This window comes from Taibaiella koreensis (assembly GCF_003545715.1).
In the GTDB taxonomy this organism is placed as follows: Bacteria; Bacteroidota; Bacteroidia; order Chitinophagales; family Chitinophagaceae; genus Taibaiella; species Taibaiella koreensis.
In genome coordinates this window covers 1,268,164-1,498,849 of sequence record NZ_QVNU01000001.1, presented here as the reverse complement: position 1 = coordinate 1,498,849, position 230,686 = coordinate 1,268,164, and the positions used below count along the sequence as shown (strand labels likewise).

198 protein-coding genes, 4 tRNA genes and 2 pseudogenes (2 of these 204 running past the window's edge) are annotated in these 230,686 nt (G+C 50.4%); 81 read left to right on the top strand and 123 right to left on the bottom strand.

Annotated features, from left to right (window positions below):
• Window positions 1–1,057, top strand: partial view of a PKD domain-containing protein gene (locus DZK30_RS06610; protein ID WP_162902906.1) — the 3' end only. It extends 1,556 nt beyond the left edge of the window; only the last 1,057 of its 2,613 coding nucleotides appear in the window; its start codon lies beyond the left edge, outside the window; the stop codon is at window positions 1,055–1,057.
• Window positions 1,058–1,069: 12 nt separating this feature from the next.
• Here the strand turns inward: DZK30_RS06610 and DZK30_RS06605 are convergent, their stop codons facing one another.
• Window positions 1,070–1,831 (bottom strand): hypothetical protein, encoded by a 762-nt coding sequence (locus DZK30_RS06605; RefSeq protein WP_118973268.1) that lies wholly within the window; start codon window positions 1,829–1,831, stop codon window positions 1,070–1,072.
• A gap of 149 nt (window positions 1,832–1,980) precedes the next feature.
• Here DZK30_RS06605 and DZK30_RS06600 point away from each other — a divergent pair, with 149 nt between their 5' ends.
• From DZK30_RS06600 to DZK30_RS06580, 5 genes are all read left to right on the top strand, one after another.
• A complete protein-coding gene (locus tag DZK30_RS06600; protein WP_162902905.1) occupies window positions 1,981–2,919 on the top strand; it encodes a class I SAM-dependent methyltransferase in 939 nt (312 codons plus the stop codon).
• A 787-nt stretch (window positions 2,920–3,706) separates the two neighbouring features.
• A complete protein-coding gene (locus tag DZK30_RS06595; protein WP_118973266.1) occupies window positions 3,707–4,696 on the top strand; it encodes a metallophosphoesterase family protein in 990 nt (329 codons plus the stop codon).
• Between the two features lie 119 nt (window positions 4,697–4,815).
• The gene (locus DZK30_RS06590) at window positions 4,816–5,529 is read left to right on the top strand and encodes a hypothetical protein (protein ID WP_162902904.1); all 714 of its coding nucleotides are present in this window, start codon (window positions 4,816–4,818) and stop codon (window positions 5,527–5,529) included.
• Window positions 5,526–6,776 (top strand): glycerophosphodiester phosphodiesterase, encoded by a 1,251-nt coding sequence (locus DZK30_RS06585; protein ID WP_118973264.1) that lies wholly within the window; start codon window positions 5,526–5,528, stop codon window positions 6,774–6,776. Before DZK30_RS06590 ends, DZK30_RS06585 begins: the two co-directional genes overlap by 4 nt.
• Before the next feature lie 18 nt (window positions 6,777–6,794).
• Window positions 6,795–7,385, top strand: coding sequence for a hypothetical protein (locus DZK30_RS06580; protein WP_118973263.1), 591 nt, complete (start codon window positions 6,795–6,797; stop codon window positions 7,383–7,385).
• A gap of 262 nt (window positions 7,386–7,647) precedes the next feature.
• Here the strand turns inward: DZK30_RS06580 and DZK30_RS06575 are convergent, their stop codons facing one another.
• Both DZK30_RS06575 and DZK30_RS26510 read right to left on the bottom strand, forming a co-directional pair.
• On the bottom strand, window positions 7,648–8,424 hold the full coding sequence (locus DZK30_RS06575; RefSeq protein WP_118973262.1) for a T9SS type A sorting domain-containing protein: 777 nt from the start codon (window positions 8,422–8,424) through the stop codon (window positions 7,648–7,650).
• A 45-nt stretch (window positions 8,425–8,469) separates the two neighbouring features.
• Window positions 8,470–9,660, bottom strand: coding sequence for an exosporium glycoprotein BclB-related protein (locus DZK30_RS26510; RefSeq protein WP_118973261.1), 1,191 nt, complete (start codon window positions 9,658–9,660; stop codon window positions 8,470–8,472).
• 354 nt (window positions 9,661–10,014) lie between these two features.
• Here DZK30_RS26510 and DZK30_RS06565 point away from each other — a divergent pair.
• From DZK30_RS06565 to DZK30_RS06555, 3 genes are all read left to right on the top strand, one after another.
• Window positions 10,015–10,086, top strand: a tRNA-Glu gene (locus tag DZK30_RS06565).
• Window positions 10,087–10,423: 337 nt separating this feature from the next.
• On the top strand, window positions 10,424–11,485 hold the full coding sequence (locus DZK30_RS06560; protein WP_162902903.1) for a hypothetical protein: 1,062 nt from the start codon (window positions 10,424–10,426) through the stop codon (window positions 11,483–11,485).
• A gap of 90 nt (window positions 11,486–11,575) precedes the next feature.
• The gene (locus DZK30_RS06555) at window positions 11,576–12,355 is read left to right on the top strand and encodes a T9SS type A sorting domain-containing protein (protein WP_118973259.1); all 780 of its coding nucleotides are present in this window, start codon (window positions 11,576–11,578) and stop codon (window positions 12,353–12,355) included.
• A 413-nt stretch (window positions 12,356–12,768) separates the two neighbouring features.
• Here the strand turns inward: DZK30_RS06555 and DZK30_RS06545 are convergent, their stop codons facing one another.
• The 3 genes from DZK30_RS06545 to DZK30_RS06535 form a co-directional block, all read right to left on the bottom strand.
• Window positions 12,769–19,131 (bottom strand): T9SS type A sorting domain-containing protein, encoded by a 6,363-nt coding sequence (locus DZK30_RS06545; RefSeq protein WP_118973257.1) that lies wholly within the window; start codon window positions 19,129–19,131, stop codon window positions 12,769–12,771.
• 274 nt (window positions 19,132–19,405) lie between these two features.
• A complete protein-coding gene (locus DZK30_RS06540; RefSeq protein WP_118973256.1) occupies window positions 19,406–21,943 on the bottom strand; it encodes a T9SS type A sorting domain-containing protein in 2,538 nt (845 codons plus the stop codon).
• Between the two features lie 281 nt (window positions 21,944–22,224).
• The gene (locus DZK30_RS06535) at window positions 22,225–22,566 is read right to left on the bottom strand and encodes a response regulator transcription factor (RefSeq protein ID WP_162902902.1); all 342 of its coding nucleotides are present in this window, start codon (window positions 22,564–22,566) and stop codon (window positions 22,225–22,227) included.
• Between the two features lie 671 nt (window positions 22,567–23,237).
• On the opposite strand from DZK30_RS06535, the gene DZK30_RS06530 reads away from it, so the two are divergent.
• Window positions 23,238–24,917: a sensor histidine kinase gene (locus DZK30_RS06530; protein ID WP_162902901.1), complete on the top strand. Its 1,680-nt coding sequence runs from the start codon at window positions 23,238–23,240 to the stop codon at window positions 24,915–24,917.
• 59 nt (window positions 24,918–24,976) lie between these two features.
• On the top strand, window positions 24,977–25,654 hold the full coding sequence (locus DZK30_RS06525; RefSeq protein WP_162902900.1) for a response regulator: 678 nt from the start codon (window positions 24,977–24,979) through the stop codon (window positions 25,652–25,654).
• Window positions 25,655–25,804: 150 nt separating this feature from the next.
• Here the strand turns inward: DZK30_RS06525 and DZK30_RS06520 are convergent, their stop codons facing one another.
• Window positions 25,805–30,157, bottom strand: coding sequence for a T9SS type A sorting domain-containing protein (locus tag DZK30_RS06520; protein WP_118973252.1), 4,353 nt, complete (start codon window positions 30,155–30,157; stop codon window positions 25,805–25,807).
• Between the two features lie 292 nt (window positions 30,158–30,449).
• Here DZK30_RS06520 and DZK30_RS06515 point away from each other — a divergent pair, with 292 nt between their 5' ends.
• Window positions 30,450–33,467 carry a sensor histidine kinase gene (locus DZK30_RS06515; protein ID WP_118973251.1) on the top strand — a complete coding sequence of 1,006 codons (3,018 nt, stop codon included), beginning with the start codon at window positions 30,450–30,452 and terminating at the stop codon, window positions 33,465–33,467.
• Here DZK30_RS06515 and DZK30_RS06510 read toward each other — a convergent pair.
• The 5 genes and pseudogenes from DZK30_RS06510 to DZK30_RS06485 form a co-directional block, all read right to left on the bottom strand.
• Window positions 33,412–34,065 (bottom strand): response regulator transcription factor, encoded by a 654-nt coding sequence (locus DZK30_RS06510; RefSeq protein ID WP_118973250.1) that lies wholly within the window; start codon window positions 34,063–34,065, stop codon window positions 33,412–33,414. The two genes, DZK30_RS06515 and DZK30_RS06510, sit on opposite strands and share 56 nt — an antisense overlap.
• Window positions 34,066–34,476: 411 nt before the next feature.
• A complete protein-coding gene (locus DZK30_RS06505; protein ID WP_118973249.1) occupies window positions 34,477–34,965 on the bottom strand; it encodes a putative immunity protein in 489 nt (162 codons plus the stop codon).
• A gap of 186 nt (window positions 34,966–35,151) precedes the next feature.
• Window positions 35,152–38,637, bottom strand: a complete 3,486-nt coding sequence (locus DZK30_RS06500) for an Ig-like domain-containing protein (protein ID WP_394342378.1) — start codon at window positions 38,635–38,637, stop codon at window positions 35,152–35,154.
• Between the two features lie 60 nt (window positions 38,638–38,697).
• A pseudogene (locus DZK30_RS26550) lies at window positions 38,698–39,336 on the bottom strand (DUF6923 family protein); the annotation flags it as partial.
• 1,951 nt (window positions 39,337–41,287) lie between these two features.
• A complete protein-coding gene (locus tag DZK30_RS06485; protein WP_205529366.1) occupies window positions 41,288–42,376 on the bottom strand; it encodes a hypothetical protein in 1,089 nt (362 codons plus the stop codon).
• Window positions 42,377–42,736: 360 nt separating this feature from the next.
• On the opposite strand from DZK30_RS06485, the gene DZK30_RS06480 reads away from it, so the two are divergent.
• The 4 genes from DZK30_RS06480 to DZK30_RS25720 all read left to right on the top strand — a co-directional run bounded on the left by DZK30_RS06480 (window position 42,737) and on the right by DZK30_RS25720 (window position 45,813).
• Complete coding sequence (locus DZK30_RS06480; protein WP_317125485.1) at window positions 42,737–43,351, top strand: LytR/AlgR family response regulator transcription factor; 615 nt, start codon at window positions 42,737–42,739, stop codon at window positions 43,349–43,351.
• A 90-nt stretch (window positions 43,352–43,441) separates the two neighbouring features.
• Complete coding sequence (locus DZK30_RS06475) at window positions 43,442–44,341, top strand: hypothetical protein (RefSeq protein ID WP_118973243.1); 900 nt, start codon at window positions 43,442–43,444, stop codon at window positions 44,339–44,341.
• 593 nt (window positions 44,342–44,934) lie between these two features.
• Window positions 44,935–45,231: a class I lanthipeptide gene (locus DZK30_RS06465; RefSeq protein ID WP_118973241.1), complete on the top strand. Its 297-nt coding sequence runs from the start codon at window positions 44,935–44,937 to the stop codon at window positions 45,229–45,231.
• Window positions 45,232–45,531: 300 nt separating this feature from the next.
• Window positions 45,532–45,813 (top strand): hypothetical protein, encoded by a 282-nt coding sequence (locus DZK30_RS25720; RefSeq protein ID WP_162902897.1) that lies wholly within the window; start codon window positions 45,532–45,534, stop codon window positions 45,811–45,813.
• Between the two features lie 737 nt (window positions 45,814–46,550).
• Here DZK30_RS25720 and DZK30_RS06460 read toward each other — a convergent pair.
• Window positions 46,551–46,624: transfer RNA gene (locus DZK30_RS06460), tRNA-His, on the bottom strand.
• Window positions 46,625–46,742: 118 nt separating this feature from the next.
• Here DZK30_RS06460 and DZK30_RS06455 point away from each other — a divergent pair.
• Complete coding sequence (locus DZK30_RS06455) at window positions 46,743–47,999, top strand: metallophosphoesterase (protein ID WP_118973240.1); 1,257 nt, start codon at window positions 46,743–46,745, stop codon at window positions 47,997–47,999.
• 126 nt (window positions 48,000–48,125) lie between these two features.
• On the top strand, window positions 48,126–48,755 hold the full coding sequence (locus tag DZK30_RS06450; RefSeq protein ID WP_118973239.1) for an outer membrane beta-barrel protein: 630 nt from the start codon (window positions 48,126–48,128) through the stop codon (window positions 48,753–48,755).
• A gap of 71 nt (window positions 48,756–48,826) precedes the next feature.
• Here DZK30_RS06450 and DZK30_RS06445 read toward each other — a convergent pair whose 3' ends face one another.
• On the bottom strand, window positions 48,827–49,954 hold the full coding sequence (locus tag DZK30_RS06445) for a cysteine desulfurase family protein (RefSeq protein ID WP_118973413.1): 1,128 nt from the start codon (window positions 49,952–49,954) through the stop codon (window positions 48,827–48,829).
• Between the two features lie 145 nt (window positions 49,955–50,099).
• On the opposite strand from DZK30_RS06445, the gene parS reads away from it, so the two are divergent.
• Both parS and DZK30_RS06435 read left to right on the top strand, forming a co-directional pair.
• On the top strand, window positions 50,100–50,627 hold the full coding sequence (parS, locus tag DZK30_RS06440; RefSeq protein ID WP_162902896.1) for a type II RES/Xre toxin-antitoxin system antitoxin: 528 nt from the start codon (window positions 50,100–50,102) through the stop codon (window positions 50,625–50,627).
• A gap of 40 nt (window positions 50,628–50,667) precedes the next feature.
• Entirely contained in the window at window positions 50,668–51,132 is a 465-nt protein-coding gene (locus DZK30_RS06435; RefSeq protein WP_118973237.1) for an RES family NAD+ phosphorylase, read from the top strand.
• Window positions 51,133–51,214: 82 nt separating this feature from the next.
• Here DZK30_RS06435 and DZK30_RS06430 read toward each other — a convergent pair whose 3' ends face one another.
• Both DZK30_RS06430 and DZK30_RS06425 read right to left on the bottom strand, forming a co-directional pair.
• Complete coding sequence (locus tag DZK30_RS06430) at window positions 51,215–52,843, bottom strand: ABC-F family ATP-binding cassette domain-containing protein (RefSeq protein ID WP_118973236.1); 1,629 nt, start codon at window positions 52,841–52,843, stop codon at window positions 51,215–51,217.
• A 138-nt stretch (window positions 52,844–52,981) separates the two neighbouring features.
• Window positions 52,982–54,445, bottom strand: a complete 1,464-nt coding sequence (locus DZK30_RS06425; RefSeq protein WP_162902895.1) for a carboxypeptidase-like regulatory domain-containing protein — start codon at window positions 54,443–54,445, stop codon at window positions 52,982–52,984.
• Between the two features lie 191 nt (window positions 54,446–54,636).
• Between DZK30_RS06425 and sucD the strand changes: the two genes are divergently transcribed.
• Window positions 54,637–55,521 (top strand): succinate--CoA ligase subunit alpha, encoded by an 885-nt coding sequence (gene sucD / locus DZK30_RS06420; protein WP_118973234.1) that lies wholly within the window; start codon window positions 54,637–54,639, stop codon window positions 55,519–55,521.
• Between the two features lie 68 nt (window positions 55,522–55,589).
• On the opposite strand, the gene DZK30_RS06415 is transcribed toward sucD, so the two are convergent.
• Together DZK30_RS06415 and DZK30_RS06410 are read right to left on the bottom strand one after the other, a co-directional pair.
• Window positions 55,590–56,162, bottom strand: coding sequence for a hypothetical protein (locus DZK30_RS06415; protein WP_118973233.1), 573 nt, complete (start codon window positions 56,160–56,162; stop codon window positions 55,590–55,592).
• 184 nt (window positions 56,163–56,346) lie between these two features.
• Window positions 56,347–57,630, bottom strand: a complete 1,284-nt coding sequence (locus DZK30_RS06410; RefSeq protein WP_118973232.1) for a sugar MFS transporter — start codon at window positions 57,628–57,630, stop codon at window positions 56,347–56,349.
• A gap of 51 nt (window positions 57,631–57,681) precedes the next feature.
• On the opposite strand from DZK30_RS06410, the gene DZK30_RS06405 reads away from it, so the two are divergent.
• Complete coding sequence (locus DZK30_RS06405; protein ID WP_118973231.1) at window positions 57,682–58,665, top strand: ROK family protein; 984 nt, start codon at window positions 57,682–57,684, stop codon at window positions 58,663–58,665.
• A 224-nt stretch (window positions 58,666–58,889) separates the two neighbouring features.
• Here DZK30_RS06405 and DZK30_RS25715 read toward each other — a convergent pair whose 3' ends face one another.
• The 7 genes from DZK30_RS25715 to DZK30_RS06375 form a co-directional block, all read right to left on the bottom strand.
• Window positions 58,890–59,081, bottom strand: a complete 192-nt coding sequence (locus DZK30_RS25715) for a hypothetical protein (RefSeq protein WP_162902894.1) — start codon at window positions 59,079–59,081, stop codon at window positions 58,890–58,892.
• Window positions 59,082–59,202: 121 nt separating this feature from the next.
• Window positions 59,203–59,682 carry a DUF4920 domain-containing protein gene (locus DZK30_RS06400; protein ID WP_118973230.1) on the bottom strand — a complete coding sequence of 160 codons (480 nt, stop codon included), beginning with the start codon at window positions 59,680–59,682 and terminating at the stop codon, window positions 59,203–59,205.
• Window positions 59,683–59,746: 64 nt separating this feature from the next.
• Complete coding sequence (locus DZK30_RS06395) at window positions 59,747–60,487, bottom strand: hypothetical protein (RefSeq protein WP_118973229.1); 741 nt, start codon at window positions 60,485–60,487, stop codon at window positions 59,747–59,749.
• Window positions 60,465–61,445, bottom strand: coding sequence for a hypothetical protein (locus tag DZK30_RS06390; RefSeq protein WP_118973228.1), 981 nt, complete (start codon window positions 61,443–61,445; stop codon window positions 60,465–60,467). The genes DZK30_RS06395 and DZK30_RS06390 overlap by 23 nt, the downstream gene beginning before the upstream one ends.
• On the bottom strand, window positions 61,442–61,972 hold the full coding sequence (locus tag DZK30_RS06385) for a hypothetical protein (RefSeq protein ID WP_118973227.1): 531 nt from the start codon (window positions 61,970–61,972) through the stop codon (window positions 61,442–61,444). Before DZK30_RS06385 ends, DZK30_RS06390 begins: the two co-directional genes overlap by 4 nt.
• Window positions 61,969–62,451: a hypothetical protein gene (locus DZK30_RS06380; protein WP_118973226.1), complete on the bottom strand. Its 483-nt coding sequence runs from the start codon at window positions 62,449–62,451 to the stop codon at window positions 61,969–61,971. Before DZK30_RS06380 ends, DZK30_RS06385 begins: the two co-directional genes overlap by 4 nt.
• A 23-nt stretch (window positions 62,452–62,474) precedes the next feature.
• Complete coding sequence (locus DZK30_RS06375) at window positions 62,475–62,798, bottom strand: DUF4870 domain-containing protein (protein WP_118973225.1); 324 nt, start codon at window positions 62,796–62,798, stop codon at window positions 62,475–62,477.
• A 229-nt stretch (window positions 62,799–63,027) separates the two neighbouring features.
• On the opposite strand from DZK30_RS06375, the gene DZK30_RS06370 reads away from it, so the two are divergent.
• Window positions 63,028–64,893: a hypothetical protein gene (locus DZK30_RS06370; protein ID WP_118973224.1), complete on the top strand. Its 1,866-nt coding sequence runs from the start codon at window positions 63,028–63,030 to the stop codon at window positions 64,891–64,893.
• A 7-nt stretch (window positions 64,894–64,900) separates the two neighbouring features.
• Here DZK30_RS06370 and DZK30_RS06365 read toward each other — a convergent pair whose 3' ends face one another.
• The 4 genes from DZK30_RS06365 to DZK30_RS06350 all read right to left on the bottom strand — a co-directional run bounded on the left by DZK30_RS06365 (window position 64,901) and on the right by DZK30_RS06350 (window position 67,478).
• Entirely contained in the window at window positions 64,901–65,413 is a 513-nt protein-coding gene (locus tag DZK30_RS06365) for a GNAT family N-acetyltransferase (protein WP_118973223.1), read from the bottom strand.
• Between the two features lie 94 nt (window positions 65,414–65,507).
• A complete protein-coding gene (locus tag DZK30_RS06360) occupies window positions 65,508–66,521 on the bottom strand; it encodes an aldo/keto reductase (RefSeq protein ID WP_118973222.1) in 1,014 nt (337 codons plus the stop codon).
• A 21-nt stretch (window positions 66,522–66,542) separates the two neighbouring features.
• Window positions 66,543–66,833 (bottom strand): putative quinol monooxygenase, encoded by a 291-nt coding sequence (locus tag DZK30_RS06355; RefSeq protein ID WP_118973221.1) that lies wholly within the window; start codon window positions 66,831–66,833, stop codon window positions 66,543–66,545.
• Between the two features lie 18 nt (window positions 66,834–66,851).
• Window positions 66,852–67,478 carry an NAD(P)H-dependent oxidoreductase gene (locus DZK30_RS06350; RefSeq protein WP_118973220.1) on the bottom strand — a complete coding sequence of 209 codons (627 nt, stop codon included), beginning with the start codon at window positions 67,476–67,478 and terminating at the stop codon, window positions 66,852–66,854.
• Window positions 67,479–67,571: 93 nt separating this feature from the next.
• Here DZK30_RS06350 and DZK30_RS06345 point away from each other — a divergent pair, with 93 nt between their 5' ends.
• Window positions 67,572–68,501, top strand: a complete 930-nt coding sequence (locus DZK30_RS06345; protein ID WP_118973219.1) for a LysR family transcriptional regulator — start codon at window positions 67,572–67,574, stop codon at window positions 68,499–68,501.
• A gap of 315 nt (window positions 68,502–68,816) precedes the next feature.
• On the opposite strand, the gene DZK30_RS06340 is transcribed toward DZK30_RS06345, so the two are convergent.
• The 3 genes from DZK30_RS06340 to DZK30_RS06330 all read right to left on the bottom strand — a co-directional run bounded on the left by DZK30_RS06340 (window position 68,817) and on the right by DZK30_RS06330 (window position 70,750).
• Entirely contained in the window at window positions 68,817–69,053 is a 237-nt protein-coding gene (locus DZK30_RS06340; protein WP_162902893.1) for a class I lanthipeptide, read from the bottom strand.
• A gap of 224 nt (window positions 69,054–69,277) precedes the next feature.
• Window positions 69,278–69,778, bottom strand: a complete 501-nt coding sequence (locus tag DZK30_RS06335; RefSeq protein WP_118973217.1) for a hypothetical protein — start codon at window positions 69,776–69,778, stop codon at window positions 69,278–69,280.
• A gap of 327 nt (window positions 69,779–70,105) precedes the next feature.
• The gene (locus tag DZK30_RS06330) at window positions 70,106–70,750 is read right to left on the bottom strand and encodes an HD domain-containing protein (protein ID WP_118973216.1); all 645 of its coding nucleotides are present in this window, start codon (window positions 70,748–70,750) and stop codon (window positions 70,106–70,108) included.
• Window positions 70,751–71,022: 272 nt separating this feature from the next.
• On the opposite strand from DZK30_RS06330, the gene DZK30_RS06325 reads away from it, so the two are divergent.
• The gene (locus DZK30_RS06325) at window positions 71,023–71,667 is read left to right on the top strand and encodes a dihydrofolate reductase family protein (protein ID WP_118973215.1); all 645 of its coding nucleotides are present in this window, start codon (window positions 71,023–71,025) and stop codon (window positions 71,665–71,667) included.
• Window positions 71,668–71,829: 162 nt separating this feature from the next.
• Here DZK30_RS06325 and DZK30_RS06320 read toward each other — a convergent pair whose 3' ends face one another.
• The 11 genes from DZK30_RS06320 to DZK30_RS06270 all read right to left on the bottom strand — a co-directional run bounded on the left by DZK30_RS06320 (window position 71,830) and on the right by DZK30_RS06270 (window position 80,248).
• Window positions 71,830–72,237, bottom strand: coding sequence for a VOC family protein (locus DZK30_RS06320; protein ID WP_118973214.1), 408 nt, complete (start codon window positions 72,235–72,237; stop codon window positions 71,830–71,832).
• Between the two features lie 39 nt (window positions 72,238–72,276).
• Complete coding sequence (locus DZK30_RS06315; RefSeq protein ID WP_205529365.1) at window positions 72,277–73,032, bottom strand: helix-turn-helix transcriptional regulator; 756 nt, start codon at window positions 73,030–73,032, stop codon at window positions 72,277–72,279.
• A gap of 237 nt (window positions 73,033–73,269) precedes the next feature.
• Window positions 73,270–73,596 carry a hypothetical protein gene (locus DZK30_RS26205; protein ID WP_205529364.1) on the bottom strand — a complete coding sequence of 109 codons (327 nt, stop codon included), beginning with the start codon at window positions 73,594–73,596 and terminating at the stop codon, window positions 73,270–73,272.
• A 746-nt stretch (window positions 73,597–74,342) separates the two neighbouring features.
• Entirely contained in the window at window positions 74,343–74,828 is a 486-nt protein-coding gene (locus tag DZK30_RS06305; protein WP_118973211.1) for a hypothetical protein, read from the bottom strand.
• Between the two features lie 788 nt (window positions 74,829–75,616).
• A tRNA-Arg gene (locus DZK30_RS06300) sits at window positions 75,617–75,691 on the bottom strand.
• A gap of 37 nt (window positions 75,692–75,728) precedes the next feature.
• On the bottom strand, window positions 75,729–76,322 hold the full coding sequence (gene gldD / locus DZK30_RS06295) for a gliding motility lipoprotein GldD (protein ID WP_118973210.1): 594 nt from the start codon (window positions 76,320–76,322) through the stop codon (window positions 75,729–75,731).
• 5 nt (window positions 76,323–76,327) lie between these two features.
• The gene (locus DZK30_RS06290; RefSeq protein WP_162902892.1) at window positions 76,328–76,885 is read right to left on the bottom strand and encodes a DUF4296 domain-containing protein; all 558 of its coding nucleotides are present in this window, start codon (window positions 76,883–76,885) and stop codon (window positions 76,328–76,330) included.
• Between the two features lie 43 nt (window positions 76,886–76,928).
• Window positions 76,929–77,843: a type IX secretion system protein PorD gene (gene porD / locus DZK30_RS06285; RefSeq protein ID WP_118973208.1), complete on the bottom strand. Its 915-nt coding sequence runs from the start codon at window positions 77,841–77,843 to the stop codon at window positions 76,929–76,931.
• Window positions 77,836–79,056 (bottom strand): bifunctional phosphopantothenoylcysteine decarboxylase/phosphopantothenate--cysteine ligase CoaBC, encoded by a 1,221-nt coding sequence (coaBC, locus tag DZK30_RS06280; RefSeq protein WP_118973207.1) that lies wholly within the window; start codon window positions 79,054–79,056, stop codon window positions 77,836–77,838. The genes porD and coaBC overlap by 8 nt, the downstream gene beginning before the upstream one ends.
• A gap of 60 nt (window positions 79,057–79,116) precedes the next feature.
• Window positions 79,117–79,446, bottom strand: coding sequence for a DNA-directed RNA polymerase subunit omega (locus tag DZK30_RS06275; protein ID WP_118973206.1), 330 nt, complete (start codon window positions 79,444–79,446; stop codon window positions 79,117–79,119).
• Entirely contained in the window at window positions 79,433–80,248 is an 816-nt protein-coding gene (locus DZK30_RS06270; protein ID WP_118973205.1) for an outer membrane protein assembly factor BamD, read from the bottom strand. The genes DZK30_RS06275 and DZK30_RS06270 overlap by 14 nt, the downstream gene beginning before the upstream one ends.
• A gap of 184 nt (window positions 80,249–80,432) precedes the next feature.
• Here DZK30_RS06270 and DZK30_RS06265 point away from each other — a divergent pair.
• Window positions 80,433–80,517, top strand: a tRNA-Leu gene (locus DZK30_RS06265).
• A 272-nt stretch (window positions 80,518–80,789) separates the two neighbouring features.
• On the opposite strand, the gene DZK30_RS06260 is transcribed toward DZK30_RS06265, so the two are convergent.
• Together DZK30_RS06260 and DZK30_RS25710 are read right to left on the bottom strand one after the other, a co-directional pair.
• Window positions 80,790–81,266, bottom strand: coding sequence for a hypothetical protein (locus DZK30_RS06260; RefSeq protein ID WP_118973204.1), 477 nt, complete (start codon window positions 81,264–81,266; stop codon window positions 80,790–80,792).
• Window positions 81,267–81,564: 298 nt separating this feature from the next.
• Window positions 81,565–81,801: a class I lanthipeptide gene (locus tag DZK30_RS25710; protein WP_162902891.1), complete on the bottom strand. Its 237-nt coding sequence runs from the start codon at window positions 81,799–81,801 to the stop codon at window positions 81,565–81,567.
• Window positions 81,802–82,049: 248 nt separating this feature from the next.
• Here DZK30_RS25710 and DZK30_RS25705 point away from each other — a divergent pair, with 248 nt between their 5' ends.
• From DZK30_RS25705 to DZK30_RS06240, 4 genes are all read left to right on the top strand, one after another.
• Entirely contained in the window at window positions 82,050–82,205 is a 156-nt protein-coding gene (locus DZK30_RS25705; protein WP_162902890.1) for a hypothetical protein, read from the top strand.
• 82 nt (window positions 82,206–82,287) lie between these two features.
• On the top strand, window positions 82,288–83,370 hold the full coding sequence (locus DZK30_RS06250) for a sensor histidine kinase (protein ID WP_162902889.1): 1,083 nt from the start codon (window positions 82,288–82,290) through the stop codon (window positions 83,368–83,370).
• A 60-nt stretch (window positions 83,371–83,430) separates the two neighbouring features.
• Window positions 83,431–84,174, top strand: a complete 744-nt coding sequence (locus tag DZK30_RS06245; protein ID WP_118973201.1) for a hypothetical protein — start codon at window positions 83,431–83,433, stop codon at window positions 84,172–84,174.
• 87 nt (window positions 84,175–84,261) lie between these two features.
• A complete protein-coding gene (locus tag DZK30_RS06240; protein ID WP_118973200.1) occupies window positions 84,262–84,534 on the top strand; it encodes a hypothetical protein in 273 nt (90 codons plus the stop codon).
• A gap of 116 nt (window positions 84,535–84,650) precedes the next feature.
• Here DZK30_RS06240 and DZK30_RS06235 read toward each other — a convergent pair whose 3' ends face one another.
• From DZK30_RS06235 to DZK30_RS06215, 5 genes are all read right to left on the bottom strand, one after another.
• Window positions 84,651–86,441, bottom strand: coding sequence for a lytic polysaccharide monooxygenase (locus DZK30_RS06235; protein WP_162902888.1), 1,791 nt, complete (start codon window positions 86,439–86,441; stop codon window positions 84,651–84,653).
• A 697-nt stretch (window positions 86,442–87,138) separates the two neighbouring features.
• Complete coding sequence (locus DZK30_RS06230) at window positions 87,139–87,381, bottom strand: hypothetical protein (RefSeq protein WP_162902887.1); 243 nt, start codon at window positions 87,379–87,381, stop codon at window positions 87,139–87,141.
• A gap of 141 nt (window positions 87,382–87,522) precedes the next feature.
• The gene (locus DZK30_RS06225) at window positions 87,523–87,762 is read right to left on the bottom strand and encodes a class I lanthipeptide (protein ID WP_118973197.1); all 240 of its coding nucleotides are present in this window, start codon (window positions 87,760–87,762) and stop codon (window positions 87,523–87,525) included.
• A 32-nt stretch (window positions 87,763–87,794) separates the two neighbouring features.
• Window positions 87,795–88,082, bottom strand: coding sequence for a class I lanthipeptide (locus DZK30_RS06220; protein WP_118973196.1), 288 nt, complete (start codon window positions 88,080–88,082; stop codon window positions 87,795–87,797).
• A 102-nt stretch (window positions 88,083–88,184) separates the two neighbouring features.
• Entirely contained in the window at window positions 88,185–88,658 is a 474-nt protein-coding gene (locus DZK30_RS06215; RefSeq protein WP_240432871.1) for an NUDIX domain-containing protein, read from the bottom strand.
• An 84-nt stretch (window positions 88,659–88,742) separates the two neighbouring features.
• Here DZK30_RS06215 and DZK30_RS06210 point away from each other — a divergent pair, with 84 nt between their 5' ends.
• Entirely contained in the window at window positions 88,743–91,805 is a 3,063-nt protein-coding gene (locus DZK30_RS06210; protein WP_118973194.1) for a ligand-binding sensor domain-containing protein, read from the top strand.
• 17 nt (window positions 91,806–91,822) lie between these two features.
• Here the strand turns inward: DZK30_RS06210 and DZK30_RS06205 are convergent, their stop codons facing one another.
• Complete coding sequence (locus DZK30_RS06205) at window positions 91,823–92,200, bottom strand: hypothetical protein (protein WP_118973193.1); 378 nt, start codon at window positions 92,198–92,200, stop codon at window positions 91,823–91,825.
• Window positions 92,201–92,347: 147 nt separating this feature from the next.
• Between DZK30_RS06205 and DZK30_RS06200 the strand changes: the two genes are divergently transcribed.
• Window positions 92,348–92,989, top strand: a complete 642-nt coding sequence (locus tag DZK30_RS06200) for a response regulator (RefSeq protein WP_118973192.1) — start codon at window positions 92,348–92,350, stop codon at window positions 92,987–92,989.
• Window positions 92,990–92,993: 4 nt separating this feature from the next.
• On the opposite strand, the gene hemL is transcribed toward DZK30_RS06200, so the two are convergent.
• The 8 genes from hemL to hemA are packed head-to-tail and all read right to left on the bottom strand — an operon-like array spanning window position 92,994 to window position 100,489.
• The gene (hemL, locus tag DZK30_RS06195; protein ID WP_118973191.1) at window positions 92,994–94,286 is read right to left on the bottom strand and encodes a glutamate-1-semialdehyde 2,1-aminomutase; all 1,293 of its coding nucleotides are present in this window, start codon (window positions 94,284–94,286) and stop codon (window positions 92,994–92,996) included.
• Between the two features lie 46 nt (window positions 94,287–94,332).
• Window positions 94,333–94,620 (bottom strand): YciI family protein, encoded by a 288-nt coding sequence (locus DZK30_RS06190; RefSeq protein WP_118973190.1) that lies wholly within the window; start codon window positions 94,618–94,620, stop codon window positions 94,333–94,335.
• A gap of 2 nt (window positions 94,621–94,622) precedes the next feature.
• Window positions 94,623–95,600, bottom strand: a complete 978-nt coding sequence (gene hemB / locus DZK30_RS06185) for a porphobilinogen synthase (protein WP_118973189.1) — start codon at window positions 95,598–95,600, stop codon at window positions 94,623–94,625.
• 20 nt (window positions 95,601–95,620) lie between these two features.
• A complete protein-coding gene (hemF, locus tag DZK30_RS06180; protein WP_240432870.1) occupies window positions 95,621–96,571 on the bottom strand; it encodes an oxygen-dependent coproporphyrinogen oxidase in 951 nt (316 codons plus the stop codon).
• Complete coding sequence (gene hemE, locus DZK30_RS06175; protein ID WP_118973187.1) at window positions 96,549–97,583, bottom strand: uroporphyrinogen decarboxylase; 1,035 nt, start codon at window positions 97,581–97,583, stop codon at window positions 96,549–96,551. The genes hemF and hemE overlap by 23 nt, the downstream gene beginning before the upstream one ends.
• Window positions 97,573–98,232: a uroporphyrinogen-III synthase gene (locus DZK30_RS06170; protein WP_118973186.1), complete on the bottom strand. Its 660-nt coding sequence runs from the start codon at window positions 98,230–98,232 to the stop codon at window positions 97,573–97,575. Before DZK30_RS06170 ends, hemE begins: the two co-directional genes overlap by 11 nt.
• Window positions 98,233–98,290: 58 nt before the next feature.
• Window positions 98,291–99,238 carry a hydroxymethylbilane synthase gene (hemC, locus tag DZK30_RS06165; protein ID WP_118973185.1) on the bottom strand — a complete coding sequence of 316 codons (948 nt, stop codon included), beginning with the start codon at window positions 99,236–99,238 and terminating at the stop codon, window positions 98,291–98,293.
• Window positions 99,239–99,277: 39 nt separating this feature from the next.
• Window positions 99,278–100,489, bottom strand: a complete 1,212-nt coding sequence (gene hemA / locus DZK30_RS06160; RefSeq protein WP_240432869.1) for a glutamyl-tRNA reductase — start codon at window positions 100,487–100,489, stop codon at window positions 99,278–99,280.
• A gap of 180 nt (window positions 100,490–100,669) precedes the next feature.
• Between hemA and hemH the strand changes: the two genes are divergently transcribed.
• On the top strand, window positions 100,670–101,692 hold the full coding sequence (gene hemH / locus DZK30_RS06155) for a ferrochelatase (RefSeq protein ID WP_118973183.1): 1,023 nt from the start codon (window positions 100,670–100,672) through the stop codon (window positions 101,690–101,692).
• Window positions 101,693–101,726: 34 nt separating this feature from the next.
• Window positions 101,727–102,269 carry a CopD family protein gene (locus tag DZK30_RS06150; protein ID WP_118973182.1) on the top strand — a complete coding sequence of 181 codons (543 nt, stop codon included), beginning with the start codon at window positions 101,727–101,729 and terminating at the stop codon, window positions 102,267–102,269.
• Window positions 102,270–102,273: 4 nt separating this feature from the next.
• On the opposite strand, the gene DZK30_RS06145 is transcribed toward DZK30_RS06150, so the two are convergent.
• On the bottom strand, window positions 102,274–103,554 hold the full coding sequence (locus DZK30_RS06145; RefSeq protein WP_118973181.1) for an MFS transporter: 1,281 nt from the start codon (window positions 103,552–103,554) through the stop codon (window positions 102,274–102,276).
• A gap of 352 nt (window positions 103,555–103,906) precedes the next feature.
• Between DZK30_RS06145 and DZK30_RS06140 the strand changes: the two genes are divergently transcribed.
• Window positions 103,907–104,233: a DUF983 domain-containing protein gene (locus DZK30_RS06140; protein WP_162902886.1), complete on the top strand. Its 327-nt coding sequence runs from the start codon at window positions 103,907–103,909 to the stop codon at window positions 104,231–104,233.
• 28 nt (window positions 104,234–104,261) lie between these two features.
• Here DZK30_RS06140 and DZK30_RS06135 read toward each other — a convergent pair whose 3' ends face one another.
• From DZK30_RS06135 to DZK30_RS06125, 3 genes are all read right to left on the bottom strand, one after another.
• Window positions 104,262–105,299, bottom strand: coding sequence for a cytochrome d ubiquinol oxidase subunit II (locus tag DZK30_RS06135; RefSeq protein ID WP_118973179.1), 1,038 nt, complete (start codon window positions 105,297–105,299; stop codon window positions 104,262–104,264).
• Window positions 105,296–106,633 (bottom strand): cytochrome ubiquinol oxidase subunit I, encoded by a 1,338-nt coding sequence (locus DZK30_RS06130; RefSeq protein WP_118973178.1) that lies wholly within the window; start codon window positions 106,631–106,633, stop codon window positions 105,296–105,298. Before DZK30_RS06130 ends, DZK30_RS06135 begins: the two co-directional genes overlap by 4 nt.
• A gap of 151 nt (window positions 106,634–106,784) precedes the next feature.
• Entirely contained in the window at window positions 106,785–107,354 is a 570-nt protein-coding gene (locus DZK30_RS06125; RefSeq protein ID WP_118973177.1) for a DUF1543 domain-containing protein, read from the bottom strand.
• Window positions 107,355–107,469: 115 nt separating this feature from the next.
• On the opposite strand from DZK30_RS06125, the gene DZK30_RS06120 reads away from it, so the two are divergent.
• A complete protein-coding gene (locus tag DZK30_RS06120) occupies window positions 107,470–108,075 on the top strand; it encodes a YceI family protein (protein ID WP_118973176.1) in 606 nt (201 codons plus the stop codon).
• A gap of 738 nt (window positions 108,076–108,813) precedes the next feature.
• Here DZK30_RS06120 and DZK30_RS06115 read toward each other — a convergent pair.
• The 11 genes from DZK30_RS06115 to DZK30_RS06065 all read right to left on the bottom strand — a co-directional run bounded on the left by DZK30_RS06115 (window position 108,814) and on the right by DZK30_RS06065 (window position 120,768).
• Window positions 108,814–109,725, bottom strand: coding sequence for a bestrophin family protein (locus tag DZK30_RS06115; RefSeq protein WP_118973175.1), 912 nt, complete (start codon window positions 109,723–109,725; stop codon window positions 108,814–108,816).
• A 35-nt stretch (window positions 109,726–109,760) separates the two neighbouring features.
• Entirely contained in the window at window positions 109,761–111,257 is a 1,497-nt protein-coding gene (locus DZK30_RS06110) for an APC family permease (protein WP_118973174.1), read from the bottom strand.
• A 138-nt stretch (window positions 111,258–111,395) separates the two neighbouring features.
• Window positions 111,396–112,307 carry a bestrophin family protein gene (locus DZK30_RS06105; RefSeq protein ID WP_118973173.1) on the bottom strand — a complete coding sequence of 304 codons (912 nt, stop codon included), beginning with the start codon at window positions 112,305–112,307 and terminating at the stop codon, window positions 111,396–111,398.
• A 32-nt stretch (window positions 112,308–112,339) separates the two neighbouring features.
• Window positions 112,340–112,825 carry a universal stress protein gene (locus DZK30_RS06100; protein WP_118973172.1) on the bottom strand — a complete coding sequence of 162 codons (486 nt, stop codon included), beginning with the start codon at window positions 112,823–112,825 and terminating at the stop codon, window positions 112,340–112,342.
• Window positions 112,826–112,958: 133 nt separating this feature from the next.
• Window positions 112,959–114,356 (bottom strand): HAMP domain-containing sensor histidine kinase, encoded by a 1,398-nt coding sequence (locus DZK30_RS06095; protein WP_118973171.1) that lies wholly within the window; start codon window positions 114,354–114,356, stop codon window positions 112,959–112,961.
• The gene (locus tag DZK30_RS06090; protein WP_118973170.1) at window positions 114,356–115,060 is read right to left on the bottom strand and encodes a response regulator transcription factor; all 705 of its coding nucleotides are present in this window, start codon (window positions 115,058–115,060) and stop codon (window positions 114,356–114,358) included. The genes DZK30_RS06095 and DZK30_RS06090 overlap by 1 nt, the downstream gene beginning before the upstream one ends.
• A 23-nt stretch (window positions 115,061–115,083) precedes the next feature.
• Window positions 115,084–116,256 carry a class I SAM-dependent rRNA methyltransferase gene (locus DZK30_RS06085; RefSeq protein WP_118973169.1) on the bottom strand — a complete coding sequence of 391 codons (1,173 nt, stop codon included), beginning with the start codon at window positions 116,254–116,256 and terminating at the stop codon, window positions 115,084–115,086.
• Between the two features lie 75 nt (window positions 116,257–116,331).
• Entirely contained in the window at window positions 116,332–116,961 is a 630-nt protein-coding gene (locus DZK30_RS06080; RefSeq protein ID WP_118973168.1) for a YiiX/YebB-like N1pC/P60 family cysteine hydrolase, read from the bottom strand.
• 248 nt (window positions 116,962–117,209) lie between these two features.
• The gene (locus DZK30_RS06075) at window positions 117,210–119,033 is read right to left on the bottom strand and encodes a UbiD family decarboxylase (RefSeq protein ID WP_118973167.1); all 1,824 of its coding nucleotides are present in this window, start codon (window positions 119,031–119,033) and stop codon (window positions 117,210–117,212) included.
• Between the two features lie 80 nt (window positions 119,034–119,113).
• On the bottom strand, window positions 119,114–119,995 hold the full coding sequence (locus DZK30_RS06070) for a TraB/GumN family protein (RefSeq protein WP_162902885.1): 882 nt from the start codon (window positions 119,993–119,995) through the stop codon (window positions 119,114–119,116).
• A 26-nt stretch (window positions 119,996–120,021) separates the two neighbouring features.
• Window positions 120,022–120,768, bottom strand: a complete 747-nt coding sequence (locus DZK30_RS06065) for a ZIP family metal transporter (RefSeq protein WP_118973165.1) — start codon at window positions 120,766–120,768, stop codon at window positions 120,022–120,024.
• Window positions 120,769–120,850: 82 nt separating this feature from the next.
• Here DZK30_RS06065 and DZK30_RS06060 point away from each other — a divergent pair, with 82 nt between their 5' ends.
• Together DZK30_RS06060 and DZK30_RS06055 are read left to right on the top strand one after the other, a co-directional pair.
• Window positions 120,851–121,267 carry a Fur family transcriptional regulator gene (locus tag DZK30_RS06060; RefSeq protein ID WP_118973164.1) on the top strand — a complete coding sequence of 139 codons (417 nt, stop codon included), beginning with the start codon at window positions 120,851–120,853 and terminating at the stop codon, window positions 121,265–121,267.
• Between the two features lie 39 nt (window positions 121,268–121,306).
• Window positions 121,307–121,588 (top strand): DUF721 domain-containing protein, encoded by a 282-nt coding sequence (locus DZK30_RS06055; RefSeq protein WP_118973163.1) that lies wholly within the window; start codon window positions 121,307–121,309, stop codon window positions 121,586–121,588.
• A gap of 136 nt (window positions 121,589–121,724) precedes the next feature.
• Here DZK30_RS06055 and DZK30_RS06050 read toward each other — a convergent pair whose 3' ends face one another.
• Window positions 121,725–123,095: a dipeptidase gene (locus DZK30_RS06050; protein ID WP_118973162.1), complete on the bottom strand. Its 1,371-nt coding sequence runs from the start codon at window positions 123,093–123,095 to the stop codon at window positions 121,725–121,727.
• A gap of 184 nt (window positions 123,096–123,279) precedes the next feature.
• Between DZK30_RS06050 and DZK30_RS06045 the strand changes: the two are divergent.
• Window positions 123,280–123,548: pseudogene (locus DZK30_RS06045) on the top strand (DMT family protein).
• 61 nt (window positions 123,549–123,609) lie between these two features.
• On the opposite strand, the gene DZK30_RS06040 reads toward DZK30_RS06045, so the two are convergent.
• The 5 genes from DZK30_RS06040 to DZK30_RS25700 form a co-directional block, all read right to left on the bottom strand.
• A complete protein-coding gene (locus DZK30_RS06040; protein ID WP_118973161.1) occupies window positions 123,610–123,900 on the bottom strand; it encodes a class I lanthipeptide in 291 nt (96 codons plus the stop codon).
• Window positions 123,901–124,094: 194 nt separating this feature from the next.
• Window positions 124,095–124,328: a class I lanthipeptide gene (locus DZK30_RS06035; RefSeq protein ID WP_118973160.1), complete on the bottom strand. Its 234-nt coding sequence runs from the start codon at window positions 124,326–124,328 to the stop codon at window positions 124,095–124,097.
• 44 nt (window positions 124,329–124,372) lie between these two features.
• Window positions 124,373–124,648 (bottom strand): class I lanthipeptide, encoded by a 276-nt coding sequence (locus DZK30_RS06030; protein WP_118973159.1) that lies wholly within the window; start codon window positions 124,646–124,648, stop codon window positions 124,373–124,375.
• An 89-nt stretch (window positions 124,649–124,737) separates the two neighbouring features.
• Entirely contained in the window at window positions 124,738–125,040 is a 303-nt protein-coding gene (locus tag DZK30_RS06025; RefSeq protein WP_118973158.1) for a class I lanthipeptide, read from the bottom strand.
• A 196-nt stretch (window positions 125,041–125,236) separates the two neighbouring features.
• Window positions 125,237–125,491, bottom strand: a complete 255-nt coding sequence (locus tag DZK30_RS25700) for a class I lanthipeptide (RefSeq protein WP_162902884.1) — start codon at window positions 125,489–125,491, stop codon at window positions 125,237–125,239.
• Window positions 125,492–125,711: 220 nt separating this feature from the next.
• Here DZK30_RS25700 and DZK30_RS06015 point away from each other — a divergent pair, with 220 nt between their 5' ends.
• The 4 genes from DZK30_RS06015 to DZK30_RS06000 all read left to right on the top strand — a co-directional run bounded on the left by DZK30_RS06015 (window position 125,712) and on the right by DZK30_RS06000 (window position 130,962).
• Entirely contained in the window at window positions 125,712–128,648 is a 2,937-nt protein-coding gene (locus tag DZK30_RS06015; RefSeq protein WP_118973156.1) for a M16 family metallopeptidase, read from the top strand.
• Between the two features lie 130 nt (window positions 128,649–128,778).
• Complete coding sequence (locus tag DZK30_RS06010; RefSeq protein ID WP_118973155.1) at window positions 128,779–129,111, top strand: dihydroneopterin aldolase; 333 nt, start codon at window positions 128,779–128,781, stop codon at window positions 129,109–129,111.
• A 115-nt stretch (window positions 129,112–129,226) separates the two neighbouring features.
• Window positions 129,227–130,219 carry an AAA family ATPase gene (locus tag DZK30_RS06005; RefSeq protein WP_118973154.1) on the top strand — a complete coding sequence of 331 codons (993 nt, stop codon included), beginning with the start codon at window positions 129,227–129,229 and terminating at the stop codon, window positions 130,217–130,219.
• Between the two features lie 29 nt (window positions 130,220–130,248).
• On the top strand, window positions 130,249–130,962 hold the full coding sequence (locus DZK30_RS06000) for a head GIN domain-containing protein (protein WP_118973153.1): 714 nt from the start codon (window positions 130,249–130,251) through the stop codon (window positions 130,960–130,962).
• A 74-nt stretch (window positions 130,963–131,036) separates the two neighbouring features.
• On the opposite strand, the gene DZK30_RS05995 is transcribed toward DZK30_RS06000, so the two are convergent.
• Window positions 131,037–131,327 (bottom strand): YtxH domain-containing protein, encoded by a 291-nt coding sequence (locus tag DZK30_RS05995; RefSeq protein WP_118973152.1) that lies wholly within the window; start codon window positions 131,325–131,327, stop codon window positions 131,037–131,039.
• A 184-nt stretch (window positions 131,328–131,511) separates the two neighbouring features.
• Between DZK30_RS05995 and DZK30_RS05990 the strand changes: the two genes are divergently transcribed.
• The 8 genes from DZK30_RS05990 (at window position 131,512) to DZK30_RS05955 (ending at window position 137,518) form a co-directional block, all read left to right on the top strand.
• Window positions 131,512–131,832, top strand: coding sequence for a rhodanese-like domain-containing protein (locus DZK30_RS05990; RefSeq protein WP_118973151.1), 321 nt, complete (start codon window positions 131,512–131,514; stop codon window positions 131,830–131,832).
• A gap of 81 nt (window positions 131,833–131,913) precedes the next feature.
• Window positions 131,914–132,477 carry a hypothetical protein gene (locus DZK30_RS05985; RefSeq protein ID WP_118973150.1) on the top strand — a complete coding sequence of 188 codons (564 nt, stop codon included), beginning with the start codon at window positions 131,914–131,916 and terminating at the stop codon, window positions 132,475–132,477.
• A 38-nt stretch (window positions 132,478–132,515) separates the two neighbouring features.
• On the top strand, window positions 132,516–133,238 hold the full coding sequence (locus DZK30_RS05980) for a (Fe-S)-binding protein (protein WP_118973149.1): 723 nt from the start codon (window positions 132,516–132,518) through the stop codon (window positions 133,236–133,238).
• 370 nt (window positions 133,239–133,608) lie between these two features.
• Window positions 133,609–134,694 carry a peptide chain release factor 2 gene (prfB, locus tag DZK30_RS05975; protein WP_118973148.1) on the top strand — a complete coding sequence of 362 codons (1,086 nt, stop codon included), beginning with the start codon at window positions 133,609–133,611 and terminating at the stop codon, window positions 134,692–134,694.
• Window positions 134,695–134,830: 136 nt separating this feature from the next.
• Window positions 134,831–135,466 (top strand): MgtC/SapB family protein, encoded by a 636-nt coding sequence (locus tag DZK30_RS05970; RefSeq protein ID WP_118973147.1) that lies wholly within the window; start codon window positions 134,831–134,833, stop codon window positions 135,464–135,466.
• A gap of 4 nt (window positions 135,467–135,470) precedes the next feature.
• Window positions 135,471–135,950, top strand: coding sequence for a hypothetical protein (locus tag DZK30_RS05965; RefSeq protein ID WP_240432867.1), 480 nt, complete (start codon window positions 135,471–135,473; stop codon window positions 135,948–135,950).
• Window positions 135,951–136,101: 151 nt separating this feature from the next.
• Complete coding sequence (locus DZK30_RS05960) at window positions 136,102–136,770, top strand: putative glycolipid-binding domain-containing protein (RefSeq protein ID WP_118973146.1); 669 nt, start codon at window positions 136,102–136,104, stop codon at window positions 136,768–136,770.
• A 58-nt stretch (window positions 136,771–136,828) separates the two neighbouring features.
• Window positions 136,829–137,518, top strand: coding sequence for a helix-turn-helix transcriptional regulator (locus tag DZK30_RS05955; protein ID WP_118973145.1), 690 nt, complete (start codon window positions 136,829–136,831; stop codon window positions 137,516–137,518).
• 16 nt (window positions 137,519–137,534) lie between these two features.
• On the opposite strand, the gene DZK30_RS05950 is transcribed toward DZK30_RS05955, so the two are convergent.
• The 5 genes from DZK30_RS05950 to DZK30_RS05935 form a co-directional block, all read right to left on the bottom strand.
• Window positions 137,535–142,886: a CHAT domain-containing protein gene (locus DZK30_RS05950; RefSeq protein ID WP_162902882.1), complete on the bottom strand. Its 5,352-nt coding sequence runs from the start codon at window positions 142,884–142,886 to the stop codon at window positions 137,535–137,537.
• A 406-nt stretch (window positions 142,887–143,292) separates the two neighbouring features.
• On the bottom strand, window positions 143,293–143,526 hold the full coding sequence (locus DZK30_RS25695) for a hypothetical protein (RefSeq protein ID WP_162902881.1): 234 nt from the start codon (window positions 143,524–143,526) through the stop codon (window positions 143,293–143,295).
• A 248-nt stretch (window positions 143,527–143,774) separates the two neighbouring features.
• On the bottom strand, window positions 143,775–144,302 hold the full coding sequence (locus DZK30_RS05945; RefSeq protein ID WP_118973143.1) for a YceI family protein: 528 nt from the start codon (window positions 144,300–144,302) through the stop codon (window positions 143,775–143,777).
• A 39-nt stretch (window positions 144,303–144,341) separates the two neighbouring features.
• The gene (locus DZK30_RS05940; RefSeq protein ID WP_118973142.1) at window positions 144,342–145,214 is read right to left on the bottom strand and encodes a pirin family protein; all 873 of its coding nucleotides are present in this window, start codon (window positions 145,212–145,214) and stop codon (window positions 144,342–144,344) included.
• Window positions 145,215–145,437: 223 nt separating this feature from the next.
• On the bottom strand, window positions 145,438–146,025 hold the full coding sequence (locus DZK30_RS05935) for a Crp/Fnr family transcriptional regulator (protein ID WP_118973141.1): 588 nt from the start codon (window positions 146,023–146,025) through the stop codon (window positions 145,438–145,440).
• Between the two features lie 157 nt (window positions 146,026–146,182).
• Between DZK30_RS05935 and DZK30_RS05930 the strand changes: the two genes are divergently transcribed.
• Window positions 146,183–146,989, top strand: coding sequence for a hypothetical protein (locus DZK30_RS05930; RefSeq protein ID WP_118973140.1), 807 nt, complete (start codon window positions 146,183–146,185; stop codon window positions 146,987–146,989).
• 66 nt (window positions 146,990–147,055) lie between these two features.
• Here DZK30_RS05930 and DZK30_RS05925 read toward each other — a convergent pair whose 3' ends face one another.
• From DZK30_RS05925 to DZK30_RS05905, 5 genes are all read right to left on the bottom strand, one after another.
• The gene (locus DZK30_RS05925; RefSeq protein ID WP_162902880.1) at window positions 147,056–147,469 is read right to left on the bottom strand and encodes a hypothetical protein; all 414 of its coding nucleotides are present in this window, start codon (window positions 147,467–147,469) and stop codon (window positions 147,056–147,058) included.
• 10 nt (window positions 147,470–147,479) lie between these two features.
• On the bottom strand, window positions 147,480–148,007 hold the full coding sequence (locus DZK30_RS05920) for a YceI family protein (RefSeq protein ID WP_118973138.1): 528 nt from the start codon (window positions 148,005–148,007) through the stop codon (window positions 147,480–147,482).
• Window positions 148,008–148,010: 3 nt separating this feature from the next.
• The gene (locus DZK30_RS05915) at window positions 148,011–148,589 is read right to left on the bottom strand and encodes a YceI family protein (RefSeq protein WP_118973137.1); all 579 of its coding nucleotides are present in this window, start codon (window positions 148,587–148,589) and stop codon (window positions 148,011–148,013) included.
• A gap of 781 nt (window positions 148,590–149,370) precedes the next feature.
• Window positions 149,371–149,586 (bottom strand): hypothetical protein, encoded by a 216-nt coding sequence (locus DZK30_RS05910; protein ID WP_118973136.1) that lies wholly within the window; start codon window positions 149,584–149,586, stop codon window positions 149,371–149,373.
• Window positions 149,587–149,673: 87 nt separating this feature from the next.
• Window positions 149,674–150,915, bottom strand: coding sequence for a multidrug effflux MFS transporter (locus DZK30_RS05905; RefSeq protein WP_240432866.1), 1,242 nt, complete (start codon window positions 150,913–150,915; stop codon window positions 149,674–149,676).
• A 233-nt stretch (window positions 150,916–151,148) separates the two neighbouring features.
• Between DZK30_RS05905 and DZK30_RS05900 the strand changes: the two genes are divergently transcribed.
• Window positions 151,149–152,330, top strand: coding sequence for a C1 family peptidase (locus DZK30_RS05900; RefSeq protein WP_118973135.1), 1,182 nt, complete (start codon window positions 151,149–151,151; stop codon window positions 152,328–152,330).
• A 54-nt stretch (window positions 152,331–152,384) separates the two neighbouring features.
• Here DZK30_RS05900 and DZK30_RS05895 read toward each other — a convergent pair whose 3' ends face one another.
• A complete protein-coding gene (locus DZK30_RS05895; RefSeq protein WP_118973134.1) occupies window positions 152,385–152,900 on the bottom strand; it encodes a 2'-5' RNA ligase family protein in 516 nt (171 codons plus the stop codon).
• A gap of 337 nt (window positions 152,901–153,237) precedes the next feature.
• On the opposite strand from DZK30_RS05895, the gene DZK30_RS05890 reads away from it, so the two are divergent.
• On the top strand, window positions 153,238–153,705 hold the full coding sequence (locus DZK30_RS05890) for a ferritin-like domain-containing protein (RefSeq protein WP_118973133.1): 468 nt from the start codon (window positions 153,238–153,240) through the stop codon (window positions 153,703–153,705).
• A 36-nt stretch (window positions 153,706–153,741) separates the two neighbouring features.
• On the opposite strand, the gene DZK30_RS05885 is transcribed toward DZK30_RS05890, so the two are convergent.
• The gene (locus DZK30_RS05885; RefSeq protein WP_118973132.1) at window positions 153,742–154,002 is read right to left on the bottom strand and encodes a DUF7660 family protein; all 261 of its coding nucleotides are present in this window, start codon (window positions 154,000–154,002) and stop codon (window positions 153,742–153,744) included.
• Here DZK30_RS05885 and DZK30_RS25690 point away from each other — a divergent pair.
• Window positions 153,995–154,363 carry an ASCH domain-containing protein gene (locus DZK30_RS25690; protein WP_162902879.1) on the top strand — a complete coding sequence of 123 codons (369 nt, stop codon included), beginning with the start codon at window positions 153,995–153,997 and terminating at the stop codon, window positions 154,361–154,363. The two genes, DZK30_RS05885 and DZK30_RS25690, sit on opposite strands and share 8 nt — an antisense overlap.
• On the top strand, window positions 154,299–154,553 hold the full coding sequence (locus DZK30_RS05880; protein WP_118973131.1) for an ASCH domain-containing protein: 255 nt from the start codon (window positions 154,299–154,301) through the stop codon (window positions 154,551–154,553). The genes DZK30_RS25690 and DZK30_RS05880 overlap by 65 nt, the downstream gene beginning before the upstream one ends.
• Here the strand turns inward: DZK30_RS05880 and DZK30_RS05875 are convergent.
• From DZK30_RS05875 to DZK30_RS05805, 14 genes are all read right to left on the bottom strand, one after another.
• Window positions 154,542–154,766: a hypothetical protein gene (locus tag DZK30_RS05875; protein WP_118973130.1), complete on the bottom strand. Its 225-nt coding sequence runs from the start codon at window positions 154,764–154,766 to the stop codon at window positions 154,542–154,544. The two genes, DZK30_RS05880 and DZK30_RS05875, sit on opposite strands and share 12 nt — an antisense overlap.
• A gap of 164 nt (window positions 154,767–154,930) precedes the next feature.
• The gene (locus DZK30_RS05870) at window positions 154,931–155,392 is read right to left on the bottom strand and encodes a hypothetical protein (RefSeq protein ID WP_162902878.1); all 462 of its coding nucleotides are present in this window, start codon (window positions 155,390–155,392) and stop codon (window positions 154,931–154,933) included.
• A 410-nt stretch (window positions 155,393–155,802) separates the two neighbouring features.
• A complete protein-coding gene (locus DZK30_RS05865) occupies window positions 155,803–156,072 on the bottom strand; it encodes a hypothetical protein (protein WP_162902877.1) in 270 nt (89 codons plus the stop codon).
• 679 nt (window positions 156,073–156,751) lie between these two features.
• The gene (locus DZK30_RS05855) at window positions 156,752–157,219 is read right to left on the bottom strand and encodes a hypothetical protein (protein WP_118973126.1); all 468 of its coding nucleotides are present in this window, start codon (window positions 157,217–157,219) and stop codon (window positions 156,752–156,754) included.
• Window positions 157,177–158,634 carry an RHS repeat domain-containing protein gene (locus DZK30_RS05850; RefSeq protein ID WP_162902876.1) on the bottom strand — a complete coding sequence of 486 codons (1,458 nt, stop codon included), beginning with the start codon at window positions 158,632–158,634 and terminating at the stop codon, window positions 157,177–157,179. Before DZK30_RS05850 ends, DZK30_RS05855 begins: the two co-directional genes overlap by 43 nt.
• A gap of 55 nt (window positions 158,635–158,689) precedes the next feature.
• The gene (locus DZK30_RS26545; protein ID WP_118973124.1) at window positions 158,690–159,412 is read right to left on the bottom strand and encodes an IS1 family transposase; all 723 of its coding nucleotides are present in this window, start codon (window positions 159,410–159,412) and stop codon (window positions 158,690–158,692) included.
• Window positions 159,413–159,528: 116 nt separating this feature from the next.
• Window positions 159,529–160,089: a hypothetical protein gene (locus DZK30_RS05840; protein WP_162902875.1), complete on the bottom strand. Its 561-nt coding sequence runs from the start codon at window positions 160,087–160,089 to the stop codon at window positions 159,529–159,531.
• A 50-nt stretch (window positions 160,090–160,139) separates the two neighbouring features.
• On the bottom strand, window positions 160,140–161,654 hold the full coding sequence (locus DZK30_RS05835) for an RHS repeat-associated core domain-containing protein (RefSeq protein ID WP_118973122.1): 1,515 nt from the start codon (window positions 161,652–161,654) through the stop codon (window positions 160,140–160,142).
• Window positions 161,655–161,769: 115 nt separating this feature from the next.
• The gene (locus DZK30_RS05830) at window positions 161,770–162,228 is read right to left on the bottom strand and encodes a hypothetical protein (RefSeq protein WP_162902874.1); all 459 of its coding nucleotides are present in this window, start codon (window positions 162,226–162,228) and stop codon (window positions 161,770–161,772) included.
• Between the two features lie 19 nt (window positions 162,229–162,247).
• Window positions 162,248–169,714 carry a SpvB/TcaC N-terminal domain-containing protein gene (locus DZK30_RS05825; protein ID WP_162902873.1) on the bottom strand — a complete coding sequence of 2,489 codons (7,467 nt, stop codon included), beginning with the start codon at window positions 169,712–169,714 and terminating at the stop codon, window positions 162,248–162,250.
• Window positions 169,715–169,752: 38 nt separating this feature from the next.
• Complete coding sequence (locus tag DZK30_RS05820; protein WP_118973119.1) at window positions 169,753–179,892, bottom strand: Tc toxin subunit A-related protein; 10,140 nt, start codon at window positions 179,890–179,892, stop codon at window positions 169,753–169,755.
• A gap of 64 nt (window positions 179,893–179,956) precedes the next feature.
• Complete coding sequence (locus DZK30_RS05815; protein ID WP_118973118.1) at window positions 179,957–183,943, bottom strand: pyocin knob domain-containing protein; 3,987 nt, start codon at window positions 183,941–183,943, stop codon at window positions 179,957–179,959.
• Between the two features lie 659 nt (window positions 183,944–184,602).
• Window positions 184,603–186,726: a type IA DNA topoisomerase gene (locus DZK30_RS05810; RefSeq protein WP_240432865.1), complete on the bottom strand. Its 2,124-nt coding sequence runs from the start codon at window positions 186,724–186,726 to the stop codon at window positions 184,603–184,605.
• Window positions 186,727–186,807: 81 nt separating this feature from the next.
• Window positions 186,808–187,563 (bottom strand): phenylalanine 4-monooxygenase, encoded by a 756-nt coding sequence (locus tag DZK30_RS05805; RefSeq protein WP_118973117.1) that lies wholly within the window; start codon window positions 187,561–187,563, stop codon window positions 186,808–186,810.
• A gap of 297 nt (window positions 187,564–187,860) precedes the next feature.
• On the opposite strand from DZK30_RS05805, the gene DZK30_RS05800 reads away from it, so the two are divergent.
• The 4 genes from DZK30_RS05800 (at window position 187,861) to DZK30_RS05785 (ending at window position 192,162) form a co-directional block, all read left to right on the top strand.
• On the top strand, window positions 187,861–188,523 hold the full coding sequence (locus tag DZK30_RS05800) for a VOC family protein (RefSeq protein WP_118973116.1): 663 nt from the start codon (window positions 187,861–187,863) through the stop codon (window positions 188,521–188,523).
• Complete coding sequence (locus DZK30_RS05795) at window positions 188,462–189,409, top strand: MBL fold metallo-hydrolase (RefSeq protein ID WP_240432864.1); 948 nt, start codon at window positions 188,462–188,464, stop codon at window positions 189,407–189,409. Before DZK30_RS05800 ends, DZK30_RS05795 begins: the two co-directional genes overlap by 62 nt.
• A gap of 142 nt (window positions 189,410–189,551) precedes the next feature.
• A complete protein-coding gene (locus tag DZK30_RS05790; protein WP_118973114.1) occupies window positions 189,552–191,543 on the top strand; it encodes an ATP-binding protein in 1,992 nt (663 codons plus the stop codon).
• Complete coding sequence (locus tag DZK30_RS05785; RefSeq protein ID WP_118973113.1) at window positions 191,536–192,162, top strand: response regulator; 627 nt, start codon at window positions 191,536–191,538, stop codon at window positions 192,160–192,162. Before DZK30_RS05790 ends, DZK30_RS05785 begins: the two co-directional genes overlap by 8 nt.
• 15 nt (window positions 192,163–192,177) lie before the next feature.
• Here the strand turns inward: DZK30_RS05785 and DZK30_RS05780 are convergent, their stop codons facing one another.
• Complete coding sequence (locus DZK30_RS05780; protein WP_118973112.1) at window positions 192,178–193,074, bottom strand: diacylglycerol/lipid kinase family protein; 897 nt, start codon at window positions 193,072–193,074, stop codon at window positions 192,178–192,180.
• 99 nt (window positions 193,075–193,173) lie between these two features.
• Here DZK30_RS05780 and surE point away from each other — a divergent pair, with 99 nt between their 5' ends.
• On the top strand, window positions 193,174–193,896 hold the full coding sequence (gene surE / locus DZK30_RS05775; protein WP_118973111.1) for a 5'/3'-nucleotidase SurE: 723 nt from the start codon (window positions 193,174–193,176) through the stop codon (window positions 193,894–193,896).
• Window positions 193,897–194,280: 384 nt separating this feature from the next.
• Window positions 194,281–197,304: a ligand-binding sensor domain-containing protein gene (locus DZK30_RS05770; protein WP_118973110.1), complete on the top strand. Its 3,024-nt coding sequence runs from the start codon at window positions 194,281–194,283 to the stop codon at window positions 197,302–197,304.
• On the opposite strand, the gene DZK30_RS05765 is transcribed toward DZK30_RS05770, so the two are convergent.
• A complete protein-coding gene (locus DZK30_RS05765) occupies window positions 197,301–197,933 on the bottom strand; it encodes a response regulator transcription factor (RefSeq protein WP_118973109.1) in 633 nt (210 codons plus the stop codon). The two genes, DZK30_RS05770 and DZK30_RS05765, sit on opposite strands and share 4 nt — an antisense overlap.
• A gap of 277 nt (window positions 197,934–198,210) precedes the next feature.
• Here DZK30_RS05765 and DZK30_RS05760 point away from each other — a divergent pair, with 277 nt between their 5' ends.
• The 4 genes from DZK30_RS05760 to DZK30_RS05745 are packed head-to-tail and all read left to right on the top strand — an operon-like array spanning window position 198,211 to window position 204,728.
• Window positions 198,211–198,786, top strand: a complete 576-nt coding sequence (locus tag DZK30_RS05760) for a biliverdin-producing heme oxygenase (protein ID WP_162902872.1) — start codon at window positions 198,211–198,213, stop codon at window positions 198,784–198,786.
• Window positions 198,764–200,278: a GAF domain-containing protein gene (locus DZK30_RS05755; RefSeq protein ID WP_118973107.1), complete on the top strand. Its 1,515-nt coding sequence runs from the start codon at window positions 198,764–198,766 to the stop codon at window positions 200,276–200,278. Before DZK30_RS05760 ends, DZK30_RS05755 begins: the two co-directional genes overlap by 23 nt.
• Window positions 200,279–200,314: 36 nt before the next feature.
• On the top strand, window positions 200,315–204,370 hold the full coding sequence (locus tag DZK30_RS05750; RefSeq protein WP_118973106.1) for a chemotaxis protein CheB: 4,056 nt from the start codon (window positions 200,315–200,317) through the stop codon (window positions 204,368–204,370).
• Window positions 204,363–204,728, top strand: coding sequence for a response regulator (locus DZK30_RS05745; RefSeq protein WP_118973105.1), 366 nt, complete (start codon window positions 204,363–204,365; stop codon window positions 204,726–204,728). The genes DZK30_RS05750 and DZK30_RS05745 overlap by 8 nt, the downstream gene beginning before the upstream one ends.
• Before the next feature lie 10 nt (window positions 204,729–204,738).
• On the opposite strand, the gene DZK30_RS25685 is transcribed toward DZK30_RS05745, so the two are convergent.
• A complete protein-coding gene (locus tag DZK30_RS25685; protein ID WP_162902871.1) occupies window positions 204,739–204,909 on the bottom strand; it encodes a hypothetical protein in 171 nt (56 codons plus the stop codon).
• Between the two features lie 445 nt (window positions 204,910–205,354).
• Here DZK30_RS25685 and DZK30_RS05740 point away from each other — a divergent pair, with 445 nt between their 5' ends.
• Both DZK30_RS05740 and DZK30_RS05730 read left to right on the top strand, forming a co-directional pair.
• Window positions 205,355–205,873 (top strand): CinA family protein, encoded by a 519-nt coding sequence (locus DZK30_RS05740; RefSeq protein ID WP_118973104.1) that lies wholly within the window; start codon window positions 205,355–205,357, stop codon window positions 205,871–205,873.
• A 428-nt stretch (window positions 205,874–206,301) separates the two neighbouring features.
• Window positions 206,302–207,732 carry a sigma-54-dependent transcriptional regulator gene (locus tag DZK30_RS05730; RefSeq protein ID WP_118973102.1) on the top strand — a complete coding sequence of 477 codons (1,431 nt, stop codon included), beginning with the start codon at window positions 206,302–206,304 and terminating at the stop codon, window positions 207,730–207,732.
• A 34-nt stretch (window positions 207,733–207,766) separates the two neighbouring features.
• Here the strand turns inward: DZK30_RS05730 and DZK30_RS05725 are convergent, their stop codons facing one another.
• Window positions 207,767–208,447 (bottom strand): sensor histidine kinase, encoded by a 681-nt coding sequence (locus DZK30_RS05725; RefSeq protein WP_162902870.1) that lies wholly within the window; start codon window positions 208,445–208,447, stop codon window positions 207,767–207,769.
• A gap of 516 nt (window positions 208,448–208,963) precedes the next feature.
• Between DZK30_RS05725 and DZK30_RS05720 the strand changes: the two genes are divergently transcribed.
• Together DZK30_RS05720 and DZK30_RS05715 are read left to right on the top strand one after the other, a co-directional pair.
• Window positions 208,964–209,524 carry a type 1 glutamine amidotransferase domain-containing protein gene (locus DZK30_RS05720; protein ID WP_118973100.1) on the top strand — a complete coding sequence of 187 codons (561 nt, stop codon included), beginning with the start codon at window positions 208,964–208,966 and terminating at the stop codon, window positions 209,522–209,524.
• Window positions 209,525–209,806: 282 nt separating this feature from the next.
• On the top strand, window positions 209,807–210,172 hold the full coding sequence (locus DZK30_RS05715; protein WP_162902869.1) for a hypothetical protein: 366 nt from the start codon (window positions 209,807–209,809) through the stop codon (window positions 210,170–210,172).
• A gap of 81 nt (window positions 210,173–210,253) precedes the next feature.
• On the opposite strand, the gene DZK30_RS05710 is transcribed toward DZK30_RS05715, so the two are convergent.
• A complete protein-coding gene (locus DZK30_RS05710; RefSeq protein WP_118973098.1) occupies window positions 210,254–212,308 on the bottom strand; it encodes a TonB-dependent receptor in 2,055 nt (684 codons plus the stop codon).
• Entirely contained in the window at window positions 212,278–213,594 is a 1,317-nt protein-coding gene (locus DZK30_RS05705) for a PQQ-dependent sugar dehydrogenase (protein WP_118973097.1), read from the bottom strand. Before DZK30_RS05705 ends, DZK30_RS05710 begins: the two co-directional genes overlap by 31 nt.
• A 114-nt stretch (window positions 213,595–213,708) precedes the next feature.
• Between DZK30_RS05705 and DZK30_RS05700 the strand changes: the two genes are divergently transcribed.
• Window positions 213,709–214,725, top strand: a complete 1,017-nt coding sequence (locus DZK30_RS05700) for a YihY/virulence factor BrkB family protein (protein ID WP_118973409.1) — start codon at window positions 213,709–213,711, stop codon at window positions 214,723–214,725.
• Window positions 214,726–214,973: 248 nt separating this feature from the next.
• On the opposite strand, the gene DZK30_RS05695 is transcribed toward DZK30_RS05700, so the two are convergent.
• From DZK30_RS05695 to DZK30_RS05685, 3 genes are all read right to left on the bottom strand, one after another.
• Entirely contained in the window at window positions 214,974–215,384 is a 411-nt protein-coding gene (locus DZK30_RS05695) for an OsmC family protein (protein ID WP_118973096.1), read from the bottom strand.
• A gap of 100 nt (window positions 215,385–215,484) precedes the next feature.
• A complete protein-coding gene (locus DZK30_RS05690; protein ID WP_118973095.1) occupies window positions 215,485–216,216 on the bottom strand; it encodes a class I SAM-dependent methyltransferase in 732 nt (243 codons plus the stop codon).
• A 16-nt stretch (window positions 216,217–216,232) separates the two neighbouring features.
• Window positions 216,233–216,655, bottom strand: coding sequence for a hypothetical protein (locus tag DZK30_RS05685; protein ID WP_118973094.1), 423 nt, complete (start codon window positions 216,653–216,655; stop codon window positions 216,233–216,235).
• A gap of 171 nt (window positions 216,656–216,826) precedes the next feature.
• Here DZK30_RS05685 and DZK30_RS05680 point away from each other — a divergent pair, with 171 nt between their 5' ends.
• Window positions 216,827–217,012: a histone H1 gene (locus DZK30_RS05680; protein ID WP_118973093.1), complete on the top strand. Its 186-nt coding sequence runs from the start codon at window positions 216,827–216,829 to the stop codon at window positions 217,010–217,012.
• 66 nt (window positions 217,013–217,078) lie between these two features.
• On the opposite strand, the gene DZK30_RS05675 is transcribed toward DZK30_RS05680, so the two are convergent.
• Window positions 217,079–219,277 carry a B12-binding domain-containing radical SAM protein gene (locus tag DZK30_RS05675; protein ID WP_118973092.1) on the bottom strand — a complete coding sequence of 733 codons (2,199 nt, stop codon included), beginning with the start codon at window positions 219,275–219,277 and terminating at the stop codon, window positions 217,079–217,081.
• A gap of 191 nt (window positions 219,278–219,468) precedes the next feature.
• Between DZK30_RS05675 and DZK30_RS05670 the strand changes: the two genes are divergently transcribed.
• The 7 genes from DZK30_RS05670 to DZK30_RS05645 all read left to right on the top strand — a co-directional run bounded on the left by DZK30_RS05670 (window position 219,469) and on the right by DZK30_RS05645 (window position 224,038).
• Window positions 219,469–219,825, top strand: a complete 357-nt coding sequence (locus DZK30_RS05670) for a hypothetical protein (RefSeq protein WP_118973091.1) — start codon at window positions 219,469–219,471, stop codon at window positions 219,823–219,825.
• 11 nt (window positions 219,826–219,836) lie between these two features.
• Complete coding sequence (locus DZK30_RS05665) at window positions 219,837–220,253, top strand: hypothetical protein (RefSeq protein WP_118973090.1); 417 nt, start codon at window positions 219,837–219,839, stop codon at window positions 220,251–220,253.
• Window positions 220,254–220,522: 269 nt separating this feature from the next.
• Entirely contained in the window at window positions 220,523–220,675 is a 153-nt protein-coding gene (locus DZK30_RS25680; protein WP_162902868.1) for a hypothetical protein, read from the top strand.
• 88 nt (window positions 220,676–220,763) lie between these two features.
• Complete coding sequence (locus tag DZK30_RS05660; RefSeq protein WP_118973089.1) at window positions 220,764–221,357, top strand: Crp/Fnr family transcriptional regulator; 594 nt, start codon at window positions 220,764–220,766, stop codon at window positions 221,355–221,357.
• Between the two features lie 102 nt (window positions 221,358–221,459).
• Complete coding sequence (locus DZK30_RS05655; RefSeq protein ID WP_118973088.1) at window positions 221,460–222,329, top strand: pirin family protein; 870 nt, start codon at window positions 221,460–221,462, stop codon at window positions 222,327–222,329.
• A 50-nt stretch (window positions 222,330–222,379) separates the two neighbouring features.
• Entirely contained in the window at window positions 222,380–222,670 is a 291-nt protein-coding gene (locus DZK30_RS05650; RefSeq protein WP_118973087.1) for a GNAT family N-acetyltransferase, read from the top strand.
• 129 nt (window positions 222,671–222,799) lie between these two features.
• Window positions 222,800–224,038 carry a DEAD/DEAH box helicase gene (locus tag DZK30_RS05645; protein WP_118973086.1) on the top strand — a complete coding sequence of 413 codons (1,239 nt, stop codon included), beginning with the start codon at window positions 222,800–222,802 and terminating at the stop codon, window positions 224,036–224,038.
• A 144-nt stretch (window positions 224,039–224,182) separates the two neighbouring features.
• Here DZK30_RS05645 and DZK30_RS05640 read toward each other — a convergent pair whose 3' ends face one another.
• Entirely contained in the window at window positions 224,183–225,139 is a 957-nt protein-coding gene (locus DZK30_RS05640; protein WP_118973085.1) for a L,D-transpeptidase, read from the bottom strand.
• A gap of 306 nt (window positions 225,140–225,445) precedes the next feature.
• Here DZK30_RS05640 and DZK30_RS05635 point away from each other — a divergent pair, with 306 nt between their 5' ends.
• The gene (locus DZK30_RS05635; RefSeq protein WP_240432863.1) at window positions 225,446–226,138 is read left to right on the top strand and encodes a ferritin-like domain-containing protein; all 693 of its coding nucleotides are present in this window, start codon (window positions 225,446–225,448) and stop codon (window positions 226,136–226,138) included.
• A gap of 10 nt (window positions 226,139–226,148) precedes the next feature.
• Entirely contained in the window at window positions 226,149–226,967 is an 819-nt protein-coding gene (locus DZK30_RS05630; protein WP_118973083.1) for a ferritin-like domain-containing protein, read from the top strand.
• A 171-nt stretch (window positions 226,968–227,138) separates the two neighbouring features.
• On the opposite strand, the gene tatA is transcribed toward DZK30_RS05630, so the two are convergent.
• The 5 genes from tatA to DZK30_RS05605 all read right to left on the bottom strand — a co-directional run.
• Window positions 227,139–227,354: a twin-arginine translocase TatA/TatE family subunit gene (gene tatA / locus DZK30_RS05625; RefSeq protein ID WP_240432862.1), complete on the bottom strand. Its 216-nt coding sequence runs from the start codon at window positions 227,352–227,354 to the stop codon at window positions 227,139–227,141.
• A gap of 66 nt (window positions 227,355–227,420) precedes the next feature.
• Window positions 227,421–227,702 (bottom strand): hypothetical protein, encoded by a 282-nt coding sequence (locus tag DZK30_RS05620; RefSeq protein WP_118973082.1) that lies wholly within the window; start codon window positions 227,700–227,702, stop codon window positions 227,421–227,423.
• Window positions 227,703–227,759: 57 nt separating this feature from the next.
• A complete protein-coding gene (locus tag DZK30_RS05615; protein WP_118973081.1) occupies window positions 227,760–228,968 on the bottom strand; it encodes a tetratricopeptide repeat protein in 1,209 nt (402 codons plus the stop codon).
• A 135-nt stretch (window positions 228,969–229,103) separates the two neighbouring features.
• A complete protein-coding gene (locus tag DZK30_RS05610) occupies window positions 229,104–230,537 on the bottom strand; it encodes a serine hydrolase (RefSeq protein WP_118973080.1) in 1,434 nt (477 codons plus the stop codon).
• A 126-nt stretch (window positions 230,538–230,663) separates the two neighbouring features.
• Window positions 230,664–230,686: the 3' portion of a dienelactone hydrolase family protein gene (locus tag DZK30_RS05605; RefSeq protein ID WP_118973079.1), read on the bottom strand. Its footprint extends 742 nt past the window's final position; 23 of the gene's 765 nt are visible here — the last part of the coding sequence; its start codon lies beyond the right edge, outside the window; it ends in the stop codon at window positions 230,664–230,666.

Genomic DNA, 230,686 nt, shown 5'->3' with positions numbered 1-230,686 from the left:
TAGCACCAGCAATGATTGCAGCACCTTCTTAAGCATTGCCGTTCCCCCACCGTCACCTTACCAGGCAGGCATACGGCTATCGGACACGGTGATTTGTATGGGGGAAAGCATTTCGTTTACCAACACTTCTACCGGGGACATGGTTTCATGGATCTGGCAGTTTGGCGATGGCAGTGGCGCCACGCTGGAAAACCCGGCACATCTGTATCCGCATCCCGGCCGCTATGAGGTCCGGCTGATCGCCGGCACCGGCCATCCCTGCTATGATACTGCTATGGCAAGTGTCATTGTCGATTCGTTGCTGGCCGGCAGCTTTCTTACCAGCAGGGACAGTATCTGTACGGGCGAAGCGATTCTCTTTACACCACTTATCGACAGTACAGCATTGAACCTATCTTGGCAGTTCGGCGACGAAGATAACAGGATCACCGCCAACGAAAGGATCAGTCATGCTTTCGATCGCGAAGGCCGGCAGCAGGTGCAGGTAACCTTCCATTTCAGGGCCTGTCCCGACAATGCTTTCAGCAAGCCAATCATGGTGTATCCCCTACCCCATGTGGACCTGGGCCCCGACTCGTCGCTTTGCCTTGACGGCAATCCACTATACCTACAGGCCCTTGGTCCTGCGCCCCAGGGCCCTTACCAAAGGGTATGGAGCACCGGCGATACCAGCGCTCTGCTTAAGGTAGTGCATCCTGGCCGGTATAGCCTAACACTAAGCCTGCTCCCATTAGGCTGCAGCGCTACAGAGAGCGTGGTTATCGGCAAAGATTGCTATATCGATATTCCCAATGCCTTTACACCCAATGGCGACGGGGTCAACGATTATTTCTTTCCCAGGCAATTGTTGTCGCGCCGGGTAACCAGGTTCCATATGCAGCTGCTTAACCGCTGGGGACAGGTGGTTTTTGTTACGGAACGTATAGACGGAAAAGGATGGGATGGCCGCTTCAACGATAAAGACCAGCCGCAGGGCGTATACATCTACCAGATCGAAGCCGAGATCGACGGCAGACGGCAGGAACGTTACCAGGGCAACGTTACATTGATCCGTTAACCCTCGTAGATCTTACTTAACTTTTTCAAACAAGGTGCCGTTAAAGCGATACCTGATGCGACGGGAGGTGATAGTGCCATCTTCAAGCACCAGCGGGATCGAAATTTCCTGCCGGGTGGCATCATAACCGGCCGGTTGGGCACGTGGCAGCTTTCTATTCCTGTTTACGGAAGCGCTGTAGTCGAGTTCGCAGCCTATGCTGCTGCTGAGACGTGTGCTCGTTTTGATAACAGGCGCCTTGGTCAGACGTCCATCATGGCCGGCAGCGTAGATCGTGATCTCCTCCCCGAACAAGGCCGTGCTACCTATGAAGGTCGTTGAAAGCAGGTAATAGGTAGCACCCGAAGGGCTGTTTACGGTATACACTTCGTTGATCCGGGATTGGTCTTCGCCCCAGGCAACCACAGACTGCTTTCCGTCGGCAGACTCCAACTGGGCGACGGTGCGAAAGCCCCGCATGGTACCGCCCAGGTTATCGTCCCAATTATAGAGCCTGAGCTTCCCGTCTTTGCTGGTAAGTATCTTCAAATGCTCCCGGCTCAGCTTGCTAAATGGAAAATGAATGAGCGCGGGCTGTCGCCGCAACGCATTGACCAGCGCTTGCTCAAAACGCACATTGGCATCCGCGACCGAATCGCCAGAGACGTCTTCGTCTACCCTGTAATCTTTGATATTGCTAAAAAGCGACAGAAGCTTATGCTCAACCTTAGCAGCATCCTGAGCGTAGACAAAGGAGCCAGCAAAAAGGAAGGCGATTAAAAAAAGGCTTTTCATGGGCGTTGTTCCGGGCAGCAGTTCCCTTTAATTCGAAATTACAGAAAAGGGTCAATGCGAACAACAACAGGTATCTTACACAGAGGATCGGAAAATCTGCTTTTGCCATCCCGCCCAGGTTTGATAACTTGCCTTATGTAACCGGCCATATGCAAACCAGGACAACCGATACCCCCATTCTCCTTTCTATCCTGACCGATATACGGTCTGACCTGCAGCAGGTGCAGGCCAGACCCGGCCTTGAAGCTCCCCGTCATTTTTCCGGCCGGGCAGCGGCCATCGACTTTCTTGAGTTCCATGTCCTGGACCGGATGGAAAGTCTGAACACCCCCATATCTCATCCGGAACTGATCGCTTTGAAAGACGAAGCCTTGCGGATCAAAGCAAAGCTGGAGCAGGTAGACAAGGCCTTATTCCGGGGGCTGCGCGAAGCGATCTGCAACAGGAAATATACACCGGCAACTTTTCTTCAAACTGTCAACGATTATCTGGGAGCTGAAAGGATACTTGATCTGACACAGTCAAAAGAGCCGGGCTACGACGAAATGGATTTCTTCTTTAACGCGCTGTTATCGGAACAGATATTGCCTGAAGTCCACTCAGAAAGAGAGACCGGGATGGTGTTTTACCAAAAGACCCCGGCAAGGGTCATCCTGCAGCTGACACAGCAGGCAGCCTTTAGCAAAAACGATGTCTTTTTCGACCTGGGTTCCGGGCTGGGACAGGTGTGTATACTCGTGCACCTGCTGACCGGTGTACCGGCAACGGGCATCGAGTACGAGCCGGCTTGCTGCCGCTATGCTACGGTCTGCGCACAGCAATTGGATCTTCCCGCCGTCACTTTTATTAACCAGGATGCCCGTAAGGCCGACTACAGCGGTGGCACCGTGTTCTTTATGTACACCCCCTTTGAAGGCGGGATGCTGCAACAAGTACTGCTGCTTTTAAAACATGAAGCAGCAAGGAGAGCTATCCGTATCTTTACCTATGGGCCCTGTTCTGTGGTCATAGCCGCCCAAAGCTGGCTGGACCTTTGTGAGGGTAATGCGAACAATCCTTACAGTCTATGCCGCTTTACCAGTAAATAGAAAACACTGGAAGTGCTTCAATGGAACCAATATGATTAAATGGCTCTTTCGTATAAAAGAGACTTTGAGCATTCCTGGCCCGGAGTTATGCCTTTTCCCATATTAAATAAGCCAACTTGCCGACATAGGAAGCAAAATACCCACCGGTCCTTGAGCTTGTCGAAAGGGCGATGATGCATTGGCGCTTCGACAGGCACAGCAACCGATATGGGAGAAATAAGTCAGGCGTTTCCTATAGCACATATCAATGTCGTTTAGTTAAGCATTTAAGGAAATAGGTATGTAGTTAACCGCTGAGGTCGCCAAGCCGACGCAAAGGTTGCAAAGATTTGGTACCGATGCTTCCTTAGAATATCTCTCCCGCTAAAGGCATATGCCGGTAGCGAATAGCGGGCCTTGATCATCTGCGCTTATCGGGGCAATGTCTTAAGTTGTTCAAGGGTATTGAGATGCTTCCATGGCCCCATAGATGTCAGATGACAATGGTATGTTTATGGTTTGGGCTACCGTAACCGTAAACTCGCTATTGTCATCCTCAATCGCTTGCGCAGCTTGCGAATGAAGGATCTCTTCCTGTTGAAAAAGGATATCAGTATAGATTAAAAGAAGGCTATTCCCTTAGCTCAAGAGATCGCCTTCACGGGACGAAATCTTAAAATGCCATAGATACCTTGTTTCTTAACTAAATGACATTGATATCACATATTCAGATAAAATAAAACGCTCTGATCTTTTGCGCCGGTATTTTGTTATCAGTCTGTCTGGAACTGTATAGCAACAATCTTTTATGAAGCAGCGCCGTTATGTAAAGAGCACAAGGATTAGCCACCGGCTGTGGTTCCAGCTACTGTTGTCCAGCTTCGCCATGATCCCGGCGACTACACATGCACAAGCTACCGAAGCAATGGCTACCGGCAACGATACGCTGGTCTTTGTGAGCGATACACAAGCCCCGCTGTTCGTGGAAAGGCTAATTCACCGTACACCCTTCAACCGGACGGCTACGGGACTGATCTTCGACGATATCCTCCGCAAGCAGCCACAAATTGTATTCCTACTGGGTGATGTGGTGGCGGCAGGTTCCAAGCCCGCGCGCTGGACCGGCGTGGACCACTTCCTGGATAGTATGAGAAAAGACGGAAGCCAGGTATGGGCCTGCCTGGGCAACCATGAGTATCTTTACAATGCCAGATCGGGTGTAAACGCCTTTCAAAAACGCTTTCCACAGCACAATAAGACCGGCTACTACATAATCAAAGATTCCGTGGCCATCCTGCTGCTGAATTCCAACTTTTCCAGGCTGAGCACAGCGGAGCAAGAGCAACAAGCCCGATTCTATACCAGAACGCTTGCAGCGCTCGACCACAATGACTCGGTAAAGGTTATCATCGTAGCCTGTCATCACGCTCCCTACTCCAATAGCAAGGTAGTGGGCAGCAACCTGAAGGTGCGGACCTTGTTTGCAGCGCCTTTTATAAAAACGGCTAAAGGAATGCTTTTCCTCAGCGGCCATTCCCACAACTTCGAGCACTTTAAAACAGGAGGTAAAACCTTTCTGGTCATCGGCGGCGGCGGCGGCATCCGTCAGCGCCTGAATACCGGCGCCGGCCGCATCGAATGCGAGGATGACGACTGCCACCCTGCGTTCCACTACCTGATGGTCAAACGTAACGCGGATACGCTGCTCGTCACCTGCAGGGCGCTGAAGGACGACCTGAGCGGCTTTGGGAACATCCTTTCGTTTACAGTCTATGCCGCTCAGGCGCCACATCAATAATCGTTCCTATACCCTGAGCACCCCATCTGCAGAGAATTGCAACTTACCAATGAACGATTTCCCCGGTAACCTGTTGATGCTGATAGCGCCTGGCCCATGCCGGCCGCATATGCCTTTATATGATGTGGAAATGGCTTACAACATCGCTGTGGCTGCTTGGCCAGGGCGCTTATGCCCAACAACCGGACTTCGATATCCGGGAGCATTCGATGTACCTGCCGGCCCCGCAGCGCCCGGGTAAATACGACCACTCCATTACCCTTGCCCAGATCTATCTCCCCGATCAATGGCTGGAGCAGCCCATCAGTGGGCCTATGATAGACTACAAAGCCAATTATGCCTTGCCCGGAAGCTTTGCCCTGAACGGCAATGTAAAAACACTCGTGCTGGCCAATGATGTGCGCCTGGGGCCCTCCTGGAGCTATTCCTTAAGCGACCAGCTGCATATAAGCGTCGGTTATCAGCTGGGCTTCAGTTTCGGCTTCCTGCGGTCGTTCGGGTACAACAATACGATACGGGTATGGGAACATCACCCCATACTGCGGGCGGGCTTCAACTTCAAAAATATAGCGTTTACCTTCCAGGGTAAATTAGACTGGATGATCAATACCCGTCTGGGCCTGCAGGATTATGCTACCAGTAACATTACGGGCTCCATGTTCAACGGCTATTCCATTGCCTGTTTTATAGAACAACGGCTTACCCGGCGGCATTCGATCTGTTTCGGCTTCATCGCCGGCTTCAATAAATTTCATATTCTCGGATGGCCGGCATTGATGATCGTCGATCACCAATATTTTATCCCGGAGATCAATATCGGCTTTAAACTATGAAAAAGCATTACCTCTTATTGCTGCTGCTAACAATGCTGGCCTGGACCGCCTGCATTAAGGACCGGTTCGAGCCCTTATCCACCTACACTACCGCTAACCTGGAAAACACCGAACCTTTCGACACGGTCTATAAAGCGGTTTTCGAAGGCATTTATGAACTATCGGAAGGCGACGACGGCTTCGGGCAACAATTTGCCGGCAAATGGGCCAATGGCTATCTCTGTCTTTTCGGCGCCCGCGACGGTCGCTTCATCAACCTGGAAGTAGGTTATAAGCCATCGGACAGCAGCTTCCGCATGGCGGGATTCTGGCGCGACCCGATACAGCCGCAGCAGGGACAGATACAGCTGACCATGATCAAAACCGATGGTGTAGATTCTGTTTTTGCCCACAAAAGCAACGGGATCGTGCTACGTGGATACCTGGAAAATGATCCTGGCAAAACGATCAGCATCCGGTACAAGCGGCCGTTCTCTGCAGCCGTAAGCACACGGCCGTTCATCATTGCCGCCCATCGTGGTGGCGGCAGAAACTCGGATAACCTGCCTTATGCCGAGAATTCCCTGGACCTGGTAAAGCATGTGGGCCAGTTTGGCGCTACGGGTATCGAAATCGACATCAGGCTCACGAAGGATAAGGTTCCCATCATATACCACGATCCGGACATTAATACCAGGCTTACCCGTAAAAGCCCCCTGGTGGGCGATATCCACCAGTTCAATGCCGATTTCCTGCGCGCGTATATCAAGCTTGTAGATGGCCAGTCGATTCCTACACTCGACGAAATGCTAACGACCATTATCGATGCTACCGATATACCCAATGTATGGCTGGATTGCAAAGACGGCGGGGAAGACGGCTTTTTCAATTATGTGGTACCGGTACTGCAGAAAGCCCGGAGCTACGCCCAATCCCGGAACAGGAATATCGGGATGCTGCTGGGATTGCCATCAAAAGAAGCCTATGACAATTTCATCGCTTTTCCCGGGCACCAGCAATTACCTTCCCTATGTGAGATCGGGCTGGACGAAGCGAAAAATGCAGGCTCCAGGGTATTTGCCCCCCGTTGGACACTGGGCCTGCTGGAAGCCGAGACGGCAGATGCCCATGCCCACGATATAAAAGTAGTGACCTGGACGCTGGACGATCCCGGCGGCATGAGCGAAGTGATCACCCAAAGCCGTTACGACGGTATTCTTACCAATTATCCATCCATGCTGGCTTATACTTTTTACAGCCAGGAATAATAACAACCAGCTTTGCTCATGTCCTCTTACTACAAACTGATGCTGCTATTGCTACTGGCCGGTACAGCCCCTTGGGTACAGGCACAGCCCGGCGACCAACACCGCCCGCGGGAGGCCCATTTCACAGGCTCCATCTCTGCAGGGCCCAACTTCTATTTCAACAATATCAAAACCTTCGGCGATCATGTAAAGCCGTTTAACTACAGCTTTTTCGGCCGTATTATATGGCACTCGCGCTACCGCGTATCGTTGGGTATTGAAACGGGATACAATAAATTCTACCGGGTAAACGGATATGAAAACGACGCCATCAGGGCCTCGCTTGCAGCCATACCGATGCACCTGGTCATTGGCATGCGCCTTACGAAGTCGGTATATACCCTTTTCAGCTTCGGCCCTTCCCTACTGCTGAACGCAGCCTCCAGCGAAACACTGGAGAACCACGTGCTCAACAAAGTGCTGTCGCTGGCCGACGGGAGCTTTTGTGTGGGCTACCAGAGGCGTATCGGCAGGGATTTTACCCTGGGCGCCGAGCTCAAGCTCAGCTTTTCCACCAAGGCAACCGACCTCAACCTCGCGCTTCCTGTTGTACTCAGCTATGATTTCTGAGCAAAACATAAAGCTGTATGATTAAGATAATACCATTTGTTGCTACTGCTCTGCGAGGGGTATTTTGACAGGAAGAACAGAAAAACGAACAAAGATTAAGGCGGACAAGATCTATATCTGGAATAGTGGCCGGCTGGGCTTCACCTTTAAACCCAAACAGGCTTAAGCAAACCTGAGACCTCGCTGTACCAGGGCGCTATATACAAAAGGCAAGGGACCGTTCGGGTGAACGATCCCTTGTGCTTTGGTTCCCGCTCCTGATTTAGTCTTTTACTACTTTCACCGATTCGCGGTACAGTCCGTCGCTATAATGTAAAAAATAGGTACCGGCAGTCCAGGCAGAGAGATCGATCTCCGTCACGGTTGCTACCGGCTTCATACGTTTCAGCTCACGCCCATACAGGTCCGCGATAGTCAGTACAGCCTCGTTCGACAGCGTGCTGACGGAGAAGAAGACCTTTCCCTTGGTAGGGTTGGGCGATACGCTGAATTGTTGCGTAGCGCCTGCATTTGTCAGCGCCACTACCTTGGAGTAGCTGAATTGCCCGTCGCGGTCGACTTGCCGCAGACGGTAGTAATTGGTCCCGGCGGGCATGGTCTGGTCGGCATAGCTATAGCCCAGCTTATCGCTGCTGTTGCCGCCGGGTGCTTTGCTGTACACCTGGCCTATAGGCTGGAAGCGGCCGCCATCGGCGCTTCGCTCGAGGCTGAAGTAATCGTTATTCTTTTCCTGGACTGTTTGCCATTGCAGCAGGTTGTAGCCGCCTTTGGCTATCCCGCTGAAGTCGAGCAGCTGCACCGGCAGCGGGTTGCCCGAAGTGCTGGGCTGCTGAAATCCCTGTGTGAACTGGGGATTGCTGCCGATGGTGGACGTAAACGGTTCGCCGATGGTGAAGTTTACGATCGCGCCACCGGGCGCGGTGGCACTGTTTCCGGAGCTGGCCAGCACATAGGGAAGCACCGACTGTGCAGCCGCAGGAAGCTGGCCGGTTAGCAACAGGACCAGTGCCGGAAGCGATGAAATCAAGATTCGTTTCATGTTGGAAGTATTTTTAGCATAAGCATTGAATTTTTGTAAACGGGGTTAATTGATATTCACGCCCGCACTGGCATAGCCGACTATGCTATTGGCCAAACTAATACCAGAAGCAGTAGCAGAGCAAACCATGAGATAACGGTTGCCCGCGGTTATTGGTATGGCGAGGCCGGTAGTGGTACCGCTGGAAACTGCCCCCAATGCCAGCACGCCACCTAGCGAAGGAGCCAACGTTACCACAGCGCCCGGCACCGGTGCAAAGGTATTGCTGCCGGATGGCGCGGTATACAATTGTGCTGTAATCGTAACATTCGATCCTAGTAGCGACAAGGCCAGCGTAGTGCTGAATTGGGCCGACATAGCCGTGATCGTACCTGCCCTCGGTGATACAAAACCGAAATTAAGAAGGGTACCGCCGGCTCCTGTAAGGTCGATATTGGCACCTACCAGCGCTACACCGTTTGCCGAGCTACCAAAGCCCAGCAAGGCGCTGGTGCCTACAAGGCCGCCCGCGATAGTCGTAAGGGTTACCGGAAGACCAGAAGAGAACGGTATAATGGTACCACCGCTGACAATATCGTTGCTGTTGGCTACACGCTTCCAGCTACCGCTATTGTAGTAGTAGAAGCCCGGTGTATTGTCGGTTTGATAGATCAGCAGACCATCGACGGGAGTAGCGGGACGATTGGCCAGGGTTATCCTGGGAATCAGGATACCCTTATTGGTGGCCGAAACATCGAGCCTGGCATTGGCGTTGGGCGCACCGCCGATGCCCACACTGCCGGTATTATTGCTGGTAATATCGGCCGTATTGAGCGTCCAGCGGTTGTCGTTGCTGCTTTGGGCATTGAGCGCAAAGGGCACGGAGATCATCTCTACGGTAGCCAGGTTGGCATAAGTAGTACCGCCGGTGATGTCGGCTTCGACCTTCAGGAATTTGCTGGCCGAATTCCAGGCGATGGTGTTAAAGGTGCCGCTGACAATGGTTCCCGAACCGATCTGCACATTGGCCAAACCGAAAGCGTTGGTGGTCGCCGACTGGGTTTCTGAATAGAGAACGGTGCCGCTGGCAGAGACATCCAGGATGCTGAAGCGCAGCGAGACATTCTGGTTGATCACCGGCGTACCGGATGCATTGCGCACCACGGCCTGGTAATTGATCCTCTGGGGCGCCTGCTGGGCCATCAGGGTAAGGCTGAGCAAACAGGCCAGCATGAGTAGACTGGTAAATTTTTTCATAAAAAAGCTTTGGTTGGTTAGAGAATGAAATTGGATAGGATACAACCAAAGTAAGAAGCTAGTTTAAAAAATGACAATCATATAATATCAATAGCTATATTTCAATCGTCGTTTTTATGATTTATAATAATAATATAAATATATTTTTACTGGGCGCACTGTACCAGTGTAGGATAACGGCTCTTAGCATGCACTGCATAAATTAAACTGCCACCAAAAACAAACCTGAAATACGTGCAGGTTTTTGCCTGGACAGAGCTGAAAAAGAAAAAAATATGAGCAACAGGCTGAAAAAGAGCGAGTAGAATTTGCTGAAGTCAAAAATAAATGTACTTTTGCAACCCATCCAAAAATGCCGCGTTGGTCAAGGGGTTAAGACGCCTCCCTTTCACGGAGGAATCACGGGTTCGATTCCCGTACGTGGTACGAGTAAAGCCTGCAAATTTTGCAGGCTTTTTTGTTAGCCTGGATTTTCCCGTTGGACGTGGCTCTCCCCAAGGCACGTGATCCAAGATGCTATACGGCCACAAAGCCCTGCTATCTTTTTCTGTAGTCACAGGCATTGCTATCCTATCCTCCTCAGGGGTCCCGAAATTGTTATCCCTTATCTGCGTTGCCATACTGAAGCATTGATCAACCTGTCAATCTAAGGGGAAACCCTTAGGAATGAATTGACGGAGTTGAAACAATTTTGCGGTGTAATATAATAAATCACCACCGGCAAAGATGAGTGAAGAATCAACAACGCCGGCAAAACGACTTTATGAAAAAGTGCAACATGCTATTGATCGCCTTGCTGATCTTCGCGCTGGCTGCTGCGGCGCAGCAAGCCCCGCAAAAGATCAATTACCAGACTGTAGTCCGCAACGCCGGCGGCGCTCCCGTGATCAACCAGAACGTTTCGCTCCGGTTCAGCATCCTTGAAGGATCGGCAGGCGGCGCCACCCTGTACACGGAAACCCATGCGACAACGACCAATGCTTTCGGCCTGGCAACTGTCCAGCTCGGGGCCGGAACACCGGTAACCGGCACTTTTGCCGCCATTACCTGGAACTCGGCCGCTAAGTTTCTTAAGATAGAAGCGGACATTACCGGCGGCAATAACTATACCGATCTCTCCACGGTAGAAATGGTATCGACGCCTTACGCCTTGTACGCCGGCTCAGCAGGCGGAGCACCCCCAACCGGCGCGGCAGGTGGTAATCTTACCGGTACTTATCCTAATCCCACCATTGCCAATAATGCAGTGACCAATGCCAAGATAAGCTCGGGAACGGCCCCTAACGGACAAGTGCTGACAGCAGACGGCAACGGTAATACCGCCTGGCAGGCTCCCACTGCCGGCGGCGGTAATACCGTAGGATTTTCGGCGTATCTGTCCTTTTACCCTCAGATGAGCACCAGTTATCAGTTGAATGGCTATAGCGTCAATAGTCCCTACTACAGCGACGGCAATTTCAATATCGCTACGGGTGTCTATACCGTCCCTTCAGCCGGCACTTACGCTATTTCAGCAGTAGTTAATTATACATTGACAGGACCTGTTACCAACAATATAGGTGCTGGTCAGTTCCCATCATTTGAAGTCAGGACGGTATCCCCGCCAAACATAATGGCTCTGGGCTACATACCCGTCTTCAATATTAACTATTCGCTGACCATTGGTACCCTGCCCATCAGGGCTCCCCTGGAAGGAGCCACTGTCAATGTAACCGGAACAGTAGTTTTAGCCGCCGGCGACCAGCTAGCACTTTACTATAATAACGATGGCATGACCCTTCCCGTCCAGATTTTTTACAGTTCATTTGCCATCAGGAAATTGTAGCGATGTTTTGCCTGTTCTGGCCAGGGCGCCGCCCGGCAACCGTTTACAACAGCAATTTTCCCCGTTAGCCCACTTTAAAATATTCATTTTATGAAAGCAACACTACGCAAACCGGCAGCAGTTTTCATTTCGCTTATCGCCTGCGGTTTCATAGCGCAGGCACAATCGGCGCTTCCTTATGTGCTGGCGAGTACTGGCGGCGGCGGAACGATGCCGGGCGGCGCTACACTTAATTTTACCCTGGGAGAACCTTTTGTTGCCACTATAGGCGCCAATCCCAGGTTTACGCAAGGTTTTCAGCAGCCAAGCACCTCAGGCACACCGCTACCGGTACACCTACTCGATTTCAGCGGTATTGCAAGAAACGAATACAACTTCCTCATCTGGCACACTGCCCAGGAAAAAAACAGCGACTATTTCGATGTGGAAAGAAGCCAGGATGGTATTGCCTTTCGGAGCATAGGCCGCGTATACAGCAGCGCGGTCAATGGCAGCAGCAACGAAAAGAGGGCTTATACTTTCCCGGATAAAACCATGCCTGCCGGCACTAATTATTACCGCCTGAAACAGGTGGATAGAGATGGCCAATCCAGTTATTCTTTTATCATCAGCCTGGATCACACAAACACGCAGCAGTCCGGCTTTACGTTGTCGCCTAATCCTACCAAAGGGAAGGTATATTTTTCAGTAGCTTCTATCACAGACCAGTCTTTTCTTCAGATCAATGATATCAGCGGCAAGGAAATAAAGTTCCTTAAATTGACAGCCATTACTACCGAAATTGACCTGGACGGCTTAGCCGGCGGCACTTATTTTATCCGGTACATCGACGGGCAAAACAGTGCGTGGGCAAAGGTGATAAAAGAGTAACGCCCACCGAAGATGATACCTGAAACAGCAAAGAAAACCTGCGAAGAGGAATGCAGCCGTTATTTTCCCAATAACCCGAAAGCCATTTTAAGCATAAGGGCTTCTTCTCCGCCGATCGTGATACCTTGCTTTAAAGGAGCAGGAAACAAAACGCGTTGGTCCCGGAGTATGTTGAATGGACAGCTATAAAATGGTACTTCGACAAGCACAGCAACTATATTGGGGCCAATCTGGCCTATGGCCTCGATATCGGGATAGTCAATTTCCATCTCAGGCGAGAACAGCCTGCTACATTACAGGCACTGGTCTAAAAAAGAAACAGCAGCAGGTGTTTGCCCGCTGCTGCTCTATACTTCACGCCGATCCTGAGAATTCAGTCTTCAGCGCTTTTAAACGGCATCCACACGTTGGCCCTAGTTCACTTTCACTACCTTCTGCGAAACAACTGTGCCATTGTTCCCGGTGATGTGAATATGATATAAGCCGCCGCTCAGGCCATCCAGGTCAATCGTAACAGAGGCTTGTACCGGCTTTATTTCCTTTATTATCCGGCCGGTGGCATCGTACATGCTTATCGACTCACCACCGCTCAGCCCGTCTATGGTTACGTAGTCGCTGGCGGGGTTGGGATGTATGCTGATATGGCCATTGCTAAAGGAAACCTGCCGCACTACGCTGTACACATATTGCCCGTCGAGGTCGGTCTGTTTCAGGCGGTAGTAGTTCATACTGCTCAGTGGTGCCTTATCGGTATAGCTATAATCCAGCTTCCGGCTACTGTTACCATTGGGCGCCGCACTGTTGACGAAGCCAATGCTATTCCAGGCTTTGCTATCGGCGCTGCGTTCTACGGAGAAGCCTTTGCTATTTGTCTCGCTGGCGGTAGCCCAGTTGAGCAATGCTGCGGCGCCTTGCTTCCTGGCTGTAAAGCTGACGAATGTTACCGGGAGCACTACTCCTACGGCTTCGGTAGAAGACACATACACAAAGCTGGCAAACGGCGAAGCATTGAGGAATTCCACATAAGGAACACCATCTTCTGTACCCGAGCCGCTGGGTGTAAGGGCTATAGCCTTACCAGGGTTAAATACGCCGTCAGTCTGTATATCCGTCTTTATCGTATCGGCATTATAGCTATCGTACCGGAACCAGCCTTGTGTCTGCGCACCAGGCACCGCTGCTGCTGCCATCTCGCTGCTGCTGTAGTACACCCTTATCCGCGCTCCTGCATAGGTTCCGTTGCTGCCATCGGCAATGGTGGTGATACGGTCCATTAGTTTGGTCACGCTTGTGCCGTTGCTGTATCCGGCGCCTTCGGGCGTTACGGTAACGGTGAGATTGCTTACCTGCGCCGTATTCAAACCTGAAGTAGCCAGCACCTTACGGCTGTTATCCCCGGTCTTATGAAAATAGGTCCAGGCGCCCGAGGTGCAGCTGCCAAACTCATCTGTCGCTTCTGTAATACCAGGGAGATATACGATACCTGGCGTAAAGCTGCTCAATCTGGCAAAGGTAAAATAGCTGGCCCCGGCCGGGAAATTGTGTAGGGCATCATAGTTGGTCCCGTTTACCGTAAGGGCCGCTGCCGTTACATTGCTGGTAAAAGCCGAATCGTCGGCAAACAGGATCACGTATTGCGCGCAGGACTCATCGGGCAGCGTAGTAGTACCTACCGATGCTGCAGGGAACCGGATCTTAAGCGCCGGCGCCACATTGGTGTTCTGCACCTTCCAGGTCCGCTTCATCCTGCGGCTGTCGCTGCTGCCATTGTACGCGAATACCGTATAAGTAGCCGCTGTATTGGTCATGGCCTGCGTATTGCCATTGTCGCCCCAGATAAGGAACTGTCCATCGGCAATAGAATCGGGGTTGTTCAGGTTGGCCGTATAGATATCTCCCAGCCCCATGATAACCTGGTTATTAGGGTTATTGGTTACCTGGCTCCTGCTTTGCTTCTGGAACAATGCCGAAAGATCATCCCTTCCTACGCCTGCTACGTTATGGTAGTAGGGCTTGCTGGCGTTCTTATCCCATATCACCGCTGAAGCTGAGCTCAGGTAGCTTTCGGCGGTATCCAGGGTAATACCATATTTGATCGCCAGGTAAGCATCTACCCTATTCCGGTCGGCAGGCGATAGGTTATTGGAACCGTAGATAATGGTTTCTCCCAAATGACCTTTAAAGCTATAGTTATCCGATCCGTTGCCGGAGAATACCGTAGAGCCAAAAGTAAAGCCGCCATTGATCATGCCATAAGGTCCCGAAACACCCGAAGCACCTTTACGCGCGCCGTTCAAGCCTTTTGAAACGGCATTATTGGTGAAGTTATGATACATAATACCGGGACTATTGGACGGGAAGTCGACATTGCCGGGGTTGGCCAGATAAGCGAGCCCCGATGTGCTGTTGTACCGCTCCAGACGACCGTCGAAATTGATCCCTACGCCATCCCAGTAATGGATATTGCCGGTAGCCAGCGATCTGTTGGCCAGTACACTGAAGACACGTGGATTTGCGCCACCTGCAGTAATACCTTCCTTGGTCAGGGTAAAGATATCATAGGCAGTATCGGCTACAGCCTGCGCCACCAGATTACCCAGGGATTGATTTCCGTCGGTGAAGTTGATTCCCGGATTAAAGTTGAAGTAAGTGGCAGCGCCCACATGATATAAAGGATAGGGGTTGGCGCCTACCTGGCTAGCCACAGTTCCCATAGCATAGTCTGTCCATGAGGTCACACTGGTGCTATCTCCTGTATTTACGGCATCTTTATCGGCCCTGTACCAATAGGACAAGCCTGCAAAAACGCCTCCCGGTGCATGCGCGATATGACCGGCGAAGGTGAAGTACTGTCCGTTGGACAAGGTCACATCTGCATAGTTATAGGTCACACCGTTGATGGTTTGGGTATTGGCCTGCATACCGGTCACCACGTCAGAAGCATCGAATGTGGTATCGGCGCTTTGGATCAACGACAGGTTGTTCAAATCTGTTGCCGGCCAGGCAACACGTACGGTACCTATGCTGCCGGTATTCTGCACTTTCCATATCGACTTGAACCGTACGTTCACATTGGCCATTCCGGGCATATAAACAGAGGGAGACTTGGCCCGACCGTTATCGCCCCATACAAGGTATTGCGCATCTGTCAATTGAACAGCGTTGCTGTCATTGGTATTGCTCAAACCTGTCGTGCCGATCAATACCTGCTTTCCCGTCCGGACAGAATTGCTCTGGCGCTGATCCAATCCGCCGTTAGCAGCCTCACGGCCGATCCCGGCAATATTATAGCGGTAAGTAGTATCTGAGCTCAGGTTGTAAATAGTAGCGCCCGATGCTGCCACATAATTATGGCCCAGCGTGGTGCCATATTTCAGCGCAAGATAAGTTTCTACCTTTTGGATATCGCTGTAACCGAGGGAGTCTTTATACCATATCACTTCCTGGATATCTCCGGGAAATGCACCCCAATCGGATGCAGAGTAACCGATTTTCAGATAAGGGCCGACAACACTGCCCACCTTATTGATCTGTGAGGTAGTGTACACACCATTCAATCCCATTAAAAGCGTATCTGTGCCCCCGGCGGTTGCGCCGCCTGTGGTCGGACGCCACATATAAACGGCAGACATATCAACCGGAGCAGCAGCACCCGAAACGGCAGCACCATAGCTGAACCGGTAAAACCGTTGCTGCGCGCCATATACGCCAAAACCAGGTTCGGAAGCATTAGCTTTTTCGTTATCTATCCCCGTAATCAATCCCGACCCACCGGTAGTTAACGTGTCGCGGGCAACACCGAAGATCGTTAACGGCATATAGGAAAAGCTATTGGTATTAAAATTACCAAAGACAGGATTGACTTCAAGGTCTGTATTGGTTGCAGCGGGATCGAGATAATTATAGTAGCTGGTTGCCGAATAACGGGTAGTCCAGCTGTGGAAGTTATGCGCCTGATCGCCGTTCTTTACCGTTGCTCCGTTTTCGCTGGTCAAATCCAGGCTGTTGATGGAAGCATCTTTCCATTGGGAAGAATCCGCATTATCAGGACGGTACCAGACTGCGGGCAGCGCAGCAATGCCACCGGGAGACTGTGCCTGGATAGCAAAAGTAAAATATTGACCATTGGTAAAGGTCACATCGGCATAATTGTAGGCTACACCATTAATGGTCTGGGTATGAGTGCTCATATCCGTAGCCACATCGCCTCCGTCAAAAGTGGTATCAGCGCTCTGGATGAGTGTTATGTTGTCCCAATTCTTCGGCCAGGCGACACGCACCGTTCCAACCGTACCGGTGTTTTGTACCTTCCAGATCGCCTTGAAGCGGTAGTTGGCACCGGAAACGCCCGCAATGGCAACTGCCGGGGACCTTTCCAGGCCGTTATCGCCCCATACCAAAAATTGCTTATCTGTTGAAAATGCGGTCGTGTTCAACGCATTGGTATTGGCCAGACCAGTAGTACCGATAAGCACCTGCTTCCCGGCATTTTCGCTTATCGACTGCTTCTGATTCAACCCCGAATTATAATCGTAAGCAATACCGGCGATATTTTTGGCATAGCTGCTGTTATTGCCGGCATGCCATACCGTATCTCCAGCGCTGTTCAGGTAGCTGGCTACACCCGTACCATTTCCTGTCAGCAAGGTAATCCCGTATTTAATGCTGAAGTAAGAGTTTACGCGTTGTCTTTCCTCAGCAGTCAAATACCTGTCGTAGCTTATGATCTCGGAAATATTACCGCCCGATGGATTGTTATTGCCGCCATCGGCATTGATATAAAGATGATTGCCGATACCCAGGCTGGCATTGGAATTACCAGTCGCTATGGTTGTCGCGCCATTCATGCTCAGCGTAGTCGTGTCCGGATTACTGGTCCACTGGCGCCGGTAATAGGCATTGATAGTAGGTATATTGTTATAGCGCCTCAGGGAATTGGGCAAAACAGGGGCCGACTGGTAGCTGCCATCCCACCAGAAATAAAGCTGCGTAGCGCTTTGACTCGCAAACCAGGGGTATTCGTTGCTGCTTTGGAAATTGATATTATTCCCAAACGATAGCATTACTCTTTGTTGGGTAATATCCGGCTGGCTTTGCAGTACAAAGGTGGATAAGGCCCTCTGTGCATAATCGGGGAATACATTGGCCAGCAACAACCCTCCATTTGCGTTCGTAGTACTGTCAACGAGGGAGGGATTAAAATTGTGGATGTTGCTTTTGAGATAGGGATAGTCGTAAGTAGTACCCGGAGACTGGCTTAGCTGACCGGCTATGCCGCCCGAATAACCATAGTTTTGCCATCCACTCACTCTTCCGTTGGCTACAGAAGTATCTGTCCCGGCATCGGCCTTCAGCCATACGGCCGGCAAGGCAACCCCACCCGGCGTTTGCACAAATGCAGCGAAGGTGAAATACTGTCCGTCAGCAAGCGTTACATCTGCATAGCTATAAGTCACACCGTTAATCGTTTGGGTATTGGCCGTCATATCAGTAACGGTATTCCCCGCAGTGAAGGTAGGATCACTACTCTGTACCAGCTTAAAGCTTGTCCATACCGAAGGCCAGGCGACACGCACAACGCCTACAGACGCCGTATTCTGTACTTTCCATACAGCAGGAAAACGATAGTTGGCTCCCGGGATATTGGTTACAGAAAGGGAAGGTATCTTTGCCAGACCATTATCTCCCCACATAAGCGACTGCCCGTTGGTAAGGCTTCCTGTATTCGCGTCATTCGTATTGGCAAGTCCGCCAATGCCGATCAACACTTCTTTACCGGTATTAATACTATTGGATTGCTTCTGATGCAATGTGGACGCATCGTCCCTCATGATACCCGCAATACTGGAAGTATAGCCGCTATTGGTGCTGAGGCTATATAACGTACCGCTATTGTTTACATAATCATGAGTGAGTGTGGCGCCGTATTTGATTGCCAGATACGTTTCTACTTTGTTGATGTCGGCTGCAGCCAGGGTGGCCTTATACCATACTACTTCCTGGATATCGCCCGGGAAGGCGCCGAAGGTGAAGCCATCGTTACCGATATTTAAATGAGGCCCCGCTACACTGCTTCTGGCAGTAACGCCGGAGGTTACCGAGTGGGCACCATTCAACCCGAAGGTCAGATCGCCCGTTCCTGCACTGGCAGACGGTGGCTGGTACAGGTAAACGGAGGTTTGCCCCAGCGGGATGTTTTGTGTTGTCGAAATGGCATCGTAGCCATTGCCAAAGCGGTAGAATCGCGGATTGAGCACACCGCCGCCTGCCCTCACGCCAAACCCTGGCTCAGCAGCATACGAAGCATCATTGTCCAGGCCGGTAATAGCCCCGCTGGCAGTTGAAGTCGCTCTTGCCGCACCAAAGACAGTCAACGGTGTGTAACGATAGCCTCCGGCTGTATCGCCGTAGGCGCCGAACACCGCGTTTGTGTTGCTTGTGTACAGGTAATACTTAGCCGATGAGTAACCGGTTGTCCAGGAGTTAAAATTGTGCGCTGCATCGCCCGCATTTACGGTAACCGTGTTGGTCCCGTTTGTCGACAAATCGATGCTGTTGGCAGAGGCGTCTGTCCATGCGGTTGTTGTAGCGCCATCCGGCTTATACCATACGGAAGGCCGTGTGGTGATACCTCCCGGACTCGAGGGCACGATTTGCGCATGAGAAAGAGGGCCTGTCAACAGGGCCGGAGATAAGAACAGTAATGCCAGCGGGACTCGGAATCGCCGGCTTCCTGCAGCTTGCCCCATAAAAGGTAATGGGTACAGTTTGCTCATAATGTTTGGTTTTACAATCGGGTTAAATGAGGACTATATTGGAAAGCGGAGCACTTTGTCGGCCAAATTAGCGCCCCGGGCACACTTAATAAAAAAGTATAGTACTTCTTGAAGTTTTCGATTGAAGTAGTTGTGTAATGATGCTTATCAACCGAAACACAATCGACCGGTATGCTCTGTACAATAATCAGAGCATGCGGCTTTCGGACAATCCTGTGTAAAAAAAGCAGCCCCGTTTCCGCGACTGCTTACACGAACCAACCAATAAATCCTTTTACTTCGCTTTCATGATCTTTTTTGAAACCGTATTTCCGTTCACATCGATAATCGAAACCTGGTATAAGCCTTCGTTTAAAGCATCCAGCTGAACCATTGTGGATGAAGAAGCCGGTCTCATTTCTTTTACCATACGTCCGGTAGCGTCATACAGCTTGATGGTTTCGCCGCCGGCCAGGCCATCGATAATGACGTAGTCCTTAGCAGGATTGGGATGTATGTTGATGCTACCAGCGTTTTCGAAAGACACTTGTTTTATTGTGCTGTATTCGTATGTACCATCTCTGTCTGTTTGTTTCAGGCGATAATAATTAGCGCCGCCAAGAGGAACTTTATCGGTATAACTATAGGCCAGCTTTTCCTGGCTATTGCCACCTGGGCCTTTGCTGCCGATAAAACCGATGCTGCTCCATGTCAGACCATCTGCGCTGCGTTCGATGGCAAAGCCTTTATTATTCGCTTCGGATGCTGTAACCCATTCAAGAAGCGCCGTGGCACCCTTCCTGCTTGCCGTGAAGGAGGACAGGCGCACCGGGAATATGGCGCAGGTCACGTTGAAGGAAACCGTATCGCTGCTCTTACATTCTCCCGATGGTGTGGTGATCGTCCATACAAAGCGGTATTGTCCTACTACCGTAAGATGATTGGCTGTCGTGGAGGGATTGGCAGGCGCAACAATAATCGGGCTGGCCCCTACCGGCGCCGAAGCCACCGTCCACAGGCCGGTACCGGCGCCGGTGGCATTACCCAAAAGCGATACGGTATTGGCGCATACACCCGTTTGATCGCTGCCGGCATTGGAATTAATGACCTGGTTCAAATGTATCGTAAAATTATATTGCAGCGGTCCCGGAATACCCGAACAGGCATATTCCTGCTCCAGGAAGGGACCTGCGCCATTACCGGAAAAGGGTATGATGCGGATCACATAGTCTCCCGGTTTGTCCAGGTTGGATACAGTGGTAGTTGCCTGTGTGATGCGCCGCAGGTTGCTGGCCGGGAATACAGGCGTTGAAGAACCGGCCGGTTTGGATATGACCTGGAAATTATAATATCCGCTAAATTCCTGGAAATAGCTGGAATTGACCACGCCCTGGTAAATAGCGGGAAGCCTGATCGTGGCGCTCACACTGCCTGTTCCCGGATAACAAGCCGTAGTATCGGGCACAAAAAGTGGCGGGCGGTTATTGTCCGAAACATGAATATAGTAGTCCTGGGAAATAAAGCACGGCGCTGTCCCCGACTGGATATTAAATGCATATGTACCCACTTTCCATCCGCTCGCGCCGGGGTTAACGCTCACTGTACGATTCGCCGTACCGGCACCGGTTTGCGTAATGATAGGTGTGCTCGCGCCGGGCGGCAATACGCCCTCGCTGGTGATACTAGTCACGGTAGTAGCAGGATTATCGGCAGGATTAATGCTAAAATAAAACAATTCCGGCGTCGCGGTTCCGGCAATGCCGCAATGCACTTCCCCACCCGAACTTCCGGCCGCATAAAGCGCGAGCTGCTCCGGCGCACCATGCCCGGCGGGCTGGAAATTGAGGGAATGGCCGTTGATACCGGTCACCGTAAAGCTCATCGGCGGTGAAGTTACCGTACCGCAACAATTGCTTACCGTAATGGTGAAGGTATAGGTACCTATAATGCCGGCGCCCGTTACGTAAATCCTGCGTTCGGCAATCCGGCTAAAGGTGATATTGCCGCCGGCAGGCTGGCTGCTTACATTTAAGGTGATCGTCGTGCCATTAACAGCAGCGCCTGCCGAGCCGGAAGTAGCGCTATTGAAGGCCGGCCCGGAATCAAAATCAAAATACTGGGAAGAGACATCATCGATACAGGTTATCGTATTACTGACGTTCAGGGCCGGATTGGGGCAAAACCTTACCACCGCGGTATCCTTATAGGAACAGATACCATCGTTGGACACAATAGTAAGAATAGCGTAATACGCGGGATCAACATCGTGATTTGCCTTATTGATCAGTGAAAAAACAGGATTAGCTATCGTATTGTTGCTGAAAGAGGAATTGGTCGTAACTACAGTACCGAAATTCTGGGCATTGAAAATATTGACAGCCGACCAGGTTCCCGTAAAGCCTGCGGGAATAACGCCATTGAGCGTAGTTGTTCCAACGGTGGCACAAATGCCTGTCTTATCCGGCCCGGCAGTAAAGGAAGCTGGCCTGGGGTGGGCGGTGATCGTGACCTGCGATTGCGCCACACCTGTACTACAGGGCTGCATCAGCTGGAACACATAATCCCCGTCTGCGGTCATCCCTGTTACATTAGTGGTAAGGGAGCCCGGCGATACGATGACGGGTGTCACAGGTCCCGATACAAAAGACCAGCTGGGACCACCGCCCACGCCAACCGTACCCGATACACCGCCGGTTAAGGTGGTTGTGGAACCGCATACGATCGCATTGCCGCCCGCATTGGCAGTACAATCCTGGGCCAGGGCTATGCCGGCGCCAGACAGCATACCGGCAGCCGTGAGCAGTACTGCCCTAAAAGTAGATGTTACATTCATGGTTATGTAGTGATTTTGTTGATGAGAATAGGTGTGCTTGTACCATCTTAACCCGGACCAGTCAACGAGATGGTGGTTCTGTACGTTATAGATAACCGCCTTCCAAGTGCTTACAAAAATAGAACCACGTTACATGCCTCTTCCAAACTGTTGCAGATCCCGATCTTCCTGATTGAAGAAGTTCAATAGAAACTCAACGTTACCTGATATGCAATAGCCGGTGCCTGCAAGAGCTTCTTATCACCGGTAGCGGATACGCCCGGAGCGTCCAGACCCTGCGCTTATGCCTCGGCTACAGCAAGCACACTCAGAATCGCCTCATATATCCGTTCAATAGGAGCATTTTTCCTGATGCACACATCGATTTCTCCGGGCCGGGATAGCGATCTGAGATGATCGGCCCGTACACCCTCCACCAACATCATTACCTTAATATCCGGCTGCAATGCACGGAGATCACGGATCATGCTCAGGTTGGGTCTTTCATCCACCGTTCCGTCTGAGATCATTAACCCTATTTTTTTATTTTTAATAATGCGCAGGCAATCCTGCCGGCTATTGGCATGCAGTAAAATAGCATTGGGAAAGAGATCGCGGATAACCGAAGTGATTCCGAGGAGCATAATTTCCATTTTGCATGTGATCAAAAAAGTCAGCATCGTTCTGTTTTCTTGGGATAAGTTAGGAGCGTTATGACCGGCTCCGTGCCGGGTGCCATATGCTTTACCGGTATACTATTATTTCTTTACGATCACTAAAGTAATACTGTCATCAGCCTGGTCAAAAAAGTGCCGTAATACCCGAAGGCAACAATTAAACAATCACAACTAGAGCCATTATTGCTTATCCGAAATACATACTGGCTTACTGCTATCAAAACATCTCCTGTTACTTGCATTGCCCACCGGACCAGCGCTTAATCGTTAATCAATGACGATACATTATGCTCCCCGGCTATAACATGCACTGCTTTCATAGAAGATATTCAATACAGCGATACAATAAGTACTACACATAGGCAAGCCAATTAAAGTTGTTGGTACATTTGTGCGATAACCTATATTTTGTATCCCATGGATATAGGTAATACTATAATTAAACAGCTAACAATCACAAGACCAAAATGAAGCGCCGGCTCAGTTGCTTATTCATACTCTTTTTCGGATTTTCTTATCATGCAGCATACAGCAGGAATGCAAAAGACTCAGCAGCGGGGATATTATACAGCCTATCTGAAGCATATCAAAAAGGGAAGCTATCGGAAAAGGTTTATCTCGATACAGTTTATACCAGCATGCGTACATTTTTGTCGGAGAATATCCTTTTCACACATAAAGAGCTGCTCAAAATGCTGGATCTATACCGACGGGTGGCATGGAAAGATAAAAAAAACGAAGCGCACAAGCGTGTTTACTATGGTATCATGAGCAACCAGGCCCAGATGGCAGACAGGGATGGGGAAATGCTCTATTATGCAGAAAAAATTGAAAAGTTAGAAAGGGAAACAAAGAACCGGCAATCGCTTACTGCACTATCCATTATTGTCCTCTATTATGAAGGTCAGGGCGCCGATGGAAAAATAAAAGCCCTTTATGAAAGAGAAAAAGCTTACCTGAAAAGCATTCCTGCAAATATCGACAAAGAAAAGTTGGATGAAAACGACCTTGTGCAGGCCGCTATGGTATTGGAGCAGTCGACAAGAGCACTATATGAATTAAATGATACGCTTTCGGGCAAGGAGGCTGAAGGCATTCTCGAAAAAATAGCTGCGATAACCAAAGCCAAATACAAAGATCAGCTTGACGTAACGACGAGAATTACCGTTTCACAGATCCTTTCCTTCTATCGCCGAGCCGTTGCATTAAATAATCCCGGCTTGATGCTGGAGGCATTCCGGAGCCTGGATGCGTTGCTGGCCGGCAAGAACACACCTGGATACATGAAACCTTATCTTCAGGTGACTCTAGCAGATATAAAAACGGCTTACTATATCCATTATACCAATATCGACAGCGCTTCTTTTTACCTGGATAGGTACGCAACCATGATAAATGGAAACCAGAACCTTTATCATGCGTTTGTATTGAAGAAATACAAAGCACGGCTGCTCTACACAGAAGGAAAATATAAAGAGAGCGGCAACACCTATGAAACAGCGATGAACATCCTGGATAGCTCCCGTTCCATACTGGTAAAAGATATTGACGACATGATGTACGCCCGTGCCGAAACGGAGGAACAACAATTATTGCTGGCAGAGGCGGCAGCCCGCAACAGGCAAGCAGAAAAACGGCTCTTTATAGCAGGCGCCGTCATCGCATTATTACTTATAACCGGAGCTTTTATGATACAATATACCCGCAGGAGACAGAAGAACAAGCTTATGACCTTCAAGCTTAATATGGCGCGCAATATACATGATGAAACCAATCCCGCATTATTGTACGCCAAAGCATTGATAAAAGCCTCCCGGTCAGACGGGGACAGAGATGCGGCTAATGCCGAGCTGGAAAGCCATATAAGCCATACCATGGCGCTTATCCGCAGCTTATCACACGACCTTAAATCGGATAAGCAGTATGTACTGCACGACCTGGTAAGCACGACGGAGCAGACGCTGGAGAAACTAAGCAAGGGCGGCGACTTTACGGCCAACGTTCAAACGAGCATCGACAAAAAACGGTTTATCAGCCACTACCAGTTCTCAAATTTAGTATCGATATTAAATGAGTGCATTACCAATACCATTAAGCACGCTTCATTCGAAAAGATAAACATAACCTTTGCGAATAGCGGCAATAAATTAACGGTAACTTATTACGACAACGGCAAAGGCTGGGAAACACAGCGGACAGGCACTGGTATAGGTATCCGAAATATGGAAGAACGTATCCGGCAAATAAACGGAGATTGGCAGCTGGACAATAATTACCCCAACGGGTACCGGATAAACATATCCTGTTTGCTGAGATAAGCCGGCCTGTTGGCGCTCAAGCATTATAGCCCACAATGTTCAAAATAAATAATCATGCTATGAACGAAAAGAAAAACACTTATAACTCTGTACTGATAATAGACGACCATAAAATGGTAGCGAACGGCATAAAGCTGCTCATCGGGCCTATGTTCGACAATTTTCATATGGCCCATGATGGCGCCAGCGGCATGAGCAAAGCGCTCCAACATTTCCCACAATTGGTGATCGTCGATTTTTTGTTGCCCGACATTACGGGCGATTTGCTGGTGCGCGAGTTGAAATGTAAAATACCTTCTGCCAAAATGCTGGCCTATTCCTTTTCTTATTCTCCCGACGCAATTATAAAAATGCTGCAGGCAGGCATTAATGGCTATGTGATCAAGAAGGATGAGGATGACGAGTTTATACGCGCGATACACTTGCTCATGGAAGGCCGGGATTACTTTTGCAAGGAAGCCCGCATACATATCGTCAACCGGTTCTCTGGTTCGCCAGACGACTATGTGAACAACCACCTGATCGCCAATACAAAGTTTTCGGGCAAAGAATTGGAACTGGTACGGCTGCTATGCAAACAGAGAACGACCAAGGAGATCAGCAAGCATTTACATCTCTCCGAACGGACGGTAGAGCAATACAGGAGCAATATTACCCGCCGTATCGGGGCCAAGAATCTTGCAGGGGTGATCAAATTTGCTTTGCAACACGGCGTCATTCAGCTGGAAGAACTGTAACAGGCGCCCGGGCACCAACAATAGGCTACGCCATTTCAAGGTTATCGATCGTTACATAAAAAGCGCCCGGGTAAACATACCCGGGCGCTGTGCTTAAGCTATACTTCACTGCAATGATCGCTCCTGGTTCAAGGAAGGGATCGGTTAAGACTAAGGCTGATAGAACAACTTGAAGGTCCGCATTTCGCCACCATTGCTTACCCGCAGCAGGTATTGACCCTGGGCAAGTCCGTTAAAGGAAATACGATGTATGCCTGCATAGCCCGCCTTATCGCTGTTGGGCAGTTGCACCAATTGGCCCAGGCTGGTGAATACTTCAATTTTAGCGCCTTCATAGCCAACCGGAAGGTCTACAAGCACTATTCCGTTGGTAACCGTAGGATACACTGAAACCGTCTTGCCACCACAATCCGATGTTACGGGTATCACTGTACTGTATTGATACCTGCCATCGACATCGATCAATCTCAGGCGATAGAATGCGCCGCTGCCTATATTTTTGTCGACATAAGCATACTCCCCAGTGCCGCTTGCATAAGCCACACGGGCAAGATCGGAAAAGTTGCGGCCGTCGCCGCTGCGTTCAACAACAAACTGGCTGAAATTGACAGCGTTGGTAACCTTCCAATCCAGGTAGGCCTGGCAGTTCTGTACATGCGCGGCAAAGCCCGCAAGTGTTACCGGCAATGGTGTTCTCAGACTGACATGTATTGTATCGCTGATCGTACAGCCATCTACAAAATTCACGGTTACGCTGTAGCTGCCGGTATCGGTGATCACAAGAGAGTCTGCCGTGCTGCTGTTGTTCCAGGTATACTGCGACGAGGGTACGCCGAAGAAGCCTTCTGTGCCCAGTGTATAGGGGAAAGCCGTAGCCAGCAGTGCTGTATCGGGTCCCAAACCGTAGATAGGGGCCGCACCATTGTAAGGCGCAATATTCCAGTTAAGGTTGTTGCCCTGGTCGGTTGTATGCTGCTGCGCGGTAAAGGGCTGTGCTGCTCCGGCGGCCGTAATACGACGCAACCTTACATAATCAAACACCACGCTTCCACTGGTCTTGGTCACCGTAGCATTGGCCGATGCACTGCTACTCACGATATCGGTAAGCCTGCAGGGTGTACCGCTGCCAAACCATTCACCGGTGATGGTCGTGTTGGTACCATTGGTCAGCGTGTACGTATTACCCGGGAAGAAGATCAGGGTATCGATCGTATTGCCGGTACCGTAAATACCACCACTGCCTTTATAATCCAGGATACCTATGGTATTGTTGGTACCATTGATGCCTATCTTCGAAGCGGTATTCGTGTTGGTAAAAGTAAGCTGTCCTATTGTCGTACCACTAAACACTGCATTCGAATTCAGTACACCGCTTGCATTTACCTTATTGTACGTCATACCCGCTGCCTGGAATGTTTCTGTATTGATGGTTGAGGTATCGGCGATCAGCGTATGCGCTGTAGCCGTTCCGTCATATCGCCATAAGGTATCCAGGGTGACAGCAGCGCCAGCGAGGTTAACACTCATCGTATTGGCTAGCCCTTCGTTGCTAATGCCGGATAAAGACATCGTACGGCCGGCTAAATTCAACGTGCCGTCGTTGACATAAATATCTGTTAGTATATTGGTGTAGTTATTCAGGAACCGGAGGCTGCCACCGGCTTTTGACATACGGATATCGAAATTACCCAATGCGCTGCCACTGATGACCGCATTGTTATTTCCTTTAAAGGTCAACGGTGATACGGTAAACGTAGCTGCAGCATTAAGCACGGTTGTATCGCCCCACACCTCTATATTCCAGGCTGCGGCCTTATTCCAGACAGGAGCGTTTGTAGCTGCCGACCAGTCTAGGTTACGGCAGTAAGCATTACCATTATTCACGGTGACTGTTTTGCTGCTTGCTGTAAAACCACTGTTCGCATCAAAATATACATTGTCGTATACCGTAGGGATACAGGCGCCGCCTGTGCCCCCGCTTGCAGTGCTCCAGTGGGTGTTGTCGTTCCAGTCGCCCGCACCGCCGATCCAATAGCGGGGTGTTCCTGCGGCAGAAGAAATATTCCAACCCGAGTTGCCGCCGGCATCGGCGCCGCTTACAGCCACCGCGGGCACGCCGGTAGCGCTCATATTCTGCAGGTAAACATTGGCCATTTGAATGTTCGCTGCAGGATTAAAAGCGAAGCCACCTGTAGTATTGCCCCTCATTTCGAGCAGACCGGTACAGGTAGGCGATTGCGCCAAAAGGTATTTGTTGATCGTACTGGTACCCGTGACCTGGTAATTACGGGAAGCAGCGAAAATCATAGTATCGATAACATTGCCTGGTCCCGCAATAGCGCCGGCGCCTTTAAATTCCAGGCGGCGAACGATATTGTTGCTATCGATATTCACCCCGGCTGTGGCATTGGTTCCGGTAAAGGTGAGGGCGCCAAAGGTCGTATTGATAATGGTGAAAGCCTGGGGATTGCCGGCACCGGTATAAGTGGCATCTATTTTCGGATAGCTCAAGCCATCGACGTTTAAGGCATAAGCAGTATTAATGTAAGAACCGGTGGCGTTAATCGTTTTGTTAGCGCCTACATACGCCCAGGTATTGGATACGGTAATATTGGCATTGGAAATATCGAGCGACCGTACACCGTTAGTATTACCGGTAAAGCGGTTAATGGAGATCGTACGGCCGGGCATATTGAAGCTGCCACTTACCAGGGTAAGAATGCCATTGTTGGGATTGGACCAGTTGTCCAGCAGGGTTACCGCACCGGCGCCCTTTTTACGGGTATGGAGTTGCAGGGAGCCCAGAGTGCTGCCATTAGTAGTAATGGTCGAAGCAGCATTGGTTCCGGCAAATTCAAGCATCGCATTCATCGTCACAGCGGAATTGAGCACTACTGAACCATAGATACTCATAGCTGAAGCGCCCGCTTCATTAAAAGTAGTGGTACCTACACCGGCAAGCCAGTTCATGTTGTAGCAATAGGAATTGCCGCTGGTGGTCACAATGCGGCTGGAGCCCAGCCCGCTGGCCGAATTAAAGATAACGGTATCGGCGATAAAGGGGATACAAGCCCCGCCGGGACCACCGCTGCTATAGCTCCAGTGTGTGTTGTCGTTCCAGTCGCCGGCGCCGCCTACCCAATACAGGTTGGCGCCCGACAGGGAAGAGGGTTCCGTAATGTTGAAACCGGCATTGCCGTCGCCATCTACACCTGAAACAGCTATGGGGGTAATATTACCATGCGCGGCGATATAAGTCAGATTAACGTTGTCGATCGAGGCGGTTGCGGCAGGGGCGAAGTATAAATGCGCTGTATCGGTAGCGATAATCTCGGTAAAGGCCTGGCAGGGGAGGCCTTGCGCCCTCATGTATTTATTGATGTTGATCGTGCCTGCCAGTGTGGTGGTTTTATTAGGTGCCAGCAGCAGGCTGTCTATTGTATTCACACCTGATATCTGCAAATTACTTTGAGCGGTTAATGTGCCAATAGTATTGCCGCCGTTGACGGCGCCTCTCCCAACAAACAAAACGTTCTGAACCGTGTTATTGGAGGCAATGTTGCCTTGCGGCCCATTAAACTGAACGCTTCCAACAATATTATTGCTGTTGTTAAGCGCACCTTGCCCGTAAAAAACGAGGGTGTCTACGGTGTTGTTACCTTCAATATCTGAATAGATTTGTGTAGTCGACGTAAAAGTCAGCGAGCTGAATGTCGTACCGTTGATCACATTGGTATTCGGCCCGCCCGCTGTCGTCACCGTTGCTTTATTATAGGTACCGCCATCGGTTGCCATGCCGCTAACAAGTAAGGTGGAACCTGTCGCATTCAGGGTTTTATTAAGGCCTGCATAGCGATAAGCTGAATTAAATGTTACATTGGCGTTGGTCATTTGCAGCGTACGCATATTGGTATTGTCACTCATAAAATTGTACAGCGTGACTGTTTTTCCTGACAGATCAAACGTACCCGATGTCAACGTTGTCCCGCCCGTGCCAAATGCGGTGGTCGTTGCCGGTACCATCAGATTGTCAGCCAGGGTAAGACTGCTACCGGGCTTGTCGATCTCCATGCCCAGTTCACCCAGCACGTTGCCGTTGGCGGTGAGGGTTGCCGGCGTTGCTCCTTTAAATGCAAAGAATACATTGTAAGTAGTCGCGGGAGAAAGTACCAGGTTGCCGCTTACCTGTACCTTAAATGAGGCGTTGGCGGCATTGAAGCTGGGGCTGTTGGGTACAGCACTCCAGGTCATGTTGTTACAAAAGCCATTGGCATCGAGGCTTACAGTACTGGTTGCCGCCGTTGTGCCAAAGCCACTTTGATTGGTAAAGAACACATTGTCCGCGGCTGCAGGTACAATGCTGGGAATACTACCGGCGCTGCTGCCCAGGCGCCAGTGATTCAGATCGCTCCACGACCCACCGCCGCCCACCCAGTAATAATCTGCGGCGCTGGCGTTCAAAACGGTAAGTGTCAGAAAAAATAAGAGTAGATTTTTTCTCATAAAAGGTGCTTGTTGGTTAAAAGAGGATACAAACTTAACCTATAGGCAAGCGCACTCTTGTAGAAATCGAGCCACACTATTTGCATAAAAATAAAGAGGCATGAATCTAATGCCGAACATTTAATGCTATGACCGCTATCTACTTAAAAAAACGGAATAGATCTACACTAAGAAAAAGGAAAATTCCGGCCTGAGCAGCCATCACCGTGAGGCAAAAAGCACCGGTATTAATAGTACCTTGTTTATACTTTTGCCTTTCCGTAACCGACCAGTCAACCAACCACCCGTAAGAATGACCGCACGCTTAGCTCTTCTGCTATTACTTTTCCTATTTCCAGGTTTATCATACGCCCAGCGCAAGCATTACGACATTATTAATTATAATACAGATAACGGCCTGCCGCAAAACAGCATTACCGCTATTCAGTTTGATCGTAAAGGTTATTGCTGGCTGGGCACACAAATGGGATTGGTACGCTTCGACGGGCAACGATTCAGCCTTTATGGCTCGGATAATACAAAGGGACTCAGATCAGACAGGATATTCAATGTAACCCGGGACAAGGCAGGCAATCTGTTTGCGAGCACCGGAGGCATTGTCAATATATTAAAAATAGACGACAATCCTTCTTTAACGGCTCCCGTACCGGTCCTGCTCAGGCAATCTGCACCCGAGATTCCGACACGGGGCTTCGTAACGCCGCTTGTACATGCCGACACGATAAAGAGCCACCCTGCCTTCGAGATGTCCTTAGGTACCCCTATGGGTAGTATGTATTTTATCCGTTCTACCGGCAGCTATTATATCAAAGCCCAACAAAAAACGCAGCTTCCTTTTAAAGGCCCCTATGAACGGGACCGGATATTGCTGGTCGACGAAAACCTGGTGGTGCTTGGAGACCGGAACGAAGTCTCCGTATGGACAGGAGCGGCAGAGCAACCGGCGCCGCAATTACGGGGACCGCTCTGGACAGATCCGGATTTTAAAAAAGGTAATTTTACAACCCCGGTAAATGCAGGCGGCGCCTATATCTATGCAGGGAAAACCTTGTACCAGCTATCTCTGGTCCGCAATAAGCTCTGCAGCGAGGTCGTATTGGAGCACATTGAGATCCCCGCCGTATCCTGTATTTATGTTGATAAGCCCAATAACAGGCTCTACATCGGATCGGGCGTATCGGGCTTGTTTATCATTACCCCAACTGAATTTTATACACCTCCTGTACCCCTGGCAGGCTTCTATCAGGGCTTTTACAGCCAATCTGTAACGGAGGAAGGTATCCTTAGCCAACGCTTTCTGTTCCGCAAAGACGGCACGCATAAAGAGTATCCGCTCATACCACAGATGAAGGCCACCTGGTACCGGCCCGGAACCGGGAACTTATACTATGCACCCGATCTGTCCCTGCTGCGGTTTCATCTCCCTACAGGGAAAACACATCATCTGGCCACCTTTCCAACCCCTGTATCTTCGATCTTTCCCGATCCGGGACGAAAAGAAGACCTGATATTCAGCACCAGCTTCGCTATGGGTAAAATAGTCGATGACACGGTTACCGGGCTGCAAAAGATATCGGGTCTGCGCAAAGGACAAGAACTGTTTGCGTGCTATCCTGCCGGAAACGACACCTTTCTGCTGGCTACATGGTCCGGGGTAAAGTGGTACGATTACCGGCACAACAGAATCTACCGGTCAATATTGGATTCCCTTATGGTAAGGCAGCTCTACGCAGAAGGCTCGCAGCGTATATGGATCGCCAGCTATGGAAAGGGCTGGTATCTCTACAACATGGGCCGTGTCATCAGGATGCCGGATGGACCACGGGATGCATTAAAAACGGTAAATGCCATTATCGATGACGGACGAGGCTATTTCTGGCTCAGCTCCAACAACGGGCTGTTTAAGGTAAGCAGACAGGCATTGATTGATTATGCAGAACACAGAGCGGAAGAGGTATACTTCTATGCTTTTACCACACAGGATCATTTACCCACCAATGAATTCAACGCCAGCAACCCTTCGTATGTATGGCTTCCCGACAGTATGCTGTCGCTGCCCAGCCTTAAGGGCCTGGTATGGTTTTATCCTCATAAAACGCCCGTTTTCCTACCTGATAAAAGTATATACATCGAGTATATCCGTCTGAATGAAACTGTGATAGAGCCTACAGACGGAAACCTTAGCCTGCCCCCGGATCATGGCAGGCTCAGCCTGAAGGTGAGCAGCCCCTATTTTGGCAATAAAGAGAACATGCAGCTCCAGTTTAAGATAGAAGGACTGGACGATGACTGGCACGATGTACCGGAAAGTGGTGAGATCATCATCGACAGGTTGCCTGCAGGCACATTTGCATTAATCGTCAAAAAAATAACGGGCATGGAACCAGGACAGTATATTCATGTCAGGTTACCGATACAAGTCCGTCCCTACTGGTACCATACACGACTATTTTACTTGCTTCTCCTGTTCCTTTTGATCGTCTTTGTTTACTGGCTGGTAAAATTACGGACACGACTGCTACAAGTGCGTAACCGTAAATTAGAAATGCAGGTAGCCTTGCAGACGCGCGATCTCAACCGTGTTATCCGCCAGCTGATACACTCTGAGGATGCGTTGAAACAAAGCAACCAGACTAAAGATAATATCATTACCACAGTACTGCATGACCTGCGTTCTCCTATACGGTTTATTTATACCATCAGCAGGCATATCGCTTCCGATCACCGGACCATGCAACAAGATGCGCTGGATATGTACCTGCAGGAGCTCAGGAGCAGCACCGCATCCTTAAACAACTTTACAGATCAGTTTTTCACCTGGGCGCTTAGCCAGCATCGGTCCTTTTCGGCAAAATATTCCAGAGAAGCGCTGGCAGCTATTTTCCAGGAAACAGAAACGCTCTATGCCGATATCATGAGCGCCAACGGCAACAAGCTGATTGTAGCATCGCCTGCATTGTATTGCTACACCGACCCACAGCTGTTGTCTATTATTATCAGGAACCTGCTGGATAATGCCAACAAATATACCAGCAAAGGTGTCATAAAGCTTGCGGCAACTCTGTCGGACGACAACGTGATCATAACCATAAGCGATACAGGGAAAGGCTTTAAGCCGGAAGCGCTCAGCGCCTTCCTGGACAAAAATAAAACGGATCCCCGCAAGGGAAGGGGTGGTTATATCATATTGAGCCTGCTTGAGCTTATAGGAGGGCACCTGGAAGCTGTTTCCGAACCCGGCAGGGGTACAACATTCAGCGTGATATTGCCCCGGCAGGATGAAGCCCCTGATAATGGGCCAGACGGCTAAGCTCGATCACCGATTGCACATTCAGCTTCGTAAATGCCCGCCCCTTAAGCGTACCGGCGGCAGAGGGACTTATCAACAGGATTTTCGCGATCGCCACTATCCCCAGTCCCTGCAATAATAACAAGACTATTTCATTCTCCCGTTGCGACAACAACGAGAAAGACTTTATATCCCCGTCTTTAATATTTTGTTCCTTGTAAGTTTCCTTTTTCTTGTAAGCGTGATAGTCGCTGCTATCGTATATTACGGAACGGATCACCTTGGTAAAGGCCTCGTCAGATACGTTTTTATTGATGTAAGCACAGGCGCCGTTATACAAACACTGGGGAGCAAAGTCCCTTTCGGGGGCTACACTGACAATAACGACCCGGAGCCCTGGCTGTACATTCAAAGCCTGCCATATCAATGCTGTGCCTTTCTGGTCGGGCATCATCAGGTCGCTGAGCAGCATCGTATAGCTCTTTTGCTGCAGGAGCTCCAGCACTTCGTCACCGGATTCAGCAAAATCTATGACACAATCTTCGCCCAGGGCTTTCCGGGTGAGCAAAGCCAGTCCCCGGCGAACAATAGAATGGTCATCGGCAATGAGTATATTCATAAAGGCATCCGTTTAGTAATTGATGTTGGTAACGATCGGGCAAGCTAAAGCAAACCGGCGCCAGGAACCTTAAAATCTGTATGCATAGCCCAAGGCATAAAGGTAGGGCCTGGCATCATGAGAAATTACCATAAAATATAACCGTGGCTATATTTCTACAAACGACCCGCAAAATCGACAGTATTTTGCAGTGCCCTGCAGTTATATCAGTCGTAACAGTGTCTCGTCCAGGGGCCCGGACGCATAATAGCTGCGGGCCGTAAAACAGGATAATAAAGAGGGTTTAAAAGGGTACGTGTAGTTGGTATAAGAAAGGGCGCCTTCATTGGCGCCCTGTTTTTTCTGATCCGACGCCAAGCTTCCGGATCCATTCTGCCAGGCTATTACACCTAAAAAACGGCGGGATAAAATCTAACAATGCAAATCTTTGAAGCCCCGCTGCTTTTCATTACGAGTCTCCTTCACCAGGTGGGTCAATTCAGGTGGCAGGCTTGCCATTTGCTTATCCTGCCATGCCCGCTCCTCAGCTACCGAGCCGCCAGATTGCTTAACAGCTTTTAGGGCGTACAAAGCAGCGCCCACACAATGGTCGGCCATATGGGCAGTGGAAACGGCTTGCCCGATCGATTGGGCGATGGCTTTCCATACCGGGTCCGGTATATCACGGGCAGCAGCATGTGCCCCATAAGCAGCCTGCATCGCTGCGCCGGTTTTCAGATTTCCTTTTTTCCATTCTTTGGCAACATGAATTGCATGTGTCAACCGCTGATCAGGCATACGGCCAGGAACCAGTAGCAGGACATGCTCAACGCAGTCTATTGCCCAGTTCATCAGCTGTTGCTGATGGTGCAAAGACAGGCTACCACCACGGTGCGCCGCTACAAATTCTTTTTGTCTCATTTCCTTTAGCAATTAGCCCTTCCCTGCCATTTGGACTCGCTATCGCAGGCGCTCCTCAACCGGCAGGATTTAAAATCAGGTGATTCCACCATATCAAAGAAATACAAAAAATCCCTGCCGGAGACAGGGATTTTTTGCACTAAATATAAAAGAGGCTATGGCTCAGACGCCAGGAATCGTTTATGACTATTGCTTCACGATCTTATAATGCATCCGTTCGCCGGTCTGCAATATCACGATCACCGTATAGCTACCCGCTGTAGTATGCGATAGGTTCAGCTCAGCCACAGGGCCCGCTGCTTTGGTCTGCAACACAGCAATACCTTTCATATCGTATACCATCACCGACTCTCCTGCCTGCAGGCCTTCTACTGTAACAAGCCCTTTATGAACCGTCGGGTAAACCTTGATATGCCGTTGTGGTGCACAACCCAGGTTGGCCGATACAATGCGGCTGTAGTGATAGCTGCCATCGCGGTCTACCTCTTTCAGGCGGAAGTAGTTCATACCTTTTACACCATGGCCGAACGAATAGCTGTAGCTATTGCCGGAGCCACGTGCCGCTACCCTGCCCGCCCCGGTAAAGCTGGCGCCGTTGCTGCTCCAACCGATCTCGAAGTAATCAAAGTTCAACTCCACTCCAGTGCGCCAGCTCAACTGCACATCGCAATCCGCTTCGGCCTTGGCAGTAAAGGACAGCAGGTCAACAGGGACAATATTACCTACCCGTACGATTACTTGTGCCGTATCACAAAGAGCATCCGGCACAGCGCTGTTGCACACCACATAGCTGAAGGTATCTGTGCCGCTAAAGCTGGGATTGGGCGTATAAGTATAGGTACCGTCCGGGTTCAGGCTCAGCGTCCCGCTGGTAGGTGGATCCGAAGCCAGTGGGCTATAGCTACAGGGTCCTGTACGGCAGGTATCATTGGCAGTCACCGTACCATTGAGCGGCGTATTTATGGGCGTGGTTACCGTATCATCCACAGCTACGGGCGCTCCTGTAATTGTTAAAAATACTTGCGCCGTATCACAAACGGGCGTTGGCACAGCGCTGTTGCACACCACATAGCTGAAGGTGTCTGTTCCGCTGAAGCCAGGGTTGGGCGTATAAGTATAGGTACCGTCCGGGTTCAGATTCAACGTGCCGTTTGTGGGTGGTTCAGAAGCCAGGGGGCTATAGCTGCAGGGCCCATCGGGACCACAAACATCGTTAGTGGTAACGGTGCCGTTCACGGGTGTGTTCATCGGTGTAGTCGCCGTGTCATTAACAGCCGCAGGACTGGTGATCGTAAGCAACACTTGTGCCGTATCGCACAGCGCCACAGGACTAGCGCTGTTGCACACCACATAGCTGAAGGTATCCGTTCCGCTAAAGCCGGGATTGGGCGTATAAGTATAGGTACCGTCTGGATTCAGGCTCAGCGTACCGTTCGTAGGCGGATCGGAAGCCAATGGGCTATAGCTGCAAGGTCCCATACGGCAGGTATCGTTGGTCGTTACTGTACCATTGAGCGGGGTATTCATTGGGGTACTTACTGTATCATTCACCGCTACAGGAGGACCGGTCACGGTAAGGAATACCATAGCCGTATCGCATGCCACTGGCGTAGCACTATTACACACCACATAGCTAAAGGTATCTGTTCCACTAAAGCCGGGGTTGGGTGTATAGGTATACGTTCCATCAGGGTTCACGGTTACCGTACCGTTCGTGGGCGGATCGGAAGCCAGCGGACTGTAATTACAAGGTCCCATACGGCAGGTGTCGTTGGCAGTTACCGTACCATTGAGCGGCGTATTCATTGGGGTACTTACCGTATCATTCACCGCTACAGGAGGGCCGGTTACGGTAAGGAACACCATAGCCGTATCGCATGCCACAGGCGTAGCACTGTTACACACCACATAGCTGAAGGTATCTGTGCCGCTAAAGCCAGGATTGGGTGTATAGGTATAGGTACCATCGGGATTCACCGTTACCGTACCGTTCGTGGGCGGGTCAGAGGCCAGCGGGCTGTAGCTACAGGGTCCCATACGGCAGGTATCGTTGGTCGTTACTGTGCCATTGAGCGGTGTATTCATCGGTATGCTTACCGTATCGTTCACCGCTACAGGAGGACCAGTTACGGTAAGGAACACCATAGCCGTATCGCATGCCACGGGTGTGGCGCTGTTACACACCACATAGCTGAAGGTATCTGTGCCGCTAAAGCCAGGGTTGGGTGTATAGGTATAGGTACCATCGGGGTTTATGGTTACCGTACCATTCGTGGGCGGATCAGAAGCCAACGGACTGTAGTTACAAGGGCCTATACGGCAGGTATCATTATCTGTTACGATGCCGTTCAGCGGTGTATTCATCGGAGTGCTTACCGTATCGTTCACCGCTACAGGAGGACCAGTCACGGTAAGGAATACCATGGCCGTATCGCATGCCACCGGTGTAGCGCTATTACACACCACATAGCTGAAGGTATCTGTGCCGCTAAAGCCGGGGTTGGGTGTATAGGTATACGTTCCATCAGGGTTCACGGTTACCGTACCGTTTGTGGGCGGGTCCGAAGCCAGGGGGCTATAGCTGCAGGGGCCGTCGGGACCACAGACATCATTAGCCGTTACCGTACCATTCAGCGGCGTATTCATTGGTGTACTTGCCGTATCGTTTACTGCTACAGGAGGGCCGGTAATCGTGAGGAACACCATAGCCGTATCGCACAATACCGGCGGGCCGTTTTTGCAGATCGTATAACTGAAGGTATCGGCGCCCATGAAACCCGGATTGGGTGTATAAGTATAGGTACCGTCCGGGTTCAGGCTCAACGTGCCGTTCGCAGGCGGATCAGATGCCAGAGGGCTGTAGCTACAGGCCCCGCCGCCGATGCCGCAGGTATCATTGCCTGCTACCGTTCCATTCAGGGGCGTATTGATCGTCGTCGTAGCCGTGTCATTCACCGCTATAGGTGCCGGTGGCGGGGTGAAATCGATAAAAATCGTGCCGGTGTTGCCGGGCAGACCGGCATTATCGGTAACCGTGTAGCCTATCGGCGTGGGATCGCCGGTAAAGCCCGGTTCGGGCGTAAAGGTCACGCTGCCGTTGGCATTCAGGGTCCAGGTACCTTGCCCGGGCACGGCGAAGCCGGTTGTATCGCCCTGCGCGTCGACAACAAAGCCGGTTGCGCCGGCAGGCGGTACCAGGCTGATGCTATCGGGCGATAAGGTACCGCCGCCCGGATCATTATCATTGGCCAGCACATTGGGTACTGTAGCCGGCGTGCCGGGCGTCTGGTTCGTTAAGGTGTCGTTGCTCACTACCGGCACCTGGTTGATGCCGAAGTTGGCATCGGTCACATTGGTCGTGCCCACCGCTACAGTCAGTACACCGTTGACATTGCCATCACTGCCCGCGCCGGCGCCCAGGTTCTCTCCCCTGCTCCGCCATCCGGAAGGAAGCGCGGAAGCCGGCTGCGTGGTAGCGCCTATAGCTACGGTCTGCGTGGTAATGATTACATTATAATTTTTGCTCGGAGTAGCAGCCAACGTATAAGTGCCATTAGCCGCTACAGATACTGTATCCAGTACCTTGCCGGCAGTCACATCCCAAAGCACAGCATACAAACCGCCGGGATTGACGCCTGTACCATTTACGGTATTATCGGAAAGTCCGTTCATATCGTTGTATACATTGCCTGATAGGGTAACGTTCACAAACAGGGCAGCCGGGCAAATCGCGCCATCGTTACTGGCTGATGCTGCAAAAACCGGCCCTACGGTTGCCGCCGTCCTGGCGGCGATATTCACCCGGAAAAACCGGCCCAGACTATTGGCGAAGACATAAAATCCGCCACTGGCGTCAAAGAAAGTAGCGCCATAAGCACTTGCTTCCGTCTGGATATTGCCTCCCGAAACAGCAGGCGACAGGTAAGTAGCCACTCCAGTTTTAGGATTGACCACTACAATTCTATATCTAAGAGTAGGATCGGTCAGGTTGGCATTGGTTATACCATAAAAAAGTCCGTCAGCAGGATTATAAGCCAGGTCATTAGCATTAGGGGTATTTGTAAATGTCCTGTCAAAAGGCGCCGTGGTAATCACCGGGTAAGGGTAAGTGGCGCTTTGGGGATTTACAATCCGGCCATAAGAAGCCGGGCGGTTAGGATTTACATCAACATAATAATAGCCGGCGTTTGCATTAAAGGTTAAAAGTAAATAACCGTCCGGCGTCACTTCACCGGCATTGAACCGAATGGTGGCAGGCAGGTTAGGTACGGTAATGAGTGTATATTGGGCGTTGCCATCAATTTTTACGATTTGGCTGCTGCTAAGTCTATAAGCATAAATCATATTGTCGATGTTTGAATAACCTACCGCATTAAGCTCGAATGTATGCTACTACCTACCTGCTGGCGGATGCCCGTAGCTACATTATATGCATACAGGGCAGTAGTCCAATTAGAACCTGATTGCGTGGCTACAGTCTGATAGCCCATGTTACTGCAGTCAAAAGGCGTAACTGCCTGACCGTATATCAAAGGACCTTTTGCAAAAAAAACAATACAAAAAAGCAGGAAAAACCGGCGCAAATAAAAACCGGCTTGCGTTTTCGCCGTTTCACGGTATAAGTGCAGCTTCACCTGGTGGTTCGGCCTTAGCCGATGGTCCGGTCCGGTAGGCCTGTGTGCCTCTGCAGGGAGGAGATTGGCCGGGCCCGGACCACCTGGAACGGGGATGGTACCATTCAAGGGGTCGTTCATTTTGTTCATAATTTTACTTAGCTTAAGATTAACAATGATGATTTTATCTGTAAAACATTCTGCCTTTCCTTTTGCCGGCGCAGGAGATGATGTATACATCGTACCCCGGAGAACTTACCGGCAAAGTTCGACCCCCTTCTGACAGAAGGCACTCACCTTACAGGGTGAATTCAAGGCATAATCAGGCATTCTTCCCGGAAGAACAGAATAGCGTTATCGGTGCCGAAAGAGATTTGCCACAGGCTTTCTTTGCCGCAGGAATCCATTCCAACAAACCGGCAGACTTTTTAGCGTCGTATGATGATCGCTCACAGCAATGCCAACACCATTCTGTAACAAGTAAACAACCGGCAAAACCACATACAGGAATAGCACAAGAAGCTTCTGCGTACAAAACTCCTGTCAACAAAAAGGCTGCTGTAATAAGAACACCGGCTTCCGGACATACAAGCCCCTTACAGGCTGGCGGCAAAGCTTCCGCTTTAGTTTCGATAGCTGCCGGCGTATTGTTACCAGCCTGGTAGCGCCTGCCTGCAAATACAATTCGGCAATGTCGATACTGTGATGTCGATGAAAAAATTCCCTTGTTGACAATAATGCAAAATTCCGATGAGATCGTTTACCCGCCTATAACCCTAAAGGGTGAAAATTAAGTTCGCGGTACAATAGAATCGCTCGCAGCAACAGTGTAAGACCAGGAGTGGGATCAGTTGATCCTGATGACAACAACGAGAGTTGTTACAAACACCAGGAAGTATGAAGCTTAGCATACTTACCAAAAAAGATACTATTGGTCCCGACCGGTTGAACCGCCAGCATAGGAATAAGATATTACCCGAATAGTAATATTACATACGATCCATACACCTGCAGGTTTTCCACCGCTACAGCCTCGGCTTTATGTCTTATTTGAATTTTATTTTCTTGTTTGCAACAAAGAAAATTATTTATTAAAATTCTTAGTTTATTGAATACGTCTATTTGAAATATAAAATCCAACTGCAAATCTCATGCCTTTTCTTTAAGGCCTGGAGTAATCAAACTACAATTATAGACTAACCTTGTTCCTCAAATAATATACCGATAAACTACTCCCATAACAGATAATCACCTACCATTCCATTCAGCCTTGATCGAAATCGACTTCTCTATCCGTCTAAAGGTCATTTTCACAGCAGGCGCAGGCAACCCGGGTCTTAGATCTATACAGCACCAGGCTTATACCACCGTTTTTCTACCTGACCAAACGTTTCCGGAATAGTGCATGTCTATGGATGCAGCCAAACCAAAACCGATATGAAGACAGGAAATACGTCGCCGAAAATCAACCTGAAAAAGATCCGGATCTTCCATCGCCTGGACGGATCGCCGGTAAGCACAAATAAGGTGGGAAAAATTAAGAATAATGATAGCCAGCAAAGCTCGTTTTGCTCAGCCGCTCCAATCTGCTGAATATAACAAGATCGTTACTCACTATCTGTAGCATAGAAGGCGGGCCGTCTTATTTCAGTTTTACAAAATTGCAAATGGCCAACACGATATGGCTATTCGGTTTGCGCTGTACTCACTTACAGCGCCAAGCCCGTCTTGTCATGCAGGTAAATGCCCAGCAACACTCCTGGCATCAGATCGGGCAAAAGCATGCCTGTACCGGGCGGCAATTGAAAGAAGACCTGTCCCCTGCCCCTGGCTTGTTTTTTGTAATAAGTAATGACAGGATCGCGCGCCGTATCCATCACATAAAAGGATGCGGAAGCAATATTTTCATGATCGAATATGCCGGCATTGTTTTTACAATCAACATAAACATTGCCGATGATACGGCACTTGTCCCGGAAGGAAGAACGCCGATCTTTCCGGAAACGGTTGAACAAGCTTCCCTTGAAAGAAGGATTGACATGTGCCCCACCATGAATGGTTATATTGAACCGGTCGCGGGGCTCAAAATAATGCAGCGCTATCGCGCGCGCTGCACGTTCAAATATAAATTGGTCCCTTCCCGGGCTGTATTGCTGTGGCGCCTGCAAGGCAAAGATCAGCTGCCCGATCTCCCGCTGCACAGCTTCAGGTACCTTGGTCTGCTGCCGTAGCCATTCGATCATGCCTTTCGTATCATGGGCTTTCAGCCGGAAGGTTTTTACCAGCGATATATATTCCTGCAGCAAAGTGCGATCGATGCTACTGCCGAGATCTTTTTGCAGCTTTTCCAAAAGATAGACCAGCGAACCGTTTCGCCGGTACTTTTCATCATATTCAAAATCACAACCAAAAAACCGGACGGGTATTCCTGACTGGTAAAGCTCATCCAAAAAATTGCGGAAATTCGGGAAGGCGGCAAAACGGTCTGTGCTATCTCCGCCCGTATCGGCAAAAAGATCGTTCAGCATCACCGAGGCGGAAAAAGGAATTTCAAGGAACAGGTTAATCGTATCGCCTGCACTTAGCTGCCGGCTTATGTGCTGCAACACATCCAGGTAAGCAATGGCGTTGGAAACGCAGCCATGCATTTCATTGATGAAAATAAGCGCTCCTTTATGTTGTCCTAATGAAGGAAAACTATCCAGCCTGTTGACCTGAGCCTTTACAGAAAGAACGCCGCAGCATAACAATAGGGACAAGTATAATCGTTTCAAGAATGGGGCCAGGATCATTTTCATAGGAGGATGCATTAAAGCTAAGCATTTTCGATGCAACACATTAAGTAACCCTTACTATTTTTCAGAAAAACGCATCGATGCAATAAAAAATATGCGAGAGACTTTTTTTACACCCGGTAAATACGTAAAAACACCTGATATTTTTCGCTTAGGTATCTTTAGTTTAGCTACCTAAGAGGCATAATATCATGAAAAGTACATTTATAGTGCTTGCCCTAATTTCGCAATAGACGATAATGCTGAAGCTTTCTTAGCAAACCAAAGAATAGACAATTAAAAAAACTAAACCATGAAAATACGGGGACTGATTATCGACCAAGAAAGAGCGGCCATCAACCTTCTTTTGAGAGAGGTGAAAAAATACCAAGCATTCAAATTGTAGGAACATTTATCGAGTATCAGGCGGCGTTTGAATATATAAATGCAAATCCTGTAGATCTACTTTTCCTGGACTATAATATGCATCCCATGACTGGCCTAGAGATATTAAAGCACCTTAGAATAAATACCATATTTGTTACAGCGCACAGGGAGGTAATATATGAAGTCCTTGATCACGAAAACGCAATCGACTGCATCGTTAAGCCGATAAATTTTGACCGGGTACTAACGGCTGTAAAAAAAGTAGAAGCCAGATATAATGGGGCACCACACATAATAGAGGCACCAACCACAGAACCAGATACATTAACTTTAGTCACAAATCGGGGGAATGAGATGATCCCCTTGACTTCGATAACATACATCCAGGCTAAAAAAAACTACTCCGCTATCTACTGCGGTAAAGCAGTAAAGCTTGCTACCATTTCGCTGATGAAAGTTGAAGAGTTGCTGCCGGCCAGCCTATTTGTGCGCATCCACAGGTCCCATATCGTCGCAATCGACCAAATATCGAAATCAAATGCTACTAAGGTGATCCTAAAGGATGGCACAGCGCTACCTGTAGGCAGGACCTACAAATATAATTTCCCCTAATAGATATGGGACCCCCTTTACTGGTTTAGCCGGTCAATTTTTAAGTTTAACCCCTACATATCCATTACCGCACCATATTAAACTATATCCATGAACCTATCAGACATTATTAAAATTGGCAATTCGGGAACATTTCCCATTAAATTGACTGACGGCTATCGGACGCCTGATGGATTGCCATTTATTAGAGGAGCAGAAAAGCTCCTATTAGACTTTGGTACAATAAGCAGGATACCTGGTTTAGGTTCAGAGGTGGAAGCTATGTCAAGTATATTAAACAAAATAGATTTAAATGGAACATTATTAATAGAAGAAAACGAATGGAAGGTGTTAAAGTCTATAATAGAGTCGATAAATGGTAAGTTCTTGAGCCTACTTACATTTGCGAGGCAAGCAATTCCTGATGACGAGAATGTTATTCATGTCCGCCTGCCGAGCGTCCTTAATTTCGAGGATTTAGCCAAGGTAAGCAATGACCTTAAGCACGCTTTACAAACTCCGATACTCGCCAGCAATACAGGCGGAAAAGTCGAAATACTGTCGGTAGAAAAAGGATCAATCTGGCTTACAATCTCATTATATACCGCTTCTGCAGTTACGCTGGTTGGTCTCCTTGTAAGAGGTGCCTTTGTGGTGGTAAAACATTATGTGGAAATGCAAGCCATGCTGGAGGGCATGAAACGGTTAAAAATCGGAACGGAAGTATTACAGACCGTTGCTGATGCTCACAAAGTGGCCATTAATAACATTTTAGAAGCTGAGGCCAAAGCAATCCAAAATGATTACTTTGACCCTAATGATCCGGAGATAACCGAAAGGTTAAAGCTGTCATTAGAGACAATTCAGAAAATGTCAAGCGAAGGCCTTCAAATAAAGGCAGGGAAAGTTAGTGAAGATGGAAAGGAAGCGGTTAAGCTTGCTTTCCCCGCAAGTACCGATCCCATGCTCATTGAATCAATTACAAAACAAATTACGCAGGGAGATAAATAAGTCCTTAAGGATAAGCTATATTATCCATCAAGCGCCCATCAACCACAAAGAGGCGCCAAACCCTAGATCAAAACCAAAAGAAGATTTATGCCACCAGTGAAACCCATCTCTCAGTCTGAATATATCGCTAAGCAAGCTATTGTAATGTCAGAAGAGGACGTGAATGAAATACGAGCTCACTTGTCAGATTTCGGTAGAATAGTATTTACGCCAAAGATAGGTGGCATTAGGCTTGAGGATTCTGTTAGGATCATCTATGTCTTTTCACTAGAAGACGACTATTACATAGTTTTTACTAGAACCAATGCTTTTACCGGGTATGAATACTATCATTGCGACCAAATTCATAATACGCTGAAATGCCTTAGAATGGTTTTGGAAGATATTCCCAGATTCTCACAAGAAGAAATAGATCCGTATATAATGAGACCTAAGGCGAGGTATCAATGAGCTAAGAAGCCGCCCTTTACCATGGGTGGCTTTTTGCCGCTTATTAATTTAATGATACCGATAGTAAAAGATTGTAGATAACTGAAAAAAACTTGCAGTGGCTGGAACGAGTTTTGTCGTTCACTTTAAATACATAGAACCAAATGAAAAAGAAAAACCTGAGCCTGAAAAAGCTGAGCCTCAACAAATCAATGATTGGCTCTTTGAATTCCCAACAGCAACAAGCAATGGTAGGAGGCGCCACCGAATCTTATGCCATTGCCCAGAATTGCCTGTGCTGGGAGCCTACGCCATCGTTTCTTTGCCTTACCGCTGATCCGCAACAAGCGACTTGTCAAATCGAATGGTGCATAGTCGGAACCAATGCCTCCTGCAAGGCTGGTCCTGGGTGCGCTGAGGCAACAGCTTTCTGTGTATTGACCACACCGCCAAGATGTTAAACCACGATTCCCAACGGCCATTAGCAACGGCAAATGGGGTATGAAAAACCGATCGGCCGCTCTACAAAAGGAGCGGCCGGTTGCTTTGGTATTTAACTGGGTACCATTAATATTGAAATATCGTTTATTACATCTTGCACGCTCTTCCATGCTGCAATCTGATCGTCTCGCAGTACTTTCCCCTCTGGTAGGAGGCTTTCTACAATAGGCCCCAAATGTATATTTACTTATATAGCCCTAGGTCCGCTATATGAGCTTAAATTGGATCAAGCGGAATATCTGGGGATGATAAAAAAGTAAATGGCTATCCGGATAAAAGAAACAAAGTTTTGTACGTCTATAGATACTAGCTGGCACGCTTTTGCTTTATCTATTTTTTATTTGGTGTCACCATCTTCTTCTTTTTTATTCGCATCTATGTTTATTGCTTGTTATGGTGCTCATGAGAAAAGTTGCTCCGCCAAAAAAGAAGCAAAAAAGGCCACAAAAAAACAATGCTCCGCTGTTTTTTTGTGGCCTGCGCACCCGGGCTTAAAAACAGGTAGCAACTTTAATGCAGCATTGCCGGACATAGGATCATAGATCAACATTTAATCATTAACCAAATGGATCTTTTTTCATTGATCCTGTTTTGGCTGGTTTCCTATATAGCACTATCATAGTTGCAGCGCTTGTCGAAGTATCATTTTATAGTTGTCCTTTACCGGATCAAGCCGAATTCGTGTAAGATTGAAGGACATTTATACGGAGGTCCTGGCGGTTAAACATACAGTGCTAGCATCCCCAATGGCGTTAAGAAAATGGCGAACCGGACGGTTAAGAAATTTTTACTGTCTGAGGACGAAGGACGAGTTTAAAAATTTTCAGTCCGGCAAGCCATTTTTAGCTCATTTTTCCAATGGCCTTGATCTTTTGGTTCTTTTGCATCTAAGCAAAAGAACAGAAAAACACTGCACTATCTGGTATTTCAGAAGGAGTATTGTCCATAGCTGCCACATTCCAAATGGCTACGCGTCTTTGGCAGTTTGGCTTCGCCTGGCGTCCATAACGGCGGGTCACAATAGGTACACATCTAAAAATTGTTTGATTAAGTCTTGACGCTACCGTCTATCTCACTCTTTAGCGCTGAACTTTCACAAGATCATCGTGACACATCTCTCTCCAACTTTTCCGCTTGATCCCTTAAATTTTAAGTCTCCCCCATCCCTGTGGTATGTGCTTGGGATTTGCGTTCCAGAAAATATAGAACTATACGAAAAGAAACAAACTATACATGAGAAAGAAAAAGGCGGAAACCGCTGTTACGCTGTTTCCGCCTGGGAGGTAAAAGGGTCTCGAACCCTCGACCTTTGGAACCACAATCCAACGCTCTAACCTACTGAGCTACTACCTCCATGTTTGAAAGGAATGCAAAGGTAAGAAATATGCCCGCAATTTTCCAAACAATTTTTCGAAAACTATTCTGCTTATTTTTGGTTGTTAAACACTTAAAGATCTCATAATCGTACGGAATGCGCAGTCAATACGGAATCATTATCTCCCTGGCCATCTTTGCAGTGCTCGAGTATTATAGCTTCATTGCAGTGAACGTGTCCATGCGGAATTACAATACACTTTTCAGGACCATTATTTTTGTACTGTATATCCTGGCGACCATTGCCGTGTGGCTCAGCTTGTTCACCTTCCGCAGCTGGAGCCTCACCGATTGGCATCCTTCTTTCCGGGTATTGCTCATCTCTTTTGTATTGGGCTTTATCGCTTCCAAGGTGCTTGTTGCCACCTTCATGCTTATCGACGACCTGCGCCGCCTGGTTACCTGGGCCATCCGCCAGATCAGCGGCTTCTTCCCCCAAACCCCTAAAGATCCGGTAGAGATGCCACACGGCATTTCCCGCTCCACCTTTATCGCGCGCATGGCCATCCTGGCCGGCGGCCTGCTCTTCAGCGGTTTTCTTTATGGGCCCAGCAACCGGTACCGCTATATCTTTAAACGTTACAAGATTCCACTGGCTAAGCTCCCACCCGCTTTTAAGGGGCTAAAGATCATCCAGATATCCGATATCCATTCGGGCAGCTTCGACAACCCTGAAGCGGTGGCCCACGGCGTGGATATGATCATGCGTGAAAAGCCCGACCTGATCCTGTTTACCGGCGACCTGGTCAACAACAAGTCTTCGGAGATCGAGCCCTATATGTCCATTTTCAGCAAGCTGCACGCCCCTATGGGCATCTATTCCACCCTGGGCAACCACGATTATGGCGACTATGTGGAATGGCCTTCGGCTGCCGCTAAAGCGGAGAACCTGGAAACCCTGAAAAGGCACCATGCGGCCATGGGCTGGAAACTGATGATGAACGAACATGTGCTGCTGGAGCGCGAAGGACAGCAGATCGCCCTGATAGGCGTGGAGAACTGGAGCAATATGGCCCGCTTTCCCAAGCACGGCGACCTGGCCAAAGCGCATAAAGGCACCGAGCAGGTACCTGTGAAGATACTGATGAGCCATGATCCTACGCACTGGGATGCGCAAATAAGACCACTCTTCGGCGATATCGACCTTACACTTGCCGGGCATACCCACGGCATGCAGTTCGGACTGCGCCTGCCCTGGATGAAATGGAGTCCTGTGCAATACGTGTATAAGCAATGGGCAGGCCTGTACCAGGAAGGCAACCAGTACCTGAACGTGAATGTGGGCTATGGGTTCCTGGGCTATCCCGGTCGCCTGGGCATTTTGCCCGAGCTCACCGTAATCGAGCTGGTATAAGGCTTCCTGCCCCGCACCTGTATGCGAAACGGCTGCCTAAATATTAAAGTCTGCCCAAAGCTTTAGATTATATGGCCGGAGTAATGTAATTTTCCGGCTGATTCTCTATACCAAAAATCAGATAGCATGAAATTTCTGAAATCTACTGTAGCGGCAGCCCTATTCTGCTGCGCCCTATTACCCGCAACTCAAACGCAGGCACAAAAGCTGCTGCTCGGCCTCAAGGCGGGTGTGAACCTGGACCGTACCGGCGGCGATCACCTCGACGGCAAATTTGCAGGGAGCTTCCTCGGCGGCGCCTTCGTAGGTGTAAAGATGACCAAGATCAAAGTACAGGGAGAGCTGTTGTTTTCCCAGGGAAAAGTAACTACCGGCAATAACTTCGGCGACGCTTTCAAAACCTACCTGAAAGACGGCGTAAGCAGCGCCAAAGAAGGAACATTCAAGATGAACGAGCTGTCCATACCGGTTACCGTTGGCTTCAACCTGTTGCCCAAATTGCTGTGGATACATGCCGGCCCCCAGTATACCGCTGTAGCTTCGATCAAAGATGTGGACGGTCTCGTAAAGGCAACCAAAGACGTATTCAAAAGCGGTTACCTGTCAGGCGTTGTCGGCGCCGAACTGGAGCTGCCTTTCAGTCTTAATGCCGGTATCCGTTATATCTTCGGCATATCCGACCGTAACAATACCAACGTTTCCGACTCCTGGCGCACCAGCCATTTCCAGATCCACGTCGGATTCAATATCCTTTAAGTATATTAGTTTACATAAAGAAGCCTTCCGGATAACCGGAAGGCTTCTTTATGTATTTTGTCAAGTGACTATCAGATGGATTCTTTTACCTTAGCGACCACCGCATCCACCTCCGCTTTTGTATTGTGACGGCTGAAAGAGAAGCGCACGGGTACTTTGTTGGGATCGTTATTGATGGCGTTGATCACGTGGCTGCCGGCATTGGCGCCGCTGCTGCAGGCGCTGCCACCCGATACACAAATGCCGGCCATATCCAGGTTGAACAGGATCATTTCCGACTTTTCCGTTTTAGGGAAAGAGACATTCAGCACGGTATACAGGCAACGGCCATCGTAATCACCGTTAAAGCTGACGCCAGGCACCTGCGCCTTTAGCTGACCGGCCATATATTGCTTCAGCTCCGAAACGTAGGCGCTATCCTGCTCGTAACGTTCCATAGCTATTTCCAGTGCTCTGGCAAAACCGATGATACCGTATAGGTTCTCGGTACCTGCGCGCATGTTGCGCTCCTGCCCTCCCCCATTGATCATGGGCTTGATGCTCACATTTTCGTTAACATACAGGATACCGACGCCCTTGGGGCCATGAAATTTATGTCCTGCGCCGTTGATAAAGTGTACCGGCGTATCGCGCAGGCTGATGGGATAATGACCCACCGTTTGCACCGTATCGCAGTGGAAAATAGCGTCGTACTCTTTACACAGGTTACCTACGGCATGTATATCCAGCAGGTTGCCTATCTCGTTATTGGCATGCATCAGGCTTACCAGGCAACGCTCTTTGGAGCCTGCCAGCAATGCCCTCAGGCTGTCCAGGGAAACATGACCCTTGGCATCCAGCGCTACAAAGCTGAGCCGGATACCGTCCTGCCGTCCCCAGAACTCAACAGAATGCAGGGTGGCGTGGTGCTCGATGGGCGAGCTGATAATATGCCGGCAACCCAGGTCGCGGATCGCCGCCGCAATGGCGGTATTGCTGCTTTCAGTTCCTCCGGAAGTAAAAAAGATCTCTCCCGGATGAGCATTCAACAGCTTGGCTACTGACTTGCGCGCATTTTCTATTGCCAGCTTCGTTTCCCTTCCGTAAGAATAGATCGAAGAAGGATTACCGAATTTTTCAGTCAGGTAAGGCATCATCACTTCCAGCACCTGGGGATCGAGTGCTGTAGTAGCAGCATTGTCAAAATAAATCCTTTCCATAATAAGCGATAAAAACCATCCGGCTCTGTGTTTGCGCATCCCGGAAGGGTGCGCAAAGTTAGGTAAATCGCTAATAAAAAATGAATGCGGGAAAAATTTGAAAAACGGAAAAATGTCCGTAACTTTGGGACAAATTACAAACAAAATGAAAAAAGCAAGGGAAAAGGCAACCCGGAAATATGAGGAAAAGGAAGCCACGCCGCTTATCGTAGAAGAGCCGGGCGAAGCCTACCTTACTTTACCCGCAGCGCATACGGTAGCCATGCTGGGCATGCAAAAGAACGCCCAGTTCCGGTCGGTGAGCAGCGACAATGACTTTATCGAGCTCATCAGGGAAGGTGTGCCCAAAGAAGCCATGAACAACCTCATGCACAAAACCGGCATTACCAATACCGAAATGGCCAGCATCACACATACCTCCGACCGTACGCTGCGCCGTTACGAAAGCGGAGACCGGCTTCCGCAGGAACAATCGGAGCGGGTAATCGAGCTGGCCCGCCTATACAGCCGGGGCAGCGAGGTGCTTGGGGGGCTCGACTATTTCAAAGACTGGATGAGTACCAAACTGATTCCCTTAGGCGATAAAAGACCCAAAGAATTCCTGGACACCTCGCTGGGCATTGACCTGCTCATGAAAACCCTGGGCCGTATCGAGCACGGTGTATTTGCCTGATTAAAGGCACTGCAGCACTATCAATCCAAACAACATTATTATGGTTTTATACCGCATCAGCAGTTGCCGGTACATCGACGATCTGTCGGGCACGGGCGCTGCTTTATATGGCGGCAGGTGGAACGGCGAAGGTGTATATATCCTGTATACTGCGGGCAGCCCTTCGCTGGCTATGCTGGAATGCCTGGTCCACTTCGGCGGACGGGTAGTAGGCGATTATTGCCAGATCGCGCTGGAAATACCGGAAGAGAGCATACAGGAGCTGCGCCTTGAAGATCTCCCCGACAACTGGCGGGAAAACCCGGCACCCGATGTACTGAAAGCCTACGGCAACCGGTTTATCGCAGCGGGCAAATACCTGATGCTAAAAGTGCCATCGGTATTGGTCCCCGACGAATCCAACTACTTGCTCAACCCGCAGCATGCCGGGTTCAAAAAGCTGAGAACACTGGTCAAAAGCAAGATACGCTTTGACGAAAGGCTGATCAAACGTGCCAATGCCTAGCACATTTAAATGCCATCTAAAGCAATAAGGGAGCGACTTAAAACCGCTCCCTTATTCCATATATTACTTAACCGCTTTAAGCTTACACACTCACACCGTAAAGTTCGGCGCGAAGCTGCTTTACACGCTCATCGGCAATGTATTCGTCAAATGACATTTCGCGGTCGATAAGACCGCCCGGAGTAATTTCTAGTATACGGTCACATACCGTCTGGGTCAGCTCATGGTCACGCGAAGTGAAGACAATAGTACCCCTGAAGTCCTTCATACCGTTGTTCAAGGCGGTAATGGATTCCAGGTCCAGGTGGTTGGTAGGCTCATCGAAGGTAAGCACATTGCCTTTCTGCATCATCATCCGGCTCAGCATGCAACGTACTTTTTCGCCACCGCTCAATACCGTACACTTTTTCTGGGTCTCTTCGCCGCTGAACAGCATACGGCCCAGGAAGCCGCGGATAAAAGTCTCATCCTTTTCTTCGGAATACTGGCGCAGCCAATCTACCAGGTTAAGGTCCTTGCCTTCGAAATAGCCGGTATTATCGGCGGGGAGATAGGTATTTACTGTGGTTACACCCCACTTGTACTCGCCGCCAAAGTCGGTGTCTTCTCCGTTGATGATCTTATAAAAGGCTGTGGTCGCAAGGCTGTTATCGGAGATCACAGTCACTTTCTGACCACGCTTCAGGTCGAAGCTGATATCTTTGAACAACACCTGGCCGTTAAGCGTCTTGCTCAGGCCTTTCGTTTCCAGTATCTGATCGCCGGCTTCACGCACCTGGTTATTGAACAGGATCGCCGGATATTTACGGTTGGAAGGCTGCATCTCATCCAGCTTGATCTTATCAAGCGCCTTTTTACGGCTGGTCGCCTGCTTGGACTTAGAAGCATTGGCCGAGAAGCGCGCAATAAATTCTTTCAGCTCGGCGATCTTATCTTCTGCCTTACGGTTTTGCTCCGAGCGCTGCCTCAGCAACAGCTGGCTGGATTCGTACCAGAACGAATAGTTCCCCGTGAAGATATTGATCTTACCAAAATCGATGTCGGCCACATGGGTACATACAGTATCGAGGAAGTGACGATCGTGCGATACAACCAGGACCACCTTATCGTAATCGGCCAGGAAATTTTCCAGCCAGCCGATGGTTTGCAGGTCCAGGTCGTTGGTCGGTTCATCCAACAGCAGGATGTCGGGGTTACCAAAGAGCGCCTGAGCAAGCAGCACCCTTACTTTCTCGTTACCGTCCAGGTCTTTTACCTGCATGTTGTGTTTATCTTCCTTCACGCCAAGGCTGCTCAGCAAGGTAGCGGCATCGCTTTCCGCGTTCCAACCGTCCATTTCACCAAAAGTCGCTTCCAGCTCACCGGCACGCATACCATCCTCTTCGGTAAAGTCTTCCTTGGCGTAGATCGCATCTTTTTCCTGCATGATATTGTATAGCACCTCGTTGCCCATGATCACCGCCTGCAGCACCTGCACTTCATCATATTTATGGTGATCCTGTTTCAACACGCTCATTCGTTGCCCTTTGGGTATCTCTACCTTACCGGTAGTGGGTTCTATATCGCCCGACAGTATCTTGATAAAGGTGGACTTGCCGGCGCCATTGGCCCCGATCACACCGTAGCAATTGCCTTCGGTAAACCGGAGATTGACATCTTCAAATAAGATCCTTTTTCCGTAACGGAGCGATAAATTAGATACGTTGATCATTGTTGTCTCTGATAAATTGAAATGTGGGGAAAACGGAAGCAGGTCAAAACCCACTTTCCGGGGCGCAAAGGTACGAAGATTACCGGGATTATACTAAGCGGGCCTGCCTGGTAGCTATATTAAATAATTAACTGAGGATCAGGGCCGGTAATCGAGCGGCAGCAGCTTATCCAATTTTTCGTAAGCCCAGTACTCTTCCAGCATCAGGTCGTAGGCCGGCGCAAAATTACCGTCGGGAAATATCGTAATCCCATTTCCTGTCGCAAGGCTGATGACACTACCCTGCGCTCCCGGAGTGGTTTTGCCGGAACCGATCCTTCTGTCCAGGTATGCCTGCTCTTCCCGCTCGCCGATATAGGTGATCATAAGGTAATCGGGAAAATGGAACCGTATTCTGCCGGCCATCCTGTCGGAGACAAAGGTGGCGGCATTGATCAACCTGGGGTCCAGTATGTCGACGGCGCCGTTGCGCGGTGGCAGCCGTACTGGCTTCCCTTCCGCATTCAGTGGCCGTATACGGGCCATCATCAGGCTGTCGGCGGGCGATAACCGGTTGTGGTCGAAATAGCGCACTAATATATCCTTCCTGCTGGTATCCGGTTTCACAAACAGGTATTCCTGCTCCGGCGGATTCCCCGCGGCCGGCGGCGCCAGGCGGATAGGCGTGACGCCCGTATCGCACCAAAGGCGTACAACGCGCCAGGCTTCGGCTGTCCATACCGGGTCAGTCGTATCGATCTGCTGCACCAGCATTTTCAGGCGTAGGCTATCCTGCAGGGCAATCGTATCGGACCATAGCGGTACATACTTACCATATTCCGAAGCCGGGACTCTTTTCAGTTTCCGCACCCCAAACCCTTCATCTGCGGTAGTACCGCTATACAAGCTGCGCAGAAAATGGTTTAGTGAACCCCGATAGGCGGTTTGCCTGTTCTTTTGCCAGGTTTCCTGCTTCCGTTCTTTTGGCGAAGTGAGCGCGGCAAACTGGGTATAACCTTTAAAGAACAGGCGCCGGGTGGTATAGTTCTTTGTATAATCTTCGAGCCAGTAAGTGATCTGGTAACCGGTGGCTTCATTTTGGATCAGTAGTGGCTTGTCTGCCCATACTGTCAGGGTATTATCTTGTTGGCTGTACCGGAATTGCAGCACTTCTTTGTTCCGGATCGTACACCTGGCGGCAAACGGAGAGTAGCCGATAAAATCGTCGGTGAATTCCTTACCGTATTTGCGCCAGCCATCATTTTCGGCGCTGAGTACCGTTACTTCCGCCAGGCCTACGGCCTTGGCCCTTAATTTTATCGCCAGTGGACCAGTGCCGGCGACCGGCAATACCGTAGCCTGGTAGCCTACTGCTGTAACGGTGACTTCGAAGGGCGGCGGCGGAAAGGCAGACCAATCAAAATTACCGTCCACATCGCACAGGCCCATATAGGTGGTATTGTTGATAAAGACAGAGGCGCCGGCTATGGGCTCACCGGTAGTCCCGTCTGTCACGCGGCCTTTACGTGCTTCCTGGCCGAAAGCCGGCATTAGGGGCAAAAGAAAACATAGGCAGCATAGCACTTGCCAACGCTTTTGCAGCAGGATAATAGGATTGCTCATAGCACCAAAATAGTGTATAAACAGGTTCACTGTATTACCCGGGCTTGTATTTCGTGATAAAGATCAAGGACTTTTACCGGGATTAATGATTTGCCTTTTTCCTATCTTATCGTATATTTGCGGCACTTTTCCGGCAGGTCCCGCCCGGGCTGCCCGCCGGTCGCAATTATGTAAATCTCAAAATTCAAGCAATGGCTGTATTAGTCAATAAAAACTCCAAAGTAATCGTACAGGGCTTTACCGGTACTGAAGGCACTTTTCACGCCAGCCAGATGATCGAATACGGAACGAATGTCGTAGGCGGCGTTACGCCCGGCAAAGGCGGCAACACTCACCTGGAGCGCCCTGTATTCAATACCGTAAAGGATGCCGTGGAGCAGGCCGGCGCCGATACCTCTATCATTTTCGTTCCCCCGGCGTTTGCTGCCGATGCGATCATGGAAGCAGCTGATGCAGGTATTAAAGTAATTATTTGCATTACCGAGGGCATTCCCGTTCAGGATATGGTGAAAGCCCGTGAATATATCAAGGGCCGCGAATGCCGCCTTATAGGCCCCAACTGTCCCGGTGTGATCACCGCCGGCGAGGCCAAAGTAGGCATCATGCCCGGCTTCGTATTTAAACCCGGCCGCATCGGTATCGTATCCAAATCAGGTACGCTGACCTATGAAGCTGCCGACCAGAGCGTAAAAGCTGGCCTGGGTATCTCTACCGCTATCGGTATCGGCGGCGATCCCATTATCGGTACCACAACCAAAGAAGCGGTTGAAATGCTGATGAACGATCCGGAGACTGATGGCATCATCATGATCGGTGAGATCGGCGGTAACATGGAAGCTGAAGCTGCCATGTGGCTGAAAGAAAACATGCGCAAGCCGGTTGTCGGCTTTATCGCCGGGCAAACAGCGCCTCCCGGCCGCCGTATGGGCCACGCCGGCGCTATCGTTGGCGGCGCCGATGACACTGCTGCTGCGAAGATGAAGATCATGGGCGAATGTGGCATCCACGTAGTGGCCAGCCCTGCGGATATCGGTAAAACTATGGCCGAAGTATTGAAAAAAGAAGCGGTAGCTTAAGCTACTTTGTCTTATAAAACAGAAGCGCTGCCTCATAAAGGGCAGCGCTTCTGTTTTATGTTATGATCTTACCGGCAGGTCACAGGCTTATCCAGGAGTGCTCCGTTCGCTAATTTAAAATCGATACCCCGGTTCAGTCTTAATTCCTGCTTACCTGTGTCGGGGTTCAATTCCTCGTCAAAAGCTTCGATCTTCAGCGTTTGGGCCGTCTTTACGGCCTGGTAAAAATCGGTGAAGCTTTTACTTTTTATATTTGAGAAAGGATCGCCGAAACTTTTACCATCGAGGTAAAAGATCACTTTGGCAAAGTGATTGTCAGATGAATTCAGGAAGTCTAAGCCTCCCATCTCTTTGTCACCATACTCATTTGAATACTCGATCAGATAGCCGGGTGTTTGTGTGGCATCGGCGCATTGCATAAATAAGGACAGCATGTAATCCTTGTTGGAAAAATTTTCGATGTACGTTCCACCTTTATATTTCACCAACACCCAACCGTCTTTGGGAGCGATCGTATTCAGGTGCTGCAGTTCTGCCTCCGATAAGTTATCGGCCTCAACGACATGAGCCTGTTGCTGATTTTGTCCAAAAGACGTATTGCCAAGGAGCAGAGCACCTATGACCAGGAATTGTTTCATCATTATCATATTGTTTGGTGTAAAAGTCCTGAAAAGAAGAGGCTTGCCGGGGATCAATTCATATTTGCCTCCCTTTTTGACATATATGATCCTACTGTATAAAGAAGCGCTTGTCCAAAAATGCAGACGAGACTGCATACCCCGTACGCAGTCTCGTTTATAAGAAGAATATTCGTTCGTCCTGCTCCTATACTTTTTCCACACGCGGCCGGTATCCTTTCAGCGCATAATACAGGATATATAAATAGCATGGGATCATCAGCACATAGGCCATTTGCCGGGAATGTAATGCTTCAGCCAGCTTGCCATATAGAGGCGGCAATACCGCACCACCAACAATGCCCATCACCAGCAACGCGCCGCCGAGCTTGGTAAAGCGCCCTACCCCGGTAAGTGCCAATGGCCATATCGCGGGCCACATGACTGAATTGGAAAAGCCCAGAACGGCAAAGCAGACTACTGCAACATTGCCCGAGGTAAACATAGCCAGGAGCACCATGATCATACTCAGCACGGCCGCGATCACCAGGGCCTTACGCTGGCTGATGACCGAAGGAATGCCGAATATGCTGAATACATATCCGATCAGCAAGCCATAGCCGGTATAAGAAGCAAAATGCTTAGCCGTTTCCAGCTTATAACCCAGGGCTTCGCCAAAACCGGCGAAGGTATCATAGCTCATGACTTCCACACCCACATAAAAGAAGATCGCTACAGCGCCCAGGATCATGTGTGGGTAAGCCCAGATGGTATCGGCCGATGACGAGGGCTTTACACCGGCGGCAGGTGCGACATTTTCCTCTTCTTCTTTGATCTCGGGCAGGTGAATGAAATACAGGATCACCGCCAGCACCGTAAGCGCGATGGCGATAATGGTATAGGGCATCACTACTTTGGCGGCCAGCTGATCCAGCTCAGTTGCTTTGGCGGCTGGATCCAGCGTCAGCAACCGCGCTTTCAGCTCATCTACGTTGCTGAGGGTAATGCGCCCCAATATGAATACGGCAAGGATACCCGCTACCTTGTTGCAGATACCCATAATGCTGATACGGCTGGCAGCGCTTTCTATAGGCCCCAGCACAGTGACATAGGGATTGGAGGCTGTCTGCAGCAGCGCCAGGCCGGTGCCGATAATGAATAAACCGGTAAGGAACAAAGGATAATTACGGCTTCCTGCTGCCGGAATGAACAGTAGCGCTCCCAGGGCCATCACCAGCAGGCCCAGCGACATGCCTTTCTTAAAGCCTGTGGCTTTCAGCACAAACGACGAAGGGATGGCCATAACAAAATAAGCGGCAAAGAAAGCGGTAGCGACGAGGTACGATTGGGCATCGGTCAATTCGCAAGCGATCTTCAGATAAGGGATCAGCTGGCTGTTGCTCCAGGTAATGAAGCCGAAAATAAAGAACAGGCAGCCGATGAGGAAAAGAGCGAAGCCGTAACTTTTATTCTTTGTATTATTGTACCCCATTCAAAAAATTAATTAGGAGATAAACTTAAATCCTTTTTTCAACATACCCGCATGCAACCCAAAAGTTTTTCCATAGGCATCGATATCGGCGGCACCAACACTGCCTTTGGCCTGGTCAATCGTCGTGGCGACATACTGGTACAGGACCGGCTGCGCACACAGGACTACGCCAGCCCGGAGCTTTTTGTACAAGCCATACACAAAAGCCTGCAACCGCATATCGAACAATATGGCAAAGACCAGATCAATGGCATAGGCGCCGGAGCGCCGATCGCCAATCACTACACCGGCGAGATACTGATGTCGGCCAACCTCCTGTGGAAAGGCGCCATCCCGCTGCAACAGCTGCTTCATGATGCCTTTGACCTGCCGGCGACCATTACCAATGATGCCAATGCCACTGCTATAGGCGAAATGACCTATGGTGCGGCTAAAGGCATGAGGGATTTTATCATCATCACACTCGGAACAGGCGTGGGCAGCGGCTTCGTGGCCAACGGGCAGCTGATCTACGGTCACGATGGCTTTGCCGGTGAGCTGGGGCATACGATAGCCGTGCGCGACGGACGGCTGTGCGGCTGCGGCCGCAGGGGCTGCATGGAGACCTATGCCTCCGCTACCGGCATCGTGCGTACAGCAATGGAACTGCTGGAGACACACCGCGATGATCCCAAACCGGAACAGGACGACTGGTTGCTGAAGATTTACCGGGAGGGTGGCGAGATCAGCTCCAGCGGTATCTACAAAGCCGCTGTTGCCGGCGACCCGCTGGCCATAGAGATATTTGAACTTACAGGTAAAATACTGGGCGAAACGCTGGCCAATGCTGTAGCCATCACCAGCCCCGAAGCCATTATTCTCTTTGGCGGACTGGCCAAGGCGGGTGATTTTATCTTAAAACCGACCAAAAGGCATATGGAAGCCAACCTGCTTTCGGTATACCAGAATAAGATCGATATCATCCCTTCCGGACTGTCGGAGCGGGATGCAGCGATATTGGGTGCGGCAGCCCTGGCCTGGGACCTCAGCCACTAAATATAAATAAGTTACTATCCGGATAAAGGAAACAAAGTTTTGTACGTCTATAAGTACTAGCTAACATGCTTTATTTTAAGTGACTATCCCGATATAGGAAACAAAGTAATCTTCGGTCCTTGAGCATGTCGAAAGGACAGATATAAATGGTGCTTCGACGGGCTCAGCAACCGTTATCAAGACGAATTGGCTAATGTTTCCTATATCGGGATAGTCAGTTTATTTTATTCGTCATTGTACTTGGTTTCATATCTTTTTCTTTTTTTGTCCGCCAAAAAAGAAACAAAAAAGGCGGCAAAAAAACAATGCTCCGCTGTTTTTTTGTGGCCTGCGCACCCCGGCTTAACAACAGATATCAACTTCAATTCAGCATTGCCGGGCATATGACCATAGATCAACATTTTAACATTAGCCAAAAGGATCATTTTTCATTGCTCCTATTTTGGGGCTGATTCCTATATGCGGAAGTCATTTAAATATATACACAAACAGGCCAGCAAAGTGCCGGCCTGTACTATCTCTTTTCTCTTTATCTGTTTATTCGGGAACCTTGATCCCCTTTGCCATAAAGCGAATGCTCTTTTGGGGCTGCGTGATCGCATCGATCTCCGATTGCGGCTTTTTAGCATCTTCCGCATAGTGGCGCAGCTCGTTTACCGAGGTGATCTTTTCCATAGCCTCGCCTTCCAGCACCACCGTTTTGCCGATCATATCCATAGGCACGAAGAAGCCATAATCCTTCATCTTAACGAAGGCGGTGGTGCTATCGTTGATATAAAGGTTCATCCAGCAGCCCTTTTTAGGACATACGTCCACCACTTTGGCTTTGATCTTGGCTGCTGTTTTCTGACCATTGTTCTTCTCCAGTAAAGCCGGCAACGCCGCAATATCCATAGCGCCTTTGGTATCGATCGTTTCTCCATAGGTCTGACCGGGTGTAGCGGGCTTGCGCTCTTCCTGGGCTTTTACCGTCAAGGCAGCGCAGGACAAGAGGGCAATGGCAATTAGTTTTTTCATATACAAGGATAATAAAGTGTCGCAAAGATAATAAATCCCGCGGGAAGCGATATCAGCTATCTGATCAGCGCGTCTTTTTCAAATTGCCCAGAAGATCAAAATACAGGTAATAGTCGCGCCTGGGGCTGCGAATGCCCAGGTACCATTCCTTTATATGCCCCCGCTCCATGTAATTGAAATAAATGTGCGTGATGCTACCGGCGTCTTCTATGGTCGCCGCTTTCTTCTTCGCGGTAGCCCATATTTCAGGGATCACGTTCCAGTGCACCTCATCCAGCGGCAGCAACCATTCTTTCATCGGTATATTGCCCGTAACCTTTACCGGCTCTTCCCGTTGCCATATGCCTTTGCGATAACGGTAGGCATCTACATTTTCGCGACGATCGGGATCCTGCAGGCTGATGCCGATGATCCCTCCCTGATAGTCGTACAAATAGAAGCCCTGATACAAATACAGCTTCCGGCCTTTCAACCCGGGCATATCGTAGAGCTGCTGCCGGATACTATCCCAGCCCGCCGCGCTGGTTTCAAAAAAAGACCGCTCCGGCGCCGTCACAGTATCGGAAACAGTAACCGAAGTACTAGTAGTGTAGGTGCTGCTGGTATGGGTACTGGTAACGGTTTGCTTGGGGACAGGTTTTGTGGCGGCCTTCTCCGGCCGGGGATGCCGTGTTTCTTCAAAGCTGTCGGACAGCTGCTGACAACTTCCCAGCAGGCACAGCATCCCCAGGCCCATCAACCGGGCAGCGCTGCGGCGCAGGCTATGTAAGACCGGGCTGACTTCAGGATAGAGAAAGGTTTTCATAGAACAGGAATGCAAGGGGCTTGTCGGGCAGGTAAATAATTTCCTTATCGCCTGTCTGCAACCGGTGCAGATCGACGAGTGTAACGATTTCTTTGTGTGTCGCTTGTTGTCGTGCACCCCACTTGTCGGTGAAGTGTACTTCAAATTGTATCTGGGGCTGGTCGTTGATCGTTAACCCCGTTTGGCGGTAATCCGTTATTGTGGCTGTAGTCCGTATGCCATACAGTGCCCATTTCAGCTGCGATGCCGATCCTGTAGCCTTACTAAGAAACAAAAAGAAAAGACGCAGCAGAAAGACACAACCCAGGTTAATGGCCAGTACCAGCAACCAGGGATGCCAGAGCTTAAGGAACCGCCAGCCGTATCCCTGGCTTTCCCACTGGTAGGACCACAATGGGTAGCCCAAAGCGAAAGCGAGGATGAGCAGGAAGCCCAGGGTATAGATTACCACCGCCCACAATCGTACAGATACTTGTACGGTGGCCGGCAGCAGGTGTATTTCGTTCCCATCGTCATAAGCACGAAGGTCCAGACTGCTTCCCGGCTCAAATCGTCTTTCGGCCGGCCGTGCATCGTTCAGCTCGTAACGGGCCGTTACCGGTGTACCCGAAAGGTTGGTAAAGGACAAATTGAGGTCCAGCACTTCCATTCCACCCCGTACTTTCTTTACCGTCTTCTCTTTAATTCTTGCCGGGATCGAGATGCCTTTATCGATCGTACGCAGCAGTTTTCGCTTTCCCCATACGGTCTGTAGCAGGAAGAAACGACCATACAGCACAATCGCTATCAGCCACAAAAGCGCCCCCAGACCCAGGTAAAAAAAACTGGCAGCAGCGCTCTGCCCCGGCAGCGGCCCTGCATTGGGCAAGTCGTCGGCAGTATAATACAGAAAAGTAGGTAAGGCTACTGTGAAGCCCAGCGTATATATGGCCCAGAAACCGATCACTGGTCTTTTCATAAAGAAAGATTTGGCGTAGAAGTGCTCCTGGCTTCCACAAAGGTTACGATAGTAGCCAGTATCTCCTCTTCAAATTGCAGCTGCCGCTTTTCTCCCTTTTTACTACCGGAAAAGAAATCGCTAAGCGGGAAGCTTTTGCCGAATTTATTTCTTTTACGGGACAAGCTGTACCGCAAAGACCCGTGTTCTGTTTCCGGTAAGATGCAAACTTCGTTGAAAGGCATGAGCTTTTGTGTGAACAAACCGGGAAATTTGCGGTATACCTGCTGCTGCCCGCCATCGAAAATATAGGTCAGGTTAACGCGGAACAAAGTATCAAAAACCGCATAAGCCAGTACAATAATGCTAAGCACCTGGCAGAGCACCTGCATGTCGTAGCTCACTATCTTCGTTAATGCCACACCAAATCCTGCCAGGGCCAATAAGATACACCCGGCTACCTTAAACCGGTATACGCGATTGGGCTGCAAGTACAGCTTTTCCCCCTGGGCCAGGAAACGGTGGCCCGCCTTAGGGGGCAGCTTCATACGACAGTGGTTTTTGCGGCAGTAGCCATGATCCCCTCCATTTCTTCTGTCAGCCGCTGCAAAGGACGGGCGGTAAAAAGCCCTTGCTGTAATAGAAAGCTTTTTTCCTTCCCGTCCTGGTTAAAGATCATGAAGGCCGATACATTAATGGTCAGTATCATATAGCGGCTCTTAACGATGCGGAAATGACTGAAGGCATCGAAATCGTAGCTGCGCTCAGGGCTGAAAAAGAAATTCCGGCTGATGATGCGCCGGTTAGCGACATCGATGCCTATAAATGCTGTGCTGCGTAAAATGCCCGCCAGGCTCAGCAGACCGACAAAAACGCCCATGATGCGCACACCTTTATTGGCGCCATAAACGAAGCAGGCGATCATAATGAGCAGCAGGAACAAGGCCAGTCCATAATAAAAGAACTTCTGCCCTTTCCAGCGGTACACGTTACCTTCTCTAACGAAGTGATTCCATTCCTGATGCATAATGATAATGATTTTTAGCGCTCTTAGCCGATAAATGAAAATTTGCGTTCAAAAGTCTTTCCAAAAACGGGTACCGGCCGCAATGCGCCATTGGCTGCATTAATAATACCCAGCACCCAGAAGACCAGCAATACCAGTCCCAGAAGGCCGAGAAAGGACAAAGCCGGGATCATCCAGCCGAGTATATTGAGCACGAGGCTAAACAGGATGCTGACAATGGCCAGGCCAAGCGATTGGCGTAAATGATACTTAAGTAAGGCATCGGCATTTTTGCCGCCGGCTATATAAGCGATTAGCCATCCCAGCAAGGTAAAATAGGAGATAATGGAGAGCGTTTTGTTGTTCATATAGATTTTTATTGGAGTGAATAACAGGATACAAATTTCAGGTCAAAAGGAAGCTTGCTCCAAACTTGTGTATCCTACAGAACAGCTACTACAACCATACAAGGCCTACTACAATACGTCTACAAGTTTCTTAATTTTCTGCCTTTGAAGAGATTATAAATAATTGCCAAAAAACTTACAATGAGTTTGGCGACAAGCAAGCGATGTATTTATGGTGTAATTTGCCGGCATGAAGTTTTTGTGTCGTCTGCTATGCCTTGCGGGCATCCTGTGTATCCCGACGCTGAAGGGCTATTCCCAGCAGGGTTTTACCGACAGCATAAAAACAGCGATCAGCAATGGCAACACGGGAGAAAGTACGCGAGCCGCGCTGTTCAACCGGCTGGCCGAATTTTACCGTACGGCAAAGCAGTATGACGACGCCCGTCGGTACGCCCGGCAAGGCGCCGCCCTTGCTGTAAGCCGGCGCAACTATATGGAAGCCACAAGAGCATATACCGCGCTGCTGAATGTGCTGGTAAACACCCATGCCTTCGGCAACATGAAAGCGGTTTGCGATTCGGCGACGGATATGGCCCGCCGGGCCGGAAATCCGCGCGCCGAAGCCTATGCCTGCTATGCCAGGGCGCTTTTTGCCAAAGCCTTTGATAGCACGGAAAACATGGTCCGCTCCTGTCTTGCCGGCCTGAAGCAACTGGAGCTGGAAGATGATCCGCATCTTGCGGCTAAACTGTATTACCAGTTATACGCGGTCAATGCCAACTGGAACAATGCACCCAAAGTGGACCTCTACGCCCGGAAAGCGTTGGAAAATGCACTGAGGACAGATGACTATAATACAATGAGCAATTGCTATGCGGCACTGGCTACCGCGCACGAGTATCATTATAACGGCTCCGGCAATCAGCGCTACCGCGACAGTATCTTATTCTATCTTCGCCAGGCAGCACAACTTTATCGTCAACACCCCGGACAGGTAGCGCCGCAAGCCTATGGCATTATCTGTATCAATATCGCAGATTGCTACCTGAGGCATTTTCCGGCTGCCGACAATAATGCCAGGGACACGGCGCTTTATTATGCCCGCACTGCCGGCGAGTTGCTTCATGCCATGCCCAACAGCGAGGAGGTGGTCGCCAGCAGCCTGGGTATTCTCGGCGCTTATGCGCAACGGTCCGGCAACTATCGCGGTACGGAGCTATACCTGCGGCAGGCTTACCAGGTGATGCTGAGCGCCGACCAACCTTATACCCCCACCCTGATCAATATTACCCAATCACTTGCCGACTTTTATAAACAACAAGGCGATTACCCTCAGGCATTGACCTTTCAAAAGGAGGTAACAGGCTACAACAGCAAGTATTTTGATCAGCAACAGGCGCTCAATACACAAAAGCTGGAAGCACAATACGAAACGACAAAGAAGGAACAGGAAATGCAGGTATTGAAAGAGCGGGAAAAAAGTCATACCCGGCAAAACTATCTGTATGGCAGCATCGCGCTGGTCTCCCTGCTCGGCCTCGTGTTTATGTTCCGGTCCTATCACTTCCGGCTACGGTATTCCCTGCAGCGTGAAAAACAACTGGCGCTGGAGAAGCAGGAGTCGGAGACACTGATTAAGCTGGAGCGGGAGGAACAGGCTCGCCTGAGAGCAGAGCAACAACTGCTGGAGCTACGCCAACAGCAGCTAAACACAGAAGCAATGGCCAATATGCTGCTGCTGGATCATAAAAACAAAATGCTCCACCAGCTCAAAGACAGACTGAACGACGACGATGCCCAGGATATGCAAAAGGTGTTGAAGGAAGAAGAAGTGCTGGACGATGATTTTGAACAGGCCCGGATGCAGATCCTACAGGTGCATCCCGGCTTTTTCCAGCAGCTGAGCGCCAGGGCACAAAAGAAGCTCACCTTGCTCGACCTCAAGCTCTGCGCTTACCTGTACCTGAAAATGGATACGCGACATATAGCGCGCATGATGCATGTCGAAGTGAAGAGCGTGCGCATGAGCCGCTACCGTATCAAACAGAAACTGGGACTGAATAAGGATGAGGACCTGAATACTTTTCTCCAGGGATTGACGGAGCCGGTGTAATCCGGCGCTACTTATCGCTTCCGGGTATATACTCAAAATAGGATAGCCGCAGATCTTCGTAGCGCTGCACTTCTCCCTGGTACACGAAACCATTTTTCAGCAATACGGCTTGCGAGCCTTTATTATCCGGGTCGGTCACCGCCACCAGCTTATGGGTTTGCGGCAATGAGAAAGCATATTCGATCATCCGTGCGATCATTTCGGTGGCATAGCCCCTACCCCAGGCGTCCGCAGCCAGGCTATAGCCCAGCTCAATGGTGTGCGTCGTTCCCGGATCAAACTCCCGCAGCAGACAGGAGCCAATAAACGCATTATTATCCCGGTCCGCTATCGTCCAACGGTTCAGGGGCGCATCTGCTTGCGCCATCGCCTGATGAAAAAGCTCATGGTATTGTTCTGCGCTGCGAACAGGCAGGTACACATTCACAACAGGATCGAGATGGGTACCAATATAGGGCGCCTCATCTTCGGGTATAAAAGAACGGATGATCAGTCGGGGTGTTTCCAGCTTAAAGGTCATAATCAATCTATCGGTCGAAAAAAAGGATACCGGAAAAACTACTCCCCGGTATCCTGCAAATGTCGTGCTTTTTGATCAAGTCCGCATAAAAAGCTTAGGCGCCTTGCGCTGCCACGGCCGGTAAAGTCAGTACCGCCAGCGCTTGGCCAATAGCCGCCAGCTCTGCTGTCGACAGGTCCAATGCCATAGACCCGGCATTGGTACTGGCCTGCGCCGCGTTGCGGGCTCCGGCCAGTACTGTAGTAATACCCGGCTGTAAGGTAGTCCAACGAAGGACCAGCTGCGCCAGCGTAACGTTTTTGTTTTCTGCTATAGGATGTATCGTGCCCAGCAGGGTCTGCACTTTTTGCCGGTCAAATTGCCCGAAATAGCCATTACGATGGTCATCAGCCTTCAATTGGTTGCCGGTAAGATATTTCCCGGTCAATAAGCCGCGCTCCATGGGACTATAAGCAATAATACCCAGGCTATTTTTCAAAGCATAGGGTACCAGCGACGATTCGATGCCCCGGTTCAGCATGCTATACGAAACCTGGTTGCTGGCAATAGCGAGGGTCTGCCGGGCTTCCTGTACTTGCGCCAGATCGTAGTTGCTCACACCGGCCGCCTTTATTTTCCCTTGCTGCAAAAGCAAAGCCAGGGCTTCCATCGTTTCATCAATAGGTGTTGTTGCATCGGGCCAGTGCAGCTGCAGCAGGTCTATATAGTCGGTGCCCAGGCGCTTCAGGCTGGCCTCCACCTCACTGATCACGCTCTGCCGGCCGGCGAAGCGGTATACCGGCACCTTCCGTCCCTGGTCGTCTGCATCGAAAAAGAACTGGCCCTTGCCTTCATTGCTGCCGTCCCATACCAGGCCGAATTTCGTCAGGAGCTGGATCTTACTGCGGTCACGACCTTTGATCGCTTCACCGATCATTTCTTCGCTGAGGCCAAACCCATAGAAAGGAGCGGTATCCAGCGTGGTAACGCCATGATCAAGCGAAGCCTGTACTGCGGCTACGGAGTCCTTCTGCTCATTGCCGCCCCACATATTGCCGCCGATGGCAAAAGCGCCGTAACCAATCGCTGAGAGTTTCAGCGTTGTGTCGCCCAATGTCCTGTATTCCATATCTTATTTTGTTATGATTGTTTATGAGATCAATGTTGTGGTATAGATCGCAGGCGGTTCCTGCAATTGTTCGCCGGCTATAGCGGCAAAGGCACGGATATACGGTTGCGTATTGTGCTGCTCCAGCGCAGCTGCGTTTTCCCATATTTCGTAAAAGGTAAACAGCGCCGGATCGTCTGTACCCTGGTGCAAATCGTATTGCAGGCAGGCGGCTTCCTGCCGGGAATGCAGCACCATATTTTCGAGTAAAGCCTTTACGTTGTCAATGTAGGCCGGCTTGCTCCGGATAATGGCCGTCAGATGTATGTTCATAGCTATTTTCATTGAAGGTTAAGCGCAAAGCCGCTCCCGGCTTTCTGCTGCTATGGTGTCAAATACCTGTTCCAGGTGCTTTCTGTACAGCATCATATCGCGGGGCACATCGGCATTCTTCTCTACATCATGAAAATGGAAGCTTTCCAGTGGTATCATGCCGGTAAAGGCATTCATACGATGAAAGCCGAACATCGGTCCTTCATCCACACTTTTTTCCTTAAAAAATTCGCCTGGCAGCGTAAACGCTGTTGCCGGTGCATTCCAGCTGCTTGTCAGCATATAGCGACGGCCGTGCAGCATACCACCGGTACCATAATTAATCCCGGGGTTGTCCATGTTGCGCCCATCGCTGCGATAGATCCCTTTTTGATGACCTGCCGTAAAGACCTCGTCCAGGTAACGCTTGAAGGCAAAGGGAACCTGGAACCACCAGATGGGTGTATGGTAGATAATGATATCGGCCCACACAAATTTTTGCACCTCTGCATCCGGATCATAGCCTTCTTCTACATTAGTGATCTGTACATTATAGTCGCCTGCTTGCGCAAAAAAATCGGCTGTTGCCCGGGTCACTGTATTGTTGAACAGGCCGCCGGAGTGTTCGAATTGCTGACCGCCATTGATAATGAGTATATTTTTCATTTGCTTTTGATTTACAAGGCAAAATTAGGACGGTTACTATTATTATAAAAACAATATAATTTATACCTTTGCATCAGAAAAATAATAGTTCATATGGTCAACCTTGAATGGTACCGCACCTTTAAAGCCATCTATAAGACCGGTACACTCACCGGCGCAGCCGAAACCCTGTTCATCTCCCAGCCTGGGGTAAGCCTGCATTTAAGCTCACTCGAAAATTATGTGGGCTATAAGCTCTTCGACCGTACCGGGCGAAAGATGGTACCGACCGAACGGGGCAAGGTATTGTATAACGTGATTGCCGACGGGCTGGCCAAGCTGGAAGAAGCGGAGCTGAATTTCCAGCGGAGTACGGAACAGCATACACCTACACTCAGCGTGGGTATGTGCTTTGAGACGTTCCAGATCACGCTGGAACAATATATTTCTTCGCTACCGTTCAATGTGATCATCAGCTTTGGCGAATACCCCGAAATGCTGGACAAGCTCGACAAAGGTATCCTGGACCTCATCATTACCCCGCAAAAGGGCACTTCATCATCAATCGAGCATGAGGCATTCTCCTCCGAAACGGTTGTGCTGGTAGGCGGCAATGGTACTGATGAACAGGCCTTCCGGCAGATACTCCGGAAAAAAGATAAAGCGGCGGCAGAGGATTGGCTCAAGCGCCAGAAATGGTATGGCACTGCCGGCGATATGGAACACCTGATGCGGTTCTGGAAGCTGAATTTCGGCCATCAGCCCGATTTCAGGCCTAATTATATCGTCCCGAATCTCAGCTCCATAGTAAGGTGCCTCACGGGCGGCCAGGGGCTGGCCGTAGTACCCGATTTCCTTTGCCGTAAAGAAGTAAAGAGTGGCCAGATCAAACTGGTATGGGAAGGCAGTCCCAGGCTGGTCAATACGCTTTATTTTGCCTGCCGCAAAAAGACCACTTATCAAAAGGAGATCGCGCTGATCAAGAGCCTGTTCAAAAAAGTGATGGTGAGCCTGCCCAACAAACAGAAGGCTGTGCCGGCATAGGCGATATATAAGATGCGCCAAGCGGCCTTACCGGCAAGGGTTCTTTTGCATCCGGGGCGAAAGCACCGGAATAAAAAAAGCTGCCCAGGATTGAGCAACTGTTTTAACCAAATAACCAATAACCGAACAGGCTAAGAAGCCAATTCAATCCATCAGCTCAAATATCCCGACATCAGATCGATTTGCGTGTTAACCAGTGTTAATTACTGTGAATTGATGTAAAAACGGAACAGCATACATGCATTGCGGGACGGCATTATACCTCATTGGCCCCGGGGTAATGACCGGGGCCAATGAGATACAGTTATTACCGGATCAGATGCAGGCCGTAGCGGTATTCACCGCAAAGCTCACACAATTGTCTGTCAGACGCTGGCAACGGCAGGTCTCATGATTGCGCGTATTGTTGCAGGGAGATCCCGGAGCACACCCTGCGGGAACGCTGGTAAAAGGCGCACCGCCAACAACCTTGGTCGGATCAAAAGCCTGCAGCTTAATGATCGTCTTCTTTTGCAACGATAATTTCGCCACTCTTACGTTTTGTTTTTTCATAAACATCCTTTTTCACCGAATATACAGGGCAGCACATGTGTGTAGAAATGGCTTTGTATAAATGACCGCAATGATTGTACAGACGGCTACTGCCATTGTATAGACACAGGACCATCTTTTGGAGATGGTAAAGTAGTCATTGCTCATGCCTGCTGCGTTTTGAATTGTTGTCAATGACAGCTATACGGTAAGCAGGCGCCTTATATTCAGGTGCGCGTATTGATTCACAACTGAAAAAGGGCTTTACAACAGGCCCTTATTTGTGTGCGTGTAGCGGAATATAAATTGGAAATAGCAGCATCGCCACCATAAACAACCTGGTTCCGGTATTCACCTTTCCAGGCCGCTGCTACATGGCCGGCCAATGCGCTAAAACAGCACATAAACAATATTTTCTGTGCGCGTTGTGCCTGGGCTTCTTTGAGCTGATCGATCACGATACTGGTAGCGACGGACAATTGGGGATCGTTTGAATACAGCTTACCGGCTGTGTTTTTGCTGCCGTGCGCAAAGACAATGATATAATCTGCCGCACTAACCGTAAAATCTGAGTCCAGGTATACGACCTCGATACCTTCTCTTATTTCAGCGTCAATGTTTTCACCGATCCGCTTATTCGACATTTTTGCAAACGTTCCGGCAAATTCAATTGCCTGCTCCGGAAGGTCTTTGCTCTTGTCCACTTCATTTTCTTCAAATGGGATGAAGATGAATAGCTTTGCCATAGAAATTGGTTTAAAAATTATCGTGTTGGTTGGTTTAAACGTCTCGCGGCAGACCGCTACTATAAGCAGCGGCAAGGCGATAATTCTCTTGTAAAATTGCACAACAACTATGGATCGGACGCGCGTGTTTTTACGGAAAATCACCCCGTTAAAACACCCGATTTTCGCCCGCCGGAGGCCCATATTGGCATGCTTTAACCAACATAAAAACGCTCCCCCGCCGCTGATGCAGCAAGGGAGCGCTATAGCCTAACCAGCTATGGCCAGGCGCGAATGGTTTTCTTAAGCCACTGGCGTCTGCAGCAAAGTCGCCCTTTTCACATTAAATTATTCGGCCCAGGGCGATTGCCGTATGGCTTCGCAGAAATCCAGCCTTTGGTATCCGGGTATCATGCAGGCGCAAATATCTGCGTTGATGCTGCCATAGGTCGTATGTGGCTTATGCTTGAAGCCCTCAAAAAAGGCCGGGATAATATGTGTCTTCAAGCCCAGCCGGGGAAATGCATTCAGTATCTCCTCACGATCATTTGCAGACAAGCTATCGTAACCCTTTCCGACCACATCCAGCGCTACGCCATAGTTCAGTAAGGCCACTTCGGGTTCTTTGTATTCGGCAATACCCGGCGAGGTGTGCAAGGCAATGGCGTCCCAGACCAGCTGAAGCAGCTGTGGCGCAATACCATGGCCTTTAAGAAAGGCTCTTGCGGCATTGGCTCCGTCAACTTCAAATCGCTTGTCCTCGCTGCGGTAATGCGTCGTAAGGCCCAGATCATGGAACACTGAGCTGATGTATAAAAGCTCGGGATCGTAACGGACTTTATGCTGCTTTCCCTGTAAAGCGGCAAAGAGAAAGGTGCGCAAAGAATGGTTGTACAAGAGCGCAGTACCATGTTCGCGCAACAGTTCCGTCGCCTGCCTTGCGATAGCACTATCAGGCATAGCGATCCCGGCAATTATTTTACCTGTTATCATATATCCTCCTTTTTAAAGCAAAGATGGAAAACAGAAATACCTTACTGCTTAATCTTGATTAAGAAACTTTTCATTAGTTTCACTTAAAGTGCAGGTAAAAGGCCCGGAACGGGACTCTGATACAGCACTGAAAAGGCACTGCGACACTTCCTAACATTTCGCTTGGCTGTCGTAGCCGGCCCCCAAGATCGTCGCATCTGCACTGTAGCAACTTCGCTTTTTTGATCCAACTTTGTATCCAAAGAGATAACCTAAACAAAAACGATTTCAATATGAGCAAAGTCAAAGTAGCCGCGTTCTCCATTTCCCTGGACGGATTCGGCGCAGGTATCGAGCAGGATATGACCAATCCTTTGGGTATAAAAGGAGAGAAGCTGCATCAGTGGTTCTTCCCGACAAAGGCGTTCCGGAAGATGCAAGGCAAAGATGACGGAACAGAAGGAACAGATAATGCGTTTGCAGAAAGATCCTTTGATAACCTCGGCGCCTGGGTTCTGGGACGAAACATGTTCGGTCCTGTTCGCGGTCCCTGGCCCAATGATGAGTGGAAAGGCTGGTGGGGTGAAGAGCCGCCTTATCATGTGCCTGTATTTGTTCTGACGCATCACGCAAGGGAACCCCTGGAGATGAAAGGCGGAACAACCTTCTATTTTGTGACGGACGGGCTCGGATCTGCTATGGAGCAGGCCAGGAAAGCCGCGAAGGGCAAAGACATCCGTATCGGTGGCGGCGTATCGACGATAAGGCAATGCCTGGAGGCCGGCTATATAGATGAATTGCACCTGGCTGTATCACCCGTGTTCCTTGGAGAGGGAGAACATCTGTTCTCCGGCATCGATATGGCGGCGCTGGGCTATAAAGAAATAGAAAGTACGGCGGGGGAAAACGCGACGCATCTTCTCATCAAAAAGCAGTAGCCCGAAAATATATAACCCGGGCCGGATGATACCGACGGTATATTTTTCCCGATACAAGGAAGGCTGTTCTCTGCGCCTGCCAAGGCATACAGGGGACAGCCTTCTTTCCGGTCAAATTTGTGTGATCAGAAGAAGCAACCTGAAGGCGCTTCGTTTCAGGGCTTAGCTACGGCTAAATTTTGCGATGGCTTCGGGCGTTTCGGGTGTAAAGAGATTCACCAGATTGCCATCTGGATCACGTAGAAGCAAAGACCTGTTTCCCCAGGGCATCATCGTTGGTTCCTGCACGGTACAGTCTTTTAAAAAGGCCGATGATTTTTCAAATAGTTGCTGCACGTCATCGACCATAAATTCGATGATGACACTGCGGTTGTGCCCGGGCTGTGCCACGCGATCACCGCCAAAAAATTGTAAGGTCTGCACGCTGCCAATAGCCAGGGTTGCTGTTGGGGTCTTTATCTCGGCAAAGTCGGGCGTGTACCTGGTGGCAGTTATCCCTGTTACCTGTTCATAAAAACGGATGAGCTCCGCTACATTGAGGGTAATGATCCGTAGGGATGTCAAGTTCATTGCGTATTAATTTGATTACGCAACGAAGGTAGCGGCAGGCTATGACAGCTGTTTGTCAGGGCTGGTAAAGTTTTTTTCTTTTTCCTGTAAATATTCATGCAAATTGAGCTGATGCGGCCGGAACCTGAGATCGGTATGATAAAGCGTTCTGATCCTGTCCAGCCGGAACATCCGGAAATCATTTCTCAGCCTGCAAAAAGCGATCAGGGTCCAATGCTGCTGCTGGCTATAATAAAAGGCAAAAGGCTCGATAAACCTTTCGGTACTTTCGGATTCGATTTCTGACTGATAGGTGATGCATAGCACCGTAAAACTGGTGAGCGCGCTCTGAATCGAGGATAAAGATTCGCTGGCAGGCTGCCTGAGGCTTGCGGGGCTTACCGCGACGCGGCCCGCAAGCAGCTCTGCCTTATCCTTCACCGCGTATTTGAGCACAGCCTTTACCTTATCCACGGCTTGCCTATACGAACTGATCAACGAGCTGTCTTCGTTCAGGCGGATCAAATGTCCGGCCATGATCAAAGCATTGGCCTCTTGTTCGGTAAACATTATGGGTGGCACTTTATACCCTTCAGCCAGTGAGTAGCCTTTTCCTTCAAGCGTCGCTATGGGAACGCCGATCTGTTCCAATACCCTGATATCGCGATAGATGGTCCGGACACTTACAGCAAACTGTTCTGCCAGGTCGGTTGCATTGATCAACCGCCTTGTCTGCAGCTGCAGCAAGATGGCGCTCAGGCGGGTAAGCCGCTTCATATCGGTGCTATTGCTCATTGCTTGGTAATCTGTCTTCAAATATACGAAGGCTATATCAACCACTTTAAGACCGGTCTCCCGTTCAGACCGGCAGCCCCGGGGCAGATCGTCCTGTGATCCTACTGAAGACGGATATCGCGGAAACAACAGCATAAAATTGTATTCTTATCGCGCTTCTTCTTTATAAGCGGTAACGCCAGATAATATCCCCTAACTTGGGTTAAATTACGTTTGCTGTATGGGGGGTAGTCAGGCTTTCCTTTTTATATCTGAGATTTAAATAAACAAGAAAAAAGCATGCAAGCCAAGCCGGCCAGCGCGGTCATCAAGGGAATTGTTATTGACCCGATCCTGGGATTCAGATACGGGCAACAGATAAAGGAACAGCTTTTTTTCGAGCTCAGGTTTCGGCAACCTTTGTTTGGTGCACCCTTTTCTGTTGGCGCAGATAACGCCGGCAAATACATATACCAGCCCATTACACTCAATTTTGAAGGCGCCCTGAACAAGATAAAGCCGATCAGCGGCACGATCACCAGGCTTGAATTCATCAATAACCCCGGACAACAGGCCGAAGTGATCGTGAGCGGAACCATGTACCATCCGTCCCGTTACTTTTCAAAATTCACCTTATGTTTAGCTGCCCTGTTGTTGTTGCCTGTACTTTTTATAGGCGGCCTTTTGTCAGGCATTTCCTATGTGAGCGACGGCCTGGTTAAAACGGAGGGCAGTGTTGCATTGTACCAGGACAGGAGCAGCAAAGGTTTTCACAGGTATACCTTCAACATTGCGCCGTATCGTGCCCAATTTTACAGGAAGTATCACAGGCCCTTATTGAATACACCCATCCGTCAGATAGATGAGATATTTACGGTCGACGGCCAGTATAACCCGGACATGACCGGGCAAAAAGTCAGCTTTTATATATTCAAATCGGACAAGCATAAGCTATTTAATGCTGAGGATAAGATAGATTTCTTCTACCTTAAATCTCAATCGCGCCAACGATTATCATCCGATTATCACTTTGACCTGTTGGTTTATATCACCAATAAAAGCGGGTTCTATTTTGTCTGGCTGTCTTATTTACTTTTAGAAGTGTTTTGTTTCGTTTCCGCGTATTATTGTTACAGAATGTATGCACTCCAACAGCAAAAGAGAAATAGAATGATTTGGATGGGCTCTTTGACCCTGGTTGTTCTATTGAACATTGTCGTCTTAGCTATAATAATATAAGCTTGCCCAGAAAGATAAATGCAAACAGACCTTAGCGGTCATTTTTGCCGTATTCAGGCTTGGCGCAACAGAACAAAAGTGATCACTTTTACAGCCTCTCTTTTACGGTGGCATTATCCAATAACTGTCGCTGAATTAATACCAAAAGTCTGCAAAGAAAGATTGGGCGCGAAAACAATATTCTGTGCCGGTACGCCATATGAGGCAATTTTATTTGCCGACTCCCGGTAACCATTATTTGAAGCTCCAGGAAAGGTGTATATCACCTGAACACTGGGCAAAGGAACATTTCCCAACGTAGCCATTGCCGTATTAAATGTTTGGAGCGGAACGATCCCTCTTGATGCATGATAGATATAAGCATTCAGGGAGTCTGCGCTGGCAAATATTACAGCCGCGCATGATAGAAGAGGCCATGCGGCATACCTGGTTATGGGCTCACCATAAGGCACCGCTATGCCATCGCCTTCATTTACATAAACGTTTACCCTCTCCTCCGAGATGGGCTGTGGACCACCATGGTTCAGGCGGGCATTAGCGACCATTGTACTAAAAGTCATTCCCTGGTTGAAATCCCCATTGTAAGTATAGTCAGTCATAGTCCGGTGTTTACAGGTTTCAATTTGAAAAATGATATGTCATCAATCAAATGTAGAATCCTTTACTCAATAGAAAGTGTATAGAACTACCGGATTTGATTTAGGAAATGTCCTGATAAACGGTATTAAAATAGCGGAAAACCACCAGCTGCAAAATGGATGTAAGCACAGGCAAAAAAGGCCAGACAGTGTTCATCGACCAGGTAATCTTAGCTGTAAGCTGTACGGATTAAGCTAAGACATATCTTCAATTCTTAAACTAAAAAGAACTGTTCTAATGGTTATTGCAAAACGGACTATATGGTTTTTTTGGGATTAACGATGTAATTTCAGCGTACACTAAATTAAAAATCATATGAAAAGGAAAAAAACAATTAAAAAAGTAAAACTCAAAAAGGCATTAATCGTTTTCAGCCTGACAGCACCTGCACAACAAAGGATGGTAGGTGGCAGGAGCCCTGTTCCGAGTAACCAACAACAAAGCGCGTTTTGCACCAAGGTACCTCTTTGCTAGAATTGTATCGTAATTCAAAGGATCAGTACCGTTCTACGGGGCTGTCTCGAAAGGTCTCCTACGTGGTAATTTTTGTCGTGCTTCGACTCCGCTCAGCACGACAAAAATTACGCTTCAAGCCTGCTTACATTTTGAATCGCTCAATGTGATCCGATTGATACCTTTGAGACAGCCTTTATCTATCACATTGAGCGATCATAAAATTTAGCGAAAAGCGCCACTGCCTATACATAGGCTCGCTACAACAAAAAAAGCACACTATAAAGTGTGCTTTTGGTAGCCCCGACAAGAATCGAACTTGTATCTAAAGTTTAGGAAACTTCTATTCTATCCATTGAACTACAGGGCCGTTACGGACGGGTCGCAAAGGTAAGCAATTCCCTCGATTATTTAAACTGTATGGTCTGAATTATATGATCCATATCTTTTTTCAGAAAATCGGATGCCGGCTTCAGGGAATCGGCATTGGGCGACACATTGAAATACAATGCGCCTCTTAAAAAATGCCGCTGGTTGTCAGTAACATAGAACTGGTAAGCCGAAGCAGCATCGCCACCCACATTATATGCCACTCCCGTCAGACCGTTAGGCGTTCTGAACTGCGGCGTGTTGATGTAATCGGCGCGGATATCGTGCGCATATGAGAGCTTGTATGATTCTTCGATCAGCTTGTTCAGCGGCTCCGCATCGGTAATGGACTTATAACTGAGGTATATGGTGGCATTCATACCGGGAAATTCTATGTTGGCCCAGTAAGGCGCATGCTCTTCTCTATTCAGATCTACATCCTGGCCGATATGGCCATATACCGGATATTCCAGGCGGAAAGGGAAGCCGGTGCTGTCGAAAGTCCTGTAGGCATGCTCGGGTAGCTCTATACGGTAATAGCCCCGTGGTTTAGGCACCGGGACAGAGGGCCTGCAGGCAATAGCCAGCAAGGGGATAATAAGGGTAATGATCCCTGTTTTAAATTTGCTCATGGTTCTTATTTGATTTTGGGCGGGCTCTTTTCCTGCTTCTTTTTACCGTCATTCAGGTCCAGGGAAGTGTCGCCTCGTTTTTGCCCTGTCTTCTTGTCGCTTCGCTGCGAGAGTGTGTCTTTAGGGGCTTGCACCAGTGTGTCTTCCCCAGGCTTCGACAAGCCTACCGTAGCAGAGGATGCAGGATCCGACGATGGTTCTACGTCTTTAAGGCCTGCCCTGCTTTTCACTTCCATCAACTGGCTCAGCACTCTGGCATAGAGTGAGTCCATCAATACCGGCCTTTTCTTGTACCAGTCAAGGGCTTCGTTGAATTGCGCAAAGCTGAGGTCGTAATGCTTCAGAATAGAGATATAGAACCCGGTAAGGCTATCGTAATTTTTGTCGAACCGGTTACGGGCGCTATCGCCCAGGCCCTGGCAGTAGACTTCGGCCAGGTGCATATCGGTGAGCACCTGCTTCATCTTAGCTTCCGGCACCGGTGGCGAATCCTGTCCACGCCGGCAGGCGGTCAGCACTGTGGCAAGCAAGAGGAGCAATACGAATACACTACGGTAAGTCAACAGGCGCAAAATTTGATACGGAAGGAAACTCGGAAAAATGTTTTTATTTAATGCCGCGGTAACGGGCTGTATTGGGTACGTCCATCTTGCTCAGCTGATCGATATAGTCTTTCCTGTCGGCGGCGGGCGTCTGCATCAACGTGTTGACGAATTCGTTCGCTTTTGCATTAAAGAAGAACTGCATCAGGATAGAGGTCGGGTTGTCGTTGTTGATCTTGGTCAACACAGGAATAGATTCCAATATCGCTTTCCGGCCCTCCTCGGGCTTGCTGCTGAGCAGATCGAGACCCTTACGGTGATAACTATAGTATAAGGGACGGAAGGCGTCGAAGCGGGGATTGAGTATCTGGTCTATAAGCCAGTAACGGTTGCGGTTATTCTCCGCCGCTTTCCAACCTTTGATCAGCTTATCCTCCGGAGCGTTATTGACCACATTCTGCGCCCGCTTGAAGTATTCGCTGCCGCCCCGGGGGGCAAAGGAATCGTAGTCAAGCCCCAGCATGATATAGATATAATAAGCAAAGATGGCCGTAAGATTGGATCCCAGGGCGTCGTTACCGGCCACACGGTTATCGTCGAACTGGAGGTTCTGGCTTTCGTCGAAGCGGAACACGACATCGCGGTCAATAAAATTGACCAATGAAGTATTATAACCCGAATTGAACACCGGCCTTGATGATTGAATGTTCAGGGTTGCTTTATAAGTATTGTCGCCGGGCGCCTTTTCGGTAAGGTTCAGCTGGAAGCTGCAATCGATCTTCTCAGCAGGCCTGAAATTGTCGTTGGTCCATTTCCGGTTATTGACAAACTCGTTCATGGAGCGCTTCAGGGTCTGAAATACTTTAGGATCCACATTCTGTACCCTGTCGAAGGTCACATCTACCTTACAGTTCAGCTCCTGCGCATACAGGCGGCAGGCCGACAGAAATAAAACAACACTAAAAATTAAGCTACGCATCCTTTTTCTTTATAGAAGACAATATGCAATCTACAATACTTTTGGCAATTCCGTCCTTGGATTGCAGCGGCAAGGCAAGCGTATCGCCATTGCGTTGTAATATTTGTACTTTATTGGTATCATGTCCGAAGCCTGCACCTTCTTCCCTGAGCGAATTCAGCACGATCATATCGGCATTTTTTCGTTCCAGCTTTTGCAGGGCATGTTCCAGCTCGTTCTGCGTTTCCAGCGCAAAGCCCACTACGATCTGCCGCTTCGACTTGAGTTGACCCAGGTGGGCCAGTATATCCGGATTTTTCACCAGGGTAAGTACCAGGTTGTCCTCCTGTCCTTTTTTTATTTTCTCACCCGCCTTCTCCTTCGGTCTGAAATCGGCTACCGCTGCCGACAGCACGGCGATATCGACACCGGGAAAAATACCATTGCAGGCATCATACATTTCCTGGGCGCTCACGACCCGGTGCACTGCGATGAGCGGATGCGACACCTGCTCGGGACTGGGGCCCAGCACCAGGTCGACCGCTATGCCCTTTGCCGCCAGTGCCCGGGCCACGGCAATCCCCATCTTTCCGGTTGAAAAGTTACCGATAAAACGTACGGGGTCCAATGCTTCGTATGTGGGACCGGCAGTAACCAGCGCCTTAAGCCGGGCATAAGCGGGATCGGCATGCTGCCCTTCAAAAAAGTTTTCCAGGTATTGCTGTATGGCTTCCGGCTCGGCCATACGCCCCGCCCCGATAATGCCGCTGGCCAACTCGCCATGTTCTACAGGCAGTATGCGGTGGCCGTAAGATTCCAGGGTTGCGAGGTTTGCCCTTGTGGCCGGATGCAGCCACATATCCTCATCCATTGCCGGTGCAACCAATACCGGGCATCCGGCGGACAAGTATACGGCCATGACCATATTGTCACAGATCCCATGCGCCATTTTTGCGAGGGAATTGGCACTGCAGGGTGCCACCAGCAAGGCATCGGCCCAGCGCCCCAGGTGAACGTGATTGTTCCAGTGCGCACCATTGCTTACCGAAGAGAATACCTCCTTCCGGGAAACAGTAGCCAAGGCCAGCGGGCTCACAAAATCGGCGGCGGCAGCGGTAAGCACCACCTGGACTTCGGCGCCGGCCTTGACCAATAAACGCACTAATTGCGGCGTTTTATACGCCGCAATGCTACCAGTGATGGCTAAAATGATCTTTTTGCCTTGTAAAGACATGGATAAAAGAATTGAGATATCAGCGAATAACCCAACCGCCATGCAGACGGTCGTCAGCTATTATTCCTCCTCTTTTTTACGGTAATATACCTTATCGCCCATAAACTCACCTAGGGCCTGGAGTGAAGGATTGGCCATACGCTCATAGAACCTGGAGATCTCGATCTGCTCTTTGTTTTCGTGCACTTCTTCCAGCGTATCGGTATGGTTGGCAAAATCGTCAAGCTTGCGGTGCAGCTCTTCCTTCAGGTTGATATTGATCTGGTTGGCACGCTTGGAAGCCACCACGATGCTTTCATAGATATTGCCGGTCTTTGCTTTGATAGCGGCAATATCACGTGTTTCGATCAATGGGTTCAGCGAAGAAACCAGTTTTTTATTTGTGCTCATTACGTAGTTGTTTAATATTATTCTGGGACAAAGTATAATATTTTTCCGCTTCCTTGAGGTAGCTGGAATTGGGGGTATATTCTTTCAGTTCATTATAGGCGTTCACCGCCTCGGCATAACGCTCTTCCTGCTTTTCTTTATAGCTGGAGCGGGCATAATCGTAAAAGGACTTGATCACCATCAGCTGGTAAAGGTCCAGGGATTTCGATTCAGGATAAGCCTGGATCAGCGACTTATAAGCTACTGTGGCGGCTTTAAATTGGCCTACATCGTAATACAGCCTGGCGGCACTGGCATCCTTCTTTTCGATCTTGGCACGGCAGATATCGATATAGTTATTGGCTTCCGTAAGATTTTTCGAACCGGGATGCGTGTTAATATAGGTTTGCAGCGCTTCTATTGCTTTATACGTGCTGGCCTGGTCCAGTGAAAATTTCGGCGACAGCTTATACATGCAGGTAGCATACATAAACTCGCATTCATCGGCTCTCGGGCTTTTGGGAAAAGCTTCCACAAAATTCTTAAACTGGTACGATGCGCTCAGGTAGTCTTCCTGGTAGTAAAAAGAGTAGCAGTAACGGTAATACAGCTCTTCGTAGTTTTTACTGCCCCGGAATACAGGCATCAGTGATTCGTAGATCTCGTTTGCCTTAAAGTATTTCTTCTGATCGTAATATTGGTTGGCCGCAGTGAGCTTATAGTTCACATCCTTACTGGTCAACACCTTTTCATGTGCGCTTTTGCAGGAAGAGCCCAGCAGGAGCGCGATCAATGGAATAAACAGGAACGAAAATTTCCGCATAAGAACCGCAAAAGTACGTATTTATTTTGACAATCAGGCAATCCCGTATTAAACGCGAGGCAGGGCGGAATATTATCTGCCGGGTACAATTGCAACCCCTTTGGCCTTGTTTTTATTTTTCTTTAAAATTTCTAGAAAAAAATTGGGAAAATGACAAAAAACGCTGCACCTTTGCAGCCCTCATGCGGCGGTGGCGAAACTGGTAGACGCACTACTTTGAGGTGGTAGCGCCTGTCATGGGCGTGGGAGTTCGAATCTCCTCTGCCGCACACAGGATATTTCCTGAGATTTTTGAAAGGGTTGCCCGATCTGGAGCAACCCTTTCTCTTTTCAATTCAGTTGTCACTCCGCAGGCCGTCTGATCAAGAAAGGTTTATTGTTAAAAAACGAGCAATCCCGAAATTGCCCTGTAGGGGCAAAAGTTCTATAAACAAAAAAATGTGCTTTCAGCCACCGTTCAGACCGCTGGCGCGTTCCGACCGGCTTGCCGGGCAGGATGATTCCCGGCCGCTCTACAAATAGTGACCCGTTGTCGCCGGCCTTATTTCGCCAGCAGGTCCACCTGGGCGAGTATCTCGTTTTCCTTATTGTTCTTGTCGTAAAAACGGACATACAGATGATAGGTCTCACCGGCTACCATCGGGGAACCCGTACTCACTTTAGCGCTCAATAAGGCGGCCTGGCTGGCCGGTGTGCCATTGGCCATATCGGTAAAGGCATCGGGAAGATTGAGGAGCTCTTTCTTGTTTTTATCGGTAAGAATAATATTGCAGCCCGGGTATACCTTACCGTCCTTTTCGGTATAGTGGGTTACCCCATTGGCAATCACAGCAACCGGACTGCCCAGGATAATTTGATTGCTGCTTACCTTATTGCCGCTCGCGTCGGCCATGTAAATATCTTGCACACCAAAGCCATTGTAGGTGGCCGTAAGTCCTGTAGCCAGATCTTTTTTCACGCCTTTGCTAAAATTGCAGGAAGTGGCGCCTATAAGGGCAACAACAAAAAGGGGTAACATTAACGTTGAAAATTTCATACTTGTCTTTGTTTTTAGGGTAGTTATCGTTTTGGTTACTGGTAGCAGAAAATGCTCCTGTTCTTCCGAAACGGCGGATTGAGATGCTAAGTTAATCAAATTCCACCCTACCCCGCACTACGATACGGCCCGGCCAGGCAGATTGTGGACAGCTCATAAAAATTGATGAAGAAGGCGGCCTATCAAAAGTCCCGTCCTTACTTAAATGATGTAAACGAAGCAGTTCCGGGCTGGGGGCACTGCTTCGTTTATCAATGGTCAGATGCTGTATCTGAAATCCTCAGAGGCAAATACCGCAAGGATCAACCGAGATAGGACAATGTGACTGCCGTGGATTGGAGCCCTGACATGGCGGGCAATTGCTTAACTGGATAGAGAAAACGCACTGCTGACAATTGGTATCCTGGAAGGTACCACCGCCGAGTGCCTGGTATTGCTGTTCCGTATTCAGGAGAACAATCACCTGCTTATCAAAGGACAATGTCTTTTTTTCCAGATTCAGATTTCTCTTTTTCATGTCGGTATATTTTTGGGATGAACGGTAAATTTCGGGCTTTCTGCTGCAGTTTTTATTCAGTGGCTTCCTTTCATAACACTGGTTTACTTTAGCTAAAATGAGGGGCAAGCAGGATGATTTGTATGGAAGCAACATTTTGAAATAAAAAGTGTTTTTATGTTTATATGTAAACAACTAAAAATTTTCGACAAAAATTGCACAACTGCCTCAAAACGAATTACCTTTATCCCACTAAATTTTGAACCGATATGAAAAAACAAAACACGCAAAAGAAAATCCAGCTGAAGAAGATCTCTATTGTCAGCCGGCTGGAGAAGCCAACACAAGAACAGGTTAAAGGCGGTAGCGATGCCGTTTCCTGTAACCAGCAAAGCAGCTTCTGCAGCAAAGTACCCCTTTGCTAAAGCTGCCGGATACAAAAAAAGTTGTAACATTACAGTTCATCTCAGGGGAGGCATCTCCCCTGAGATATGCTCCAAACATACTATGGCGGTTAGTAAAAACAAACTGGCAGTTGCACACGCTGCCTTCTGGTTGCTTTATATTACATTCGCGTTGCTCACCTATGGCGCCAAGCCCGGCGTGCTTGCCGTAGCAAAAGAAACGCTCGTATCTTACGCATTGTCTATCGGCGTTTTTTATACCCACTATTTTATCCTCAACAGGTATTTGTCCAACCGTAGTAAACCCTGGCATTATTTCTTTTCCTTCCTGGGGCTTATTGCGCTTAATTTTTGCGTCAAATATCTTAGCTTCATTGTCATCTGGCCCTATATTTTTGGCGAGAAGTCGGAACCTATAGCATCGGGTGAGAGCATTGGTTACATGCTTATCATCTTTACCTGGCAGGCGTTAACCTTCTTGATCTTGTCTGCAGGCTACTGGGCAGCGGAAAGATTGCTGTGGGCAGAGAAAACAGCCCGGATAAAAGATCAGCAGCTGGCGGCAGCCGAGAAAATAGAATTGGAGAATGCCGCGCTGAGAGCCCAGATCAACCCGCACTTTGTACTCAACAGCCTGGAACACCTGGCCGGTGAATCGGAACATAAATTGCCGCATGTCGCCGCTTTTGCCCATGCCATGATGGTCTATATGCAGTCGTCCATAGGCGTACCCGGCAGCGACGGCCAAATCAAGCTGGAAGAAGAAGTAGGCGCGCTGGAAGCACTCATCCACATTTACCGGCAGCGGTTTCCCGAAGCCCATATCAAGTACCAGAAAAGTATTCCGGAAGGCCTCAGGATCGCACCGCATACACTCACGCCATTTGTAGAGAATGCCTTCAAGCACGGCGATTTCAGTCAACCCAACGAGGCCATGCTGGTGCTGGTAGAGTACCTCGACGGATCGCTTTACTTCAGCAGCTATAATAAGAAGAACCGGCGGCTGAGCCACAAGAGCCGGGGCATTGGGCTGGCTTATGTCAAGCGCCAGTTGGAATCGGCCTTTGCCGGCAACTACGAGCTGGAGATCAACGACGATGCCGACAGGTTTATTGTCAACCTTCGCATTGATCAGCTGGACTCGGGCAAACGCGCTGCTCCCGGTAAAAAAGCACTGAGCCAGTAACCGGCCCCCTACCCGGCTATGGATTAAAAAACAATACTCATCTTATACCCAGACCATAAAATGAAAACCATCTTACTCACCCTTGCTTTGGCCTTTACGGCCCTCACTACAGCGCTTGCCCAGGAAGAGCAGAAAGCCCAGATCCGCCTTACAGACGGCACCCGCATCCAGGGCATTTTCGTAGAGGAAAAAGACAATGGCAATATTATTCTGCAGCAGCGCGACGGCGTGGAATACGAATACAACAGCGAAGATATCTCGGGGTTCAGGTTCCTTAAAGACAAACCCCGCAGCTACCGCAAAATGGGTTATGTAGCCGTCTCGGCAGGTGTCAATATCCCGCTGGGAGACTTTGGCCGCCGCCGGGGTGGTGATGCCGAACCGGGCGCCAATTTCAATGTCGATTTCGGCATCCTGTTCAACAAATACATAGGCATCACGGCAAAAGGCTTTGTGTCGGCCAATGCGCTGAAAGATGGTTATTACGATGATGACTTCTGGGGTTACAGCGGTATGGGCATAGGACCTTTGTTTTCGTTCCCGGCAGCCCCGTGGCTTGATATAGACCTGAGGCCGATGATAGCCTTTGCAGCGACCACCTTCCCCGGCGCCGACTGGGACGACTGGAATATATCTCCGGCTTTTATTGGCAGCGCCATGTTCCGGTTCCATGTGAGCCCCAGGATATCCCTCGTTTTCGAACCCAACTATTTCTACACTTCTACCCGTTATAGCGAAGCCAGTTTCCGGCAACACATCGGCACCCTCTCGTTCAACGGCGGCATTGCGATACGGTTTAAATAGCGTTGCCTGCCGGCTCGATAAAGGCCTTATCTCATTTAAAAGGGGACGGTCTTTATCTCAACCGACATTTACAGAAAGATACGATCCATGAAACGTGCCTACATCGGCGGAGCCGCAGCAATCCTGGTGATGATACCGGCTGTGGCCGGCGCCTTGCAGCTGACAGATAGCCTGGTTGCCGTACTGATCATTTTTCTTGTGGTTAATGCCTTGCTGGCCTTCGTTTGTTCCCCCCAACGGGACACCGCATCTGTGGGGATACTTTTTATGATTTATTGCCTGATCACCTTCCTCACGACAGCCCTGCTCCTCGTGATTTTCTTTTTCTACGGCATGCAGTACTACAACAAACCGGGGTGATCATCCTGTTGTCTCGAGCCCAAAAGCAGCCTGCAGCATCTATTCAATAATAAGTCCGTCTTCCAATTGAGACGGACTTATGTATTCCCCGATATTTTTTTCAGACCTTTGGGCTATTACAGCTTACTGATCTTTTTGGTTATCACGCTCCCACCTTCATAAATAATTTTCACAATATAGATTCCGGGTATTAGTGTGCTCACATCCACACCATTCTCTTTACAGTTTTTTACATGGAGTACCCGAACACCATTGGTGTTGTATACATACAATTCAACGATTTTTTCGCGATTGGTTTCAGGTACAAAAGTCATCAGGTTAGCTGCAACGACCAAAGTGAGGCCTTTCTTGTCTGCAGTACCGGCACATTCAGCTCCTTCATTGCAGTCAGCCATCGCTTCCCATACGTTATTGCTTCCCGGCGCCTCTCCCGGATTGGCATACCATTTGTTCTTCCATATCTTGCAGGCATAGAATACCTTTGTACCGGCGGTAGCATAAACCTTGGCATGACTGTATTGTTGTGCGCCGCAATATAGAACCGGCCCATTTGCCTGGCAACCGGGCCCTTCTGTACACACGCTCAGCTCCTCCCATACCATATTGACTCCGGGAATTTCGTTGGGATTGGCATACCATTTGTTTTTCCATATTCTGCAGTCATAGAACACCTTGGTATGGGCTGTCGGGTACGCATTGACTGGACTATATTGCTGTTCTCCGCAGTACGATTGTTGATCATCCGTTTTATCTGTTCTGGCTATCAGCACATTGCTCTGGTCGGATATTTCATCATTCTGCGCAATGGATCTCACTGTATAGCTATACTCAGTATCTTCGGAGAGACCTGTACGCAAGTAGCTGGTGGCGGTGGTTGCTGCGACCTTAATACCATTTTCATATACTTCATATCTTTTTATACCCTGCGTATGCGTTGAAGCCATCCACATAAGCGATACCGCGCTTTCCGTTATGTTCATTGCATGCAGATGAGCAGGTGCGGTAGGCTTTTCAATTGCAGTTTGACTATTGGTTATTACTATATGCGTTACACTCTTTTGCGAGCTTAATCCGTTGGCATTCGTCGCCTGTATCTCGTAGGTATAGCTTGTGCCTGCGGTTAAACCTATATCTTCAAATTCAGGAGTAGTTACATTCTGCATCGCCATTCCGTTGCGGTAAACGGTAAAAGCAGCCGCGTCAGTCTGTGGCGTCCAGCTGATCTTGGCAGAGGAGCTGGTGACACCTATCGTGGTCAATCCGGTAGGTGTAGCAGGTGGTGTAACGCCTGTTGATGACTGTACATTGACATCAATTACATTATAGAATGCATTGGGGGTATCCTCTACATCCCAGACCGCTAAAATAATATGGTATCCTTGGCGGTTAGCCGGAATTACAATTTGATGCGACACATTATCTTGCGCCGGCGTGCCATTATGGATGACCTCCCCGATAAGCTCAAGATCCTGGCGGGAAAGCGGTTGATCAGGATTCCAACCCTGAGTGGTCATATAGTAGTGCCATTTTGCAGTGGCATGGTAGGCAGAATATTTCCAGATGAAAGCGTTTGAACCGGTGGTGATATTGGTTTTCTTCCAACGGGTCGCCGTTTGAATATCCAAAGTATTGTCGCCCCCTATGCTCCCGTTAGCAGAAGCGATTCTTCCGTTTGCCGGACCCTGTCCCGGAAATCCTTTTGGCGCTTCAAGCGATCCCGGCTCGTTGATTACCCGGCCATATAATGCCAGTGCAGCATTATAACCAATTGCCGCTTTATCCAGGCTCCCCTGGTAGCCCCGTGAAGCCGGGCTCATTACATATCCATGAGCGAAAAGATGGGCCGATGAAACGACCAGCACAAACAAAGTGAGTACCACCGAAAATAATGATCTGAAATTCGTCATATTCATTTTTTCTAACTATCAGGATATAGGAAACAGGATACAATTTGCTTCCCATTAAACGGTTGCTGAGCTTGTCGAAGCATCATCTTTGTACTTTCGACAAGCTCAAGGACCGGCTTTGTTTCCTATATCCGTATAGTCACTTTAGTTTTAATTAAAAAACAGTTGTTTTACAATTCCTGGGCTATCCGCACATAGGTAACCGAGGCTAATCTAAATAGTGCGATACGCGTAGCACCGACTATTGACTTTTACTTCAGGATGAAAGGGATGGGGATAGTTCAAAGTAGAAGAAGAAAATTGTTGCTTCGACGCATTTTTCTTCAAAAGTGTGCAATAGTATTGAAAGCTACAGGCAATATTAGTTCCATTCTACAACACACTATTTTTACCTTGTGGCAAAAGTCAACAAAACACGTTTAACCGCCTATAACCTGAAAGGGTGGTTTTTTTAGCATAAAAGGAAAAGGGAGACCTTACGGGGTCTCGCCTTTATATATATCCGGCTATGGATAAACCGGGCGTTTGAACCGCGTTCCCGACAAGCAGGAAGCAACGGCAGTAATGGCAGCACAACTAATGGCTTCTTCGAATCCTTTGCCGGGTCGGGATAGCAATACATTCCCTATCAAATGTACATTTTCCTTATAGCGGCAATGCTAATTCCGGATGAAGTTTTTATTAAGCCCTTGGCAGCTCATGCTTCTTTTTCCACGATCAGTTCGTAGATGGCTCTGCAGACATTGGCTTTGCCGTGATGCTGCCAGCCCGGCAACTGCTTTTTCAGCAGATCGGCCGTATATTCATAGAAGGTGTCCTTGATCTGGTGCGGCTCCCAGGAAGCGATCATCTGGAGACAGGTGTCGGGTAAAGCAGCAGTAAGATTACCCTTGTTCCGGATAAAGTTGCCATAAACACGAAAAGCGGATCTTGTTGACATGATCATTGTTGTTTGAACTGGCAGCAAAATTCAGGTACAGGTACGCCAATACGTGGCGGAGCGTCTTTCCGCAACAAATATTTTTTCAAAAAAACGGAAAAGCCGCCCATAATGGACGGCTTCTCCGATCTATGCTAGGGGTCAGTAACAGAGGTTTTCCGTTTTCTCATTAAGGATCGAACGGATGCAATCGAAACAGCTCTTCTGCGCCTGATGCGATACAGGGCAATTATAAGCCACGGTAACGGGCGGTGTGGGACACTGGCAACTCTCGGTGGCCTGGCCACCGGCCAGTTGCTCCTGTTGCGGTCTGCTTAGCGGCGTTACAGGCTCTTTACGGAGTATCAGCTTAGCATGTAGGCTCAGCTTCTTTTTTTTCATAACTGATATTTATTCAGGTGTCAAACATACATTTAGCCAGTAGGACAATTGCAGGAATTGCTTACAGGGGGACAGTTGATGGTGTTCGGCGGGCAGCCCCAGGTTACGGCACATTGGTCGTTACAAATGGAAACTGTCTGACAACCGTTGGTCAGGATGGGACAGTTAATCGTAACCGGCGGACAGTTGACAGACGCAGGCGGGCATCCTACTGTGTTGGGCGCTCCGCCGATAAATTGTGCCTGCTGTGCGCTCAGCATACCAATGGTCTCTTTATTGAGTTTTAACTTGGGACTGAAATTCAGCTGTGTTTTTTTCATAAGAATGGTATTTTTTGGTTTAGCCAAAATTACCAACCAGCACTGCATTTTAGCTGCAGTACTTCAGCCGGCTACCCAGACCGTACTTTACTCCAGCAGGAGCTACCCCTGTAACAGCTGCAGCAATTCATCGATAAAAGCCTCTTGCCGCTCATTGATCAATGCCCTGGCTTCGGTTTCGGTGTACCAGCCTGCTTTATCAATCTCGGGCCATGTTCTCGTCTTGCCCGAACCCGGAGGCCATTCCAGGGTAAAGGTGTTGCTGACTATGGCAGCCGGGTCAAGCATTCCTTCCAGGGCCCAGCAGCTTACCTTTTTGCCGCCTTTCTGTACTATCGGCGTCAAAGCAAGCAGCTCGCCTTCCGGGCGGTAACCCGTTTCTTCTTCAAACTCCCTTAGCGCAGCCTGCTGCATATCTTCGCCGGGCATGGGCTCTCCTTTGGGGATGGTCCACCATCCGGCATCCTTATGGGCAAAGAAAGGCCCACCCGGGTGTACCAGGAAAAAATACAGCTGCTTATTCACATAATGGTAAAGCAATATTCCTGCGCTCTGCTTCATAAACAATAGATGCATAAAGATAAGATAGATGACTGTTACTATATCTTTTGAGGCTTATTACAGCTGCATTGGATTTCTTTTAGCATATTTGCATTACCAATGAACCGCCGCCTTATTTTCTTTCCCCTGCTCCTTATGGGGTTGTTGGTGCTTTGTGTTTTATCCTTCGCCGGAGATGGCCGCGGCTACTATATCAGCCGGCACCTCAACGGTGATAATGGTCTGCCACAAAACAGCATCAAAAGCATCGCACCCGACGATAACGGCTTCATTTGGCTGGCTACTGAAAGCGGGCTCGTCCGTTACGACGGCCGTAAGCTCAAGGTCTACAACAAAGGCAATATCAATCTTCGGTCGAGTCGCTTCGTATTTATCATGACGGGTACGCAGCCCGGCGTATTGTACGCGATAACCGACCTGTGGCAGATCGTGGAGATCCGCAACAGCCAGGCAGGACAGGGCAAGGTTTCTATTGTCGACCTACACCAGCCATTCTGGCCCCGTAACAGCTTTACGCGGGGAAAGGTCGGGGACTTTGCATTTTATCACCAGGAGCATGGCGCCGGGAACGATTCTATACAGTATTTTATCGGCGACCATCATAAAGCAGTGTTATATGGCGACCATAGCCTGCAATGGGACCATCCCGGCGGTACGCGGTACCAGCTGGGATTTGCAGCAGATCCTGACCGCTTTTTCATCTGTGGCAATCAGCTCTATTACCTCAAAGACCTTTCTGCAAAAGGCTTGCTGGCCCTCAATCCCGAAAAAGCAACGCTTTGCAAATGGACCAGCGATGCTGCGATCAATCCCGCATTGCCGCTCAAATTATACCTTAACGATGTTACCCGGCAGGTATTCCTCCTGAACGGATCAATGCTTTATCTCATCCGGGCCGGTCAGGATAAGGCGCTTCATTTTCAATTGCTGCTTGATGAACCCTTATTACGCGAGAAGGGCGTGCGGTCATTATATTACAACGAAAAAGCCGATCGCATCTATGTGGGCACGGCTATTTCGGGTCTGTACATTCTTCAACGCCGCCCTTTCAACGCAATGGTTGCCCCCGTGGACGACCAGATGGAGAATGTGTTTTACGGACAGATGTTATGGAATGATAGCAGCATTGTCACAGGCAATGGTTATATATTTTCGCCTCATGCCCCGGTTCGCTATGTAGCACATATCGGGCAGCATGCCGACCAGTTCGGCTCGGCGATACAGCGCTATAACGATGGCACTATATTTACCGGCGATGCGCACAGCCTGTTCCGGTTGAGCCCCGACGGACAAACGCTGCTATCCAGCTGGCCTGTCTCCTCGCCCTTTCTCATTTTCCAGGGACTTGGCGGTATGCTCTGGCTGGGAACGACCAAAGGCGGCATCTACAGCCTGCAGCCCGACAGCAACGATGCATTTCTCCGGCAGGTAGCGCCACTCAATGAATTCATCACCTGCGTCGGGCAAACAAACAAGGATACATTGTGGGTAGGTACCACCTTTAATCTTTACCGGCTCAGTCTTAAAACCAAAGTTTGGGATACGATAAGCCCGCTAACCTACAAATCGATCCGCAGCCTGCATTTTACAGCACCCGATGAACTCTGGATCACGACTTATGAAGACGGCCTTTTCCTATGGCGGAAAGGTAAGGTGGTCCACATGCCCATGGACCGGAACAGCTATATCAAGAATGCGCATTGCATTATGGAAGACCGGAAAGGCTTTTTCTGGATATCCACTAACAATGGCTTGTTCCAGGTGGCCAGGGCCGATCTGCTTCGTTATGCAGATGGCAGGCAGGCTATCGTTTATTACCATCATTATACCAAAGAGCAAGGTTTCAATACGAACGAGTTTAACGGCGGCGGCTGTGTGCCCTGTGCGCTCCGCTTTAACCGCGACAGCAGCTTTTCCTTCCCTTCACTGAATGGCCTGGTATGGTTCCACCCCGAGCAGGTATATCCTGTATTGCCGGGCGGGCCGGTAATTGTCGATGCAGTACAGATCGATGGCAAAGATGTTCCGGTGGCAGATACCCTATTTCCCGGCAATGCTTCCGGCAGGATCAACCTCTGGATCGCTACCGCATTCGAAGGCAATGCCGACAACCTGAACATGGAATACATGATAGAAGGACCAGGTGCAGAAGAAAAAATATGGAATCCGCTGATCAATGATTTCATTTCTTTCAATAGCCCGGGATCAGGCTCCTTCCTGATTACTATACGTAAGCATAGCGGCTTTGGAAAAGACAATTACACTTATAAACGTGTGCTGATCGTAGTGCCCAGAGCCTTTTGGGAAACCTGGTGGTTCATTTTGTTCCTGGTACTGGGTACAAGCGCCATCATACTTCTATTGATCAAGGCGAGGGTGAACTGGCTGGAGAAAAAGAATAAAGAACTGGAGCAAACCGTCTCTTTAAGAACAAAGGAGCTGCGCGATGCGATCGGCATGTTACAAGACACGCAAGAAGACCTGAGCAAGGAAGTAAAATTCCAGCAACGGCTCAATGCCAGCATTACACACGATATTAAGACCCCTATCCAATATCTCACGTTATCGCTGAAATATCTGGCTCAAAAGAAAGAACGGCAGGGAGACCCTGATGCTAACGACATTTTCGAGATATTCCAGGCATCGGCGCATATCTCCCATTTCACACATTCCCTTACAGGATATATCAAGGTAAGACTCGGGATTGGTAAGCCCGGCATTACGGGTCTTCATGAAATAGCGGCCCGGAAGCTGGTAATGTTCTCCGATGCCGCGGCCAAAGCACACATCGGGCTTCGTAATACCATACCCGAATCGTTGCAGCTCGTTACCCATGCAGCACTTATTGATCTTATCCTGCACAACCTCATCGATAACGCAATCAAACATAGTCATTCGGGAAGCATAACCTTATCGGCCCACAAACACGACGAGCAGGTAGCGCTCTCCGTAGAAGACACCGGCAAAGGCATGACCGGGGAACAAGTAACATTGTTGAACCAATTCCTCAACGAGAAGAATGCCGGACCCGAAAACGCGGCTGTAGGTTTGGGCTACTTTACGATAGCCGATACACTCGAACTGCTGAAGGGACACATCACGGTACACAGCAGGGAAGGCGAAGGAACGCGGGTCGATATTGTGTTGCCCCTTGCGCTGTAAACGGTTAAAAACATGGCTTATGCTTCAGCGCGCCCGAGCTGATTGTACCCCTGTTCCAGGGATAGCTCCAGCAGCTTATCCAGCTCCTGTAGCATATCGTGAGCCGCGAAGGAAAATACAAAAGAATAACAGCCATCCCAGCACTGCTGCAGCCGTGGCGACAATATATGAACGATACCGGGATTCTTCAGTAGTCCCTGCATGCGCAGCACCGTACCTTCGGCCCGGCGCTCCACAGCCGCAAAAAAGCGGGGTTGACCAGCCGACCTGAACTCCAGGTAGCAGCAATCGCAGGTATTGACAACCATCTCGGTCCGGCTTTCGAAATTGGCCAGCAGACGCCTTATCGGCTCATAAGCAGCATCGGGAGCGGTTCCGGTAAAGATCGGATTCATATAATGATTCGGGGCATTGATAGCATTGGACGTCTTCTACAAATTTTACAACAATTTCCGAACCGACTTGTAATAAAACAGCCACAATGTATATTGTGGCACAAATTTTGACACTTTAGGTGTAACCAATAAAACCGTCAGCAACCAATGAGAATTATCATCGCCGATGATCACAACATCATCCGGTACGGGACCAGGATGCTTATCCAGGACGCGATACCGAATGCCGTGATCAGCGAATGCGCAGACTTTGACAGCCTGATCGCCTTACTGAAAAAGGATAAAGCGGACCTGCTGCTTTGCGATGTAAAGATGCCGGGGGGCAACAACTTCAAGATCATCGAGGTCATCCACTTTTACAACCCCGACATCCGCATTCTCATCTTCTCTGCCCTGAAAGAAGAAAATTATGCGTTGCGTTATCTATCAGTAGGCGCCAACGGCTATATCCAGAAAGACCGTAACGAGCAGGAATTGCTCACGGCGATAAGGGAAGTAATGCAGAAAGGGCGCTATCTGAGCAGCAAGCTTTCCGATCTCCTGGTCGATGACGCGCTCTCACTAAAAAAGGGTAGCTCAGTCAATCCGTTGAACCAGCTATCGCATCGCGAGCTGGAAATAGCCAATCTCCTGCTGCAGGGCATGAACCTGAGCCAGATCGCCGCTACACTTCATATCCAGCTATCTACGGTAAGCACCTACAAGTCCAGGCTCTACGACAAGCTGAAGGTTACCCAACTGGTAGACCTGATGCAGGTCTTCTCTCAATACAATGAAGGTGCCGATTAAGCGGTCAAGCCGTCAAAAGCTCAGCCATGGCTTCTCTTAAAGCAGTAATGGTTTGATCCAGCTCAGCCTGCTGCAAGGCATCGCTGATGAACCAGGTCTCGAAAGCAGAAGGCGGCAGGTAGATGCCACGCCGCAGCATAGCATGAAAGAGCCGGTTGAAAAACGCGTTGTCGGCCGATGCAGCGGATGCAAAGTCCGTTACAGGTATTTCGCTGAAGTGAATACTGATCATGCTGCCCAACCGGTTGATACGGTACGGCTTGCCTGATGCGCGCAGCACCTCGTCTATGCCCTGCTGCAGGTACTGAGTCTTTTCCTCAAGCGACCGGTATATTTCTCTTCGCTCGTTAAGCTCTTTAAGGAGTGTATAGCCGGCGATCATGGCCAACGGGTTGCCACTTAAGGTACCGGCTTGATATACTTTACCCAGGGGCGCTATGTGCTGCATGATCTCCCGGCGGCCACCGAAAGCACCTACCGGCATCCCTGCGCCGATCACTTTCCCGTAAGTTACCAGGTCGGCATCGATACCCAGGCGTTCCTGTGCACCGCCAGGCGCCAGGCGGAAGCCGGTCATCACTTCATCGAAGATCAGCACGATGCCCTCTTCGGTACAAATGCGGCGCAGGCCTTCCAGGAAGCCCACTACAGGCGGAATACAGCCCATATTGCCCGCAACCGGCTCAATAATGATCGCGGCGATCTGATCTTTGTGGAAAGCTACCAGCTCCTGCACAGCTACCAGATCGTTATAAGCACAAGTGAGGGTATCGTTGGCCACGCCACCGGTAACACCGGGTACTTCCTGTATATTGAGCGTTGCCAGTCCGCTTCCGGCCTTGACCAGGAAGCTGTCGGCATGACCATGATAGCAACCTTCAAACTTAATGAACTTGTTCCTACCCGTATAGCCCCGTGCCAGTCGCAAAGCGCTCATACAAGCTTCCGTTCCGCTGTTGACCATACGCACCAGGTCGATATTGGGCGCCATGCTCCTGATCAGCTCTGCCATCTCTACCTCCAGCGCTGTGGGTGCGCCAAAGGAGGTAGAATCTTTTACCTTTTCCTGTATGGCCTTTACCACAGGCGCATAGGCATGTCCCATGATCATTGGTCCCCAGGAATTGATATAATCGATATACCAGCGGCCGTCTACATCCTGCAACCAGGCGCCCTGCGCGCTGCTGATAAAGACAGGATCGCCACCTACGCTTTTAAAGGCTCTTACCGGCGAATTGACGCCTCCCGGGATACTTTGCTGCGCCCTCTCAAAAAGCGCTTTGCTGGATTCGTACATGATGTTCTTCTATTGATGCCGCTATGGGCAAATGCTTATAACAAAGTTATGCGATTAGCGAGCCGGCGTTGTCTGCCTTTCTGCCGGCAATAAATTCGGTAATGGTATATCGGGCCAGCCCTTCCCGGTAAAAAGGATCGTCTCTCAAAAACGATTCCAGCTGCGCTTTATCGCTGGCCACGGCCAGGATGATGCCGCCGGTACGTGGCTCTTTCCGGCCTGATGCGATAAAATAGCCGCTGGCATAGCCTTCATCGAGAAAGCGAACATGCGCCTCTAGGGCGGCATCTATTGTCTCAAGCGGGGCAAGGTATTGCAAATCGACGATAAACATGATTAACGGTTGAGCAGCTGCGCTGCGTCTTTGGCAAAATAGGTGGCGATCAGATCGGCTCCGGCGCGCTTAATGGAAGTAAGGCTTTCCAGGATCGCTTTTTCTTCCTGCAGCCATCCCATTTGCGCAGCAGCCTTGATCATGGCATATTCGCCGCTCACATGATAAGCGCTTACCGGCACCGTAACCGCATCGCGCACCTCCCTGATGATGTCGAGGTAAGCCATTGCCGGTTTTATCATCACGATATCTGCGCCTTCTTCGATATCCATCAGTGTTTCCTTTACGGCCTCCCTCCTGTTGGCATAATCCATCTGATAGGTCTTCTTATCACCGAAGCCCGGCGCACTATCCAACGCATCGCGAAACGGTCCGTAAAAACAGGATGCATACTTGGCGCTATAGCTCATGATACCGGTACGCGTATAGCCTTCCTGCTCCAGCGCCTGCCGTATGGCGCCAATACGGCCGTCCATCATATCGCTGGGCGCCACAAAGTCGGCCCCGGCTGCTGCATGGCTCAGGCTCATGTTTACCAGCGCTTCAACTGTTTCATCATTCACGATCTGCCCGTCCTTTACGATACCATCGTGGCCATACTCCGAGTAAGGATCCAGAGCCACGTCCGTCATGACGATCATATCCGGCAAGGCTTCCTTTATAGCCTGAACGGCGCGTTGCATCAGGCCGTCCTTATTCCAGGCTTCTTTACCGGTATTGTCTTTGAGTGCATCATCGCATTTGATGAACAACAGCACACTTTTGACACCAAGACGCCAAAGCGCTTTTGCCTCTTCGATCGTAAGATCTACAGACCGGCGATAATAACCCGGCATGGAGGGTATCTCCCGGCTATAACCGGTTCCTTCGTCAATGAACAAGGGGGCCATAAGGTCGTCCGGCGTTAAAACCGTTTCGGCCACCATACTGCGGATGGCGGCATTGGTACGTAGCATTCGGTTTCTTCTTTGAAGGTACATGGCTTCTTATTTTTAAGGTGCTACACCCAATCTACCGGGTGACGGCACACCGTCAACAATTGTTCTTCAGGACTACCGGGCTGCGGCTGGTGATCGTATTCGAAACGAACGGTTGGCGGCAGGCTCATCAGGATGCTCTCGGTACGGCCATCGGTCTTTAGTCCAAACAAGGTGCCCCGGTCGTGTACCAGGTTGAATTCGACATACCGTCCTCTCCGTATTTCCTGCCAATATTTATGCTCCGGTAACCAGGGCATATCTTTCCGCCGGGATACGATAGGCATGTAAGCGGGAATGAACTGGTCTCCGTTAGCCTGCTGAAAGGAGAACAGGCGCTCCCAATCTTCATCATCTGCCGGTTGCAGGTGCTCATAGAAAACACCGCCGATGCCACGCGCCTCATCGCCCCGGTGCTTGTTCACAAAGTAGTGGTCGCATTCCTTTTTGTACATAGGATACAACTCCTCTCCAAAAGGATCTATCGCGGCTTTCAGCATTCCGTGAAAATGATGCGCATCGTCTTCGAATAAATAATAAGGCGTGAGATCGCAGCCGCCGCCAAACCAACGTTCAGCCACCAGCCTTTCCCCGTCATATATCTCGAAGTATCGCCAGTTGGCATGCACGGTGGGTACAAAGGGATTCAGGGGATGCAACACCAGGCTCAGGCCGCAGGCAAACCAGGTATGCCCCTCCATCTGCAGCGCTTTTCGCATTGCATCGGTAACCGGGCCATAAACAACGGAGGTATTTACCCCACCCTTTTCAAACACCTCGCCTCCGGCAATGGTACGGGTCTTACCACCGCCACCTTCGCCACCTGCCCGCTGCCAATGATCTTCCCTGAAACGGGCAACGCCGTCGGCTACTTCTACCGCTGCACATATCCTGTCCTGAAGCGCCTGTACATAAGCCACCCAACGGTCCCGCCGGCTGTCATCCCTTCCATTAGTCATGTTTATTAAAGTCATAGTTCTTTACCGTATCTACAAAGGCACGCGCATGATCGACAGGCACATTGGGCAGAATGCCGTGGCCAAGATTGGCAATATAACGCTCCCGGCCAAAATCATGCAACATTTGTTTTACCTCTTTTTGGATCACCGGGATAGGCGACAATAATTTGGCCGGGTCAAAATTGCCCTGCAACGTAGTCTTGTTGCCTGCCAGCTGACGGGCCATCTCCGGCGGAACACACCAATCCAGCCCCAGTCCCTGCGCTCCTGTGGCAGCCATAGCACCCAACGCATGCCAGGCGCCTTTGGCAAAGACCACTATTGGCGCTTCGTCTTTTACCGCCGCCACGATCTGCCGCATATACTGCAAGGACAAATGCTCGAAATCGGCGGGACCCAGCAGACCACCCCAGCTATCGAACAGCTGCACGGCATCGGCTCCCGCCCTGATCTGCTCTTTCAGATAGCCGATGGTAGTGTCGGTGATCATTTGCAGCACGCGATGCGCGAGCTCCGGCTGTGTATAGCAAAAGGCTTTCGCCTCATCAAAGGTCTTGCTACCCTTGCCTTGCACCATATAACAGAGCAAGGTCCAGGGAGCGCCGGCAAAGCCGATCAAGGGAACCCTGCCGTTTAGTTCCTGTTTGATAAGGCGTATCGCATCAAATACATAATGCAGGCGGTCCTGCACGTCGGGAACGGTTATCCGTTGCAGATCTTTGTCGTTCCGTATGGGATCGGGTAGCACCGGACCTTTGTTCTCTATCAGCTGCACTTCCAGTCCCATGGCCTGGGGTACGACCAGGATATCGGAAAACAATATCGCCGCATCGACGCCGATAATATCTACCGGTTGCAAGGTGATCTCGCAAGCCAGCGCGGGCGTCTGGCAACGCTCGAAAAAGCCGTAACGGTTCCGGAGTGCGATATACTCGGGCAGGTAGCGTCCGGCCTGGCGCATCATCCATACCGGCACACGCTCTACCGGTGCTCCTTTGAGCGCTCTCAGCAATAAGTCATTCATCATAGTCCCAATAGTCGATCACCTTGTCGATCATCGCCTCCGCTGAGGGTTGCGATGCCCTAATGACCTTGTTTTTTGAATAATGTTGTATACATCCGGCCGTCGTCTCTCCTATCGCAAAAGCGACTGTCCGCTCCGGCAATACGTTCTGTGAAAAGAAGCTGTGCACCGCGCTGGGGCTGAAAAACAAAACGGCATCGTAATGTGCAGCGACCTTTTGCGGCGTAGCGACTGTTTCGTAAACCATCGGCTCTTCAAAAGGTATTCCCGCCTGCTTCAGCATAGCGGGTAAATGATCCAGCCTTTGATCGCCACAAAAGAATACCACGGGGCCTGATGGCGCCGCTGCTATCACTTCTGCAGCCAATGCTGCGGCATGTGGCGCCGTGGCTACGATTGCCTCCAGCGGCCAGTAAAGCCGCACGGCTGCGTAGGTGGCGCCGCTGAGACAGGCAATCGACCAGTCCGGCGGCCCGGGTAGTAAGGCGGTTACCGCTTCCACGGCATGACGGCTGGTGAATAGCGCGAGCATTTCGCCTTGGCCGGCATAGCCCGCCAGCTGTTGCCGCAATACCCGGTCTTCTTTCAGATGAGTAGTGATAAAGGGCATTTCATCGATCGCCCACCCGGCCTGCCTTATTTTTTCGGGCAAGCTTGCGGGCAGAGCCCTTGTGCTTAATATAGAAATAGCCTGATGAATAGATCGCGTTTTATTTTTGCTCCTGTTTATGTGCTTTGATCGCAGCGACGATGCTTGCAGCGCCCCGCTCTTTTATGGCTTCAGCAGCCACGATGCCTGCGGTACCGGCATCTGCCGATGAAAACACTGCGCTGTGTTCGAGGTAATCGTTGCCATCAGGTGACAAGATATTTCCTTTGAAGCAAAGCTGTCCGTCGACCCATTCTGCCAGGGCGCTGATAGGCGTGGAGCATCCACCCATAAGTGCCGACAGAAAGTCCCGCTCGGCTTTTACACAGGCAGCCGTTGCCTCATCGTTCAGCATAGCGCACTGCGTCTGCACCCAATCGTCTTGCTCACGGCAAACGACCATGATCGCGCCCTGCGCCGGTGCCGGCAGCATCCAGTCCAATGCTATCGAATACGGTATAGCCATAGCCATACGCTCGAGGCCCGCTGCTGCAAAGATCGCGCCCTCCCATTCATTGTCCTGCAGCTTTTGCATACGGGTTTGAACATTGCCTCTCAGGTTTTCGATACGATGCCCGGGATAACGACGCAGCCATTGCGCTTTACGGCGTATTGAGCCCGTTGCGATCACGGCCGGATACTGCTCTCCGTTCAACAAGCGTTGCTGTGCCGTGGCATTCCTGGCGATCAGTATATCTTTATAATTTCCCCGTTCAAGCACCGCGGCTTGCACAAGGCCGGCCGCAAGCTGTGTGGGGACATCCTTCATCGAGTGTACGGCTATGTCGATACGATCGCTCAAAAGGTGCGCATCAAGGGTCTTTGTAAAAACACCTTCTACGCCCATGGCATAAAGCGGCGTGACGAGGTCCAGGTCTCCTTCGCTTTTCACAGGCACCAGGGTGCATGCAACGCCTTGTTGTTCCAGTCGTTCTTTTACCCGTGCTGCCTGCCATAAGGCCAGTTTACTGTCGCGGGTTCCGATACGTATCGAGAGGGGAAGATTCATTGTTTACTCGGGGAGCGGGGTGGGTATTGCAGATTGCTGCTAAGCCACCGTTTGCTTCAGATAATGGTGAATGGTTTCGATATAGTTGCAGCCCGGCCGTTGCTCTTCTGTGCGCATTTTCTTTGCCATGGTGTTCAAAGCTTTTTGCACAGCTTGTTTGTCATCCTGCTGCCGGGCCTCTGCGAGCTGCATGTTGAGCGCGTGAAGCTTTTCCTTAACGGCTTTCAGGACAGGTACGTGCTGCTGCATCAGGTACCATTCTGCAAATTCGTGAATATGGCAGGTAATTAGCTCTTCAGCTTTGGGTATCTCTGCCTGGCGTTTACGGAGCGTTTCGTCGTTGATACGGGAAAGGTCATCGACATTGGCTAGAACAATCCCTTTATATTGCTGCACAGCAGCATCGATATTGTTAGGAATGGACAAATCGATCAGTATCTTTTCATCGCCTTCCGCCAGGTCGGCAACCGTGATCAGTGGCGTGGCCGCAGCCGTAGCCACGATGATAATATCGCATTCTCGGATATATTGTCGCAGCATTTCAAAAGGAGCCGTATGCAGGCCCAGCTCCTCTGCCAGCGCCTGGGCTTTTCCCTCCGTACGATTGATCAGCGTTACCTGATCTTTCCCAGCAAAGGTGAGCAGGTTGCGGCAAGCCGCCTGCCCTATTTCACCGGAGCCCAGGATAAGAATACGTTTGTGATCGAAGCTATCTATACGGTTGCGAATAAACTGTACCGCGGCAAAGGCTACGGAAACAGTACCGCTGCTCAGCTTTGTCTCGCTCCGGATGGCACGGCAGGATTGTAATACGGTATTAAAGAGACGATCGAGAAAGCTATTGGTATAGCCGCGGTCTCTGGCAAAATAAAAGGCCTGTTTTATTTGGCCTACGATCTCATAATCACCCAATATCTGCGAATCGAGCCCCGCGGCCACATTAAAAATATGGTTGAGGGCTTCATTTCCCTTTTTGATATAGGCCTGAGCCGTAAAGGCCTCCGCACTGCCTTCTGTATGACGACAGAGCAAGCCGGTCAGCTGATCCGCCTGTTCTGCAAAGCCATATAATTCGGTACGGTTACAAGTGGAGAGCACAAAAAGACTGGAGACACCGAACACCTTGGCCGAATCTAAGATCGCTTCGTACTGATGTTCATTAACGGCATAGGCCCCGCGCAGGGTGGTATCTGCTTTACGATAATTGATGCCGATCACCCAAAAGTCCGTCGCTGATTTTAAGTCTTCCAAGTAGTGCTCCTTTGCGTTTTTTAACCGCAGCAAAAATACCACAGAAGCGCAATGGTTAGGAGCCTGCATTGTCATAGAACTGTCATTTCAAGGCGATTTAACCAAAATTAGGAATATGTCTACCCGGCCATCCCCGATATGACATTACCTTCGCCACGGTTTTATTATTACAGCTGCTATATGTCCTCTGCAAAAGCGCTCCTGCTTATGAATCTCGGCTCCCCGGATTCTACCGATCCCAAAGATGTGCAACGTTACCTGAACGAATTTCTCATGGACACCAATGTGCTGGACTTCCCTGTGGTTTTTCGCTACCCGCTGGTCCATTGGATCATTTCCCCCTTTCGTGCACCAAAGTCGGCGGAAGCTTACAAACGGGTGTGGCGCCCCGACGGATCGCCGCTCATCGCGCTCAGCCGCCAGCTGGGCGATGCCGTACAGCAAAAGCTGGATTACCCTGTCGTCCTTGCCATGAGATATGGCAATCCCTGCCCCAAGGCAGTCCTTGACCAGCTGCGGGAGGAACATCCTGACATTAAGGAGTTGCTGGTTTTCCCACTGTATCCGCATTATACCATGTCGAGCTACAGGACGGCTGTGGACTACGTGAAAAAGGTACACAAACAATCCGGCTATCCCTTTTCGCTTAGCTTTATCAGCCCTTTTTACAACCACCCGGATTATATCGCGGCGCTGTCGGAAAGGATACGGCCCTATCTCGACCGGCCTTACGACAAGATCCTGTTCAGCTACCATGGCTTGCCCGAGCGGCATATGCGTAAGGACGACCAGACGATTGCCACAACGCTTGCGGCCGGCGACAAAGTCAAAGCCGGTTTCGTCATGCCGCCGGTCAATTACCAAAAGCAATGTCTTGAGACCACACAGCTGGTAACAGCTTTTCTGAATATTCCGCAGGAAAGAGTGGAAACATCGTTTCAGTCACGACTCACGCAGGCCGGTAACGAATGGATCAAGCCTTATACCGCGGTGCGACTGGAAGCATTACCACAAGAGGGTGTACAACGCTTGCTGGTGGTTTGCCCCGCCTTTATCAACGATTGCCTGGAGACGCTTGAAGAAATTGCCATGGAAGGCAAACATGCTTTTGAACATGCAGGCGGTACAGAGCTTACTTATATTCCCTGCCTTAATGATAGTCCGCAATGGGTGGATACCATTGTCCGCTGGGTAGAGAAATGATTGCTACCTTTGCACGACCAAACATTTTCCTGCTATGAGCTTCCTTTATCTCAAGGCCCTGCACATCATTTTCATTGTGACCTGGTTCAGCGGCATGTTCTATATTGTGCGGCTCTTTATCTACAATCGTGAAGCACAGGATAAAGAAGAGCCGGAGCGCAGCATCCTGCAACAGCATTTTGCACTCATGAGCAAGCGGCTATGGTATGGTATTACGGTACCTTCTGCGATCCTTACCCTGATCTTCGGTCCGCTGGTGTTGTGGAAAGGGAATTACCTTGAAGATTTTGGCGCTTATCCCTGGCTGCACATCAAGTTGCTCTTCGTGTTGCTGCTGTATGCTTATTTCCTGAGTTTGCACCGTATTTTCCGGCAACAGCAGCAGGGCATCTTCCGGTACAGCTCAAAGCAGCTACGCATTTGGAACGAGGTCGCTACCATTTTTCTTGTCGCCATCGTCATGCTGGCTACGGTAAAATCGGCTATGAGCTGGCTGTGGGGATTAATCGGCCTCATCCTGCTGGTGATCCTGCTGATGCTGGCGATACGGCTATACCGTAAGTTGCGCCGCTCCTGATCCCTTACGCTTCTATCTTAGACTCCTTCCTGGTATCTCCCATGAATAAGTATACCAGCAGCGACACCAGGATGCAGCCCGTAATGTACCAATAGTACAGGGTCTCATGCCCTGCTTCCTTCATCCATAAAGCAATGTATTCCGCTGTACCGCCAAATAAGGCGACCGTAAGCGCATAGGGCAATCCCACACCCAAGGCCCTTACCTCGGCGGGAAACAGCTCGGCCTTAACCACCGCATTGATGCTGGTATAGCCGCTTACAATTACCAAAGCCGCCAGCAGCAGGGCAAAAGCGCCCCATTGGCTGCTGGCGTGACTCAGTGCAGTAAGTAGCGGCACTGTGCACAACGTGCCCAACAGACCAAAGCCGATCAGTAAAGGCTTACGCCCGATACGGTCAGATAGCAGGCCAAACAGCGGCTGCAGGCAGGCAAATATGAACAGGGACAAAAACGAGATCAGGGTGGATTGCTCTTTGCTGAGCTGCACCGTATTGACCAGGAATTTTTGCATATAAGTCGTATAGGTGTAAAAGGCCAGTGTCCCTCCCAGCGTAAGCCCTACCACGGTCAGCAAAGCCTTGGGATGCTTCATCAGTTCCCCGATCGTTCCCTTCTTCGCTTCCGGCTTTTGCTGCTGTTCGAAGGCATGCGTCTCGTCCAGGTTGCGGCGAAGGTATAATGCGATCACCGACAATACCGCTCCGAAAGCGAAGGGTATGCGCCAGCCCCATGCCGACAGTTGCTCCGGAGTGAGCAAAAGCTTTTGCAGCAACAACTGTAAGCCCAGCGCGATCAGCTGGCCGCCGATAAGTGTTACATACTGGAAGCTGGAATAAAAGCCCCTTCTGTTGCGCGAAGCCATTTCGCTGAGGTAGGTAGCGGAAACCCCATATTCGCCGCCGACGCTTAGCCCTTGCAGTAGACGGGCCACCAGGAGCAGGATGGGCGCCAGGATGCCTATTGTTTTGTATGCAGGTGTACAGGCGATCAGTAGCGACCCCAGCGACATGAGCACTACGGATAGCAGCATCGATTGCTTCCGCCCTGCCTTATCGGCGATACGGCCAAACAGCCAGCCCCCCAGCGGACGCATGAGAAAACCCAGGGCAAAGATGCCGGCGCTGTTCAGCAGCTGCGCTGTAGCATTGCCTTCGGGAAAAAAGGCGGCGGAAAAATAAATGGAAAAGGCGGAATAGGCATACCAATCATACCATTCCACCAGGTTGCCGATGGAGCCGCCGAAAATGGCTTTCAGCCTGCGCGAAGAGATCTTTTCAGTCATGTCGGGCCACAAGATAGAGATTAGACTTTAGATGTTAGACTTTAGATATTAGATTGAAAGCAGGGGACAAGAATGTAAGCAATTGTAAGCTACGTATTAGGTATTAGGTATTAGGTATTAGGTATTAGGTATTAGGTATTAGGTATTAGGTATTAGGTATTAGGTATTAGGTATTAGGTATTAGGTACGTAATACTTGGTACTTGATACTTGATACCTGATTCTTACATCCAATACGTACCTTTGCGCCGTCTATGTCAACCCGTTCCGTTTCTTTGCTTAAAGGCTTGTTGGGTAGCAAATGCCCGCGTTGTCGTCAGGGCAATCTATTCACCCAAAAGCATGTTTTTCCTTTGAAGACTTGCTTGCGCATGGAAGAGCATTGCCACAGCTGCGGCCAAAAGATCAAAGTGGAGCAGAATTACGGGCAGGGTATGAACTTTGTCTTTGTCTTTATTATCTTCATCCTTACCCTCTGCATTTACTGGCCCGTATTCGGCATTTCCTACAAGGACAACAGCGTTTTTTATTACCTGGGCGCCGCTACCATACTGTCTTTGATCCTGCAGCCCTGGCTGATGCGCTTTTCACGTGTGCTGTTCCTGTACCTGGTGATCGGGTACAAAAAGGATGCTGCGGCGCAACACCATGAAGGAGTAAAAAACAACATCCTTAAATAGGCTGTTCCGGTTACGGCAACAAGCAATGCTATTCGTGCATCGTTGCCTGCCCGTATACCTTTTTACGGCTTTTCATCTGGAACGCATACATCAGGTAAAATAGTGCGGGCAGAATAAAAAGGCTTCCCAGTATGAGCGCCCAGCCCAGGGCTTCGGTGGTCTTTTGTTGCCCCTGCTCTTCCAACAGGGAGAGATGATGACCATTCTTCAGCAAAACGATATCGGGATAATGATGATAGGTGGTCACCAGCAGGATCATACATATTTGAAAGGCCGCCAGCATACGCAAAGGTTGCCGGCCGGGTCTCCGCAGCAGGATACGGAACAGGATTACCGACAGCGATGCTAATGCCACCGCTGCAATACCCACCGGTTGCCCGAAAACCCAGCTCCAGAGCGGGATATGCTCGTAAGCTGCCGCTGCAAACACCAAAACACCACAGAAGATGGCCAGGTTCTGGAATACCCTCGACTTGATCCGGTAGCGCGTCTTATCCGCTTCGTCTGTTGCCTCGCCGATAAGATAAACCGCAGCCAGAAAGCCGCAGATGGTTACGGTAAAAAAGCCTACGCTGACCGGGAACAGCTGGAGCCAGCCGGATAGATAAGCGCCGGCAAAGGTCTTCGCTTCCGTATCGATCTGCCCCGAAACCGTGCTGCCGGCAATAATGCCGAGGAATAAGGGTGTAACAAAACTGGAATAGGTAAAGATACGCCGGTAAAGCGTTTGCCAGTCATCGACCACAGCGTCATAGTGCCGGAAGGTAAGCGCCGTACCCCTGGCGATAATACCCAGGAGCATCAGCAGCAGCGGTATATGCAGGTGTACCGACATGGTGGTATAGATGGCCGGAAAACCTACAAAAAGGATCACAATGGCGATGATGAGCCACATGTGATTGGCCTCCCATAGCGGCCCGATAGCCTTATAAGCGGTATGCTGCGTTTTTTCCTTGTTCTTCCGGGAGGTGAACAGCTCGATGATGCCCGCGCCGAAGTCGGCGCCACCCAATAGCAGGTACAGCAATATAGAAGCCCACAGGTAACCGATGACGATATAGATCATGCCTCAGGATTTTTGAAAACAGGTAAGGGTACATCATAAAGTTTGTCGACCATACGTATCTGGCGGTACAGCATAAAGATCACGATCACCGATAAGGATAAATAAATGAGGCTGAACAACAGGAAAGAATAGCTGATGCCGGGCATAGGCGTTACGGCATCGCGGGTACGCATAATACCATAAATGATCCAGGGTTGCCTGCCCACTTCGGTTACTGTCCAGCCGGCCTCCACAGCAATAAAGCCCATGGGTGTAGCCAGCACAAAGAGTTTCAGCAGCCAACGTTTATCCCGCCAGCGCTTTTTCTTCCAGATAATAAAGTAATAGAGAATGGAAACAGCGACCATAAACATGCCCAGGCCTACCATGACCTGGAAAGCGTAATGCGTTACGGCTACCGGCGGATGATCGGCTTCCGGGATCTGGTCGAGCCCTTTCACCACCGCATCCGGATCATGGTCGATCATAAGGCTCAGCAAGGCCGGAAGCTTCAGCGCATAGCGCACTTCTTTCCGCTCCTCATCGGGGATACCGCCTATGATAAGCGGGGCGCGGCTTTCGGTATGAAAGTGCGCCTCCATGGCCGCCAGCTTGGCCGGCTGCCGCCGGGCTACATCCCTAGCAGAGATATCGCCGCTCAAAGGCTGCAGCAATGCTGCTATGGTCGCAAAAGCAGCTGCAATGCGGAAAGCCGCAGAATGGAAGCGTACATTCTTCCCTTTCAGGACCATTAACGCATGTACGCCCGCTACTGCAAAACCGGTGGCCACAAAAGCGGCCACCATCATATGCAGGGCCTGCGACAACCAGGCATCATTGAACATTGCCTTTATAGGATCAATATCGGAGTAGACGCCATCGCGATAGGTAAAGCCCGCTGGATTATTCATCCAGGCATTGGCAGCCACAACCAGTATACCGGAAGCCAGGCCGCTGATGCCGACAACTACGCCGGTGAACCAATGGAACCATTTATTGAACTTGTCCCAGCCGTAGAGGAAGAAGCCCAGCGCAATGGCTTCAATGAAGAATGCTGTGCCTTCCAGGGAAAAGGGCATGCCGAAAATAGGACCGGCATGTTTCATGAATTCGGGCCAGAGCAAGCCGAGCTCAAAGGAGAGTACAGTGCCGGAAACCGCTCCAGTGGCGAAAAAGATAGCCACACCTTTGCTCCAGGCACGGGTCACATTGCGAAAGACCACATCGCCGGTACGCAACCAGTAGTAGTGACTTATGGCCATAAAAAAAGGCATTACCATGCCTATACAAGAGAAAATAATATGGAACCCAAGGGACAATGCCATCTGGGACCGTGCCGCGAAGAAGTCATTCATAACGCCGTAGGATTAGCGCATTAAGAAATGTGGTGGAACAGGACGTCCGGAAACCGGATACAAAGGTCCTGATTAAAGGCCGTAAAACGACAAAAAACAACGCCTTTTTTGATATAATTTATCGGCTCATATCATCGCGCACCGAAAGCCACTAAAGCTTATCCAGCTTGAAATACCCGATATGCAGCTCATCGACGGGCAGGTTCTCTTTTTCCGTCAGCACGATCCGGTATTGCTCTTTATACCGTTTATCAAGGATATCCCGTATGGCATGGACATCGTCGACATCGACGCCATACTTATCATCTACATGCGACTCGGCCCCTTTGAATCCCGAGTGCTTATAGAAGGCTGTTTCCTTTGCCTGACGAATGGCTTTACCCTGATCGGTGGCGGCAACGAGCATTTTATAATGATATTCTTCAAATTCGCCCGGCCGGTAACCACCCAGGTTAAGAAAGAAGAGTTTCAGAGTAGATCCGGTAGCCATTTCAGTAATGCCATGGGCCGGACCGACGGTAATATGATGTCCATCGACACAGGTCACCCTGCGCCAGGCGTCGATATGCAGCCTGCCTTCCGCTTCGGGCCAGAATTGAAGCAACTCAGGGATGAGCGCAGGCATATTGGGGCCGATGCCGAAGAAGACATCATGTTGTTCGGTAAAACGGCCGGGAGGCGTACAGCCCACGATCGCCATATGCAGGTATAAGGGTTCCATACAGCAAAAATAAAGCTATGTATTTACCGGCCCTCGTTAAATTATTGCCCAAACAAAGCTTAAGTTTGTATTGTTACAACATTATATTTATTCACACGATTCAATCATTCATCTCATGAAAAGACTATTGTACATTTCTTTGGTATTCCTGGCCGGATTTTTCTTTTGGGCATTCCGAAAGGATGAAGCTAAAGACAGTGGCCTTTACAAGGTAGATCCCGGCAAATCGGGGGTTACCTGGGAAGGAAAGAAAGTGATCGGCGGCCACAATGGCACTATCCAGATCAAAGATGGTTCGGTTAACTATAATGGGAATACCATTACCTCGGGGACTTTCACGATCGATATGAGCACGATTAAAAGCCTTGACCTGGAAGGCGAGAAAAAACAGAAGCTGGAACATCACCTGATGTCGCCCGACTTTTTTGATGCGACCAAATATCCGTTGACGACGTTTAAGATCAAAAAGGTCGAACGCCGCTCCGGCGACCAGGCCTGGGCAACGGGTATGCTGACGATAAAAGAAACGACACGCGAGATCAGCTTCCCTATTACCATGAATGCCGTCAATGGCCGCCTGGAAGTGACTGCAAAAAAAATCAAGGTCGACAGAACCAAATTTGGCGTGGAATTTGCTTCAAAGACCCTTAAATCGTCGTTGGGCGATAAAGCCATAGACGATGAGTTTACCATTGGCTTTTCGCTGATAATGACGAAATAAGATTGATAAAGAGATTTTTCGATGACGCCTGCAGACTTAAACTATTTAGTGCTTATGGTTTATGATTGTGCTTCTGTAAACACCCCGTTGTGATCCGCGAACAAAGCGTAACGGAGTGAAGAATCTCCGTGGTGGATAAAGGTAATTGAGATGCTTCGGTTGCTGCGCAGACCTCAGCATGACAATGTGATGTTTATGGCTTTGTGCTCACCCAGACTGTAAACATTATGCTGTCATCCTGAACGTAGCGCAGCGGATGAAGAATCTCCGGGGTGGATAAAAGTAATTGAGATGCTTAGGTTGCTGCGTAGACCTCAGCATGACAATGTGATGTTTATGGCTTTGTGCTCACCCAGACTGTAAACATTATGCTGTCATCCTGAACGTAGCGCAGCGGAGTGAAGGATATCAGAAGTGGATAAAGGTAATTGAGATGCTTCGGTGACGTCCGCAGACCTCAGCATGAATAGTATGTATATGGCTTTGTGCCTACCCAGGCTGTAAATATTACGCTGTCATCCTGAACAAAGCGCAGCGGAGTGAAGGATCTCAGGAGTGGATAAAGGTAATTGAGATGCTTCGGTCGCGCCTGCAGACCTCAGCATGAATAGTATGTATATGGCTTTGTGCCTACCCAGGCTGTAAATATTACGCTGTCATCCTGAACAAAGCGCAGCGGAGTGAAGGATCTCATTTACGAAACACCATGGACACACCTATATTGCATGCAACCACCCATCAAAGAATATATTCATCATTGACCGGCTTTACCGGTTCAGGGATATTGACTTCCTTTAGCATTTGGAGCAGGTTGATCTCGATAGTGCGGGTGATCTGGTTCAAGGGCAAGGAGGCTGAGTTATTGGTAAAAGGATTCAGCAGGGTCATCCCGTTGATCTGGGTCGAAATAAAAACAAAACCGATCAGCCAACTCATAAAAATGGCCCAGATGCCCATAGGCTGACTCAGTACCAGGGCTACAGAAACAACAAACAGCCAGATAAATACTTTGGTGAAATAGTTGTAGGTGGTGGGAAATACGGTGTTCTTGATCCGCTCGGCCATACCCATCGAATCTGTAAGCTTCACCAGCAGGGCATCCAGCTGCAGGTAGCGATAACCATCGATATGGCCTTTTTCCAGCAACTCGTTCAGCTCATGCGATTGCAGCAACAATATAGCATTATGAACATTACTATGCTTCGATACTTCCATTACCTCCCCTTCACTTAAATAATTCTTATAGGTAGGATCGTCCGCACCGCGCAGCGCAGCCTTCAGCGCATACAAAAAACCGATATGCCTGGTGACCATGCGGCCATGAATGGCCAGCTTTTTCTGTTCCGACAGATTATTCAGCTGGACATAGCAGATGATGTTACGTGCCCAGGACCGGGAATCGTTTACCAATGCGCCCCATATTTTCCGCCCCTCCCACCATCGATCATATGCCTGGTTATTGTTGAAGCCGATAAAAAAGGCGATCGCCGTACCCAGTACCGTGGGCACCAGGGTTGGTATCTCAAGGTGGTATTTGATCAGCCGGTCGTGAAGCAGGTAGGCCGCTGTACTGGAGAAGATCATGAGGAGATCGACCTGCCAGGTATTCTTCAGTATTCTGCTGAGCCGGATATTCTGTGCGATGTGCATAACGATGATAGGAACAGCTGGGATGAAAAAATGTTTTATACGGTTTCAACTGTCTTGTTTTGCCGCTTCAATCCATAATAAATAGGGATACCGATGAGCACGATGATGAGGCCGGGCCAGGTAAACTGCGGCTTAAACCAGATGAGCAGCAGGCAAAAGCTGATGCCGAGCACTATGTATAAAGCAGGCAATAACGGGTAGCCGAAAGCCCGGTACGGACGCTCGGCATCGGGTAAGCGTTTCCGGAGGATAAAGACACCGCCGATGGTGAGCACATAGAAGATCACCACCACGAAGGAGATCATATCGAGCAGGTCGCCATATTTACCACTAAGGCAAAGGATGGCCGCTACCACACATTGCGCCCAGAGCGCCCATTCCGGAACACCATGCTTATTAAGGGTCCCAGCCTTTTTAAAGAACAGGCCATCCTGGGCCATGGTATAATAGACGCGGGAACCAGCGAGAATAAGACCGTTGTCACAGCCAAAAGTCGATACCATGATCATGATCGCGATAATCGCCGTGCCCAGGCCGCCGAAGATCACCGTGGAGGCGGTCACCGCTACCCTGTCCTTCGTGGCGTGGGCGATCTCGTCCATAGGCAATACCGCCAGATATACCAGGTTGGCCGAAACGTAGATCACCGTAACAATAAGTGTACCCAGGAAAAGACTCAGCCCGATATTGCGCTGGGGGTTTTTCATTTCGCCGGCGATAAAGGTTACATTGTTCCAAGCATCGCTGCTGAACACTGATCCCACCATGGCTGCGGCAATACCACCCAGCAAGGCAGTGCCCGAGATCGGCATTACGCTGAAGCCGGCAGCAGGATTGCAGCTGTCGACCATCGTGGCTTTCGTCGCGGTCCAGGCGGCGCTCCAGTTGGCATGCCATATCTCTGGCTTGAACATAAGAAAGCCCGCCAGGATGAGGCCGAACAGCGACAGAAGCTTGGTGGTGGTAAAGATATTCTGGATCCATTTACCGCCTTTTACCCCTTTGGTATTGGTATAGGTAAGCAAGGCGATGACGGCTATGGATACCAACTGGGCTGTGCTGACAGAGAAATAAGTGGGCTGGCCGCAGCTGTCGGTACCCGTTTGTAACTGTAACAGCTTGATGTCTTCGCTCAGTTGGGGTATAAGATAGGCGGCAAATTTGGAGAAGGCAACGCCCACCGCGGCGATGGTACCGGTCTGGATGACGGCAAAGAAGCTCCAGCCATACAAAAAAGCGATCAGCTTGTTATACGCTTCCTTCAGGTAAACATATTGCCCGCCGGCACGGGGATACATGCCACTCAGCTCACCATAGCTGATGGCTGCGGTCATGGTCATAAGCCCGGTAATGATCCATACGGCGATCAGCCAACCGGCGCTACCTACATTTCGGGTAATATCGGCGCTGACAATAAAGATCCCTGATCCGATCATGGAGCCTGCTACTAGCAGCACACCGTCGATCAGGCTCAGGGAGCGTTTAAAATGGCCCTGCTCTGCAGGCGCCCCCGGGTTAATTTGTTCCGCCATCTATGGTTTATTTCGGCCCAATATCCGAAAAAATAGTTGAATATTTTCCAGCATAATTTGTGAAAAATAAAACCGGTTTGTAGAAACAAACCGGCCACCCATGCAGGCGCTTGCCAACGCCATTACAAAACATACATCTTATAAAACATAAAATTGTTCGACCCTGTTCTCTGCAGCATGGCTCAGGTTGTGCTGCCGCAGCACCTGGCCCAGATCCCGTTCAATGGTTTGCGCTATCGCAGTAACGGGGGTATCGGTGGGCCTGTTCTCAAAGGGATCCTGCAGGTGTACCGACATTTTCTCAATGAGCCAGAAAGCGGAAGCGATCGCTGTTACCAGGGGTATCATCAGCCAACCAAAATATTCGATCAGGGCAAAAGGCAGCAGCATAATGAACAGGTTCATCGCCAGGTGCAGGTAAAGGCCATAAGTCGCGGGGAATACCGTCTTTTTGATCCTTTCACACTTACCCATATGATCGGAGAAATTGGTCAGCGTGCGGTCGAGCTCTACATGCTGATAAGCATTGATCCAGCCATTGTCGAGCGCATACTTGATATCACGGGCCTGGAGCTCCAGCAAGGCCATAGGCGTGCTGCTGTAGCGGGCGATGAAGTTCATATCGTTTTCATGTAGCCATTTGCCCAGCTGCTTTTCATCAGACTGACCACGCAAGGCTCTTCCCAGGCAATGCGCCCAGGCGATTTGCCGGTTGATGAGCCGCTGCTCCAGCTCCGCCTTTTCATCATCGTCGTAGCCGTTGTCGATATAAGAAACCACCTGCCGCGACCAGGAACGGGAATCATTTACGATACCGCCCCATACGATACGGGCTTCCCACCAGCGGTCGTAGGCCTGGTTGGCCCTGAAGGCCAGCAGCAGGGAAATAATAGTACCGAGTATCATCGGCACGGAAACAGGGATGGAAACTTTGAGGTGCAAGGCATATTGCGCCAGGCAGATGATCGTTACATATAGCGTGATCATAAACACCTCTCTCCTGATGCCGCTGAAAATATAGCGGAAGGGAATATTGTCTTTCAGTAACATGATTCAGTCTTTTTGGGTTGGATGGCTTGGGTTCAGGCAGGCAAAAGCTCTGAGAGCGACGCCTCACCGGCCAATGTTCTTTGTGTTGCTGTCTGAAGCGGTTCTTCAAATACTGGATAGCCACTATTTCTTAATTCGGGATAAAGGTCGCGGCCTGCTTTAGAAGGCGGCTGCAGAGTATAATCCCGTGCCAGCAGAATGGCATCGATACTACGGGCTTCCAGGAAGTTTTTCAGGTAGCTTTTGGAGCTGCCGTAGTAAAATTCTATACGGATCTTCTTCAATACAGAGGCATATTTATTCCGCAGCACCTCGCAGGCTTCGGTAAATTCGGCCGTATACAACTGGTGTACGGTGAGCCGCTTATTGAGCATCAGCAGTCCCGATATGGAATGATCCGGTTTCAGTGCATGTACCAACGTGATCTGCAGCTGCTCTTCAGGAAAACGTTCAACGGCTGCCTTGACCAGTTTCAGCGACTTTATAGAAAAATCGGTTGGGATGAGGATATTCTTCATATGCGAAATTTTAGCGTGTACGTGATCTTGTTGTCGGGAACAAAGATGCGCCGGCCTTATTAGCAGGGGCTAATAACGCGATAAGAATACCTTAAAAAACGGATTAGAATCCTATTAGAAGATTAGAGCGGGATTAATGATGATGACTTTTATCAACAGGAAGCATGATCTGCACCTCGGTCCCCTGGTTGACCTCTGATGTCACCTGGAGCTCGCCATGATGGATGCGGATAATGTTGCGGGCCAGGGGCAGACCAATACCATAGCCTTTGACCACACCGGTGTTCGAGGCCCTGAAGAAAGGATCGTAGATATAGCGGAGCTCATCGGATGGGATACCGATACCCTGATCTTTAACAATAATGTAAAGCCTGGCGCTGCCCGAAGCAATGGCTACCGTCACTTCTTTGTTACCCGAATATTTGCAGGCGTTGAGCATGATATTGGTGAGCGCGAGTACCAGCAGGCCCTCATTGCCCATGATCTGCAATTGCTCCTCGTTTTCGGGCATCAGGGTATAATCTATCTTGACGCGGCTTTCGGGATAGATGCGGGCGACCGCATTTTTGGCCAGCAATACCACTTCATCGGCTCTCAGCCTTTCCAGGCTTTGCTTTTTGCCGTCAAAGCCGGTCTGCGCCAGGCTCAGCAGGCTTTGAATAATGGCCTTCAGCCGCTCCGATTCCTTAAGGATGATAGCCATCGCCTCTCGGTAGCGCTCGGGGCTACGCTCTTTCTGTAAAGCCAGCTCGGCTTCGCCAATAATAGAGGTCAGTGGTGTGCTGAGCTCATGGGAGGCATTGCTCACAAAGTTATTCTGCGATTCGAACGAGGTCTCGAGCCGGTCCAGCATATTGTTGAACGTGTGTGCCAGGTCGCTTACCTCGTCGGTATTGCGGCCTACATTGAGTCTCAGGTGCAGATTCTCGGTATTGATATCCTGTACACTGCGCGTCATTTTGCGTATCGGCAGGAAAATGCGCTTGGAAAAGAACCAGCCCAGAGCAAAAATAAGAACAGTGGATAGGATAAAGCCGGTCAGGAGGATACGGCGCAGATTGGTCAGCTGGTTCTTAATATATTCGTTTTGCGCCGACACGATTACAATAATGCGCTTACCGTTCTGCCGGTGCAGGATACCGGCATAGTAGGCGTCGCCGCTCTTATATTCCGCTTTATCGTCCTGGAGCAGGTTGTCGTAGAAATAACCGGGCAGCGAAAGTCCCGGGATCGCCACCCTTTCGGAGTCCTTGCCGATCTCGCGGAAGTATTCCTTTTCGTCGGGCAGCTTTTCCAGGTATTCGTTACGTAAATCTTTGATCAGGTCGCTGGTACCGGCATTTTGGGGATAATTGGTTTGCGCTACCATTACGGCGCGTATATCCAATCGCTTGTAGAAATCCTCGGCCGAGAGCCGTTGTGCAAAGTAATAGACCAGCAAGCTGAGCAGCAGGATAGTGGCTCCGGTCAGTACGGTGTACAGGAGCGTGATCTTCAGCTGTGTCTTGATACCGGGCCAATGTACGGTCATTATTGGATCTTCAATACATAACCCATCCCTACCACTGTATGAATGAGTTTGGGTTCAAAATCTTTGTCTATCTTTTTGCGGAGATAATTGATATAAACATCGACCACGTTAGTATTCATATTGAAATCTACACCCCATACGTATTCCAGTATATCCATACGGCTCAGCACGCGGTTACGGTTACGCAGCAGGTACTCGGCCAGCCTGAATTCGGTAGCGGTCAGCTGCAGCGCCTTTCCCGCCCTGCTTACCGTTTTGGAATCTGTGTTGAGCTCCAGGTCGCTCAATGATATTATCTTGTCATTTATGGTTTCTTCCTCGGCGATCCCCATCTTGCGCCGGAATAAGGTGCGCAGACGGGCCAGTAGCTCGGCAAAGTTGAAGGGTTTGACCAGGTAATCATCGGCGCCGCTATCGAGGCCGGTAACGATATTTTCCGTAGAGCCAAGCGCGGTAAGCATCAATATAGGCGTAGTATTGTGTTGCTCCCTCAGGTTCCTACATATCTCGATGCCATTCATTCCCGGCAACATAATGTCTACCACAAGGGCATCGAAATAATGTTTTGTGGCCATCTCGTAACCTGAACGGCCATCCAGGGCAACCGATATCTCATGGCCTTCTTCCTCCAGTCCCCGTTTCAGCAGGTTGACCACGGCGGCCTCATCTTCGATCAGGAGTATCTTCTTGGGGCTGTTCGGCATATAAGACGGGAAGTATCTCTCTTTTAGCTCACCTCTGCAATGAGGAATTTAAGGTATTGGGTATTGGGCACATTCCAGAGAATAGGATGATCGGCGGCCTGGGTTTGCCAACTCACCTGGCGTATAGTCTTACGTGCATCCTTTGCAGCCATCTCGACGGTTTTCAGGAACAATTCGGGCGGCACCAGGTTGGTGCAGGAAGCCGTTACCAGGAAGCCTCCGGGCTTCAGCAGCTTCATGCCGCGAAGGTTGATCTCTTTATAACCGGTTACCGCCTTCTGTATATTCTCCCTGCTCTTGGTAAAAGCGGGCGGATCCAGGATCACGGTATCGTAACGACGACCTTCTTTTACCCATTGCTTCAGTACGTCAAAGGCGTTTACATTTTCAAACTTACAGGTATCCTGGAAACCGTTGAGCTCAGCATTGCGGCGGGCAGTGTTGATCGCGGTATCGGAAATATCCAGTCCCAGGACGCTTTTGGCGCCATACATCGCAGCATGCATGGAAAAGGTGCCGGTATAGCAGAAAGCTTCCAGCACATCGCCTCCGGCCACTACCTGTCCTATAGCGCGGCGGTTATCCTGCTGATCCAGGAAATAGCCGGTCTTTTGCCCGTTCTCTATGTCTACATGAAATTTAAGGCCGTTCTCATTAATGATGATATTGGTGTCGAAAGGATCGGTCAAAAAGCCTTTCTGCTGCTGCATTCCTTCAAGCTCGCGCACGGGCACATCGTTGCGCTCATAGATGCCCTTTGGCTTAAAGATCGCCTGCAAAGCCGCTACGATAGCTCCTTTCCAACGTTCGATGCCAAGCGAAAGGGTCTGGATCACAATATAATCGTTGAACTTATCGATGATAAGCGCCGGCAACTCATCGGCCTCGCCGAAAATAAGGCGGCAGTTTTCGGTATAGCCGAGTTTGCGGCGGTAGTCCCATGCTTTTTGTATCCGGTTGTGGAAAAAGGCATCGTTGATCTCTTCCTGCTGGTTGCGGGTGAGCAGCCTCACCTTGATCTGTGAGGCCGGATTGATATAGCCGCGTCCCACGAAAGAGCCATTCGAAGAAAACACATCGACGACATCACCCGGTTCATACTGTCCTTCCTCGTCTCCGATCTCATTGCCAAAAATCCAGGGATGTCCATCTGCAATGCGGGAACTGATCTTCTTTCTCAGAAAAATTTTCGCCATGCCGCAAATATACGCTGAACCTTTGGAATGGCCTGCCGAAGCAAGGGGCTGCCCGGAAAATCGGGCGATTGGCGGCTATATTGTTCCCACGATACTGATCTTATCCGACCGGGAAAGGCCGCCCGGATTGCATCCTGGCTTCCCTTCCGGGATATCTACGCCAAGCTGGCGGTAATATTTTATCCATACCGGAAAGTAAGCGCCAGAGCCTGGCTCCTTAAAGGTCATGGGTTCCAGCCGGAAAAAAGGCTTGCCTTTATTGGCCTGCTTAAAGGCGTCGTAGATCAGCTCGGAGCAATAATATTTGCCATTATCATAAAGGAAGGCATCATCATAAGGCTTGCCCAGCTGTTGTTTGGCAAAAGCCATCGCCTTTTCCACCAGCTTTTTGTACTCCGGCTTTACACGCCCTACATACATTTTATGCTCCGTTCTGCGCGTAAAGGTCTCCAGCGGTATCATCTGCACACCCTTTCCCAGTGCCTCGATCACCATGACACTGTCCCCTTCCCTATCCACCAGGCCTACATGAGAGAAAGCTTTGCCTTCGTATCCCTGCGTAACAGCTTCTATGGCATCACACATTTCCCCGCAGTCCAGGTCCTGAAAAATAAGGTCGCCGGTCTGCCAGGAAAAGTCCTTTCCGGGCTGTGCTGAAGCCGATATGGTAAATGATACGAGGGCTAAAAGAAGCAATCTTTTCATGGGGCAAAGATAAGGCTAAGAGAAGCCAAGTTTCAACACATAAAGATTCGTGATCATAACATCTGATGTAATAAGAGCGACACTCGTAAGCGTCTTTGTTATTATAGGATACGACGCTTCAGCATATTAGCATATAGTTTAGAAGCCAAACAAAAATGCATTATTCATGCAAAAGGAATAACTAGCTTTTGCAAAGGGTTTGGTTTCCTTTAGGCGGATAGCTACTTATAATTTATGATGATACCAGTCTATTTAAATATCCGTTCCATTAAGCGATCGACCTTGGCCTCCACAGCAGGATCGGGAATTAAGAGCGGTGCATGATGCGGTTTGATTCGTGCATCGATTACCAGGGGTCCGCGACAGCCCCAGTGTTTATACTCGCTAAAGCTATCGATCCCATAAAGATCGTGCGAGGGATTACAGCGGGTAAAAGTCGCCCAAAGGAAATTGCCCAGCTGCTGCGCCAGGAAATCCGGTTCATCGGCAATCACGATCAATGGCAATGACTGCAGTTTTTCTATGTCCGTTAATCGCAACAATTGCTGATTCAGCTGTGCCATCTCCGTCGCAGCACGCTCATAGCTGGTAAAAGGTGCTGTCTTCAGCGCCACGATGCCAGGCAACACCAAATGTGGATCCTTAAAGGCATCCAGCTGGTGAAAGGCAGGTGGCACCTCATCCGCAAGGTTCCGCAAAACATCGCCATAGGCGGCAAACACCACTTTACTTCCCGTATTGAGGCCGGTGCCGGAGTAATCGAGCGTATCGATAGTCGTATGCGTATAAAAATGAATATCCCGCCGCAGGTCGATCCGTTCCAGCATATGTTTCAGAAAAGCAGCTTCGTCGTGTGTGTCGAGCCTGGGGCCATCCTCCGCTGTAATGAACAAGAACTTGGCGAGGCTTAGCTGCCCGGTGCCCAGTATACGATTGGCGAGCGTGAGGATCTCTGCCGGCTGCTTTTGCTGCAGATAGGGTGTATACCTTTCGCTACCGATAGCAAACAACAAGGGATGCACGCCGGCGGCATCAACAGCATGCACTTCTTTAACGCCCGGTATTTCCTGGCGTATGGCATCGCCGGTCAGCTCATGGATCAGCGCACCGAAAGCCGTATCTTCCTGCGGCGGGCGGCCCACTACCGTAAAATTCCAGATCGCATTTTTGCGGGCATAGACCTTGTGCACCTTCATGAGCGGGAAAGGATGCCTGAGACTGTAATAGCCAAGGTGATCGCCAAAAGGTCCTTCCGGCTTGTTTTCCCCTGGATATACTTCCCCGGTGATCACAAAATCGGCATCATTGGAAATAGCGAAACCCTGTTCGTAGCTATAGCGGAAACGGCGTCCTGCCAGCATCCCGGCAAAAGTCAGCTCGCTCAGTCCTTCAGGCAACGGCATTACCGCAGCCAGCGTATGGGCTGGATGCCCGCCCACAAAGCAGCTTACCTTCAAGGGCACGCCGCTTGCATTGGCCTTCGCCTGGTGCACACCAATGCCGCGGTGGATCTGATAATGCAAGCCTATCTCTTTATTTGTTTCATAGTCGTTACCATTCAGCTGGATACGGTACATACCCAAATTGGCGTTCATAATTCCGGGTTGCGTTATGTCTTCGGTATAGACCTGTGGCAGCGTCACAAATGCACCGCCATCCATAGGCCAATGGTGAATAAGGGGTAGCTCATCGATACGTATCTCTTCAAAAGCGCCGCCGGGAAAGGCTTTCTTTGCCGGCAATGCTTTCAACGCGGCAAGGCCGGTACCGATATTCCGGAAGGGCCGTTTCAGGGCGGCCATAGGATCGTTGCGCAGCGCAATTACCCGCTCCACCGCTTTCCAGGTATCCCGGAACATAAAGCGGCTCCGCTCGACTGTTCCAAACAGGTTGGACGCGGCACGGTAGCGGGAACCTTTTACCTTGGTGAACAACAGGGCTGGTCCTTTTATGGCATGGACACGCAGGTGCAACGCTGCCATTTCGAGATAAGGATCCACTTCTTCTTCTATCCTGACCAGGTGGCCATGCTTTTCCAGGTCAAGCAAACATTCTTCCAGGCTGCGGTACATATCTTTTATTGTCTTTTGAAAGGGCTTTTTTGCAGGGGTAGTCTTGCGCTCCCCGATTGGGGAAGTGGCAGGTATAGCCTTTATCTTACCGGCTCTACGGTATATCCCTCCTGTCGCAGCAAGGCAATCACGCCTTTGTCACCCCACAGATGACCTGCACCTACTGCAACGAATACGGGCTGGGCCTTGGCCATATCGATTATAGCAGGCACCCATTTTTTATTTCGGTCAAACAACAGTGTATTCAGGTCATCTTTGTAATCGGGCGATTCGATGATCTGCTGGTACAGCGCCGGCATATCCTGTTGTTTGTATACAGCAAGCATTTGCGCATAAGTCAGGCGGAAGGAATCCAGGTCGCCGGCGATACGCAATACCGCTTTGGCAATTGAATCCACGTTTATCGCTTCGATCACCTTTACCTGGTCTTCTACCGTTTCCAGGCCCAGCACTTCCTTATGCTGCTTCGCAGCCAGCTTGGTGATATTACCCTCGTAGGATTCGGGAATGGTGCAGGTAATGGCCTTCAGGTACAGGAAGCTCACCAGCGCGAAGGGACTAAAGCCCTGCATCATCTGGAGCGGAATATTGTTTTGCGTAGCAATGCCGGTCAACTGCTTGTATTCTTCTTCGGTGTAAAAGTCTTTAAGGGTTTTGCCGTCCTTCAGCATCATACCGGCAGTCATACGGCTTTGCAGGGAAGGATCGTCCATATCCATCTCAAAGACTACCTTTTTGCTGGCGTCTAAAGCCTTTTGCATGGCTGCTGTCCACAAATAATCGGAGGGGCAAATGATATGCAGCGTACCAAAAAGATAAGACGGCTGCTTCAGGCCCTTACCGCTTACTTTCCACAGGAGTGATTTATTCCCGGTAACCGGCTTCTTCTTTACAGCCTGCGCCATGCCAGGCAGGGCGCCCAGAAAAAGAAGGCCACATAGCAGGATCAATTGTTTGTACATAATCTTTTTGGGGTTAAAATTAAACATTATCCCGCATGGCCGTCCAGCAAGGTAAGCACGGCCAGGCCGATGCCCGAAAGCATAGCGGTCCATTTTTTCCAGTTCATTTCATGCGAACGGGTGCCGCTTTCGAATAGTATGGTGGTGGCAATATGGATAAACGCGCCGGCAATGACGGGAATGCACCATTGTACAATAGTACCGACTATCTGGAACCGGGCGCCCAGCAATGCCGTAAGTGTAGCCGCCAATGGCGTGATAAGGGCAAAAATGACCAGGGCAATAGTCGCTTTGGTACGGTTATGCGTGCTGAAATAGACCAGGGATGTAATAAGCATAGCTTCCGGCAACTTATGAAAAGCGATAGCCAGAAATAACGAACGCTGGGTAGCGGTGTCGGCATAGGTAATGCCCAGGGGCAAGCCTTCACTAAAGGCATGCACTGCAAGCCCTGCAAATACAGGCAGCACCGGCACATGATGATGGTGATCGCCGCCGGAATGGACATGGCCGTGTTCTACGCCATGGGTGATGCGTTGTATCATTTGCTGCAGGAAAAATCCGGCTACAATAAGCAAGCCTCCGGTATGCCCGGCCTGCTCGTGCGCCAGCGTCTCCGGCACCAGGTGCAGTAGCGTAATGCAGAGCAGGAATGCACCGGAAAAGGCCAGCAGGTATTTCATACGCTGCTCGTTCCAGCCACGGTTCCATAAAGGCATGCTGCCGCCGGCGAGGGTTATGAGAAAAAGAACAAGACTATATAGAAAGAACATAAAGGTAAAATGGAGGGCAAAACTACATCAATTTCCCAAAACAACGCAACAGAGTTGCATTTAAATTCCTTATCTTTGCATCATGAAAGGTGTAGAAGAGATATTGCAGCAGCATAGTCTGAAGAATACGAAAGTGAGGAAGGCCGTACTATCCGTGCTGATGCGTTCGGATAAAGGATTGTCGCACCAGGACCTGTCCAGGGCGCTGGACGTCGACTTTGACAGGGTCACGCTTTTCCGTACACTGCATGCTTTCGAAGAATCGGGCATCCTGCACAAGATCATGGATCCCAACGGGATCGCCAAATATGCCTATACGGCAAGGCCTGCTGCCGACAGGCACTGCCATGCCCATTTTATTTGCCTCGACTGCGGTCAGGTATTTTGCCTCGACGAAGAATTCCCCCTTGGTGACATGAAGGTGCCCAAAGGCTTCAGCAAAACCACGATCGATGTGCAGATCAAAGGTTATTGCAACAAATGTACCGCGCAAGACTGACGATCCTTATCTTTGCTTCACCTCAAAACTACCCTACCTATGGCCATGCTAAGTATAGGCGAATCGCTAAGCAATTTCCTCAAAAGCGCCCGCTGGCAGACCCGCATCAACGAGATCCGCATTCAACGGGAATGGCCCAAGATCATGGGGGCCACTATAGCCAAATATACCCGCAACGTTCAGTTAAGAGAAGGTGTCCTGATCGTCACCACCGATGTCGCTCCGCTCAAGCAGGAGCTGCAATTCGGCAAGCAGCAGGTGATCGCCAATATCAATGAGTATTTCGGAGAGAAGGTGGTGACTGATGTAGTGGTGAAATAGATTTCACAGCACTATTAAGGCATAATAAAACCTATAAGCACGACAGTATTTCCATCAAAATAGTTGACAATTTTTTTTGCCAAAACAAAGCCACCCTCATCGCTAAGGGTGGCTTTCTGCTTATCGCTTTAAAGCATTATCCTTTGCTCTCCGCAAAATACTTGTGGAAGAACGGTATGGTCTCGATGCCTTTGTAATAGTTGAACACATCGTACTTTTCATTGGGCGAATGGATATTGTCGTTGTCCAGTCCGAAGCCCAGCAGTACGGTCTTGAGTCCCAGCACGCTTTCAAATAAAGCCACGATGGGAATACTACCCCCGCCTCTTGTAGGAATGGGATCTTTTCCAAAGGTAGCCTGGATAGCCCTGGCAGCCGCCTGGTAAGCGGGTGAATCTGTAGGCGTTACCACAGGCTCGCCGCCATGGTGCGGGGTTACCTTAACGGTAACACCGGGAGGAGCGATCTTCTCAAAATGGTTGGTGAACAGGTTGGATATTTCCTTGCTGATCTGGTTGGGCACCAGGCGCATGGATATTTTGGCATAAGCCTTGGAAGGCAATACGGTCTTAGCGCCTTCGCCGGTATAGCCGCCCCAGATACCATTTACGTCAAGTGTAGGACGGGTGCCGGTACGTTCCAGGGTGGTATAGCCCAGCTCACCCCATACTTCTTTTACCGCCAACTCCTTCTTATACTCTTCCAGGTCGAAGGGCGCTTTATTGAGGTCATCGCGCTCTTCGGCTTTCAGATCGAGCACCTTATCGTAGAAGCCGGGAATGGTAATGTGGTTATTTTCGTCATGCAGCGAAGCAATCATTTTGCAAAGCTGGTTGATGGGATTGGCCACAGCGCCGCCATATACACCGCTATGCAGATCACGGTTGGGACCTGTTACTTCCACTTCCATATATGCCAGACCACGCAGACCGCTTTCGATGGAAGGATTTTCCATGCTGATCATAGAAGTATCGGAAATGAGGACGATATCGGCTTTAAGCTTTTCCACATTGGCTTCAAGGAATTTGCCCAGGTTGTCGGAACCCACTTCTTCCTCACCTTCAATCATCATCTTCACATTGCAAGCCAGGGTATTGGTTTTGTTCATCACTTCAAATGCTTTGATGTGCATGAACATTTGTCCTTTGTCGTCGCAGGCGCCGCGGGCATAGATTCTGCCATCTTTAATTACCGGCTCGAAAGGGCCGCTGTGCCAAAGCTCCAGCGGATCGGCGGGCTGTACATCGTAATGGCCGTATACCAGGACGGTAGGCAGCTTGGGATCAATTATTTTTTCACCATAGACGATCGGATGCCCGGCTGTGGGGCAAACTTCCGCATTATCGCATCCGGCGGCCAGCATATGCTGTTTTACAGCTTCTGCGCAACGCGCCACATCTTCTTTATATTTGCTGTCGGCACTTACGGAAGGTATCCGCAACAGTTCCAGCAATTCATCCAGGAAACGGTCTTTGTTGGTTTCAAGATAATCTTTCCAGACTTGCATGTGTTTTACAATTTTAGAGGCTCAAAAGTAAGCGAAATGATTCAAATCTCCCCGCAGGGTATATTATTTTGCATTCATTGAACAATTGTACCAGCCAGGGCATTTTAAAACGGCCGTCTCAACGATTATTTACTTAAACAAAATAATGTGAACTATTCTTTATCTCCCGGCCGCTAACTGTTTCATGACCTACGCCTGGTACGGACATCTCATCAGCTGTGGCATTGCCTTTTTTGATTATGTATTTATGGTACCGGCCAACAACCGCTTCGGCAAGCAGGAAGGTTTCAGCCCCTTCCAGCTGAAAACGATGCAGGAGATCGTTTTGCTTACGATGTTCTTCCTTTTGCCTTGTTTTTCCTCAGGGAGCAATTCCGGTGGAACTACCTGATGGCCGTTCTCTTTATTATCGGCGCTGTGTACTTCATGTTTTTGCCCTCATCCCGGCAGTAAGGACCGACTGATGTAAAAAAGGCCGTCCATTGCGGGACGGCCTTCCTGGATAAACTCAGGATCAGAAACCACCCGGGCCACAGGCCAGGGTTTGCGGATTGCAAGCGAGCGATACCGGTGGACAGGCCGCTCCTACCGTAAGCGGATCGGCACAGATGGGGATCCGGGTAGTACGACAGAGCACCTGCCGCGTAGGACAAAGTATTGTTTGCTGGCAATTGACCAGCAATGTTACCTGGCAGGGAATGTTCACCGATAAGGGCGCCCCGCCCGTAACCTGGCCGGCATCCAGGCCGGAGATGCGCTCTTTGTTGAGAGACAGCCTGCCCAGCGTAAGCTTTTGTTTTTTCATAAAAAAAGGGGTTTAGTGTACAGCAAAGCTACCTGCGACCACTGCACAAACTGCGCAGTACCGGCATAAATACGTCTTTTATACGAGTGAAATACGTCTTTTATACTAAAGCGCTTTGTGTACAGCTAACCAGTTACAGGAGATAAAAAGACCAGTATGGCCTTGCAGCAGCCCACTACGCTTTGCACCGCTGCTTACTGGCAGGAACCGCCCGCTACCCAGCACCAGGTATGCTTATGGGTAACGCAACCTGCCGAAGGAATTACCGGGCAGATCTTGGTTTTGATTACGGGACAAATATCCGTTTCGGCGCAAATATTTACGGAGGCGCCGCCTTTGATCGCCAGCTGGCTATTGCCATCAAGGCTGCTGATGTTTTCTTTGGAAAGGATCAGTTTTCTGCCCAATCCGATTTTGGTCTTTTTCATAAAACAGGGTTTAAAGGATAAGTAAATACGCGTCTGGCTTATGGTCAGAGTGTACAAGCCAGCGTAGGGCAATTGTTGTTGAGCGATGTCGTGGGCGGCGGACAGCCGGGATATACAGTAATGCCCGTGTGTGGCGGGCAAAGCGCCTGGATACGCGTGGCGCATATCCGGGTCACACAGGTGCCCTGCAGGGATATTACCGGACAGCCGGCCAACGAAGCATTGCCACCGAACACTTCATCCTGCGATGCGGCATTCAGGCTGGCAATATGTGCTTTGGTCAGGGATAACCGGCCCAAAGAAAGTTTTTGCTTTTTCATTGTGAACAAAGTTTTGCGATTAAAAGCGATACAAGGCTTTAAGATAAGAGGCTGTCTCCGTAGAGACAGCCTACCCGGTCAAACAGGTCTTAATGGATCACTTCAGATGGGCCGCCGATAGTTTCTGTCGGGTTACAGGCAATAGAATTGATCGGACATCCGCCAAGGGTTACCGGTCCGATAACACACCTGGGCGGGCGGGTAACGATCACACATTGCGGGGTACGGGTAACGCAAACCACGGTTTGCAGACAGATGATCTGAACTGATACCTGGCAAATGGTAGCAGCATTGGATCCACCGATCACATTATTCAGTTCATCGGCATTCAGGTCTGTGATGCGCTCTTTGTTGAGGGCCAGCTTGCCCAGCGCGATCTTTTGCTTTTTCATACGTATTGGGGTTTTAATGAAAGGCAAAACTATTACCCTCAACTGCACGAAACCTGCAGTGGGCACGGAAATACGTCTTTTATACCAGGAAAATACGTCTTTTCTACTATGCTATTTCCGGGCTGCTGATCGTAAAAAAAGCCGCCCTCTAAAGAGAGTGCGGCACAACAAATTTTATAATCCTGTCAACAACGGCTTAGTGACATCCCGGTGTGATCTTATGAGAAATACAATCCCGGATATCGAAGCTTCGGCAACCGGGACATCGTGTATTGCAGGAGAGCACTACCGATGGATTACAAAACTGGGTAACCGGACACTGAATGGTCTGATTGCACGGGATGCCGGTAGCGCCACCCTGGATATCGGGAAGCTGCTCCGGGTTAAGCGCAACAACACCGGCCTTGCGCAGGATCAATTTTTTATCGAGCTGAAGGGTTTTCTTTTTCATTTGTATAAGTGGTTTAGTGAAAGATAAAATTATGCACCCAGAATGCATAAAATCTGCAGCCCAAAGAAAATACGTGTTTTATACTAGTTCTGTATCATTACTCAATTCACCCGTGCAGGGTGATTTTTTGACGATTCGAGGTAAAATTTATTTTGGAAGTTGCGAAAAGGCGCAATAGGACTTATTTTTGACGTTCTGATCAAATAATTCTCACCTTATTATGAAGCTATTACGCTCCTTCACCATTACAGCGGCCCTGGCCGCCGGTATGGTCCATGGTTCTTTTGCACAGCAAAAAACGGAATGGAAGGATGCCAGCTCCGGCGGCTATTCTTACAAGTACGTGACCAACGATCCTACCCAATCCCGGTTCTATACCCTAAAAAATGGACTTACCGTTATCCTGAGCCCGAGTAAAAAAGAGCCCAGGGTACAAACCTATATCGCGGTAAAGGCAGGTAGCAAAACCGATCCGGCAACCAATACCGGTTTGGCCCACTACCTGGAGCACCTGCTGTTTAAAGGTACCGACCGTTATGGCTCGCTCGACTGGAGCAAGGAAAAGCCCCTGCTCGACCAGATCGATGCCTTGTATGAAAAGTACAATAAGACAACCGACGAAACGCAGCGCAAAGCGATCTATAAAGACATCGACCGTGTATCGGGTGAGGCCGCCAAATTTGCGATCGCCAACGAATACGACAAAATGATGGGTGCTATGGGCGCGAAAGGCACCAATGCCTTCACCTCTTTTGAGCAGACCGTTTACACCGAAGACGTACCCAGCAATGCCATCAATAAATACCTTGCGGTGCAATCGGAGCGTTTCCGCGCTCCTGTGCTGCGTATTTTCCATACCGAGCTGGAAGCGGTGTACGAAGAGAAAAACCGCGGCCTAGACAATGACGGCCGCAAAGTGTTTGAGAAAATGTTTGCCACTATTTTCCCCAATAATAACTATGGCAAGCAAACTACCATCGGTACGGTAGAGCACCTGAAAAATCCTTCGCTGATCGAGATCCGTAAATACTTCAACACCTATTATGTGCCCAACAACATGGGCATCGTGATGTCGGGCGATTTCAATCCCGACCAGGTGATCGCAGAGATCGACAAAGATTTCGGCTATATGCAGAACAAAGCGATCCCGGTTTACAAGTTTGATCCCGAGGCGCCCATCGCGGCCCCGGTTACGGCAGAGGTAACGGGCCCCGACCCCGAAAACATTATGCTGGGCTTCCGGTTTCCGGGCGCAGCTACCAAAGATGCGCAAATGGTAGAGCTGGTCGGTAATATACTGACCAATGGCGCAGCCGGCCTTATCGATCTGAACCTGATCCAGAAACAAAAGCTGCTGAGCGCAAGCGCTTACCCCTATGTATTGAAGGACTACAGCGTGCTGCTGCTGCAAGGCCGCCCCACAGAGGGTCAATCGCTGGATGAAGTAAGAAGCCTGCTGCTGGCCGAGCTCGACAACCTTAAGAAAGGTAATTTCCCCGACGACCTCATCCCCTCCATCATCAATAATGAGCGCAAAAGGATCATCGAAGAAAATGAAAACTACTCCAGCAGGGCAAGCAACCTGATGAGCAATTTTACCGATGAGACCAATTGGAAAGACAAAGTGGATTATGTCAATGACCTGAGCAAGATCACCAAGGCCGACATCATTGCTTTTGCCAACAAATACCTGGGCAACAACTACGTAGCGGTATACAAGCGTCAGGGCGAGGATAAGAACATCGTAAAAGTAGACAAGCCGCCGATCACGCCGGTAGAAGTAAACCGGGAAGCGCAATCCGACTTCCTGAAAAAAGTGAATGCGATGCCGGAAAACAAGATCGATCCGGTTTGGGTCGATTTCAAGAAGGACATTCAAACAGCGAAGTCGGGACCTTATGAGGTACTGGCTGTGCAGAACAAAGACAATGCGTTGTTCCGTCTTTATTATCAATTCGAGACCGGCAGCTGGTCGAGCAAATTGCTGCCTATCGCAGCCGACTACCTGAAGTACCTGGGTACAAAAAACAAATCGGCCGAACAGGTGAGCACCGACTTCTATAAGCTGGCGTCTTCTTTCAATGTAAGCGCTGGTGGTGAAAACACCACCATCAGTCTCGACGGTCTCCAGGACAATTTCGACAAAGCGGTAGCGATGCTGGATGACCTGCTGCACAACTGTCAGGCCGATGCTGATGCCTTGAATGCCTACAAAGGCAGGTTGAAGAAAGCAAGACTGAATAAGAAGCAGAACAAAGGCGCCATCATGGCGGGCCTGCGCAGCTATGCTATGTACGGCGCGCAGAACCCCTTCAACAATGAGCTGACCGACGCGGAGCTTGAGGCGTTGAAAGCGGAAGACCTAGTAGCCGTGCTGCATAATCTTGCCGATTATAAGCATCGTATTCTGTACTATGGCCCGCAGACCGCTACACAGCTGGCTGCCGGCATCCAAAAGGTGCACCCCGCCCCGGCAACGTTTAAGGACATGCCCGCAGCGCGGAAATTCCCCCAGCTGGATCAGAACAAATCGCAAGTGCTTTTCGCGCACTTCGATATGGTGCAGGCCGAAGTCTTCTGGATGCGTAACGCCGACCAGTACAACAGCGCCAGGCAACCTGTGATCTCTATGTTCAATGAGTACTTCGGCGGTGGTATGGGCTCTATCGTGTTCCAAACCATACGCGAGTCCAAAGCCCTTGCTTACTCTACTTATTCCGCCTTTGCAACGCCTAGCCGTAAGGAGTACCGCAACAGCGTGCTGGCTTACGTAGGTACCCAGGCCGATAAGTTCAACGAAGCTGTTGCCGGCATGAACGAGTTGCTCACAACGCTGCCACAATCGGACAAAGCGCTGAGCAATGCCAAGGAAGGCCTGCGCAAATCGCTGGCTACCGAGCGTTACAGCGAAGATGGTATCCTGTTCTACTACCTGAGCTCCCAACGTATGGGACGCGATTTTGACATCCGTAAGAGCACTTATGAGGCAACGCCTAAGTTTACCTTTGCAGATCTGAAGACCTTCCACGACCAGGAAATGAGCCATAAGCCCTTTGCTTATTGCATCGTAGCCTCTCAGGACAAGCTGAAGGAAGAAGACATGAAGAAGCTGGGTGAGTTCAAAAAGCTGAATCTCCAGGAAATATTCGGTTATTGATCTTCCCGATCATATAACCTTGAAATGGCGGTCATAAGACCGCCATTTTTTATGCCTTTCCCGCAAGAAGCCTTCCGCTCCTATCGCAATTTCCAGTAGCTTTGGCGCTTCAAATCATACTACGCACACGATGCTTACCGTATCCTTATCGGGAGTCCGCTTCCAGGCGCCGATTGGTCTTTATCCGCAGGAGGCCTTCCTCGGCAATGAGATTGAGCTCTTCCTTTCTGTATCGCAGCAGGCGGCGATCGACAACCTGCCCCTTATTGATTATGCCCTGCTGCATGCAATTGCCGAAGCGGCGGTACAGGAACCGGCCCATTTGCTGGAAACGGTATTGCAGCGTATTGTTGCAGGCGTTACCGGCGCTTATCCCGGTAGCAGGATCAAAGTTGCGGTACGTAAACGGAACCCGCCTATGGCAGGCCAGATCGACTATTCCGAAGTGCAGTGGGAATCCTGACCTGGCCGGAAATAGAGCATAGCCGGGCCCTTGTTTCACATAAAATTTTACGGTGGCATTAGATGCCGATCGAATAAAATCGTTAACATTGTAACCTGTAAACCGGATAGATTCAATGGAAGACTACAGCGCCGGGCAACCCGGCACAGATACCGCAAAAGAGCGCATTCCGCAATTGATCACCCATATGGAAAGTGTGATCCGCGGAAAGCGCTTGCAGATAGAAATGGTGATCACTTGTCTCCTGGCTAAGGGACATGTATTGATGGAAGACAATCCCGGCACCGGCAAAACAGTGCTGGCCCGTACCCTGGCCCATTCAGTAAGCGGACACGGGGAAGATGGCAATATCATTTTCAAGAGGATACAATTTACCCCCGACCTGTTGCCGATGGACCTTATCGGCTCGCATCTCTTTGATGAGCGGAATACCGATTTTGTGTTTAAAAAAGGACCGCTGTTCTGCAATGTGCTGTTGGCCGATGAGATCAACAGGGCCTCCCCCAAAGTACAAAGCGCCCTGCTGGAATGTATGGCCGAAGGCCAGATCACCGTGGGCGATACCACAACCAAGCTGGAAGACCTTTTCTTTACCATAGCGACGCAGAACCCTGTCGAGATGGAAGGCACCTATCCCCTGCCCGCCGCTCAGCTGGACCGCTTCTTTATGAAGATCTATTTCGGCTATGTAGATGCCGCGACAGAGGTCGATATTTACCGCAACTACGACCGTATCCAGGACAACCTGGAACACCTGAAGCAAGTGCTGAACCCGCAGGATGTGCTGGACCTCCGCAGGGAAGCGGAGTCCGTATTTGTTCATGACGAGATTATCCAGGCGGTATCCAATATCGTAAGGGGCACACGCGAGCACCAGGAGATCACGCTGGGTGCCAGCACGCGTGCCGGCATTGCATTCCTGCGCTGTCTCAGGGCTTTTGCCCTCGTAAAAGGCCGGAGCTTTGTGATCGAGGACGATGTGCAGGCAATTGCCCGCGCGGTGCTCGACCATCGCCTCATCTACCGCAACCGAGAAGCAAAGCTGAAAGCTTTTGACCAGATCTTACACAAGGAAATGGACCGGTTGAGTAAGCTCAAACTATACTGATTTGAACTATCGCCGTTAAAACCAATATAATGAAACAATTTCTGTTAGCCGCAGCGACAGCTTCGGCCTTGTTCGCCTCCTGTAATACGAATACGGTGGAAGGCGACGGCCATGTCATCAGCAAAAACTTTCCCCAAAAGGACTTTAAGGGTATAGACGCCCGTTCGGCATTAAATGTCCATATAAAACAGGGTCCCGACTATAGTGTGAAGGTGGATGCAGAGGAGAACCTGCTGCACTTAATGAAAGTATATGTCGAAAAGGATCAGTTGGTGGTCGGCTTCGGTAATAATACAAGTGTTAATCCCACCAAACCCATAGAAGTTTATGTTACCGCTCCCGAATTCCGCCACCTGGAAGGCTCCGGCGCTTGTAATTTATATGCGGAACAGACAATCAAGGGCAACGAGATCATTTTATCGCTTAGCGGGGCGAGTAATGCCGATCTGGCTATCGAAGCCAATAAGCTGGGTGTAGATGCCAGCGGGAGCACAGAGATCAACTTGAAAGGCAAGGTAGCCTACCTGTCTGTAGACGGCTCCGGCACTACCGACATCAAAGCCTTTCCATTAATGTCCGACAACACAAAGATCGACATTTCGGGCGCAGGCGAAGCGGAAGTATGGGCCGCCCAAACGCTTAAAGTAGAGATCAGCGGTGCAGGTACGGTCAAATATAAAGGCAATCCGGCTACGATCAAGAAAGATATATCGGGCGCAGGCGATGTGAAGCATGTCGATTAGACGGCGGCATACACCGGCGCAGGAACAGGGACCGGAATCATCCGGCCCCTGTTTTACCCAATAGTTTGCGGCATTCAGGACAGCGACTGCTGCCTGGCCTCCTGGTACGTCTTACGGTTCTCCTCCACCAGGCGCAACAGTTTCTGCCGTACCTCATGGCTCAGGGTTTCCGCTTCGTTTTCCAGGATATCTTTCAGCTCGTCCAGCTCCCCTTCACCTTTTCCAAAAAGGTTATTAAGGCGATGCTTCCAGGCTTCGGCGGTTTCCCGCACTTTTTTACGGGTTTCTTCACCCTTTTCGGGGGCCAGCAATAATCCGAGGACAAAACCGGACACCACGCCCGCCGTGAATTTTGAAAATCTCATTTAGGTTCGCTTTTAAATGAAAAACAGATCCGGCTCTTTTAGCTCACCGGCAATTTTCTTTCTCTGGCCCGTTGCCTACCCATCAACACCAATCGATGCATAAAGTTGAAGGAATGAGATATTTTTACGCTGCTATTGCGGGAAATTTTACCTTTGCATTCATAAAAAAAGAAAGCAAGCATATATGGAAAACATAACCACCGAACAATTAAAAGCGCGCCTCGACGCCGGCGAGCAACTGCATATACTCGATGTACGCGAAGCCGATGAATATGCCGCAGCCAACATCGGCGCCCTGCTGCTGCCCCTGAGCAAACTGCGCCAGATGGATACCGAAGGTATCGACAACTGGAAAGACGAGGAGGTGATCGTTCATTGCCGCAGCGGAAAGCGCAGCATGGAAGCCTGTATGCTGCTGGAAACAATGGGATTTGGGAAAACGGTGAATGTGGTCGGCGGCATCATGGACTGGCAGGCTAAATTTGGCGACGCTAAGATTGGCTAGCAGCTCCCCGGAAAACAGCCGCTTCCGGCTAACTTATTCCATGGTTCGTTGTTAAAGATTGAGAAACGGGGCATTTACACTATGCATGAACTAGAGCCATACTACAACTGGCGCCATTTGTATACAGCCGAAGAAGATGAGCTGTCGCCGCTATATGGGAAAGAGCACAGCGAATTCGAATTTTCCAATACGGTGTACAACTTTTATATCCATCCCCAATGGGATGATTTCGGTTCCCGCACCTTATACCTCAAGATCCTCTATGCTGACTATGATCAGAATTTCGCGATCATCGAGTTTATAGGCGAATGGAACGATGCGGTAGAGAACGACATTATGCAGCTGAAGCGCAGCATCATCGATCCTATGATCGCAAGGGGCATTTTTAAGTTTCTCCTTATTACCGAGAACGTGCTCAACTTCCACAGCAGCGACGAAAGCTATTATGAAGAATGGAGCGAAGACATTAGCGAGGAAGGCGGCTGGATCGTATTCCTGAACATGCCGCAGCATGCGCATGACGAAATGCGGCAGGCCCACATAGGGCATTACGCCTTTCTGCAGGAATATCCTGCCTGGCGCACACACCAGCCGCAGCTCCTGTTCCAGATGATCGACAACCGCCTGCTGCGCCTGCTGGATTAAACCCTATTGCCGTCAATTGCCGGTATCAATATTACAACATGAAAGTAGATCTGTTTATACCCTGTTTTGTCGATCAGCTATTTCCCGAAACAGGTTTCAATATGGTAAAAGTGCTGGAAAAGTTCAACTGTGAGGTGACCTATAATCACCAGCAAACCTGCTGTGGACAGCCGGCCTTCAATAGTGGCTATTGGGATGAAGCCCGCTCTATAGGCAAGAAATTCCTAAGAGATTTTTCCGATAACGACCATTATATCGTAGCCCCGAGCGGCTCCTGCACGGGCTATGTACGTAATTATTATCAAAAGCTGTTCGAAAACTCCGCTGAGCATAACGATGTACGGAAGGTAAAGGCACACTTGTTTGAATTCACCGAATTCCTGGTCAATGTGCTTCATGTTACCGACACCGGCGCCACCCTGCACACCAAAGCCACCTACCACGACGGTTGCGGCACGCTGCGGGAGTGTGGTATCAAGGCGCAGCCCCGCCAGTTACTGGAAGAAGTGAAAGGCCTGGAGCTGGTTGAGATGAAAGAGTGCGAGACTTGCTGTGGCTTTGGCGGTACCTTTGCTGTAAAGTACGAGCCCATATCGACCGGTATGGCCTATACTAAAGTGAAAAGTGCGATCGAAACCGGCGCCGACTGCCTTATTTCCACCGATCTTTCCTGCCTCATGCATATCGACACCTATATCCAGAAACAAGGCCTGCAGATGAAGACCATGCATATCGCCGACGTGCTGGCCAGTGGCTGGTGATTTTTTCTTAGATGTTAGACGTTAGATGTTAGAAATTGTAAGTATTAGGTATTAGGTATTAAGTATTAGGTATTAGGTATTGAGTATGGGGTATTAGGTATTGAGTATTGGGATTTGGAACTTGGAATTTATTATTTGAAAATTGCTAACTGCCCATTGCCAACTTTGGAATTAGAATTTGATCCTTGGTCCTTGGAATTTAAGACTTCGAAATTGCCAACTGCCCATTGCCAACTGTGGAATTTGGAATTTGAACCTTGGTCCCTGGAACTTAAGACTTCAAAATTGCCAACTGCCCGTTGCCAACTCTTCCCCAATGCTACCGTCCTTTCGGCTTAATCCCCTATTCGTCGTATCTTTGCGCTGAATTATGACCATCGAACAACTTAAGGACCTGCGTGAGCGGGTATCCCATCTGAACAAATACCTGAAAGTAGAAGAGCGGATTGCCAAATTTGAAAGCGACCGCCAGCTTACCCTCTCACCCGGCTTCTGGGACGACAATGAACGTGCCACAGCCCTGGTAAAGGAACAGAATGCCAATAAATACTGGATCGACCTTTATGAAGAGACCAGCCGCTCGGTAGACGACTATGCTACCCTGTTTGAATTCTGGAAAGAAGGTGAAGCCGCCGAAGAAGAGGTAAAAGAAGCCTATGATACCGCCGTAAAGGCAATGGACGACGCTGAATTTAAGTCTACGCTAAACCAGCCCGAAGATGAAATGCCGGCGGTAATGGTGATCAACTCGGGAGCCGGCGGCACCGAAAGCCAGGACTGGGCCGAAATGCTGGCCCGCATGTACCGCATGTACGGCCAGAAGCAGGGTTGGACCGTAACCGAGCTGGACTGGCAGTATGGCGACGGCGCAGGCATCAAGACCTGCACGTTCCAGTTCGACGGCGACTTCGCTTACGGACTGCTGAAAGCAGAAAGCGGTGTACACCGCCTGGTACGCATCTCCCCTTTCGACAGCAACGCACGCCGCCATACCTCATTTGCTTCCATTTTTGTTTACCCGCTTGTCGACGATTCGATCAATATCGAGGTCAAAGATGCTGATGTCAAAATGGAGACGTCACGAAGCGGTGGCGCTGGTGGCCAGAACGTGAACAAGGTAGAGACAAAGGTGATGCTGACGCATATACCCACCGGTATCGTGGTCGTGTGCCAGACCGAGCGTAGCCAGCTGGGCAACCGCGAAAAGGCGATGCAGATGCTGAAAAGCCGTTTGTACGAGGAAGAGCTGCGCAAACGGGAAGAGATCAAGAACGCGACCAACGCGACCAAGAAAAAGATCGAATGGGGCTCCCAGATCCGCTCCTATGTATTCCACCCTTACAAAATGATCAAGGATCACCGTACCGACTACGAAGTAGGCAATATACAGCCCGTAATGGATGGCGAGATCGACGACTTTATCAAGGCTTACCTGATGATGCAGGGAGCCGAATAAAACATCATGGCTTTGCCAGGCGGGAATGCTTTGAACAGGAGCATTCCCGTTTTCATTACCCGTCGCCCGCTCCCCTGCCACCAGGCATCAGACACCAGATTTTGTATCCTGCTGATTCCGTATTATTTTTACAAACATGCATTATACCCTTAGCGAGGATATCAAGCATATCCTCATTGCCCTGCTCATAGGCGCCGTTATAGGCGCCGAACGGGAATACCGGTCCAAATCGGCGGGTTTACGCACTATGATACTGGTGAGCCTGGGCGCCTGTTTGTTTACCATACTGTCTATACGCATCGGCAACGAGAATCCCGACCGCATTGCAGCCAACATCATTACGGGCATCGGTTTCCTGGGCGCCGGCGTTATCTTTAAGGATGAGAACCGGGTGACCGGCATTACCACGGCCACTACCATATGGATGGTAGCCGCCCTGGGCATGGCTATTGGCTCGGGACATTACCAGGCGGCGGCAGTAGGCACTGTGGCTGTGCTCATCGTACTGGCTTTTCTTGCCCCGCTGCAAAGCGTTTTTGAACGCATCAACCGCAGCCGTCATTACCGCATCGTGTGCCCCTATCGCAATACCTCCTTAGCCAAGTATGAAGCCCTTTTCAAGAAACACAAGCTGAAAGCCTCGCGGGGTCGCCAGAGCAGGACGGCCGGCCTTATAGAAGGGAACTGGGAAGTACAGGGGCCCGACAGGGGCCACGAAAAAGTGATCCAGGAATTGCTCCGGGATCCCGATATTCACGAATTCGACTTTTGACCGCATGATAGAGACTGCCGGTATTGCAGCGATACGGAAAGAGCTGGACCGCCTGCCACCCAAAACCCTGAAGGCACTTTGCCTGCGCCTTGCCGCATACAAAAAGGAAAACAAGGAGCTGCTAAGCTACTTGTTATTCGAAGCAGACAATGAAGCACACTTCATTAGTGCAGTCAAAGAAGAGATAGACCTGAGCTACGCCGATATCAATAAGGCCAACCTGTATTGGGCTAAGAAAAGCATCCGGAAAATACTACGCATTACCAATAAATACATAAAATATTCAGCACAAAAGCCCACAGAGGTCGAACTGCTGCTCCATTTCTGCCAGGCCCTCAACGCCTCGGGCATTGCTTACCGGCAAAGCACCACACTCCGCAATCTTTATCAGAACCAGCTCAAAAAGTTGAACAAAGCGCTCAGCACGCTTCACGAAGACCTGCAATACGACTACGCTGATGCGATAGCCGCATTGCCTGCATAAGCATACAGCAGGCATACACAATTGACACCCGTCTTAAATCCCTGCGGCCATGCGCCCCGTATATCTATTTGCCTGCGGCCAACCAGGAGTACGGGAAAATGCAAAAAGATACTAATCAGAAAATCAGCGCAATATAATTAGGTAAGCGATCATGCAGTTACCTTGCTGTTTTTTTGGTATCATTTTTGCTAAGAAGAAAACAGCGTCCCCCGGACTCCAGCGTTCTCTGTTAACCTATATTATCTTTTCCCGCTGTCGCGTCATGATCAAAAATATACTCTGGAAGGGTTTGACAATGGAAAGCCTTGAATATTGCAGCGTTTACTTTAAAGACGCGCTTTCCGTCAGGTCGGCTATTGTTGGCCGTTATGAGCAGCTGCCGTTCAAGGTAGATTATGAGATCGAAATGGACCGCAACTGGAACACGAGGTCGGTGGAGATCAGGAGCAGCCTTTGCAATATGGATCAACGGATCGCCCTGCAGCACGACGGATTGGGCCACTGGTACAGCGAAGACAGGGAATGGAAACAGCTGGAGGGCTGTACCGATATCGATATCTCCGTATCGCCTTTTACCAATTCACTCCCGATCAATCGCCTGAATATGGCAGCAGGAGCGACGCTGGAAATAACTGTGGTATATATCGATATTCCTCATTTCCGGATCGCGCAGGAGCATCAGCGCTACAGCCGTCTCGATACACATACTTACCGTTTTACCAACAGTACCGGCGATTTTAGCGCCGACATCCTGGTTGATGAGCTTGGCCTGGTCAAACACTACCCTACACTCTTTGATCGCATTCTGATACAGGATTAGAGACATACGGAAAATAAACATTATTTTCGGGGATCAGTCCCAAAACGAATTTCCCAGTATGAACCGCATCGATCGCCTGTTCGGTATCCTAACCCTGCTGCAGTCCAAAAAATTTGTGCCTGCAGAAAAGATCGCGGAGAAATTTGATATCAGCATCCGCACCGTATACCGCGATATCAAAGCATTGTGCGAGCAAGGTATACCGGTGAGCTTCGAGCAATATAAAGGTTACTTCGTGGTACAAGGCTATTTCCTTTCCCCCGTTTCCTTCACCAATGAAGAAGCCAATGCCCTGCTGCTGATGGAGGCGCTGGTAACCGGCTTTGCCGACAAGTCGATCAAAAAGCATTATTCAACTGCACTCAATAAAGTAAAGGCAGTCCTGCGCCATACCCAGAAAGAGAAGGTCGACTACCTGCATGAGAACATCAGGTTACAGGTACCCCAGCGCATCATCAACGACTTTGAATACCTGTCCGTGCTCCAGGAAGCTATTTCGGCCCGGCAGATCATTACTATCGAATATAAAAACAATAAGGAAGAAACCAGCAGGCGGCAACTGGAACCCATCGGGCTTATTTTTTATGCTTTCAAATGGCATCTTATTGCCTGGTGTCATCTGCGCACCGACTACCGCGACTTCAAGGTGGCCAGCATCATTCGCGTGAACAACACCCTGCAACCCTTTTCCAAGACCGACCATATGCCGCTCGCCGAATACAGCAAGATGCTGCCGGTAGATTATTAGGCAGGCGCAACAACCGCTAGTCCGCTTCCGGCCGCTCCAGGACCGATGCAATGCGGTTCAAGGCCACAATTTTAGCCGGCACGATCATATCCCCGCTGAGCGCCAGCAAGCCGGCAAGCAACCTGAGGTAGCGGATCACGGACCGGATCTTCTTTTGCGATCCTTCCACCTTCAAAGCATTGTGAAAATTATCGGCAACAGATACTTCGTACCGCCCTATTTCCTCCCGGTCCATGCTGCGGAGCAGCAATACCAGCATAGCCATTCCGTCGGATACCTTATACCAGAAACCGGTAGCTGTGCGCGACAACAGAAGCTCTTCTCCTGCATGTAGCGGCTGATCCCAGCCGGGAGGCAATCCCAGCAAGCCGGAAGCAGCATGTGTGGCCTTTTCCTGTTCAGGCAAAACATGATCCAGCACAGCTGCCAGCTGCAGCCAGTTGCAGAAGGGATACCCATCCAGCGGCGCGTTGTTCTTCCGCCGTTGTTCAAAGCTCTGCCGGTAATAGCCCGCCGCCGCCGCCAGATTATCAAACACGGTATGCCCCCGGTACAAGTCCAGTGTGGCCAGGGCTTTATAGCCGCTGGCGATAACATTGAGCCGTCCCGAAGTACACAGACTGCCCAGACCCTGTAGCTGGGCGATCATGCACCTGACAGTAGCCGCAGCATCCTCCAGCACATCCGGGAGCAGGACTTGATCCTGTCGCGCCAGCTCGTCTATGCATTCGATCGCGTAACGGATCCTGGTATCGCAATATTGCTCCACGGTACGGAAGGTATAACCGGAATCGTCGAGCGCCAGCAAGCGCTCATAATAGGGAATGGCTTCTTCCAGGCAATCCATCTCCTGGAAGGCTTCCGCTATAAGGGCCAGCAGTGGCGCTGCGTCTTTCCATTCAGGACGCGCCTGTATGCCATCCAGGATCGCTTCAAGCTCCTGCTTCAACTTTTCCTCCCTGCCGTTCCCGTACCGGCCCGTGGCCGCCTCCGCCTTGCTGATAAAGGTTTCCAGCCGGTTGATCGCTTCTACTATATCATAGTATTGCTCACGGTTCGCCTTCTGTGCGCCACCGCTGTTGCGCAGCGTATAAAAGGGATCGCCGTAACATTGATAAGCCCCCCAGGTGCTTACCTGCGGAAAGCCATCGTAGGTGAGCTTACGCGCAAAACGTACCGCTTCGCCAAATGGACGGCCTTCGAGCAGGAAATGATATACGCTTTCAGAAAAGCATTTTGCCGCTGCATCATCCACTTCCCAGCCGGCTACGATCACGGCTCTGGCGCCCATTTCGATAAGCTGTGTGCCCACACCGGCGGCGACTTCGTACTTGCGCTGCAGCCGCTCTTCTTCTTCCTTGCTTATCGTCCCCAGCGAGCAGCAATTGATAAAGACCAGCTCCGGCACATAGCGGATCTGCTTAAAGTCGGCAGGCGTCAGGATCAACGCATCGCCAAGCACTACCCCCGTCCGTCCCGTATCCCGCTCGTTAACCACGCCATGTGCAGCAATATGCAATATCTTATAGTTCCTGCTGTACAGGCTTGTCATCGCCTCTGCACCGGGCTGGCTGATAAAAGTGGTCACTTCAAAATGGCGCTCTTTCAATTGCTGCGCCACTGAAGCAGCCTCGCGGGCGGCGCCGGGCAGGTCGGGATAAGCCTTGCGCACCTGGGGATTGCCAATTACCAGGGCATTGTCGCCCCGAGACAGCTCGCTGTTTGGTCTGAACGTAGTGGTGCTGAGCTGGCGGATAAAACCGGTGCGGGTTACAATAGGCTCTGTGCTGCCACCAAAGGCATCATGCAACATCTCCCAGGGATAACGGGCCGTTTCCTTATCTACGATCAGCACAATATTCCTCAGGTCGGAACCGTAGCCTTTAAAGCCGGCCGGGATCAGCATCTCGTATAAAGCCTCGTATAAGCCGGGATCGTTGCGGCTATACACCGCTGCGCGTGCGATCAGCTGATCGACAATACCGATGTTGGCAGCCAATATTTCTTCTTCATTCCTGGCCTTGTCCGTTATTGAGCTGAAGCGGATAAGACGGGTCTGCTTATTTTGTGCTGAAGGATCCGCCTCATATACCTTGAGCCGGTGCCACCAATCGGCCTGTATATCGTCAGGGATACGGTTCTGGCTACCCGAAACCCTTTTGATCAGATCAGGAGAGAAAAGAAAACCGGAGAAAAGGTCGCTCCCACTCAGCAAGCTATTGATGATACGGGCCGCCTGCACCGCTTTGTATTGGTACAGCTCGACAAATTCGATATGGTCGATAAAGGGATAGCCTCTACGTAGCGCAGGATCAAAGAAAGCATTCACATCCCCGACGGCCATAATGACCGCCCTTATGCAGCTGTATATGGTAAGGCCACCAAACCCCGATCCCACCAATAAAGTGGAGATACCGGCGGTTTCCTTGCCAGGCTCCTGCTCTGCACATGCGGTCACATAGCTCATCAGCGCCTGCCGCAAAGTGAGGTAAAAGGTATTTTCGGTGAGGCTGCCGAAGTCGCCAAGACCTACGACAACGCCGCCACTTGGGCGTGCATCCTTTTTGAAGACGATCTCATGGGTACCAATACGGCCGGGATAATTGCCGGTATCATATCGAATAGCCAAATAGCCGCCCAGCTTCCGGTTCAGCACCTGCTCGGCCTGTACAATGCTATCTCCCGCAAAATGCCCGGCCACCAGGGGGTACAAGGCATGCCCCATATCGCCATGCGTGATCGACAAGCGTACCTGCTTTTGCCCCGGACCTGAAGCCGGAACAGCCATCCCCATGATCCGCTTCGACAGCTCCGTCTCGCCTGTAGGCAACGCAGGAGCTGCTTCGGGCATCAGCAGCAGGCGTTCCTCTTCGCCACGCGGTGCCGGAGCGATAGCCGGCAGCAAAGCTGTACTACCGGTCTTCAGCAATTCCCGGTAAGCAGGAAAAGCATTTTCATGAGCGGCCAGGTCGCCATGACGGGCTTCTACATAATAAGTTGCTGCCTGCAGCTCCCCGGGAATGCTGTCCCAGGTAACACTCCCATCTCCACGTGGTGTGCCATAGAAATCAACCTTACCGTTCACGACATCGATCGCGATCTTTTTCGCGGTAAGCTTGTCTTTACCGGCAATATAAACGGTAGTAGCCGCATCCCAGCGGAAATCTCTGAAAGGCGGATGCATCAATTCGGCAAAGGTTCTCAGGTCCCGTACATCCGGCAAGGGATAACCGAGTCCGGAAGCTTTTGCTATCTGCTCCCAATGCGCTTTTTTCCGGAAGTCGTTATCGCCGGACACGGGGAGCAGGTTCAGGAGACCGGGATAGCGGACAAACTGTGCCAGTAGTGCCCTTTTACTCTGGGTAATATCCAGCAAGGCGACCAGGTTGATGTTGCGGCCTCTGCCCAATAATACACGGGGTATTTCGTAAGAGCCTTCGTTGGGCGTTCCCAGCAGGAGCACCCGGAATGAGGATCTCTCCTGCAACGCCTTCCAGGTATCGGGATATTTTACAGCAAGCGCCCGAAGGACCAGCCCTCCCATCGAATGCGCTACAAAACATACCGGTTGGTCTGTTTTTTCCAGCATTAAGCTTACCGCTTCATTCAATAGGCTGGCGGCATCGAATACCGACTTGCGCCAGTCATAAGCGTATGGGATCACATAATGTGTATCGGCAAAGTAATGCACCAGGTCGCTATAGGCGCTACCGTTAATACCCGATGCGGTTACCGTGGCGGCGTCAATATGCAGCCGGCGCAGGCCACCGGTAGCCATACGGAAATAATCCAGCCATATACGGTCTGCACCGTCCTGCAAATGGCTACCCATAATACCGGGTAATACATACAGAACGGGTTGGTCTGCAATGCCGGTGCCGGCGCGGGAAACCGGGGCTTCTATTGCCGGCGGCTGTTCTTGGTTGTCTTCCTCGAGTACCGTTGCACCATGCCGGACCGAAAGTCCGTTACCGGTGAGTACATCGCAGATCACATCCAGCAGGGATGCAATAACAAAATAATTGAAATGGTTCACATGGCCGCGGCGCTCTTCATAGAAACCAGTTGCCGGCCTGCGTGGCGTTCCTCTTTTCATTGAGGCCGTATCGACTACCAGATCATTGTCTTCTCCCGCAAAGATATCCATAAGGAAGGGCTGTAACCGGCCCGTCAGTCCTGCTTCCTGCGCAGCGCCGGCAATAATAAAGAGGGGCGAATCGATTTGCGTTTCTCTAAAATTCAGCACTTTGATCAGGCTGGCATCGGGCCGCATACAGGCGATGCCGGGAAGCATCTCTATGTTGCTTTTTCCATGCAGTACGGCCAGTGTCAGCGCCCTTATACCTCCGGTCACATCGTTTACAGTTTCGCCGTGAGCAAAATGCAGGATATTGAACAGGACGTTCAGCAGGGCATCCATATTTTCCGATACCAATGTGGTACCGGCTGCCGGGCAGGCCACCCGGACGAAACGGAGCACGACGACTTTCTTCTTTTGTAGTAATGTATGTAGCTCCCGGATATCGGCCAATAGTACCGTTGCTTCCGGGTTTTGTTCCAACAGGGCAATCTCCTGCGGCGTAAAGGCTACCTGCACTCCCGCCGTACTCATGCGTGCCAGAATCTCACCTATTAATCCACCGCGGGAATGGCTCAGGAGATCCAGCTCGATCTTGTCCGGCAACTGCCGTAGCAGATCGATCGCATTCCGTACCGGGTCCTGGGTAAGGGTCCGGTGCTCATAAGCAATGATGTTGCCATTGTATCTTTTGTATAAAGCGTCATATATCTTTCCGCCTTGCTCTTGCTTTAACCCAAGGAAAGTGTTGCGCGTTCCGGAGCCGGCGCCATGCAGGAGCAGCAGGTAACGGGGCGAGACATCCCGCGATATGGTATCATGGAAAAGAAGCAGGTTGAGCTCGCGATCGCACTGGTACAGGATATTGCCGTTATGCGCTTCGATGCGGGCAGCGATAGCTTGCAGCTGGGAAGCACCTGTTATTTTGATCAGGTTGATGCCCAGCAGTTTCAATGCGCCCGATGCCATTCCCCTGGACGAACGGTTATCCCGCCAGAGCAGCGGCAGCTCCGGAACAGCGTTATCCTGCGCGCGACTATTAGGTTGTTGCTCTGCTACTGCTGCCACAAAAGCAGCTTTTTCATAGCACCACTGTATACCATTATCAAATTCGGCGATGACCAGGATATGATCGTCGATGGCGATGGTAGCTGTTGTTGGTGGGGCTCCGCCTCTGCGGGCGCCTACGGCATAGGAAATGATCTCGACGCCGGGCAGGTATTCCTGCAGGCTGTCCATACTTGCATTGTGTATCCGGTTGGCATCGATCCTGAAATCGGTTGTGCTCATAGCAATCGTATTTGGTAAAGGCATTGCCCGATAAAGTGCCGCGCTTTAACCGGGAAGCACAAAACTACAAACCCCTGCCGCCAGAAGCTGGCGGCCTTTCTCCCGATCACTTGCTATTTATCGCATGCCATTGGCCACAAATATAGATCATAAAGAAAAGCGTCTCGGCCGGTATGACTGTTATTTCTGCGTAAGGGAACAGAAGCCACCTCAAAAATATCTGATTAAAAGAAGCCGTCCAATCGAGCCAGAGGATCTTTACCGTCCATTAAAAGATCATATTCTAAAAAGACTAACAACACAAGCGAAAGCATACACTAGCTATATAAAGAAAAGGCGGCCCATAGGGGCCAACCTCTTCCTTCCAGGTGAAATTACTTAAACCGGATCCGTATTAAAAACATCGTTACGATCCGATACAGCTTATTTTCATAGAGGGACAATTATTAAGGGTAGTAGGGTGTGTAACGGTGCAGGCCCAGTCTTGCGGTGTGGAAACGGGTTTAGGTGGCGGTGTGGTATCGATGCAGGATAAAAATCCGGAGATACCGCCTACGATGTTTTTGCCTCCGCTTTCCAGGGATAAAATCGTTTTCTTGTCAAGATTTAGCTTCGAGATTCCTGCTTTTACTCTTTTCATGTTTACTATTTAATTTTAAATAATATCCTCCCCTGTCTTTAGCCTTAAAGCAACGCCCTGGGGTGGTTGTTCGGCAGTGTTGAAGCAAGGTATCCAACTGCCCGCTACCGGAAAACCACCAATGATTAACTGTAGCTAAAAAGCAATATCTGCATCATTTCGGAATATTTGTGTTTCTATTACCCGCCAACAGAAGAGGCTGACCTTTCGGCCAGCCTCCTTCACATTATCCATCAACACAAAAACAATTATTGCTTGATCAGCTGTATGTTGCCCAACAGCTTTACTTCATCGCTCACGACCATGCCGCCGGCTTCGGTAAGGGCATTCCAGGTAAGACCAAATTCGCTGCGGTTGATCTTGCCGTTCAGTTCAAAGCCAGCCTTGGTATTGCCGTAGGGATCCTGTGCCGTACCGTTGTATTCTACGTTCAGGCTTACCGGTTTGGTAATGCCTTTTATTGTCAGGTCTCCTTCGAGATTGTAGTGATCCTCGCCTTTCTTTTCGAAACGGGTTGACGTAAAGCTCAGCTTGGGAAACTGATCGGCTTCGAAAAAATCGGCGCCTTTAAGATGCTGATCGCGCTGCTCGTTGTGGGTAGACAACGAATCGATGCTGGTCTCAAATTGAATACGGGCATCATCGAAGCTGTCGCCGGCGACTACAGAACCGGTCAGCTCTTTAAAATTACCGGTAACGGTGGAAATCAGCAGGTGCTTTACTTTGAATTGAAGCTCGGAATGTGCGGGGTCGAATGCCCAGTTGGTTGTTGCCATTTTACTCGTTTTTTTGAATTTTATAAGATTGGATTTTATTTATTGCTCGTAATTTATAGTACCGTATTCACCATTGAAAAAGTCACGGTAAGCGGTGGCAATACCGGCCCTGCTGGTCATTACAAACGGCCCTTCAGCGACAATAGGATCGGTATAGGGTGCGCCGCCAAAAACCATTACATCGGCCGCCGTGATCTGTGGATTGCTGATCACAATATCGCCGGCCTCCAAACCGAAAGACACGATCTCGCTATTGCCGGTCGCAATACCGTTGATCATCACTTCCTGCGTTGGCACAAATGCCGCGTATTCCAAGCCCGGCCTGGTCTCCAGGGTATAGCTGGATTTGGGATTGATCCGGTAATGGTAAAGGAACTGCGGACTGAAGGTCTTTACCGGCGAGGCATGGTCGCCACACATCCCTATCAATACCTTCATGGTACCAGCATCGGAAGGCAGCATCACCTTTGTAAAGGCCTCATCATTGATGTTCAGGTACTCGGGCGCCTCTTCCTTAACCACAGTCGGCAGGTTGATCCAGAATTGCAGGGAATGGAAAATACCGTTTTCCTGCGCTGTGCCCCGGCCCGGGAACTCATCGTGAACAATTCCCTTCCCGGCTTTCATCCATTGTGCGCCACCAGCGGTCACTTTACCATGATGTCCCTTGCTGTCGTAATGCTCCAGCGCACCGCTAAAGACGTAGCTAAATGTAGCAATACCACGGTGCGGGTGTGCATAAGCGCCATCGGGCGCTGCCGGTTGCTGCGGCAAAGTATAAGGATAGATATGATCCAGGAACACAAAAGGGCCTACGGCTTCGATATACCGGTTGGGCATTACCCGGTTCACCAGCATCTCTCCTACTCTCGCATTGGTGCCACCGTATTGTGTGGCTACAGGCTTTTGCATGATATTGCGCTTTTGCTTTACAGATACAAAATTGCAACTTTCGGGGGCCTTTTTCCAATGACATATAATAAGAAAAGGAGTTGATTAAAATCAAGCCGGGCGGTACAGCCTTTTCATGGTTCGGCTTGGCTCACTATGAGAGCGGAGCCGGTTTGATTTTCGACAAAAGCAGAAATGTGAAATGACGGGGACTCTGGAAGTATCCTGTCCGCTCTTCAGCAGCTTACCGTTGCAAAGCTTTTTTACGGATGCGGCTTAAGGTCTCGGGGGTAATGCCCAGGTAGGAGGCGATCATGTTCTGCGGAAAGCGTTGCAGGAACACAGGATTGTTTTCGAGCAACTCCAGGTAACGTTCTTCGGCGGTAAGGCTGATCGAAGCGTGGATCCGTTTCTGGCTGGCGATAAAATTGCGCTGATCGAGGCGGGCCATCATTTTAGGTATGGCCGGTACCGTGGCAATGAGCTCCTGCATTTTTTCAGAGGTAAAGAGCAGCACTTCCGAATCTTCCACGGCATCGATATTGTACCGGGAAGGTGTCAGCATCAGCGAGCTCTCGCGGTCGGCCACCCACCAGTTCTCGATACCAAGGTGCAGTATATGTTCTACGCCTTTATCATCGACCGAATACATCCGGAAAGCGCCGCTGATCACAAAAGCTACATATTTGCATACCTCTCCCGCCTGCAGCAGGTATTGCTTTTTGCGGTACTTGCGCGGCGTACAGGCCTCCATAACAAGAGCAAACTCTTCATCCGTCAGCTCCGTTCCGGCATAATGGTTGATATAAGTCCTTAAGGATTCGTAGGGCATAGCAGGGGGCGATTCCGCCACAAATGTAACAACAAAACAAAAGTGTTGCCGCATTTCGGTACCAGACAGGCATTTCCGGCGATTTATCCGGCAAATATGCATACCGGGTCCGACCGCACCCCGCTTTCAGTATTTTTACATAAATGCCATCATGCACATGTCGCGCAGCAGCCGGAGGGACCTTCTGATCTTTACAGGAATCATTTTCATTTTTCTGTCTCTATACTTTTACGGCAATGCCGTGCTGGAAATGTATACCGACCGGCATATACCCGGCGTGCTTATCGGTCTGGGCATAGCCTGTTATTTTTATATTTTTTACCTGGTGCGTCGTTATCTACGCGAACGAAATGAGAAGCTACTATCCTCACTGGGCGCCAGTTTGGGTCCTGCTTTGTTGCTATGGGGGCTTATCGCGTTCAATTACAACAAAATCCCTATGCTGGCCGGTTATTGGCGCTCCGTATCAACGCATGCAACCCTGCCTTTGCTCGATGTGAGCAAGCGAAAATACAAGGGCTCGTTCAATGGCGGTAAAGTAAAGACGGTACTGGGCCCGGACACGGTGACACTGGATTGCTCCCGTACGCTGTATTTTGCGTTAAAGGACAGACAGAGCGTCGCGGCCGATTTCGGGCTGTCGGCAGATGGCCGGAATTGGTTTATCAGTAAGGTCTACATCGATGAGGAAGCATACAGCAAGGCTCGTGGCGCTTATTGGCAGAATTGGCGTGAGCGGCGCTACCCCTTGCTGATCATACTGGGTATCGTGGTTATCGGTGCTGTTGTGCTGTTCAAGCTGGATGAGGCCGGCATTATCCATCTCAAAAGGGCCGGCGAAAGCAGACCAGCGTCCGAAAAGCCATCAGCAAAGCGCATAATGATCCTGGTATTGGTCTTTTTCGCACTTACTTTCCTGGGACTATTGCTCTATATCCTGTTCATGGTCTTATCACATCGCTAAGCATAGTAAAGCCGGAACCAATCGGCCCCGGCTTTACTTTATCATTTACCGTTTATTATAGCATCGCTATTCTGCTTTCGATATCACCTTTACGGGATCAAACAGCGGGCTCAGGGCCAGCCAGGCCAGCGCAGGAAAGAAATGCATGGGCACCGTGAGGCCGGGAAACAATTCAGGTGCTTCCAGTTCCAGCGGGAGCTTAACAGCAAACGGGCCCGCAATACTGACGAAGGAAAGCAGCAACAGTAACAGGTTAAATACCACCGGCGCTTTGTCCTTCAACGATTTCTGGAACAGAAAGCCATAGGCAAATGAGGCCAGCAAAGTAGCCCCCACAGATGTCGCCACGATGCCTGCAGCGGAGATCACCGTACTAAAATCGGCGCCCAGGGATTTGAAATAGATCTGCTGGTATACCAGCGCCGCTATTGCGGCCAGGATGCCGGCGCCAAAGCCATGTAGCAATATTTTCCGTAGCATATTTCTCTGTTTATTTTTGAACCACAGGCACGCTGATATCGACCTTGATCGCCTCGCTCACTTTGTTTCCCGCCTTACCGATGTGGTAGTCGTTCCGGTTGACTGAAAAACTGCCGCTGAAGGTGCCTGTATTGCCTTTACGTTGGAAGGTAAAAGGGATCGTTACCTGTTTTTTGACGCCATGCATCTCCAGGGTACCCGTTGCCTGGTAGCCGTTGCCGGCCTTCGCTATCTTTTCGGATGTAAACCGGATCTGGGGATAAGTAGCAGCATCGAACCATTCTGCGCCTTTAGCATGCTTGTTCTGCAAGCCGTTGCCGGTATTGATAGAGGCTACATCGATCACTGCCGTAAAACGGGATGCAGCAGGGTTTTGCTCATCAAATACCAGCGTACCATTGAAGGTCTTGAATATACCGCTCGCATCGCTGCTCGAAAAACGGATGCTGTATTTGTCGGTCGGCTGCCAGTTACTACCGGCCAGCGCGGGCAGCGCCATCATCAGGAGCAGCGCCGCCAGGATTGATTTATATCTCATCGTTTAGTTCTTTGCGAATTCAGCATTGCCCATCAGCAGCAGTTCCTCGCCCAGGGCAGAAGCGGGCATAGCAGTAGCGATACCAAAATCGCTGCGTTTGATCTTACCGGTAAACTTAAAGCCGGCTACAGATTTTTGGCTTTGGGGGTGGGTAATAGGTCCGTTGATCACCACATCGATAGTAACGGGTTTGGTAACGCCATGGAGCGTAAGATTGCCGGTAAGCTTATAGTTTTTGCCACTTACTTTTTTAAAGGAAGTGCTTTTGAATGTCAGCGTCGGGTATTTTTCGGCATCCAGGAAATCGGGAGATTTCAGATGGGCATCGCGCTGCTCGATATCGGTGTTAATGGAAGCCATCTCGGCGCTGATGTCGAAGGTCGCATCTGAAAAATCAGGCTTGCTGGCATTAATGGTCGCTTCGAAGTTTTTGAAATTACCATCGATCTCGGAAATAGAAAGGTGGGTAACACCGAATCCGAAACGGGAGTGTGCTTTATCTACACTCCAGGTTTGCGCCAGGGAGGCCGTGCTGTAAGACAACGATAATACAGTTGCCGCTAAAATTGCGATCTTTTTCATTCAATTGGTTTTGTGTTAAAAATGAATATTTGATATGAAGAAAGCAAAAGTACTATGCTACGGGAAGGGTCGCCAATGATATTTAATAAGAAAAGCACTTGATAAAAATCAAGCGGACCTACGCCCCCGGAACGGATCTGCCCCTATAAAAAGAGCCACATTTGCAACACAGCCGCTGGTTCCATCTATTGGAATGCCCGACAGTGTCGGTTCTCGGTTCCTTTACCTTGACGTAAAAGAATCTTCCACATGCTTTGGGATTGGGCTATTGTTTGCAATCGGCTGTGGCAGAACCCAATTATGCTGAATGGTTCATTGTTCTTATTTATTTAGTGACTATCCGCATATAGCAACCCGGCCAAAATAGACGCAATGAAAAAGACACTTCTGACTAATTATTAAAATGTTGATCTACGATCCTATGCCCGGCAATGCTAAATTAAAGTTGATACCTGTTTTTAAGCCCGGGTGCGCTGGCCACAAAAAAACAGCGGAGCATTGTTTTTTGCCGCCTTTTTTGTCTCTTTTTTGGCGGAGCAAAAAAGAGACACCAATAAAAAAGATGGGTAAAGCAAAGCGTGCCAGTTGCTATTAATAGACGTACAGAACTTTGTTTCCTTTATCCGGATAGTCACTATTTATTTCTCTTCAATGCTAAGCTTGCTTGAGATGATCATATAAACTTTGGGGCCTCCCGCCCGAAACTCTAAGTACGTCTCAATAGCAAACGGAGCGGCCTGTAGCAGACCACTCCGTTTCTTCGTTTGCGGGAATAAGCGACTTAATTCAGCACAAAAAAGCTGACCCTTGCCGTATGTACTTTATGGACCCTGTAATGATGATGCTGCGAACCATTGTATTCAGTGAATTCCTCCTTTGATCTTTCCTGTTGCATGCTTTGTCCGATCGGTCTTTGCGCCATGTACAAACAGAATACCACCAGCCCTCTGGCGGCCAGCAAGGTAAGCCATACCCCTATAACACCTTTGGATGACATGATTTGCTGCTTTTAGTAAATAAACTGTTTCCCTATCAAAAAGTTTTAAGTACAATTAAAGTTTTGGTTAAACGCTCCTTAAGACGATCAGTGGACGGGTACTACAGCACCTTTCTCAGCCGCTACCGGCGCCACGATCTTTCTTTTACCCAGGTAAAAAATGGTTAATGATAACAAGGCCGACACCAGGATCGAAGCGATGACCGGCAATACGGATGGCTTATCAAACATGCTGATGACTACCGAAGCCAATGCGCCAAGACCCATTTGCAGGGCGCCCATCATCGCCGAAGCGCTGCCGGCATTCCTGCTGAACGGCGCCAGGCACATAGCCGAAGCATTGGGGTTGGTAATGCCCACGCAGCCCAGCATGAGGAACAATCCTGTAATGGTGAGCGGCAGGTTGAGCCAATGCAGCTCCGCCAGCCCGAAAAGCAGCACTGCGGTAATGCCGTAACAAATAAGGGCCACACGAATGATCTGCTCACTGCTGAAATACCGCAGGAATACATTATTCATCTGGCTCATGCCGATAAAGCCCAGCGATAAAGCGGCAAAGACCCAGCCATATACCTTATCGCTGAGGCCAAATACTTTCATAAACAAAAGCGGCGATCCGGAAACGTAGGCGAACAATCCTGCGAAGGCCAATGCCCCGGTCAGCGCATAGGTATAGAACTGCGGTGTGGTCGCTACCTGGAAAAAACCATTCAGAATGGGTCGCGGCCTGAGCGACATCGTGGTATCGGGCCGGTAAGGGCTGGGCAACCATAAAAGGCAGGCCATCAGGACCAATGCTCCGATAACCGCCAGCACCACAAAGACCAGTTGCCAGCCCCAGGCGCTGGTAATATAGCTGCCCGCAGTAGGCGCGATCATGGGAGAAGCGCCCAGGATAAGGATCAGCAGCGAGAATACCCTTGCGCTGTCCTTTACAGGAAACAGATCGCGTACCAGCGACATGGAGGTTACCATGGCCGCACAGCCACCCACAGCTTGCACCAGGCGAAGCAGGATGAGCATATCGATATTGCCGGCAAAGGAACAGCCCACCGAGGCTATAATATACAGCAGCAATCCCAGGTATAGCGGCGGCTTGCGGCCGAAGCGGTCCAGCAGCGGACCGTATAGCAATTGCCCGGCCGATATGCCCAGGAAAAAGCCGGTCAATGTGAGGGATACCCTGGCATCGGTTGTTTTCAGATCTTTGGCAATAGCCGGAAAACCCGGCAGGTACATATCGACGGAAAAAGGGACCAGGGCCGTGAGCGTACCCAGGATAAGAATAAGGGTTGTATACTGGCGTTTACTGATCGCCTGAGGTTCCATTAGCTGATTGATGGGTTATTGGGATGCAAATATCCTGAGCACCGCCGCAAAAGATTATTGTTTTTGGTTATAAGGTAACCGCTATTCTTTATCCGGGAGATAGGGCTGTTTATCGTCTGCCTAGGCAGGCAGGGCCTGCATCATATAATTCCCCCTTTTTATCCCCCGGCTTTTGCTGGCAAAAACCGGGCTTTCGATGTACTTTAGCCGCTTCGTTTTTAAGCAGCATTTATATGAAAAAGATCGTTACCGCCGTATTCCTGTGCGCCCCCCTGCTTGCAGCCGCTCAGGACAACCTGGTAAAGTCGCTGGATAAGAATAGCAGCGATAGTTCCAAATCCAAATTCCGCTTTACAGAAGTGATCGCGCTGGCGAATACTTCGGTGAAGAACCAGGCCAGCTCGGGAACCTGCTGGAGCTATTCGACCAATTCTTTCCTCGAAAGTGAAATGGACAAAGCAGGGAAGCAGCCGGTAGAGCTGGCACAATTGTTCTCGGCCCGCAATGTATACGCCGAGAAAGCGGAGAGCTATATCCGTATGCACGGCAAGCTGGAATGGGGCGATGGCGGCGCCTGCCATGATGTGATCAATATGTACGCCAAATACGGCGCCATACCCCAATCGCTGTATACCGGCCTGCATTACGGCACCAGCAAAAACAAGTTTGCCGAGATACAGACGGTGCTGAAGGCTATGCTGGACGCCTGGGTGAGCAATCCCAATGGAAAGCTGTCGCCCAACTGGAAAGAGGCCTTCAATGCCGTGCTGGACTCTTACCTGGGCAAAGTGCCCGAGACCTTTACCTGGGAAGGCAGGAAATATACGCCCCAGAGCTTTGGCAAGGAAGTGGTAGGCCTCGATCCCAAAGATTATGTGGAGCTATCGTCCTTTACCAACAAACCTTATTACAAAAAGATGATCCTGATGGTGCCCGACAACTGGAGCATGGATATGATATACAATGTAGCCTTCAACGACATTACCGATATTATCGATAATGCCCTGAGCAAGGGCTATACCGTAGCCTGGGCGACCGATGTAAGCGAAAAATCCTTCAGCTGGAAAAACGGTGTAGCTTATATTCCCGAAAAAGAATACGAGGATATGAGCGATGAGGAAAAAAAGGAAATGTTCAATGGTCCCCAGCCCGAACGTGTGGTTACTGCTGAAATGCGCCAGCAGGCTTTCGATAACTACAGCACTACTGATGATCATGGTATGCATATCGTAGGTCTGGCCAAAGACCAGAACGGCCGGGAATACTATATCGTTAAAAACTCATGGGGTACGACCAACGACTACAAGGGCTACCTCTACGTGACCAAGGCCTTTGTACGGTTAAAGACCACCGCTTTCCTGCTAAACAAAAAAGCGATACCGCAGGCGCTGCGTACCAGGATGAACCTTAACTAAGCCGGCTATACCTGCTGCTCCCGAAAGCGTTGTTCCTATAAGGAGCAACGCTTTTTATATGACACCGTCATTCCCGGCAAAGGGATAAGAGGCCAGGGGCTTCCAGGGACCGCCGAGATATAACCAGGTTGACCAGCCGGTCGCCCTGACCTTGAAGGGCTTGAATGCCACGCTAAGCGAGGCTGCCAACTGCTGCGCCTTAAAAGCGGTCACCTTGTTCTGTATGGTAATATGCGGCCGCAGGGCCTGCCGGTCCTGCCGGATGAGCCAGGGATCAAGAGCATGCTGCATATCGCGGTGCAGTTGCAGTAATCTTTCGCTGGATAAGGAGAAGGCCACGCCGGCGCCGAAGCAGATCACCTCATCGACATCCAGCCATAGCGATCCTTGAGGTTGCAGTTCCTGCAGCACGTTGACAATGGCCGGCTCATCGGAGGGCAACTTGTGGAACAAGGTAAGATGTGCATCCAGGAAATTGCTGTGCGCAGGAAAATACTTTTGCCGTAAGCCATTGAAATAGGCCTGCGCCGATGCTTCCAGTGACAGGGTAACGATCATAGGATATGCCATCGTACAAAGTTCTGTAATCGTTACCGTTTTCCGGCCACATATACTTCCTGCGCCTGCTCTGGGCTAACGTTTAAAATATAGTGACTATCCGGATATAGGAAACAGGATACAATTTGCTTCCATTAACGGTTGCCGAGCTTGTCGAAGCACCATCGTTGTCCTTTCGACAAACTCAAGGACCGCCTTTATTTCCTATATCCGGATACTCAGATAAAATATTTACAGGGGCTTTCAACCTCCTAGGCGGAACATTTGTTGTAATTTGGACCCGGAAAGAAAGAGCCGGCTAATATAGAACGGCCGGTAAGCAAGAGAGGATATCCAAAATCCGAAACACATGCAACAAACTGCGACAGAGACCCTGAATGACCTGATATTGATCAATAACGACCGTATAAAAGGCTACGAACGGGCATTGAAAGATAACCGGTCACGGGAAGCCGACCTGGATATCCTGTTCCGGGAAATGATCGAACAAAGCCAAAGGTTCAACACTGCACTGACAGCGCTGGTACAGCAAGGCGGCTCCCAGCCGGAGACCGAAGGCTCCCTTTCGGGAAAGCTGCACCGGGCCTGGATGGATTTTAAAACAACCTTCACCGGCCACAACCGCAAAAATCTGCTGATCGAATGCGAGCGTGGGGAAGATGCCAGCAAAGAGGCCTATAACGAGGCGCTGCACGAAGACAATGGTCTTACAGATGAGCAACGGGAAATTATCGCTGGGCAGGCCAGGGAGCAAAGTGATAGCCACGACAGGATCAAAGCACTTAGGGACGAGACCCTGAGCCGTAAGGCTGAATAAACAAGGCGATAATAGCCGAAGAGCATGCCCCGGAACCTATTCGTAGCAACGGGCCGCCAAAAGCATATCGGCAAATACTTTCCAATCGATCCTTGTCGGTACGGGCTGACCGGTATTCCGGTAATAGGCCTCCATAGTGTCCGCCCACCGATGAAGCGCCTCCAGGAAATCAGCCAACGACCGGTTTTCCCAATCGCCGGGGTTATCCTTCAGGTCTTTGATCAGCAGTTCGAGGAAAGCCAGAAAACTGTCTTTAGACTGTATTCCAGATGCTATTTTCTCCCATTGTGTGTCCATACGATCCGATTATCACTATTACCGCAAGATACCGGTATCTTTGCTTCCATATCCGTTTCTTACCATGTCGCTTTCTCCCAAGGATGCTTATTGGGCACAATTCCTGAATAGCCTTCCCGCGCAGCAAACAGCGCCGCATTGCTGCGGCACGATCTGCTTCGGCGATGGCCAGGAGGCTGAGGCCATAGGCGGGTTAGCGCTTGAAGGCATCAAAACAGCCACCGGCTCCTTGCTTTGGCAGTATGAATACGACCGTCAGCCGCTACCCCAACCTGGCGACCATAATATACTTGTGAATGCAGATGACCATCCTATGGCTATTCTTCAAACCACCCGAAACAGCGATCGTCCCTTTCGATGAAGTGACGACGGCATTCGCCTACGACTGTGGTGAAGAAGATCGCAGTCTCGAAAGCTGGCGGCGCATCTACCACGACTATATCGAAACCGAATGCCGGCGTATGAACAGAATGCCTTCAGAACAAATGCCTATCGTATGCGAACGGTTCAGGGTAGTTTACCGGGAACCCTTGCAAACGTTAATGCCCTGAACCCCGGTCCGGCCAGGGAACATCCCGGTCTTCCAGCCTGTACAATTGCTTTACACGGAACACGATCTCCGCTTCAAGGCCGCGATAGAACATGCTCACCAATCTGAAGCAAACCACAGGGTCTGTTCCTTTGGAATGCGGTATAGTAAGCGTTTCTGTATAAGAAGCGTTCTCTGTCCTCAGCCTCGTCAGCAATGCAAAAATATTTTCCATACAGCCGCCTCGCTTTGATACCGTATAGTCCTTCTCACTAAAAGATAGCGATAATGCTATCGTGCTTTTCTTTCAATCTGCCGTGTTCACAATCATTGTTTTATCAAGCACTTATTAAAAGGAGACTAGATGAAGCATAGGGCTAACCATTCATGCTCCTTCGTTCACTGATCATTCTTCGCTGACCAGGGCCTGAAGTAAACATTCCTAGCGATCTCAATACCGTTGTCCCGGTAGGTGCCATCTGTGATGTCCATACAATCGCATCCCAGGAAACTATAGGTCTCCCGGTCCCTGTACAGGAAAATATAGTAAATGTCTGCCCCGTTCATAAAACTTCTGAAAAAGGCGACTTCTTCATCGCTAAGAAAATAGCAAACCGCAGCGCTTCTATCGTTTGCTTCATCAAACCGCCTGAAAGAAAAGCGGAACATCCTGCCCGTGTATTCTACGGTAAATGACCCCATACTATCGTGCTGTTGAAACAATCTTCTTTTGATGGCCTGAATCCTGGTAAAGCCATCTTTCTTTTCAGACAATAATTGCTTAAGCGATTGCTCGTCCTGATGACCGCAGCCTCTGAAAAGATAAACAGATGCCAGGCTGCAGATAAGGCATCCGATCAAAACAAAAAGCAGATTTTTTCCCGTTCGCATTACCGATCTATTGCACCGGAAGATAGTAATTTAGTGATCATGAGCCGACAGGTCAGTATTATATCTATCACATCATTTTGTGGTATCGATACTAATATTATTTAGAGAAGAAATGAGCTATCCCTGGAAATTCAATTCCGCCCGGGACCGGGAGTATAGCAGATCAGATCCGTTATCAGCTATCGGCTTATTACCTTTTGAAAGGAAAATACTACCTGATGAAACATTTCCCGCTAATTCCTTAGCGCCTTTGCGTACGCCTTGGCAAGCTCCGAGATAACCCACATCGCATCTTCATTTGGTAAATACCTAACCAAACGACATTGACATCGGTATCGTGCTGTTTCGCAGTCAGGCGTCTTACTGGCAACGTAGGTATATTATGCTGGCCCATCTTCATAGTACATATAAGTCATCGTAAAATAAAGCGAGTCATTGGCAGATTCCGGCGGAAACACATCGTTCTCCCGGACAAATTCACCAGCCTCCTCCAAAGCAACCGAAAAGCACAAATGCAGTGTGATAGCCGCTTCTGTTGCAGAAGCGCCATAAGAAGCCAGATGTTCCAAAGTCTGTTTGCTCATCACAGGATTTAGATTAATTTTTTGAATAACCTCCGATAGTGCTTTAATTCTGGGGTGTAGGTTCATTATAATACATTTTACAGAAATGGTTTTAGCGGGCCTCTGTACCCGTGATCTACAAATTCTCGCCGGGTGTTGCGAGGCATTGCCGGCAGGGAGCCAGAGCGATACCGTTTTTATCATAACCAAAAGTGCTGATATTAGCGACGGGGTCTATGGTCTGCACCGGCCGGTTAAGGGCATCGACTTTTATCTCAGTAGTATATACTTTACTTTCCAGCAAGGGGTCGGCATTCCAATCTACATCGGCAACTTGTCCGCGAAGGTTCCGGCCCTTCCATTTACATTTTTTAAAGGGCGCCCAGGCGGGCTATACGCTGCAAGTCCTCGCCGCCGGATTCTTCTGCAGCCAATATTATATCTAAGTAAATGATGCATTAAACGCTATACGCGTATCTGTGGCGGCTGTGGGCTTTCCGCTGCCATCCCTGGCGCACAGGCTGAGGAATAGAAATAGTCTTGAGCATATTTCCTCGGCTAAAAATAGATCATCAGGAAAACCCAAAGAAATAAAAACCCTATGTCATACTAATCAAAATTAAAAGGAGATAAGCAGATCGCTCACCTCCCCTGACAAGAATTCAATGATTAAGTATATTGATTATCAATTCATCAGTGCTCTAGCATATAATCATCACTAATTCTGATATGCTACCGCTGGGAAAATATCTAATCCCTACCGCCATTATTTAAAAGCCAATACACCTGCAGTAGCATAATTTGATTCATTTTCTAAGAGATAAAAAAATTCCGCTACATCTTCTATCTTAGAAACTTCATTAAAGGAGTCGCCTTCTGCCAACCAAACTAAAATATAGTGATCAATATCTTTTAAAAATTCAGAAATTACTTTCTTTAACTTACTATTATTTTCACTTTCAGTCGATTCAAATAAGCATGAAAAATAATCGTCAACTTCAGTACCTAAAACCTCTAATCTTTCCCAATCATCACGACGGTTTGAGTTTGGTACATGATTGTTGACATAATTCTCCCTTGGAGTAATTACCATTTTAAGATTTTGGTTATAGATGAATGTCGGATCCCCTTGGGGATAAAGAATTCCATCTAACTCGTATTGAGGAGTTACAAATACTATTGTGCCATTATCTATATACTTTTTAGGTACATAAATTTCAAAAAGTCCATCCATAGGGAGTTAAGGTTTTTGTAGTGAAATATTAATTTAAAGAATGGAATTCCCCCCTGTCCTGTCCTTTCCCATCTTTGTCCTCCCCAGAAAAAAGGATGTTGATGCGGCACTGTATGATGCCAAGGTGTACCATGATCAGTCCAGTCGACAATACTATAAGGAACCTTTTTACCATTAGTCGTTGGTCCAATACCATCTCCGAAAGTTGCAGATTGCCTATATGCTTTTCCTGTTACACTAGAAATTTTAAATCCCAATGTTGTATGGGCAAAATCTCCTGCATCTATATCGGGTAATGGGATTTTAACACCTTTTACTTCCTGTACCTCCAGTGCTTTCCCAGGAATGTAATAGTTTCTTGGAGGCAAAGCTTTCCATCCAGGAAATGATTCTTCAAAAGCCGCAACTGGCCTTATCGGCATTCTAGGAGAAACTGTCCCCATGATATAAGACAGGGCTGCATTCTCTGCAACCTTTTCAACAACGCTTCCCACATCTTTTCCCTTTTCAAGGGAAGGCTCAGCCTGAAAAGTTAAAAAAGAGCTCCTAATTGAACTTACAACTTTATCTCTTTCTTCAGAGTCATCATCTGAGGTTAAGCTATTTATTGACTTGGCGGTGCCATATAGTCCAAGGACGACATCCTTTCTCTGTTCTGAATCACCAAGATCAAAAGCCGACAAAAATTTTACTGTCGCAATTGCGTTAAGGGAAAAGCCCAAAGCTAATCCGATATTGAATGCTGTGGGAACAAATGCCGAATCATCAGGAGCTTGATGTTGTTCTCCATTACTTGTATAAACACCGTTCTGCCCTAATACAATTGCCACACCCTCGGATGATGTATAAGTATAACCAGGATTTCTTACAATCGCATCATTTCCATAAATTTTAGTTGCAATATCTGCGTCTTCTACCTGGCTATTATAAGTCATTTTGTTCGGTGTACTTATCCAACTCCCGATATTCTCCCCTTCCATTCCGCTCGGATCATTAAACATCACCGGGTTATTGAACGAATAGTTATAACTACTCATCCCCGCATACTTACTTTCCAACGGATCCACCGCACTCCACCGGTACAACCAAGGGATATAATACCGTGCTCCATGATAATATAGCCCACTTTCTTCATCCCTTTCTTTACCGGTATAACGGTAACGCTTGGCCGTGGCTTTGATCGTGCTGCTCTTCGCCTGGTAAGCGCTGGTGCCATAAGGATGATATTCCTCGTAGCTGATGATCGCACCGGCTTCGTCCAGCTCCAGGCTGGCACTCTGCAAGTGGTTGCTGTAAATATACCGCGTGAGCTCCGCCAGGGTATCATTATCTGCGGCAGCCGTGCCTATGGTCCGGGTCTCCAACATGGCCATACGGCCTGTATCGTCGCTTATATGAACTGTGGTACGTTCCACAATAGGATTTGTCAAAGAACTGGTATCAAATTTACGGTATATCCAAAGGCACTACTCAACCAAAGAAATAAATCATCAGACAAGCATGCAACATAGCTACACTTTTACTGAAGTAGATCGTGCGCCTGTTCAATCTTTTCAAATGTGTTCTTAAAGTGAGATTCTTCCGTTCTATGTGGTTGATGCCATACTTCTTTGTGACATGGATCGATGGCGGGATAAGGCTTTTATACTGTAGCAATTTATCGGTGAATATCTTCGCAGGTGAAGTGCGTAGTAAAGGTTCTGTAACCTGCGCCAACATTTGAACAGAGCGATTACCAATATTGAAGGCTGCAACTTGTTTGGTAGCGCTGTCAATGACGTAAGCTACCCAGATCAATGTCCTTTTGTTACCGATAAAGGTACATAGCTCGTCCAACTCGAATGTCTGTCCTGTAGCAATTACAGGAGGTTCTATAGCGGAACTTATCTTCTTAATCCGCCTGATTACGGTAGAGGCGGATATCTTCAGTATTCTACCAATACTCCTGATACCGCATCCTTCTTTGACCAAGGTTTTTATCTGATTATCAAAATGCGGAGAAAGGGTCGAAGAATTATACCAGGCTAGCGAGGTTCGCTTACAGGACTTACATCGAAAGCGTTGTTTCCCTGCTTTGTTGAATCCATATCTTTTACAATTGCTCTTACAATAACTGCACAAAAAGCTATCAATAGCAACTCCCGTGGAACACGTATATTCTTCTTTGCGTTTTTCATGCCCATTTTCGCTCATAAAAAGAAGCGGATGATACTTGTGTATCACCCGCTTACTGACCAATCAAAAATTATACCGTTTGATCTTCAATAAATTAGCATTAGAAAAAATTGTGGAGCAACTCCCGTGGAACGCTACCCCAACGGACTACCTATTAGTGTTGATAAATATTTCTTAAAATCAGAAAAATTGGTTTTCATTTCCTGCACACGGCTGTCTTGCAAAAATTTCCTACGGATCTCTTGCCATCGTAAAGGATTATATTTTAAATATAAGCCTTCCATATCATTTTCAAGAGAGTCTTGAGTATCTTCAGTCATCAATAATACATGCCACTGAAGCTTTAGATATTCTATAAGCTCCTCTTTAAAATGGGCCACTACGTTCCGGCTAGTGAGTATCATAGGTAATATATCAATTTGTAGGTACTTCCCGGTAAATTCTATTAGAAAGAAAAAAGAGAAAACAGATTCAAAGCTTTCGATCATTAACGCAATATCATCTACTTCTAGCTCTATCCACATTTCAGGTAAACACAAAAAAAGAGTTATAGGCCAAATGCTACTCGTTATTATCTCAAAATTGCCGTAGATAAACACTATTGGGTCAATGCTAAATATTTCATTGTAATGCTTTTCAATATACGCTCGATCAACAGGATGCCATTCAGCCTCCTTACTTGCCTGCACGATCATTTCCAATAGGTATTTCCTAAACGATTCCGTTAAAATGAGTTTGCCCATAATTATTGTGTCCTATAAGATTTTTGTAAAGTACCATCTGCTCCATATAGCCTTACTCTAACACCTGAAGTAGCAGCGCCTAACCGGTTAAAAACATTTATGGCATTTTCCCCCTCTACTATTGATGGCATATAGTGGCCAGAATTATTGGTTAATTCGGTAATCTGTCCTTTAAACAATCTTATTGTGCCCACCGCCTGAACCGTTTCAGCCCCGCCAGATAAATTATAGTGCCCTATGCCCAAGATTAGATTCCCTTCTTTAGTCACTACAAAATCAAAGTTACCACTTGTTACTGATCTGCCATTTATATTTACTTTACCATTAGAGATCATAGCTCCATTGCTCTGATAGGCTTCTCCAACTTGGGGGGTGGTATTTTTAACCGTAATCCCACTCTGATCAGGTCCTCGATGTATAGCTGTTTCAATCTTTGAACTTGTTGTCTCAACCGGACGTTGTTCTATTCTTACTCCAAAATTCGTTTCCGAAATTCCTGAACTATTTTCCGTTACCTTTCCATAAGGTGTTCCTACACCCGCAAAAGACATTACTACTCCATCTACAACTGCGCCTTTTAGCGCGCCTTCAGTTCCACCAATCGTTGAACCAAACGCCCCAAAAACACCACCTCGTATAGCTTCTCCTCTTGCTTCGTTTAACCTATATTCTTGAGCAGCTATTTCATTTCTGGTAACATGGTAGAAACCGGCTTTGCCTTCTCCCATATAGCCTTTATCAAAATCCTGATAACTATCCAGCTTCTCACGCTCAATCATTTTCAAATTTCCGGGCACATCTTTCAAAAGTACTTCATCTTTTGTTCTTCCACCATAGTACGCCGCCGCACCATCTCTCGTTTCATTAGCTGCAATTGGCACTTCGTCAAGAGGGATGGGTTGTTCCGGTGAACCTTTTCCACTTAAAAATCCACTAATATCAGGCAATGGTGCATTGGGATCGACATAAATAGGCGCCATGGCTCTTGCGGCTACCCTTGTATTATCAACAGAGGAAACTATTGGTGGATCATCAGGCCCCATCCCACTCGGATCATTAAACATCACCGGGTTATTGAACGAGTAATTATACGGACTCATTCCCGCATACTTACTTTCCAAAGGATCCACCGCACTCCACCGGCATAGCCATGGGATGTAGTAACGAGCATCATGATAATACAAACCGCTCTCCTCATCGCGCTCTTTACCGGTATAGCGGTAACGCTTGGCCGTGGCTTTGATCGTGCTGCTCTTCGCCTGGTAAGCGCTGGTGCCATAAGGATGATATTCCTCGTAGCTGATGATCGCGCTCGCTTCGTCCAGCTCCAGGCTGGCACTCTGTAAGTGGTTGCTGTAAATATACCGGCTCAGTTCGGCTAAGGTGTCGTTGTCCTCAGCGGCACTGCCTATGGTGCGGGTCTCCAGCATAGTGATACGGCCGCTGCCGTCGCTGATATGGATCGTAGTGCGCTCCACTACAGGGTCTGTCAAAGAACTGCCTTCAAACTTAATCAAATAGAAAGGCCATCCTTTTCAGAATGGCCCTTCTATGACTTAACCGGATAAAACTATTTCTATTTCACCTCCTTTTCGCAGAGTCCCTTACAGGATACTTTGCGAAGACGGAATCTTAATATTTATAAATCATAAAACTTTCGCCTTCCATCAATCTTTTCTTAATTTTAGATATTAGATTTCCCTCATTATCATTTGTTGCTATATCGAAAGGACTATTATTAATTTCGAAGAAAAGTACCCAATTATCTGCTAGAAAAATTGTATTATCGAATATATGTTCAAGAATGGAAGAATCTGGTTCTTCTGAGTTAATTAAGGCGGTTACATATTCATCCAAGCCTTTTCCAACAATACTTAAACACTTCCAATCCATCCTATATCCTTTAGAAGGCAACAATTTCAGCAGATAATCAGCGATCGGTGTTTCTACAATAATCCAATTCTCTGCAATTTCAAGTTTAGGCAGTCCTTGTGGATAAGATTGTCCGTCAAATTCATAAATCTCTGGAGCTAGATTCAAATGGCCTATCTCTAAATTTTTTGGCAAAAAAATACTTACCATTAATTCCATAGTCTTTCTGTTTTTTTTATTAATAGGGGAAAGGAGAACCTTCATTATATTTCCATGCTTTATTGATATTATCATAATAAAATATATGCTGATGAGGATTATATTGATGATGCCAAGGAGTGCCGTGATCTGACCAGTCAACTCTACTCCATGGCACATCTTTTCCAGCTGCCTTAGGCCATGATTCACCTGTAAATGTTGCAGACTGTCTATAAATAACTCCGTCACTGCCTACTCTACCTCCCAATGTAGTATGCGGATACCCCAACGCGTTTGCATCTGGAATTGGAATATCAACACCTTTAACTATTTGCTGTGGAAGTTCTATTAATTCACCTTTAGGGGTATAAGGTATATACAGTCGCCTTGCTGCCCCGCCTTCTGCTGAGAGCCTTCCACCACCCCCTCCTTCCCCACCGATAAAGAATGAGCCAATAGTCAATCCAGCTTCCGTCAACATAGATGTTTTCGTATAGGCATCTCCAGTTTTAAACTTGTTCCAGCCCCCTTCTAAACCGCTTGCCAACTGAGCATTATATTCCATACCCTCAGGAGTCAATCTTCCTGGAGAATTAAAGTCTGTGTAATAGGCAAGCGTCGCTATCCCTATCGCAACTTCATCGGGATGAACCGCTAGATTCCAAAGCCCTTCTACCATTCCTGAGGCAAAGTTCCATGTACCATTTATTGCACCAGCGGTTATTGGTTCTCGCGCTTTATAAATATTCCAGAGATTTTCAGAAAACGACTCTTTCTGATAAGGCACAAAACTTTCTTTATATTGATAGTCATACATCGTAACATAAGAAGTATTCCCATCTTTTACGACCTTAGGATCGCCACTTAACGTTTCTTTTCTTGTGCGCGTATATATTCCGTGCGCCACACCAGGAACATCTTCGGTAGAACTCGTAGAGTTTGAGGTTATGTTTCCGTCAGCATCGATAGAGTTGAATACATAGGTATACTTTATCGACTCTCCTGTTAATTCGTCCTTCGGAGCAGGAATCGCTTTTTCTCCATCTCTCCCACTCGGATCATTAAACATCACCGGATTATTGAACGAGTAATTATACGGACTCTTTCCCGCATACTTACTTTCCAACGGATCCACCGCACTCCACCGGCACAACCAAGGGATATAATACCGTGCGCCATGATAATATAGCCCACTTTCTTCATCCCTTTCTTTACCGGTATAACGGTAACGCTTCGCTGTGGCTTTGATCGTGCTGCTCTTCGCCTGGTAAGCACTGGTGCCATAAGGATGATATTCCTCATAGCTGATGATCGCGCCCGCTTCGTCCAACTCCAGGCTGGCACTCTGCAAGTGGTTGCTGTAAATATACCGCGTGAGCTCCGTCAGGGTATCATTATCTGCGGCTGCCGTGCCTATGGTCCGGGTCTCCAACATAGCCATACGGCCCGTATCATCGCTTATATGGACTGTGGTACGCTCCACAATAGGATTTGTCAAAGAACTGGTATCAAATTTACGGTATATCTCAAAACTACCAAGATATATCCGTTCCTCCTGCAGGTTGCCTTTGCTTACATACTTCCTTATCCGCTGCCCACCGCTGTACTGGTACCAGGCCCGCGTCGTGCCTTGCGCTACAAACTGCAATTGATTCAGTGCATTCCACTGCAGTTGCTGCAGGTTGTGCATTTCGATCATATTGCCCCGGCTATCGTAGCGGTAGTCATAGGTCGTAGCACCTATCTCTGTGTTGCGCAGGCGGTTGCTGTCGCTATCATTGTTATAGTTTCGGGTATAGCTGCCCGTCCCGGCGCTATGCCGTAGCTGCCCGATGTTTCCTACCTTGTCGTAGCTATAGTACTGCGTATAGCGGCGGGAGGTATTGCTGTCGGGATTGTTGTGCGCGGGCATATCGGTCCAGCGATCGCCAGCGCCAAAGGGCGGATCATTGTTGGTATCCTGTTCCCGGCCGCTGGCTTCGATCAGCCGGTACAGCGCATCGTAGGTAAAGTCCTGCTCCGGTTCGATGATGCTGTTGTTGTAGAAGATCGTCTTCTGTGCCTGGTCGCTGATACGGGTTATATTGCCTGTAGGATCATAGGTATAGTTGAGGTCCTGCAGGCTTTTACCATAATAGCTATTGGTCTCATCCAAGGTTATGGTATACAGGCGGCTCAGCCGGTAGGTCAGCGGCTCGTAATGATAACGGCTCTTGGTCTTGTTGTCATACCAGATGGCTTCCCTTTGTCCCTTGGCATTATAATGAATGTCCTTGACATAATCTTTACCGTTGAGCCTTACCTGGCGCAGCGCACCGCCTTTGTCATAGCCGAAGGTGCTGACATTGGCGCCGGGGTCTATGGTCTGTACCGGCCGGTTAAGGGCATCGACTTTTGTATTAGTAGTATACACTTTGCTTTCCAGCAAGGGGGCAGCGTTCCAGTCTACATCAGTTGCCTCGCGGTCTTGCAACAGGGAAAGGCTTGCTTTTACGGGATTAGCTTTGAAGTCATAACCTTCGGGCATCCATTGCCGGCCGCTGCTATCGAAGTGTTCATACACCTGGCCGCGAAGATTCTGGCTGGCGGCGCCTGCCGGATCGTAGACTTCGCCGTAGGTGGTATATTCGAGCAGCAGGGTGTTCCCATTGTGCTCTACAGTCTGGGTCAGCGGCCGCCGCAGCACATCATACCCCGTCTCAAAGCGCCGTCCGTCGGCATCCCAATGTAGCAGAGGCTGACCGGCCGCATCGGTAAAGGTATAGGCGCTGCCACTATCGATGCTCTGCTGGTTGCAGGGCTGCTGCAGCATGTTGTAGTGGTAGCGTAGCGTTTCCCTGCCCAGCCCGTCGGTGACTGAGAGCCGGTTGCCCTGTATATCAAGGCGTACGTGACTATGGATGGCGTCGAGGGGCGCTGCTATCGATGGGCCTGCCTGGAGGATCTGTATCGTATAGAATGGCCGGGCCAGGCTGTCGGTATGCATGATGGCCGGTGTATCGTCATGTGCTGCCGCTTTCTCCGCGGCGATACGCTCCGGATCGCTTGCGGGCAATCCGGTACGCTGTGCATACCAGGCGCTGTCTTTCACGGTATCGTTGGCATCCCATACCGTTTGCTCCCAGGCCGTCCATGTTGTTTTGCTGAAGCTGCCATCGGGCATATCGGTGCGCTCCACACGGCCCAGGGCATCGTAATGCATTTGCGGACTGATACCCTGCGCGGCGGCCTGTTCGGCGGTATCGCTCTCATGGCTGGCGCTCAGGTAAGGCTCGTATTGCATTACGGCTTTGCCTTTGTTGTTGTACACCGTGCGGCCCGTTCCGGTCCAGTGTTGCCGGTCTTCCGGGCCATGGGTCTGCCGCTGCGCTTTGTGCATAATGAGGCGACCGAAACCGTCGGTATAGCTGAGGCGGATCAGCACTTCGACAGGCTCAGTGCCCGTATCGGCTACATGCCCGGTGCGGGCGATCATGCCTACGGATAGCGGTAAGCGGTCGAGCCGGTATACGCAGCGCCAGGTGGCCTTGCCCAGCAGGAGGGAAGCATTAGCTTCCGGATCTTCATCGAAAAACAGATCCTGCGCTTCCACATCGGCAAAGTCGTACAAATCGGGGCTGGGCCGGGCGCCGTCGAAGAGGCTATCGCCTTCGTTGCCTTTGCCACGCAGGGCCATGGCTACGGGCATACCCAGTGCATCGTACAGCAGCTCGCTGATGTTTCCGTTGGCATCGGTCAGTTGCCGGGGCTGCAGCAGGCGCCAGTCGTAATCGTCTACGGTCGCGGTGTTCTGCAAAGCATCTTCCGTTTGCCGCGGCACCAGCCAATAGGCTTGTCCGCCCGGACTTTGCCAGTACTGCACGCGGGTCTCCTGGCCCCAGGGATCGGTATAGGATAAGGGCGTATAGAATTGCTGCGCCGGATAGGCATATAGTGTATCCTTGTATTGCACTGTTCCCGATGGGATCCAATACCGCTGCATGCCACCCGGCTGCACATCGGTAAAGCCGGCCGCGGCCAGGTCATGGTCTTCATCGATACGACCGGGTCCATACAGTCGATCCAGGTCGCCCGCGCTGAAGACGCGGGTATAGCTCTGGTAAGGCAAGGCCAGGGTCTGCTGCTGTCCTGCAGCCAGGGGCGCGCCTTCGGCTGTATCGCTTTGAAAGAGACTCAGCTGTTGCGATAGCAGTCGCTTTTGCAGCAGATCATCGTTAAAGGTTTCCGTATAGGCAATCTCCTCTGCTCCTAGCACCAGGCCCAGCAAGGCTTCCGGGGTCCAGAGCCCGGCGGGGGCCTGATAACCGCCCAGCTCGTGGCTGCTGCCGGTATAGCCCGCCCGCAGCCGGTAATGGCTGTCGGTTACGACATCGTTGGTAAAGCCGTTCTCCGAGCAGGTAACGTGCATACGTTGCTGTGCTTCCTTTACGATGCCGGTATAGATAGCAGATGTTTCGGGCACTCTTTTACGCGGATAGGCCACCTGGGCACTGCGCAGCACATGGCCGTATTCATCGGTCTCCAGCGTAAGCTCCTGCTGCACGCGGGGATCGTCCATCTCCCGCTCGGAGGCAAAGGCGAGGCTCTGCTGCTTGAGGCTGATGAAGGAGGCATAACGGTTGGGCCCTGCCGGTTGCACCAGCTGCACCTTATAGGCGCTGGCGGTTACCGCGTACGGGATGCGCTCTCGCCCGCTGCCGTCGAGCGCGTACACTTCCTGGCGCAGGGGCAGGCCTTTGAGCGCGCGGTGCGCTTCCCTTAATTCCTGCGGGTTCAGTTCGCCGGGTAAATGGGCAACCAGTACGGCTTCGTCCCATTCGGCAAAGTAAAAGTACTCTTGCTGAAAGGCTTCTGTGAGGCTCTTTTCGCGCAGCCAGGCGCCGGTATGATTCCAGGTCTTCGTCAGCACGGGCGCCTGGTCAAGCGCAGCTATTTCCGAAACGATAGCCCGGTCGATATCGACGGTTTCCACATAGCCGAAGCCGCGGAACTCGCGTTCTTCATGATCGTAATAGCCATGGCGGTAGCGGTAGCTCTGGCTGAAGGTGGTCTCACTTACCTCGTCGCTGGTGGTTACCGTTTCGATACAGTGCACCGGGAAAGGCAGGCGGGTAGCCCATGGCCGGCCGACAAGCTTATCGTCGAGATAAAACTGTGTCGAGCTCTTATAGGTAACACTAACGCTTTTACCCATGCCATTGTCGTAGCGGCGCATCAGGTAGGGCTTATTACCGCCCATAAGATCGATGTATTGCAGCGGGGCATTGCTGTACCGGGGCAATGGGCTGCTCCATACCAGGCAGCCGGTGCCGTTGCCCAGGAAATCAAGCACGGCCAGTTTGCTCTGGTTATCGGTACCGGGCAGGGGGCTTATTTCCTGCGCTTCGCCCCAGCCATTGCCGCAAAGGTTGATCCAGGCCAGGCAGCGATCATCGCCAAGATAAATAAGATCGGCGGCGCCGGTACCGCTGATATCGGCCAGGCTCAGGTACAGGGGATTGTAGCCATCGGGTGTATCGAACAAGGGCGCCCCGGCCATGCTTACTTTGGCCCCGAACCGGCCATAGCCTTTGTTGGGCCAGTAGCAGATCTCGCCGTTTCGGATACGCACCAGGTCGGTAAGACCGTCGCCGTTCATGTCGGCGAGGAAAATGCTTTGCACCGTATCGCGCAGCAGCAATTGCGGTCCTTTTTCTTCATCATGGAACAAGGGGCTGTAGCCACCTGTGCTGTAGCCGGCTTTGCCTTCGTTATGATACCAGGTCCAGGCCCGGTCTTCGGTCACCAACAGGTCGGGGCGGCCATCGCCATCGAGGTCCAGCATCTTGTTGAAAGGACTGTTCCAGTCGATGTTCAACTGGCTGCTGAACTGCCGGAAGCTTTGCCATTGTTGCGCTTGTCCTGAGCCCGCCGATGGGGCCTGTCCTGAGCTTGTCGAAGGATCATCGTCCAATTCCCAATATCCATTCACGGTACCCTGCGCCACCACCTGTCTGCGGCCATCGGCATCAAGGTCCTGCCACTGCAGCGCCTGTCCCAGCCCGCTGAAGCTGGGCCGTGGTGCGATATTGCGGGCCGGTGTAAACTGCCCCTTGCCCAGGTTGTTCTTGTACCACCAGCCGCCACCCTGCTCGCTCAGGATGCCGCTGATCCCTTCGCCATCGAAATCGGTCCACTGGTAGGGGCCGCTGAGTCCCTGCGGCGCATGCCGGAAATCTGCGGCGCTTACCTGCTGTACTTCGTTGCTCCACTTCAAAGGCTCATAGTTGAAGGTCATGGCCGGCAAAGCCTTGTCCTGCCAGGCTTCGTGGTAGGTATCGTACTGGTAACCACGCTGCGTTGCGGTCAGCAGCAAGTCGGCTTCCACCAGGCTGCTTTTACCATCCTGCTTATAACCCAGCTCCAGGCTACGCACCAGCCGGGCATCGCCCAGCTCTTCGAAATGATGATACATCATCACCCGCTTACATTTTCTATAAGTACGGATCTCGAAGCCGGCATGAAAATCGGAGAAGGCATCGCTGCGGGCCGGCCAGTCCCGGTCGGCTGCACCCTGGTGCGGACTGCTGTGATCGCCGTAATCCAGCACGGCCTCCATCAGGAAAGCGGCTTCCGTTGGCAGCTGTGGCTCATAAGGATTTGCGGGCGCTACATACCAGGCCTCCCGGTTGCTGTATAGCGCACGCTTGAGATAGGTATTGGCAAAAGGCGCCGTACCGTTCAGGCGGTTCTTCTCGTACAGCTGCGCCGGTACGCCCCGCAGGTCTTCTGCGATATAGCGGTACAGGATCACATTGCCCTTATGATCGGTGCTCAGCTGCGGCAGCCATTCGAAAATACGGGCCGCTGCTTCCGGGTCGGCGAGGCGGCCTTCGGGATTAAGACCATACCAGGTGCTTACGTTATCCTTGGTGGTAACCCGCCACCAGCTGTCGCTGCTACCCTTCCTACTGATGTGCTCGATACGGGCAAAGAGGCCTTCGATACGGGGCCGGTAGGCCTTCACGCGGTAGGCCCCGTTGACCTTATCCGTCGCAACCGGCTGGCCCGAGGTATCCAGCAAGGATACCAGGTCTTCGGCGCCCGCCATCAGGAATACATCACTTTCCTTATCATCCTGGTAAGCCGGCAGCTTCTTGTCGGTCTTGCGCCGTATGGAGGGCAGGCCCAGGCTCCAGCCCAGGCCGAAGGGTCCGTTGCCGCTGCCGCTGTTGTAGCTTACCGAAAGACCGGGGCCGAAGCCGCCCCTGCCCGGGCTAAGGGGCAGAGGTACTTCGAGTCCGGCAGTGCCGTTGACTGCATTGACCGAAAATTTTTCATCGATGCCTTTCAGGGCGCCGCCGCCTTTGGGCAGGCTCAGCACGGGCGCCGAAGATTGGTAGAAAGGGCTTTTCTTATCGTCACCGTCCTGCCTGGGCTGGACGGTGTACCGGTCCAAGGGGTGGGAAGCCGGTTGACTCCCCTGCCCGCTGTTCTTTTCCGGTGCTTGTTCTTTATTGTTTGACATTTCATCATTCATTATAGGGTGAAAGGAGATCTTGCCGGCTATACTGCGAAAGGATACTTTCCCTTCAGATAGGCCATGACTGCGCGCTGATCGCCGGCGCTCAACAGCCCTTTGTAGACCAGCGCTTCATAGAAATCGCCGTCGCGGAAGGCGCCCGGTGCGCCTTTGGCGCCCATAACGAGGCCGGTGCTTCCGGTAGTAACAAACGTTCCGTTGGCAAAGGTGTTTTGTTGTTGCACCACCAGCTGCGGATCGCAGACCTTGAGCGTCGTGCTGCCGGGGATCGATTGGTCCACGACATACATCCTTGCCCGTATACCGGCCGGATCGCCCGGCTGAAGGCTATACAGCTCATCGCCCGAGGCAGTAAGCCGCACTTCAAACAGCTCGCGGCCGATGTCCAGGGCATGCCGGTTGCTGCCGGCATCGAGCCCTATGCCTATTCCTGCTGATCCCACATAAAAGAGCGTACAGCTATCGTCGCCGGCGATCGCATCGACCTGGCTGCCGTTATACAGAATACTTTCTTCAAAGCGGACTACCTTGCGGCCGTTGGCATCCGTGAGCAGCGGCGCTTCACTGGGGTTATAATGGCCGAGGTGCACGCCATTTCCGCTCTGGTCTGTCAGGCTGCTGATATACTTCGTCGGGGGCAGCATCACGTTCCGGGCATCGGCCTGCCACCAGGCGGCCAGATCCCCTAGAGGCACGTCGCCCTGGGGACGATCGTCGGGCGCAGGAGTGGCGCCTGGCTCGCCCAGCTGGTACGAAACAACCAGGTAAAGATCGTCGAGCAGCTCGTCCATGTTCACTTTGGTCACAGTGCTGCCATCTGTTTTTTCCAGGCGAAGCTGTAGCATTTTGGTATTGCCATCGATCTGCAGCGCATCGGCCAGCGTAAAATCAGCATAACGCTCGTAAACATTTCCAGGACCTGCAGTCAGCTCCAGTACTTTTGTCTGGTAGGCGCCGGTATTGCTTTTGGTATAGGTAATGCTGAGTCTGTAGCTGCCGGTGAGCACCTGTTTGCCCTGTAGCCTTGCCGTAATACGGCTTATGCCGATATTCCTGTCTTTGCAGAAGAAAGGGAAACGATCGTTGTTCAGGCTCATCCGCATACGGGCATAAGCATTGTCTCCGAAAACGGCGGCATAAGCATACCAATCGTTGCTGTAGTCATGTTTCAGGCTGAAATAACGCGCCAGGAAAGGCTGTGCCGGATCGGCCGGCAGCGCTTCGACCAATTGGTTTATCGCGGCGACACGCTCGGTGCGGTAGGCGGCCTTGCCTTCGCGCGCGGTATAGCGCAGGTGCATGATCACATCCGAAATGGTTTCGAAGTCAAACAGCCGTACCTGGTCTTCATCGGCAAGACGCAGCTCCCATTCGCTCACAGCGCCACGGCCTTCGAAAGGCAGATAACGCTCGTCCCTGAAATTGAGCTCGAATACGCCGCCGTCATTTTGCCCGTTGCTGGTAGCGATGGGCTGCAGCCTGATGTTCTCCGTTACAGGGTTTACAGCGCTGCTATCGCTTTTGCGCACCAGGTGCTTCGTCAGCGTCAGCGTAGCAGCCACCGTGGTATAAGGGCCGGCGATACAGGGCAGCGACAGGCTTACCGATTTGATGCGGCGCAGGTAATGGCCGGGATAATCGAGGTCAAACAGCGCCTCGGGCAGGCTGATCACACAGGATCCTTTGGTACGCAGATCCAGCAACGCGGCCGGATCGGTAAGCGCCAGGGAAATGTTCTTGGTCAGCTCCAGCTCGCGCTTGTTGTTGTCCATATAAGCCGCTTCCATCTTGCGGAGATCGGCCTGTAGCTTTTCACCGCTTTGCAATCCCTTGCGCAGACTGTCCCAATAGGCAAAGCCGATAAAGCCGGCCGCGGGTTTCTGCACCAGAGGCAATTCGAGGTCCATACAGGCTTCCGCTTTTTTGGCCATATCAAATGCCAATTGGTAGCTTTGGAAATAGGTGGTGGCGATTTGCCCGATCATCCAGCTATACAGCGCCACATTGCTGAACTTGCTGCGCATATAGGCATCCGTTTCTTCGTTGTTGCTGATCTGGAGATCGTGGTTGACCAGCTCCCGGTTTGCGATATCCAGCCTGATCTCTGCCGCCAGTATCTGTTGATCCAGCTGCTCCATTTCCTTCGCTGCCGTGGAAGCCTGGAACTGCCAGTCGTCCATACGGCGCTCGTAGCCGGCGCGGGTAAGCGACATGCTGCCCCTGCCGCTGTTGATCGCGGCGGCGATACCGATACCGGCGCTGATGGCATTAAGCGCTGTCGACAGCTGTTGTCCGCCGAAGCTCGCGCCTACGGCCATGGCCGCCTGGCCGTGAAACTGCGGGATGAGGGCCAGTGCGCTGGAAGTAGCCTGTAAGCCGCCCTGCACCGCCTGCAGGATCATACCCGTCTGCACCGATTGCAGGTGCTGTGCCTCGCCGGCATTCATAAACACGCGGCTGGCATAGTATTGCTGGCGCGCCTGGGCGTTTTCACGCGAGCGTCTCGCCGACTCCAGGTTAGCCGTGGCTTCCTGTACCTGCACTTCCTTAATGTACCGCGTTTGCTGCAATACCTGCCGTTCCTGCCCCGAACGGATGAGCGCCAGCTGCTCTGCATCTTTCTTCTCAATAGCCGATAGCAGGGCGCCGCCAAGGCTTTTCACATCGTTGCTGAATTCATTGGCTTTTTGCAGCACATAGCTGAAACGATAGACGGAGAGGCTGCTGGCCGAAAGGCTGTTGAGCACCGTATCGATGCTGATCCCTTTTGCAGCGGCTCTTACCAGCAGAGCCGGGTCGATGGGTGGTTCGTATAAAGCCAGCTCTCTCACGCTGCCATCGATGTTCATACAATTCCTGATCTTGAACAGGCGATCGGCCACAGTATCCCAATAACCCAGCAGCTTATCGTTCTTGGGCAGACAGAAATAGAACATGGCGATGCTCAATGTATGATCGTCTTTGGTTCCCTGCTGGGGCAGCGGGCCATCGTTGGGTGCGAAATAAGATTCAATGGGCACCATAGCATTGGACAAGGCGTCGAGGCCGGCGCCGTCCAGCTCTTCGAAAGTATGGCTCTCCACTTTAGCCCTGGCCGGGATGTCCTGCGGACGTTTGCCCAATAGCTGCGCGGCTAGAACGTACAGCTGGGTCGCTTCGTTGATCGACTCGATGGTATCGCGGCCAAACAACTGGTCAGCCCAGGCGATCAGGTTATCGAGATACTTCATCAATACGTTCTTCATATAAGCCAGCACACGCATACGGGCAATCACATGCGGCTTGAAGGGGTTGGCTTCCCATTTGTCTACCTGTTGTAAGGCCTCGCCCACGCCGTTATGTATCTGCAGCACGAGGTCTTCCAGTGTCAGGATGGTACCCTGGGCGGCCTTATAGAAAGGATAGAACTTCCAGAAACGCTTCTTCTCGCCGGTAACCGCACCGGTCATACCGTCCCGGTTGCTGGTAGGATCGAAAACATAGTGGTACCATTTACGGGCTTCCTCAAACTGCTGGTTCTCGCTGAGGCGCTGTGCCACGAGCATCGGCGCATGGAAGAACAGCTCCCAGTTGTAACGGCCATACGCTTCGTCGAAGCCAAACTGCACCTTATCTGTAGGATAAAGGCTATGCACCAGGCTGGTAGGCTGATAGGTACCCGAAAAGGCCATATAGTCTTCCTGCCGCTGGTTGCTCAGCTGCAGCAGCCCGGGTATGCCACTCTTGTTGAAGACCCTGAAAAAATCGGTGATCTGCGCATGGTAGAAGGTTTGAAAACGGTATTGCTGGGTATAGGTTGTAATCGGATTACCCAGGCTCAGGTCCTTCGAGAACAGCTGCGGTCCTGATGTCGCCGTGGCAGCCATCAACTGCACCGCACCGGAAGTAATCTCAGTCATCCATGGGTTCTTCTTATAGAAAGTGGCCGTCAACATTTTCGAATCGTCCAGCAGGACGCTGTTCTGTTTCTTTACAGCTGTGAGCACCGTAGTAGCGGAGCCGATCGTTCCTTTCTCTTTTTGTACATAATAAGTATTCTTATCATCTTCAAAGAAGAAGCGTTCCTGCAGGGGTTCCAGCACACTGAAGCGTTCATAGCTGTCGTTGGCAGCCGGCGCCGTCAGCTTGAATCGTCCCTTCGGCGTATTGTTGAGTATCGCCGCAGAGCTTTTCCGGATAGGCCTTGCGAAAGGGGCGTAGTGAATATTGGTTGAGAACGAATAATAGCCATAGGGAACCGCAGGAGCGATCTGCAGCTTGTCGACCATTACCTTGCCATTGGACAAGGGATCTTCCACCAGCTTCATCTTATTAATGCGGGTATTTGCTGGCGCGATTATGGTATCGGGCTCAATATCGTCGCGCAATATAACAGGGTCTTTGCTCGGATCTTTCCATAGGAAAGTATGCAGACCGATACCATTTTCATCGATGCCGGGCGGCAGCGACAGGTTGAAGGTGAGACCATAAGCCTTCACATCGGGACGTATGATCATATGGATCCGGTTCCGGAACAGCTCGTCAATTTTCACATCGCCGTTCTCGGTAAGGAAGCTCATGATCGTGCGCGCATTGTTTGTATTGGCCGTATAAGTATTCAGTGCCATATCGGAAATGTGAAGCTTGTTGATCGCCAGCATCATCACTTCTTTGGCCACTTCTGCGGGCAGCCAGCGGTCATCTTTGCGTTGGCTCCAGTTGAGCCTTACTTCCCATTGGGCATAGCGGTCATCGCCAGGATCGGCCACCAGTCCGTTGTTCACAAGGGCATTGCCCCAGTTGCGTCCCATTACCCTTGGTGGGTTATTGTCCGGAACAGTCTTTACCGGCCGGGTACGCTCGTCGCTCTTGATCACATTCTTCTCCGCATCTGAAACATTCTTTTTAGTAAACGTGAGCCAGAACGTATACAGCTTGCCTTCCCATACATAAGGTACTACATGGTCGCTCTTGATATCGATATTCATCTTTTCCCAGGGCGTCCATTCATTGTACTCCAGCTTCCGGTAGTAATAGCGGTGCGGCAGCATATAGGTACGGGCCACCACATGCACCGTATCTTTATCATTGATATTGGGACTGATCTCATGGAAGGCGGATACCGGCTCGAGCCGGGATACTTCCTCCAGCTGCTCCAGGTAAGCCCTGTAAGCATCTTCGGCGGTACGGTCGGTCACCTCGTCTTGCAGGAGCTGTGTCTCGAGCTCTTTGAAAAAAGGCGTTTTATCATCGCGCAGCTCGGGCTCGATCCAGTTTTCGGGATAAAGGAAAATCTTGCGGTTGGCTTCCCATATACGGTACCATTTGCGCCAGCCTTCCCATTGCGCCACCATGGCGGGGCTCAGGGACAAAGCAGTGCCGTTGTAACGTTCCAGGGAGAGGATAACGCGGTCCATGAACAATTGGGCGCTACTGATGGCCTGTTTGATCCTGGAGGTCTTCATACAAGGCTTCATTTCCACATCGATCAGCAATGCCTCGTATAAGGCATTCTCGTCGCGGTAGAGGAAGTTGTTGCTGCTATTGGTAAGGCCGATCATATAACCGACCAGCGATTGCCGCTGCCGCTCACGCAGAATGTCCTGCAGGGGCTTGGCCACTTTCGCCCATTCGTCGTCGCTGTAACGGGCCTTGGCTGCCATACGCACCGCCTTGGCATTGGCCATGCTTACCAGGGGTACCAGTATAGAAGCGTTCAGGAGGGTCGCAGGGCTCAATCCTACCAGGGAAGCCGACTCCATAACAGCGGCTATTTGTAGCAGCAATGCTGCTTTGCCATAGTCTCCGGCATTGTATACAGGTTGCAGCGTATTCACGATCGCCTGCAGGTCGGTATCAGGCCATTTGGTGATCCGCTGCAGCGTGCCGGCAAAATCTGCGGCCGAAGTAGCGCCGGACGCATCTTTCAGCAGCTGCGGGAAATCAGTCTTGTTCACCTTCAAGCGGTCGCGTACCATGAGCCATTCATTCAGGCGGATAAAAGCGGACAACCGGTCTGCGATCTGCGCGGGGCCGGGCACATCAACCGGCATATCGCCAATTTGTGTAATCTCAAGCGCTCCGGCAAATAACAGCAGTGCCTGCAGCTCTTCCGGCGCGATCTTCAGACGATTGATCACCAGCGCCGATTTGCCGATCTTCCCGTAGGCTTCATACAGCAAGTCAAAGCTGAAGGCACTGATACCGGTAGTCCTCGATATGGAGATGGCAGGCGTGGCGATACCGGTAACAGGATCGGTAGTGCCCGCCGAGGCAACAAAAGCCCCCAGCCGTAAGCCTTCAGCCAGCGTCAGCGTGCTGCCCAGCATCAGGGTATCCAGCAGTTGCGCGACCGCATTGCTGTCCAGGGCGAAGGCTTCGGTAAAGTGCTGCCGGATCACGTGGTCCAGCTTGGCAACCAACGCCGCTTCATCATCTGCCGGAATACCATCTGGGAAAGGCAGGATATTCAACTGCTGCAGATCGGATCGCAAAGCGGTATAAAAGTCGCGGATAAGGTCATCCTCTGGTGAAAACAGGGCATCAGAGTCAGCATTAGCGATCAGGTAAGCGATCTCGGGCTGGCTGAATGCCATCTTCTTCAAACGATCGACATAGGCCAGTAAGGTTTCTGTCTCATCAAGCGTCATAAAGTTAGTCGCTGTTACCGGCGCGATATTGAAGTAGGCACGCCATTGCAGCAAGTCTTTTACCGGCATGTTCAGGCCTTTGGCCAGCAAGGTCAAACCGAACACCGGGCTTAATGCACCGAGAACAGTAGCTTGTGCCGGCAATATGCCCCTGTCGGCAAGCAGCGCCAGGAAGTCTTCTTCGGCAATACCCAACGCAGCGACGAGGGAAGCCGTATTGTCGCTATATGTTCCTGTAAACGCGCCATTGTCTCCGAAATTAGGATCTGCCGGATTGAGCACGGCTTTGTTGCGGAAAATTCGGTCGTATACAGACGGCAGCAGGTCCTGGTTATCACTGTTGAAATTGATGTACTGTGTCGTATCGATCCTTTGCCAGAGCGAAACGATATATTCCGGCGGTGCTTTCAGCAAACCCGATAGCTGGTGCACCTTAGCTATGGCTTTAAAGACTGGTATTGTTATTGGCGCCAGCACAGCCGGATTGGCCGAACCAGCACTCAGGGAGCGCAGCACGACGTCCAGTTGGTAAGCGCTCCAGCCGGTAGCGCGTTGCAGGCGCAGAAAGGTCACCCATTTGGTAAAAAAATTGGTCTTTACCGCGATGGTGTCAAGCGGCTGCGTCGCTTCATAGGTCTTGCTGTATTTCAGGAAAAGCCTGGTGAGGTCGCAGGTAGTAGGCAAAGCACCGTCTACTGCTACGATTTCCATGGTGCGCAGACGCACTACAACGCTGCCACCGCCGGGCAGCGGTTTGGTAACCGTGATAACAGGATTGATATAATCGCATACCAGTAGTTGCAGCATCTCTTTATACGTGATCCTGCTACGGGTCAGCACGGTGTTCAATCCTTCGCCGGGAGCGCCGTTGCACAACATATCGTACCAGCCGCTGGTTGCGGTGCCGAAGCCCCAGTATTTGGGTGTGTCGGTAGTAGATGGAGTAGTGATAATATCGACCTCTTTCCGTGTAACTGACAGCCATTCCGCCAGCGCATTCAGCTCGTTGATCCTGCCCTGGCTGGTATCACCGGCATAGTCTTTTGGCCGGAGCTGATACATAAGTTCGTAACGGCTCTTGCCCAGGTGCTGCAGATAGGTACGGCTCTCCTCGACCGGCAGGTCGAAAGGCAGGTTATTGGGGTAGACTGCCTTGCGAAGCTGCTCGTTGTAGACCGTCTGGTAGTTGTCTTTCGCACGATAAACGCCATCGGGATCCTTCACGGTATGCTCCGGGTAGGCTTCCAGTTCCTTTGCCGTACCGCTGGTCTGGTAAGAAGTAAAGGCCGGCCCCAGGTTGGCCGAGCGGAGTACCGCCAGCTCCAGCAGCTCGTTTACAAGGTCGACATAAGGCAGCGGCGTATTTGCATTCTTGCAGGTAAGATCGATATCCGGCAGATCGGGACGCCGGTTAATGGTGAGCTCCTTGAATGTGGTTGAAGGATTACCGCCCAGCTTCTTTTTCATGAAGTTGAGGATATCGGTATAATAAGCGCCGGGACTATACATAGAAGTACATTCAGTACAGTTGCACATATCGAGGCTACCGAACAAGGTCTTCATGTCGGGCACTGCTGCCGGCGCGGCAGCCGCCAGGGCCATAAGCTGCGGTTGTTCCGTATCATCCGGCTCGTCCAGCATCGGGAATACATTGGTAAGATAGCTGGAATTGCTCATCGCCATCTTGGCCTCCATATGCAATTTATTGTTGTGCACGGCCCGGGAATATACTGAGGCTGCTTCATCAACGCCGCCTTTGAAAGCGGCACCGTAAGCTTCGGCAAATGCTTCCTGCCCCATAGCGATCACATCGGCTGAGGACCGGATCTGCGCTTTGATCATAGCCACTACGGCATCTGTCGCATTATCAGTAAGGCGCACCAGGTTTTGTACCGGCATTAAGGCTTCCCGCACTTTATTGCCGTTCTCGTCTGTGGGTAGGTCCCACACATTGTCTGTACGGAAATCATAACCGGGATTGGCCTGCAGGAAGGCGATCGCTTCCTGGGCATTGGACAAAGCTGCGGCAAAGGCGCTGTCCCGCGCCAGCTTGTCGCCAATTGCAGCCGAAGTGAAGAGACCCTGGATCACCTGGTGCATCCTGCCCGCATATTCTGCTATTGCGGCTTCACCTTCATAGGCCTCCAGAATCGCCAGCGGGATACAAACCTTACCCGGGTGCTTGTCGTTTTCCAGATGAATGCGATCCATGAGGTTTTGGGTGGTCAACGAGCTCAAAGTGCTTACGGGACCTTCTCCTACAGTAGTCAGCAGGTTGATGGTCAGCTCGGGCTGCATACCGGTAATAGCAAGCACCTGTATGCCTTTCTGCAAACGGCCGGTTTTCGTCTCGCCGAGCGTGACCTTCACCCTGTCCCATATTGCCGTTGCCGGCAGATCGGGATCTGCTGTATATATTTTCAGAAAAGTAGCCGCATCTTCGCCGTTATTAAGGATCAGCGTAAACAGGGACAGCAGGGTATCTCCGTTGTCGGTCAGCTCCTTGCCTTTAAGCTCCCCACGCTGATCCAGCAGCACAGCCACCAGGTCGTCGATACCGGAAACCGCCGGGATAATATGCCATGCGCCAGCCTGGCTCAGCACTTCGTACAAGCCGTCGCTGCCCATATTGGCCAGTACTGCAATATGGTCCATACCGGCCCGAAAAAGGGCGTATAGCTTTGCCAGCGCCAGGTTGAGGTTTTGGGACATCCATGCTGCATGGACAAGCAGCCGTACTTCCTCGCCTTTGAGACTTGACTGTGCCGCCAAAGGATCGATCTGCTCATCGCTGACGTTGGCCAGCCCTGATGGCTGCAGACCAGTCCTGTCGGAAAGTACCTTCAGCCTTGCTTCCAGCTCGGTGAGGAACTGGGCAAATACCGATTTGTCGCTGATATGGATATCGATCGCTGTGCAGCAACGTTCCGGGCTTACTGATCCTGAACGGGCCAGATCCGTTTGGTCGGCACGTATCGCGACGTATATCTGCGCAAGTGCAGCTTCGCCGCAGCCATCGCTGCTTCCCTGTATATCGGCTTTGGGTACTTTTACTTCGTAGTGTCCCAGCGCGTCTATCCTGCCGGAACCCAGTATGCGGTTCTCGGGGAAATGCGGCTTGATCACCAGCACGGAAATCGCCTCCGTATTCACCGGAACAGCGCAGATAGCAGCCTCTCCCAGGGTGACCTTACCGCTGATGGTCGTATAGCCGTCTACTGCGGGCGTTTTGATTTTCTCATAAGCTTCCGGTGTAAGCGTAATGATCGTAGCGAAATTGGTAATGCCGGCGCTGCCCGACTGGACCAGGTTGTTCTGGTTCAGGATACGATAGTTTACCTGCTCGCTTGCCTTCAGGTCGTAAGCGGTGAATAGCTCGAAGCGTGCATCTGTGGCATTGATCGCCGCAGACCCGATCCAGCCGCCGGGGGAACCCGATTGTAAGGCCGTCGTGAGCTCTATGGTGATCCCATAGGCAATATGATCCAGGGCACGGCCCTGCTGGTCGGTAAGCTGACCAGAGATTTTCTTCATTAATGAGGATGACATGGATTATAGAAATTAAAAAGTGATCAAATAGAGTGTGTATTTATGCAGGCTAACGCGTGATAGCCGTGATGAACCAGCGCCAGGCGCCAACTTCGTCCCGGATGGATTGAAGATCGACCGTATGGCCCCGGCTAAGACCACAGTCATCGCCGCAGCCTTCGAATTCAGGTAAGGAGCTTCCGGATCCGATATCGCAGATATTCAGATTGCTGAACAGTATCCTTTCCCCTTTACTGATACGGAGCCGGAGCATCCTGTACGGGAACTCAGCAGGATCGGGCATTTCGAGGCTTACCGTTTTACCGAAAATGAGCGTGTGGTCTTCTGGTTTCACTACTCTTATCGTATCGCGGGTGGTAATACCCCGCGTGGCCAGGCCACCGCCGGTTTCGACACCCAGGGCCGGGCCACTGTCCGTGTTAGCCGGCGTTACCCAATTGGCCGGGTAGCCGTTATGATCCCACCAGTTATCACTGGCCAGTAACGATACATTGCCTGTACTATCGGCAGGCACGCCATTAATACGCAGCACATAAGTACCGTCGCTATCAGGCAGCTGGTGGGTACGGGCAGCGGTAATATTGCCCGTTTTAATACCGGCATAAGCCAAGCCCCCATAGCGGATATTCAAGGCATTCAGCACGGAATTGCCTGTGCTGCCATCTCCGATGGAGATGATATTGGGTGAGGCGATCGTCACACCCTGGCCGCTACCGCCGTTAATGGCGATCCTGTTGCTGTTGGCCGCCTGGAAGTCAAGCACATTTGCCCCCACCGAAACCTGACGGTTGCCGGTCAGGCTGCCGTTGGTATTGTAAATACTGGTATCTGCAGGTAAAGGTTGTGCGCTCAGCACGCCGGCATCGTTAGCTACTACCATCCGGGTACCGGTACCGCGGAGCTGGGCCAGGGAAACATTCCCTGTTACGCCATCGATCTTCAGGCGGGAATCAGCGATAGTAGCACTGGCATATGAGTATTCATTGTTGATGGCGATATGGAAGTCCTGACGGGCAGCGCCATCCTGGCGATGGCTGATGAGTTTCACTTTTTCATATTGCCCGGCAGTATCGCTATAGCCCAGTACCAGCGTGATCTCTTCATTGGGATCAATGGGCCGGCCGATCACCGTCTTATCGCCCCGAAGCTGCGTATTGCCTTTGACAAAAAGACCATTCACCGGCGCATTATCGGCGTAGCTGTCCGAGACCATAAGTCCTCCCGCTTTTATGGGCCATGCTGCGTTGCCGGCTGTGTAGAATTGCGCAGTAGTGTCGCCTGCCATATAGTTTCCGTTTGCTTCAAAGCGGAATACACCCGATGCAGATATTGTTTTTGCTGCGAAGTGCTCCAGGTCCGTACCCGGATTATTGACCACTTCTATACGCCCGGAATTGCTCATCCTGATCTGGGAAGCGACAATGCCGCTCCAGTGAAAGGCGATCCTGGGCCCGGCCGGCGCACCGCTGCCGAGAAATTGATTTTCCCGTAGCTGAATAGCAGCAGTATAATATGCCGAGCCGCTGCTTACATCGCACACGTTGGCATCGCCGTTCCGCGCGGCCTGCAGGCTCTGGATAGCCTCCTTCCAGGCACTCCAGCTACCGTTGTAATAGCTGCGCCAAAACCGCCTGTTATTGCCTCCCCCCGGATCAGCATAGCTATGGTAATCCTGGTAAACAAAATTGGGATAAGGAGAGGTTACCTCAAGCTTTCCGGCAAAACCTATGGGATAGTTGGCGCCGGATTGTGCGTTTATATCGTTGTTCTGAAAATAAATACCAGTGGTGGTGTAGTTGTTCAGATCGACGCCACCGGGAAGGTCGCCTTTAAAGCAAAGCACATTATCTTCTTTGAAAAGGTATTCCTTCCAGTCGGTAAATACACCATTCCATGAGGTACGATACCACTTGCGGCCCAGGTGACCCTGAAAATAAACCGCGGGTACGAATTCCTGCTCTACAGCGCTGAAGGAGCTATCGCGATAGGGCGTAACCTTAAGAAAGCCCGCGCCCAGAACCGGAAAATTGGTACCGGTGGGCGCACCCGCGCCATTATCGTACCATCCGCCCTGCGTCAGCGTATTGGCATCGGCGCCTTCGTAATGTCCCCTGTATTTGGCAATGATCTTATCGTCGGCAGTATACATTGGATCCGTCTCTGTCTTCAGGTAACCTGCCGCAGCATGATTGCCCCAACCGTAAGCGGTTTGTCCGTTATTGATGCGACTGTCGTTACCCTCCGCTACAGTACCGGAAACCGTTCCGAAGTTCTTGTTGAAAGCCGTATTCTTGGCGATCGCCGGCTCCTTGCTGTTGAAGGTATTCCAGTCGGCTCCCGACAAATAGCCGTTCGTGCCGCTGGCTGCCTGCTTGATACCGATCTGGCCTGTCCCGCTATTGTAGGTGATGGGTGTGCTGCCACTAAGGGCATTACGTGCCCGTGTATTGGTAAAATACAGGTTGTTTGTTCCTTCAGGTACCTGGTCGCTGTTGGTCACCGTAGGGCTGCGCAGTTCCACCCAATTCGCCAGGGCGCTGGCAGGAACTGCCTGCAGAATAAAGCTCTTATTGATATCTGTACGCACAGCCACATCGCCGGTCTCGGCTGTGAGCGCCAGCATTGCGGCTTCAGAGGCAACGGTACTCGTATTGGTGATGGCAATAGCGGGGATCTGGGCATCGGGTATCTTACCATTGCTGCCCAGGGTGGCTACGCCATTCGCTACTCCTTTCTGGCCTACCGCGATATAGCCTGCGTTGTTGTTCGTAATAGCTGTATCGACATAAGCCTTGACTGCATTCTGCGTGGGAAACAAAATATCTGAAGTGCCGAGTGTTGTCGCCGCACTCTTGTTCGTGGCATTTTCCTTCGCGTTCCAGCTATCGATATTGGCCTGGGTAATGCCCTTTACATGAGCCGGTACGGTAGGATCGGTCTCTGCCGATACGATCACCGGCTTATTGCTCACATTGTTCCAGTGCACGGCACCGCCGGCGCCATCGGTATTGAGCTGGGCCTTGGTATATACATCACGCAGCAGACCTACTTCGTTCCAGCCGTCCCAGGCCACACCGCCATGCCAGTTGAACCGGCTGCGTATCCACTTACGGGTAAGGTTGCCCGGCGACTCCTGAAGGCAGACAGCTTCCTGGCTGATCGCATAGTTATAGGAAACATTGCCCCAGCGTTTCCTTACCGTGAGCATTAATGGGATATCGGTGCCCGGATCGGGATAACCCTGGGCCAAGATCTGGTTGCGGAAACCCGATATAAAATACTCGCCGGTTATCTCGAGCGCGTCGGCATGCACCGGGGCAACAGGAGTCCGTATGTTGAGCACCCCGTTTTTATATTCCCATACATCAGTAGCCGTTCTGCGATACCAATGGCCGCCGCCCCTGTTGAGCGTGGCGCTCTCGTTGGTGGGGTAAAAGAACTGGACGGCATTGGTACCATTGCCGTAGACCACCAGGTAGCCGGCAGTGGCCTCGTTGTTGTTGCCGCCGATATTGGGATAATTGCTTATTGCCGTCAGTCCGCTGTAGATAGTATAAATACCGCTTGCAGTCACGGTATTGAAATTCGTTACAGGCGTGTCGTTGCGGGCTAAAGCATGGCTGTTGACCCATGCTTCTGTAGCCACTTCATTACCGCGATAGGTCAGCAATCCGCCGTCAGGCTGCAGGTTCAGCGGAGCATAACCTGTAGCATTACCTGCCTGTATGCCACCGCCTTCGCCATTGGCAAAGTAAGCTGTAGTCATATTATTGCCATCTGCACTGCGCAGGTAAAAGTGCGCATCTTCGTAGCTGCCGGTAGCCAGGGATATATTGCGGCCCGCATCGCGCACCTGCTGCAGATCGGGGAAAGCCGGCAATGTAAGGGGTAAGGGGACCCAGCAGGGATCGTCGTTATACTGCGCGTAGACACGCGGATAGTCTTCGCCTGGCCCCTTGGTAAAATAAAGGGCGTTCAGGTTCTGTCCGCCGTCGGGGAAGGGTGTATTGTCACACCGGTTCTGTGTTGCCATCATGGATTTTTTTATGAATTACAAGGATTTTATTGATCGAAACTCCGTTTAACAGGCATACAGCAAGCCTTACCGGCAGCGATTACTGCCGTTATGCGCCTGTGAGCCAGGAGCCTTTAACGGACACTTTATAGCAAAAAAGGCCGTTGTTCCGTCAGAAGCCGGGGATACTAGGGAGCAGAAGGGATAGCGGTCATAGGATAGGTATTAACAAGGTGATCTATGTTTATTCTATGCAGCAAAACTAACCGGAGGGAGCGCCAATCTGCGGCGTTGCCATAAAGCCCGGCAAAAAAATTAAAGTATACCCGCCGGCAATCGCCGCAAGTATCTCATTCGTTGGAGCAGATCATTGGAAGAGCCAAGCGGATTCCTATTTCCCGGTCATAGGGGATCATGTACAAAAAAAGGTAGCCGTTGAGGTCTACCTGATAAAAACGTTGCAAGGATGCGTTTATTATTTGTTTAAAATAATATTTTTTTCAAATACTTTTATTTACACTGTTTAAAAATAAAAAAACAAATACTCCCACCATTGGGCAAGTCGCATTCTTCTCACCGAAGATAAAGGACGGCCGTAAAATATTGCCCAGGCAACACGCAGCAACTGTATTGAGCCTATCCGGCCAGTGTCTCTCCTACCCGGATAGTGATGCAGTATCTTATACCAGCTTTAAGAAAAATTGTCCGTCCAGTGCCAGCTTCCCTTCTATTGCCTCCCCTTGCGGACCAGCAAGCAGGCCCTTGATCTTAGCGGTCTTTCCATTTGTCAACAGATCGGCAATATGCTTTTCGCTCAGCTTTTTGCCAAAGACCTCAAACGGGACCTTGAAGGCGCAACCGGTAAAATCCGGGCACCCGTAAGCCGTCCTGCCTTTTACTATTTTATGCAACTTACATTTAGGACAATCCATTTCCGTCAGCACTACAGGGGCCTTTGTCGCTTTTACCTTTTTAGGTTTGTCTTCCGCCGCTTCAGCTGGTACGGTCTTGGCTTCGGTCACGGTGATCAAGCGTTCCTGGCTGGCCTTCACTTCCTGCGTCAGCTCCGTCACCATGCCGATCAACTCCTGCTTGAATAATGCCGGGTCGTATTCCCCTTTCTCGATCAGGCGCAACTTGCGCTCCCATACGCCGGTGAGCTCCGGGCTCTTCAACAGCTCGTTCTGTATGGTATCGATAAGGTCCATGCCCGTTTGCGTGGCATATAGATTTTTCTTTCGCTTCTCTATATATTTTCTACGGAAAAGGGTCTCTATAATATTGGCCCGGGTCGATGGCCGGCCGATGCCATTATCCTTCAGCAGCTCCCGCATCTCTTCCTCTTCCACCTGCTTGCCCGCTGTTTCCATGGCGCGAAGCAATGTCGCTTCGGTATAAGCTTTCGGTGCCGTGGTCTTTCCTTTATGGATACGGGGCTCATGCGGTCCCGTTTCGCCTACGGTAAACGCAGGCATTACTTTCTCTTCTTCCGTGCCTTCTTCCTTCTGTTTGTCCTGCGCATAGACCTCCCGCCACCCGGGCTCCAATATCTGTCTGCCTGTAGCTTTAAAGGGCACGGTACCTACCTTGCCCATCACTGTGGTATTCGATACTTTACATTCGGGATAAAAGACCGCGATAAACCGCCTGGCGACCAGATCATACACCCGCTTTTCTTCGGGTAGGCTCAGACCGGTAGGGGGTATCTCCGTCGGTATGATCGCATGGTGGTCCGTTACTTTCTTGTCGTCGAATACGGTTTTCAGCTTAGGGATAGGCGCCATAAGCAAGGGGGCGGTCAAGGGCGCATAGTGGATCATGTTTTGCAGGATACCCGGGATCTTCGGATGCAGATCTTCGGAAAGATAAGTCGTGTCTACCCTGGGATAGGTCACCAGCTTTTTCTCATACAGGTTCTGGATATGCTTCAGGGTATCTTCAGCAGCATAGCCGTATTTTTTATTAGCTTCCACCTGCAAGGCCGTGAGATCGAACAGGCGCGGGTTGCCTTCCTTACCCTCCTTGATCTCTGCCGACGTGATCTCGAAGAGATGCTGCTGCAGGTAAGCCAGCCCCCGGGCGGCTTTCTCTTCATTGCGGATACGGTCTATTGCCGCAGTGAACTCCACCGCTTTATATAGGGTCTTCAACTCCCAGTATTCTTCTGCGACAAAGGCGTTGATCTCTTTTTGCCGTTGGACGATCATGGCAAGCGTCGGCGTTTGTACACGGCCTATAGAAAGCACGGTCTTGTCCCGGGCAAATTTCTTGGTGAACAGCCGCGTGGCATTCATACCCAGCAGCCAATCGCCTATGGCGCGCGCGCTTCCCGCTGCGTACAGATTATTGTACTGGTCACCTTCTTTAAGCTGCTGAAATCCTTGCCGGATGGCCTGTTCAGTAAGCGACGATATCCACAGCCGCTTTACCGGCACGGTGCACCTGGCCTTTAGCAATACCCAGCGCTGGATCAGCTCGCCTTCCTGGCCGGCATCCCCGCAATTGATCACCTCTTCGCAATGCTGCACCAGGTGTTCAATAACGGCAAATTGCTTTTTAACGCCGGTGTTGTCGATCAGCTTAATACCGAAGCCCGAGGGGATCATCGGCAGGTCCTCAAGACGCCAGTAGCGCCATTGCTCATGATAATCATGCGGCTCCTTGAGGGTGCAGAAATGTCCGAAGGTCCAGGTCACCTGGTATCCGTTGCCTTCATAGTAGCCGTCTTTACGTTGCCTGGCGCCCAGCACTTCCGCAATGTCGCGGGCAACGCTGGGCTTTTCGGCAATGCATACTTTCATCATTCATTCAAAATTTCCTGTGCTGCAAAGATGCGTCAATTCCGCCGGGCATAGGGCGCCGGCCCGTCGAATGTGCAAAACTCGTCAGAGCACAGCAAATGTCTCTACCGTTGCAGACAAGGCCTTGAGCGAGGCTTCCAGCACAGGGAGCGCCCGGCATAGCTGCGCGAACGAATCGATCACAAAGTATTTGTCCTGCAGTATATCGGTACGGTAACCGGTCTGCATCATGCGGCGCATGTCGAAGGAAAATTTAGCTGGCATATCGCTCAGCGCATGCCGGGTCTCGCCTACCGAAGAAAGGATACCGGCGCCGAATACTTTCACCTCATTCTCTTCCCGCAGCAGACCGAATTCTACCGTAAACCAGTATACCGCCGACAACTGCTCCAGGGCCCCGGGATGATCCAGCCACTGCAGCGCCAGCTGGCCGAAGGCTTCCATAAAAGTAGCATAGGCCGGCTCCATCAGCAAAGGAGCGTGCCCAAACACATCGTGGAACATATCGGGCTCTTCGAGGTAATCCAGCTCCGCCATAGTGCGCAGCCAGCAGGTGGCCGGGAATATCCTTTGCGACAGAAGCCTGAAAAATTCATCCTGCGGCACCAGTTCCGGCGCTACGCACAGCTGCCAGCCTGTAGCAGCCTGCAGTACCTTATTGGTCTCGGCAAAGTCCGGGATCTTGCCGGCGCTGAACCCGATGCGATCGATCGCATCCAGGTACAGCTTGCTGGCATGTTGCTGCAGGTGATCCATCTGCCGACGGAACAATAAGGCCCATACTTCAAAGTCTTCTTCGGTGTAATTGCTGTACACCTGCTCCAGGGGTTTGTTTCTCATAATTTTTGTTTTGAAAGATGTTTTTTGAAAAAAAAGACAAATAAAAAAAGCCCGGTTCCTCTTCGGAACCGGGCTTCAATCAGGTATATATCAAGCCTCCTTATTCCGAACCGTAGCAGGTGAAATAAGCATAATAATAAGCGGCAGTTGTTGCCGGTGAAGCGATCGATATGAATAGTTGTGCAGACATGCGACTGCAAAGTAAAGGAAAAAACAAATACGATACCGGCATAGTCAAAAAATGTTGGCCCCGCGAACGGAAGGGCTGAATTTTGCAGCAACCATTTCCAACAGCACATGCACATCCTCCGGCTTCAATTGCTAACGAACGATATCGCAGCCACAGAACGTTTTTACCGGGAGGTACCCGGCCTTAAAGTATTGGACCGAAGCGACGAAGAGATCACCTTTGAAGCGGGCAGCACCAGGCTGGTATTCCGGCATTCCGCCATTCCCCACCCTGTTTACCATTTTGCTTTTACGATCCCGGCCAATAAACTGCAGGAGGCACTGGCACAGATGGCCGGCAAAACGTCGATCCTGAGCCTGCCCGATGGCAATCCCATTGCCGATTTTGCGCATTGGAGCGCCGGTGCTTTTTATTTCTACGATAACAATGGCAACATTCTCGAATACATCGTGCGCCGCGGCCTTGACAATGCAGAAGAAATACCTTTTGATGCCAGCCGCATCTGCTGCATCAGCGAGGCCGGCCTTGTAACGGACAATGTTCCTGCCCTGGCCGCCGGGATCACCGGGCAGTACGATCTCCCGCTTTTCAGCAAGCAGCCACCGCAGGATAACTTCACGGTCATGGGCGACGATCATGGTCTGCTGATCCTGGTAGCACGCGGTCGACACTGGTTTCCTACCACGATCGAAGCTGCCGGCTTCCCGCTTGCCCTCACCTTGCGCAACGACAAGGGCCAGCTGCACGAGCTCTCCCTGGGGCAGGACTGACGGGCCGCAGCCGTTCCCGGGAGCACAGGATTATTTCGTTACTTTGCAGCAGATGAGCTTGTGGGTCACTTCCCTGAATTCGGGCAGCAACGGGAACTGCTATTATATCGGCGACGGCCGGGAGGCCATATTGGTAGATGCAGGCCTGTCCTGCCGGGAGACGGAAAAGAGAATGCGCCGGCTGGGACTGCGCATGGACCATGTAAAAGCAATATTTATTTCACACGAACATGGCGATCATATCAGGGGACTGGAAACGCTCTCATCCCGGTACCGCTTGCCGGTATACATCACCTCCGAAACCCTTCGCCATTCCCGGCTACGCCTCGACGGGGAACTTGTAAAAACCTTCCGTCACCGGCAACCGGTCCCGATCGGCAGCTTTAACATCATCCCCTTCATCAAGCATCACGATGCTGCAGAACCGCACAGCTTCCTGCTCGAAAGCAACAATGTGCGCATTGGCGTTTTTACCGATATCGGCCAGGTATGCGACGAGCTGCGCTTCTTCTTCGGGCAATGCCATGCCGCTTTCCTGGAAACCAATTATGATGAGCACATGCTGCAGCAGGGACGCTATCCCTGGCATCTTAAAAACAGGATACGGGGCGGCAAAGGCCATTTATCCAACGCACAGGCTCTGGAACTGTTCCTGGGCTACAGAGCCAGTTACCTGAGCCATTTATTCCTCTCCCATTTGTCGGCCGACAATAATGACCCTAACCTGGTATTACCGCTTTTTCGCAACCAAAGCGGCGATACACACATCGAAGTCGCCCCCCGGCACCAGGAGCTTCCCCTTTACGCCATCCATGCCAGGGCTTCTGCAACCTGTGCTGTCGCGGCACCGGAGCCTGTGCCGACCGGGCAATTGAGGTTATTTTAAATACGCAAAGCGTTGTTCATAAAATAGTCCTTTATTCATTTCCAATTAAAGACCAAAAATTTAACAGAAAATAAGGGTTAACCTTGATTTTGTCAGGAATTGGCGATATGTTTGCGCACCATTAACCAATAAGTGAACCTATATGAAGCCGGGGAAATGTTGCCTGTGCAGCTTGCTGTGCATCCTGCTGCTGGCCGCCTGCCAGCCCCGGAGTAACCGGTTTGCCCCGGGCGCTCATAAGACGGCGGACTGTGACACCAGCCTTATGCGCCGATACCGCTTACTGAAAGAACAGGCAACCGATGCCGGACAGCTGGCCGAAGCATCAAAGCGTTTCTATCTGCAAGCGCCCCCTCCCTGTCGCAGCGCAATGGCCAATATCCTGATCGAAGACCTTTTTAACCTGGCCTATGGCAATCAGCAAACAGAAGAGCTGGTGCTGCCCTTTTTTCGCGAACTATCACGAGCGCCTGCCTTGAGGCCTATCCAGCGTAACAAAGCGCTGCTGGCTATCGCTGCGTATTTCATCTACGCCCGCAGAGAGACAGATTCGGCCAGCCGCATACTGGTTGCCATACGGATAGCCAACCCTAAAATGAACGATACTACAGCCCGCTCCTATCACTCGCTTATGGGTCAGCTGATGGTACAAACAGGCGACCTTAAGGCTGCCGCCGATCACTACACCAAAACAATAGCATTGTGTGAGAAGCTAAGGGACAGTATCAGCCTGGCCGCGAACTATGCCAATTACGGCACGGTATTTTCCAGCATGGGTGAATATCAGAAGTCGATAGCGATGAAAGAGAAGGCAGTGGTATTCTTTCTGGCAAAAAAACAATATCCCAATCTGTTGATCGGCTACACCGGCATCGGTGTGGAATATGGTTACCTGCATCGTTACGATTCGGCACAATATTACTATGACAAAGCGCTGGCACTTATTGCAAGCGGCGTGCGCAACCCCAATGCCGAATTTGATCTGTACATCAGCATAGCGGGCATTAACCTGGCCGCAAACCAATTCGATACTGCCCGGTTCTATTACAACAAGATCGTTGAGATCATCGATCTTTCCAGGGATACGGAAAGACAGCGTGTTTATGTAATGGCGTCAACTCCCGCCTATGCCGCGATCAGGAATGTAGACCGCGAGGTGGCGCTGATCAAAACTTACATTCCCCGCTTTTACAGCGAAAAGAACTTTGCCAATGCCAGGGATGCCTACTATACCCTGTACCACACTTTCTATGTGCAGGGAAAGAGCGCAGAGGCATTGGCCAACTATGAAGTCTACGATTCGTTGAAAGGCCTGCAAGCCCGGGAAGAGAACAAACAATATGTAGCCGAACTGGAGACAAAATACGAGACCCAAAAGAAAGAGCTGAAGATACAGGTGCAGCAAAAAGAGATCAACAGAAGCACTACGCTCAACGGCCTGCTGCTGGCGCTGCTACTGGCCGGCGGTATGGGCGCCGCCTTTGCGGTAACCAGGGTCAAGCTGAAGCGAAAGAAGAAAGAGGCCACGCAACAGCAACAATTTACCCGGCAGTTGCTGCACAATACGGAAGAAGAGAGAAGCCGCATCGCAAGGGACCTGCACGACGGTATCAGCCAGGAGTTGATGCTGCTCAAGCAAGAGGTACCTCCCGGACAAGCGGGAGCGCGGGAAAAAATAGATGCGATCATCAGCGAGATCAGGATGATCTCCCGCGACCTGCACCCCGTGATGCTGGATCAATTGGGACTAAAGCCAAGTGTAGAGCATGTGTGCCACCAAATGATGGAACGCAACCTGCTCTTCACCACCGCCGATATTAACTATACCAACAGCCTGAGCAAGAACCACGAACTGCAGCTGTTCCGCATGATACAGGAAGCCCTGAACAACGTTGTCAAATATGCCCGTGCCCAGGCGGCAAAAGTTACCATTACCGAAAGCGCCGCCTATGTCTTTACCGAGATCATTGATAACGGGACGGGCTTCGACGTAGCATCTGTACTTAACAGTGGCAATGCATTTGGCCTGCTCAGCCTTACCGAGCGCAGTAAAAGCATGCGGGGCAAAACGGAGATCAGCTCTTCCCCTGCCGGCACTTTGATCAAAATTGAAATACCCCGATCCGATGTGTAAAGTATTGATCGCCGACGACCATCCCGTAGTGCTGCTTGGCACGCAAACTTATCTGAACGCAAGAGGCTTCGAAGTTGTTGGCATGTGCGCTAACGGTCTTGAAGCCTACAACCAGATACTGGCGCTACGCCCCCATATTGCCGTACTGGATATGAGTATGCCTGGCCTCAACGGGCTGGATATCCTGGAGAAATTAAGCCAGAGTAAGGAGACATGGAAAACAAAAGTTATCCTGCTTACAATGCACAGCGAGCTGTCGTTGTTCAACAGGGCCAGGGAGCTTGATGTAAGAGGCTACCTGTTGAAAGACTTTGCCATGGATGAAATGGAGAAATGCCTCCAGGAAGTAAGGGACGGCAACACTTACTTCAGCAAGCACCTGGCGCAGCGCCTTACCTTCGGACAGGCAGAGCAGGACCCGGCGCTGGAGCAGCTTACATTTGCCGAAAGAAAGATACTGGAACTGGTGAGCCAGCAAAAATCCACCAGGGAGATCGCCGCCTTGCTGTTCATCTCTGAAAAGACGGTGGAAACCCATCGCAGCCATATCATCAAAAAGCTGAACATTCCTCCCGGTAAGAATGCCTTACTGATATGGGCGATGAAGCGCAAAGACTAAACATCTCTGACCGGATCACCTGCCGGTGAGGAAATCCAGCATGCCGTCAAGCAGCTTTACCTGCAGCATAGCCGGCTTATACCTGTGTATCACCTTATCGTCGACATGCATGTCTTTTCCTTCCCATCGTATCGATATATGCCTTGCTTTAATAGGTCTGAAAGGAAACCGTGCCTTGATACCCCGGCTTATTTTTTCAATATAAGCCACCAGCCGCGGCCGCTGTTTTTCCGGGATCAGCAATACATCAAACCGGCCATCGCCCGGATCGGCCCCAGGGGCCAGCACCAGTCGTGGCCCCAGCGATCGTATATTCATTACCTCGGCCAGGATATACTTGCCTGCATAGGCCTTACCATCCAGATCCAGGGAACAAGGTACCGCCTCATAGCTTTGTGCCAAGGGCACCAGCAGCTCGAAGGCTTGCTGCAGCTCCTCGTCTGCACCCTGTGACATACCGTCTGGCAGGTGGTTCATTTGCAGCATCAGCCGCGGGAAGATGCCAAAACCAAATGCTTCTACAAAAAAGGCAGAGGAAGACAGGCCATCCAAACGGCCCACGTCAAAACGTTTAAGCTTGTGCCGGTCCCATGAACGGATCACTTCGGGCACACTTTCAACTATCTTAAGGGTGAGCGCAATATTATTTGCCGTACCCAGCGCCAGTAGGCCTATGGGCCTGTTGTACATCAGCGGCAAGTGCAGCAGGTCCAGGCAAGCCTTCCTTACCGTTCCGTCTCCACCGGCTACTGCCAGTATATCCACTTTCTTTTCTACTGTACCCACACCAGCCTTTTTTGCAGGTGTATTGATAAACGTATAGCCGGCATCCCTGATATGCTGTATCAGCCCTGCCTTCGAATGCGCTCCTTCGCCGGCAGTGGGATTATAGTATAGCTTGACGGATTTCATAATATTTCGGACAGTATATTGAACGTTGTTGCAACAGTAAATGTTATTACAGTATAATAAGCAAAAAGGTTCTGCTTCCCCGCGATTAAATTGGCTGCTATGAATATACTGATCACAAACGACGATGGGATATACAGCCCCGGTATTGCAGCCCTTGCGGCAATTGCCCGGCGGTTTGGTAACATACGGATTGTTGCTCCCGATGTAGAGCAGTCTTCCATGGGACATGCCATTACCCATTCCCGCCCCCTTTCCTACAAAAGTTCTCCGGTCGCATTTGACGGAGCCGAGGCTTACCGGGTAAATGGCACGCCGGCCGACTGTGTAGCTTTGGGTACCCATTTGTGGTCTAGAACAGATGTTGTGCTTTCGGGTATCAATATGGGTCCCAACCTGGGCAATGCCACATGGCATTCCGGCACATTGGCCGCTGCGCGACAGGCTGTGCTGCTGGGAATAAAGGGAATTGCGCTCAGCACGCCGGTAGGCAAAAGCGAACCAGACTTTGACCTGCTGAGATCACATGTAGAAGAAGTACTGGAACTGCTGTTGCAGGAAGAAGGCACGGGACTATACAATGTAAACTTTCCACCGGTGCCGGCAGGTCTTATGTGGACAAGCCAGTCTGTACGGCTGTATGACGGTCATGTGGTACCCGGCACAGATCCCCTGGGACGTAAGCACTACTGGATAACGGTGGCGCCACTTGATCAGGCAGAAGAAGGAACAGACCGGTGGGCCCTCGAACACCAATACACATCTATTACCCCATTGCGGCTTGATCTCACACAAGAATCCATTCTTGACCGGCACCGTATATAGGAACAACAAGCCCCTTCACCTTAACCCTCATCGACATGCTTTCTATAACAGACCATCCCTTACAGGGCGCGATGCGACATGCTGCTCCGATGTCTCACTCCTGCCGAAAGCATATGACATGTACATCTGTACCTGATTTAACTGATTGATAAAAAAGCTTTATTAAGCCCATAATGAATCGTTTTTTTATAGAGCGGTGGCGATATGCTATATTATTTTCAGGAAAATCAGCAAATAAAAGAAGTGACACGACAACATAATAGCGCTTAAATCAAGTATGATAGAAAAATATAGTACTATTATCTTTACTGTGCCGGGGACTGCACCTCCCGGCAAAACCAAAAACCGGCCGAAGAATCCCAATCTCATTAATCGAGCCAATAAATGAAATGCTTCCTAAAACTTCTTCTATACTTCATTATAGCGTACGTCAATAACCTGAATGCCCAGTCTGTAAAGGATTTTAATATCTACAATTTCACTAATGACAATGGCCTCCCTCAGAATAGCATAAAGTCAATTGCACTGGACAAGGACAAATACCTGTGGATTGCTACAGAATCCGGATTGGTCCGTTATGACGGGAAAAACTTCAGGGTCTACAATCGTGAGAACCTGCGCGACATGCATTCAAGTCGCATAAGTTATGTTGGCCTCATGCCAAACAAGAGCATCTATTTCATAGACGAAAATTCATTTATATACACACAAAATATTGATGGACAGTTTGAACGACTGAAGCAAAGGGCCAATAGTGAGCTACTGATCTGCACGACCCGGGGATTCTACAACCCCTCATCGAGTCTCGGTATTGCCGGCTACAACTACCTCAACAGCCGGCTGATCAGCGACTGGATCAATAGCATTATGTTTTATAGCACAACAGATTCCAGCTCTGGCTTTATTGCTATCAACAAAAACACGATTGCTTTCGTATCCCGGAAACATCTGCATTGGATCGATTCGGTAAAGGAGGTGAACAAACATGTGCTCCGTGGCGCCGGCACACTCGAAAAACATTTTTACTACCTGGACCTCTCTTACCGGATCAATACGCTCGACAGCCAGGGAAAAGTGCACTCCGTCCATGTACAAGGGCTGCTGCCATCAAGAGCTCCCGGCCCTCCCAGGCCCTCCCGCTATGCCTTGCTCCAGCAGGAAGAGCGGCTTCACCTGCTTTACGACAACCGTATCTACCGGTTGAGCTACCTCGACGATTGCACCTTAAAGGCAACGCTTCTTGTTGATGCCAACGACATTCCTAACATCACCAGTTTCGGCGATTACGCCTACTTGAATACCATGATCATTGGCTCAGGTACCAAAGGATTATTTGTGTTGAAGAAAAAACAGTTTACTACCGTTAGCTTTCCCGAAACGGACAACATTTTTTACGCTCAGGCAGCTTACGGCGACTCCGGTATTCTCACTCACTTTGGCCTGGTAACGCCGCAAACAACGAAAAAGCTTCCGATCGATAAAATCAAGCGGCAGGCATTGTTACGGGATAAAGCAGGCAACTACTGGATGAACCGTGGCCCCGATGCCGTGATCAAAATCTCCCCGGACTTTAGCATACTCAGGGAAATACGCCTGCGTGAAATCTACGTCAATTGTTTTGCGGAAACGCCCGACGGCAACATATGGCTAGCATCCAACAAGAATAAGCTGGGCCGTATTGCCGGCGATAAAATAGAGTGGTTAAGCCTTATGAAGCTGGGTCCCAATGCCATGGCCACTTTATTGCCGGTCGACAACGAACACTTCTGGGTAGGCGGCAATCAGCACTTGTTCACCATCAATGTGCGCACAGGCCGGGTGGTACACTATAATTACTTCAAGGACTGCGATGTACGTTGCCTTCAATTGGATGATCATAACCGGCTGTGGATAGGCACTTATGGTAAGGGGTACTTCGTATTATCTGGTAATAAGCTGACCCGGATGCCCATCGACAGCAGGGGATACCTTATGTTTGTTCACACCATCCTGGAAGACCGCAGGGGCAATGTATGGATGACGACCAACAATGGCATCATGCGCACCCGTAAAAGCGATCTTGAAGCTTATGTGCAAAACCCTGCACGATCGGTATATTATCAGTACTATACCAAGGAACAGGGATTCAACACCAATGAATTCAACGGAGGCTGCACGCCGGCTGCCTTAGAGCTCAGGGACGGAAAGCTTTCCTTCCCATCGATGGACGGGCTGGTCCAGTTTTATCCCGATAGCCTGCAGGAGGCCTATCCCACCGCTAAGATACTGATTGATGACGTGCTGGTCGACGGCAAGAGCATTCCCCTGAAAAAGGTGGTCATCCTTCCGCCCTCTTTCAACCGGCTTGAGATCCAGGTATCATCTCCCTATTACGACAACCCTGCCAACCAGCAGATCGAGTACAAGCTCAGTGACTTTGAAGACAGGTGGTATCCGCTGAGCAATAACAATTCCCTTGTCTATAACCGGCTTCCCTATGGCAACTATAAGCTCAAGCTGCGCAAAAGGGCTGGATTTGCCACAGACTATTATATTACCGCCGAGCTGCAGCTGGTCGTGAAGCCCTTCCTGTACCAGGAGTGGTACTTCAAGGCATTTGCAGCACTGTTTATAATCCTGCTGGTGCTGCTGTTTTTCCGGTTCCGCTATTTTTACCTGATCAAAAAGCAACGACGGCTGGAGCATAAAGTACAGCAACGTACCCGTGAGTTGGTATACAACAACCGGCTGAAAGAGAAGCTGACCCTGCTTATTGCCCACGACCTGCAGTCGCCCCTGCATTTTCTTACCATACTTGCGCGGCATGTACACCGGGCGGCACAGAACAACGATATAGAGAGCGTGCTGGAAGGCAGCGAGGAGATTAAAAATACTACGGCAAAAATCTACTCCTTCGTAAAAGAGTTCAGCTTGTGGAATATGTCGCTAAATGATAATTACCGGCTCAACAAAACCAGCTTCCCCATCAATGCGCTGCTGGAAGAGCTCAGCCAGTTCTTCGAAGAAATGTTGCGGCTTAAGAACAATCGTATTGAGATCCGATACACAAGGAATGCTTCGGTTAATACCGACCGGGACGTGCTGAAAGCAATACTGCGCAACATCATCGACAATGCCAACAAGTACACCCAGAACGGCAGTATTCTCATCAATGTACACTGCGACGAGAACAATGCCATGGCCCTCTCCGTATCCGATACCGGCAATGGTATGACGGAGCAGCAACTGGAGAAGATCAATTACCGTATACGGCAGTCGCCATCGATACCGGCTATTGAAAAAGATGGCCGGCTTGGATTTCAGCTGATCATAGACTTCGCCGCGCGACTGGGCGCAAGGCTCTCGGTAAACAGTACATTCGGGCAGGGTACCACCATCACGATCTCTGGATTTACCTGCGAAGATTAATCGGAGATACGGTAAATATCGGCGAGCTCGATCAGCTGCGATGCATGCTCAATATTAAGCTTTTCGTAGATACGCTGCTTGTGTGTGCTGGCCGTGGTATAGTGTATTTTGAGCCCTTCGCTGATTTGCGTGAGCGTCTGGTTTTTGCTTAACAATATGGCTACCTGGAACTCCCGGGCGGTAAGCCCGTCGAAGGGATTCAGCTTTTTCCCCTGCGAAGCTTCTTCGAGAATTAACCCCGTCAATTCTTCGCTCACATACTTCTTGCCGCTGAGCACCGTGGCGATCGCTTTGATCATCTCTTCCTGCTCAGCCACCTTTTTCAGATAGCCCTGTGCGCCCAGCTGCAGGTAACGTTTACCATACAAGTTTTCCGGGTTCATGGAAACAATAAGTATCTTGGTCTCGGGATAGCGTGAAGTGATCCATTGCATCAGCGCCCCCGAATCGGTGTCGGGCATTACAAGGTCGAGCAGTACCAGCTCAAATTTGTCTTGTTGCATTTGCTCCATTACCGTCTTGCCGTTGAACGCTTCTACCACTTCCCGGTCGGAAAAGTTCTCCCTGATAATGATCTTAAGCCCAAAGCGCACTACGGAATGATCATCCGCTACCAGTATTTTTTTCATCAGATATTCGTGAGCGTAGCAAACCGAACGATTCTTCTTACTCCTGGAATACAGCGCCCTTTATATGGTTATGGAATATTTACTTGCAAGGTACAATAATTCGGTGGCCCCGGGCGCTTTTCGGGTCTTATTTGAACCTTATAATTTTGTGAGGGCCGCCTTGGGCTGAGATTAATCCCTTATATTGCCACTTCGTTTGCCATCCGAAATCTATTGTTCCCAGGCAATGGGTGCCATCCCGCCTGACAGCAGCAAACCACCGGTATATTTTAAATCTATGTTTCACGAAGCCATAAAAGAAGCGACCAGGGAAGCACATCAACACCTCGAAAAGCAGGTTATTCTGCAGCTAAAGCAGATCCGTACACCTATGGATTATGGTGCGCTGCTCAGTAAATTTTGTCTTTATTTCAACGCCCTGGAGCAGAAGATCGCGCCCCATATCAACACAGAATCCCTTCCCGATTATGATCAAAGGAGAAAAGCGCACCGGCTGCACGACGACCTGGCTACAACGGGCTTTCTTCTGTCTGGCCACCCTGCCGTATCCCTGCCGGTGATCGGCAATGTATATCATGCCTTCGGCGCTTTATACGTGATGGAGGGTTCGGTAATGGGCGGCGGCATTATTATAAAAATGCTGAAAGAAAAATGCGGCATCCACGAGGGATATACCTTTTTCCAGGGATATGGTGATCATACCCCCGCTATGTGGCAGTATTTTATCGGGCACATGAATACCCTTTTGGATAGCAATGCCGGGGCCGCTGCCATGATGATCGACAGCGCCAAAGACACTTTTGAACATTTTTCTATCCTGTTTCAGCCCCATGAGCAAGAAACCCAACTATGATGAGACCTTTTGCGGCAAACTGCCGCTGCACAATATCAACCTTATCCAGCCGCATGGTTGCTTGCTGGTGTTCGACAGGGACACCCTTGAGATCATACAGGTAAGCGAAAACAGTAAAGACCTGCTGGGCGTCACGCCGGAAGAAGCGTTGGGGCAATCGTTGCAGCAATGGATCGATGTACCTGCCACGCGCATTACAGACAAATTTCAATCCGGCATAGGCGACCGGCTACCCTTCTACCTGCATTTTACGGCTGCAGGAGTAACCCGCCAATACCTGGTCCTCATCCACGCCAGGCTAGACTATCTGGTGGCGGAATGCTTTCCTGCCGACCGGAAGGAGAACGCATTTGTAGAAATATACCAGACCCTGAAACATAGCTTTGCGGAAATAGAACATACCAGTACTGTGGCAGAGATGAGCGCAGTGGTAACCCGGCAGCTCCGGGAAATATCGGACTTCGACAGGGTGCTGCTGTACCAGTTCGACAAGGACTGGAATGGCAAAGTGATCGCCGAGAGCAAGACTGAGGGGCTTAACGGCTACCTGGGGCAACAATTCCCCGCATCCGACATTCCTAAACAGGCCAGAGCAATGTACCGGAAGAACACCTACCGGATGATCCCCGACAGGGATTATACCCCGGTAAAGCTCTACCCGGTAATCAACCCCAGGACCAATGCCTTTACCGACTTGTCGGACTGCAGCATCCGCAGCGTGGCGCCGGTACACCTGGAATACCTAAAAAATATGGACGTAGCCGCGTCCATGTCTTTCCGCGTGCTATGGGGCGAACAGCTTTGGGGGCTTATTTCGCTGCATCACCGGCAGCCACGTTTTCTGGATTATGAGACCTGCAGCCTCTTTGAGCTGCTATCGAGCTTTATCTCCAACCATTTAAGCACCATACTCAGCAGGGAACACTTTCATTTCGCCGCAGGCCTGCAGGAGAAAAAGGCGGCGATTCAAAAAAATGCATACCAGCATACGGCCCTCGCTCCGGCCTTACTGGAGCAGGATATTAAGGTGACCGACCTGTTTCGGGCGAGCGGCGCAGCCCTGCTGCTACAGAACCGGATCCACACTACCGGCACTGTACCACCAGGGGAATTCATAGAACATGTCGGTTTCTGGCTGCAAAGCAAGGACTTTGACACCGTTTTCGCAGCACAACACTTTGCCGGTATATTTGAAGAAGCCGGCGAGTATGCTGCCATTGCCAGCGGTTTCCTGGCGCTTACCCTCAATAAAGAGGAGGGCGAGTTTCTGCTGTTGTTCAGGCCCGAGCAAGCCTCCACTATTTCCTGGGGCGGCAATCCGGGGGATGCCGTCCGGTTTGAGGCAGATCAGAAAACCTACCATCCGCGTAATTCGTTTGAAGTATTCCAGGAGCAAGTACGGCAAACCTCAGAGGATTGGCAACCGGAGGAATTGAATATTGCAAGGGAGCTACGCAACTTTTTGTTCGAGTTTTTGGTTAAGCATAGATAATGCCGGCCTTGCCGGCCCCGGTACAGGAGCCATACCATGGAGCGCAACAAGCAAAAAAGAGAAAAAGAACATATTATTATCGCAATAGGTGCGTCAGCAGGCGGCCTGGAAGCCATCAATGCATTTTTTGATCACCTGGAGCACATACCAGATTGCTCTTTCGTCATCATACAGCACCTTTCCTCGGACCACAAAAGCTTCCTCACCGAGCTGGTAGCCAAGCATACACCTATGCCGGTGATAGAGGCCGGCAACGATATGCCGGTAAAAAAGCAATGTGTTTATGTGATCCCCAATAAAAAGATGATGACCATCAGCGACGGGAAGCTGAACCTCGTCGAAAAAGATCCCGAACTTGTACCCAACAATGCTATTGATGTGTTCCTGCAGGCCCTTGCCAGGGAACGTGAAGATAAAGCAGTGGCAGTGATCCTCTCGGGTACCGGTACCGATGGCACAAAAGGTATCGAGCACATAAAGAGCGCAGGCGGATGGGTATTGGTACAGGAACCCACAAGCGCCAAGTTTGACGGTATGCCCAATAGCGCCATACTCTCCGGAAATGCAGATGCCATACTGACACCTCAGGCCATGGCTGCCTGGATACAAAAAAATGCAACGGGAGAACCCAAACCGGTTAATGCCAGGATCTCGGAAGAGCAAATGGAACGCATCTTCAGCCTGCTGCAAAAAAGTGGCCATGATTTCCACTACTACAAGACCCCCACCATCGTACGCAGGATCACCAAACGAATGGGGATGCTGGGTTGCAAAACCGTTGAAGGCTACCTGCAGCTGATGGGCGAAAATGAAACCGAAGTAAAAGAGCTGAGCCGCGAATTATTCATTAACGTGACTGAATTTTTTCGCGACAAGGAAGCTTTTGACATCATATATAAAGAGGTTATCCCAAAACTGGTGGCAGATAAGGCACCTGGCGAATCGGTCAAGCTATGGGTATGCGCCTGCAGCACTGGCGAAGAAGCCTATACCTATGCCCTGCTGCTCGACAAATACATAAAAGAGCACGGGATAAATATCGATGTCAAGATATTCGCTACCGACATCGAGGAACAGAACATCCGTTTTGCCTCGCGCAATAGTTATCCTGCTGCTATAGAAAAAAATATTCCCGCCGATCTGTTGCAGGAGTATTTCATTTTTGAAAATAAGCAATACGCCATTATTCCGCGGCTACGCAAACAGATCGTATTTGCCCGCCATAATATCATTAAGGATCCCGCTTTCATTAAAAATGACCTCGTCAGCTGCCGGAATATGCTGATTTATATGAACCGGATCCTACAGGAGAAGATACTTGCCACCTTTCATTTTTCGCTCAACAAGTCGGGCTTCCTGGTGCTGGGCTCCAGCGAATCGGCAACGATACTTAAAAACGGCTTCGACGAGGTGAACAGTAAGTGGAAGATCTATACCAAAAGCCCCAAAGCGCTCCCCGATATCCTGCACCGGAAGCTTACTCCTGGTGTAGCAGTATCGACGCCCGCTTACCGCAGGCCATTGCCCGTATCCAAGCGCTCAGAAGAGCTGGCAAGGGAATTCCAGGCGGTGCTTACCGAGCACCTGGGCTATACCGCCGTTTTTATCGATAACCGCTACGAGATCAAAGAGGCAATAGGCAATTATGCCCAGTACTTGTCGCTGCCCCAGCAGATACTCAAGCTGAACTTGCTATCCATGCTGCCCAGGGAGCTGGAGATCCTGCTAAGCAATGCCATACGGCGCTCCTGGTACGGCAGAAAAAAAGTAACTCTTAGCAAGGTGCCTTTTCGTAAAGGCGACAACCAGTATATCGACATCGTGGTAAAGCCCCTGGCGCCGCCCAACGAAAACCTGACCATGATCGTGCTGAGCGACAGCAAAGGCGCAGCACCGGAAAATAACGACCTGCCACAGCATACCGTAGAAGCCGATGATCAGAATGAATATGTAAGAGCGCTGGAAATGCAGCTTACGGACACCAAGGACAACCTGCAGCTTGCGATCGAGGGCCTCGAGACCACCAATGAGGAATTGCAAAGCGCTAATGAAGAATTACTGTCGAGCAACGAGGAACTGCAAAGCTCCAATGAGGAACTGCAATCGCTCAACGAAGAGCTGCACACGCTCAACACAGAACATCAGGCTAAAATAAAAGAGCTGATCGAGTTGAACGATGACCTGGACAACTATTTCAAAAGCACAGAGATCGGGCAGATATTTCTGGATGCCAGGCTAAACATCCGGAAATTTAATCCCAATGCCAAGCTGTTTGTCAACCTGATCGACAACGATATGGGAAGGCCCATAAGCCATATATCCAACAACCTGCAATATCCCGGGCTCCAGGAAGATATCCGTAAAGTGCAGGCCGGCGGCAAAATGCTGGAGACCGAGATAGGCCTGCAAAACGGCAGGATATGTATTATTCGTATTTATCCTTATATACGCAAAGACAAAGTGATCGATGGCCTGGTGCTTACCTTCATCGACGTAACGGATGTAAAGAATCTCTATGGTGTGGTCAATGGTGTATTCGAATCGAGCCTCAATCCCATTATCGTTCTCAATCCGGAATATGATGTGCTGGCCCACGAGATCGTCGATCTCAGGATCACGGCAGTGAATCATGCTGCCGAATTGCTGCTGGCCGGCAAAAAGGACAATCTCAATGGCCGGTCGTTCCGGAAAATGGGACCCCACCTGCTGCTTCATGAAATATGGGAAAAGCTGCTCCGTGTAATCGAAAACGGCAGGGCGCTCAACCTGGAGTATCATTTTCCCGCTCCCGCCGGAGAGCGGCATTTTGATCTCTCGGCAGTAAAGATCAACGAAGGCGTTATGATCACGTACAGTGAGGTAACCCAAAAGAAAAATGCAGAAAAGCGACTGAAAAAGAATTACCACGAGCTGATCGCCACACGGGAAAGCCTGAAAGAGCTCAATACCCGCCTGGAAGAAGAAGTGAACAACCGCACGCAGGCGCTTTCGCTGAGCGAAGAGCGCTTCCGGCTCGTAAGTCGCGCTACTAATGATGTGATCAAAGACTGGGACCTGGTCAACAACCAGGTGTGGAACAGTGAAAGCTTCTTCAGCCTCTTTCATTTTTCACACGACGATATACAACCTACCATTGACTTCTGGTTTACCCATATTCATAAAGACGATCTTAAAGAGGTGAAGCAGGGCATCTTTAATGCGATCAATACCGGCGAGCCGCAATGGACCGGTGAGTACCGGCTGCGCAACGGCAAGGGCCAATACGGCTATGTGCTGGAACGGGGCTACATACTGAAAGATGAGCTGGGTATGCCCTACCGGCTCATCAGCTCGCTCATGGACATCACACCGTTAAAGAAAGCCGAAGAGGCCACGCTGGAGCTGCTGCAAAGGAAAGATGAGTTCATGAGCATCGCCAGCCATGAGCTCAAAACACCTATTACGAGCATGAAGGCTTCGCTACAGATCGTAGAACGTGTGCTGGAGGAAGACAATAGCCAGGGCCTTGCCAGGGATTTCATCCAGCGGGCCAATGACCAGGTGGATAAGCTGACAACACTGGTCGAAAATTTGCTCGATGTAACCAAAATACAGGCGGGAAAAATGACCTTCAGCCAGTCATCGTTCGACATCAGCGAGCTGATAAAAGAATGTGTTTACCACATACAAAATCTCTCACAGAACCAGATCAGCATCAGGCGTAACAAGCCGCTCCTGATCTTCGGCGACCAGAACCGTATCGAGCAGGTGGTGCTGAACTTCCTTTCGAATGCTGTAAAATATTCGCCCGAAGCAACAGAAGTAGTGCTGGATGCTTATATTACAAACGACCTGCTACGCGTGGAGGTAAAAGACAGCGGTATCGGCATCAGCTCCGAAAATGTACCGCTCGTTTTCGATCGCTTCTTCAGGGGATTCAATTCATCGGAAAAATACTCGGGGTTGGGCCTGGGGCTTTATATCTCGGCCGATATTATTCGCCGGCATGGCGGCGAAATAGGTGTGGAAAGCGAGCTGGGTAAAGGCAGCACCTTTTGGTTCACCCTACCGCTTCCTGCAGGCCCTTATCAGAAACAGACAAACAATGACTAATAAATTGATGATTTTCGACGATGACAAGGATATCTTATCCATCTGTACTTTTATTTTCAAAAGGCTGGGATGGGAAGTAAGCTCATCGCTCAATTGCAACGATATTATCGCTAAGGTAAGGACAGAAAAGCCCGATGTTATCCTCATGGACAACTGGATCCCCGAAGACGGCGGTATCGCCGCTACCCGCCGGCTTAAAGACACCGAAGACCTGCGGCAGATACCTGTGATCTATTTTTCGGCTAACAGGGATGTGGAATCCCTGGCCAGCGAAGCCGGCGCCGATACTTATATTAAGAAACCCTTCGACCTGAAGGAATTTGAGCAAGTCGTTACCCGGTACGGAAAGTATCAATGAGAGAAGCCGCTTATTTTGGGTACACCAGCAACTTCAGCAGCACCAACAGGCTCTTGCCCAGACGTGCACTCTGATTGCCAGCTTCCAGTTCTTCCGCCATCTCTACCCAGTAACCGAGGGTAAGCAAGCCCAGCAAGAGGTATTGCATCAATCCATATGTGGTCTTGAACAGCTTTTCCATATTTATATTCCGTCCGAAAATCGTGCCACTTACACAAATAAATGATTACAAACTACTTAAACAAAAGTTAGTTTATCCACGGTCGGTATTTTGTTCCACGATCTGTGGCAGTTTTCCATAATCGCTTTCCACAATAGCCTGTCACACAGCCCTTACTGCACACATGCAACGATGGTAAGCGTTGCTTCATGATACTGCTATCAGCAAATTGGGCACCTAGGGGAATAAATTACCCAAACCGGGGAAAATCCGGTGAATACAACCATGTGCTGCATCGTATTGTTCACACCGTGTTCCTTACATAAACAATTACGTACCACTACATTAAGCAGAAGCTAAATTAAATCCGTTGAACCAAGGCTCTTGCAACGGATTTAGGAACCATTTTTGAACAATACTTGTGCGAGTGCTGCGATGCGAGTGCTGCGAAAAACCAACAACTGATATGAAACAACTGATCCGATCCATCAAAGAGTATTGCGTTTATCATTATGAAAGCATTGCCGTTGCAGAAAACATTACCTCGGGCTGCCTGCAGATGCTGCTGGGTAGCGTAGAGCAAGCCGGCGAATATTTTCAGGGCGGCATTACCACTTGCAACAATCATCAGCTGAGCGAGCAGCTGGGTGTGGATCCCATAGCATCTGACCGCAAGAATGAGGTGAATCTGTCGTTGACCATAGAAATGGCAAGGAAGGTAGCCCTGCAATTCAATAGTGAAATCGGCCTGGCGATCAATGGCTGTGTTTCCAATGCGGAAGGTCTCTATGAACCTGCCTACGCCGCGATCGTCCGTTTGAATAAAGTGATCTATGCAGAAAAGCTCGTCCCCATGGCAAAAGCGCCCAGCGCTGTACCGGTGGAATATGCCCAGCGCCTTATCCGCATTCTTGCCGATAAGCTCATGCCCGGGCAGGAGGAGCTGGCACACAGCACGGCAGCCATACTGGAGCCCCTGTCCTGAAAAGACCTTATCTATCACCTTAACGCGCCTTCGGGCTGTTTGAAAATCACATGCAATTATCCTGCCCCGGGCTATTCCGGGTAGACTACCGCAATATCGGTGCCGGCCTGGCAGAAAGCAGGACCGGCCCGCCTTTATGGCCGGCCTACAATAGTAAAAAGGAGGCTTTATCCCTTTTCGTGCCGACGCATCATTGCCCTGAGCCTGGGAGCTTTAGTCCTTTTCAGAAAAATATGTTGGACAAAAGTCATTCCTGTGTTAAAATACGCAAAACAGCAAAAGAAGAGCAGAAGGCCGAAACCCTTTGCAGCAAAGGATCACAACAATCATATTAACCCTTCATTTATAATTAGTTCATCTCTGTAGTTCCATAATTTACAGTATATTTGAAATCCCAATAATCAATAGTCCCCAACTTACCGGCCCGTATGAAGAAAATCCTGATTGTAGATGATGAGCTATCCGTATGTACTTTGCTAACACGCTTCCTGAGCAAGAACGGCTATGATGCCCAAAGCTGTACTTCAGGTGCCGACGCGCTGCGTCAGCTGAAAAGCGAATCGTACGATATCATGCTTTGCGATTATCATTTGCAGGATATTACCGGTAAAGAACTTTTCGAGAAAATACAGCCACTTTACCCCAACATCATTGTTATTTTCATTACAGGATATGCGGATGTACGCGTTGCCGTGGACCTGATCAAAAATGGCGCTTATCATTACCTATCCAAGCCGCTGTACCCCGATGAGATACTGAAGATCATCGACAATGCGCTCAAGGATGGTAATATGCCCGTGGCAACACATGCAATCCCGGAAGCGAAAAATGGCTATAGTACCCCCGGGCCGCTCACTACCGCCTCCCCCGATGGTTATGTTATTGGCGAAAGTGAAGCCTCCAGGAACCTCTTTGAGCACGTCAATCTCGTAGCCCCTACCGATTACAGCGTTATCCTCTACGGTGAAACAGGTACCGGCAAGGAAGCCCTGGCGCACCTCATCCACCAGAAAAGCAATCGCAGGAACGGTCCGTTTATCGCGATCGACTGTGGCAGCCTGTCCAAAGAGCTCGCAGCCAGCGAGCTTTTCGGACACGAGAAAGGGGCTTTTACTGGTGCGCTGCATACCAAGGAAGGTGCATTTGAGCAGGCAGAAGGCGGCACCATTTTTCTCGATGAGATCGGCAACCTTTCTTACGAAGTGCAGGTGTACCTATTGCGTGCCCTGCAGGAAAAATCGGTCCGGAAGGTCGGTGGCGTCAAGACGATCAAAGTGGATATACGCATTATTGTCGCCTCTAACGAGAATCTCTACGAAAATGTACTGAACAAAACATTCAGGGAAGATCTCTATCACAGACTCAACGAATTTACCCTTAAAGTGCCCGCATTGCGTGAACGGGAAGCCGATCTGCCGCAGTTTGTTAATACCTTCCTCGCTAACGCCGGCAAAGAACTGAACAAATCCATAGCCGGCATTTCACCGGCAGTATGGGAGCTGCTGCTGGTCTATAAATGGCCCGGGAACATCCGGGAACTGAAAAATGTAATTCGCAGGGCTTGTTTGCTGACGCCGGAAGGTAAAGAGATCACGCAGAAAGCGCTGCCCCTCGAGCTGCTCAATTCCAAGAACATGAGCCAGTTTGCGCCACAACAGAGCCGGTCAGGAAATGAGGAAGACCAGTCCGGAAATGATCCCAGCCTCAAAAATGCGGCGATCCAGGGTGAGCAAAAACGGATCATGGAAGTGCTGCAACAGGTCAAATTCAATAAGACCAAAGCGGCAGAGATACTCAATATCGACCGGAAAACGCTGTACAACAAGCTCCGCTCGATGCAGCAATCCAACGATAAATAAGGCAGACAACAATTGCTTGGCCCGTCGCCCCGTGTCAGATAACGGGCTTCGGCAGGAAGAGCATAAAGCGGGAACCATCCGTACCGGTTTCCACGGCTACCCTTCCCTGGTGCGCTTCTATTATATTCTTCACCCAGGCCAGGCCCAGGCCCCGATTCCGCTCGCGGGTGGTAAAGAAAGGCGCAAAAATGTGGGGCAACACTTCGGGCGGTATGCCCTCGCCCGAGTCACCCACCAGGAGGCATATCTCATCGTCCTGTTCGCTGGCCGCGACCTTAAGAATTCCTCCGCCGTTCATCGCCTCCAGCGCATTATCCAGCAGTTTGCCGAGGGCCGATTTCAATTTTTCCCTGTCAAAGCGGGACACAATCACCTCGTTGAGCGATGGCATACAGGTGATCTGCTTCAGCTCCAGGCGTTCGGATTGTTCTTCCAGCAGCTCCCTGATCATTTCGGTAAGGTCGAAGGTACCGGGCGTAAGCCCCTGCATGTGGATGACCGCTGTAATCTCGGCCAGCAAGGCATGGATCCGGTCGCAATTGCGTTCGATAATATCGACATAAAAAGCGGTATCTTCTTTATCGGGCAGACTGTCGAGCTTGAACTGGGCCGTAGACAGCAGGATATTGTTGAGCGGATTGCGGACATCATGCGCGATAACATCTGTCATCTTCTGCATCAGCCGCATATAATCAGGTGTATGATCTGTTGCCATAATCAAAGGTACTAAAGATAGGAGGGTTTGGCTAGCGCAAAAAAAGGCCATTATCGGGAAGCAAGCGCCGATAAGGTAACTCCTATCCAAAGTCATGTAGCAAAAAAGCGATATCTGTTGCACTTTAACTTCGCTCCTCAGGGCGCATATGATCATATCCGCCTGTGAGTTACCGGCAATATTCTTCGCATCAATTCGTTACGCCCTTGCGTATAGCCTGGCGCCCTTCGTGGTTAGCTACGTGGTTTCCCTTCGAAATGCTTTCACCAAACAGCGTAGTATTGCTTATCCCCAATCCTTAAACCTGCGTGCTGATAAGCTGCACTGATAGCTTAACGCCTCTCCGTCCTGTTTGTTGACAGCGGATAATGGAAAGCACAACTCCGGGCAGCACAGGCTGCTGCAAGCATCGTGTAGCCAAGCCTAAGACCCGATTCAACATTTCCTTAAAAACTGCAACGGCAACTTTTTGTTGCAATAGACCATCTATTCTTTAATTGAAAAAATGATACGATCATGGCTAAGCTAAGCAACAAAAAAGTGGCTATTCTCTCGACCCATGGCTTTGAAGAAGTAGAGTTGACAGAACCGAAGAAAGCGCTGGAGGAAGCCGGAGCGAAAGTAGATATCATCGCACCGGAAAAAGAGGATATCCGTGCCTGGAAGCAAAAAGACTGGGGTATAGCCGTTCCGGTAGATCACACCCTGGAAGAAGCGAATGCTGACGATTATGACGCCCTGATGCTGCCTGGTGGCGTGATGAATCCCGACAAGTTGCGCCTGGATAAAAATGCAGTGGCTTTCGCCGCCCGCTTCTTTGAGCAGGGCAAGCCGATAGCGGCCATCTGCCACGGGCCGCAAACGCTTATTGAAACGGGCATGCTCAAAGGCAGGGAAATGACCTCTTATCCCTCATTGAAAACCGACCTTGAAAATGCCGGCGCTACCTGGACCGACCGTGAAGTAGTGGTAGACAGGGGCCTGGTCACCAGCCGTAAACCGGACGACCTGCCGGCATTCAACCGGAAAATGATCGAAGAGATCGCCGAAGGCATTCACAGCAGCGCAGGCGTATGACAGGTATTGCCAAAATACCTTTGAGCATCCACAAACAAGAAAAGCGGGGAATTTCTTCCCCGCTTTTCTATGCCTTTCCCCCATATTATTAATTTATACCCTTGCAATCTAGCTGCCGGGGAATACTTAATACCAGGTTTACAAAGCCGCAAATCCAATACTATGTGGGCTTTCCGAAAAAAAATCTCTTTTTATAGTTCCGAAAGCGATTTTGGCACAATTTTTTCAATACAAGCATATAAAGGCTGCATTACCCATCTGGCCCCTTTAAACAACTGTTGTATGAAAACGCTCATTACCAAAATGCTTACATCCCTGGGTCTCGGGGAAAACCAAATGAATGGCTTGCTTGATTTTTTTGCCGGCGTTCTGTTGGTAACACTACCCTGGTTCTTTGTAAGCGATGCCAATACCAAAGTGCTGGCCGCAATCATGATCACAGGCTCAGGACTTATTTTGTATGCCATTTTCACCGACTATCGTCATGGCCTGCTCCGTTATATCGGTCATAAGGTTCATGAGACCCTGGACCTGACCATGGGTGTCACCCTTATGGCGATGTTTCCCTTGAAATATACACTGACTACAACTACTGTACTGTTGTCTTTTACCGGCCTTGCCCTGATCCTGGGTCTGTATTTTATCTAAGCGGCATATTACTGCCACCCAACCTGAAGATGTGTTTTTCTGAGTTAAAGGCCGGCAATTGCGCCGGCTTTTTTCATACACTTAAAGCGAAAAAAGCAACTGAAAGTAGTAGTTACGCGGCGGTGCCGCATTGTAGTAGCGGCTGCCCGCAGCATTGATGTCGTAACCAAGGCTGTAACGCCGGTCCAGGAGATTATCGACTCCTATAAATGCTGCCAGGCGGTACATTCCTCTCTGCCATTGATATCCCGCTTTTCCCGTGACCAGATGTACCGGCCCGCCATAGGCCGAATTGGCATCATTCAAAGGAACAGCGCCGGAATAGTAATCATGCATTGCTACCAGGATATGATCAAGAAAGGTCAGTTGTATCCCTGCATAAAGGTTATGCTCCGCCAATCCGGGCAAAGCCTTGCCCGAATAGTCGTCCTGCCCCCGTATGAAATCGGCATACCGGTAAGGCTGGAAGGCATAGCTACCCCGCAGCGACCAGGCATAGCGCCCGGGCCGGCCACCTTCGTAGCTGAGTGAGGCTTCAATACCCGGCTGCCGGGTTTGCCCGGCATTTACATAATAGTCGCCCCCGCCGGCATCCCTCCGCTGGACGATCGTATTCCGCAGCAGAAAATAATAAGCATTCACTGCGGCTTGCAACCCGGGCCATGGCCGGCACCGGAAACCAAGCTCATAGTTCTGCCCTATCTCAGGCTGCAAATTGCGGTTGAAGGCGCTGCCGCTCGGCAGCAGCTCATCGGCTACAGGTGGCGAAAAGCCCTTGGAGAAGGATGCATAAAGAAATGCCCGCCGGCCCAGGGCACGCGAAAGCACGATCCTGGGAACCAGCTGAGGCGCCAGGCTACGCCCCAATACTCCGGTAGTTTGCGGGAATACCTGCTCATAACGGAAAGAACTCCCATTCAGGCTCGCGCCCAGGATCAATTCCCAATTGTTGTAACTTAAAGCCGACTGCAGGAAGACAATGCCCTGCGCCGGAACGATCCTTTCTTTGCTTTGCTGCACACCCTTTTGCCCCTCATTGTTAGTGTATACCTGCACCCGCGACCAGCCGGTCTGCCCTTCGATACCGGCGTTGATGCGGAGCCCGATCCCATTCAGCTGCTTTTCATAAGCAAATGCAGAGCGAATGCTGACCTGGGGCTGAGTGGTCACTGCATAATTGCGGATGGCGGGGTTCCTCAGCTCGGTATACGCCAGGCCGATGCCGGTTTGCTGATGCAAACCTCGTCCCATATCGGTCCTGAAGCCGATACCCAGCCAGGCCATACGCTGATCGATAGCAGCGCCTGCTCCGGCAGCCGAAGGAAAGCCATTGCCCGCAGCCCGCGACGCAGCAGGGTCGTGTTCGTATTCTTCAAGCGTAAGCGCACCCGGCGTTTCATAATGCAGCCGGCCCAGCAACAGTACGGCCGACAGCTCCTGCCGGTCGCTGATGCGGTAACGCCCGCTCCAGCTGAGCAGCTTACGGTCCAGTGCCGACTGATCGCGATAGCCCTGCCCGCTTACTTGTTGATAGGCTACCGCCTGATCCAACCTCGTATGCCAGCGCAGATCGGCCAGGATGGTATGCTGCTGGTAGCTGCCATAGCTATACCCGGCTGCGCCTCCTGTGGTGTCGGCAGCTGCCGGCTCCAGCAGCATCACCCCGCCAGTACCGGCGCCATACATGCTGCTCCCCGGCCCTTTAAGTACGGTAGCACCGGCAAACTGCAGCGGGCCCAGCTGGTTGAGGTAGCTTACCCCACCCGGGTCGGTAAAGGGTATACCGTCCATATAGATCTTGACATTGCGTACACCAAAGGGGGCGCGTAAGGCGCTGCCCCTGATGCTGAGCCGGTAGCTGCCGGGCGACCTTTCGTCCAGGCGTACACCCGCCAAAGCATTGACCAGGGGAACCGCCGAGGCGGGTGCATACTGTTCTCCACTTGCTGTGGCTATGCGTTCTACAGCAGCACGAAGTCCCGACGAGGGCAGTCCGTAAGCCTGCACACGTACCTCATCCAGTACCTGCGTGGAATCTTGCCCCCATAGCGGCGCCAGGAGCAAAAGACTCAGCGGTAGCAGACAGGTTAGCCGGAGCCAGAACATTAACGGGTAGTATTGGCCTTCACGCACCATATGATATTGGCAGCATCGTCGGCCACCAGCATATAGCCGCTTTTGGTAAAAGCGATCCCTACCGGCCGGCCATGCACTTCGCTTTCACCAGACTTTACAATAAAGCCGGTAAGAAAATCCCGGGGCTTACCATCAGGCTTACCATTCTTAAAGGGCACATAGACTACCTTGTAGCCGCTCAGCTGGGAGCGGTTCCAGGAGCCGTGCTGTCCTATAAAGGCGCCACTGGCGTAGGGTGCGGGAAAAGATCCGCCTTTGCTGAACGCCAGGCCCAGCGAAGCGGTATGTGAGCCCAGGTTTACATCAGGCACCAGCGATTGCCGTACCAATTCCATATGCGCTCCCTTCATGCGGGGATCGGGATGCTGGCCCCAGTAAGCATAGGGCCATCCGTAAAAGCCGTCGGGCTTTACGCTGGTCAGGTAATCGGGCACCAACTCGTCGCCCAGCTCATCTCTTTCATTCACGGCCGTCCATAAAGTTTGCGTGCCTGGCGCCCAATCCATACCCACCGGGTTGCGTAAACCCGAAGCATATACCTGCTCCTGTCCGCCTTCAAGATCGGTGACCAGGATATTGGCCCGCCGCACTTCATTCTCCATACCATGCTCCGCGACATTGCTGCCCGAGCCTACCGATATATAAAGCTTGTCCTGCGCCTGGTTGGTAATGATATTGCGGGTCCAGTGATTGTTATAGCCTCCCGCGGGCAGGCTAACGATCTTCTTGCCAGGGCCGCTGATTCGTGTATCGCCTTCCTTATAGGCATATTTCCACACGCCGTCGGTATTGGCCACATAGAAGCTGGAACCGATGATCAGCATACCGAAGGGCTGGTTGAGGCCGGTCATAAAGTTGCTGGTCATATCGGGCACGCCGTCGTTGTCCGTATCCCGGAACAGCAGGATACGGTTGGCCCCGCCATCTTTGTTGATATTCCGGGAACCCTCTACCATATTGGCGCCAAAACCTTTGTGGGGTGTCGTGCGCGCCTCTGCCACCAGTATGTCCCCGTTGGGGGCAATATAGATCCAGCGGGGGCTGTTAAGTCCTCCTGCAAAACGCGTAACGGAAAAGCCCTCGGGTGCTTTAGGACTAAGGCTATCGGGCCAGCCCACCACTTTGGAAAGGTTAACCGATGATTCTGTTGCAAACGGCGCAGGCAAGCTGTCGCCATTCCCGGCCGTATCGACAGTAGCTGCTGTGGCGCTTTGATCAGATGGGCCGGAGCAGGCGGCCAGAAGCAGCAGGCCAGCGCCTGTAATAAGTAAACGTAAGCGGTTCATCGAGTATAAATTTGAGGTCGTTAAAAAAACATCGTTGTTTAGCATAAGAACAAATCGAAACGCATGTTGTTGTATCCGCAAGACATATGCCTTCCTGCAGGCAATACAGCAATTATGAAGCAATTCCTGAAAAAACTATCCAGGCGGCCTTTTGTTCTGATCGCACAAAACACTTTTATCGGCTTCATGAATGATAAAGGGCTGAAGCTAAGCGCCGCCCTGGCCTATTATACTGTATTCGCCCTGGCGCCACTACTGCTGCTGCTCATATCGCTGGCTGGTATTTTCCTGGGCAGGGATGCCATACAGGGCCGTATTTTCGAAGAGCTTCACGGCCTCATCGGCAACGATGCCGCCACGCAGATCCAGAATATGATCAGGGCCATCGAGCTCTCGGGCAAAAGTAAGCCCGCGCTCATTATCGGCATCGTTACCCTGCTCATCGGCGCCACCAGCCTCTTTGGCGAGGTGCAGGATTCGATCAACATCATATGGAAGGTGAAGGCCAAACCCAAAAGAGGTTGGCTGAAGATCCTTAAGGACCGCTTACTCTCCTCCTCCCTTATCGTTAGCCTGGGCTTCCTCCTGGCCGTTTCCCTTATTATCAATGGCGCGCTCCTGGCCCTTACCGACCGCCTTACCCACGTGTTGCCGCAGATCACCTTGTTCGTAGCCGACGTGGTGAACGCGATCATCAGCTTCCTGGTGATCACGATCCTCTTCGGCGCCATATTCAAGGTGCTTCCCGATGTGCACATCCGGTGGCGGGATGTGCGCGCCGGCGCCTTTTTTACAGCCTGCCTGTTCATGCTGGGCCGGTTTCTGATCAGTCTTTACATTTCTACAACGGGTACCGGCTCTACTTTTGGCGCTGCAGGCTCCCTCATCGTCATCTTGGTATGGGTATACTATACCGCAGCCATTCTTTATATCGGAGCAGAGTTTACCCAGGTATTTGCCGAATACAAAGGAAGACATATCGAACCCGCCTCCTATGCCGTGCATGTGGAGCAAAAAGAGATCGAACGTGATGTAGCTGTGCTTCCACCACAATACGACAATATGTCTCCCGGCGCCGGATCTTCATCCGGCGATCTGCCGGAAAATGGTGAAAAGGTAAAGCCCTCTTAAACAAGAGGGCTCAAACCAATAAACCAACACCAAACTAATGATGCACCAAATAAGTAGGAACAAAAAGCATGCCAAAAGCATAAAAAATGCTTATTCTTTTTTAATAAAAGCATTAAAAAGTCAAAAAATAGAGATTATTCTAGAAAATAATCATAATAAATGCTCATAAATTACATTTTTAATTCTCGCTGTTTACAAATAGAAAAGCCGGCCTATGCGGCCGGCTTTCGTCAACATTGCGATCGGAACTAGTTCAATGTCGCCGTTACGGATATCTCTGTGTTAAGCAGTTTCGAAATAGGACAGTTCTTTTCGGCATGTGCTACCAGCTCATCAAATTTCTCCTGGCTGATGCCATCTACCTGGGCATGTACCGTAAGATGCGACTGCGTAATGGCGCCGTTCTCAAAAGTGATGTCGCAATCGGTATGAATATCGGTAGCGGTAAACCCGGCGCCATCGATGTTAAACGTAAGCTGCATCGTAAAGCAGCCGGCATGCGCCGCAGCTACGAGCTCTTCGGGATTGGTGCCTACGCCATCCTCAAACCGGGTCTTGAAAGAATATTGGGTATTGTTCAATACAGTGCTCTGCGTGCTGAGCGCACCCTGGCCTTCCTTACCGGAGCCATTCCATACTGCTGATGCTTTGCGTTTCATTTTTGATTTTATTTTTGGAGAAATAATGAATAGAACCGTAAAAATAGCCTCTCCGGGGATGCCCGGGAAAGGAATGCTGTCTTCTTAATAAAAGGATCATTTACAACCTTCCTGCACGCAGCAGCACCGGAAAAGCCAGCGGCAGCGGCTCATTGCCCCATACCGGGCGCAATGCCTCCATAAGCGCCGGCACAGGATTGGTTCCCCTGGCCTTAATATAGTGCCGGGTGGCCGACCAGCTTTCAACATAGCCGCAGAGGCGCTCCAGGCTCCAGCGGGCTTCATATGCCAGCGAAGGAGTATCGATCTCCCGGAAAGGGAACGGGATCGTTTCATAACGCTCATCGATATATATCCGTTCGGGGTCCCAGTAAGGTCCTACTACGTCGTTTTGGAAATCCAGGAGTATTTTGTCCACAGCCGGCGTAATCACAGCCATATTATAGCCCGCAACCACAAAAAGGCCATCGGGCCTCAGCGTACGCCTGACCTCCTTATAGAATTCGTCGAAGCGGAACCAGTGGATCGCCTGGGCAACGATGATCAGGTCGAAACTGTGACCGGCAAAGGAAGACTGTTCTGCGGCTTCCTTACTGTAGCTGATATTGGGGGCCTGGTAAGCATGGGCCATTTGCTGCTCGCTGATATCGGTAGCTTTTACCTCTTTGAAAAAAGCCGACAGGCCACCGGCGATCTGCCCGTTGCCCGTGGCGCAATCCCAGGCACATTCCCGGCGGGGACAGGCCAACCTGAGGTAATCGAACAAGGCCTGCGGATAACCGGGACGATTGAGCGCATAGACCGAAGCTGATGCCGAAAAGAAATCTTTCATCTTTCAAAGATACTCCTTAATCTTCCACGTATTTCCGGTCATTGGGCAACGGTATTTCCAATATAGGCTCTTTATGATCGAAAAATACCTTGAGCTCCTCCACATCCTGGCAACACTGTATTACTTTTTCCGGCTGATCTTTATAGATCACAACAAACTGATACGACCAGTTGCCCTCTCCCTTGTCCTGCAGCAGGGCGTATACATTGGCCCCGTCGTGTATCTTGAACAGGTGGATCTCATCGAAGCGGTAGTCGCGCAACAAAGCCAGTATCAGCTCCCTACCCGGCCTGATCACCTGTTCGGGCGACTTGACGATGTTAAGCGCATGATACCGCTCGAGCCAGAGCTCGTAGAACTGTTCCAGCCATCCGGGATTTTCGATGGTATGCGCCGCATCTTTGTAAATCAGGTGTTCTATTTCTTTGAGGGAAAGCATGTGGTGTCCGATTACATTTGCAGGGGTAACAAAAATGCCGTTTCAAAGGTTGCGTTCCCGGCCTGTTTTTTACATACGGGCTTCATCCCGGTGTCCGGACCTTAAGAGAAAATTAAATTCCGGGGCCATTTCGCGTAGAATTCTATATTTGCAGCACTAAATCAATAAAAAATGGAGAAATTCAATCAGCTGAAGGAGCTGCTCGCTTCGATCGAAGCCGACGCCGACAAATTCTATAACAAGGGAAGCAAAGTTGCCGGTACCCGTCTGCGGGGTGGCATGCAGGAGATAAAAGCGCTGGCCCAGGAGATCCGTAACCAGGTAACAGAGATCAAAAACAGCGATAAAGAAGCTTAATACGCCGGCGTCCCCACGTATCAAGGGCCTTCGTTCGGCGGAGGCCCTTGGTCTTTAGACATCCATTTACAGGGCAAGCAGCCCCAGCTGGCGCAGCTCGTCTACGACCGGACCCTGCCACAACGATTCGAAATCCCGGCCGGTCGCTGCCTGGTAGTCCTCCGCCAGCACAGCATAGCTATATACCTTTTCCCCAACAGGCTGCAGCAGTGGTAGCCGTGTCTCCAGCCAGGCGCCATCCTGCTCGTCTACCGCGATCTTAAGCTCTTCCCGGCGGGTATACACCACCAGCTGTGTTACCGTAAAGCTTTTTCCTTTCTTCTGCCGCTGCTGCCGTTGCAGCACGGGCTTGTCGCCCAGCCAAACGATCTTCGCACCCGGTTTCAGCTCCTTTTCGGGGTAGTGCAACAACTCATGCTCGATATAATCGGGTTCTACGCCCGTGCGCGGCACTTTAAAGTCGAACCATTCCTGCAAGGGAAAATCGAAGCAGATCCCATGCATATAATTAAACAGGGATTTGCGCAGTCCCGCACTAAAGCGCTCATGATCGGTCCCCGTAGGATCGGTGTGCTCCATATCGTTGTGGGCAAAGGCGCCGACGGCCTCCGTTACTTTCTTTACCTTAAATGCGGCGGGATCCATTCCTACGGGGCTATGGGCCGTCATCGCAAACTGGTGCCAGAAACCGGATTGTACGATACCGAGGGCAAACAGCTGACGCACGACCTCCAGCGCATCTATGGTTTCCTGGGCCGTTTGCGTGGGAAAACCATACATCAGGTAGGCATGCACCATAATACCGGCCTCGGTAAAATTAGCGGCTACTTTGGCCACCTGGGCTACCGTAACGCCTTTTTTAATGAGGTTGAGCAAGCGGTCGGAGGCGACCTCTAGTCCGCCGGAGACCGCAATGCAGCCCGAGGCAGCCAGGAGCCGGCACAGGTCGGCGGTAAAGCTCTTCTCAAAGCGGATATTGGTCCACCAGGTCACACTGAGCTTGCGGCGCAGCAACTCCAGCGCCACTTCACGCATCAATGCCGGCGGCGCTGCTTCGTCTACGAAATGGAAGCCGTTCTGCCCGGTCTGCCGCATGATCGTCTCCATACGATCAACCAGCACTACCGCGGTAGTCGCTTCGTAAGTGCGGATATAATCGAGCGATATATCACAAAAAGTACATTTTCCCCAATAGCAGCCGTGTGCAAGGGTCAGCTTGTTCCAGCGTCCGTCGCTCCAGAGCCGGTGCATGGGATTGGCGATCTCGATCACCGACAGGTATTCGTCCAGCCGCAAACCGGAGTAGTCGGGCGTACCCACATCTATTTGTTTGTAATCGGGCTGTAATGAAGCATTGCAGTAAACCACCTCATCTCCCAGGCGAACAAAGGTCCGCTTGAGGAAATCAACGGGTCGCTTTCCTTCAAGATATTCCAGCAGATTGACCAGGGGCGCCTCGCCATCGTCCAGGGTTATAAAATCGACATAGTCGAATACCCTGGGATCCCTGATGCCCCGCAACTCTGTATTGGCATAGCCACCACCCAGGCATACTTTCATTTCGGGGTAATGCTCCTTGAGCCATTGCCCACATTTAAAAGCGCTGTACAGGTTTCCGGGAAAGGGCACCGAAAGCGCTACCAAAGTAGGTTTTTCAGTCACAATACGCGTCGCCAGCAATTCCAGCAGCAGCTCGTCAATAAAGGAAAGCGGACCACGCAAGGCTGCATCCAGCGCATCGAAAGAAGCCGCAGAACGGCCCAGCCTTTCGGCATAGCGGCTAAAGCCGAAATGGGGATCCACTGCTTCAACGATCAGGTCGGAAAGATCTTCCAGGTACAGCGTGGCCAGGTGCCTGGCCTTGTCGCGTATGCCCATGGCGCCGAAAGCCCATTCCAGGTCGGCCAGTTGATTAAAGCGGGAGGCTTCGGGCAGGTAATTGCCGGTACAGATCGAATGGGCCAGCGTGGGATTTTTGTCCTGCAGGAAATCGATAACCGGGCCGATCGTGCTGCAATAAACATCTGATAGCTGCACGATACGGCGTCCGTTGGCCGACAGCCGCACACCGCTTTGGGCCACTGCGGCAAACAGCCGCTTGAGCCCGGCCGGTGAGAACAGGGACAAGATAACCTCCATACCCATGTCTGCCTGCCCTGCCGCTACACCCAGGGTATTGAGAAAACCCTTGAGGTAAGCAGTAGCCGGGTAAGGCGTATTGAGCTGGGTAAATGGCGGAGTAATGAAAAAAACTTTCTGGTCCAAGGCCTGCGCTTTGCTATTTGAAACGCCAAAGTTATTGCATTTGTATGGTTATGCCCGACCTGTAATACCATACCGGGTTGTGGTAAAGAAAATTGTACAATATTTTCAATAATTATTGAAAATTCAGAAAATAATATTATCTTTGTATCAGCAAAGCGGCGCAGGAACAGAAGCATCAAAAAAAGCTTACCATGGACAACAACGTGCTTGCCTATACGATCTATATCGCATCGACCCTCTACCTTATCTACTGGGTAGGCCGGATGTGCCACCGCAACGGCCGGATATTTATCCTCAAGCTATATCATGGCGATACGGAGGCCACCGATACCATCAATAATATCCTGCTGCTGGCCTATTACCTGTTCAACACCGGCTATGCCCTGCTTCGGCTCAAGAACTGGGAAAAGGTATTGTCCACAGCCCAGCTGGTAGCATCGCTGGGGCATCATCTCGGCCTGCTGACCCTTATCCTTGCCTTAACCCATTATTTTAATATCGCCTTAATTTATTTTCTGTCTAAAAGACATCATCGTTTCACTTCTTAAATCTCCATGTCATGCACACCGATCGTATCGACTATATGGTCATTGCTTATCTCTGCTATCTGCCCATTGCGCTGGGTCTTACCTGGTATGTAGCCCGCAGTCTGTTCCGCAACAGTATCGTTTTTATGAAAGACATCTTCAACGGCCGGGAAGAGATAGCACTGGCCACCAATACCCTGTTCCGGATAGGCTTTTACCTGCTGAATATCGGCTTCGCCCTGTATATCCTCAAGATCGGCGAACAGCTCACCAGCGCCCAGGGGGCCATCGAAACCCTAAGCTTCAAAGTAGGTGGCTTTAGCATCTACCTGGGCATCATGCTCTTTCTCAACCTGTACCTGTTCTTCAGAGGTAAACGCGTGGCCAAACAAAAAAGGTTGGAATATGAGATGAACGCCCGTTATAACAACCCGGGTCCCCAGCAATAACAGCCCCTTTCCCCTATCGCCGGAGACTGCCCCAAAAGGTCAGTCTCTTTTTCTGCAAATTAATCCATCCAATTACCTATCGTTTGTTCCCGGCCATTTGCCTGGTAAAAGGCCCAGACAACATGAAGCTTATAAAAAGGCATACCGCAGACAATGCTCCCGGGTAAAACATTGAGGCACAAAAATCCTTGTTTTCACCAATTGTCCATCCTGTAAAAGAGGCTGAATTTTGGATCAGCATTTTTCTTCATCTTTTAAAAACCAGATTTATGAAAAAGAAGACCAGCACAAGGAAAAGCCTTTCGCTTACCAAGCTACGCATTGCAACATTGGATAAAGTAGCCGGTGGCCACAATGGCGCTTTTAACCACAGCCGCTTCGGACCCGCCGGCCCTTCGGTATGCCGCTATTGCCAGAATTAAGCGGCAGGTAAGCGGATAATCTAAATAGTTTATAAGATCCCTGGTCTCAAAAGACCGGGATTTTTTCAATTGTGTACCTTCGGTCCACATGAAAGATCCTTATGCTTTGTTACTGGAACATATCGGCCGCAATATTAACCTTGGCCCTGCCGAAGAAGAGCTGGTGACCGGCCTGTTCCGGGAACGGTCGCTGAAGCCAAAACAATTCCTGTTTCAAGAGGGCGAGATACTGAAGAGCCAGGTATTTGTAACTTCCGGCTGCCTGCGCAGCTATGCGATCGACCACAATGGATTTGAGCATATATTGCAATTTGCACCCGAAGGCTGGTGGATCGCCGATATGCAAAGCCTGCTCGACCAGGTACCCGGCAAGCTCAATATCGATGCCATACAGGCAAGTACCCTCCTGCAGATCGGCATGAGCGATATGGAACGTCTTTATCGCGAGATACCGCAATTGGAACGGCATTTCCGGTTGCTACTCGAACGTTCGGTAGTCACTTACCAGAACCGGCTGCTGGACAACCTCAGTCTTTCGGCCCGCGAACGCTATGAGCATTTTTGCCGCGCTTACCCTACCCTTATCCGCGAGCTGCCCCAAAAGCAGGTCGCTTCCTATATCGGCGTAACGCCCGAATTCCTCAGCCGCATGCTCCGGCAGCCAGCTTCGCGCAAAGGATAGATTTTAGCTATAAGCCATTTGGCGGCAGACTTGATCTAGGTCATTTCCCGCCGGCCCGGCGCGACCGTACCTTTGTATCCTTAACATACAAGGAGATTTTCCATGAACAAGTCCATAGAAAAAGTATTTAACCGTCCACCGCAATTCGGTATGGTCGGCGATGGCTTCCGGGTATATAATTATATTCCGGGACAATACAACCTGCAAAGCAGATTAAGCCCCTTCCTGATGCTGGATTTCAACCCCGCTTATGATTTTGGCAAATCGGAAAAGCAGCGCGGTGTCGATGTACATCCGCATAAGGGATTCGAAACCGTAACCATTGCTTATAAGGGCAGTGTAGCCCACCACGACAGCGCCGGCAACAGCGGCGTGATCTATCCCGGCGATGTGCAATGGATGACTGCCGGCGCCGGTATCCTGCACAAGGAATATCATGAGCAGGAATTTGCCCGCCAGGGAGGCCCTTTCGAGATGGTGCAACTGTGGGTAAACCTGCCGGCAAAGGATAAACCGACGCCACCGGGCTACCAATCGATCACGGCTACCGATATCGTCAAGGTGTCGTTGCTCGGTGATGCCGGTATCGTCAATGTGATCGCGGGCAGCTTTAACGGCGCCAGGGGCCCCGCCAGGACCTTTACCGAGGTCAACCTGTTTGATATCAAATTGAAAGCCGGTGGCAAGCTCAGCACCTCGATACCTGCGACGCACAATACCGCTGTGCTGGTAATCGAAGGTGGGGCGACCGTAAATGGCGCCCTTGCGGCGGAGCACAGCTTTACCCTGTTCCGGAACGAAGGCGAAGAGATCACGATAGAAGCCGGCAAAGACAGCGTGCTGCTGTTGATGAGCGGTATGCCGATCGATGAGCCCATTGCCAGCTACGGTCCGTTTGTGATGAACACGCAACAGGAGATACTGGAAGCTATACAGGATTTCCAGGCCGGAAAATTCGGCACACTGGCCTAATGCAACTATTTCGTAGTTTCACCTTTTGAACATAAGAACAAAAACGCATCATGTCAACAGAGATCAAAGACCTTCCGCTGAAGGATAATAAGCAAGCGCAACAATTTGAGCTGAACATCGACGGCAACATTGCCTTTATCGCTTACGAACCGCATCGCGGCGCCCTCGCCCTCACTCATACCGAGGTACCGATAGCGCTGGAAGGGAAGGGCTTTGGCTCGGTCCTGGTGCAGAAGACCCTGACCTATATCGAGGCAGCACAGCAGAAGATCATCCCGCTTTGTCCTTTTGTGCTCAGCTATATCAAGCGTCATCCCGAATGGGAGCGCATTGTACAATAAAAGCAAAGAGCTGCCGGTCAACGGCAGCTCTTTTTAGTATTGCCTGCGACCATACCAGGGATGTTTGTGCTTTCTACCCTGCATCTTGCCCCTATGTAGTACCTTTGCAGCTTAAGCGCAGCGCAACCCATGAAATTTGAACAGTACCATATTGCTCCCGAGATCAAACGCAGCCTGGAAGAGCTGGATTTCAAACGGCCCACCGACATCCAGTTCAAGGCAATCCCTTCTATATTGAAAGGCGACGACGTGCTGGCAATAGCCCAGACGGGTACGGGCAAGACCGCCGCGTTTGCCATTCCCCTGCTGCATTTGCTGCAGCAACGGTACGACATCAAAAAAAGAAAGGAAGTAAAATGCCTGGTGATGGTACCCACCCGCGAGTTGTCTGCTCAGATCGCGGAGGCCTTTATCCAGATCGGGAAATATACGCGCCTGGTCATTATGGGCCTGTATGGCGGCGTGGAGCAGGACGACCAGATACGCAAGTTGGAGAAAGGCGTGGATATCCTGGTCGCTACACCGGGACGTATGTTTGACCTGGTGAGCCAGGGCTATATCGACCTGAGCAGGGTAAGCACCCTGGTGCTCGACGAAGCGGATCATATGCTGGCCAAGGGCTTTCTAAAAGACATACAGGATGTGCTACGACACCTGCCCCGGAGACACCAGACGCTGTTTTTCTCCGCCACTATCGACAAAGGGATCAAGGATCTTGCCCATTCGGTGGTCCGGAACCCCATAAGAATACAGATATCACCCAAAGATCCCGTATCCAAAAACGTGAGCCATTCGGTGGCCTTCGTAGGTATGGACGATAAGCGCTTTTTCCTGGAGCGCCTGGTGCGCGAGTTACCCGACAATAAGATACTGGTATTTGTACGTACTAAGGTACGGGCCGAGAGGGTGCATAGCGCCATGAAGCGGGTAGGTATCGACAGCATTACCATGCATGGCGACAAAGAGCAGGAAGACCGGTTGCAGGTGATGGCCGATTTCAAAAAAGGTGTGGTCAAAATGCTGGTTGCTACCGATGTGAGCGCCCGCGGCATCGACATCCCGGATGTAGATTTTGTGGTGAATTATGACCTTCCCGATGTGCCGGAAAACTATGTGCACCGCGTAGGCCGTACCGGCCGTGGCGTGAAGAAAGGCCAGGCTGTTTCTTTCTGCGCACCGGAAGAGGAGCCGCTGCTGAAGGCCATAGAGGCGTGGATGGGCAAAGATATCCGTGTAATGACTATCGATAAAACAGACTATTCGGCAACGCTTAATTTTTCGGAAGACACGCCTAATGATAACTGGCAATTGCTGCTCCGGGAAGCAGAAGAAGCAGAACGGCTGGCCAAAAGGAAAAAGAAGAAATAACCTCTTGTCCCCTGGGACAGGCTCATGGCCCGGGATCGGTTGCTACGCCCGTCGAAGCAAGCTACGCCAGCCCCTTCAACGAGCCTAAAAAGCAAAAGAGGCCCCGGCACATACAGCCGGGGCCTCTTTCTGCAACTATTTCAATCAGCTGGCGGGCTTTGCCGCTGTATCGGGCTGCTGCCGCTGACTGATTATGCCTTCTCTTCTTTGCTGTTGCTCCAGGATACGCTGCAGATAAGGCTCGATCTCTTTTTCAATATCCGCGATACTGATCTCATTGGCCTTGGCGTTCTCAAGCATATTGCGCCAGGGCCTCCGGCTGCCAAAGGGGTAGGCGCCATAAACGATTACCGGCGTACCCTGGGCCAGCACTGTGCTGGTCCCTTGTACGATCCATTGCTCGGCCCAACTGTACATCCATTGCGCCTGCTCGGCAAGCATACGAAGACAGGAGTGCGAGGCCGGATAGCCCGGCATCGAATACTGGTGCCAGCCGACGCCTTCTTTATTTGCGATGTTAAAATTCCATTTCAGCTTCCATTCATCGTTGACCGTGCTGATGGTTTCTTTCGCTTTCCAATTGGCAAAATGCAAGCCTGTGGGCGTAGGATGTATTTTGCTGCCCATGCTGGTAGGTCCCCAATACACACGTTTACCTTTTTCATAAGCCGCGAAGGCTTGTATGGGATAGGAAAAGATCACGAACTTATTCACGTCTTTCAGCATTGGCACTTCGGCTGGGAAAGGGCTGTAGGCACCCATATCGGGCAATAAGGTATCGGGTACTATTAAAGTATCGGCACGGCCTATGGAGCCGTTGTCCAACCGGTTCAATGCCAGTATCAGCCAGCGTTGTTCTGCAGAATATGTTTTCCTGAAGGTTTTGACCGCGGTGTCCACGCCCTTTACCGGGTAGGCATGGTAGCGGATCGTCAATGCCGCCGGGACAGGCGCCTCCTCTTTGTGTCCGGGTTCTTTCTGTTTGACCGAATCTGCCGCTATAGTCTTTGCTTCCTCTTTATTCGGTTCGTTCGATCCACATCCGGTATTCAGTAACAGGCTGCATCCACCTGCAAGTAGCAGGCATCTAAGGGTTGTCATAGGATTATATTAAATTTCACAAATAGAAGGCCCGAAACATACCGGGCATTAACGGCAAAGGAACAACAAGATCTGTAATTAGTTCATTAGTGATAACATTACCAGTTCATTAAGCTTCGTCTCACCTGGTATGGAAAGCAGGGGTCCCGGCGCCATACCTTGCGCTCTCTTACTGGCCCGTCACCTCTAAGATAGCCATTTTTGCAGAATTATCCATGCGGCTGCTCCTGCTGTAAAACTCCCTCCGCTACCGCCCCGTATATACCGGTAAGCACCTCTTCATTTTCATCCTCAAAAACAATGCTTATGAAACAAGACACCTTACCGGCTTCAGCCGAAACGGCGCAGCCGCAGGGCTTTTCCCGGAGAAAATTCCTTTCCGTTGCTGGTCTGGGACTCGCCGGCGCGACCCTTACGGCCTCCTGCAAGAAAGACAATCCCGTCCTTGATGGCCAGGATGTTGACCTGGGCGGCGGCGATACGGGCATTCTCAATTATGCTTATGCGCTGGAGCAGATCGAAGCCGCGTTCTATTCCTCGGTAATGTACAATATGTATGTGGGCATGACCGCTGCCGAACAGCAAATGCTGAATGACATCAAGATGCATGAGATCGCGCACCGTGAGTTCCTGAAGAACGCCCTGGGCAGTAAGGCAATACCTGCCCTTACCATTCGCTTCGACGGGATCGACTTCTCCAGCCGGGATAGTGTGCTGGGCGCGGCAAAAGCCTTTGAAGATCTGGGCGTTGCCGCTTACAACGGTGCAGGAAAGCTGATCGAGGATGTGAACTACCTGTTGCTGGCAGGGAAGATCGTATCGGTGGAAGCCAGGCATGCCGCCTATATCCGCGATCTTATCAGCAACGGCTCTTTTGCCGACAATACCGTGATCGATAGTAATGGCATGGAAATGAGCAAGCCGCCGGCTGAAGTCTTGTCCATCGCCGGCAAATTTATCAAGGACCGCATCTCTGCAAACAATTTACCCACCGACTAAAACCAGCTACATGAACTTTTCCAATATCCTGAATGAAATCGAAAAGATAGATCCCGAAGTATATGAAAGAACGAGCGGCCGCCGGCACCTGCTGAAGAGCTTCGGCGCCAAAGTGGCGGTTGCAGCGCTACCTTTTGCCCTGGGTTCTCTTTTTAAAAAAGCATACGGGCAGACCTCCGGTGATATTCCCGGCGTGCTCAACTTTGCATTGACCCTGGAGTACCTGGAAGCAGAATTTTATGCTACAGCTATTGCCAGTAACGGTCTTATACCATCGGGTGCAGCATCGGGCGCTATCGCTACGATAGGCGGCCATGAAGCCGCGCACGTCAATTTCTTAAAAACGGCGATTACCGCCTCCGGCAATATGCCTGTAGGCAAACCCAATTTCGACTTTACGGCCGGTGGGTTATTCCCGGATGTGTTCAGTAACTATGCGACCTTCCTTGCTGTAGCACAGGCCTTCGAAGACACCGGCGTGAGGGCCTACAAGGGCCAGGCCGGCAACCTGAAGAGCAGCAATGATGTGCTCACTGCAGCATTGAACATCCATTCTGTGGAAGCCAGGCACGCGTCGCATATACGGCAGATGCGTAAGAACAATAACCAGGGCAATGTAAAGCCCTGGATCACCGGCAACCAGAGCGGCATTGGCAGCCCTGCGGTGCAACCGATCTACGACGGCGAGGAGAATACCACTCAGGCCGGCCTGCAGATCACCAATATCAACAGCAGCGGCGTTACCGCTGATGCCGCCAGCGAATGCTTTGACGAACCGCTGGAAAAGCAACAGGTAATGAGCATTGTAGGACCATTTATTGTGCCCTGATCAGCGGAGATTTTTACTATAACAGGCCCTGTAAACCTCATGCAGGGCCTATTCTTTTGGGCTGAATCTATCACAACCCGGGTACGGAAACGGGAATCTCCTTTCCGGCAGGCATTATCTGAATAAAAAAAGGCGCTGCCATCGCAGCGCCAAAAACTATTTTTACTCGTTTCAGGAATGATCCGGTTCCTTTTGAATACCAGATCCGCTTTCCTGCTTCATACCGTCTTTCGCGTCTTTGAAGTCGCGCATACCTTTACCCAGGCCACGCGCCAGCTCCGGTATTTTTTTGCCGCCAAATAGGATAATCACCACCAGCACGATGATGAGCCATTCGCTGCCTCCGGGCATAGATAGCAGCATGGTTGTATCGCTCAATATATTCATAATATCAAATTTTGGTCTGCAAAGGTATGTACGGAAATGCGTAATGAAAAGTTTTCTGTCCTATCCTTATTTTTCCCTGGCATTGCCGGGCTTGGCGGGAACCTGCTTATTGGGCTGGGCATTGGGATCGGCCGAGTTGGGATTTCTGCGGTCTTCGGCCCCGCGGTTCTGATATTCAGCGTTTTTGATGCTATTACGGTAGATCTGGTTGTTATAAGCGCCTGAATCCGGTCCCAGCAAGGGCGATGCCGGCTCATACTTAAGGTTCCGGGCAGTATCTTTTCCCGTTTGCGCCATCGAAGCAACGCTTATCCACATGAGTCCGAGCAACAGAACGATCCTTTTCATAGCCGTAAGATTGAAGATGAAATTCTGTTCTTATAACAACAATTTACCGCCTTGGGTTCAATGCGTGGGCGGTGCCGGGTAAATAAACAGCTGTTCACTGTCGAGCTGCTCGACTTTCCCTTCCTGCACACTTTGGCCTGCGTCGCCCGGGTTGTTGCCGCTACCCAGTGGCCAGCTGCCCCTGGTATCTTTGATCCGTATGCCGGCGATACCTGCGATCACAAGACCGAAATCGGTGCAGTTATTCTTGTTGAGATGGTATCGCCTGCGGCTGTAACGCATAACCATACGCAGGATACGGTTAAATTTCCGCTTGCTCACAAATTTGGCCATCAGCTCATCCCAATCGCGGCCGGCATCGTCTTTAAACACCGCCGTTGATCCGGGCATTAGTGGCGTCGCCGACAACAGGTAGTCTTTATCGGGATAAAAGCCGAATGTACGGGATACATAGCCGGAATCGGCATTGAACTTGGTCAGCGTAATGAACATATGCCCCACGGTATTGATGCCGGTAAAGGCCTTCCGTGTGCCGGCAACAGGTTGCTTAAAGTGCAGCAGGATGCCATAAGCGATCGCTTTTTTGCCATCATCAAAAGGCGCCGTGATCTCACTCAGCGTCATGGCGCCAGCGTGCCGGTCGCCATCGGCTATCATGATCGTATCCTTATCGACTACCAGGCGCCCATCGGCAGTAACATCGAGCAGGTCATCATATAGCTCAAAATCGCGGGTAGCATTGGTCCACAACGAATCCGGGGCTGGCCCGCCCGAGGAAGCGAAGGAAGTATCCTGCTGTCGTTCCTGTTGCTGCGCCGATTTGTGAAAATACTTGAGCGCCAATGGGTACTGCTTCATACGGGCAAAAGCGACGGCCATGCCGCGATACAGCTGCCCTGCCAGCTTATGGTTCCGTTGGCTGTTCTTTATTTTAAGGGAACGGATAAAGTTGGAAAGCGCTTTTCCCGAATTTCCCTTTGCGGCATAGCTGTCGCCTATGGTCGCCAGGGATAAGGAAGCGCCTTCTTCATCGCCTGAAGCCTGGGCCATAGCCAAAGCCTGTGTGGCATATTGCGCCGCCTGTTCGGTTTCTCCCTGCTGCAGTAACGTCGCGCTCACTTGATTCAGGTACCGTACATAGGCAACGGTATCGCTTGCCTGCGGTATGTTTCCGGCTGGCTGAGTAACGACCGTTTGCGCAGCGGCTATACCCGCATATTGCAGGATGATAAGGACAATGGTACCGGCTATCAGGGGAAATCGCATCTCAAAGGGAACGAACGGCAAAGGAACGAAAGAATTGCTTTCCAGCCCTTAATTAAATGTTACCTCCCTTTTTATCGCATAATAAAGCGACGCCGGGATTGGTGTGCCGGCGTCGCTTTATTATATGAGCTGATGCTATTTGATCTTCTTTGCATTCATGGCAGCGCCACCCTGGTAGAGCACTGCATGTGTTACTTTACCGGAATCATCTTTCACAAACTCCAGCTGGGCATCTATTACTTTCAGAAAAAATTTACGCTCCGATTCGGGATACACCTTCACTTTGCTCTGCCCGGTCGCCTGGGTGTACAGCTGATTACCTTCCTGCGTAACCACGAGGCTGAAGCCGGGCTCCAGCTCATATTCGCCGGTGTACTGATCCAGTACCTTTTCGTCAACGGCGATTTCTTTTCGTACAGCGGCCGGTGCAAGCGGCTTACCATACAGCAGGCTGCGGACCGATTTGCCGGGTATAGCGCCCTTGTCGATATTTTGAAGAATAATAACGGTTTTATTTCTGTCCAGTTCTCTTTCAATAAAAGTACAGTAACCGCCCCAGCCGCCGGTATGCAGAGCCAGCTTTCCCGCCTCAGGATGCTCCTGTATCATCCAGCCAAAGGCATAGTCCGTAGCCGTACCGTCTTTGAGCTTTCCGGGTGTAAACAACACGGCACGCTCTGCCGAGGGCAACAGCTTGTCGGTGTACAATGCCTGGTCCCAGAGTAGCAGGTCGCGGGCTGTGGTATTGACCGTACCATCGCCCGAAATACCATCCAGCCAATAGACCATATTCATTTCAGGGATGCTGTCGATCAGGACATATTTTTCCTGCTCCGGCTGATAGATAAAGTCATAAGCGTAATGCGCTATCTTTTGCGGACGGTAGCGCCGGTTATAGACCAGGGAATGCTCCATTTTCAGCGGCTTGAAAATATACTGCTGCAGGTAAGCCCCATAGCTCTTCCCCGATGCTTTCTCAATAATGGAGGCCAGTAAGGCGTAACCGGTATTGCTATATTCAAATTTGGCCCCCGGTGCAAACAGCACTGCAGGATGATGCTGCGCCAAAAGCTTTACCAGGTCAGCATTTGAGGCTATTTTGCTTTTATCCCAAAGCGAATCGAACAGCGCCATATAATCCGGAAGGCCGGAAGTATGGTGCACAAGGTTGCCGACAGTAATACCCTTATAGGCGCTCAGCTCCGGGAGAAATCGGGTGATATCATCATTGTACGAAAGCTTTTTCTGATGTTGCAGGAGGGCAATGGCAAAGGCCGTGAATTGCTTGGAGCAGGAAGCCAGCTCAAAAACCGAAGCATGGGTAAGCGGCTGCCTGGTGTCAAAATTCTCGTAGCCATAACTCTTCTCAAATACCGGCTTCCCGTTTTCCGCGATCAGTACATTGCCGTTAAAACGTTGATCTGCCTGTAAAGCGGTGAACAGGCTATCGATTTGGGGCAGCAGCGCTTTTTGCGCCCGCAGGTTAAGACTGCAAAGCGCCAGGACGGCCGACAAGAAGCTTATCTTGCCCCAACGGTACAGCACAACAGGGATTAGGTTCTTTTTCATTTGATCGTTATTATGCCACAAAGAAAAGTGGAACCTCCCTCCGTACCAATTCTTTTCGACCAACGAACCCAAAATGGCTACCAATGCAGCGATTTTGCTTTCCAATTACAGCGCCTTTCTGCCGGGTCAGAGTGTTTCCTTCAGGAATT

What these genes read in the sequence shown, in the direction of transcription:
- DZK30_RS06605 (WP_118973268.1), bottom strand. Translation starts at nt 1,831, where the DNA reads ATGAAAAGCCTTTTTTTAATCGCCTTCCTTTTTGCTGGCTCCTTTGTC.
- DZK30_RS06600 (WP_162902905.1), top strand. Translation starts at nt 1,981, where the DNA reads ATGCAAACCAGGACAACCGATACCCCCATTCTCCTTTCTATCCTGACC.
- DZK30_RS06595 (WP_118973266.1), top strand. Translation starts at nt 3,707, where the DNA reads ATGAAGCAGCGCCGTTATGTAAAGAGCACAAGGATTAGCCACCGGCTG.
- DZK30_RS06590 (WP_162902904.1), top strand. Translation starts at nt 4,816, where the DNA reads ATGATGTGGAAATGGCTTACAACATCGCTGTGGCTGCTTGGCCAGGGC.
- DZK30_RS06585 (WP_118973264.1), top strand. Translation starts at nt 5,526, where the DNA reads ATGAAAAAGCATTACCTCTTATTGCTGCTGCTAACAATGCTGGCCTGG.
- DZK30_RS06580 (WP_118973263.1), top strand. Translation starts at nt 6,795, where the DNA reads ATGTCCTCTTACTACAAACTGATGCTGCTATTGCTACTGGCCGGTACA.
- DZK30_RS06575 (WP_118973262.1), bottom strand. Translation starts at nt 8,424, where the DNA reads ATGAAACGAATCTTGATTTCATCGCTTCCGGCACTGGTCCTGTTGCTA.
- DZK30_RS26510 (WP_118973261.1), bottom strand. Translation starts at nt 9,660, where the DNA reads ATGAAAAAATTTACCAGTCTACTCATGCTGGCCTGTTTGCTCAGCCTT.
- DZK30_RS06560 (WP_162902903.1), top strand. Translation starts at nt 10,424, where the DNA reads ATGAAAAAGTGCAACATGCTATTGATCGCCTTGCTGATCTTCGCGCTG.
- DZK30_RS06555 (WP_118973259.1), top strand. Translation starts at nt 11,576, where the DNA reads ATGAAAGCAACACTACGCAAACCGGCAGCAGTTTTCATTTCGCTTATC.
- DZK30_RS06545 (WP_118973257.1), bottom strand. Translation starts at nt 19,131, where the DNA reads ATGAGCAAACTGTACCCATTACCTTTTATGGGGCAAGCTGCAGGAAGC.
- DZK30_RS06540 (WP_118973256.1), bottom strand. Translation starts at nt 21,943, where the DNA reads ATGAATGTAACATCTACTTTTAGGGCAGTACTGCTCACGGCTGCCGGT.
- DZK30_RS06535 (WP_162902902.1), bottom strand. Translation starts at nt 22,566, where the DNA reads ATGCTCCTCGGAATCACTTCGGTTATCCGCGATCTCTTTCCCAATGCT.
- DZK30_RS06530 (WP_162902901.1), top strand. Translation starts at nt 23,238, where the DNA reads ATGCGTACATTTTTGTCGGAGAATATCCTTTTCACACATAAAGAGCTG.
- DZK30_RS06525 (WP_162902900.1), top strand. Translation starts at nt 24,977, where the DNA reads ATGAACGAAAAGAAAAACACTTATAACTCTGTACTGATAATAGACGAC.
- DZK30_RS06520 (WP_118973252.1), bottom strand. Translation starts at nt 30,157, where the DNA reads ATGAGAAAAAATCTACTCTTATTTTTTCTGACACTTACCGTTTTGAAC.
- DZK30_RS06515 (WP_118973251.1), top strand. Translation starts at nt 30,450, where the DNA reads ATGACCGCACGCTTAGCTCTTCTGCTATTACTTTTCCTATTTCCAGGT.
- DZK30_RS06510 (WP_118973250.1), bottom strand. Translation starts at nt 34,065, where the DNA reads ATGAATATACTCATTGCCGATGACCATTCTATTGTTCGCCGGGGACTG.
- DZK30_RS06505 (WP_118973249.1), bottom strand. Translation starts at nt 34,965, where the DNA reads ATGAGACAAAAAGAATTTGTAGCGGCGCACCGTGGTGGTAGCCTGTCT.
- DZK30_RS06500 (WP_394342378.1), bottom strand. Translation starts at nt 38,637, where the DNA reads ATGAACGGACTTTCCGATAATACCGTAAATGGTACAGGCGTCAATCCC.
- DZK30_RS06485 (WP_205529366.1), bottom strand. Translation starts at nt 42,376, where the DNA reads ATGAAAATGATCCTGGCCCCATTCTTGAAACGATTATACTTGTCCCTA.
- DZK30_RS06475 (WP_118973243.1), top strand. Translation starts at nt 43,442, where the DNA reads ATGAACCTATCAGACATTATTAAAATTGGCAATTCGGGAACATTTCCC.
- DZK30_RS06465 (WP_118973241.1), top strand. Translation starts at nt 44,935, where the DNA reads ATGAAAAAGAAAAACCTGAGCCTGAAAAAGCTGAGCCTCAACAAATCA.
- DZK30_RS25720 (WP_162902897.1), top strand. Translation starts at nt 45,532, where the DNA reads ATGGCTATCCGGATAAAAGAAACAAAGTTTTGTACGTCTATAGATACT.
- DZK30_RS06455 (WP_118973240.1), top strand. Translation starts at nt 46,743, where the DNA reads ATGCGCAGTCAATACGGAATCATTATCTCCCTGGCCATCTTTGCAGTG.
- DZK30_RS06450 (WP_118973239.1), top strand. Translation starts at nt 48,126, where the DNA reads ATGAAATTTCTGAAATCTACTGTAGCGGCAGCCCTATTCTGCTGCGCC.
- DZK30_RS06445 (WP_118973413.1), bottom strand. Translation starts at nt 49,954, where the DNA reads ATGGAAAGGATTTATTTTGACAATGCTGCTACTACAGCACTCGATCCC.
- parS (WP_162902896.1), top strand. Translation starts at nt 50,100, where the DNA reads ATGAAAAAAGCAAGGGAAAAGGCAACCCGGAAATATGAGGAAAAGGAA.
- DZK30_RS06435 (WP_118973237.1), top strand. Translation starts at nt 50,668, where the DNA reads ATGGTTTTATACCGCATCAGCAGTTGCCGGTACATCGACGATCTGTCG.
- DZK30_RS06430 (WP_118973236.1), bottom strand. Translation starts at nt 52,843, where the DNA reads ATGATCAACGTATCTAATTTATCGCTCCGTTACGGAAAAAGGATCTTA.
- DZK30_RS06425 (WP_162902895.1), bottom strand. Translation starts at nt 54,445, where the DNA reads ATGAGCAATCCTATTATCCTGCTGCAAAAGCGTTGGCAAGTGCTATGC.
- sucD (WP_118973234.1), top strand. Translation starts at nt 54,637, where the DNA reads ATGGCTGTATTAGTCAATAAAAACTCCAAAGTAATCGTACAGGGCTTT.
- DZK30_RS06415 (WP_118973233.1), bottom strand. Translation starts at nt 56,162, where the DNA reads ATGATGAAACAATTCCTGGTCATAGGTGCTCTGCTCCTTGGCAATACG.
- DZK30_RS06410 (WP_118973232.1), bottom strand. Translation starts at nt 57,630, where the DNA reads ATGGGGTACAATAATACAAAGAATAAAAGTTACGGCTTCGCTCTTTTC.
- DZK30_RS06405 (WP_118973231.1), top strand. Translation starts at nt 57,682, where the DNA reads ATGCAACCCAAAAGTTTTTCCATAGGCATCGATATCGGCGGCACCAAC.
- DZK30_RS06400 (WP_118973230.1), bottom strand. Translation starts at nt 59,682, where the DNA reads ATGAAAAAACTAATTGCCATTGCCCTCTTGTCCTGCGCTGCCTTGACG.
- DZK30_RS06395 (WP_118973229.1), bottom strand. Translation starts at nt 60,487, where the DNA reads ATGAAAACCTTTCTCTATCCTGAAGTCAGCCCGGTCTTACATAGCCTG.
- DZK30_RS06390 (WP_118973228.1), bottom strand. Translation starts at nt 61,445, where the DNA reads ATGAAAAGACCAGTGATCGGTTTCTGGGCCATATATACGCTGGGCTTC.
- DZK30_RS06385 (WP_118973227.1), bottom strand. Translation starts at nt 61,972, where the DNA reads ATGAAGCTGCCCCCTAAGGCGGGCCACCGTTTCCTGGCCCAGGGGGAA.
- DZK30_RS06380 (WP_118973226.1), bottom strand. Translation starts at nt 62,451, where the DNA reads ATGCATCAGGAATGGAATCACTTCGTTAGAGAAGGTAACGTGTACCGC.
- DZK30_RS06375 (WP_118973225.1), bottom strand. Translation starts at nt 62,798, where the DNA reads ATGAACAACAAAACGCTCTCCATTATCTCCTATTTTACCTTGCTGGGA.
- DZK30_RS06370 (WP_118973224.1), top strand. Translation starts at nt 63,028, where the DNA reads ATGAAGTTTTTGTGTCGTCTGCTATGCCTTGCGGGCATCCTGTGTATC.
- DZK30_RS06365 (WP_118973223.1), bottom strand. Translation starts at nt 65,413, where the DNA reads ATGACCTTTAAGCTGGAAACACCCCGACTGATCATCCGTTCTTTTATA.
- DZK30_RS06360 (WP_118973222.1), bottom strand. Translation starts at nt 66,521, where the DNA reads ATGGAATACAGGACATTGGGCGACACAACGCTGAAACTCTCAGCGATT.
- DZK30_RS06355 (WP_118973221.1), bottom strand. Translation starts at nt 66,833, where the DNA reads ATGAACATACATCTGACGGCCATTATCCGGAGCAAGCCGGCCTACATT.
- DZK30_RS06350 (WP_118973220.1), bottom strand. Translation starts at nt 67,478, where the DNA reads ATGAAAAATATACTCATTATCAATGGCGGTCAGCAATTCGAACACTCC.
- DZK30_RS06345 (WP_118973219.1), top strand. Translation starts at nt 67,572, where the DNA reads ATGGTCAACCTTGAATGGTACCGCACCTTTAAAGCCATCTATAAGACC.
- DZK30_RS06340 (WP_162902893.1), bottom strand. Translation starts at nt 69,053, where the DNA reads ATGAAAAAACAAAACGTAAGAGTGGCGAAATTATCGTTGCAAAAGAAG.
- DZK30_RS06335 (WP_118973217.1), bottom strand. Translation starts at nt 69,778, where the DNA reads ATGGCAAAGCTATTCATCTTCATCCCATTTGAAGAAAATGAAGTGGAC.
- DZK30_RS06330 (WP_118973216.1), bottom strand. Translation starts at nt 70,750, where the DNA reads ATGATAACAGGTAAAATAATTGCCGGGATCGCTATGCCTGATAGTGCT.
- DZK30_RS06325 (WP_118973215.1), top strand. Translation starts at nt 71,023, where the DNA reads ATGAGCAAAGTCAAAGTAGCCGCGTTCTCCATTTCCCTGGACGGATTC.
- DZK30_RS06320 (WP_118973214.1), bottom strand. Translation starts at nt 72,237, where the DNA reads ATGAACTTGACATCCCTACGGATCATTACCCTCAATGTAGCGGAGCTC.
- DZK30_RS26205 (WP_205529364.1), bottom strand. Translation starts at nt 73,596, where the DNA reads ATGGTACATGGTTCCGCTCACGATCACTTCGGCCTGTTGTCCGGGGTT.
- DZK30_RS06305 (WP_118973211.1), bottom strand. Translation starts at nt 74,828, where the DNA reads ATGACTGACTATACTTACAATGGGGATTTCAACCAGGGAATGACTTTT.
- gldD (WP_118973210.1), bottom strand. Translation starts at nt 76,322, where the DNA reads ATGAGCAAATTTAAAACAGGGATCATTACCCTTATTATCCCCTTGCTG.
- porD (WP_118973208.1), bottom strand. Translation starts at nt 77,843, where the DNA reads ATGCGTAGCTTAATTTTTAGTGTTGTTTTATTTCTGTCGGCCTGCCGC.
- coaBC (WP_118973207.1), bottom strand. Translation starts at nt 79,056, where the DNA reads ATGTCTTTACAAGGCAAAAAGATCATTTTAGCCATCACTGGTAGCATT.
- DZK30_RS06275 (WP_118973206.1), bottom strand. Translation starts at nt 79,446, where the DNA reads ATGAGCACAAATAAAAAACTGGTTTCTTCGCTGAACCCATTGATCGAA.
- DZK30_RS06270 (WP_118973205.1), bottom strand. Translation starts at nt 80,248, where the DNA reads ATGCGGAAATTTTCGTTCCTGTTTATTCCATTGATCGCGCTCCTGCTG.
- DZK30_RS06260 (WP_118973204.1), bottom strand. Translation starts at nt 81,266, where the DNA reads ATGTTACCCCTTTTTGTTGTTGCCCTTATAGGCGCCACTTCCTGCAAT.
- DZK30_RS25710 (WP_162902891.1), bottom strand. Translation starts at nt 81,801, where the DNA reads ATGAAAAAGAGAAATCTGAATCTGGAAAAAAAGACATTGTCCTTTGAT.
- DZK30_RS25705 (WP_162902890.1), top strand. Translation starts at nt 82,050, where the DNA reads ATGAAAAAACAAAACACGCAAAAGAAAATCCAGCTGAAGAAGATCTCT.
- DZK30_RS06250 (WP_162902889.1), top strand. Translation starts at nt 82,288, where the DNA reads ATGGCGGTTAGTAAAAACAAACTGGCAGTTGCACACGCTGCCTTCTGG.
- DZK30_RS06245 (WP_118973201.1), top strand. Translation starts at nt 83,431, where the DNA reads ATGAAAACCATCTTACTCACCCTTGCTTTGGCCTTTACGGCCCTCACT.
- DZK30_RS06240 (WP_118973200.1), top strand. Translation starts at nt 84,262, where the DNA reads ATGAAACGTGCCTACATCGGCGGAGCCGCAGCAATCCTGGTGATGATA.
- DZK30_RS06235 (WP_162902888.1), bottom strand. Translation starts at nt 86,441, where the DNA reads ATGACGAATTTCAGATCATTATTTTCGGTGGTACTCACTTTGTTTGTG.
- DZK30_RS06230 (WP_162902887.1), bottom strand. Translation starts at nt 87,381, where the DNA reads ATGTCAACAAGATCCGCTTTTCGTGTTTATGGCAACTTTATCCGGAAC.
- DZK30_RS06225 (WP_118973197.1), bottom strand. Translation starts at nt 87,762, where the DNA reads ATGAAAAAAAAGAAGCTGAGCCTACATGCTAAGCTGATACTCCGTAAA.
- DZK30_RS06220 (WP_118973196.1), bottom strand. Translation starts at nt 88,082, where the DNA reads ATGAAAAAAACACAGCTGAATTTCAGTCCCAAGTTAAAACTCAATAAA.
- DZK30_RS06215 (WP_240432871.1), bottom strand. Translation starts at nt 88,658, where the DNA reads ATGCATCTATTGTTTATGAAGCAGAGCGCAGGAATATTGCTTTACCAT.
- DZK30_RS06210 (WP_118973194.1), top strand. Translation starts at nt 88,743, where the DNA reads ATGAACCGCCGCCTTATTTTCTTTCCCCTGCTCCTTATGGGGTTGTTG.
- DZK30_RS06205 (WP_118973193.1), bottom strand. Translation starts at nt 92,200, where the DNA reads ATGAATCCGATCTTTACCGGAACCGCTCCCGATGCTGCTTATGAGCCG.
- DZK30_RS06200 (WP_118973192.1), top strand. Translation starts at nt 92,348, where the DNA reads ATGAGAATTATCATCGCCGATGATCACAACATCATCCGGTACGGGACC.
- hemL (WP_118973191.1), bottom strand. Translation starts at nt 94,286, where the DNA reads ATGTACGAATCCAGCAAAGCGCTTTTTGAGAGGGCGCAGCAAAGTATC.
- DZK30_RS06190 (WP_118973190.1), bottom strand. Translation starts at nt 94,620, where the DNA reads ATGTTTATCGTCGATTTGCAATACCTTGCCCCGCTTGAGACAATAGAT.
- hemB (WP_118973189.1), bottom strand. Translation starts at nt 95,600, where the DNA reads ATGTACCTTCAAAGAAGAAACCGAATGCTACGTACCAATGCCGCCATC.
- hemF (WP_240432870.1), bottom strand. Translation starts at nt 96,571, where the DNA reads ATGACTTTAATAAACATGACTAATGGAAGGGATGACAGCCGGCGGGAC.
- hemE (WP_118973187.1), bottom strand. Translation starts at nt 97,583, where the DNA reads ATGATGAATGACTTATTGCTGAGAGCGCTCAAAGGAGCACCGGTAGAG.
- hemC (WP_118973185.1), bottom strand. Translation starts at nt 99,238, where the DNA reads ATGAATCTTCCCCTCTCGATACGTATCGGAACCCGCGACAGTAAACTG.
- hemH (WP_118973183.1), top strand. Translation starts at nt 100,670, where the DNA reads ATGTCCTCTGCAAAAGCGCTCCTGCTTATGAATCTCGGCTCCCCGGAT.
- DZK30_RS06150 (WP_118973182.1), top strand. Translation starts at nt 101,727, where the DNA reads ATGAGCTTCCTTTATCTCAAGGCCCTGCACATCATTTTCATTGTGACC.
- DZK30_RS06145 (WP_118973181.1), bottom strand. Translation starts at nt 103,554, where the DNA reads ATGACTGAAAAGATCTCTTCGCGCAGGCTGAAAGCCATTTTCGGCGGC.
- DZK30_RS06135 (WP_118973179.1), bottom strand. Translation starts at nt 105,299, where the DNA reads ATGATCTATATCGTCATCGGTTACCTGTGGGCTTCTATATTGCTGTAC.
- DZK30_RS06130 (WP_118973178.1), bottom strand. Translation starts at nt 106,633, where the DNA reads ATGAATGACTTCTTCGCGGCACGGTCCCAGATGGCATTGTCCCTTGGG.
- DZK30_RS06125 (WP_118973177.1), bottom strand. Translation starts at nt 107,354, where the DNA reads ATGGAACCCTTATACCTGCATATGGCGATCGTGGGCTGTACGCCTCCC.
- DZK30_RS06120 (WP_118973176.1), top strand. Translation starts at nt 107,470, where the DNA reads ATGAAAAGACTATTGTACATTTCTTTGGTATTCCTGGCCGGATTTTTC.
- DZK30_RS06115 (WP_118973175.1), bottom strand. Translation starts at nt 109,725, where the DNA reads ATGCACATCGCACAGAATATCCGGCTCAGCAGAATACTGAAGAATACC.
- DZK30_RS06110 (WP_118973174.1), bottom strand. Translation starts at nt 111,257, where the DNA reads ATGGCGGAACAAATTAACCCGGGGGCGCCTGCAGAGCAGGGCCATTTT.
- DZK30_RS06105 (WP_118973173.1), bottom strand. Translation starts at nt 112,307, where the DNA reads ATGTTACTGAAAGACAATATTCCCTTCCGCTATATTTTCAGCGGCATC.
- DZK30_RS06100 (WP_118973172.1), bottom strand. Translation starts at nt 112,825, where the DNA reads ATGAAGAATATCCTCATCCCAACCGATTTTTCTATAAAGTCGCTGAAA.
- DZK30_RS06095 (WP_118973171.1), bottom strand. Translation starts at nt 114,356, where the DNA reads ATGACCGTACATTGGCCCGGTATCAAGACACAGCTGAAGATCACGCTC.
- DZK30_RS06090 (WP_118973170.1), bottom strand. Translation starts at nt 115,060, where the DNA reads ATGCCGAACAGCCCCAAGAAGATACTCCTGATCGAAGATGAGGCCGCC.
- DZK30_RS06085 (WP_118973169.1), bottom strand. Translation starts at nt 116,256, where the DNA reads ATGGCGAAAATTTTTCTGAGAAAGAAGATCAGTTCCCGCATTGCAGAT.
- DZK30_RS06080 (WP_118973168.1), bottom strand. Translation starts at nt 116,961, where the DNA reads ATGAAAAGATTGCTTCTTTTAGCCCTCGTATCATTTACCATATCGGCT.
- DZK30_RS06075 (WP_118973167.1), bottom strand. Translation starts at nt 119,033, where the DNA reads ATGTACCGCAGCCTGGAAGAATGTTTGCTTGACCTGGAAAAGCATGGC.
- DZK30_RS06070 (WP_162902885.1), bottom strand. Translation starts at nt 119,995, where the DNA reads ATGTACAAACAATTGATCCTGCTATGTGGCCTTCTTTTTCTGGGCGCC.
- DZK30_RS06065 (WP_118973165.1), bottom strand. Translation starts at nt 120,768, where the DNA reads ATGTTCTTTCTATATAGTCTTGTTCTTTTTCTCATAACCCTCGCCGGC.
- DZK30_RS06060 (WP_118973164.1), top strand. Translation starts at nt 120,851, where the DNA reads ATGAAAGGTGTAGAAGAGATATTGCAGCAGCATAGTCTGAAGAATACG.
- DZK30_RS06055 (WP_118973163.1), top strand. Translation starts at nt 121,307, where the DNA reads ATGGCCATGCTAAGTATAGGCGAATCGCTAAGCAATTTCCTCAAAAGC.
- DZK30_RS06050 (WP_118973162.1), bottom strand. Translation starts at nt 123,095, where the DNA reads ATGCAAGTCTGGAAAGATTATCTTGAAACCAACAAAGACCGTTTCCTG.
- DZK30_RS06040 (WP_118973161.1), bottom strand. Translation starts at nt 123,900, where the DNA reads ATGAAAAAACAAAAGCTTACGCTGGGCAGGCTGTCTCTCAACAAAGAG.
- DZK30_RS06035 (WP_118973160.1), bottom strand. Translation starts at nt 124,328, where the DNA reads ATGAAAAAGACCAAAATCGGATTGGGCAGAAAACTGATCCTTTCCAAA.
- DZK30_RS06030 (WP_118973159.1), bottom strand. Translation starts at nt 124,648, where the DNA reads ATGAAAAAGCAAAAACTTTCTTTGGGCCGGTTATCCCTGACCAAAGCA.
- DZK30_RS06025 (WP_118973158.1), bottom strand. Translation starts at nt 125,040, where the DNA reads ATGAAAAAGCAAAAGATCGCGCTGGGCAAGCTGGCCCTCAACAAAGAG.
- DZK30_RS25700 (WP_162902884.1), bottom strand. Translation starts at nt 125,491, where the DNA reads ATGAAAAAGAAAACCCTTCAGCTCGATAAAAAATTGATCCTGCGCAAG.
- DZK30_RS06015 (WP_118973156.1), top strand. Translation starts at nt 125,712, where the DNA reads ATGAAGCTATTACGCTCCTTCACCATTACAGCGGCCCTGGCCGCCGGT.
- DZK30_RS06010 (WP_118973155.1), top strand. Translation starts at nt 128,779, where the DNA reads ATGCTTACCGTATCCTTATCGGGAGTCCGCTTCCAGGCGCCGATTGGT.
- DZK30_RS06005 (WP_118973154.1), top strand. Translation starts at nt 129,227, where the DNA reads ATGGAAGACTACAGCGCCGGGCAACCCGGCACAGATACCGCAAAAGAG.
- DZK30_RS06000 (WP_118973153.1), top strand. Translation starts at nt 130,249, where the DNA reads ATGAAACAATTTCTGTTAGCCGCAGCGACAGCTTCGGCCTTGTTCGCC.
- DZK30_RS05995 (WP_118973152.1), bottom strand. Translation starts at nt 131,327, where the DNA reads ATGAGATTTTCAAAATTCACGGCGGGCGTGGTGTCCGGTTTTGTCCTC.
- DZK30_RS05990 (WP_118973151.1), top strand. Translation starts at nt 131,512, where the DNA reads ATGGAAAACATAACCACCGAACAATTAAAAGCGCGCCTCGACGCCGGC.
- DZK30_RS05985 (WP_118973150.1), top strand. Translation starts at nt 131,914, where the DNA reads ATGCATGAACTAGAGCCATACTACAACTGGCGCCATTTGTATACAGCC.
- DZK30_RS05980 (WP_118973149.1), top strand. Translation starts at nt 132,516, where the DNA reads ATGAAAGTAGATCTGTTTATACCCTGTTTTGTCGATCAGCTATTTCCC.
- prfB (WP_118973148.1), top strand. Translation starts at nt 133,609, where the DNA reads ATGACCATCGAACAACTTAAGGACCTGCGTGAGCGGGTATCCCATCTG.
- DZK30_RS05970 (WP_118973147.1), top strand. Translation starts at nt 134,831, where the DNA reads ATGCATTATACCCTTAGCGAGGATATCAAGCATATCCTCATTGCCCTG.
- DZK30_RS05965 (WP_240432867.1), top strand. Translation starts at nt 135,471, where the DNA reads ATGATAGAGACTGCCGGTATTGCAGCGATACGGAAAGAGCTGGACCGC.
- DZK30_RS05960 (WP_118973146.1), top strand. Translation starts at nt 136,102, where the DNA reads ATGCAGTTACCTTGCTGTTTTTTTGGTATCATTTTTGCTAAGAAGAAA.
- DZK30_RS05955 (WP_118973145.1), top strand. Translation starts at nt 136,829, where the DNA reads ATGAACCGCATCGATCGCCTGTTCGGTATCCTAACCCTGCTGCAGTCC.
- DZK30_RS05950 (WP_162902882.1), bottom strand. Translation starts at nt 142,886, where the DNA reads ATGAGCACAACCGATTTCAGGATCGATGCCAACCGGATACACAATGCA.
- DZK30_RS25695 (WP_162902881.1), bottom strand. Translation starts at nt 143,526, where the DNA reads ATGAAAAGAGTAAAAGCAGGAATCTCGAAGCTAAATCTTGACAAGAAA.
- DZK30_RS05945 (WP_118973143.1), bottom strand. Translation starts at nt 144,302, where the DNA reads ATGGCAACAACCAACTGGGCATTCGACCCCGCACATTCCGAGCTTCAA.
- DZK30_RS05940 (WP_118973142.1), bottom strand. Translation starts at nt 145,214, where the DNA reads ATGCAAAAGCCTGTAGCCACACAATACGGTGGCACCAATGCGAGAGTA.
- DZK30_RS05935 (WP_118973141.1), bottom strand. Translation starts at nt 146,025, where the DNA reads ATGCCCTACGAATCCTTAAGGACTTATATCAACCATTATGCCGGAACG.
- DZK30_RS05930 (WP_118973140.1), top strand. Translation starts at nt 146,183, where the DNA reads ATGTCGCGCAGCAGCCGGAGGGACCTTCTGATCTTTACAGGAATCATT.
- DZK30_RS05925 (WP_162902880.1), bottom strand. Translation starts at nt 147,469, where the DNA reads ATGCTACGGAAAATATTGCTACATGGCTTTGGCGCCGGCATCCTGGCC.
- DZK30_RS05920 (WP_118973138.1), bottom strand. Translation starts at nt 148,007, where the DNA reads ATGAGATATAAATCAATCCTGGCGGCGCTGCTCCTGATGATGGCGCTG.
- DZK30_RS05915 (WP_118973137.1), bottom strand. Translation starts at nt 148,589, where the DNA reads ATGAAAAAGATCGCAATTTTAGCGGCAACTGTATTATCGTTGTCTTAC.
- DZK30_RS05910 (WP_118973136.1), bottom strand. Translation starts at nt 149,586, where the DNA reads ATGTCATCCAAAGGTGTTATAGGGGTATGGCTTACCTTGCTGGCCGCC.
- DZK30_RS05905 (WP_240432866.1), bottom strand. Translation starts at nt 150,915, where the DNA reads ATGGAACCTCAGGCGATCAGTAAACGCCAGTATACAACCCTTATTCTT.
- DZK30_RS05900 (WP_118973135.1), top strand. Translation starts at nt 151,149, where the DNA reads ATGAAAAAGATCGTTACCGCCGTATTCCTGTGCGCCCCCCTGCTTGCA.
- DZK30_RS05895 (WP_118973134.1), bottom strand. Translation starts at nt 152,900, where the DNA reads ATGGCATATCCTATGATCGTTACCCTGTCACTGGAAGCATCGGCGCAG.
- DZK30_RS05890 (WP_118973133.1), top strand. Translation starts at nt 153,238, where the DNA reads ATGCAACAAACTGCGACAGAGACCCTGAATGACCTGATATTGATCAAT.
- DZK30_RS05885 (WP_118973132.1), bottom strand. Translation starts at nt 154,002, where the DNA reads ATGGACACACAATGGGAGAAAATAGCATCTGGAATACAGTCTAAAGAC.
- DZK30_RS05880 (WP_118973131.1), top strand. Translation starts at nt 154,299, where the DNA reads ATGCAGATGACCATCCTATGGCTATTCTTCAAACCACCCGAAACAGCG.
- DZK30_RS05875 (WP_118973130.1), bottom strand. Translation starts at nt 154,766, where the DNA reads ATGGAAAATATTTTTGCATTGCTGACGAGGCTGAGGACAGAGAACGCT.
- DZK30_RS05865 (WP_162902877.1), bottom strand. Translation starts at nt 156,072, where the DNA reads ATGAACCTACACCCCAGAATTAAAGCACTATCGGAGGTTATTCAAAAA.
- DZK30_RS05855 (WP_118973126.1), bottom strand. Translation starts at nt 157,219, where the DNA reads ATGGATGGACTTTTTGAAATTTATGTACCTAAAAAGTATATAGATAAT.
- DZK30_RS26545 (WP_118973124.1), bottom strand. Translation starts at nt 159,412, where the DNA reads ATGAGCGAAAATGGGCATGAAAAACGCAAAGAAGAATATACGTGTTCC.
- DZK30_RS05840 (WP_162902875.1), bottom strand. Translation starts at nt 160,089, where the DNA reads ATGATCGTGCAGGCAAGTAAGGAGGCTGAATGGCATCCTGTTGATCGA.
- DZK30_RS05830 (WP_162902874.1), bottom strand. Translation starts at nt 162,228, where the DNA reads ATGGAATTAATGGTAAGTATTTTTTTGCCAAAAAATTTAGAGATAGGC.
- DZK30_RS05825 (WP_162902873.1), bottom strand. Translation starts at nt 169,714, where the DNA reads ATGTCAAACAATAAAGAACAAGCACCGGAAAAGAACAGCGGGCAGGGG.
- DZK30_RS05820 (WP_118973119.1), bottom strand. Translation starts at nt 179,892, where the DNA reads ATGAAGAAAATCTCTGGTCAGCTTACCGACCAGCAGGGCCGTGCCCTG.
- DZK30_RS05815 (WP_118973118.1), bottom strand. Translation starts at nt 183,943, where the DNA reads ATGATGGCAACACAGAACCGGTGTGACAATACACCCTTCCCCGACGGC.
- DZK30_RS05810 (WP_240432865.1), bottom strand. Translation starts at nt 186,726, where the DNA reads ATGATGAAAGTATGCATTGCCGAAAAGCCCAGCGTTGCCCGCGACATT.
- DZK30_RS05805 (WP_118973117.1), bottom strand. Translation starts at nt 187,563, where the DNA reads ATGAGAAACAAACCCCTGGAGCAGGTGTACAGCAATTACACCGAAGAA.
- DZK30_RS05800 (WP_118973116.1), top strand. Translation starts at nt 187,861, where the DNA reads ATGCACATCCTCCGGCTTCAATTGCTAACGAACGATATCGCAGCCACA.
- DZK30_RS05790 (WP_118973114.1), top strand. Translation starts at nt 189,552, where the DNA reads ATGAAGCCGGGGAAATGTTGCCTGTGCAGCTTGCTGTGCATCCTGCTG.
- DZK30_RS05785 (WP_118973113.1), top strand. Translation starts at nt 191,536, where the DNA reads ATGTGTAAAGTATTGATCGCCGACGACCATCCCGTAGTGCTGCTTGGC.
- DZK30_RS05780 (WP_118973112.1), bottom strand. Translation starts at nt 193,074, where the DNA reads ATGAAATCCGTCAAGCTATACTATAATCCCACTGCCGGCGAAGGAGCG.
- surE (WP_118973111.1), top strand. Translation starts at nt 193,174, where the DNA reads ATGAATATACTGATCACAAACGACGATGGGATATACAGCCCCGGTATT.
- DZK30_RS05770 (WP_118973110.1), top strand. Translation starts at nt 194,281, where the DNA reads ATGAAATGCTTCCTAAAACTTCTTCTATACTTCATTATAGCGTACGTC.
- DZK30_RS05765 (WP_118973109.1), bottom strand. Translation starts at nt 197,933, where the DNA reads ATGAAAAAAATACTGGTAGCGGATGATCATTCCGTAGTGCGCTTTGGG.
- DZK30_RS05760 (WP_162902872.1), top strand. Translation starts at nt 198,211, where the DNA reads ATGTTTCACGAAGCCATAAAAGAAGCGACCAGGGAAGCACATCAACAC.
- DZK30_RS05755 (WP_118973107.1), top strand. Translation starts at nt 198,764, where the DNA reads ATGAGCAAGAAACCCAACTATGATGAGACCTTTTGCGGCAAACTGCCG.
- DZK30_RS05750 (WP_118973106.1), top strand. Translation starts at nt 200,315, where the DNA reads ATGGAGCGCAACAAGCAAAAAAGAGAAAAAGAACATATTATTATCGCA.
- DZK30_RS05745 (WP_118973105.1), top strand. Translation starts at nt 204,363, where the DNA reads ATGACTAATAAATTGATGATTTTCGACGATGACAAGGATATCTTATCC.
- DZK30_RS25685 (WP_162902871.1), bottom strand. Translation starts at nt 204,909, where the DNA reads ATGGAAAAGCTGTTCAAGACCACATATGGATTGATGCAATACCTCTTG.
- DZK30_RS05740 (WP_118973104.1), top strand. Translation starts at nt 205,355, where the DNA reads ATGAAACAACTGATCCGATCCATCAAAGAGTATTGCGTTTATCATTAT.
- DZK30_RS05730 (WP_118973102.1), top strand. Translation starts at nt 206,302, where the DNA reads ATGAAGAAAATCCTGATTGTAGATGATGAGCTATCCGTATGTACTTTG.
- DZK30_RS05725 (WP_162902870.1), bottom strand. Translation starts at nt 208,447, where the DNA reads ATGGCAACAGATCATACACCTGATTATATGCGGCTGATGCAGAAGATG.
- DZK30_RS05720 (WP_118973100.1), top strand. Translation starts at nt 208,964, where the DNA reads ATGGCTAAGCTAAGCAACAAAAAAGTGGCTATTCTCTCGACCCATGGC.
- DZK30_RS05715 (WP_162902869.1), top strand. Translation starts at nt 209,807, where the DNA reads ATGAAAACGCTCATTACCAAAATGCTTACATCCCTGGGTCTCGGGGAA.
- DZK30_RS05710 (WP_118973098.1), bottom strand. Translation starts at nt 212,308, where the DNA reads ATGGTGCGTGAAGGCCAATACTACCCGTTAATGTTCTGGCTCCGGCTA.
- DZK30_RS05705 (WP_118973097.1), bottom strand. Translation starts at nt 213,594, where the DNA reads ATGAACCGCTTACGTTTACTTATTACAGGCGCTGGCCTGCTGCTTCTG.
- DZK30_RS05700 (WP_118973409.1), top strand. Translation starts at nt 213,709, where the DNA reads ATGAAGCAATTCCTGAAAAAACTATCCAGGCGGCCTTTTGTTCTGATC.
- DZK30_RS05695 (WP_118973096.1), bottom strand. Translation starts at nt 215,384, where the DNA reads ATGAAACGCAAAGCATCAGCAGTATGGAATGGCTCCGGTAAGGAAGGC.
- DZK30_RS05690 (WP_118973095.1), bottom strand. Translation starts at nt 216,216, where the DNA reads ATGAAAGATTTCTTTTCGGCATCAGCTTCGGTCTATGCGCTCAATCGT.
- DZK30_RS05685 (WP_118973094.1), bottom strand. Translation starts at nt 216,655, where the DNA reads ATGCTTTCCCTCAAAGAAATAGAACACCTGATTTACAAAGATGCGGCG.
- DZK30_RS05680 (WP_118973093.1), top strand. Translation starts at nt 216,827, where the DNA reads ATGGAGAAATTCAATCAGCTGAAGGAGCTGCTCGCTTCGATCGAAGCC.
- DZK30_RS05670 (WP_118973091.1), top strand. Translation starts at nt 219,469, where the DNA reads ATGGACAACAACGTGCTTGCCTATACGATCTATATCGCATCGACCCTC.
- DZK30_RS05665 (WP_118973090.1), top strand. Translation starts at nt 219,837, where the DNA reads ATGCACACCGATCGTATCGACTATATGGTCATTGCTTATCTCTGCTAT.
- DZK30_RS25680 (WP_162902868.1), top strand. Translation starts at nt 220,523, where the DNA reads ATGAAAAAGAAGACCAGCACAAGGAAAAGCCTTTCGCTTACCAAGCTA.
- DZK30_RS05660 (WP_118973089.1), top strand. Translation starts at nt 220,764, where the DNA reads ATGAAAGATCCTTATGCTTTGTTACTGGAACATATCGGCCGCAATATT.
- DZK30_RS05655 (WP_118973088.1), top strand. Translation starts at nt 221,460, where the DNA reads ATGAACAAGTCCATAGAAAAAGTATTTAACCGTCCACCGCAATTCGGT.
- DZK30_RS05650 (WP_118973087.1), top strand. Translation starts at nt 222,380, where the DNA reads ATGTCAACAGAGATCAAAGACCTTCCGCTGAAGGATAATAAGCAAGCG.
- DZK30_RS05645 (WP_118973086.1), top strand. Translation starts at nt 222,800, where the DNA reads ATGAAATTTGAACAGTACCATATTGCTCCCGAGATCAAACGCAGCCTG.
- DZK30_RS05640 (WP_118973085.1), bottom strand. Translation starts at nt 225,139, where the DNA reads ATGACAACCCTTAGATGCCTGCTACTTGCAGGTGGATGCAGCCTGTTA.
- DZK30_RS05635 (WP_240432863.1), top strand. Translation starts at nt 225,446, where the DNA reads ATGAAACAAGACACCTTACCGGCTTCAGCCGAAACGGCGCAGCCGCAG.
- DZK30_RS05630 (WP_118973083.1), top strand. Translation starts at nt 226,149, where the DNA reads ATGAACTTTTCCAATATCCTGAATGAAATCGAAAAGATAGATCCCGAA.
- tatA (WP_240432862.1), bottom strand. Translation starts at nt 227,354, where the DNA reads ATGAATATATTGAGCGATACAACCATGCTGCTATCTATGCCCGGAGGC.
- DZK30_RS05620 (WP_118973082.1), bottom strand. Translation starts at nt 227,702, where the DNA reads ATGAAAAGGATCGTTCTGTTGCTCGGACTCATGTGGATAAGCGTTGCT.
- DZK30_RS05615 (WP_118973081.1), bottom strand. Translation starts at nt 228,968, where the DNA reads ATGCGATTTCCCCTGATAGCCGGTACCATTGTCCTTATCATCCTGCAA.
- DZK30_RS05610 (WP_118973080.1), bottom strand. Translation starts at nt 230,537, where the DNA reads ATGAAAAAGAACCTAATCCCTGTTGTGCTGTACCGTTGGGGCAAGATA.